Raw genomic sequence first — 220840 nt, 5'->3', positions numbered from 1 at the left:
GGCTTCGCCATCTGCGGCCTCTTCATCGTCGCCCAGAGCTGGCTGAACGACGTCGTCGGCAACGCCATCCGCGGCCGCGTCACCGCCACCTTCTACATGAGCTACATCGTCGGTCTCGGCCTCGGCTCCTACCTGCTCGCCTTCATCGACGCGATGGAGAACACCGCGCCGCTGCTGGCCATCACCTTCGCGGCGCTGTCGATCGTTCCCGTCGGCCTGACGCGCCTGCGCACGCCGCCGGCGCCGCCGATCGCGTCGATCGCGCTGCGCCGCGCCTGGGCGATCTCGCCCGTGGGCCTCGCCGGCATGCTGGCGGTGGGCGGCCTGTCGATGATGGTGGCGGGCTTCGCGCCGATCCATGCGACCGCCATCGGCTTCGACAAGAATGCCATCGCGCTCCTGCTGCTCGCCATGCCGCTCGGCACGCTGATCGTGCAGCTGCCCTTCGGCTGGCTGTCGGACCGGATGGACCGCCGCTACGTGCTCGTCGCGGCCTCGATCCTCGTGGCGCTGGCGGGGCTGCTCGCCATCGGCGCCGACAGCTGGGCCTTCGGCTGGATGGTGCTGGTCTACATGGTGTGGAGCGGCGCGACGGAATCGATCTATTCGATCTCGAGCGCCCACGCCAACGACCGCGCCGACAAGGGCGACCTCGTGGTCCTGTCGAGCACGATGCTGTTCGCCTGGTCGCTGTCGGGCTTCGTCATCCCCGGGCTGGCGACGATGCTGACCGCCTTCGTCGGCACGGGCGCCTTCATCGGCATCGCCATCCTGATCGCGGTGGCCTTCTGCGGCTTCGTCGCCTGGCGGCTGACCCAGACGGATGCCGTTCCTCCGGAGGTCAGCGGCGACTTCTCGCCCCTGTCGGCGCAGGCGCCGCCGGCCGCCGATCTCGCTTTCGCGCCCGCCGAATCCGGAACTTCTGCGGTCCAGCGCAGTTGAGACGACCGCCCGACGTCGGCTGTCTTGAAACTGCAGGGGGACTCCGCCTATCTTCGGGTATCGTCTGTCGCCGACCGACGATCACGTTGTTCTTGATGCGAAAGGGAAGACACTGAGAACAGCTTTGGTGAAGAAGGCTGAAATCACGCCTTCGCCAGCCGGGATGAGCCGCAACGCCGCCGTCCCTGCCCTGAAAACCGTCCTCGACTCTCTGGAAGATTCGAAGGCCGAAAACGTCGTGACGATCGACATCCAGCGCAAGTCCAGCCTCGCCGACTACATGATCGTGGCCTCCGGCCGCTCCAACCGTCATGTATCGGCCGTCGCGGACCACCTGATCAAGGCGCTGAAGGAGGCCGGGCTCGGCAATGCCCGGGTCGAAGGTCTCGCCAGCGCCGACTGGGTGCTGATCGATGCCGGCGACATCATCGTCCACGTCTTCCGGCCCGAGGTCCGCGACTTCTACAATCTCGAGAAGATGTGGCAGACGCCGGAGATGGAGGACGAAACGGTTCACTGAGCCGTTTCCGAAGGGTCGCGATGCGGATCGTCGTTCATGCCGTGGGCCGGATGAAGGCCGGCCCCGAGAGGGATCTGGCCGACCGTTATTTCGACCGTTTCGCCAAGGCCGGCCCGGCGGTCGGCCTGGAATGGGCGGGCGTCGTCGAGGTGCCTGAATCCCGCAGCCCGAACGCGCCGGAGCGCAAGCGCGAGGAAGCCGCGAAGCTCGACCGGCTGCTGGCCGACGGGGCTGCGCTGGTCCTGCTGGACGAGCGGGGAAAGAACATCGGCTCGGAAGACTTCACCGCCTGGCTGTGCAAATGGCGGGACAAGGGGCAGCGCGACCTCGTGGTCGCGATCGGCGGGCCGGACGGCCATGCGCCGGACCTCGCGCCGCGTGCGGCGCTGACGCTCTCCTTCGGCGCCCTGACCTGGCCGCATCAGCTGGCCCGGGTGATGCTGGCCGAGCAGCTCTACCGCGCCGCCTCGATCGCCTCGGGCCACCCCTACCACCGGGCCTGACCGGTCGCGGCCGACCTCGGTCGGTCCTCTCCCGCATCTTTTCGACAAAAAGCAGCGTCAAGGACGTCCGTCGGCCGCGGAGGGCTTGCATCCGCCGCCTTATGGTTGATGCTTCCTTAACCGGACGCTTCCTAGTGTGGGGGTCATGAGCGGACGTCACTCCAGGGATGGAACGGCACGACCGGCGCGCAGCCTCCTGCGCGCCGCCCTTTCGCTTGCGCTCGTCATCCCGCTGTCCGCCCTTTCGCCATCGGCCGTCCGGGCGGCGGAGGACGAGAGCGTGCTCGAAGCGCGTCGCGCCGAGACGGAAACGGAATATCGGCGCATCAGCGAGGCGATGACACTGTCGGAGAAGCGGCTGGCCGAACTCGCCGCCGAGATCGCGGCCGTCCGCAAGGACGATGCGGCCGTGACGGCGGCCCTCGTCCAGGCGGCCAAGACCGAACGCAAGCTCGCCGACGACGTCGCCGCGATCGAGCAGCGGATGGACGGGCTGAAGGAGCAGGAGGCCTCCATCCGACTGTCGCTGCAGGCACGGCGCGCCGTTCTGGCGGAAGTGCTCGGAGCCCTGCAGCGGATGGGCCTGAACCCGCCGCCCGCGATCCTGGTGCGCCCGGAGGATGCGCTGGCCTCGGTGCGCAGCGCCATCGTGCTCGGGGCGGTCGTGCCGGAACTGCGCACGGAGACCGAGATCCTCTTGTCGGACATCCGCGAACTCGCTTCGCTGCGCGCGGCGATCATGGAGGAGCGGGAGCGGTTGCTGGCGACGATCCGCGAGCAGGCCGACGAGAAGCAGCGGCTGTCCCTCCTTCTCGACGAGAAGCGCAAGCTTCTCGCCCGCAACGAATCATTCGCCGAGGCGGAGCGGCGGCGGACGGAGGAACTCGCCGCCAGGGCCGGTACTCTCAAGGAATTGATCACGGCCCTGGAGGGCGAGATCGACGCGGTGCGCAAGGCCGCCGATGCCGCGCGCCAGGCGGAGGAGGAGCGCGCCCGCCGCGAGGCCGAAGCCGCCGGCCGGCCGATCCCGGAGCAGAACCGGCTCGAGGCGGGCATCTCCTTCGAAACCATGAAGAAACAGGTCGCGCTGCCGGTCTCGGGACGGTTCATCCGCCACTTCGGCGAACCCGACGCGATCGGCAGCCGGATGCTTGGAGACACCGTTCAAACACAATCGGGATCTATCGTCACTTCACCGGCTGACGGGGTGGTTCTCTACGCGGGCCCCTTCCGATCATACGGTCAACTCTTGATCCTCGACGCGGGCGATGGCTATCATGTCGTCCTGGCGGGGATGGATCGGATCAACGTCGCGCTGGGTCAGTCGGTTCTCGCCGGGGAGCCGCTCGGCACGATGGGCGAGGCAAGGCTCGCCAGCGTGATGGCGTTCGGCAGTACCGAAGACAGTCCGGAGCTCTATATAGAGTTCCGCAAGGATGGAAAACCCGTCGATCCGTCGCCTTGGTGGGCGGAGCGCAGTTCTGGAAGGACAGGAAATGGTACGTAGATTGTCGCTTCTGTTCGCGGGCGCTCTGATGGGCGCGACCGCCATGAGCGTCGTGTACGGGTCTCCCAGCTCGACCGCGAACGCGGCTGGCTCCGACACCTATCGCCAGCTGGCGATCTTCGGCGACATCTTCGAGCGGGTCCGCGCGCAGTACGTGACGCCGCCGGACGACCAGAAGCTGGTCGAGAACGCCATCAACGGCATGCTCACCTCGCTCGACCCGCATTCGTCCTACATGAATGCCGAAGCGGCCCAGGACATGCGCGTCCAGACCAAGGGCGAATTCGGCGGCCTCGGCATCGAGGTCACGATGGAGAACGAACTCGTCAAGGTCATCACGCCCATCGACGACACGCCGGCGGCCCGCGCCGGGGTCATCGCCGGCGACCTGATCTCGCATATCGACGGCGAGGAGGTTCGCGGCCTGACGCTGTCGGACGCGGTCGACCGCATGCGCGGCGGCGTCAACACGCCGATCGAGCTCACGGTGCTGCGCGAAGGCGCAACCGAGCCGATCAAGATCAAGATCATCCGCGACATCATCAAGGTGAAGGCGGTCAAGTACCGCGTCGAGGGCGACATCGGCTACCTGAAGATCACCTCCTTCACCGAGAAGACCTTCGACGACCTGCGCAGCGCGATCTCGACCATCCGCAAGGAGATTCCCGAGGACAAGCTGAAGGGCTACGTGCTCGACCTGCGCCTCAACCCCGGCGGCCTGCTCGACCAGGCGGTCAGCGTCTCCGACGCCTTCCTCGACCGTGGCGAGATCGTCTCCACACGCGGCCGCGACCCCAAGGACGTCACCCGCTTCGACGCCCGTGCCGGCGACCTCACCGACGGCAAGCCGGTGATCGTGCTGGTGAACGGCGGCTCGGCGAGCGCCTCGGAAATCGTCGCCGGCGCGCTGCAGGACCATCGCCGCGCGGCGGTGCTCGGAACCCGCTCCTTCGGCAAGGGCTCGGTGCAGACCATCATCCCGCTGTCGGAGAACGGGGCGCTGCGGCTGACCACCGCGCTCTACTACACGCCCGCCGGCAAATCGATCCAGGGCAAGGGCATCACGCCCGACATCCGCGTCGATCAGCCGCTTCCCGACGAGCTGCTCGGTCGCGACGTGAGCCGCGGCGAGTCCGAGCTGCGCGGCCACATCAAGGGCGCCGAGGAGGACGAGGAAGGGTCGGGCTCCGCGGCCTACGTTCCGCCGGATCCGAAGGACGACCTGCAGCTGGCCTATGCCAAGGAACTTCTGGAGGGCACCAAGACCGATCCGGCGTTCCCGCCCAATCCGGACCAGGCCGTTCTCCAGCAGTAAGCCGATCACGCGCCGGCGGCTCCGCCGCCGGCGCTTTTCTTGTCTTCCCCACCGACAGGACCTCGCCAGCCGCCCGTGACAAAGGAACTCGATCGTCCGCTCGGGCAGGACAGGCGCGAACGTCCGGCGGGACGGTCCTTCCGGCCGAGGGCATCGGCCGCTGCCGGTGTCCTCGCGGCACTCGCCATCCTGAGCGCGGGCGCGGGGATCGCACTGCAGCCGGACCCCTTCCGCATCCCGGACGAGCCGTCCGTAGCCGAGGTAACGCCCGCGCCGGACGAAGTCGCTGCAGCACCCGCGGCCGGGCAGACGGGCATCCCCCTCCGCACGACACCCGCCGACGGCGCCCGGACGTCCGGACCGTCGGTCATCCGCGTCAATCCGCCGGCCGAGCCCGCGTCCAATGTCATCGTCATCCGCGATCCGTCGTCGCTCGGCCAGAACCTGCAGATCGCGCATCTTCCCGACCGGGCCCTGATCGAGCAGTCGGAACTGGGGCCGCTGCCAGTGCGCGGACACGACGGCCGCAGGGCCGCCGAGGTCTATGCGCGGCCGTGGTCCGGGACGCGCGGGGCGCGGGTCGCGCTGGTGGTCGGCGGGCTCGGCCTCTCCCAGTCCGGAACGCAGGACGCGATCGGGAAGCTGCCTTCGGAGGTGACCCTGGCCTTCGCGCCGCAGGGCAACAGCCTCGGGCGCTGGATGCAGACCGCGCGCCGGGAGGGGCACGAGATCATGATGCAACTGCCGCTCGAGCCCTTCGACTATCCGCGCGTCAACCCCGGCCGAAACACGCTGACGGTCGAGGCCGATGCCCGCCAGAACATCGACAGACTCTACTGGGTCCTGTCGCGCACGACCAACTACACCGGCGTCATGAACTACATGGGTGCCCGCTTCACGTCCGATGCCGAGGCCTTCGCACCGATCATGCGCGAACTGGGCGCGCGGGGGCTTTCCTATCTCGACGACGGATCCTCCGCCCGCAGCATCGCGGAAACGCTTGCGGCCGAAAGCGACGTGCCTTACGCGCAGGGCGACGTCGTCATCGACCAGACGCGGGACCGCGGCAGCATCCTGGCGAAGCTGGACGAGCTGGAGGCCACCGCCCGGGCGCGCGGCTTCGCCGTCGGCACCGGCACCGCCTTCGACGTGACGGTGGATGCCGTGGCCGCGTGGGCGAAAGAGGTCCGCAAGCGCGGCATCGAGATCGTTCCGGTGTCGGCGGTGGCGGCGAGCAGCACGAGGGAATAGGACATGAGCACCGCGTCGATCGATCCGATGAGCCTGCCCTACAGGCCCTGCGTCGGCATCATGGTGCTGAATCCTGCCGGTCTCGTCTGGGCCGGCCGCAGGATCGTCATTCCCAACGACGAGATGCATGGTGCCGTCCAGCTGTGGCAGATGCCGCAGGGCGGCATCGACCGCGGCGAGGATCCCTATCCCGCCGCGCTGCGCGAACTCTACGAGGAGACCGGCATGAGGTCGGTCTCGTTGCTGGCGGAGGCGCCGGACTGGATCGACTACGACCTGCCGCCGGAGCTCGTCGGCGTCGCCCTCAAGGGGAAGTATCGCGGCCAGACCCAGCGCTGGTTCGCCTTCCGCTTCGACGGCGACGAGAGCGAGATCCGGATCAACCCGCCGCCCGGCGGCCACACCCCCGAGTTCGACGCCTGGGCCTGGAAGCCGATCGACGAATTGCCGGGACTGATCGTCCCGTTCAAGCGCAAGGTCTACGAGGACGTGATCGCCGCGTTCCGGCATCTCGCGGCCTGAGCGGCGCATGCCGCGATGCTGCGCTCTCTCCTTCTCCTGGCGACGATGACGATGGCCTGCGCTGCCTTCGCAGCCGGCCGGTCCGTGGACGCAGGAGGCTTCCCCGCGACGCTCCACGACCCCGCGGGGGCCGGCCCGCTCGTCGTGATGATCGCCGGCTCCGGCCCCACCGACAGGGATGGCAACAGCGCGTTCGGCGTCACCGCCGCCTCTCTGCGCAAACTCGCTGATGCCCTCGCGGCCCGCGGTATCGGCAGCCTGCGCTATGACAAGCGCGGCGTTCCGGGAAGCGCGCCGGCCGGTAACGAGGCCGACGTGACATTTTCGACCTATGTCGACGACCTGCGAAGCGTCGCCGCCTGGGCGGCTGCGCGCAGCCCCGGCCGGCCGCTCGTGCTGCTCGGACACAGCGAGGGCGGCCTGGTGGCGCTCGAGGCGACACGAGCGGCGCCGGACGCCGTTTCCGGTCTCGTGCTTCTGGCGACCCCCGGGCGCCCGCTGGCAGAGATGCTGCGCGACCAGCTGGCGAACCTGCCGCCGCCGGGCCGCGGAGAAGCACTGGCGATCCTGCAGGAACTGGAGGCTGGCCGCCGGGTCGAGACGGTGCCCGCCGGGCTCGCGGGACTGTTCCGGCCATCGGTCCAGCCCTTCGTGGTCTCGCTGCTGGCGCTGCGGCCGGCAGCGGCGCTCACCGAGGTGGACATGCCGGTGCTGGTGGTCGGCGGCGGGACGGACATCCAGGTCGGCCGCGCGGATTTCGACGCCCTCGCAGGGGCGCGGGCGGACGTCGCGAGCCGCTGGTTCGAGAGCATGAACCACGTCCTTGCCGATGCTCCCGCCGATCGCGCCGCGAACATCGCCACGTATGGCGATCCGGACGTGCCGCTCGTCGGCGGGCTTGTCGACACGATCGCCGGTTTCGTCGACGGCATCGCGGCGCGATAGCCGGGCCGCGGGACGCGGCAGCAGCTCCGCTTCCGGCCCCGAGGGGTCGCCGCGGCTGATCGCCGGCGCCGATGGCGCGCACCCTGTCTTGCCGTGCCACATGCTTTTCTCCCTTCCGTCGCCGTCGCGGGCGTTCCGCCGTGCGTCCGTGGACAGGATAAGCGGCATTCGAGGCAGGTGGACAAAGGAGAGGCGAGCGTGTGCGCGGCGGCGGGGAGGGCGGTCGGCGGCGCCGCGCAGTCCGACGTGGCCCGAAACGAAAAGAGCCGGACCTCGCGGCCCGGCTCATTCGGTCTCGTCAGGGTACCGCCGGTCAGGCGGGCAGGATGGCGCCCTGCAGCGTCGTGAGCTGGCCGAGATACTCCTCGGCCTTCGTCCGGCCGTGATGATCGGCTGCGTCGTTGAGGTCTTCCTGGGCCTCCTTGATGCGCCGTGCGATGTCGGCGCGGTCGATCTGGTCGACGTGGATCGCCGATTCGGCGAGCAGCGTGCAGCCTTCCGGAAGGATGTCGGCGAAGCCGCCGAAGACGACGTAGCGGTCGACCTTGCCGCCGGCCGCGGTCACCGTCACCACCCCCGGCTTGATGGTGGTCATGACGGGGGCGTGGTTCGCCATCACCGTCATCTCGCCTTCCGTCGCCGGTATGACGACGGACTCGACCTGCGCGGAGACGAGCAGGCGCTCCGGCGAAACCAGCTCGAACTTGAAGGATCGTGCCATTCAAATCTAGCCGGCAGCAAATGGCGAACGGCGAAGGATCATCGACCGTCGACCGCCATACCTGCCCGCTACTCCCTATGCCAATCGTTGCTTACGCTGCTTCGGCCGCCAGACGCTGCGCCTTCTCGAGCGCCATCTCGATCGAGCCGACCATGTAGAACGCCGCTTCCGGCAGATGGTCGTACTCGCCCGCGACGAGGCCCTTGAACGAGCGGATCGTGTCCTCCAGCGGCACGAGCTGGCCCGGCGAACCGGTGAACACCTCGGCGACGAAGAAGGGCTGCGACAGGAAGCGCTCGATCTTGCGGGCGCGGGCGACGGTGAGCTTGTCCTCTTCCGAGAGCTCGTCCATGCCCAGGATCGCGATGATGTCCTGCAGCGACTTGTAACGCTGCAGCGTCTGCTGGACCGAGCGCGCCACCTGGTAGTGCTCCTCGCCGACGATCTGTGGGTCGAGCATGCGCGAGGTCGAGTCGAGCGGATCCACCGCCGGATAGATGCCCTTCTCGGCGATCGAGCGGTTGAGCGTCGTCGTCGCGTCGAGGTGGGCAAAGGACGTGGCCGGCGCCGGGTCGGTCAGGTCGTCGGCCGGCACGTAGATGGCCTGCACCGAGGTGATCGAACCCTTGGTGGTGGTGGTGATGCGCTCCTGCATCTGGCCCATGTCGGTGGCGAGCGTCGGCTGGTAGCCGACGGCCGAGGGAATGCGGCCGAGCAGCGCCGACACTTCCGAACCCGCCTGGGTGAAGCGGAAGATGTTGTCGACGAAGAACAGCACGTCCTGGCCCTGGTCGCGGAAGTGCTCGGCGATCGTCAGGCCGGTCAGCGCGACGCGGGCGCGGGCGCCGGGCGGCTCGTTCATCTGGCCGAACACCAGCGCGCACTTGGAGCCGGCGGTCGAGCCGTCGTTCTCGTGCGGGTCCTTGTTGACGCCCGACTCGATCATCTCGTGATAGAGGTCGTTGCCCTCGCGGGTGCGCTCGCCGACGCCGGCGAAGACGGAATAGCCGCCATGCGCCTTGGCGACGTTGTTGATGAGTTCCTGGATCAGCACGGTCTTGCCGACGCCGGCGCCGCCGAACAGGCCGATCTTGCCGCCGCGGGCGTAGGGCGCCAGCAGGTCGATGACCTTGATGCCGGTGACCAGGATCTGCGCCTCGGTAGACTGCTCGACATAGGCCGGCGCCTCCTGGTGGATCGCGCGGCGGGCGGTCGAGGGAACCGGACCTGCCTCGTCCACCGGCTCGCCGATGACGTTGAGGATGCGGCCGAGGGTCTCCTCGCCGACCGGCACGGTGATCGGCGACCCGGTGTCGGTCACCGGCTGGCCGCGCACCAGGCCTTCGGAGGAATCCATGGCGATGCAACGGACGGTGTTCTCGCCGAGGTGCTGCGCCACCTCGAGCACCAGGCGGTTGCCGCCGTTGTCGGTCTCGAGCGCGTTCAGGATCGGCGGCAGGGCGCCTTCGAACGACACGTCGACGACAGCGCCGATGACCTGGGCGATCCTGCCGGTGGCGGCCCTCGGGTTAGCTGCTATGGCCATTTCTCTTACCCTCTTCGATGTCTAGAGCGCTTCCGCGCCCGAGATGATTTCGATCAGTTCCTTGGTGATCTGCGCCTGCCGCTGACGGTTGTAGGTGATCGTCAGCTTGCTGATCATGTCGCCGGCATTGCGCGTCGCATTGTCCATGGCCGTCATCTTGGCGCCCATCTCGCCGGCCGCGTTCTCGAGCAACGCGCGGAAGATCTGGACGGAGATGTTGCGCGGGATCAGGTCCGACAGGATCTGGCCCGCATCCGGCTCGTATTCGTAGATCGCAGACGCCGAGGAATCGGCGGCCGGCGCGGCCGGAGCCTTCGCCGGGATGATCTGCTGGGCGGTCGGGATCTGCGAGATCACCGACTTGAACTCGGAATAGAACAGCGTGCAGACGTCGAACTCGCCCGCCGCGAAGCGCTGGGTGATGTTCTTCGCGATGGCGTCGGCGTTGACGAAGCCGACCTGCTTGACGTCGCGCAGTTCGATGCGCTCGATGATCAGCTTGGCATAGTCGCGGCGCAGGATGTCCGCGCCCTTCTTGCCGACGGTGATGATCTTCACGGTCTTGCCGTCGCGCAGCAGGCGGCGGATGTGCTCGCGCGCCAGGCGGGCGATCTGGCTGTTGAAGCCGCCGCAGAGACCGCGCTCCGCGGTCGCGACGACGAGCAGGTGCACGTCGTCCTTGCCGGTGCCGGTCATCAGAGCGGGCGCGTCGTCACCCGACACGGCCGCCGCGATGTTGGCCAGCACGGCGCCCATGCGCTGCGAATACGGCCGCGCCGCCTCCGCCGCTTCCTGGGCGCGACGCAGCTTCGCCGCGGCGACCATCTGCATCGCCTTGGTGATCTTCTGCGTCGCCTTCACCGAGGCGATGCGGTTTCGCAGGTCCTTAAGTGAAGGCATGCCTCGACCCTACTCCCGACCGATCAGGCGAAGTTCTTGGCGAAGGCGTCGATCTCGGCCTTCAGCCTGGCGCGCAGATCGTCCGACAGCGCCTTCTCGACCCGGATCCCCTCGAGCACCGCCTTGCCGTCGCCGCGCATGTGGGTGAGGAGACCGCGCTCGAAGGCGCCGACCTTGGCGACCGGGATCTTGTCGAGATAGCCGTTGACGCCGGCGAAGATCACGACGACCTGCTCTTCCGTCTTCAGCGGCGAGAACTGCGGCTGCTTCAGGAGTTCCGTCAGGCGCGCGCCGCGGTTGAGCAGGCGCTGCGTGGCGGCGTCGAGGTCGGAACCGAACTGGGCGAAGGCGGCCATCTCGCGATACTGCGCGAGCTCGCCCTTGATCGAACCGGCGACCTGCTTCATCGCCTTGACCTGGGCGGCCGAGCCGACGCGCGACACCGAGAGACCGACGTTCACCGCAGGACGGATGCCCTGGAAGAACAGGTTGGTCTCGAGGAAGATCTGGCCGTCGGTGATCGAGATCACGTTGGTCGGGATGTAGGCCGACACGTCGTTGGCCTGCGTCTCGATGACCGGAAGCGCCGTGAGCGAGCCCTTGCCGTTGTCGTCGTTGAGCTTGGCCGCACGCTCGAGCAGGCGCGAGTGCAGGAAGAAGACGTCGCCCGGATAGGCCTCGCGCCCGGGCGGACGGCGCAGCAGCAGCGACATCTGGCGGTAGGCGACGGCCTGCTTGGACAGGTCGTCATAGGCGATCACGGCATGCATGCCGTTGTCGCGGAAGAACTCGCCCATGGCGCAGCCCGCGAAGGGGGCCAGGAACTGCATCGGCGCCGGGTCGGACGCGGTGGCGGCGATGATGATCGAATATTCGAGCGCGCCGCGCTCTTCGAGCGCCTTCACGAACTGGGCGACGGTGGAGCGCTTCTGGCCGACGGCGACGTAGACGCAGTAGAGCTTCTGGCCCTCGTCGTCGCCCATGTTGAGCGGCTTCTGGTTCAGGAAGGTGTCGAGGATGATGGCGGTCTTGCCGGTCTGGCGGTCGCCGATGACGAGCTCGCGCTGGCCGCGGCCGATCGGGATCAGGGCGTCGATGGCCTTGAGGCCGGTCGACATCGGCTCGTGCACCGACTTGCGGGGAATGATGCCGGGCGCCTTGACGTCGACGCGGCGGCGCTCGGTCGCCTCGATCGGGCCCTTGCCGTCGATCGGGTTGCCGAGCGCGTCGACGACGCGGCCGAGCAGGCCCTTGCCGACCGGAACGTCGACGATGGTGCCGGTGCGCTTGACGGTGTCGCCTTCCTTGATGTCGCGGTCGGCGCCGAAGATGACGACGCCGACATTGTCGGTCTCGAGGTTCAGCGCCATGCCGCGGATGCCGCCGGGGAACTCGACCATTTCGCCCGCCTGGACGTTGTCGAGGCCGTAGACGCGGGCGATGCCGTCACCGACCGAGAGGACCTGGCCGACTTCGGACACTTCGGCTTCCTTGCCGAAGTTCTTGATCTGGTCTTTCAGAATTGCGGAAATTTCCGCGGCGCGGATGTCCATCAGCCGACCTCTTTAAGTGCGAGCTTGAGCGAATTGAGTTTGGTCTTGAGCGACGTGTCGATCTGGCGCGAACCCATCTTGACGACGAGCCCGCCGAGCAGGGAGGGATCGATCGTGACCTTGACGGTGACGGTCTTGCCGGCGACCTGCGCCAGGGCGGCCTTGAGTTCGGCCTCCTGATCACGCGTCAGCGCATGGGCGGCCATGACCTCGGCCACGACCTCGCCGCGGTGCTCCGCGGCAATGGCGCGGAAGGCCTTGATGATGCCCGGAACGGCGAACAGGCGGCGGTTCTTCGCCACCACCTTCAGGAAGTTTCCGACGAGGCCGTGCAGCCCCGCCTTGTCGGCGATGGCCGCGATGGCGCGGTACTGGTCGTCGGCCGAGAACACGGGGCTCTCGATGAGGCGCCTGAGGTCGGCGCTCTCCTCGATCAGGCCTTCGAAGGCGAGAAGATCATACTCGACCTGCGAGACGCTCTTCTCGGCGAGGGCGAGTTCGAACAGCGAGCCCGCGTAGCGCCCCGCGACGTCTGATACTGGCGAAGTAGACTGTGCCACGAACGGTCTTCTCTTCCTGAGATGGCCGCAGGATTTCGGCGCGAGTTCAAGACTCTGGCTAACCCTCTGACCTAATTGAATTATTTCGACCACAAATCCGAGCGTGCCGATCCCCGGGCCGAAAGTCGATTGCCGTCTAGCACAGGCATTCCGGACTCGCAACAACCCGCGGCACAGGGTTTCGCGTCAGTTTTGTCGCATGGAACCGGGCAGTGCCGTCCCGCACCGTCTCAGGGAAGGTAGCCGAAGGCATAGGCGAGCGGCAGGACGGCGAGCAGGAGGTCGAGCGCGAGGCGCAGGAAGCCGAGGCCCCAGGCGGTGCGGTCGGCGGCAAGGGCGACCGTGCGGCCGAGGGCGGCGAAGAGCCAGCCCGCACCGAGGGCGACATAGAGCAGCGGCTGCGCCAGCAGGATGGCGGCGATCCCGAGGCCGATCGGGAAGCCGGATGCGGCTCTGAGCGCGGCGGACGCCGCGGCGCGGTCGCGCGGCTCTCCCGTCAGCCCGGCCCAGAGCCCGGGCAGGACCAGTGCGGCAAGGCCGGCGAGGATGGCGCAGACCGCCGATGCGAAGGCCAGCGTTTCGCCGGTGGTGGTGGGCCAGGGAAGGGTGAGGTCCATCGAGGGGTTCCGAGGGGTGGGGTCGCGCGCGTTTCTAGCAGGCGGCGCGGGCGATTCGCCAGCGGCCGGGACGGGACCGTTCCGACGGCGGCGATCGTCCGGAAATCCCGGGACAGTTTCCTCGATTCGGCACCGGTCGCCGCCCATTCCCGAGGAGCGCGACCGCGAATGAACGAAACTGTCCCGGTATTTCGCCTGCATTTCCGCCAGCACGTGCGGGCCGGGAGGCGGTTGTGCCGCCCGGCCTGCTGGACAAGGGGATGGGATCGGCGGAGCGTCGGCGTCAGGAGGTGTCGTGGACCTGCGGCAGCGGCAGGACGGGCAGGACGGGGCAGGCGACGGCGAGGCAGGCGCGGTGTCCGGGGACCGCGTCGCGGCCGGGCGCCCAGGCGGTGCCGCCCATGCTGGCCAGCACCGCGGAGAGCATCGCCGCGCACCAGCGGTAGCGCCAGGCGACCAGCGCGGCGTCGAAGGGGCTGGCGTCGTCCGGCCCGGCGGCGGCCGCCAGTTCGTCCTCGATCACGGCGACGTCGATCCGCAGCGCGTCGGCGACGCTGATCCGCGCGGCCCGCTCGCCGCGGCGCAGGAAGAACAGCACCAGCCAGCGCACGGCAAAGCAACGGCCGGCGGCGGCGTCGGCATGCGCGGCGAGCGACAGCAGGAGCGTGATCGTCTCCCGCAGCTTCCGCCCGTTCAGTCCCGCCCCGCCCATATCCGCCCTCCTTCATCTGCGGCCAGTCTGTTGTGGACCGGCAGGGGTGTGGACAGAATTTTCGCAAGGCGTTGATTTCGCGAGGAGAGCCCGTCCTCCACCCCACGCAGTGGGGGCGGAGGTGGCGTCGCGCAGCGACGACGGAGGGGGGGCGCAGGATGTGGCGCTCGCGGCGGCGACCGGGCGGCACGTGCCTCGTCGTGGGCCGGATCGCGGGGACGGATGGCGAGGCATGGATCCCGGATACGTCGTCCTGCGCTGCGCTTGGACGCCGTTCCGGGATGACGAAGGTGGAGGGGATGGTGCTGCTTTCACCTTCGTCATCCCGGGCGAAGCCGGAGCGAAGCGGAGGCGCAGACCCGGGATCCATGCCTCGGCCGATGTCGGGGGCTGGACGGTGCGGACGGCCCACCGGTCGGACCTTCTCCATCGTCCCGCTCGATGACCTCCTCCGAGGCATGGACCCCGGATACGGCGTCCTTCGCTGCGCCCGGACGCCGTCCCGGGAATGACGAAGGTGGAGGGGATGGCGCGCGGGGGCTGTGGCGCGTGGCGCGTGGCGGCGGCGCGGGGGGCGGGTCAGAGGAAGCTCTGGGGATCGATGTCGACCTGCACCCGCACCGAGCCCCGCGGGCGGTCGGCTGCCGCGAGCATCGAGCGGACGAATTTCTGGATGTCGGACCGGCGGTCGCCGTGGACGAGGAGGCGGAAGCGGTGGCGGCCGGCGATCAGGGCGAGGGGCGCCTCGGCGGGTCCGAGCACGTCGATGTCGGCGGCGCGGGGGGCCGCGCGGCGCAGCGCGCGGGCGTGGGATTCGGCTTCGGCGCGGGTGGCGGCGCTGACGATCAGGCCGGCGAGGCGGCCGAAGGGCGGCATGGCGGCGCGCTGCCGCTCGTCGGTCTCGCGGTCGTAGAAGGCCTCCGCGTCGCCGGAGACGATCGCCTTCATGACCGGGTGGTCGGGCTGGTAGGTCTGCAGCAGGCCGAGGCTCTTGCGGCCCGTGCGGCCGGCGCGGCCGGTGACCTGGGAGAGCAGCTGGAAGGTGCGCTCGGCGGCGCGCGGATCGCCGTTGGCGAGGCCGAGATCGGCGTCGACGATTCCGACCAGCGTCATGTTCGGGAAATTGTGGCCCTTGGCGACGAGCTGGGTGCCGATGACGATGTCGGCCTCGCCCCTGGCGACGGCCTCGAGCTCCAGCCGCAGCCGGCGGACACCGCCGAGCAGGTCGGACGACAGGACGATGATGCGCGCGTCGGGGAAATGACCGACGGCCTCCTCGGCGATGCGCTCGACGCCGGGGCCGCAGGCGACGAGATGGTCGAGCGCGCCGCAGGACGGGCAGGCCTCGGGCTGCCTTTCGGTGTGGCCGCACTGGTGGCAGACGAGCTGGCCGCGGAAGCGGTGCTCGACCAGCCAGCTCGAACAGGACGGGCACTGGAAGCGGTGGCCGCAGACGCGGCAGAGCGTGAGCGGCGCATAGCCGCGGCGGTTGAGGAAGAACAGCGCCTGCTCGCCGCGCGCCAGGGTCTGCTTCGTGGCATCGAGAAGCACCGGCGACAGGAAGCCGCCGCGCGCGGGCGGGTTGCGGCGCATGTCGATCGCCTTCAGGTCGGGCAGGGCCGCCTCCGCGAAGCGCGACGGCAGGGCGACGCGGCCGTAGCGGCCCGACAGCGCGTTGACGCGGCTCTCGATCGACGGCGTCGCCGAGGCGAGGACGACCGGGAAGCCGGCGATGCGCGCGCGCACCACCGCCATGTCGCGGGCATTGTAGAAGACGCGATCCTCCTGCTTGTAGGCGGGGTCGTGTTCCTCGTCGACGACGACCAGGCCGAGTTCCCGGAAGGGCAGGAACAGCGCCGAACGGGCGCCGGCAACCACGCGCACCTGGCCTTCCGCCACCTGGCGCCAGACTTTCTCACGCATGCGCGGCGGCAGGTCGGAATGCCATTCGGCGGGCTTTGCGCCGAATCGATCCTGGAAGCGCTCGAGGAAGGCATGGGTGAGCGCGATCTCGGGCAGCAGGATCAGAACCTGCGCGCCGCGGTCCAGCGCCGCGGCGATGGCCTCGAAATAGACCTCGGTCTTGCCGGAACCGGTGACGCCGTCGATGAGGGTGACGGAGAAGGCAGCCTTCCCGGCCCTGTCGCGCAGCGTGTCGGCGGCCGCCTGCTGGTCGGGATTGAGCGAAGGCAGGGTGTATGCGGGATCGGGCGCGGCGACGACCGGGCGGGGCGGCAGTTTCACGTCCTCGAAGACGCCCTGCTGCCTCAGCCCGTCGACCACGGCGGAGGAGACACCGGCGGCGTGCGCGAGGCCCGACCGCGTCCAGGCCATGCCCTCGGCGGCGAGTTCGAGCACGCGGGAGCGCGCCGCGGTCATCCGGTCGGGCAGGGCGGCGGTGCGGGCGATGCCGTCGATCCAGGGCTCGGGATCGAAGGCTGCCGGCGCGCGCAGCAGCATGCGCGCCACCATGCCGGGCGGGGAGAGCGTGTAGTCGGCCACCCAGTCGACGAAGCGGCGCATGGCGGCATCGATGGGCGGGCAGTCGAAGACCTGGGAAATCGGCCGCAGCTTCTTCGGATCGACCGAGCCGCCTTCGCCGTCCCAGACGATGCCCGCCACCTCGCGCGGACCGAGCGGCACGCGCACGATCGCGCCCGGCCCGACCGCCATGCCGGCGGGAACGGCATAGGAGTAGGGCCGTTCGGCCGGCATGGGGACCATCACCGGAACGACGGAGGGGGCAGGCGAATCTTGCGTCATGGCGCGTGACCTTGCCCCGAGTTTCGTCTAGATCAAAGGCCAACCAGGCGGGCCGAGCCCGTCCGCCCCCCGAAATTGCCAGGAGACGACCATGAAGTTCTTCGTCGACACCGCCGACACGAAGGAAATCCGCGAACTCAACGAGCTCGGCCTGCTGGACGGCGTGACCACCAATCCGTCGCTGATCCTGAAGTCCGGCGGAAACATCGCCGAGGTCACCAGGGAGATCTGCTCGATCGTCGAAGGGCCGGTCTCGGCCGAGGTGGTGGCGATCGACTACAAGGAGATGATGCGGGAGGCGGACGTGCTGTCGAAGATCGCCGACAACATCTGCATCAAGGTGCCGCTGACGCTGGACGGCCTCAGGGCCTGCAAGGCGATCACCGGCGACGGCCGCAAGGTCAACGTGACGCTGTGCTTCTCTGCCAACCAGGCGCTGCTCGCCGCCAAGGCGGGCGCCACCTTCATCTCGCCCTTCATCGGCCGGCTGGACGACATGGGCTTCGACGGCGTCGAGCTGATCGCCGAGATCCGCCAGATCTATGACAATTTCGGCTTCGAGACGGAAATCCTGGCGGCGTCGATCCGCACCCCGGAGCACGTCAAGCGCGTGGCGCTGATCGGCGCCGACGTGGCGACCGTGCCGCCGGCGACGCTGCGCGCGCTGGTCAAGCATCCGCTGACCGACAAGGGCCTGGAGCAGTTCCTGGCCGACTGGGCCAAGACCGGCCAGAAGATCGGCTGAGCCGAAGCCGATCCGCACCGCCGCACGGGTTGCGGCGGTGCTGCAGAGCGGCTGAGACAGGTCGGACCGGGGCGCAGTCGCGCCCCGTTCTTTTCTGGAGCGGCGCAGTCGCGCCGCGTCGTTTCTACAGCGGCCGCCGGATCAGGCGAGCCAGGACGCCGACGATGCCTTCGCGGAACAGCATGACCGCGACCACGAAGATGATGCCCTGGCCGATCGTCACCCAGTCGCCGAAGGTGGCCAGATAATTCTGCATGGTGACGATGACGGCGGCGCCGAGGATCGGCCCGAAGACGGTTCCCATGCCGCCGAGCAGCGTCATCAGCACCACCTCGCCCGACATGGTCCAGTAGACGTCGGTGAGCGAGGCAAGCTGGAAGACGATCGCCTTGGTGGCCCCGGCGACGCCGGCCAGCGTCGCCGACAGCACGAACACGGCGAGCTTGTAGCGCCGCGTCCGGTAGCCGAGCGAGATCATGCGGGGCTCGTTGTCGCGGATGCCCTTCAGCACCTGGCCGAAGGGCGAATGGATGATGCGGTAGATGACGAGCAGGCCGATGAAGACCACCGCCAGGACGAAGAAATAGAGGTTGCGGTCGGGCGCCATCGGGATCAGCCCGAAAAGGTGTCCGCGCGGCACCGACTGGATGCCGTCCTCGCCGCCGGTGAAAGGGGCCTGGATGGAGAAGAAGAAGACCATCTGGGCGAAGGCGAGCGTGACCATGGCGAAGTAGATGCCCTGGCGGCGGATGGCGAGCGAGCCGATGGCGAGGCCGAGTCCGGCAGCCGCGAGCGTTCCGGTGAGGATGGCGAGTTCCGGCGTCAGGCCCCAGACCTTCGCGGCATGCGCCGACACGTAGCTGGCACCTCCGAAATAGGCGGCATGGCCGAAGGAGAGGAGCCCGCCGAAGCCGAGCAGGAGGTTGAAGGCGCAGGCAAACAGCGCGAAGCACAGCACCTTCATGACGAAGACGGGATAGAGCACGTAGGGCGCGGCCAGCCCGATCAGCAGCAGGCCCGCGAAGATCCACATGTGAAGTGCGGGCATGCCGGGCGCCTCGGTGCCGGCGCTCGCGGAGTGACCGAGGGGCGATGTCTGCGTGGCCATCAGGCTTCCCTTCCGAAGAGGCCGGCGGGCTTCACCAGAAGCACGATCGCCATGATCACGAAGATGACGACGGCTGAGCCTTCCGGATAGAAGACGCGCGTCAGGCCCTCGACGAGCCCCAGTCCGAAGCCGGTGAGGATGGAGCCGAGGATGGAGCCCATGCCGCCGATGACCACCACGGCGAAGACGACGATGATGACGTCGGCGCCCATGTTCGGGTTGACGGAATAGATGGGCGCGGCAAGCACGCCGGCGAAGGCGGCGAGACCGACGCCGAAACCGTAGGTGAGCGTGATGAGGCGGGGGACGTTGATGCCGAAGGCGCCCACCATGGTGGGGTTCTCGGTGGCGGCGCGCAGATAGGCGCCGAGCCGCGTCTTCTCGATGACGAACCAGGTGCCGAGACACACGACCAGCGAGGCGACGACGACCCAGCCACGATAGTTCGGCAGGAACATGAAGCCGAGATTCTGCCCGCCCGAAAGCTGTCCGGGGATCGCATAGGGCAGCCCGGAGATGCCGTACTGGTTGCGGAAGACGCCGGTGATGATGAGCGCCAGCCCGAAGGTCAGCAGAAGGCCGTAGAGGTGGTCGAGATGATAGAGCCGGGAGATCAGCAGCCGCTCCAGGACCACGCCGGTGATGCCGACGATGACGGGAACCAGCAGCAGCGCGCCCCAGTAGGGGATGCCGGCATAGTTCAGCAGCATCCAGGCGACGAAGGCGCCCATCATGTACTGCGCGCCATGCGTGAAGTTGATGATGTTGAGCAGGCCGAAGATGATCGCAAGTCCAAGGCTCAGCAGCGCGTAGAAGGAGCCGTTGATCAGGCCCAGCAGCAGCTGGCCGAACAGCGCCTGCGGCGGAATACCCAGCAGTTCGAACATGGTGGCGGACCCTGTCTTGCGCGGGGGACGGCGCGCCGGCGGAGCGGCGCGCCGTCCTCATGCCTTACTGCACCAGCGGGCAGCCGCCGTCGGCGAGCGGACGGAAGGCCTTGTCGGCCGGGATGGTGGCGACGGTCTCGTAGAGATCCCACGGACCCGTCGAGTCTTCCGGCTTCTTGACCCGGAAGAGATAGGCGTCGTGGGTCTTGCGGCCGTCGGCGCGCACCACGCCCTGGCCGAAGAGCGGATCGTCGGTCGGCATCTCCTTCATCTTGGCCATGACGGCTTCGGGATCCTTCGAGCCCACGGCCTCGACGGCCTTCAGGTAGTGCAGGACCGAGGCGTAGACGCCGGCCTGGATCATCGAGGGCTTCTTGCCGGTCTTCTCCTCGAAGCGGGCCGACCATTCGCGGGTCTTGTCGTTGAGGTCCCAGTAGAAGGTCTCGGTGAGGACGAGGCCCTGGGCGACGTCGAGGCCGAGCGCGTGGATGTCGTTGACGAAGACCAGCAGGCCGGCGATCGCCTGGCCGCCCTGGGTGATGCCGAACTCGGCCGCCTGCTTCATGGAGTTGACGGTGTCGCCGCCGGCATTGGCCAGGCCGATGACCTGCGCGCCGGAGGCCTGGGCCTGCAGCAGGAAGGACGAGAAGTCGGTGCCGGGGAACGGCGTCTTGACGCTGCCGATCACCTCGCCGCCGGCTTCCTTGACGACCGCCGAGGTGTCGCGCTCGAGCGCGTGGCCGAAGGCGTAGTCGGCTGTCAGGAAGAACCAGGTCTTGCCACCGGCCGCGACCATGGCGCCGCCGGTGCCGTGGGCGAGCTGCCAGGTGTCGTAGGTCCAGTGCACGGTGTTGGGCGAGCACTTCGCTCCGGTCAGGTCGGAGGTCGCGGCGCCGGAGTTGAGGAAGATCTTGTTCTTCTCGCGGGTGATGTCGTTGACGGCGAGCGCCACCGACGAGGTCGGGACGTCGGCGATCACGTCGACGCCCTCGGTGTCGTACCACTGGCGGGCGATGTTGGAGCCGACGTCCGGCTTGTTCTGGTGATCGGCCGAGACGACCTCGACGGTGATGCCCTTGTCGGTGCCGAAATCCTCGGCGGCCATCTGGGCCGCGACGGCCGAACCCTCGCCGGTGATGTCGGCATAGATGCCCGAGCGATCGTTGAGCACGCCGATCTTGACGGCGGTCTGGGCGAAGGCCGTGCCTGCCATCAGCAGGCCGGCCAGCGACGCCACGATGAACCCTGTCTTTCTCATTCTCATCTCCTCCGGTTGCGGCAGTTCCTGCCGGTATTCTTGCGCTCAGACGCCCAGATAGCGGTGCAGCTTGTCGATGTTGGCGTCCAGCTCGTCGTTGGGGATCGTGTCGACGACACGTCCCTGCTCCACCACGTAGTGCCGGTCTGCGACCGACGCGGCGAAATGGAAGTTCTGCTCCACCAGCACGATGGTGAAGCCCTGCTGCTTGAGGCGCGCGATGGTGCGGCCGATCTGCTGGACGATCACCGGCGCGAGGCCCTCGGTCGGTTCGTCGAGCAGGAGCAGCTTGGCGCCCGTGCGCAGGATGCGGCCGATCGCCAGCATCTGCTGCTCGCCGCCCGAGAGCTTGGTGCCCTGGCTCGACAGACGTTCGCGGATGTTGGGAAACAGCTCGAAGATCTGCTCGACGGTGAGGCCGCCCGGCCGCACCTGCGGCGGCAGCATGAGGTTTTCCTCGACGGAGAGCGACGAGAAGATCGCCCGCTCCTCCGGGCAGAGCGCGATGCCGAGACGCGCGATGGCGCGCGACGGCAGCCGGATCGTTTCCTGGCCGTCGAAGGTCACCGACCCGGACCGCTTGGCGAGAATGCCCATGACGGCCTTCAGCGTCGTGGTCTTTCCGGCCCCGTTGCGGCCGAGCAGGGTCACGACCTCGCCTTCGGCGACGTCGAAGCTCACCCCGTGCAGGACGTGGCTTTCGGAGTACCAGCCTTCGAGGCCATCGACCCTGAGGAGGGGCGCGGCTGCCGGGGATGGCGTCGTGCGGGTGTCGCGCTGTGTCTCAGCCATGGCCCGATCCGATATAGGCTTCGATGACGCGGGGATCCTTCGACACCGCCGCGTAGTCGCCCTCGGCCAGAACCTCGCCGCGGGCCAGGACGGTGATGCGGTCCGACAGCGACGCGACGACCGAGAGATTGTGCTCCACCATGAAGATGGTGCGGTTCTGCGCGATGCGGCGGATCAGGCCGGAGATGCGGTCGATATCCTCCTGCGTCATGCCCGCCATCGGCTCGTCGAGCAGCAGCATCTCGGGATCGAGCGCCAGCGTGGTCGCGATCTCGAGCGCGCGCTTGCGGCCATAGGGCAGCTCGCCGGCCGGCGTGGCAGCGAATTCGGTGAGGCCGACATCCTCCAGCAGCGAGGCGGCTTCGCCGTCGAAGGCAGCCAGGACCTTCTCGGACCGCCAGAAGTCGAAGCTGTCGCCGCGGCGCCGCTGCAGGGCGATGCGGACGTTCTCCAGCGCCGTCATCTTGGGAAACACGGCCGAGATCTGGAACGACCGCACGAGGCCAAGCCGGGCGATGTCGGCCGGCTGCATGGCCGTGATGTCGCGGCCGTTGTAGCGGATGGTGCCGCGGGTCGGCTGCAGGAACTTGGTCAGGAGATTGAAGCAGGTCGTCTTGCCGGCGCCGTTCGGTCCGATCAGGGCGTGGATCGAGCCGCGCCGGACCTTCAGGTCGACATTGGCGACGGCGACGAATCCCTTGAATTCCTTGGTCAGGCCCGAGGCCTCGAGGATGGTGTCCCCGCTCATGGATGCGAGGAGCCTACCATCGAGCCGCACCCGACGGCGCGACGCGGAGGCCGCGCGCCCTGAACATCGACATGTCTCCTCCCGTGGCAGTTTCTGCCTTTGGCCATTGACTGGCGGGAGGAGTGTACCTGCCTGAGCGGTGCATTCAATAGCGTAAATATACGTTCTTGAACGAGGGCGAAAACAGGACCGCACCCCTGTCCGCGGCGCGATGACCGCTTTGGGAAATCGCGGCGGCCGATCCGGGCAGGTCGCCGCCGTCCGGGGCCGGATCGAGCGAGGCCGCCGCCGCCGCGCGGTGCTCCGTGGCTGATGGCCTTCAGCGGTCGGTGCGGAAGACGCCGGCGATGAAGGTTCGCAGTTCGTCGCGGGCGTCGAGCGGCAGGACGTGGGCGACGTACTGGTCCGGGCGGACCACGACGAGCGTGCCCTTCGTGCGGTCGATGCCGCGCCGGTCGAAGATGTCGGGACCGTCCTTCAGCGGCGCGCAGACGATCTTCTCGTGATCGATGAGGCCGAGGCGGCCCTTTGCCGGCATCAGCAGGGCGGGCATCGAGCCCGGCTTCAGGTCGCGGTGGTCCTGCTGGAAGACGGCCCGCAGGTCGATCTCCGCATCCGGATCGGAGCCCGCCGAAAGGGCTCGGGCGATCGGCAGGTCGGCCGACGTCGACAGGAACGCGCAGAGCGCGGCGAGCGGGCCGCCCGGCGAACCGTCGTCGCCGGCTCCGGCGAAGGCGAAGAGGCGCCAGCGCGCATCGGCTTCGATCACGTGGCCGAGTTCGATGCGCCTGGCGTCGCAATGCCGCATGACCGGCGCCGAGTGAAACCGCGCACCGACCGGGAAGCCCGTCGCGAGCGACTGCCAGGTGGCGGGTCCGGTCAGCGCCGACGGCCGGTAGGTGACCGACATGCCGGCCGTATAGCGGCCGTGTTCGATGAAGTAGCGCTGGAACCGCGGAACGCCGCCATCCTCGGGTCCGGGCGGCTGGCTGATGATGCGGGACCATTCGCGGTCGAAGTCGATCAGGTCCTTCGCCACCGCCTGGCGCTCGGCGGAATAGCTGTGCAGCAGTTCGGGGCCGGCGCGGCCGAGCAGCACGGAGACGAGCTTCCAGCCGAGATTGAAGCCGTCGCCCATCGACACGTTCATGCCCTGGCCGGCCTTGGGGCTGTGGGTGTGGCAGGCGTCGCCGGCGATGAAGACGCGCGGCGTGCGCGTCGCGATCTCTTCGGCCGGCACGTCGTCGAACCTGTCGGTCAGGCGCTGGCCGATCTCGTAGACCGACCACCAGACGGTCTCCTTCACATCGAGCACGTAGGGGCGGAGGATCCGCTGCGCGGCGGCGATCAGCTGGTCGAGCGTGACGTTGCGGTGGGCGACGCGCTCGGTGGCGCCGAGCTTGTCGAGCTCGATGTAGAGGCGCACGAGATAGCCCCCCTCGCGCGGGATGAGGACGATGTTGCCCTCGCCCGCCGACTGGATCAGCGACTTGAAGCGGATGTCGGGGAAGTCGGTGACGGCCAGAACGTCCATGACGCCCCAGGCCTGGTTGGCCGAATCGCCGGCGAGTTCGCGGCCGATCGCCCTGCGCACGGCGCTGCGCGCGCCGTCGCAGCCGACGACGTAGCGGGCGCGCACGGTCTCGCGCCCGCCATCGCGGCCGGGCTCGACGCGCTCCAGGGTGACGGTGACGGGATGCGCGCCGCCGTCGGGATCGACGGTCAGGTCGATCAGCCGGCGGCCGTAGTCCGGAACCAGACGCGACGGCGAGCGACGCATGACGTCGAGATACATGTCGTGCACCCGCGCCTGGTTGAGGATGACGTGGGGCATCTCCGACAGTCCCTCCTCGACGTCGTCGACGCGGCCGGAGCGGACGATGTGGCGGGGATCGGCGGGATCGGGCTTCCAGAAGGTGGTCTCGTTGACCCAGTAGCCTTCCTTCATCACCTCGTCGGCGAAGCCGAAGGCGTTGAACATTTCCATGGAGCGGCAGGAGATGCCGTCGGCCTGGCCCTTCTCCATCGGCCCCGGCTTCTGCTCGACGAGGCGCGTCGTGATCTGCGGGAAGGCGGCGAGCTGTGCGGCGAGCGTGAGGCCGGCGGGGCCGGCGCCGACGATCAGGACGTCGACCGTTTCGGGCAGGCGGTCCGGGACGGGCCGGCCCGGAGCGGCGTCGCTGATCGCGGGATCGCCCGGGCGGAAACCGTTCAGGTGGAACTGCATCTGTCTTCCCTTGCCCCCGCGCGACATTGCGATATGATATGTGTCCATATAATAAGTACACTTATCAAATCGGTCAATCGGGTTCCGCGCTGCCGGCCTGCGGGGGAGAACATGACGCAACTCGCCGCGATGGCCGGTCATCTGATCCGGCGCCTTCACCAGGTGTCCACGCAAGTGTTCCTGCGCGAGGTCCAGGCGGCGGGTTTCGACCTGACGCCGGTGCAGTTCGCGGCGCTCGACGCGCTGAAGAGCAATCCGAAGATCGACCAGGGACAGCTGGCGGCGCTGATCGCCTACGACCGCGCCACCATCGGCGGGGTGGTGGACCGGCTGGAGCAGAAAGGCCTCGTCAACCGGGAGATCAGCCCGCGCGACCGGCGGGCCCGCGAAGTGAGCCTGACGGACGAGGGGCTCGCCGTCCATGCGGCGATGCTGCCGGTGGTGCGGCGCCTGCAGGCCGACATCCTGGCGCCGCTCGACGACGCGGAGCGCGAGCAGTTCATGGCGCTGGCGCGCAAGGCGCTCGGCGGTGCGGCGGCCTGAGCCCGGTGTGCCCTCAGAACGTACCGGTCAATCGAGGATGCGAAAGGATGCCCACTGAATCCTCGAGACGTCCGGACTGAGCTGCGCGCAAACGGGCACTCTTTCCCATCCTCTCAGGCGTCGAGAAGCTCGACCGTCGTCGGATCGTAGGAGAACAGCCAGGCGGAGCGTTCGGCGTTCATGTCGCGCCGGTCGAAGGCGGCGCGCAGGGATGGCACGTCGGGCAGGTGGAAGAGAGCGCGGTTGGCGCGCGATTCGTTGACGATGCGCGCCGTGCGGTCGATGCGGTTGCGCTGGTAGAGCGCGAGCGCGGCGGGGACGTCCGGCTCCAGGCTCAAGGTGCGCGCGAGCACGGCGGCGTCCTCGACGGCCATCGCCGCGCCCTGCGCCATATAGGGCAGGGTCGGATGGGCGGCGTCGCCGAGCAGCGTCACCCGGCCGGTGCTCCAGCCGCCGATCGGCTCGCGGTCGCGCAGGGCCCAGCGGAAGCACTGGTCGCGGTCGGCGGCGTCGATGATGGCGGTGATCATCGGATGCCAGCCTTCGAAATCGGCGCGCATCTCGGCCCAGGGGCGCGGCGTCGTCCAGGATTCGTCCTCCCAGGCCGCGTATTCGACGCAGCCGACGAGGTTCATCAGCGCGCCGCCGCGCAGCGGGTAGGTGACCGCGTGGCGGCCCGGTCCTGCCCAGACGTCCGTGGTGCGCGACCGGTACGCCGGCAGGAGCCGCTCCGACGGCACCGTGACGCGCCAGGCCGCATCGCCGGTGTAGGACGCCGCGGTGGGACCGGCGACGCCGAGCCGCACGACCGACTTGATGCCGTCGGCGCCGATCAGCGCCGCGCCGCGCTCGGTCGATCCGTCGGCCAGCGTGACGATGACGCCGTGCGCGTCCTCGGCGAAGGAGGTGACGGCGCAGCCGGTGCGGACGGCGGCGGGGTCGAGGCTGCGGACCTTCTCGACCAGCAGCCGGTGCAGGTCGGCCCTGTGGATCGTGACGTAGGGAACCCCGTGGCGTTCGCGGTAGCCTTCGCCGAGCGGGATGGTCTGAAGAACGTCGCCGCTGTCGAAGACACGGAAATGATAGGCGTCGGGCAGGACGCCGGCCGCCTCGATCGCCTCCATGAGGCCGAGGGCGCGGTAGACGCGGCCTGCATTGGCGCTGACCTGGATGCCGGCGCCGACTTCGGCGAGCACCGACGCCTGTTCGAACACGGCGACCTCGAACCCGGCGAGGAGCAGCGTCGCGGCCGCCGTGAGGCCGCCGATCCCGCCGCCCGCGATCAGGATGCGCTCCATTCCTGCCATGCCCGTCGCCCTGCCCGGTTCCGCCCTATCCCGCGACCGCGACCGACATCTCGCCGATCCGGTCGATCCAGGCATGCATCGTGTCGCCCGGCACGACCGGCGCGACGCCCTCGGGCGTGCCCGTCATGATCACGTCGCCCGGGTAGAGCGTGTAGGCCTTGCTGGCATAGGCGATCAACTTCTGCACGTTCCAGATCAGCAGGCTGGTGTTGGACTTCTGGCGGGACTCGCCATTGACCTTGATCTCGAAGTCGAGATGGCCGGGATCGCCGATCTCGTCGGCGGTGACGACATGCGGGCCGAACACGGTGAAGGTGTCGAGCGACTTGCGGAAGGAGCGGTCCTCGGTGCCGCGGATGGTCATGTCGAGGCCGATCATGTAGCCGGCGACGTGGGACAGCGCATCGGCCTCGGAAATGCGGAAGCCCTTGCGGCCGATCACCAGCGCCAGTTCGATCTCGTGGTCGATGCGCCGATCGGGCCAGTCGGCCACGACGGTCTCGCCCGCGCCGATCATCGAGCTCGTCGCCTTCAGGAAGACGCCGTAGTCGGCGATCGTCTTCACCTGGGTGCCGAAATTGATCTGCGTGTCGGCCCGCGATTCGTCGAGATGGAGCTGGTAGTTGACCGGCGCGGCGACGATCTTGCCGGGATTGGCGACCGGCGAGAGCAGGCGGACGGAGGCGACCGGAACACCGGGCACCGTGTCGGCCAGCGCCTCCATCCGGGGACGCAGGGTGTCGAGGTGATTGAAGACATGGTCGCCGCGCGGCACGGGCCAGCGCAGCGGCGGCAGGTGGTCGAGCACCGGGGTCACGTCGTGGACGAGAGACCCACGGACGACCCCGAGGCGATCATCGTCGAAACGGCAGAAACGCATGTCATTCAATCCTTGCAGTCGATCGGGTCTCGTCCGGGGCGGGTCGCGATCTTCGGCGTCGCTCGCCTCGCCCCGGGTCTCTGTATCGTGGCATGTCTCCCGGCGCCGGTGCCCCTGCCGGAAGACATGATCGTCGTGTCAGTGCCCGCGCTCCTCGCGCCAGAGCCCGAGCTTCTCCTGGGCGACGCGGTCGGAGAAGCAGAAGAGGAAGGAATCCTCGGTTGCGGTGTAGCTGCGCCAGGTCCAGCCCGGTGCGACCGCGACGTCGGAGACCGAAAGGTCGAAGTTCCGGTCGCCGATCGAGGCCGTCATCGCGCCTTCGGCCAGCGCCATGACGATGCCGTCGGTCGAGCGTATCGGCGTCGTGCGGAAGCCCTTCGGCAGATAGGTCATCCAGGCGGCCATGGTGGGCATCGCCCAGCCGCCGTCGAGCGGATTGGCGTAGCGCAGCGTGACGGCCTCGTGCGCGTCCGGCGCCTCGCCCTTCGACGCCGCGACGAGGGCTTCGCGCGTGCGCTCGTAGGGATAGTTGAAGATCGGTGTCGTGAGGCCGTAGCGGCTCTCGGGCTTCAGCGGCAGCAGGCCGGCGCCGAAACGGGCGAGCGCGTCGCCCTCGGGGCGCACGATCGACTGGCGATCGTCGTTGTAGTGCTCGTTGAAGCCGGCCTCGAAGAAGGAGACCAGCGGCAGGTCGAGCCCGTCCAGCCAGGCGCAGGGGTCGGAGCCCTCGTTGCCGTGGTCGTGATAGGCCCAGGACGGCGTGATGATGAAGTCGCCGCGGCGCATGGTGGTGCGCTCGCCGCCGACCGCCGTGAAGGCGCCCGTGCCTTCCAGCATGAAGCGCAGCGCCGACGGCGTGTGGCGGTGCGCGGGCGCCGTCTCGCCCGGCATGATCAGCTGCAGGCCGGCATACATGGTGGCGGTGGCGCGGGACTGGCCGGGCATCGCGGGATTCTCCAGAACCAGCACGCGGCGCTCGGCTTCCTTCGCCGTCAGCAGGTTGCCGGATTCCATCAGCAGCGGACGCACGTCGGCATAGCGCCAGCGGTGCGGCGCGGCCTTCGACTTCGGCTCGTTGGGCAGGAGACCGCGCAGGACTTCCCACAGGGGGGCGAGGTTCTGCGGCGCGAGCCGGCCGTAGAATTCCTTGCGCTCGGCTTCGGTGGAGCTTGCGGGGGCGGTGCTCATGGTCGTTCTCCCAGTGCGGGGCCTATTCGGCCGCGATTTCCCGGTTGAGGGCGCGCGCGTTGCGGCGTCCGGTGATTTCGGCCAGCAGCACGGCCGCGGCGATCGCGCCGCCGGCGACGTTGGCGCCCGCGGCCCACCAGGCCATCTCGACCGGGATCAGCAGCAGCGCCCCGCAGACGATGGAGGCTGCGCGGATCGTTCCGCTCATGCGGCGCAGGCCGTAGCCGATCATGCCGGCCGAGACGAACCAGACGCCGATCGCGGCAGTGACGATCGACAGGCCGGTGTCGAGCCAGGAACCGCTCTGCAGCAGAAGGCTCGGCGAGAAGACGAAGAGGAACGGCACGATGTAGGCCGTCCAGGAGAAGCGCATCGCCACCCAGCCGGTCTTCATGGGGTCCGCCTTGGCGAGGTTGGCCGCGAAGAAGGCGGCGATGGCCACCGGCGGCGTCACGAAGGACATCATGCCGAGGTAGAGGATGAACATGTGCGCGGCCATCGGCGAGACGCCGACCTCGACCAGCGCCGGCACGATGAGCACGGCCAGCAGCACGTAGACGCCGAGCGTCGGCATGCCCATGCCGAGCACGATGCAGAGCACGGCGGCGATCAGCAGCAGGAGGAAGACGTTGCCGGCGCCGATGTTCACCAGAAAGACGGTCAGCGCGAAGCCGAGGCCGGTGATCTGCAGGATACCCATGATGAAGCCCGCGGCGGCCGAGATCATGATGATGTCGGCCGAGGACACGCCGGTTCGCACCAGACAGTTCCAGACCTCGCGCGGGGTCAGCCGCTGGGTGCCGTAGCCGAAGAGGAAGCCGATGACGACGACGGCGATGCAGGCGAAGATCGCCGCGTTCTCCGGCTCGCGGTTCTGCCAGAACAGCGCGTAGACCAGGACGGCGAAAGGCAGCAGGAAGAGCCAGCCGGTGGCCAGCGACCTGAGGATGTTGGGAATCTCGCTCGCCGGGACGCGCAGGATGTTGCCCTTGGCGGCTTCCAGATCGGCCTGGATGAACAGGGCGAGGTAGTAGAGCAGCGACGGGACGGCGGCGGCGATGGCCACCTCGGCGTAGGAGATCTGCAGGAAGTCGGCCATCAGGAAGGCGACGGCACCCATCACCGGCGGCATCAGCTGGCCGCCGTTGGAGGCGCTCGCCTCGACGGCCGCGGCATGTTCCGGCTTGAAGCCCGATCGCTTCATCATCGGGATGGTGACGACGCCGGTGGCCAGGATGTTGGACACGACGATGCCGTTGATCGAGCCGAACAGCGACGAGGCCATGATCGAGATCTTGGCGGCGCCGCCGCGGAAGCGGCCCATCAGGGCGAGCGAGAGGTCGTTGAAGAAATTGGCGCCGCCGGAGGACGACAGCAGCTGTCCGAAGAAGACGAAGGGCACCACGACGGTGACGCCGATCAGCAGCACCAGTCCGAACAGGCCGCTGGTGTCGAGACCGAGATAGACGACCATGTCGTTGACGTCGACCTCGCGCGTCTGCAGGTCGCCGCTCACATGATGGCCCACGAGCGCATAGGCGAAGAAGACGAGGACGGTGATGACCAGGGGCCAGCCCGAGGCGCGGCGCAGCCCTTCCAGCACCAGGACGAAGAGCAGCCAGGTGACGACGCGCACGTCCCAGGGAGAATTGAAGAACTCGCCGAGCATGCGCGGATAGGACCAGCCCATGTAGAGGCCGATAGAGAGCGAGATCGCGGCCAGTGCCCAGTCGTACCAGGGCACCGACACGCGCGGCAGGTTCGCGCGGCGGAAGGGCCGCACGATGAAGACCAGGGCCATGGCGAGGCCGAGCACGACGGCCAGGAACTGCTCGGCCAGGAAATTCAGCCCGGCGAGCCGGTAGAGATCGGCTCCCCATGCGATGCCGGCGAGGCCGAGGGCGGCCCCGAGCACGGTGCTCGCGACCCCCACGATGCCGGCCTTCGGCGCTTCCAGTTCGAGTTCTGCGTCGCTGTTCATCTGTGCATCGTTCCCGGCCGGCCCTGAATCTGATGGCGAAGGTAGGCGGCTACGTCGCCGCCTGCCTCACTCGCCCTTCCAGATCCCGATCTCCTTGTAGTAGCGGATCGCGCCGGGGTGATAGGTGACGTCCTGCTGCTGGACCGCGAGGTTGTCCGGGTTCATCGCGTTGAAGGACGGGTGGGCCGCAACGAGCGCCGCCTTGTTCTCGTGAATCGCCTTGACGGTCTTGTAGACGGTCTCCTCGTCGACGTCGGCGCTGACGGCCACCGTCATGGCGTACTGCATGAGATTGGTCTCGCCGATGACGCCGTTGAGGTGCGGCAGCGGCGCCTGCGGGGCGACGGTGTATTCCGGACGGATCGCGGCCATGGCCTTCTTGGCCTCCTCGCTGTCGTCGAGGCTGAGGAACTTGATGCCGACGGCGGCGTCGACCTCGGCCATCTTCGGGGCGCCGACGGCAAAGACCGTGGCGTCGAGGCGGCCGGACTTGAAGTCGTCGGCGGCGCGCAGCAGGTTGGCGGTCGGCACGCCGTCGGTGTCGTCGAGCGACAGGCCGGCGGTGGCCAGGATGGCGTTGGACAGGGCGATGCCCTGCGGGAAGCCCTGCCAGCCGGTCGGGAAGCGCTTGCCCTTCAGGTCGGCGACCGTGTCGATGCCGGAGTCCTTGCGGACCAGCACGCCGACCTTGAACGGGAAGACGGTGACGGCGAGCTGCAGCTTGTCGAGCGGCTTGCCCTCGTGCTCGTCCTTGCCGCGCACAGCAATGCCGACCTCGTCGTTCGACATGAAGGTGAAGGCGGCCTGGCCGGCCTGCACGGCGCCCATCGAGGCGGCCGGCGAGTTGAAGGTGACGACGCGCATCTGGATGCCGGCGGCGTCCTGCACGACCTTGGCGATCGCCTGGGTCTGAACGTTGTTGATGGAGCCCGGCGGCAGCGTCGAGATCGACACGGTCTGGGCGGCGGCGGCTCCCGTCAGGATGAGCCCGGCAGCCAGCACGGCTGCGCGTTGAAGCAGATGTTTCACGATCGTTTCCTCCCTTTGTCCCGCACCTGCGGGGTTCACTGCGCTCCAGACGGCGATGCGCGCGGATCGTCCTCCCCGCCGTCCGCCGTCTGGCATTTCCTGTCCGGCGCGACGTCGCGCCGGACGTCGATCAGGTTCCGACCGCGGCCAGCACCCGGGTCGTGTCGCGCCCCTCGTTCATGATCTGCTGGGCGAGCGCGAAGCCGTGCACCTGGCGGGCCACGGTCTCGAGCTGCCCGGCGACCTCGGCATTGGCGGGCAGGCCGTTCTCGAAGGGCCGGTTCTGTCCGTTGAGGGCGGCTGCGAAGGGGGTCGGCCAGCCGCGCAGGGCGTGCACGATCGAACGTACCCCGACCAGCGTCGTGCCGAGCGCCTGCGCGCCATAGGCGCTGACGATGATGCCGACGGCGCGGCCGTCGAAATAGGGTCGACCGTCGGCGCGCATGTCCTCGACATAGTCGAGCGCGTTCTTGATCACGCCCGACATGCCGCCGTGATAGGCCGGCGTGGCGATGACGATGCCGTCGGCGCGGCGCAGCGACTGCACCAGCCGCCGCGCAGACGGGCTGCGATGCTCGTCGGACGGATCGTACATCGGCAGGTCGAGCAGCGGACCGACGATCAGCTCGGTCGTCGCTCCCATTCCGGCGATCAGGCCCATGGTGTAGCGCAGCGCCGTCTCGGAGGACGAGCCGATGCGGGTGGTGCCGCCGATGCCGACGATGTGCGGACGCCGCGCGCCGCCGTCGGACGGGCCGAAGCCCTGCATGGGCGGGGGAGCGATGGTGTCGAGCATGCGGTTCTCCTATTCGGCCGCGGCCGCCGCCGGGGCGGCGAGGGGCTCGGCCTTCGCGAAGGCGGCGTCGATGGCGGCATGGCGCCGGTCGAGCCACTCCTTCGTCTCGGGATGCGTGAAGATGTAGAAATCCTCCGCCTCGATGGCGGCGGCGACGCGCTCGCCGATCTCGGCCGGCTGCATCTGCCCCTTGATCAGGTCGCCCATGAAATGGTTCTGCGGCCGCACCGTCGCGCCGCCGAGCCGGTCGGGACGGCTGCGCTCGGAGAGGTGGATCTTGGTGTCGACGGCGGCCGGCGCGAGGATGGAGACTCCGACATTCTTGCCCTGCAGTTCGTTGCGCAGGCCCTCCGACAGCGCCACGACGGCATATTTCGTCATGGAATAGGCGCCGGTGAGGAAGGTCGGATTGACCTGGAAGCCGGCGATCGACGCGGTGTTGACCATGTGCGCCGGGCGCCCGGAGGCCAGCATGCGCGGGATGACGGCCTGGATGCCGTTGATGACGCCGCGGATGTTGACGCCGATGACCCAGTCCCAGTCGGCGGCGCTGATCTCGTGGAGCGGCACGCCGTGCATGGCGATGCCGGCATTGTTGCAGGCGATGGCGATCGATCCGAAGGCGGTCTCGACGGCAGCGACGGCATCGTCCACCGAAGCGCGGTCGGACACGTCGGTCCGAATTGCCTTGGCCGTTCCGCCTTCGGCTTCGATCAGCCGCACCGTCTCGGCCGCGTCCTCCTCGCGGATGTCGCAGACGCCGACACGGACGCCGCGGCGCGCGAAGCTCATGGACATGCCTCGCCCGATGCCCGATCCGCCGCCCGTGACGAGGGCGGTCATGCCCGGTTCGATCTTCATGGGGTTCTCCTCCCGGCCTGCGCCGTCATCATTCTTGCATACCAGTTGCGGATCGGCGACGGCGTATTTGCCGCCGTCATCCGATTTCGGTGGCGGATCGTATACCGCGACGAAAACTTGCAGGGTCGGTTCGTCGCATGCCAAACAACCTTCGAAACCTTCCGACGGAACGGAGCGGGCGCAGCATGACGAACCAAGACACCGCCGGCAGCCGCGACGGCGAGGCGAGCGGCGCGGTCGAGACCGCCTACCGCTTCATCCGCACCGCGATCATCACCGGCGAGATGACCTCCGGCGAAACGCTGCAGGAGTCGCGGCTGGCGGAACGCATCGGCGTCAGCCGCACGCCCGTGCGCGAAGCGCTGTCGCGGCTGGCGAGCGAGGGGCTCGTCGTGCTGGAGCGCTATCGCCGCGGCCAGGTCGCCAGCTTCTCGCAGGCGAGCGTCGCGGAGGTTTTCCGGCTGCGCGGCAAGCTCGAGGGCCACGGCGCCCGGCGCGCCAGCCGCCGCATCTCGGCCGAAGACATCGCCCGCCTCGAAGCCGTCGAGGACGAGATGGAGGCGGTGTTCGCGGACCTCGGCTGGCACCGCCACCTTACCCGCTTCGACGAGCTGAACAACGAGTTCCACGCCATCATCGCGCGCGCCGCCGACAGCCCGCGGCTGGAGAAGATCCTCGCCTCCTCGCTGGAACTGCCGGCCTCGATCTTCAACTACTACATCGAGCCACTGGAGGAGCGGACCAAGCGCACGCACCGGCAGCACCGCGAGATCATCGCGGCGCTGAAGGCGCGCAATCCCGACTGGGCGGAGGCTGCGATGGGCGCTCATCTGTTCTCGATCCTCAACGACCCGACTCCCGACCCGGACTGAGGCCGGGCCGGCCGCGGCGTCTTTCACTCGGCCGCCGCCCGCACGGCGCCCGCCCGGTTCTCGCGCAGCCAGGGCATGACCTCGGTGGCGTAGAGCTCCATGTTCTTGCGGGTAAGCTCGGCCGGCAGGGTTCCGAACTGCAGCAGCGTGAGCAGATGGCCGAAACCGATCTCGCTCTGGTACTGCGCCAGCCGCTGGCGCACCGTCTCCGGGCTGCCGCAGATGAACATGCCCTTGTCGATGACGTCGTCGATGGTCTGCTTCGTGCCGATCGAGGACTTGGCCTTCATGACGCCCAGCATCGACTTCAGCGACAGATAGCCCGGCGGCAGAAGCATCTCCTTGGGCATGCGCAGGAACTTGTTGAGGAAGTTCTCGATGTGCGGGGCCGCCTCGCGGCGGGCGATCTCGTCGGTCTCTGCGACGTAGAGCGGCACCGACCAGCCGAGCTGGTCCTCGGTCGCCTCGTAGCCGTGCTCGGCCGCCATGTCCTTGTACATCTGCATGTATTTCGCCAGCATCGCCACGGGCGTGAAGGTCTGGAGATAGGTGTAGCGGCGGTCCGGATGCGAGGCCCATTCGATGGTCTCGGACGAACCCTGCGAGGGGATCCAGATCGGCGGGCGCGGCGTCTGGTACGGGCGCGGCCACAGGTTGACGTATTCGAACTGGTAGTGCTTGCCCTCGAAGGCGAAGGGGCCGGTCTCGGTCCAGGCGCGGATGATCAGGTCGTGCGCCTCGTGGAAGCGGTCGTGGCTGTCGGCGGGGTTGGAGCTCCAGGCGTGGTACTCGGCGCCGATGCCGCGCACGAAGCCGGCGATGAAGCGGCCCTCGGTGATGTTGTCGACCATCGCGAACTCTTCCGCCACGGTGACCGGGTTGTTCAGCAGCGGCAGGGCCCGGCCGAGGATGGCGATCTTCACCTTCTTGGTGCGGCGGGCGAGCGCGCCGGCCATCACACCCGGCTGCGGCATCAGGCCGTAGGCGTTCTGGTGATGCTCGTTGACGCAGACGCCGTCGAAGCCGAGCTGGTCGGCATATTCGAGCTCGTCGAGATAGCGGTTGTAGAGCTTGGCGCCCTTCTTCGGATCGTAATAGCTGTTGGGCAGCGTGATCCAGGCGGAGTTGTGGGTCTTGTCGTAGTCGAGATCCAGATCCGCATAGGGCATCAGATGCATCAGATAGAATTTCATCACGCTGCTCCCTGAAGAAAGCCGACGACCTTCGAGGTGAATTCCTGCGCCTTCTCGACATGCGGAAGGTGCCCGCACTCGGGAATGATCTCGAGCGAGGAGGCCGGGATGAGGTCGCGATAGGCCGGGCCGTAGGCGGTGGGGATGAGCTTGTCGTCGTCGCCCCAGAGGATGAGGGTCGGCACCGCGATGCGGTGCAGCCACTTCTTCAGATGGGGATTGTGGAAGCGCGGGCTCCAGCCGAGCTTGGCCGTCATCAGCCGGTTCTTCAGAACCACGAGGAGTTCCTCCTCGCTGGCCGGCTGCGGCATCGCCTTCGCGATCTCCTGGTTGTGGAACAGGTTCTGCGCCAGTTCCTCGGGCGACCACATGAACATGTCGCCCTTGCGCACGCCGGGCACGGTGATGCCGGCCGGGGCGACGAGGGTCAGCGACCTGATCTTCTCGCAGGAGCGCGTGGCCAGTTCGGCCGCGATCCAGCCGCCGATCGAGGTGCCGACGAGGTGGACGCGGTCGAGGCCGAGGTGGTCGATCACGTCGAGATAGAAATAGGCGAGGTCGCCCACCGTATCCAGCCATTCGGGCGTGTCCGACGCGCCGAAGCCCGGATGCTCGGGCACGATGACGTCGTAGCGCTGCGCAAGCATGTCCATGAAGGGCAGCCAGCGTCCGGCGCCCGAGGCACCATGCAGGAAGAGCAGCGGCTCTCCCTTGCCTCCCCGCATGATCCGGATCTTGCATCCGGCCACCGTCTCGAATGTTTCCTCGTGCGCCATGGCGGTCGCGGGCCTCCCTTCGCGTCTTCTTCTATCGACTGGTCCGATGCGACAAATTGTACACCTTATCATGTGATCCAGGTCAAGGCGGAATCGGCAAGACCTGCGAGCGAAGTTTGCTGCACCGCATCATTTAATTGATATTGCTATCGATTTCCGGGAAGCCTACAAATGGACACGAACGGGGCCGGACCCGCGAATTGCATACCAAATGAGTTATTGGCCGGTTTAGGGAGTTACCAATGGCGCTGGACATGTTCGCACTCGACGGCCGGGTGGCCGCCGTGACGGGCGCGGCGAGCGGGCTGGGGCTGGCGATGGCCGAAGCGCTGGCCTCGGCCGGCGCGACGGTCGTCCTGCTCGATATCGACGCGTCCGGGCTCGCTGCGGCCTGCGCGGCGATCCAGGCGGCAGGCGGGAAGGCGGAGAGCGCGGTGCTCGACGTCTCGGACCGCCAGGCGATCCGCGCGACGATCGACGGCATCGCGGCGCGGCACGGGCGGCTGGACGCGGTGATCGCCAATGCGGGCGTGACGGCGGGGCCGGGCTATCGCACGGAACTCGGACAGATCAACGCCGTGCGCGACGAGCAGTGGGACCAGGTCCTGTCGATCAACCTGACCGGCGTCTTCGTCACCATCCAGGCCGCGGCCGCGCACATGAAGCGCCAGCGCTCCGGCCGCATCGTGGCGGTGGCCTCGGTGGCCGGGCTGAAGTCGGAGGTGATGTGCGGCTATGCCTACACCGCCACCAAGGCGGCGGTGGTGAACCTGGTGCGCCAGGCGGCGATGGAACTGGCGCCCTACGACGTGATGGTGAACGGCATCGCGCCCGGTCCCTTCCGCACCAACATCGCGGGCGGACGGATCCGGCAGCCGGAGATCGAGGCGGAGTTCGCCTCGATGGTGCCGCTCGGCCGCATCGCGACGCCCGACGAGATCAAGGGGCTGGCGATCCTCCTGTCGTCGCCGGCCTCGAGCTTCATGACCGGGACGACGATCCCGATCGACGGCGGGATCATGGCGAAGTAGGACTGCCGCGGGAGGACGAAACGATGACCGGGACCAAGACCGCGCCGTTCGCCGGACGGCTGATACAGACGGCCTTCACCACCGCCGACATCCGCGAGACGATGCGCGAGATGACGGCCAGGCTGGGCATCGGCCCGTGGTTCCTGCGCGAGCGCGGCGTGTTCCGCAACCAGGTCTACCGCGGCCAGCCGGCAACCACCGCGCTCGCCATCGCCATGGGCTATGCCGGCGACATGCAGTTCGAGATCATCCAGCAACTCGACGATTCACCGTCGGTCTATCGCGAGGCCGCCGAACGGTCCGGCCACGGGCTGCATCATTTCGGCGTTGCGTGGACGGACTACGACGCGGCGCTGGCGCACTACCGCAGCCTGGGTTTCACGCTGGCCTATTCGGCCGAGGTGGCGAACGGCGCGCGCGTGGCCTACTTCGACACGCACGGAACGCTGCCTGCGATGGTCGAGGCGATCGAACTGCTGCCCGCGACGGAGGCGATGTTCGGCCGGTTCCAGGCGGCTGCCCGCGGCTGGGACGGCAGCGATCCGGTGCGGCCGCTGGCCTGATCGTTCCGCGCTCGCGACCAGAAGCCGGCCGCGGCCGGCGTCGTCTATCGGCCGTTGTAGAGCGAGGCCTGCCGGCCGATCCAGAACTCGGTGCGCTCGAACATCAGCCGGGCGGCGTCGGCGAGGCCGTCGGGTGCGTTGAAGCGGCCGTCCGCGCCGAGACTGGCGTGCACGAAGGGAATGGCGACGCCTTCCAGCACCGGCACCATCTGCAGCGCCGCCAGCACGGGCTTCAGCGCCTGGACCGCGCGGGTGCCGGCGGCGACGCCGCCATAGCTGACGAAACCGACCGGCTTGAACTGCCACTCGTTGTGCAGGTAGTCGATGGCGTTCTTCAGCGAGGCCGGGAAGCTGTGATTGTATTCCGGCGTGACGAAGACGAAACCGTCGGCGCGGGCGACGCCGGCGCTCCAGCGCTTCGTGTGCTCGTGCGCGTACTGGCCGAGACGAGGATGCCTGGCCTCGTCGAACATCGGCAGGGCCACGTCCTTCAGGTCGACGAGTTCGATCTCGGCGCTGCCGCGTGCGCGGCCGACCTCGACGACCCAGTCGGCGACGCTCCGGCCGATGCGGCCCTCCCGCGTGCTGGCGACGACGACCTGAATGAGCGGCATGATGATTCCTTGCTGACGGTGAACGTCTGGTCGACGCGATCCCGGTGGTGGAGCACTCGTAGCCGCGGCGCAGCGCGCGCGACCTGATCGCCGTCGATTCAAACGCAGCCCGCAGCGAGAGGCAAGCCCGATGTTCGGGCGCGACGGTGCGTTCACGAAAAAGGCGCGGATGCGGCCTGCTCCGGTGAGGATGCCGCCTCCGGCGCCGGTGCAGACCCTGCCGCCCGACCGCATCGGGTTCAGCGGTGTGCCCGGCCGGCCAGTTCCCGCGGTTCGCGCAGGCCGAGCAGCCCCATCGCCGTGTCCATCTCCTGCAGCAGGAGACGCAGGATGGCGACCGCGCCTGCCTCGCCGCCGGCAGCCAGGCCCCACAGCGGCAGGCGCCCGACCTGGACCGCCGCCGCACCGAGCGCGAGATATTTCAGGACGTCGGTGCCGCGGCGCACGCCGCTGTCGGCGAGGACCGCGATCCTGCCGGCGCAGGCCTCCGCGATCGCCGGCAGGCAGTCGGCCGGCGAGGGGAGGCAGTCGAGATTGCGGCCGCCATGGGCGGAGACGACGATGCCGTCGGCGCCAACCGCGGCGGCCTTCAGGGCGTCCTCGACCGACAGGAGGCCCTTGACGATCAGCCGGCCTTGCCAGCGGTCGCGCAGGCGGGCGAGGTCGTCCCAGTCGATGGCGCCGTCGAGGCGGACCGCGTCCGCCATCGCCGGGCGCGTGACCGAGCTTCGATAGGCATCGGGATAGTGGCCATAGGTCGGCATCCCGCCGCTCCACCAGGTGCGCCCGAAGACGCCGGCGAGCTAGCGCGGATGCAGCAGGCCGTCGACCACCGAACGCAGCGACGGCTCGAACGGCACGGAGAAGCCGTTGCGGCGGTTGTATTCGCGGTTGGGCGCGACCGCCGTGTCGGCAGTCAGCACGAGACAGCCGCAGCCGGCCGCGGCGACACGGTCGAGCAGGCGGTCGGTCAGCGCCCGGTCATGCCAGACATAGAGCTGGAACCAGAGCTCCGCGTCCGGCGCGCCGGCACGGATGGTCTCGATCGTTGTCACCGACTGGGTGGAGACGCAGAAGGGAATGCCGACGGCGGCCGCCGCGCGGGCGAGCTTGGTCTCGCCGTCATGCGAGACGATGCCGGCGAGCGCCGTGGGGGCGATGACCAGCGGTGCGGCGAGGGACCGGCCGAACAGCGTCGTGGCCATCGACCGCGCGCGGTGGCCGGTCAGCACCGAGGGCGTGAGCGTCACCGCGTCGAGGCTGGTACGCAGGCGCGAGAGCGCCAGCTCGTCCTCGGTGCCGCGGTCGATGTATTCGAACAGGCCGCGCGGCAGGATGCGGCGGGCGCGTCGGCGATAGTCGTCGGCGTTGAGCAGGGCAGGCATCGCTTCAGGACGCCAGGACCCAGATGACTTCCGCGTCCTCGGGACCTTCCGAGAGCCAGATGTGCGGCGTGCTGGCATCGTAGTAGAGGCAGTCGCCTTCCTGCAGCGTCAGCGGCTCGTAGATCTGGCTGTGCACGACGACGGTGCCCCGGACGACGGTCAGGAAGATCTCGGCATCGCTGACGGGCCAGGAGCCGTAGTCGGAGGGCCTGCGCGCGGTGACGCGGCTGCGGATCGGCGTCATCTTCTTGTCGATGAGGTCGGCGCAGAGCAGCGTGTTGGCGCAGCTGTTGGACTGGTAGGCGCGGCCGCCGCTGGCGCGCGTGACGCTGCGCCGGCCGGCGAGGCTGCGCGGCGCCTCCTTGTCGGCGAGAAGATCGACGAGATCCATCTCGTAGCCGCGCGCCACGCGCTGCAGCGTGGCGATGGTGGGCGACAGCTCGTTGCGCTCGATCTTCGACAGCGCCGAGGCGGAGACGCCGGTCTGGCGGCTCGCCTGCTGCAGCGTCCACGCGCGCTCCTGGCGGAGCTGCGAGAGGCGGGCGCCGATGTCGATGCCCGCGCCGATCTCCGGCAGTTCCGCGTCCAGCGTGTCGACCGACCTCGAATTCATTCCTGGCTCCGGCTGGTTGGAATCGTGCGCCATGCGGGGATATCCTCGGGTCTATACAGGCTTGGCGTCTCCGGCGGAAGCGCGATCCGACCATTCATCCACTATAGGAAACGAAATCCACGATACGACTTGACACACAAATGACGTTTCGTATGGTGGACGAGTGCCGAGGCGCGCGCAACGCCTCCAAGGCTCGACAAGCAACAAGACCGAGGGTGAGCTTTCTCGCCGCGCCGATGTTCCGTCGGCGTGACAGGCCGTCTTGCGTCCGCTCGGGAACTCATGGGGAAATTGGCAGATGACGACGCTTCTACGTAAACTCCGGGCCCTGACCGCCGTGGCCCTGATCGGTGCGGCAGCCTTCGCGGCGGTGCCCGCCCAGGCGCAGACCGTGGTCCGCTTCGGCCATGTCGACGGCGAAGGCGACCTGCTGGCCAATCCCTACTGGACCTTCACGGAAGTGTTCGGTTCGATCGTCAAGACGCAGACCAACGGCCGCTACGAGATCCAGGTCTTTCCGAGCGGACAGCTCGGCGATCTGGAGTCGCTGCTCGAGCAGAACGTGAAGGGCTCGCTGCAGATCGTCGGCGGCCTCAATGCCGGCCATGTCGGCGCCTATGCGCCTGCCGCGCAGGTGCTCGAGATGCCCTACACTTTCCCGACCACGGAAGTGGCGCGCGAGGTTCTGGACGGAGCGTTCGGAAAGAAGCTCGCCGACACCATCGCCGAGCAGAGCGGCGTGCGCATCCTGAGCTATCTGCCGTCGGCCTTCCGCAACTTCTCCAACTCCGTGCGCCCGATCAAGACGCCGCAGGACATGGTCGGCCTCAAGATCCGCACGCAGCAGGTGCCGATCCACGTCAAGATGGTGGAACTCCTCGGCGCGTCGCCGACCCCGATCGCCTGGGCCGAACTCTACAGCGCGCTGCAGACCGGCGTGGTCGACGGCCAGGAGAACGCGCCCTACACCATGCTGCTCGCCAACCTGCAGCAGGTTCAGAAGTACTACACGCTCGACCATCACCTCATCAACATGCCGCTGATCACGATCAACGAGGACTTCTACAAGAGCCTCAGCGACGAGGACCGGGTCATCTTCGATTACGCTGCGCGCGAGGCGACCTTCGCCATGCTCGGCATCATCACCGCCAAGGAATCGCAGGACCTGAAGGTGATCGCGGAGGCCGGCGTGGAGATCTACCAGCCGACTCCCGCGGAGTTCCAGATGTTCGTCGACAAGGTCCAGCAGCCGATCGCGGACGTCCTGTCCGAGCAGGTCGGCAAGGACCTCGTCGCCGAACTGCAGGCGGCGGTGAAGGCCGCGCAGGAGTAGGCTACCGGCCATGACGGCGCGCGCCTCCCGCGGAGGCGCGCGGGTCACCTTCCGCAAGGATTCCGAATGCTGAAGACCCTCGATCGCATCGCCGACGTGCTCGGCTTCGCCGCTTCCCTCGTCGCACGGCTGCTGCTGGTCTTCGTGGCGGCGATCCTGTTCCTGCAGGTGATGCTGCGCTACGGTTTCGGCTTCTCGCTGCCCTGGCCGGAAGAGGCGGCGCGCTACAGCATGATCTGGGTCGTCATGCTGGCGGGCAGCCTGCTGGTGAAGGACGACCAGCTCGTCCGCGTGGACTTCTTCGACAACTACTGGCCGGCGCGGCTGATGTCGCTGCGCAACGCGGTCTTCCGCATCCTGCTCGCCGTGCTTCTCGGCGTCATGGTCTGGAAGGGATACGAGAACGCGCAGTTCGGCGCCCGGCGCTCGGCGGTGACGCTGGGGGTGAGCTTCTACTGGGTCTATCTCTCGATCCCGGTCGGGGCGGGGCTGATGATGTTCCACATGCTCGTGCTCGCCCTGCGCGACCTGCTCGGCCGGACCGAGAGGTCGGGTCCGTCCCTCCTCAAAGCCGAGATCTGAAAGCGCCCGATGGACCACTCCCTGCTCGTCGTCATCGGACTGCTGCTGGCGCTCATGATCCTCGGGAGCCCGGTGATCTTCGCCATCGGCTTCGCCGGGATGGCCTATTTCTTCGTCAAGCCCGGCATGACGGGCATGCTCGACATCTACGTGCACAAGTTCTTCACCGGCATGGACGTCTTCATCTGGCTGTCGATCCCGCTGTTCGTGATCGCCGGCGAGATCATGACGTCGATCGGGATGACGGACCGGCTGCTCAACCTTTCGCGCCTGCTGGTCGGGCGGCTGCGCGGCGGCCTCGCCTACGTCAACGTCGTCGGGTCGATGCTGTTCTCGGGCGTGTCAGGCTCGGCGCTGGCCGACATCTCGGCGCTCGGGCCGGTCGAGATCAAGATGATGGAGAAGGACGGCTACCGCACCGACTTCGCCGCCGCGCTGACGGTGAGTTCCGCGATCCAGGGGCCGATCATCCCGCCGTCGATCCCGCTCATCGTCTTTTCCGCGCTGACCAACACGTCGGTGGCCGCACTTTTCCTGGCCGGCGCCGTACCGGGCATCCTGCTGGGGCTCGCCCAGATGGCGGTACTCTTCGTCATGGCCCGTCGCAAGGGCTTCCCGCGCAACCCGGTCCTCGACCTGTCGGTGGCGGTGGCGATGGGCATCATCTTCAACGCCTTCTTCGCCATCATCATGCCGGTCATCATCATCGGCGGCATCATCTCCGGCGTCTTCACCGCCACGGAGGCCGCGGCGATCGCCGTCGCCTATGCGACGCTGGTCGGCGTCCTCGCCTACCGCAACCTGTCGCTGAAGACCTTCTGGGGGATCCTCGACCGCGCCGCGCGCACCTCGGCGTCGGTCTATCTGATCGTCGGCTTCGCCACGATCATCAGCTGGGTGCTCGCCAACGAGCGCGTGCCGACCGAGCTGAGCATGCTGATCAAGGACCTGCAGCTCGAACCGTGGATGCTGCTGCTGGTGCTCAACCTGTTCTTCCTGCTGAACGGCCTGTGGATCGGCGATTCGGTCCAGCTGCTGCTGTTTGCCCCGCTGTTCACCCCGATCCTGGCTGCCATGGGGGTCGATCCCGTGCATTTCGGCGTGATCATGGTGGTCAACGTCATGATCGGGCTGATGACGCCGCCCTATGGGCTGGCGCTCTATCTCGGTTCCTCGATCTCCGGGGTGCCGCTGGGCGCGATCGTCCGGCAGAGCGTGCCCTTCCTGCTCTCCAACCTCGCCGTCCTGATGGTCGTCACCTACGTGCCGGCCGTCTCCCTGACCCTTCCCCGCCTCCTAGGCTTCGTCGACTGATACCGGGATACTGACACGCATGACACTCACCAAGGACGACCTGACCGGACTCTTCACGGCGATCGTGACGCCGTTTTCGGACGATGGCGCGGTCGATTTCGACGCGTTGAAGGCGCTCGTCCGGTTCCAGCTCGAGAGCGGTGCCACCGGCATCGTGCCGATCGGCGGGACGGGGGAGTACCCGGCCCTGTCGCGGACCGAACGTGCCGACGTCGTGCGGGCCTGCGTGGAGGTTGCCGCCGGCGCGCCGGTGCTGCCGGGCGTGCTCGCCACCGGCTTCAAGGACGCGGTCGAGGCCGCGCTCGACTTCCGCGCAGCCGGGGCCAGCGGCGTCATGGCCGTGACGCCCTATTATGCCGCCGGGCCGCAGGACGGCATGATCGCCTATTTCCGCGCGCTGCGCGAAGAGGTCGGCCTGCCGATGCTGGCCTACGAGATTCCGCGCCGGACGGGCGTGGCGCTGAAGGCCGAGACCATCGCCCGGCTGGCCGAGGACGGCTCGATCATCGGCATGAAGTGTTCGTCATACGACGTGCCGGAATTCATCAAGGCGATGAAGCTCGCCGGCGGCACGATGGCGATGCTGAGCGGCGAGGAGCCGCTCTTCGCCACCCATGTCGCGCTCGGCGCCCAGGGCGGCGTTCTGGCGTCCGCGTCCGTCTATCCGCGGCTCTGGATCGAGGTCTTCCGCCTCGCGCGCGCGGGGCAGCTCGCCGCCGCGATCCGGATGCAGCAGAAGCTCGACCCGGTGATCGACACGATCTATCGTGAGACCAACCCCGGCCCGCTGAAATACTACATGAACCTCGCCGGCTTGAGGGCCGGCAGCGTGCGCCTGCCGCTGACGGGACCGTCGGGCGAGACGCGCAAGGCGCTGGAGGAGGTCCATCTGGCGATGCGGGACATGGAAGAGGCGGCATGAGCGCATTTCTCGAGGGTCTCGGCTCCGCCCTCGGTCGACAAGGCCTGCTGACGGACGATGCCGACATCGCCGCGCACGTGACGGACTTCCGCGGCCGGATGACCGGCCGTGCGCAGGCGGTCGTGCTGCCGGCCAGCACCGACGAGGCGTCTGAGGTCATGCGGCTCGCCAGCGCGCACGGCGTGCCGGTGTTCCCGCTCGGCGGCAATACGGGGTTGTGCTTCGGCGCGGTGCCGACCGCGAGCGCGAACGGTGCGGTGGGCATCGTCGTCGGCATGCGGCGCATGAACCGGATCCGGAACCTGGACCGCGCCGGCAACGTGCTGTCGGTCGATGCCGGCGTGACGCTTTCGGCCGTGCACGAGGCGGCCGCGGGTGCCGGCCGTCAGTTTCCGCTGCATCTCGGCTCGGAGGGGACGGCGCAGATCGGCGGGCTGATCTCGACCAATGCGGGCGGGACGGGCGTCGTGCGCTACGGCGCCATGCGCAGCCTCGTCGCCGGGCTGGAAGCGGTGCTGCCGGACGGCCGCATCCTCCGCGAAATGGAAGCGCTGAAGAAGAACAACACCGGCTACGAACTGCGCCAGCTGTTCATCGGAGCGGAAGGCACGCTCGGCCTGATCACCGGTGCGGCGCTGCGGCTGCACCCGCCGGTCGGCAGCCGCGCCCATGCCTGGGTCGCGGTGGCGGGTCCGCAGGCCGCGGTCGACCTGCTGTCGCGGCTGCAGCAGCGCTGCGGCGATGCGATCGAAGCTTTCGAGATGCTCAATGCGGCGGAAGTCGACTGCATCAGCCGCCATATCCCGCGCGTGCGCAGCGCCTTTGCCGTGACGCCGGCCTGGTCGGTGATGATCGAGCTCGGCGACGTCGATCCGGGCGCGACTCTGCAGGCCGCGCTCGAGGAGGTCCTGGCCGAGGCGATGGAGGAAGGTCTCGTCACCGATGCGGTGATCGCGCAGAACGAGAGCCAGGCGGTCGAGATCTGGCGGTTCCGCCACTCCATCACCGAAGCCCACAAGATCGACGGCATCGGCATCGTGCACGACACGGCCGTGCGCAACTCCGCCGTCCCCGCGTTCATCGCGGACGGGGCCGAGGTGACGGCGCGGCTGTTTCCGGAGGCGCGCGTGCTGGTGGTCTCGCATCTCGGCGACGGCAACGTGCATTTCACGGTGATGTTTCCGCATGCCTTCTGGAGGGCGTTGCCCGACCCGGAGGCGAAGGCGCTCGAGGTGGAGATGGCCATCCACGACGTGGCCATGCGCCATGGCGGAACGATTTCGGCCGAGCACGGCATCGGTCGCAAGCTGGTGACCGAACTCGAGCGTCTCGGCGACCCGGTGCGGCTGGCGGTGATGCGCGAGATCAAGCGGACGCTCGATCCGTCGAACCTCATGAATCCGGGCGCGCTCTTCGCCTGACCCGCCGGCAGCTGCGCAGAGCAGCGTGCGTCATTGCCGGCTCTTGCGACGTCGCGCGGCAAGGTTTGCGTTAAACCAAAAATTAGCAAATCTCCTGCTAAGGGATTCGTAAGGGACTCCGTTCCGAAGCCGCAGGACCTGCGGGCTTGGGTGCGGATACGGGTGACGCGGACTTCCCACGACAGACGTCGCAATTCCAGGCTCGGGACCGAAGCGCGGTGCGCTTCGCATGCATGATGCATCTCCCCACGCACGGGCTCCTGCGAGAGAGCCATGTCTCAGGCAGCATGAGGTCGCATCCGCAAGGATGACCGAAAGACCGTCGCCTCCGGGCACCGGTCGGACGGCCAATCGTCGAGAAAGGACGCTGTGCGCGTGGAGCCGGTCGGACGGCCCGCGCACCGCCTTCCGGGAGATGCGGCTGGTGTAACCGTGTAACGACAAAGGCGCCGTAGATGACATCGATCGTTTCGTCCTTCTCCGTGGCACAGATCCGGTCGATGTCGACCTCCACGATCGCCTCGCTGACACCCGACGACATTGCAGAGCTCAGCACGGCGCAGGTCGGCGCGCTGAGCGCCCAGCAGGTGGGCGCCCTCGAGGTCGAGGACTTCGAGGCGCTGACCGAAGACCAGCTGAAGTCGATCGCGGCGGGCTCGGTGAAGGGCCTCACGGTCGATCAGCTGGCGGTGCTCGACGAGACGAAGATCCAGGCGCTGGGCAAGACGCAGGTGGCGGCGCTCAGCAGCAGCCAGATCGGCGCGCTGACGACCGACCAGATCGAGGCGCTCGACGCCGAGCAGATCGGCGCGCTCAACGCCGCGCAGATCGGCGCGATCGGGGCCGACGACATCGCGGGCTTCTCGACGGACGAGATCGCGGCGATCAACGCCAAGGCGATCGCCGGCCTTTCGAACGATGCGGTGGCCGCACTGTCGGAAGACCAGCTCGGCGCACTGACGACCGGGCAGATCGCGGGCATGAAGCCGAGCCAGATCGCGGCCATGACGACCGACCAGATCGGCGCGCTGACGACCGACCAGGTGGGCGCCCTGACGGCCACGCAGGTGGCGGCGATGACCAACGACCAGATCGGGGCCCTGACCACCGACCAGGTCGGTGCCCTGAGCGCCAAGGCGGTCACCGGGCTGAAGGCCACGCAGATCCAGGCGCTGAGCACGGAGCAGGTGGGTGCGCTGACGACGGGGCAGATCAAGGCGCTGAACGACAAGCAGCTCGGCGCGCTGGGTGCCGACGACATCGCCGAACTCTCGACCGATGCCATTTCGGCGATCAGCGCGAAGGCCATCACCGGCCTCTCGACCGACGCGGTCGCGGCGCTCTCGGAGGATCAGATCGGCGCGCTCTCGAACGGCCAGGTGGCGGCGCTGAGCGCCAAGCAGGTCGCCGCGCTGACGACGGACCAGATCGGCTATCTTTCCACCGGCCAGGTGGGTGCGCTGACGGCGGCGCAGACCGGCGCCCTGACGACGGACCAGATCGGGGCACTGACGACCGACCAGCTCGGCGCGATGAGCGCGAAGGCGGTGACCGGGCTGAAGGCGACGCAGGTCGCGGCGCTGAGCACGGAGCAGGTCGGCGCGCTGACGACGAACCAGATCAAGGCGCTGAGCGCCGCGCAGCTCGGCGCGCTGGGTGCCGACGACATTGCCGAACTGTCCACCGACGCGATCGGCGCCATCAACGCCAAGGCGATATCGGGCCTGACGACGGACGCGGTCGCCGCGCTCTCGGAGGACCAGATCGGCGCGCTGACCAATGCCCAGGTCTCGTCGCTCGCCGGCAAGCAGGTGGCGGCGCTGACGACGGATCAGATCGGTTACCTTTCTACCGGGCAGGTGGGCGCGCTGACGGCCGCACAGGCGGGTGCGCTGACGACCGACCAGATCGGCGCGCTGACCACCGATCAGCTGGGCGCGCTGAGTGCCAAGGCGGTGACGGGCCTCACGGCCGCGCAGGTCGGCGCGCTGTCGACCGAACAGGTGGGCGCGCTGACGACCGGCCAGATCGGGGCGCTGAACGACAAGCAGCTCGGCGCGCTGGGCGCCGACGACATCGCGGAACTCTCGACCGACGCGATCGGGGCGATCAGCGCCAAGGCGATCGGCGGGCTCTCGACCGATGCCGTCGCGGCGCTGTCGGAAGACCAGGTCGGGGCGCTGACGACCGGCCAGATTTCCGGCCTCAAGTCGACCCAGGTGGCGGCGCTGACGACGGACCAGATCGGCTATCTGTCGACCGACCAGGTGGGCGCGCTGACCGCCGCGCAGGTGGGGGCGCTGACGACCGACCAGATCGGTGCGCTGACGACGGACCAGATCGGCGCGCTGAGCGCAAAGGCGGTGACGGGCCTGACGGCCGCGCAGGTGGGTGCGCTGTCGACCGACCAGGTGGGCGCGCTGACGACCGGACAGATCGGGGCGCTGAGCGACAAGCAGCTCGGCGCGCTGGGCGCCGACGACATCGCGGAACTCTCGACCGACGCCATCGGCGCGATCAGCGCCAAGGCGATCGGCGGGCTTTCGACCGATGCGGTCGCGGCGCTGTCCGAGGACCAGGTCGGCGCGCTGACCACCGGCAAGATCGCCGCCATGACCGGCAAGCAGGTCGCCGCGCTGACGACCGACCAGATCGGGTACCTGTCGACCGATCAGGTCGGTGCACTGACGGCCGCGCAGGTGGGCGCGCTGACGACGGACCAGATCGGCGCGCTGACGACCGACCAGGTCGGGGCGCTCAGCGCCAAGGCCGTGACCGGCCTGACGGCAGCCCAGGTGGGCGCGCTGTCCACTGAACAGGTGGGCGCGCTGACGACCGGCCAGATCGGAGCGCTGAACGACAAGCAGCTCGGCGCTCTCGGCGCCGACGACATCGCGGAACTCTCGACCGACGCCATCGGCGCGATCAGCGCCAAGTCGATCGGCGGTCTGTCGTCCGATGCCATGGCCGCCCTGTCGGAAGATCAGGTCGGCGCGCTGACGACCGGCCAGGTCGCTGCGCTCAAGGGAAGCCAGGTCGCTGCGCTGACGACCGACCAGATCGGCTACCTGTCGACCGATCAGGTCGGAGCGCTGACGGCTGCCCAGGTGGGGGCGCTCACGACGGACCAGATCGGTGCGCTGACGACCGACCAGATCGGCGCGCTCGGCGACAAGGCGGTGGCCGGGCTGACGGCGGCGCAGATCGGCGCCATGAGCACGGAGCAGCTGGAAGCGCTCGACACCGGCCAGACGGGTGCGCTGAGCGCGACCCAGCTCGCGGCGCTGGGCGCCGATGACATAGCCGAATTCTCCGCCGACGAGATCGCCGCGATCAGCACCAAGGCGATCTCCGGGCTGTCTACGGATGCGGTCGCGGCCCTTTCCGAAGACCAGATCGGAGCCCTGACGACCGGCCAGGTCTCGGCACTCGCCCCCAAGCAGGTCGCGTCGCTTACGACGGACCAGATCGGCTATCTTTCGACCGACCAGATCGGCGCCCTGACGGCGGCGCAGGTGGGCGCGCTGACGACGGACCAGATCGGCGCGCTGACGACGGACCAGATCGCGGCGATCAGCAGCAAGGCGGCAACCGGGCTGACGGCCGGCCAGGTGGGTGCCTTGTCGACCGAGCAGGTGGGCGCGCTGACCACCGGACAGATCGCGGTCCTGAACGACAAGCAGCTCGGCGCGCTGGGTGCCGACGACATCGCGGAACTGGCGACCGACGCGGTGTCGGCGATCAGCGCCAAGTCGATCGGCGGGCTCTCGACCGATGCGGTCGCGGCGCTGTCGGAGGACCAGATCGGCGCCCTGTCGAATGCGCAGGTGGCCGCCCTCTCCGGCAAGCAGGTGGCGGCGCTGACGACGGATCAGATCGGCTATCTCTCGACCGGACAGGTCGGTGCCCTGACGGCCGCGCAGGTGGGCGCGCTGACGACCGATCAGGTCGGCGCACTGACGACCGACCAGCTGGGTGCGCTGTCGACCAAGGCGGTAACCGGCCTCACCGCGGCTCAAGTGGGCGCCCTGAGCACCGAACAGGTCGGCACGCTGACGACCGGCCAGATCGCGGTTCTCAATGACAAGCAGCTTGGCGCGCTGGGCGCCGACGACATTGCCGAACTGTCGACGGATGCGATCGGCGCCATCGGCGCCAAGTCGATCGGCGGGCTGTCGAACGATGCGGTCGCCGCACTGTCCGAGGATCAGGTGGGTGCGCTGACGACCGGCCAGATCGCGGGGCTGAAGGCCTCCCAGGTGGCCGCGCTGACGACCGACCAGATCGGCTTTCTGAGCACGGGTCAGATCGGTGCCCTGACGGCGGCGCAGGTGTCCGGCATGACGACCGACCAGATCGGCGCGCTGACGACGGACCAGATCGGCGCGCTGAGCGCCAAGGCTGCCACGGGGCTGACGGCGGCGCAGGTAGGTGCCCTCTCGACCGAGCAGGTGGGTGCGCTGAGCACCGCGCAGATCGGCGCGCTCAATGAGAAGCAGCTCGGCGGGCTCGGCGCCGACGACATCGCGGAACTGTCGACCGACGCGATCGGTGCGATCAGCGCCAAGTCGATCGGCGGCCTCTCGACCGATGCGGTCGCCGCCCTGTCCGAAGATCAGGTCGGCGCTCTGACGACCGGCCAGATCTCGAGCCTGAAGACCACCCAGGTGGCGGCGCTGACAACGGACCAGATCGGCTATCTGTCGACCGATCAGGTCGGGGCGCTGACGGCGCCGCAGGTCGCCGCCCTGACGACGGACCAGATCGGCGCGCTGACGACCGACCAGATCGGCGCGCTTTCGACCAAGGCCGTCACCGGTCTGACCGCGGCGCAGGTTGGCGCTCTGACGACGGAGCAGGTGGGCGCGCTGACAACGGCGCAGGTCGGGGCGCTGAATGACAAGCAGCTCGGCGCGCTGGGCGCCGACGACATCGCGGAACTCTCGACCGACGCGGTTGCGGCGATCGGCGCGAAGTCGATCGGCGGGCTGTCGACCGACGCGGTCGCGGCGCTGTCGGAAGACCAGGTCGGGGCCCTGACCAACGCGCAGCTGTCCTCGATGACCTCCAAGCAGGTCGCGGCGCTGACCACGGACCAGATCGGCTATCTGAGCACAGACCAGGTCGGTGCCCTCACGGCTGCCCAGGTGGGCGCGCTGACGACGGACCAGATCGGGGCGCTGACGACCGACCAGATCGGCGCGCTGAGCGCCAAGGCGGCCGGTGGCCTGACCTCGGCGCAGGTGGGCGCGCTGTCGACGGAGCAGGTCGGCGCGCTGACGACGGGCCAGATCGCGGTGCTGAATGACAAGCAGCTCGGCGCGCTGGGCGCCGACGACATCGCCGAACTCTCGACCGACGCCATCGGCGCGATCAGCGCCAAGTCGATCGGCGGGCTGTCGACCGATGCGGTCGCGGCGCTTTCGGAAGACCAGGTCGGGGCGCTGTCGAAGGGCCAGGTGGGCGCCATGACCGGCAAGCAGATCGCGGCGCTGACGACGGACCAGATCGGCTATCTCAGCACGGACCAGATGAGTGCCCTGACGGCGCCCCAGGTGGGCGCGCTGACGACGGACCAGGTCGGTGCGCTGACGACCGACCAGATCGGTGCGCTGACGACGAAGGCCGTGACCGGCCTGACGGCCGCACAGGTGGGTGCGCTGTCGACCGAGCAGGTGGGCGCGCTGACGACCGGCCAGATCGCGGTCTTGAATGACAAGCAGCTCGGCGCTCTCGGCGCCGACGACATCGCCGAGCTGTCGACCGACGCGATCGGCGCGATCAGCGCCAAGTCGATCGGCGGCCTCTCGGCCGATGCGGTCGCGGCGCTGTCGGAAGACCAGGTGGGTGCGCTGACGACCGGCCAGATCGCCGGCATGAAGGCCAGCCAGGTGGCGGCGCTGACGACCGACCAGATCGGCTATCTGACGACGGATCAGGTCGGGGCGCTGACGGCGGCGCAGGTGGGTGCGCTGACGACCGATCAGGTGGGCGCGCTGACCACGGACCAGGTGTCCGCGCTGAGCGCCAAGGCGGTAACGGGGCTGACGGCCGCGCAGATCGGCGCCATGAGCACCGACCAGGTTGCGGCGCTGGACACCGCGCAGTCGGGGGCGCTCAGCGCAACGCAGCTCGGAGCGCTGGGGGCCGATGACATCGCCGAGTTCTCGACCGACGAAATCGCCGGCATGAGCACGAAGGCCGTCTCCGGGCTCTCCGCAGATGCGATCGCGGCCCTGTCGGAAGATCAGGTCGGTGCCCTGACCAACGGGCAGATCGCGGCGCTGAAGCCGAGCCAGGTCGCGGCGTTCACGACCGACCAGATCGGCTATCTCACGACCGGCCAGATTGGCGCGCTGACGGCTCCGCAGGTGGGGGCGCTGACGACCGACCAGATCGGCGCGCTGTCGACCGACCAGGTGACGGCGCTGAGCGCCAAGGCGGTGACCGGACTGACCGCGACGCAGATCGGGGCTCTGACCACCGAGCAGGTGGAGGCTCTCTCGACGACCCAGGTGGCGGCGCTGAGCGCGACCCAGATCGCAGCGATCGGGGCCGACGACATCGCCGAGTTCTCGACCGCCGATATCGCGGCGACCAGCACCAAGGCGATTTCCGGCCTGTCGACCGATGCCGTGGCCGCACTCTCGACCGATCAGATCGGCGCGCTGACGAACGGCCAGATCGCGGCGCTCAAGGGGACGCAGGTGGCGGCGTTCACGACCGACCAGATCGGCGACCTGTCGACCGGCCAGATCGGCGCGCTGACCGCCGAGCAGGCGGGCTCGCTCACGACCGACCAGATCGGTGCGCTCTCCACCGACCAGGTGGCGGCGCTGAGCGCCAAGGCGGTCGCCGGGCTGAAGCCGGCGCAGATCGAGGCGCTCTCCACCGACCAGGCCGGCGCGCTGACGACGACGCAGATCGGCGCCATGAGTGCCGCCCAGCTCGGCGGGCTCGGCGCCGACGACATCGCCGAATTCTCGACCGACGCGATCGGCGCGATCAGCGCCAAGTCGATCTCCGGCCTGTCGACCGACGTCGTCGCGGCGCTGTCCGAAGATCAGGTGGGCGCGCTCACGACCGGCCAGATCGCCGGCATGAAGGCGAGCCAGGTGGCGGCGCTGACGACCGACCAGATCGGCTACCTGTCGACCGACCAGATCGGGGCGCTGACGGCGACGCAGGTGGCCGGCATGACCACCGACCAGATCGGGGCGCTCTCGACGGATCAGGTGGGCGCGTTGAACGCCAAGGCCGTCGTCGGGCTGACGGCCGCGCAGGTGGGGGCGCTGAGCACCGACCAGGTGGGCGCACTGACGACCGCCCAGATCGGCGCGATGAGCGCCACGCAGCTCGGCGCGCTGGGCGCCGACGACATCGCGGAGTTCTCCACGGCTGCGATCGGCGCGATCAGCACGAAGTCGATCGCCGGGCTCTCGACCGATGCGGTGGCCGCGCTTTCGAGCGATCAGATCGGCGCGCTGACGACGGCGCAGGTCGCCGCGATGAGCACCGGCCAGGTGGCGGCGCTGACGACCGACCAGATCGGCGACCTCTCCACCGGGCAGGTGGGCGCGCTCGGAGCGGCGCAGGTCACGGCCATGACGACGGACCAGATCGGGGCGCTGACCACAGACCAGATCGGCGCGCTGACGACGAAGGCGGCCGCCGGGCTGACGGCCACGCAGGTGGGCGCACTGTCGACCGACCAGGTGGGGGCACTGACGACGGGCCAGGTGGCCGTGCTCGGTACCGCGCAGCTCGGCGCGCTCGGTGCGGACGACATCGCGGAACTGTCGACCGACGCCGTCTCGGCGATCAGCGCCAAGTCGATCGCAGGCCTGTCCACCGACGCGGTGGCGGCGCTGTCGACCGACCAGATCGGCGCGCTGTCGACCACCCAGGTGGCGGCGCTGACGGCGGGCCAGGTGGCGGCGCTGACGACTGACCAGATCGGCGACCTGTCGACGGACCAGGTCGGGGCGCTGACCTCGACGCAGGTGGCCGGGATGACCACCGACCAGGTGGCTGCGCTTTCCACCGACCAGGTGACCGCGCTGAGCGCCAATGCGGTGTCGGGCCTGACGGCGACGCAGATCGAGGCGATGTCGGCCGAGCAGATCGGTGCCTTCTCCGAGACCCAGACCGCGGCACTGAACGGCACCCAGATCGGCGCGATGGCGACCGAGGATCTGGCCGAGTTCTCGACCGGCGATATCGCAGCGATCAGCACGGCCGGCATCACCGGCCTGTCGGCGGACGACATCGGCGAACTGAGCACCGATCAGGTGCAGGCACTGACGACGGCGCAGATCCAGGCGATGAACTCGAGCCAGGTGGCGGCCGTCCTGGCGGCCTACCAGGCAATCTGACCGCCGGTCTCCGCCGGACGGCGGGGGCCTGAAGGCCGACCAGGACCGGCGGGTCGTCGACGGACGGTTCCGGACGTCGGGCGCCCTGTCCGGGCGATCGGACATCCCGGTCGGCTGTGCCCTTCGCCACGGCCGGTGCGCGGCACCGGGCGCTGCTGCGCCGGGATGCGCGCCGCGCCGTTTTTGCGATGTCGCGGGTCCGCGCGTTCTGATATCGCCACGCCACGCGGCTTTCGGCTAGAAGAAGAGCCCGGCGAGAGGAGAACCGCATGAGACAGACCTGGCGATGGTTCGGACCCAAGGACCTCGTTTCGATCGACGACATGCTCCAGGCCGGAGTCCAGGGTGTGGTGACGGCACTCCACCACGTGCCGACCGGCAACGTGTGGTCGCCGGACGAGATCGCCAGGCGGCAGCGCGAACTGGCCGTCATGAAGGATGGCGGGCCTTCGGGGCTGCGCTGGGAGGTGGTGGAGAGCCTGCCCGTCTCCGAGGACATCAAGAAGCAGAAGGGCGCCTGGCGCGAGCACGTCGCCAACTACAAGATCAGCCTGAAGCATCTCGCCGACGCCGGCATCGAGGTGATCTGCTACAATTTCATGCCCGTCCTGGACTGGACCCGCACGTCGCTGGCCTGGCGGGTGCCGACCGGCGCGACCTGCATGCGCTTCGACTATGCCGATTTCGCCGCTTTCGACATCCACATCCTCGCCCGCCGCAACGCCGCAGCGGACTATCCCGCCGAGATCGTCGAGGCCGCGCGGGCGCGTCATGCGGACATGTCGGAGGCCGACCGCGACGCGCTCGCCCGCAACGTCGTCTTCGGGCTGCCGGGCGCGGCCGAGCACTTCACGCTCGACGACGTGCGGCGGCATCTCGACGAGTACGGCGCGATCCCGGCCGAGCGGCTGCGGGCGCATTTCATCGACTTCCTGACGGAGGTGGCGCCGGTGGCCGAGGAGCTCGGGCTGAGGCTCTGCTGCCACCCGGACGATCCGCCCTTCGACCTGCTCGGACTGCCGCGCGTGATGTCGACGGAGGCCGACTACGAGGCGATCATGGCGGCGGTCGACACGCCGGCCAACGGCATCACGCTCTGCAGCGGCTCGCTCGGCGCGCGTCCCGACAACGACCTGCCCGGCATGATGGAGCGGCTGGGCGAGCGGGTGCACTTCCTGCATCTGCGCAACGTCAGGCGCGAGACCGGCGAGATCAGGGGATCGTTCTACGAGGCCGAGCATCTCGGCGGCGACACCGACATGGTGGCGCTGCTGGCGGCGGCGCTGCGCGAGGAGAAGCGGCGGAAGGCCGCCGGTCGGGCCGACTGGTCGATCCCGATGCGGCCCGACCACGGCCAGGACATCCTCGACGACCTGAACCGCAGGGCACAGCCGGGCTATCCGTCCATCGGGCGGCTGAAGGGCCTGGCGGAACTGCGCGGCATCATCACGGCCCTGTCGCATCCGATGGCGGCGCCGGTCGTGTGACGCCGGCTTCCGCAGCGGCATGCGGAGGGAAGCGCCGGCGGCGAGCTGCTTGCTTGCAAACCGCGGGAACATGAGAGACAAGCGAGGCGCAACAGCGAGCCCCGATCCATGGACACCCGGGCCCATCGAAGCGAGCAACCCTGGCTTGGCTCGTCGCTTCCCACGCGGGCGGCGCTGATCCCGCCCCTGTCGGCGGCGCGCTGGCTCCTGGTCCTGATCGCCGCGGCCGGAATCTACTTCTTCCAGGATTTCCTCGTCCCGGTGCTGGCGGCGCTCGTCATCGGCTTCGCCAGCTGGCCGCTCTACCGGCGGCTGCTCGTCAGGATCGGCGGCAGCACGACGATCGGCGCAACCCTCGCCATCACGCTCATCCTCGTCTTCCTGGTGGTCCCGATCGTGGTCGCCATCAGCTACACGATGGACGAGGTGGCGCTCTGGTTCGGCTGGGCGGTCCAGACCAACGAATCCGGCGCGCCGACGCCTCTGTGGATCGCCGAGCTGCCGCTGGCGGGGAAGTGGTTGGACGAACAGTGGACACGCCACATCGGCCATCCCGGTGCGCTGGGCGAACTGGCGCAGATGGTCAGCGGCGCCAACATCGGCAACATCTACCGGGCGGTCCTGGCGACGGGCAGCGGCGCCTTCCATGCGGTCCTGACGCTGCTGTTCATGATGATCGTGCTGTTCTTCGTCTATCGCGACGGCGAGAGCTTCGCCGGCGAGATCGATACGATCGGCGAGCGGATCCTGCCCGCCCGCTGGGAGCGGATCTCGCGCGTCGTGCCGATGACGATCCGCTCGACCGTCGTGGGGATGACCCTGATCGCCATCGGCGAAGGCATCGTGCTGGGAGTCGCCTACTGGATCGCGGGCGTTCCCTCGCCGGTGACGCTGGGCGTCCTGACCGGGCTCATGGCGCTCGTGCCGGGCGGGGCGCCGCTGTCGATGACCCTCGTCTCGATCTATCTCGTCGCCAGCGGCTCGCCCTTCGCCGGTCTCGCGCTGTTCGCCTGGGGCAGCATCGAACTGTTCATCGTCGACAAGACGATCCGTCCGAAGCTCGTCGGCGGGCCGATCAGCCTGCCCTTCCTGCCGACCTTCTTCGGCCTCATCGGCGGCGTGAAGACGATGGGCTTCCTCGGCCTGTTCGTCGGGCCGGTTCTCATGGCGCTGCTGGTGGCGATCTGGCGGGAATGGGTGCGGGAGGCGGAAGCCGTGCCGGTGCCCGCCATGGTCGCGGTTGCGCCGGCGGGCGCGGAAGCGGGCGTCTCCGGAGGCGCCGACGGTCTGCGCCCCTGACCGCGGCGGACGCCGCGTCCTCTTTGCGCCGGCACAACGAGCACCGGGTCCAGTCATGCGATGCTCCGCGCATCGTTCGACGAGGACAGAGCATGGCGCAGCGCCCCCCCATCGATCCCGACATGCCGGTCGACGAGATCATGCGACGCTGGCCTTCGACCATCGCGGTGATGATCCGGCACGGAATGCTCTGCATCGGCTGCCCGATCGGCGGTTTCCACACGGTCACCGATGCCTGCCGCGAGCACGGGGTGGCGGAGGGCGTCTTCCTGGCCGAGCTGGAGGCGGCGATCGCGGGCTGAGCCGCTAGCCCTTGCGGCGGTTCTCGGCGATCAGCATCAGGGCGTGCGGGTCGACCACCGTCACCTTCTGGCGGCCGCCGCGCACGAGGCCCTGCTGTTCCCAGCCACTGAGCAGGCGGCTCACCGTGTGCAGGGTCGTGCCGGTCATCTCGGCGATCTCCTGGCGGGTGATGGGAAAGTCGATCTCGATGCCGTCGGGCGTCCTGCGGCCCGACTGCTGCACGAGCCGAAGGACAGCGCGCGCGATGCGCTGCTCGACCTGCTCGGTCGCCATCTCCATGACCGTCGCCTGGGTTTCCTGCAGGCGCGTGCCGATCGTGCGGTAGGCGGCGGAGCCGAAGTCCGGAACGCGCGCCTGGAGGTCCGGCCAGGCCGCGTTGGGCCATGTCAGCACCACGCAGTCGGCTGCGGCGACGGCACTGGCTGGATAGGTGGTGCGCCCCATGGCCATGGCGATGCCGAAGAGCTCGCCCTCGGCGATGTAGCGCGCGATCACCTGGTGGCCCTCCGGGGAGGTGCGCACCACGCGGATGTGGCCCGACAGGAGCAGGTGGAAGGCGGTCGCCTCCTCGTCCTGGGCGAAGATCTCGGCATCGCGGGCGAAGCGGGACGAGCGGGCCTTGGACAGGATCGCATCGAGCTGGTCCGCCGGCAGGCCCGCGAAGGAGGGCAGGCCGGCGATGAGGCTTCTGTCGAGTGGCATGCGCTCGCTTCCTGTCCGTGTCCTCCCTTTCTACCGGCAGTTTGCGTTCGAGCAAAGTCGCTGCGCGGGGCCGGGTCTATAAACGCCGTCAACGGTTGCAGGTCAGCCGTCGCAAAAAAGGAAAAGAAAACATGAACAAGATCATTGCCGCCCTGACGATCGGCGTCGCCCTTGCCCTGACGGGTGCTTCCCAGGCCGCCGAATTCGAGGTGAAGATGCTGAACAAGGGCGAGAAGGGCGCGATGGTGTTCGAGCCGGACTTCCTGAAGGTCGCGCCCGGCGACGTCGTGCACTTCGTGCCGACCGACAAGGGGCACAATGTCGAGACGTTGAAGGGGATGATCCCCGAGGGCGCCGAGGCCTTCAAGACCAAGTTCAACGAGCCGATCTCGGTGACCTTCGACAAGCAAGGCGTCTACGGCCTCAAATGCGCGCCCCACTACGCCATGGGCATGGTGGCGCTGGTCGTCGTCGGCGAGCCGGGCAATCTCGAGGAGGCCCGGGCGGTGAAGCAGACCGGCAAGGCGAAGACGGTGTTCGAGGAGCTGTTCGCGATGGCGGGGGAGTAGGCAGGGGCGAATAGCGAATAGCGAATAGCGAATAGGGAGTAGGGAGTAGGGAGCAGGGAGCAGGGAGCAGGGAGCAGGGAGTAGGGAGTAGGGAGTAGGGGGCATCGTTCCCCTGCTCCCTTTTCTGCGTCCTGCGGGAAGCCGGCCTTGGCTTTCCTCAGGCCGCCCGCTTGCCCCAAAGGAGCGGCGCGTAGCGGATGGCGAAGAGGAGGAAGGAGGCGCTCCAGAGTGTGCCGCCGGTGGCGAGCAGGGGGATGTAGGCATCAGGCACGAGCGGGGCGGCGACGCGGAGCGCGGCGCCGAGCGTGACGAGGGCATACATCGCCTGGACGGTGCGGTCCGCGACGATGGCGCGGCCGGTGTGGCCGAGGCTCGCCCGCGTCATGACGGCGAGCGTCATGGTGCCGATGGCGCCGGCGGTGAGCGCATGCAGCGCCGCGGTTCCGGGCAGGAGGCCGGCGAGGCTCGCGCCGAAGAGCAGGAAGGCCGCCGCCAGCCAGAGATAACCCAGATGCAGGATCAGCACGATCGGCTCGGCGCCCGTGCGGTAGCCGCGCCAGCGGACGAGCCTGACGAGGAGCAGCGCGCCGGCCAGGGCCATGAGTGCTGCGGTGGCCGGCCCGTCGGGCGCGGCGACCCAGAGCACCAGCGCCAGCCCGGTCGCCGCCAGCGCGGCCTTGTCCAGCCGGCCGAAGCTCGCCGGGAGGGAGGCGGCGCCGGCGCGGACGAGCCAGTTGCGGGTGAAGCTGGGCACGATGCGCCCGCCGATGAGCGCGATCAGCATGGCTGCGGCGGCGAGCGCGAGGCGCGTTCCGAGCCCCTGCGGCACGAGATCCAGATTGCCGGCGTGGTGCAGCGCATTGGCGGCGCCAAACAGCGTGATCATGACGGCGACGGGTGCGTTGCGCCAGTTGCGGCCGGCCAGCACCTCGCGCCAGACCGACAGCGCCAGCACCGCCGGGAAGGCCAGATCCACCGCCATCGCGGCGACGGGATCGGAGGCGAGGGCGCAGGCGACGCGGCCGGCGAGCCAGAGACCGACGAGGCCGGCGAGCGGCCAGCCGCTGAGCGGCAGGCGCCCGGTCCAGTTGGGGATCGCGGTTAGCATGAAGCCGGCGATCACGGCGGCGAGATAGCCGAAGAGCATCTCGTGGACGTGCCAGTCGAGCCCGGTGAAGGGTCCGGGCAGATCGCCCCCATGCAGATGGATCCAGAGCCAGGCGGGAATGGCCAGACCGGCATGCATGGCGCCCAGGAAGAAGAAAGGCCTGAAGCCGTAGTGCAGGATCGGCGGCATGGCGCGCACTCGTCCGCGGGCGTCGCGGGAGCGATCCCCTGACTGGGCGAGCCGACGCGGCACGGAGCGATCGGCGGCAGGTACAGCGGCGCTCACAGGGGTTCTCCCCGACCGGCCGCTCTTCCGGCGGCGACGGCCGCGAAAGCGGCGAAGTCGGCGATGTCCTGGAACAGGTCGGCGGCGGACCGGAAGGCCGAGCGATCCGGCTCGTCCGGCGTCAGTTCGTCGAGATCGGACAGCAGGCCGAGAACCAGGACGATCGCGTCGCGCATGCGCCTGGCATCGGCAAGACCGGCGGCGCGGCAGCGCAGATCTTCTTCGGCGTCGCATCGGTCGAGCGCAGCGTCGGCGGCATCGCGGCAGACGCAGTCGAGACCGGCATCTCCGATGGCCCGGCGCAGGCGCGTGATTACCGAACCGACCGTCGGCGGCGCCGCGATGAGGGAGGGAGACAGGGGGGCGCGGGACGGGTGCATGAGACAGCCTTTCCGGTGATCGTGTGGTTCAGCCGCCGAAGAGACCGGCGACCCGGTGCTTCAGGCCGGCGACGAGCGGCAGGCCGGGCTCGCGGACGAGGCGGAAGCCGAGATTGTCGGGCGGGGCGCCGACGGCGCAGCCGCCGCTGCGGCCGTCGCGCACGAAGTCGGACATGATGGCGCGGTGGCGGCCTTCCAGCACGTGGACGCGGCAGTTTTCGGTGCGACTGCGTTCGGTGACGCGGTCGGTGTCGAGACTGACCCGGACGTAGCAGGTGGAGGTCCATTCCCAGACGTTGCCGCCGAAATCGGCGACGCCAAGCGCGTTGACGCCGTACTGGCCGATCGGCCTCGGCGCGGGGTCGGGAGGTCGCTTCGAGGCGGCCTCCTCGCGATAGCGCCGGATCCAGGCCACGGCGGGATTCTTCGGATCATCCGCCGCATCGGAGAAGGTCCCGGCGGCAAAGCGCTCGCCGGCGGCGGCGGCGGCTTCCAGCGCCGAAGGCAGGCGCCATGTCGCGCCGGTCGCCTCGCCGAGCCAGGCGGCGTAGGCGAGCGCGTCGACATGGCTGACGCCGGTCGCGGGGACGTCGTTCGCGGCGTCGGGCGCGGCCGCGTCGGCGGCCAGGCAGCGGCCGGCGGCGACGCAGCGGCCATAGTCGGCAAGGCGGACCTGGTGCGTCATGATACGGAAGGCCGGAACGGCCGCGTCGCGCAGCGGAGCCGGAACCGGGCGGCCCTCGACCAGGAACTCGCCCGGTTCGGGGAAGGAGAGGCGGGTCGCCGGTATGGTCACGGTCGCCGGCTCGGCGCCAGGACCGGCCGCGCGATCGAGGTCGTGGGTGGCGAAGGCGGCGAGGGAGAGCGCGACCGCGGCGACGCTGCCGGCGGCCGCTTCGGCGAGATGCCAGGGCATGGGTCTTCTCCTGATACGGGGCGGCCCGCGGCGCGGGCCGTCTCGCCGTCGGCCGCCCGGGATCGGGCGGCCGATCCGCGAGCGTCAGTTCAGCGGGATCGGGCCGGGTGCGGCGACCTGCTTCATCAGGTCTTCGTTCCACTCGCCCTCGACCACGAAGTGGGCCGTGGCGCCGAGTTCGACCGCCTCGATCAGGTTGTGGTTGACATAGGCGTAGATGCCGGGCTGCAGGAAGGTGTAGAGCGCCGCACCCGCCGAGCCGCCGCGGATGAACCAGGTCTCGAGGTCCTTCCGGGGCGGGTTGTCGAACTTGCCCTCTTCCCAGACGTAGTCGCCATGGCCGCCGATCAGGTGGGGCCGCGTGTCGCGGTTGGCCTGGGAATGGACGATCAGCACGGTCTCGCCGACCTTCGAGGTCATCGCGTTGTCGCCGGTGAGGGCGCCCTTGGCGCCGTTGAAGACGACATGGGTCGGGATCAGGCCGCGCATGACCGGCAGCGTGTCGGCGTAGGCCTCGCCCGGGCTCTCGTAGCTCTTGAAGTTGCCCTCCTCGTCGCGCGGGACGTAGAAATCGTTCTCGCCGACATAGAACACCTTGTCGTAGTGCAGCGGCCTGCCGGTCTCGTCCTTGAGGCCGTCGCGCGGCAGCACCATGATGGTGCCGCTCATGCCGGACACGACGTGCCAGGGAATCATCGCGCCCTCCGGGGCGCAGTGATAGACGAAGGTGCCGGTGCGCGTCGCCTTGAAGCGCAGGGTGGTCTGCTCGCCGGGGTTGATCAGCGTCAGCGCGCCGCCGCCGAGACCGCCGGTCGCGGCATGGAAGTCGATGTTGTGCGGCAGCGAGTTGGTCTCCGGATTGACCAGCGTCAGCTCGACGTAGTCGCCCTGGTGGACCACCATCATGGGGCCGGGGATCGAGCCGTTGAAGGTCATGCCCTGCAGCGTGGTGCCCTCGTCATCGATGACGACGGTCTTTTCCTCGATGGTCATGGTGTATTCGATGATCCGGGGGCCGGACGTGGCCACCTGCTCGTGCGCGTGCACGAAGGGCGGCGCGACGAGCGCGACCCTCTGGCGCGGCAGCGCGGACAGATCGATCTCTGCGGCCGTTGCGGCCGTCATCCGCGGCATCGCGGCCAGAAGACCGGCAGTCGCCACCCCCATCAGTGCCTGGCGACGCGTGAACATTGTCTTTCTCCTTCGGATCATCGGTTGTCGATGGGAGGAGCATAGACGAAGGCCGGCGCGGCTCTTTGTGCCGGAGCAAACTCGCAGGCGATCGGTTGATCGAAGGCGGGGCGGATCGGGAAAACCGTACGATGAACCTGCCGTGCCGGGCGATCTTACAGGCGGGCCGGCGCCGGGGCGTGGTGGTCGGGCCGCTGCTGTCGGAGCAGCCGGCCGCGGGGCACCAAGGCTTCCGGACTCCCGCGCGCCGACCCCGGCACCTGCCGAAGAGCGGCTGAAACATTCTCGTCCGGTTGACGTTTCGTCAGCATGGACCTCGTGGCGAGAGGGGTCTAGTGTCGCAAACCGATCATTGCCCGACGCCCGGAGACGCAGCCTGTTTCGAAATGCCGATCTCCACGCGCTGGATCTTGGAGCCCTTTTCAACGCCTCGCCCAACGCCTACGTCATTTTCGACGAGGCGCTGACGATCGTCGGCTGCAACCTGGCCTACCTGAAGGTCGTCGGGCGCGCCGGCCGGGAGGAGATCGTCGGCCGTCACCTGTTCGAAGCGTTTCCCAGTTCGCCCGACAGTGCCAGCTACCGCCTGCTGCGCCGGTCGCTCGACCGCGTGCTGGCCACGCACGAGCCCGACCACATCGCGGTCATCCCCTATGACACGTCCGAACCGGGCGCGCCGCCCAACATGCGCTACTGGAGCGCGACGCATACGCCGATTTTCGATCGGGACGGCACGTTCCGCTACATCCTGCAGCACACGGTCGACATCTCGGAGCTGCAGAGGCTGCGCGAGCGCGGGGCGCACGAATTGTTCGTGGAGGCGGGCGTGCTGCATCGCGCCCGCGAGGTGCAGGCGGCGAACCAGGCCATCGACGCCGAACGCAAGCTGCTGCGCGACATGTTCAAGCAGGCGCCCGGCTTCATCGGCATCCTGGCCGGGCCGGCGCACACGTTCCTGCTCGCCAACGACGCCTATCGCAGCCTGGTCGGCGGCCGGGAACTCGTCGGGCTGACGGTTGCACAGGCGCTGCCGGAGGTGGTGGGGCAGGGCTTCATCGATCTCCTGAACCAGGTCTATGCCTCGGGCGAAGCCTATATCGGCCGGCACGTTCCGGTGATGCTCCGGCAGCCCGGCAACCCCGAACCGCGCCGGCACCACATCGATTTCGTCTACCAGCCGATCCTGAGCGAGGACGGCGGCGTGAGCGGCATCTTCGTCCAGGGCCACGACGTGACGGACCAGGTGGAGGCCGAGCGGCTGCAGTCGCTGCGCCACCGCGAACTGGGCCACCGCCTGAAGAACCAGCTGGCGATGGTGCAGGCGATCGTCAACCAGACGATCCGGGCCTCGCAGGACATCGCCACGGCCGGCGCGACGATCGCCGGGCGGCTGCAGGCGCTGTCGCGCGCGCATGAGAGCCTGATCACCGGAACCACCGGGCTGACCTCGGTGCGGGAGATCGTGCGGATGACCGCCGAGATCCACGAGCACGGGCAGCTGCAGCGTTTCAGGATCGAGGGGCCGGATGTCGAGATCGCCTCGCGGCCGGCGCTGTCTCTGTCGCTGATCCTGCACGAACTGACCACCAACGCCGTCAAATACGGCGCGCTGTCGAGCGAGAGCGGCCGCGTCCATGTCGCCTGGGACGTGGCGGGCCATGGGGAGGCTCGCCGCTTCGCGCTCATCTGGCGGGAGACGGGCGGCCCGCCTGTCTCCGCGCCGTCGCGCAGCGGAGCGGGAACGCGGCTGATCCGGGCCGGCCTCGCGGGGACCGTGAGCAGCACCGTCGTCGTCGACTACGAGGCGGACGGCGTGGTCTGCCGGATCGAGGCCGACTTCGCCAGCATGGGCGAGGAGCCCGAATAGGCAGGGGCCCGTTTTCCCGCCTTCGCCGCATCCTCGCCAAGATCGTTTCCAATGAGGGGAATGCACGCGGCGCGTCGCCAGGGGGCGACGGGAATGCCCGGAGGTTGCATGGCCGGGATGCCGACCGACGGGGAGAGGGTGAGGCTGGCGACCGGTCCCGCGGAGCGGGTGCCGCCCTGGCGCGCTCTCCTGGTCTCGGTGGCGCTTCATCTCCTGGCCCTGACCCTTGCCCTGCTGCTGGCGCCCGAGCGGCGGCTGCCGCGTCCCGCGGAACAGACGGTGAGCGTCGAGATCCTGGTCGAGGCGATGCCGGCGACGCCCGCGGCAAGCGAGGCGCAACCCGCAGGCGAGCCCGTCGCGGCGCCTCAGGCGGCAGCCGAACCGCCGGAGGCTTCCCAGGGCCGGGCGGCGCCGGACGGCGGGGTGGTCCGGGCGAGGACGATGCTCGCCGCCCGCGCGCTCGCCGATCCCCGCAGCGCCGACGCGCTGCGCGAGTGGCGCAAGCTCTATCCGGACGAACGGATCATCCAGCTGTGCAATCTCGAGGCCATGGAGCAGGTCCATGCCTGGAAGCCGGCATTCGAGCCCGACTTCGTCGTCGCCTACGCGATGGGCGACATCGCGCTGACCGGCTTCACCCTGGTGGCCGACGGCGCGGCGCTGCGCGATCATCAGGCCTGGTACGCGATGCGCTACAGATGCGAGGTCGCCGCCGACATGGAAGCCGTGGTGGCCTTCGAATTCGTGCTGGGCGAGCTGATCCCGGAGAGCGAATGGGAAGAGCACTCTCTTGCGGCCGGCGACGGTCCGGCGGATTGATGGCGGCGACGGCGCAGGGATGGACGGAGCGATGCAGATCGAACTCGTGGATGGCGACAGCCGGGCGGTGATCGCCCGGCGCGGCGCTGAACTGGTGCACTGGTCGGTCGGCGGGCGAGCGCTGACCTGGGCGCCCGACCCTTCGGTCTGGCCGGCGGTGAGCCCGATCCTGTTTCCCGTCGTCGGCTGGGCGCGCGGCGGGATGGTGCGGATCGACGGGCAGACCCATCCGATGCCGGTGCATGGCTTTGCGGCAGGGCTCGATTTCGAACTCGTCGACCGTGACGGGCAGCAGGCGGTGCTGCGCCTCTGCGAGAGTGCGGCGACCGCGGTCCATTACCCCTTCCGGTTCGTGCTGACGGTTCGCTACCGGCTCGCGGGACCATCGCTCGCCGTGGACTTCGCGGTGGAGAACCGCGACGAACGGGTCATGCCCTATGCGGTGGGCATCCACCCGGGTTTCCGCTGGCCGCTTTCCGGCGGCGACCGCGAGGGTCACGCGATCACGTTCGAGGCGGCGGAAGAGCCGAGCGTGCCGGTGATCGCGCCGGGCGGGCTGTTCTCGGACGCGCGGCGACCGGTTCCGCTCGATGGCGGCCGGCTGGCGCTGAGCGACGCCGTGCTGGCGCAGGAGGCGCTGTGCTTCCTCGGCGTGCGCAGCCGCAGCCTGCGCTACGCCGCGCCGGATGGTTCGGCCCTGCGCGTCGACTGGGAGGACTTCGCGCATTGCGCGATCTGGTCGCGGCCACCGGCGCCCTTCGTGTCGATCGAGAGCTGGACGGGCCATGGCGATCCGGTCGGCTTTTCGGGCGAGCTCGCGGACAAGCCATCGATGCGGCGGCTCGAGCCGGGCGAGGTCGGGCGGCACGCGGTGCGCTACGGCTTCGAGACCGCCGGCGGGCCGGTCTAGTCGACCAGTGTCACGAATTCCGGCGACAGCGGCCGCACCGCGAGGTCCAGCAGCGCCAGCGTCACCGGCAGGCGGAAGCGGCGCGGGCCGCAGCTGCCGGGATTGAGATGGAGAACGCCTGCCGGCGTCTCGACGCCGGGGCGGTGCGAATGGCCCGACACGACGAGGTCGACGCCGTCGTCGGCGGGGTCGCGATCGAGGGCCTTGCGGTCGTGCAGCATCAGGATGCGGCGGCCGGCGAGGTGGAGCGAAACGGTTTCGGGAAAGGCCTGTGCCCAGGCCTGCGTGTCGACATTGCCGCGGACGGCGGTGACGGGGGCGATCGCCGCGAGCGCCGGCACGATGTCCGGGCGGCCGATGTCGCCCGCGTGCAGGATGTGCCCGACGCCCGACAGTGCGGGAAGGACTTCGGGCCGCAGCAGGCCGTGGGTGTCGGAGAGGATGCCGATCCGCATCAGGCCGTGATCCGCGCGATCCACCGCGTCGACGCATCGGCCATCGTCTTCAGATGATCTGCGGCGGTGAAGCCGGAGACGGATTTGCGCGGCTTCAGGTCGTGGTCGCCGTCCTCCAGCCAGAGGATGTCGATCGAGGGCGACAGGGCGTAGCCGACGACCTCCTCGCGGGTACCGAAGGGGTCGCGGGTGCCCTGGCAGATCAGGGCCGGCGTCGCCATCGCTTCCAGATGGGCGGTGCGCAGCCTGTCCGGCCGGCCCGGCGGATGGAAGGGATAGCCGAGGCAGAGCAGGCCGGCGATGCGCCGCGCGGCGAAGAGCTCGTCGGCGAGCATGGAGGCGACGCGGCCGCCCATGGACTTGCCGCCGATGACGAGGGGTCCGGGGGTCGCCAGCGCCTCGATCGCGGCGCTGTATTCGGGCAGCAGGGTTTCCGCGCGGGGCGGCGGCTTGCGTGTGCCCGAGCGGCGGGCGGCCATGTAGGCGAATTCGAAGCGGGCGACCCGCAGGCCGGCTCCGGCAAGGGCCGTCGCGATGGCGGTCATGGCGGGCGCGTCCATCGGTGCGCCCGCGCCATGCGCGAGCAGCACCGTTGCCGGGGCGCCGTCCGCGCCGTCGAGGATGAAGTCGGTCGCCATGCGCGCCTCCGTTCCGCGAATGCTAGAGACGCGGGTGCGGCGGCGCAACCGCGGGCGGTCAGACGCTCGCCAGTTCCTTCGCGTGCAGCCAGTCGGCGTGGCGCGGCGCCTTCTTCGTGCGGCTCCACTCCTCCAGCATGTCCCATTTGACGGCATCGAGACGCTTGATCAGGGCCTCCTCCTCCGGGTCGGGGCAGGCGAGTTCGATGCGGTGGCCGTTCGGGTCGAAGAAATAGATCGAGTGGAAGATCGAATGGTCGGTGACGCCGAGCACGTCGACGCCGTTCTTCTCCAGATGCGCCTTGCAGGCGAGGAGCGCCTCGCGGTCCTTCACCTTGAAGGCGATGTGCTGGACCCATTTCGGCGTATTCTCGTCGCGGCCCATCTCCGGCTTCGTCGGCAGTTCGAAGAAGGCGAGCACGTTGCCGTTCCCGGCATCGAGGAAGACGTGCATGTAGGGATCGGGCTCGTGCGTGGAGGGGACGTGGTCCTCGGCGATCGCCAGCACGAAGCCCATGCCGAGCATCGTCGTGTACCAGTGGACCGTCTGCCTGGCGTCGCGGCAGCGATAGGCGACGTGGTGAATTCCGGCGAGTTGCATGGCGTATCCTCCAATTAGTTGCGACTGTAACTAATTGGAGGGGGATGAGGCGGCCTTGATCCAGATCAAGCCGGCGCGGCAGGGTGAGCCGCGCCGTCGGGTCGGGGTTCAGCGCGCCAGGCCGAGCGGCACGGAGAAGGACCAGCTGTTGCGGCCCGCGCCGGCCGGGATCGGCGGGAAGGGTGCGGCACGACGTACGGAAGCGAGCGCGGCCTCGTCGAGGTCCGGCGAGCCGGAACTCTGGCTGATGCGGACCGATCGCAGCCCGCCATTGGCCGTGACGACGAAGGCGACGTGCACGTCGCGCTGGGCGCCGCGACGGGCACCGCGGGAGACAGAACGGACGGCGCGGCGCAGCTTCGAGTGGATCTGGCCCGGATAATTGGAGACGGCGGCATTGCCGGCCTCGCCGCCGCCGCGGCCCGTGCCGCCGGCATCCGCCTTGCCGCGCTCGCTGCCGTCGGCCTGGCCGCGGCGCGAATCGCGGTCCTGCTTGCCGCCGGAGCCGATGGTGCGCTGGGGGGCGGGACGGCGCTGCGCACGGGGCTCGACGATCGCCGGCCGGACGACGGCCTCGCGCACGACGGGCGGTTCGGGCACCGCCGGCGGCTCGGGACGGGCGGTCGGCAGCGGAACGTCCTCCGGCAACGGGATCTCGTCCACGGCATCGACCGTCTCGACGGGTTCCTCCGGCTCGAGCGCTTCCGCGACCGGCGGAACGACCGCCAGCGCGGTCACGATCTCGGGTGCCGGCTCCGGCTCGACCTGCGGCTCGGCGACGTCCGGTTCGACGGACTGAAGGGTCTCGGGCTCGGCCTGCGCCGGTTCAGCCACCGGCTCGACCGGCACCGCCCGGGCCGCGGGCTCGACCTCTTCGGCCTCGTCCTCCGGGACGACCGTCGCCGCAGCCGCGACGTCGACCGGTTCCGCCGTCTCGGCCGGTTCGACCGCCTGCGCCGGCAGGTTCACCTGGGCGGGCAGCGCCTCGTCCGGCTCGATCGCCTCGACGACCGGCGAGGGTGCGGCCTGCACGGGCTCGGCCTGGGCAGTCTCCGCAGGCGGCGGCGTCTCGACCGTCTCGGCCATCGCCGTGCGCGTCGGCGCGACCGGTCGTTCCGACGGCTGCGGCTCGATCGTCTCGGCGACGTCCTCGACCGGGGGAGCGACGTCCGCCTCGACGTCCTCGCCCGCGGAGACGGCGTCCTCCATGGAGCCGAGCAGCGCGATCTCCATCGACGCCGCGCCCTCGATCAGCACCTCGTCCGGCGTCTCGCGCAGCAGCCAGGCGGCGGCGCCGGCATGCAGCATGCCGGAGGCGAGGATGGCGACGGTCCATTTCAGGCTGCGTCTCATGGCATCGCCCGTTCGGTCACGACGGTGATCCGGGTGGCGCCGGCATCGCGCAGTTCGCCGACGATGGCGATCAGCCGCTCGGCGGGCAGTTCGCGATCGGCAGCGATCTTCACCGTCACCGGGTCTTCCGGCAGCAGCAGCTCCTTCTGGCGGACGGCGGCGACGTAGTCGGGCGCGGTCACCTCGGCGCCGCGCGCGCGCATGACGCCGTCGGCGGTGACGAAGAGCGCGTCCGGCGGCTCGGCCTGCTCGGATTGCAGCGTCGAGATCAGCGTCACGTCCTTGTCGAGCGGCGGCGTCAGCGTGCCGGCGATCAGGAAGAAGACCAGCATCAGGAAGACCACGTTGATCAGCGTGATCGTGCTTTCCTGCGGGCTGCGCTTCGGGGGGCGGGCAAGGCGCATTTGATCACCTCGCGACCTGGAGATTGAGACGCGTGGCGCCGCGGATCGCTTCGACCGCGCCGACCAGGGCCTGCGAGGTCAGCCCTTCGCGTACGAGGATGACGGCCGACGCCGCGCCGGCGTCCTGCAGCCGGACGAGTTCGGCCAGCGCCTGCTCGCGCGGCAGGCGCAGGCCGTTGACCGACCATTCCTCGTCGACGAGGCGGATGATGACGTCCGGAACGCCGCCGGCGGCACCCTGCCCGGCGCGGCCGCCGGTGATCTCGACTTCGGCGAACTTGGCGAAGGTGGAGGTGAGCATGAAGAACAGCAGGAGCAGGAAGATCACGTCGATGAGCGACGTGACCGAGATCGGCCTGCGCCTGCGGAGGGTCGCGGCCTCAATGCGCATGGGCCGGTGCCGCCATCATCGGCGCGGACGGCTGGGCGTTGCCGGAGGCGGCGCGAAGGTCGCCCATCGCCGTCTGCGAGAAGAAGCCGGTGGCGGTGGTCTCGATCGCCACGCGCTCGTTCTCGACGCGGGTCTCGAACCAGGTGAGCACCAGCGAGACCGGCATGGCGACGGCGAGGCCGGCCGCGGTGGTGAGCAGCGCGACCCAGATGCCGCCGGCGAGGATCGACGGATCGACGGCGCTGCCGGCGCCCTGGAGCTGGCGGAAGGCCTCGATCATGCCGAGCACGGTGCCGAAGAGGCCGAGCAAAGGCGAGATCTGGGCGATCGCATCGAGCGCGCGGAAGCCGCGCTGGAGTTCGTGCAGCCGCCGCAGCGCGACGCGCCCGACCTCCTCCTCGACGACCTGCCGGGGAAGGTTGCGGCCCATCGACAGACGCATGGCCGTGGCGAGCGCGGCCCCGACGGCCGACCGGTCCTCCTCGGCCACCCGCCGCGCCTCGACCGCATTGCCGTGCACCCAGAGATACATGGCACGCTCGGACCGGCCGTGAAAGCCGACACGCTCGCGCCAGAACTGCACGAGCTTGAGCAGGATGAGCGCGAGCGCGATCACCGAGAGCACGAGGAGGATGACGACGACGGGGCCGCCCAGCGCCAGGAGGTCGCGGATCTGCTGGATGATGTCTTCGGTCATGGCTTTACCCGTTGCTCGTCTAATCGTCTGAGACCGTGCCGAAGCGGCCCGGCCGGCGCGTCAGCTCCCGAAGGAGATGTCCGACTTCGTCTCCGCCTTCAGGCTGCGGATGCAGGCGGTGGGCTCGACGCCCGCGCCCTCGCAGGCGACAGCGTCGTTGACCAGCACGCGGCCGATGCCGGTGCAGTCGGCGCCCGGCAGATCGAACTGGCGCACCTTGGTCTTGCCCGCCGGCAGGTCCTTGAAGTCGAGCACGGTGAGGCGGTCGACCAGGCCCTTGCCGTTGAACAGCACGATCTCGAAGGCGGCGCGGTCGAGTGCGGCGCCGAGGCCGTTCTCGACCACGAAGGTCAGCCGGCAGCCGGCCGTGGACGGCTCGAGCCCGTTGAACTCGAGGCGGAGCGAGGGGGCGGGCGCCGGCTCCTCGGCCAGCGCCGCCCCGCCCGCAGGCAGCGACACCGCCATGAACGCGGTCAGAATGCGTCGGGATACCGCTGCCTTTTTCATCTCACCACCCGATCTGCTTGGCGAGGGAGAGCTTGAACGTGCGGCCGATGGCGCGGTCGTTGTTCAGGAACTCCTTGTAGTCCTGGTCGAAGAGGTTATCGACGCCGGCATTCAGCTCCCAACCCTTCATCTGGCCCTCGTCCGGCTTCCAGGTCAGGAAGACGTCGTGGACGTCGAAGGCGGTGGCGTAGCGGGTCGAGTTGCCGAGGGACACGTCGGAGCGGAGCTTCTCGTCCTGCGGATCGGCGACGATGCGCGTACGCCAGCCGAACTTGAGGTCGTGCTGCGGCAGCTTGCCGCCGAGCGTGAAGGACAGCTCGTGCGGGGCGATCGTGGTCAGGTAGGCGCCGGTGTCCTTGTTCTTGCCGACGACATAGGAATAGGCCGCGTTGACGAACACGAAGTCGCTGTCATAGGCCGACTCGACCTCGAAGCCGTAGATTTCGGCGTTCGAGATGTTGATGTAGCCCTCTTTGTTGTTCTGGCCGGACACCATGCCCGACCGCAGCGCGATCAGGTCCTTCACGTCGTTGTAGAAGCCGGTGACCTTGATCTGCGCGGCATCGCCCGCCTGGATCAGTTCGTAGCCGGAAAGAGCGACACCGGCTTCGAAGTTGTTCGACTTCTCCTTCTCGAGGCTGAGGCTCGGCAGGAACGTCGACGATGAACTCGTGGTCGAGAAGACCTCGTCGATGGTCGGGAAGCGCTCGGTATGGGCGATCGATCCGAAGACGGCGATGGTGTCGTTGAACTTGTAGTGCGCCGCGATCTTCGGCGAGATGGCAGTATCGTCGGAATTGCCCGGAACGTTGCCGTTGTAGTCCACCACACCGTCGCCCGGCGACAGCCGGTGCCAGTCGAGCCGGACGCCGGGGATGAGCGTCAGCTTCTCGTTCCAGATGAATTCGTTCTGGACGAAGACGCCGGTCTTGAGATCGGTGCCCTCGGGGTGGAACCGGACCGGCAGCGGCGTGCCGTCGTTGAGCCGGGCATCGGCGACGCGCGACTGGTAGGTGGTCTGCGAGCCGACCGTCAGGAAGTTCTCCCAGTTCGCGCCGCTCCACTGCATCGTGTTCTGGGCGTTGAATTGCCAGGTGTCGTAGGCGTAGTCGGAATCGCAGACGATGGCGAAGGACCCGGCCGAGCAGGACGGCCGCAGGTCGGCGTTGCGCTGCCGGTTGCTGGTGCTCGAGTAGGAGGCCGAGACCTTCACGTCCAGCATGTCGTTGCCCGAGAAGGGGTTCTCGTAGGAGAGGATCGCGGTCTGGTCGATGACGTGACGGTCGATCAGGCCGAAGAACGCGGCCGTGCTGGTCTGCGACAGCTGCTGGTCGTCGAGGTTGGAGTCCCAGCGCTGGTAGGAAGCGCTCACGCGGCCTTCGTCGCCCACGTCGAAGGTGCTCTTGACCAGGCCGGACCAGGCGCGGAAGTTCGAGCCCACCATCTCCTTGCCGGCGCCGTCCTGATAGGTGTCGGCCGCGCGGTAGTTGCCGGTGACGAGCAGGTCCGCACCGTTGGCGAAGCGCTGCGCAAAGGTGGAGGAGTTCAGCCAGGAATTTCCGTTGCTGCTCCAGCTGGACTTCAGCCGCACGGCGGTCGTCTCGCCTTCGGCGATGAAGTCGGAGGCATCCTTGGTCTCGAAGTTGATGACGCCGCCGAGCGCGCCCGACCCGTAGAGGGTGGACGAGGCGGGGCCGCGCAGAACCTCGACGCGCTTGTAGAGCTCCGGATCGGAGAAGAACGAGCCGAGCCGGTACTGCTCGTAGAATTTCTGCACGCCGTCGACGTTGATGATGATGCGTCCGCCGTCGCCGGCGTTCTCCGGGGCGCCGATGCCGCGGATGTTGAAGCTCTGGCCGAGCAGGCGGTCGGATCCCGTGACGTTGACGCCGGGAATCGAGCGCATGACGTCGCCGATGGTCTGCGGCTGCAACTGGTCGATGTCTTCCTGCTCGACGACCGTCACCGACTGCGGCGTGTCGATGGCCACCTTCTCGACGCCCGCGCCGAGGATCAGGCGCTGCAGCGCGGTGACGCGTTCCTGCTTCTGCGCGGCCGTTTCAACCGGCTTGTTCGTGTCGTCCTGCGCGTGCGCGATGCCGACGGTGGCGGCTGCGCACAGCGCGGCGCTCCCCAGCAGTCTCGTCGCATTCCGGCTCAGCAGCCTCATACCCCATACTCCTGTTCGTTCGGCTTCACGCTGGCTGGCCTGAGCGGCTTGCTCGCTTGTGTCTCTCTGTCGGATGCGTCAAACTTGAGTCACGCACTCCGGTATTGCGTTCCGTATTAAACCTGATAATAGCTGTCAAGAAATCAATCGCGCATTCCGACACGCCCAGCCAGCCTTCAGGCAAGCCAGGTGCGAACAGAGGTCCCGTCAGCCATGACCCGACACTTCAATCGTGCCGACTTCACCGACCGCCGCGAGCGGGCGCCCTATGCCGCGCCGCACGACCAGGACCGCCAGCAGCGCACCTACGAGGCCGCGCGGCCGCAGGTGCGCACGCTGACCAGCCAGTCGCTGTTCCTGGGCGAGCACGAGATCGGGATCGAGCACCACGGCGCCTTCTACCGGCTCAAGATCACCCGCCAGGGCAAGCTCATCCTCAACAAGTAGGTGCCTGAATGACCTCGATGACCACCAAGCCCTCTCCGGCCGAGATCCGCCGCGCCCGCGCGGACAATCCGAAAGCGCGGGAGCGCGACGTGGCCAAACAGCTCGGCATCTCGGAAGCGGATCTCGTGGCCGCGTCCTGCGGCGCCGGGGTGCGGCGCATCCGTGCCGACGTCGACGCTTTTCTGACCGGTGCGCCCGCGCTCGGCGAGGTGATGGCGCTGACGCGCAACGAAAGCGCGGTGCACGAGAAGATCGGAACCTACGAGAAACCGGTGCTGGGCAAGCACGCGTCCATGGTGCTCGGGTCACAGATCGACCTGCGCATCTTCCCGCGCGACTGGGTGCACGGTTTCGCAGTCGAAAAGGGCGAGGGCGCCGAAATGAGGCGCAGCCTGCAGTTCTTCGACGCCGCTGGCGAGGCGGTGCACAAGCTGCACCTGCGCGAGGCCTCGAACGTCGACGCCTACGAGGCGCTGGTGGCATCGATGCTGACGGACGACCAGTCCGACGCGGTAGCGGTGGCCGCGAAGCCTCTGAAGATCGCAGACAACGACGACGCGGCCCGCCCGCATGCCGACGATCTGCGCGAGCGCTGGGCCCGCATGACCGACGTGCACCAGTTCGTCGGCATCCTGCGCGACCTGAAGCTCTCGCGCCGGCAGGCGGTGGAACTGGTCGGGCCCGAATTCGCCTGGCGCATCGATGACGAGGCCGTGCCGGCGGTGATGCGGCTGGCGGCCGACGAGGCGCTGCCGATCATGTGCTTCGTCGGCAATGGCGGCTGCATCCAGATCCACTCCGGCCCGATCGCCGAGATCAAGCCGATGGGTCCCTGGATCAACGTGCTCGACCCGACCTTCCACCTGCACCTGCGGACCGACCACATCACCGACGTGTGGGCGGTGCGCAAGCCGAACGTCGACGGGCACGTCTCGTCGATCGAGGCCTATGGCGCCGACGGCTCGATGATCATCCAGTTCTTCGGCCAGCGGAAGGAAGGAACAGACGAGCGGCGCGAGTGGCGCGGCATCGTCGAGGGCCTGCCGCGGGTGCCGCAGTCGTCCGCAGCCTGAGGAGACCGTCATGACCGTATCCATTCCGCGGCGCGTGCTGCGCCGCGCCGGTGCCGTCTGCTTCACGCTTGGCCTGACCCTGGTGCCGCTGGTGGCGCCCGAGCGCGGCGACAGCGCGCGCGCCTCGCAGGTCGAAACCATTCCGGCCGAAGCGAAGCGCATCGTGTCGGTCGGCGGCTCGCTGACCGAGATCGTCTATGCGCTGGGTGCGCAGGACCGGCTGGTGGCGCGCGACTCGACCAGCACCTTCCCCGCCGAGGCGGTCGCGCTGCCGGATGTCGGCTACATGCGGGCGCTGTCGCCCGAGGGTGTGCTCTCCGTGCAGCCGGATGCGATCCTGCTGCTCGAGGGCAGCGGACCGCCGGAAGCGGTGAACGTGCTGCGCAAGGCGAGCGTGCCGCTGGTCTTTGTGCCGGAGCGTTTCGACAGCGACGGCATCCTGGCCAAGATCCGCGCGGTGGGCGAGGCGCTGGGGCTGCCCGCCGAAACGAAGCGCTTCGAGGCCGAGGTCGCCGCCGATCTCGGAAAGGCGACCGCCGCGGCAGCCGGCATCGCCGAGCGCAAGCGCGTGCTCTTCGTGCTCAGCCTGCAGGGCGGCAAGATCCTGGCTTCGGGCGAGGGCACGGCGGCGGCCGGAATCCTAGCGATGGCGGGCGCCGAAAACGCGGTCGGCGGCTTCACCGGCTATCGTCAGCTGACCGACGAAGCCGTGATCGAGGCGCAGCCGGACGTGGTTCTGGTGATGGCGCGCGAGGGCGACCTCGCCATCTCGCGCGACGAGCTGATCGCGCATCCGGCCATCGCGGCGACGCCGGCCGGCGAGAACGGCGACGTGATCGCCATGGACGGGCTCTACCTGCTCGGCTTCGGCCCGCGCACGGCGCAGGCCGCGCGCGATCTCGCCGCCGATCTCTACGGCGACGGCACAGGCGACTGACCGCGATGACGGACCACGCTATCGACGTGCCGGCTGCGCGGCGCCGACCCGAAGGCGACCGCAGCGGTCGCGCGCGGCTGGCGATCCTGCTGTGCGCTGCAATGCTGGTCGCGATCGCAATCGCCAGCCTCGGCTGGGGCGCGTCGGACGCATCGGCGCTCGGCGTCGTCCTCGACATGGTTTCCGGCGGCGCCGAGAACGTGCCGGCCCGCGACCGCATCATCGTCTGGGACATCCGCCTGCCGCGGGTGATCCTCGGCATGCTGATCGGCGCATCGCTTGCCGTCTCGGGTGCCGTCATGCAGGGCCTGTTTCGCAATCCGCTCGCGGATCCCGGGCTCGTCGGCGTCTCGGCCGGCGCCGGTCTCGGGGCGATCGGCATCATCGTGCTGGGTGCGGGTTTCCTGGCACCGGTCACGACGGCCTTCGGCATCTACGCTCTGCCCTTCGCGGCCTTCCTCGGCGGGCTGGCGACGACGCTGATCCTCTACCGGGTCGCCACGCGGCGCGGCCAGACCTCGGTCGCGACCATGCTGCTCGCCGGCATCGCGCTCGGTGCGCTGGCGGGCGCGGCATCGGGCCTGCTCGTCTATGTCGCCGACGACCGGCAGCTGCGCGACCTGACCTTCTGGAACCTCGGCTCGCTCGCCGGCGCGACCTGGACGAAGATCGCGGCGGCCGGTCCGATCATCGCGCTGGCGCTGGTGGCCTCGCCGTTCCTGGCGCGCGGACTGAACGGGCTCAGCCTCGGCGAGACGACGGCCTACCACCTCGGCGTTCCCGTCCAGCGGCTGAAGAACGTGGCGATCGTGATGGTCGCCGCGGCCGTCGGCGCCTCGGTCGCCGTGTCGGGCGGCATCGGCTTCGTCGGCATCGTCGTTCCGCATCTGCTGCGGCTCGTGATAGGCCCGGACCACCGCTACCTGCTGCCGGCATCGGCGCTGCTCGGCGCGTGCCTGCTGCTGGTCGCCGATGCCGTCAGCCGCACCATCGTGGCGCCGGCCGAACTGCCGATCGGCATCGTCACCGCCGCCGTCGGCGCGCCCTTCTTTCTGTGGATCCTGCTGCGTCGGCGCGGACTCCTCGACCTGTGATGCCCGGAGACCGGCCGTGATCGAAGCAAGGAACGTCTCCGTCCACATCGGACCGAAGCGGATCGTGACCGGAGCCGACTTCGAGGCGGTGCCGGGCGCGTTCGTGTCGATCGTCGGCCCGAACGGCTCGGGCAAGACGACCTTCCTGCGCGCGCTGTCGGGCGATCTCGACCATGAGGGCGAGATCCGCATCGGCGGGCACGACATCAAGCGCGCGAAGCCATGGCAGCTCGCCGGCATGCGGGCGGTGCTGCCGCAGGCTGCGACGCTGGCCTTTCCCTTCACCGTCCGCGAAGTGGTGAAGCTCGGCCTCACGGCCGGCCGGTCCGGCGTGCTGCCGGGCGAGGACGCGCGGTTGCCCGAGCGGGCGCTGGCCAGGGTGGATCTCGAAGGCTTCGCCGGACGGCTCTACCAGGAGCTGTCCGGCGGCGAGCAGCAGCGCGTCCAGCTGGCGCGGGTGCTCTGCCAGGTCTGGGCGCCGGTGCTGGACGGCGCGCCGCGCTATCTGATCCTCGACGAGCCGGTCTCCAGCCTCGACATCAAGCACCAGCTCGTGATCATGAGCATCGCGCGCGACTTCGCCCGCCGGGGCGGCGGGGTGATCGCCGTCCTGCACGACCTCAATCTCGCGGCGATGTATTCCGACCGCATCTACGTCATGCACCGGGGCCGGATCGCGGCGGCCGGCACGCCGACCGACGTGCTGCGCGACGACCTGATCGCGCGGGTCTTCGAGTGCGACCTCAGGGTGAACGCTCTGCCGCCGAGCGGCATGCCCTATCTCCTGCCGCAGTCGGTAGCACGCGCGGCGGGTTGACGCGACCGGACGGGCATGACGGAGACGGCTCCGGCGAGCAGCCCGCCTCGGCGCCGTCATCCATCTTTCGGAGGCGCAAGCATCGAAAAACTTGCTGCAAAGCCCGGTCCGAGGCGCTAGGGGAAGGTTCTAGCGCCGCACAAGGGACATGTCGGTCTTCATGGTGGCACCGGTCGACAATATGAAACGCGGGTCCGCAAACCCGCAGCCGGCGGGAGACGCGTCCGTGTCGCCGACCGACCGGCTTCCGTCGCTGCTGTCGCATCTCCCGGCATTCCGCGCCACCGTCGAGCGCGCGACCCCCCGGGACCGGGTGGTGGCCTATGCCGGCTCGCTGGCGATCGTCCTCGCGGCGATCGTCGCGCGATTCGCAGTCGATCCCTATCTGCCGCCCGGCTTCCCCTACCTGACCTTCTTTCCCGCCGTGGTGCTCACCGGCTTCTTCTTCGGCATCTATCCGGCGCTGATGAACACGGCGATCTCGGCGCTGGTCGCCTGGTACTGGTTCATCCTGCCGGCCGAGAGCTTCGCGCTGACGTCGCAGTCGATCACCGCGCTCTGCTTCTACTTCGTCGTCATCGGCATCGATCTCGGCCTGCTGCAGCTTCTGCTCGCCGCCTATGCCGCGCAGGTGCGCGCGCACGAGGAACTGACCCGTCATCTTCGCATGCAGCAGCTCGTCTCCACCGAGGTGGATCACCGGCTGAAGAACCTGTTGTCGACGATCAGCGGCCTCGTGGCGCTGTCGCAGCGTCATGCGGCGACGCCGCAGCAACTCGGGGCGCAGATCCGGCAGCGGATCCAGGCGATGGGGAGTTCGGTCTCGCTGCTGCGCGGATCGTCGCATGGCGGCAGCGCCGACATGCGCGCGGTGATGCAGGCGGCGACCGCTCCGCTGGGCGTCACCGAAGGCGAGAGGCTGGTCCTGTCCGGCCCCGACCTGGAGCTGAACGACGCGTCGATCGTGCCGCTCAGCCTGATCCTGCACGAACTGGCCACCAACGCACTGAAATACGGCGCGCTTTCGGGTGACGCCGGCCGCATCCACATCTCGTGGCGCCCGATGGAGGCGGCGGGCGGGGAGCGCGATGCGCCGCCGCCGAAGATGATCGAGCTCGTCTGGCGCGAACAGGACGGGCCACCGGTCGTGTCGCCGTCGAGCCAGGGCTTCGGCAGCGATCTGATCCGCCGCATGGCGGGAAGTTTCGGCGGCGATGCGAATCTGACCTTCGCACCCGACGGCCTCGTCGTCCGCATCGAGATGGATGCGCGCAACGTTCTCGCGACCGCGGCGTCGCCCGGCTTCTAGAGCCCCGCTTTCGCGGGCGCGCGCGGCGAGCCGGCGGCAGACCAAAGGCCGTGCGGGTGGACAGGGCCTGCCGCAGGCGGCAAAGTCGGCGATGCACGCAAGACCCCGGACCGACCACCGAATGCCCGAAACGTCCCGCACCGATCGTTCCGGCCGCGCCGCGGGAGAGCCATCGGGGCGTTCCCGCCGCGCCATGCGGGCCGTCGCTGCCGTCTGTGCCCTTCTTCCCGCGCTGGCAGGGCCGGTGCTGGCTGCCTGTCCACAGGAACTCGCGGTCTATACCGACCGGGAGCGGGCCGCCTCGATCGAATTCCGCCCCACGGAACCGGACGCGGCCGTCCACACCAACGCGTTCCGGGTGGTGTTCTCCCAGAACGACGTGGTTGCCGACGGCGTCGTGCTGTGGACGGAAGGCGTGCCGCGGCCGACGGGAATCGTCATGCGCGACTGCCCCGAGGGCGACGTGACGGGCGAGGAACTCGCGGCCTGCACCGTGTGGCAGGGCGTCATCTACACCGTCGACGCAGCGGGCCAGGTGGGTCTGCTGCCGCGGGAGGGGCCGGCGGCCGAGAGACTGCTGCTGCCCGATTTCGGCCCCTCGGTGCGCCACTCCGCGCTCTACGGGGCAAAGGGGATCAGCATCGTCCCGTGGGACGTCTTCGAGATCAGCGGGTGCCAGGAATGACGGTGGACAAGCAGAACCTCCTGATCACCGGCGGCGGGCGCGGCATCGGTGCGGCCGTGGCACGCCATGCGGCGCGGCGCGGCTGGCGGGTGGCGGTCAACTACGCGCGGGACGGGCAAGCGGCAGACGCGCTGGTGGGCGAGATCGAGGCCGGCGGCGGCGAGGCCTTCGCCGTGCGCGGCGACGTCGGATCGGAGGACGACGTGCTGGCCCTGTTCGAGACGGTGGACGGCCGCTTCGGCCGGTTGCATGGGCTGGTCAACAGCGCCGGCATCGTGGCGCCGCGGGCGCGGCTGGACGAGATGGATTTCGCCCGGCTGGAGCGCATGATGCGCGTCAACGTGATCGGCACGATGCTCTGCGCCCGCGAGGCGGTGAAGCGGATGTCGACGCGCCACGGCGGCTCCGGCGGGGCGATCGTCAACCTGTCGTCGGTGGCTGCGTCGCTCGGCAGTCCCTCCGAATATGTCGACTACGCCACCTCGAAGGGCGCGGTGGACACCTTCACCATCGGACTGGCGCGCGAACTCGCGGAGGAAGGGATCCGAGTCAACGCCGTGCGTCCCGGAATCATCGCCACCGACATCCATGCATCGGGCGGTCAGCCGGACCGCATCGAGCGCATGAAGGGCTTCGTCCCGATGAAGCGCGAAGGCAGTCCCGACGAGATTGCATGGCCCATACTCTGGCTTTTGTCACGCGAAGCGTCCTATACGACGGGCGCAATTCTGGATGTCGGCGGCGGACGCTGAACGCGCGAACGAAAGGGTTTTCTCATGGCATATGATGTGGTCGTCATCGGAGGCGGGCCGGGCGGCTACGTCTGCGCCATCAAGGCCGCGCAGCTCGGACTGAAGACGGCGGTGGTGGAGAAGCGGCCGACCTTCGGTGGCACCTGCGTGAACGTCGGCTGCATTCCCTCGAAGGCCCTGCTGCACGCGACCGAACTCTATGCCGAGGCCAGCCACGGCTTCGACGACCTCGGCTTCACGACCGGCAAGCCCGTGCTCGACCTGCCGAAGATGATGGCGCACCGGCAGAACACGGTCGACCAGAACACCAAGGGGCTCGACTTCCTGTTCAAGAAGAACAGGATCGACGGCATCCGCGGCACCGGCCGCATCCTCGGCGCGGGAAAGGTGGCCGTGACGGCCGAGGACGGCAGCGTTTCGGAAATCGAGACGAAGAACATCGTCATCGCCACCGGTTCCGACGTCGCCGGCATCCCGGGCGTCAGCCTGGAGATGGACGAGAAGGTGATCGTGTCGTCCACCGGTGCGCTGGAGCTCGACAGGGTGCCGGGTCATCTCGTCGTCGTCGGCGGCGGCGTGATCGGGCTGGAGCTCGGCTCGGTCTGGGCGCGGCTCGGGGCCAGGGTGACGGTGGTCGAGTATCTCGACACGATCCTCGGCGGCATGGACGGCGAGGTGGCCAAGCAGTTCCAGCGCATCCTCGGCAAGCAGGGCATCGATTTCAAGCTGGGTGCCAAGGTTACCGGCGTCGAGAAGGGTGAGGCGGGCGCGACGGTGACCTTCGAGCCCGTGAAGGGCGGCGAGGCGCAGGCGATCGAGGCCGACGTCGTGCTGGTGGCCACGGGCCGCAAGCCGTTCACCGCGGGCCTCGGCTGCGAAGAGGCCGGAATCGCGCTCGACGAGCGCGGCCGGGTGAAGACCGACGGTCACTTCAGGACCACGCTCGACGGCGTCTATGCCATCGGCGACGTGATCGTGGGGCCGATGCTGGCGCACAAGGCGGAGGACGAGGGTGTCGCGGTGGCCGAGATCATCGCCGGGCAGGCCGGCCACGTGAACCACGACGTCATCCCGGGCGTGGTCTACACCAGCCCCGAGATCGCCTCCGTCGGCAAGACCGAGGAAGAGCTGAAGAAGGCCGGCATCGAGTACAAGGCCGGCAAGTTCCCCTTCTCCGCCAACGGCCGCGCTCGGGCGATGCTGAAGACGGAAGGCTTCGTGAAGATCCTCGCCGACAAGACGACCGACCGGGTGCTCGGCGTCCACATCCTCGGCCACGGCGCTGGAGAACTGATCCACGAGGCGGCGGTGCTGATGGAGTTCGGCGGCTCGTCGGAAGACCTCGCGCGCACCTGCCATGCCCATCCGACGATGTCGGAAACGGTCAAGGAGGCGGCACTCGCCACCTTCTTCAAGCCGATCCACATCTGAGGGATCCGAGGCAAGATCGACATTCGAAAGGCCCCGGTGCGGTCGCACCGGGGCCTTTTTTCAGGTTGCGGATCGATTACTGCGCGGGCTGAACCGGCTGTGCCGGATCGGCCGGGCTGATCGGGGGCAGCGTCTCGCCGCCATCGGCAGGCGCGGCTGCGGCCGGCTCGTCGGGCGTGATCGAGGCCGTCGGAGCGTCGTCGGTGCCCAGCGGCTGCGTCACCTCGGGCGTGTTGACCGCCGTCTCGTTGGTGTCGGCACCGCCCATGAAACTGAAGGCGATGACGGCGAGAAGCACGATCGCGACCGCGAGAGTGGCGCCCGCCAGACCGCGGGGAGCCGCGGAGGGGCGGGGGTAGTCGCGTGGCTGCACATAGGCCGGATTGTCGCGGATCGCCGGATCCTCATAGGCCAGCGGATCGTCGTAGTCGCGGTCGATCGCACCGGGAACGACCGGATCGACCAGCCGGTCCGCGTGACGCGTCTCGGGATTGCGCGGGTCGCGGGGATCTCGATTGCCGGGATAAGCCATTGCACATCCTCCTGTGATTCCGTTTCGACAGGAGAACGGCCGCGGGAGGATGCAGTTGCATCACGAAGCGATACAACCGACGTCGAAAACGTTACAGACGCCGGAAGGTCCGCTCAGCCGGCCGGGGTGACGGAATAGCCGGCTGCGCGCAGCCTCTCGATGAGGCCGCCGTCGCCGGGAAGGTGCAGGGCGCCGACCGCGATGAAGGCGCCGCCCGCGTCGAGGAACGGGATAGCGTTGTCGCGCATGGTGGCGTTGCGCGCGTCGATCATCACGGTTTCGAACGCCTCGTAGGCCGCCGCATCGCCGTCAGGCAGGACGGTGCGGAAGAGCGGCCAGATCATGCCCACATCCTCGCGTTCGTAGAGAACGACCATGGTCTCGAAGACGTCCTGGATACGGTCGCCGAGTTCGAGCGTCGCGATGAGGCCGTCGACGTGCATGGAGAGCGGCAGGGAAGCCATCGCGTCGAGCTGGCCGATCATGGTCTCGAGACCTTCGACCGGCTTTCCGTCGGCCTTCGCGTCTTCGGCGAGCTTGACGTCGAGGATCGGCAATCCCGCCGCCTTGCGCGCGGTCTCGCAAGCCGGGATCGACAGCGTCGCGGCAAGCATCCAGGGCTTCATCCGGGCCACGCTCGCGGGCGGGATGCCGCGGGCCGACAGGGCGTCGTCGATGATCTTCGCCTTTTCCGGCGGCAGGCCGGAGGTGAGCGTCGTCCCGTCGGTGTACATCATCAGGTCGGGTCGCTCGATCATCGCAGCCATCATCTTCGACTGGTCGAGGATGTCGGTGGTCTCGATGACGACGGTCCGGGCGCTCTCGTAGGCGGCGCGGGCCGCTTGGGTGAGGTCGGTCACCCGCGGATCGGTCAGGTGCATTGTGCCGAACAGCCAGGACGGCTCGACGCCTGGTTTCTCCACCTTCCACAGGAGACCTCTGCCATTGGGAACCGCCGCCGCTTCCGACTGCAGTCTCGTGTAGGTGGCGGGCTCCCCGGTTTCGATCTGCGCGAGAAGATCGCGTCCGGCGCAGGTGGCGACTTCGGCGCGCGCCTGGGCGACGAGCAGCAGCGTGGCGAGGAAGCCGAGCGCAAACAGCACGTTGACCGCTGCGAGCAGGCGCAGGGCGAGATCCGAGAAACCGCGATGGACGAAGAGGCGTCGTGTCATGCTGCAGCCATAGCGCGAGAAGACGGCGAAACCGTTAAGCCGGGACGGCGATTTCACGGCATCGCGGATCAGGCGCGGGGATGGGCGCTGTCGTAGATGTCGAGCAGGCGGCTGGTGTCGACGCCGGTATAGACCTGCGTGGTCGACAGGCTGGCATGGCCGAGCAGTTCCTGGATGGTGCGCAGGTCGCCGCCGCGGGCGAGCAGGTGGGTGGCGAAGGAGTGGCGCAGCGCGTGCGGCGTCGCGCTGTCGGGCAGGTTGAGCGCCGAGCGCAGCCGGCGCATCTCGCGCTGGACGATCGACGGGTCGAGCGGGCCGCCGCGCGCGCCGCGAAACAGTGCGCCGTCGGCCGGAAGATGCCAGGGACAAAGCCGGCGGTATTCCGCCACGGCCCGCAGCCCGACGGGAAGCACCGGGACGAGCCGCGTCTTGCCGCCCTTGCCGGTGACGCGGATCGCGCCCTCGCCGCGATCGAACTGACCGGCGGTCAGGCCAAGCGCCTCGGAGATGCGCAGCCCGCTGCCGTAGAGCAGCGTCAGAACGGCGGCGTTGCGGGCGGCGATCCACGGCTCCTCGGCGAGCTGTTCGCCGGCGGAGACGACGCGCAGCGCATCGCCGGCAGCGAGCGGGCGCGGCAGCGATTTCGGCAGCTTCGGCGAGCGCAGCGCGGCCGCGCCGGCGGCATTGGCGAGGCCCCTGCGCTCCAGGTGGCGCAGGAAGGAGCGGATGGCGGCCAGTCCCCGGCTCACCGTGCGGGCTCCGACGCCGTCCTTGCGGCGCCAGGCGAGGAAGGCGCGCAGGTCGGCGGGGCGCAGATCGGCGACCTCCTTCAGCCCGGGCGCGCCGCCGCAATGGCCGGTGAGGAACTGGAAGAACTGGCGCGTGTCGCGCTCGTAGGCCTCGACGGTGAGGGCGGCGAGCCGCCGTTCGCGTGCGAGCGTGCCGAGCCAGGCGGTGCGGGCCTCCATCAGGTCGGGCTTCGCGGCGACGAGGAATTCCTGCATGTCGGCTCCGGTTCTTGCACGCCATCATGGCCCGCCGGCCCTTAGCGCATGGTGAATGCGGCAATTGCAAAGACGCCGCCGATGCCGCAAGAGCGTGCGACGGCGGATTTCCTGCCCCTCGATCTCCAAGCGGGACGCAACGACGTGACGACGAAACTGGAAAATCCGGTCCTGATGGCGGTGATCGGCGCCGCGCACGGCATCAAGGGCGAGGTGCGGGTCAAGTCCTTCACCGGCGATCCGGAAGCGCTCGGCGACTATGGCCCGCTCTTTTCCGCCGACGGTCGTGCCTTCAAGGTGCAGAGCCTGCGGCCGCAGAAGGAAGTGGTCGTCGTCCGCTTCGAAGGCGTGAAGGACCGCAACGCCGCCGAGGCGCTGGCCGGCACGGAGCTCTTCGTCGACCGCGCCGCGTTGCCGCCGGTGGCCGACGAGGAGGAGTTCTACCATGCCGATCTGGTCGGGCTCGCGGTGGTGGACACCGAGGGCGTGCGGCTCGGTACCGTCAGGACCATGCACGACTATGGCGGCGGCGATATCGTGGAGGTGGCGCTCGCCGGCGCGCGTTCGGTGCTGGTGCCGTTCACGAAGGCGGCGGTGCCGGCGATCGACGTCGCGGCGCGCATCATGACGGTCGACCGGGTGGCCGCCGGGCTGGTGGAGGACGAGGACGACGACGCGCCGCAGGACGGGCGGCCGCCGCGCGGGACCGACCGGCCGCGCGGGCCGAAGCCCTCCGGAGGCGGCCGATGACGTTCCGCGCCACCGTTCTGACGCTCTATCCGGAGATGTTTCCGGGCGCGCTCGGCCTGTCGCTCGCGGGCCGGGCGCTGGAGCGCGGTGACTGGGCGCTGGACACGGTGCAGATCCGCGACTTCGGGCTCGGCCGGCATCGCGCGGTGGACGACACGCCGGCCGGCGGCGGGGCGGGCATGGTGCTGCGCGCCGACGTGCTGGGGGCAGCCATCGACCATGCCGCGCCCGCCGACGATCCGCGGCCGCGCCTCCTGATGAGCCCGCGCGGAAAACCGCTGACGCAGGCGAAGGTGCGCGACCTCGCCGCCGGTCCGGGCGCGGTGATCGTCTGCGGGCGCTTCGAGGGCGTCGACCAGCGGGTGATCGAGGGTCGCGGACTGGAGGAGGTGTCGATCGGCGACTACGTCCTGTCGGGCGGCGAGCCGGCGGCGCTGGTGCTGCTCGACGCGGTGGTGCGGCTCCTGCCCGGCGTCATGGGCAACGAGGCGTCCGGCGGCGAGGAGAGCTTCGAGAACGGGCTGCTCGAGCACCCGCATTACACGCGTCCACCGGAATGGGAGGGGCGCGCGATTCCCGAGGTGCTGATGTCGGGCAACCACGCGAAGATCGCGGCCTGGCGGCGCGAGCATGCGGAACGGCTGACGGCGGAGCGGCGGCCGGATCTGATCCGGAAGTAGCCTGAATCGATTCGCACACGGACGGAAGCGCCTGCCATCCTCCGGTGGCCCCGAAGTCGCCGAGCTACGCCATCTGCCTTGCCCATGGGGTCTCGACAGGCCACCTACCGACGGGTTGCCGGACATGTCGCTCGGTGGTAATTATTACTACCGATGCATATCAGAGGTGCTTGATGGCGAATGTCGAGAAAGTCAGCGTTTCGATGACGCCGCAGCATGCCGAGATTCTGCGGGAAGCCGTTCGAAGCGGCGCCTATGCCAGCGGCAGCGAAGTTGTGCGCGAGGCGATGCGGGACTGGTCCGCCAAGTGGCTGCAACGGCGCGGCGACATCGCGAGGCTGCAGGCGATGTGGGCCGAAGGCACGGCGAGCGGAGAGCCGACCGACGTCGACTTCGATCAGCTTCTGGACGAGTCTCGTCAGGAACTGGCGTCGATCAGCCGCCATGGCCGTTAGGCTCGTCTGGACACCGAAGGCCCGCGCCGACGTCAAGAGCATCTATCTCCATATCGGAGCCGACCGGCCGCGCGCCGCCGAGCGCTGCTATGAAAGGATCCGCGCCAAGGTCGGTCTTCTGCGCGAGCATCCCCGTCTCGGCGATCGGCATCCGGAGATTTTCCGGTCGGCGCGGATGCTTGTGGAGGCTCCCTATGTCATCCTGTACCAGACGCTTCCCGATGCCGATGAGGGCCCGGTCGAGACCGTGGAGATCGTTCGCGTCGTCGATGGCCGTCGCGACCTCGCGGCGATGTTCTGAGGCCTGTCGCGGCTTTCCCCTCACGCTCGATGCGCGTCGGATGTACTGGCCACGACATCCCGCCCCACGTCCGTCGGCGCCGCCTCATCCCACCCAGAAATAATACCCCGCCAGGAAGAGCCCGACGGCGATGACGAAGGCGCGGACGATGCCCTGCGGCACGCGTCGGGCGGCCCAGACGCCGGCATAGCCGCCGAGGGCGACGCCCGGGATCATGAAGGCGACCTCCAGCCAGGCCACGACGCCGCCGGAGACGAAGACGACGATGGCGACGGCGGCGATGACGATGGCCAGCATGTTCTTCAGCGCGTTGAGGCGGTGGTAGTCGCCGCTTTCGGTCAGGCCGAGGGTCGCCAGCATCATCACGCCCATTCCGGCGCCGAAGAAGCCGCCATAGACGGCGGTGCAGAACTGGACGATGCGGCCGGGCAGCGAGCCGACCTTCGCCTCCTCGCCCGGCGCGCGCGGCTTCGGCTTCAGCCAGGGGCCGGCGGCGAAGAGCGCGGTGGCGGCGATGAGCAGCCAGGGCACCATCGCCTTGAAGGACGGATTGTCGAGGGCGAGCAGGATGACCGCGCCGGCCAGCGCGCCGACCGCCGAGACGGCGCTCAGCGCCAGCGCGCCGCGCCACATGTGGCGGATGTCGCTCCAGTAGGCGAGGGTGGAGGTGACGTAGCCGGGGAACTGCGCGATCGAGGAGGTCGCATTGGCCGCGATCGGCGGGATGCCGGCGAGCGTCAGCGCGCCGAAGGTGATGAAGGTGCCGCCGCCGGCGACCGCGTTGATGGCGCCGGAGGCGAAGCCGGACAGGAAGAGCAGGCAGGCGAGGAGTAAGGTCAATTCGGGTGTCCCGGTGCGGTCGGCATGCGATGCTCGTGCCGGTCTAGGAAGATTGCGGGCGGGGTGCAATGGTCCAGCGGCGGCATTGCGGGGGACGTGCCGCCTTGCCTGCCCCGCGGGTTGAGCTAGTCTGCCGCCGACGTTTTGCCGGACCGGCCCCGCCGCCGCCACAGGAGGAACCATGAGGAAGCTTGCCGTCGCCGCCCTCCCGCTGCTGCTCCTGACGCTGGCCGCCCCGGCGCAGGAGGGCATCAGGCGCACGCCGCTGCAGAAGACCGATTTCCCGGACGGGTACACGACTATCACCGGACTGGCGGAGATCCAGCCGGGCGTCTCTGCCGGCCGGCACGTGCATCCGGGCATCGAGACGGGCTACGTGCTGGAGGGGGAGACGGTGCTCTCCGTCGACGGGCAGCCGGACCGGACGATGAAGGCCGGCGATTCCTTCACCATCCCGGCAGGCGTGCCGCACGATGCGCGGGTGGTGGGCAACGGGCCGGCGAAGGTGCTCGCCGTCTACGTCGTCGAACGCGGCAAGCCGCTCGCCACGCCCGTGCCGTAACCGGCTGAGGGCGAAAATCGTCGGCCCGGGCGTGACAAACGGCGCGGAAACGTGTATGCGCCCTCCCGAACCGGACCATGATCGATCCGGACCCGTCAACGAAGAACGGTGCATTCGCCCCTGCCTTCTCCGGAAGGCATAGCCGAGCGGTCTCGAACTGCAAGGCGAGCGCAGGGCGCTCTGGCTGTCGCAAGCAAGAAGAGGATTGAGACGATGGACATCATCCGTCAGCTCGAGGCCGAACAGGCCGCGAAGATCGAAGCCAAGCGCAAGCTGCCCGCATTCCAGCCCGGCGATACCGTCCGCGTCCAGGTGCGCGTCACGGAAGGCACCCGCACCCGTCTGCAGGCCTACGAGGGCGTGTGCATCGCCCGCGCCGGCTCGGGCTTCCAGGAGAATTTCACGGTCCGCAAAATTTCCTACGGCGAAGGCGTGGAGCGCGTGTTCCCGGTCTACTCGCCGCTGGTCGAGGCCGTCGAGATCGTGCGCCGCGGCAAGGTCCGCCGCGCCAAGCTGTATTATCTGCGCGATCGCCGCGGCAAGTCTGCCCGCATCGTCGAGAACACCAGCGTTCGCGCCCGCAAGCTGAACGATGCCGAGCGCGAGGCCGCACAGGCCGACAAGGCCGCTGCCGAGGCCGAGAAGGCCGCTGCCGCCGAGGCCGCGAAGTAGGCTCGCCCGGTCAGGACGGGCTTCACGAAAGGCGGCTTCGGCCGCCTTTTTCGCAGGTGAGCCCGTTTCGCTCGCCCGCATGACCGACAGGCGTCCCGCCTGGACCGATATTGGTCCAGGCGGAGAAAAGGCGCGCTTTCCGCACCGCCATCGGCTAGACATGCGGCAGTGACAGGAGCCGCCGATGCTGCGCTCCGCGGCAACCGGCAGTCCCGACGCTTCCATGATCCCATCCGACACGTCTTCGACCATCGAGCGCTATGCGGCGTTCCGGCATGGTCCGTTCCTGCGTTACTGGCTGGCGCGGTTCCTGACGACCTTCACCACGCAGATCGTCTCGGTCGCGGTCGGCTGGCAGGTCTACGACCTGACGCGCGATCCCTTCGATCTCGGCCTGGTGGGGCTGATCCAGTTCGCCCCTGCACTGCTGCTTGTGCTGGTGACGGGCGCCATCGCCGACCGGTTCGGCAGGCGGCTGGTGATGGGCGTATCGGTGCTCTTCGAAGCCGCCTGCGCCGCGGCGCTGTTCGCCATGTCGGCGGGCGGCTTCGTGTCGACCGCCGGCATCTTCGCCACGCTCGCGGTGTTCGGCGTGGCGCGCGCCTTTTTCGGGCCGGCGGCGGCCTCGCTCGTGGCCAACCTCGTCCCGGCCAAGGACTTCGCCAATGCCGTCGCCTGGAACTCCTCCGCCTGGCAGATGGCGACGATCGTCGGGCCCGTGGCGGGCGGTCTGATCTACGGTGTCTCCCCCCAGGCCGCCTACGGGACTGCCGCCCTGCTGATGGGCGTGGCGGCAGCGCTGACCTTCTCGATTCCGAAGCCCGCCCAGAAGACCGAAAGCGAGAAGCCCTCGCTGGAAACGCTGTTCGCCGGCTTCCGCTACATCTGGAGCGAGAAGATCGTGCTCGGCGCCATCTCGCTCGACCTGTTCGCCGTGCTTCTGTCGGGCGCGGTGGCGCTGCTGCCGGTCTATGCGCGTGACATCCTGGAACTCGGCCCGTGGGGGCTCGGGCTCTTGCGCGCGGCGCCCGGCATCGGTGCAATCGTCGTCGCCGTCTGGCTCACGGGGCATCCCATCCGGGACCATGCGGGCATCGTGATGCTGTTCTTCGTGGCGCTGTTCGGGGCCTTCACCATCCTGTTCGGGGTGTCGACCATTCCGTGGCTGTCGATCTTCGCGCTCGGGATGCTCGGCGCGACCGACATGGTCAGCGTCTACGTGCGCGAGACGCTGATCCAGCTGTGGACGCCCGATCGCGTGCGCGGACGGGTCAACGCGGTCAACATGGTCTTCGTCGGCGCCTCGAACGAACTCGGCGAGTTCCGTGCGGGGACCATGGCGGCCTTCATCGGCGTCGTTCCGGCGGTCGTGGCGGGCGGCATAGGGGCGATCGGCATCGCCGGCCTGTGGGCCTGGCTGTTCCCGGCCCTGCGCAAGGCGCGGCACCTCGACGGACGGACCTGACCGTTCGGTCGGCCGTCAGACGCGGGCCGTCTCGCCGGGATGTCGCCTCGGCGCATGGAAGACGAGGTCGAGGAAATCGCCCAGCCAGCGCTTCAAATGCATATCCCAGATCAGCCGGCCGCCGAGATGGTCGCGCCCCTGCTGGGCGCCGGGAAGCACGAAGCGGTGCGCCCCGCGCACCACCCAGCGCTGCATCATGGCGCGCGTCAGCTCGGCGTGGAACTGGATGCCCCAGGCATTGGCGCCGTAGCGGAAGGCCTGGTTCGGGTAGGCGTCGGCCCTGGCGAGAAGGGTGGCGCCCGACGGCAGCGAGAAGCCCTCGCGGTGGAACTGGTAGACCATCTCCGGCCACTGGACGAGTTCGCGGCCGGCATCGGTGGGCTCGATCGGGTACCAGCCGATCTCGACCAGCCCGTCCTGGTGCCCTTCCACCGTGCCGCCGAGGTGGTTCACCAGCATCTGCGCGCCAAGGCAGATGCCGAGGAGCGGCCTGTCCTCCTTCAGCGGCACCGACAGCCAGTCCGTCTCGCGGCGGACGAACTCGTCCGTGTCATTGGCGCTCATCGGGCCACCGAAGACGACCGCACCGGCATGACGGGCAAGCGTTTCGGGGAGGGGGTCGCCGAGGGGCGGCCGGCGGATGTCGAGTTCGAAGCCGCCCTCGAGCAGCAGATGTCCGACCCGGCCGGGGCTCGAGAGCTCCTGGTGCAGGACGACGAGGATCTTCGGCTTGGCGGCCTTCGGCATGGAGTGACGTTCAGAGTCCCGGTTCGTCGGTTCGGTTGGGGTCGGCCTTCTGGCGCATGAGAACCCTGTCGCGGCGGTCGACGCCGATGAGTTCGGCGATTCGCCAGACGATATTGTCCTCGAGTTCGCTCATCTCGCCGTCGGCGAAGACGATTTCCCACATGATCCCGATGAACTCGATGCGCGCCTGGTCGTCGAGATGGCGCTTCAGCACGCTGGTGAAGGCGTAGAGGTCGACGGACTGGTGGACCTCCTCCTCGGCGCGGGCGACGAAGGCGTCCAGTTCCCGTCCGGTGAGCCCGTAGGCGCGCGTCAGCGCCTCGCGCAGCGTCGCCCGCTCGGCATCGTCCTCGACGCCGTCGGCTTCCATGACGTGGACCATGAGTGCCGCCGCCGCCAGGCGCGGGTCGTCGTGGCCGTCCGGCGCCCGGTCATGGCCGGCACCGGGCAGGTCCTTGAGAAAGGTGATGAATCGGTCGAACATCAGGGTCTCCGGCCGTCGAGGTTTCGCAGGCGCGCCATCGTCGTCAGAACAGCCTGAAGCGCCTGTGCTGCGTCTCGTCGCGGTCCGACGGGTCGACGCCCGGATCGTCGGGCCGCGGCGCGACCGGCGTCTCCTCGCCCGGAACCGAAGCGCCGGGATCGTTGGCGGCCGTGGGCAGGACGGGCGCGGGCGCAGCGGTCGAAGCCGCTGCTGCCGTCGCCTCCGGCTTCGTCGTGGACCTGTCGGCCACCGGCGCCGAGCGTGTCTCGGATTCCAATGGCGCAGAGGCGTCGTCGGACGGGGCCGAACGCGTGTCCGCTTCGACCAACCGATCCACCGCGGGAGCGGCCATCGGCTCGACGATCACCGCCTCGTCGCTGGTTTCCGTGTCGGTCGCGGTCGTCGGCGCAGCCGGGCCCTGCGGCAGCAGGACCGGACCCGCGCCTTGCAGGACGTCACGGTCGTGATCGACCAGATGGAGGGGCCGCTCGACCGGCGTCTTCCATTCGAAGGCATCCAGCCGTCCCGTGACGGGCGACACGGGCGCCCAACGGTCGGAAACAATGCCGTCGGCAACCCAGACGGGATCGCGCTGCGCCCGCACGGCCCGGGCCAGCCACTGCCGGATGCGCCCCTGGTCGCCGGTGTCGGCCTCCTCGATGTCGGCCAGCATCAGGTATCCCGCCTCTCGCGGCTCGATCCGCAGCGCCTCTTCCGCGGACGCGCGCGCCAGACCCAGTTCACCTGCCTCCAGCGCGACGCGCGCGACCGTGAGCGCCGACTCGGCATTGTTCTCGCGCTGCGCCTTCAGCTTCCTGGCCCGCGCCAGACGATCGAGAACCGAGTCGCCGTGGCGGGCGTGGACGTAGGCGTCCGCGATCTCGGGGTGAGCGGTCTTGCGCCACGCCGCCTCGAGAATTTTCGCGCCCTTGCGCAGGTCGCCCTGGCGGAACAGCGCCTGGGCCGCGATGACGGCCGCGGGAACGAGCTCGGGTGCGAGGCGATTGGCCTCCGTGGCCGCATTGCGTGCCGCGAGTGGGTCGCGCTCCAGCGTCTCCATGGCCTTGGCCGTCAGCAGCACGGCACGCAGCCGGTTCGCTTTCCCTGCCTCGACCAGCTTTGTCGAGCGCTGCGATTCGAGGAGGGCGAGGGCGCCGTCCCAGTCGCGTTCGGCGGTGCGGGCTTCCAGCGTGGCACCCGACGCCCAGCCGAGCTGCGGCGCGATTTCCGCGGCGCGCTCGGCATAGTGACGCGCGACGTCGCGATCGCCAAGCCGCTGGGCTTCGAGATAGAGCCCGCGAAGGCCGAGCACGCGCATCTCCGGGTCTTCCAGCATCGCCTCGAACTTGCGCCGTGCCGCCGCGTGGTCACCCTCCAGAAGCGAGGCCTGCGCGTCGAGAAGATGGATCAGCGGCTCCTGGTCGGAACTGATCAGCTTCGCCGCCTGGCGGTTCATCTGGCGCGCCAGCGCGCCGTCGCCTGCGCCTGCGGCGATCATGCCGGTCGACAGCGCCTGGTAACCGCGGTCGCGGCGGCGCACCCGGAAGTAGCGCGAGACGGTGTAGGGGCTGTTCCAGATCGCCTTCAGCAGCCACCAGACGATCATCACGGCCGCAACGATGGCCGTGACCAGAACGGCCGCGGCCATCAGGGTCAGCTCGTACTGGTAGCCGTCGAAGGTCAGGACGAGATCGCCGGGCCGTTCGGCGAGCCAGGCGAAACCGAGGCCGAGAACGAAGACGATCAGGATGAACAGGAGGATACGCAGCATGGTCTCAGCCCTCCTGCGGCCGCAGCGCACCCGCCAGCGCCCGTTCGACGAGCGTGTCGGCGCTCTGGCGCGCCCTGACGTCGGCGATGAAGCCGGCGCCTGCCTGCCTCGCGGCCTCGGGCAGGCTCTCGTATTCGGTGATCGCGCGGTCGTAGTCGCCGGCGCGGACGGCCGCTTCCAGGCGCGCGACGATGGCGCCGACGTCGTCGCCCTCGACGTCGCCGATCGGGCGGACCTTGACGACCGATTGCATGGAGTCGAGCAGGCGGCCGAAGAAGCCCGCATCGTCCGCCGCCGGGGCGGCGGCCGCGATCATGCGGTTGGCGGCGGCGTTCGCCGCCTGGCTGATCGCCGCGCGCGTCGGCACGCCGCTGGCGGCGAGGTCGCGCAGTTCGGCGATCCCGGGCGCGTCCGGCGCAATCGAGGCATAGGTTTCGAGTTCGGTCATGAAGGGGTCGCCGCGGTCGATCGCCGCCTTCAGTCCGGCTGCGGCGATGGCGAGCGCGATGCGCGGGTTGGACGCCTGTTCCTCCAGCCGAGCGGAGAGGTCCGTGACCCGACCGTCGATCGCCGCCATTCGCTCGTCGAGCGCGGCGATGCGGTCGGGAAGCCCGGAAACCGCGTCGGACGCGGCCTGGGCGGTGCGCGCCAGCTCGGTCACCCGACCCTCGACTGCGCCGATGCGATCGGTCAACGGGGCGAGGTCCACGGTTTCGCCGCCGCCAGCACCGCCGGCCTGACCGAGCGAGGCCACGCTCGCCTCCAGTTCCGTCATGCGCTGGTCGAGAGCCTGCAGGCCGGCCGCGTCGCCGCCTTCGCCCTGAGAGACCGCGGAGCGCAGTCCTGCGAGGTCGGTCCGCACCTGGTCCAGGGCTCCGGAAAGCTCCTCCAGCCGCGCCGTCTGCGCCGGGTCCGCCCCGGCGCCGGTGCCGGTGCCGCCGGCAGCGACCTGATCGCGCAGAGCCGCCAGTTCGCCGCGCAGCTCGGCGAGGCCTGCCGGTTCGCCCGGATCGGCGGACGAGCCGGGGGCGGGCAGGACGCCGGCATATTGCAGGACGCCCGCACCGACGAGAACCACGACGCCGCCGACGATGCCGGCTGCGACGAGCGAAAGTCCGCCGCGGCGGGTCGGCGCGGTGGCTTCGTCGACGCCGCCAGCGCCCTTTGCGTCACCGCCGGACGGGGTCGACGAGGCGGCGCGGAAGGGACCTGACGTTCCGGGAGCGGCGGCGGCATTGCTGCCGGACGCCTCACGCCCGAAGACCGGCCTCGCCTCGGCGTCGGCCTCGGCCGCACTCTTCGGCTTTGCCGCCGGGCCGGAGGCTGACGGCGAGGGCATTTCGGCGGATGCCGCGGCTTTACCCGCCTTTCTATCTGCCGAAGGTGAGGCCGTCGCGGTTTCCGCGGGTCCTTTCGCGGCTTCGGCCTGCGGCTTTTCCGCTGGCTTCGAGCCCGCGAGAGGTTCGCGGCCGGCACGTGCGTCGGGATCGCCGGGCGATGGCGCAGGCGTCTGATTCCCTGCCCTGGGCATGTCTGCTGCAGCCGCCGTCCCGGATGCCTGCGGAGGGGACTTCGGGTTCGGCGCCGTGCCGGCTCCGGAGGTCCGAGCACCGTCAGCCGGCGCATCGGCGGCGCCCGGCTCGCGCTTCACGTCCGCAGGGTCGAGGTCGATGGTCACCGGCTCGCGACGACCCTTCGAATGGCGGATGTTGGGCGTTCTGACCATTCGCTGCTCCGGTAAGGCTCCATCGACGGGGGCCGCTTCGTATCACGACATTCGCACGTGCAACACGCCGATGGGTAGCATTTTTGCGTCAGCCGGAGGGGAGGAGGGCGAGCAAGGCGTCTTCGGTGGGCTCCACAGCCACATAAGTCCGTGCACGGCCAACGGTTCCGAGCGCGGCTGCGACTCGCGCCGAAAGGCACAGAAACGCCGCTCCGCCGAAGCGGGAGTCTGCACCGTCCGTCGCCATGACGCCGGCCATCGCGCGGGCGGTCTCCGGCGAGTAGAGCAGCACCGCGTCGATCGGCCGCCGGTCCGGTCCGAGCGCCGCCGCCCCCCGTCCCGGCTCCACGAAGACGGTATCGTACAGCTCGGCGCAACGGACGGCGAAACCAGCCTGGCCGAGGGCGTGCTCGAACTCCGGGCGGCGGATGCGGCCGCACAGATAGAGGACGGTGGCGCCGGCGGGTTCGGCCCCTGCGATCATCGCCGCGAGCGCGGCGCCGTCGCCGGCGGCTGCGCGGACGTCGCCGAAACCGGCGCCACGGGCCGCCTGCGCCGTCCTGCCGCCGACCGCGTAGCAGGGTCTGGCCAGCAGTGCGGCGGGAACCGCCGGAAGGTGGCGCAGCGCATTGGCGCTCGTCACCGCGACGACGTCCACGGCGTCCGGTGGCGGCAGCGCGGCGGGAAGGGCGCGGGTCTCGCTCAGCGGCAGCAGGATCGGCTCGTGGCCTGCGGCGGCGAGCCGCCGCGCGGTCGCGGTGGCGCCGGGTTCCGGGCGGGTGACCAGGACCCGGACCACGGCCTCAGGTCCAGTCGGAGAAGAAGTCCGGACCTGCCTTTGCCCGGATGCGGGCACCCGCGTCGCGGCCGATCGCCTCGGCCTCGGACGCTTCGCCCTCGCCGGCGATCTCGTGGGTCTCGCTGCCGTCGGGCTTCAGGATCATGCCGGTGAGACGGAGGCGTCCGCCCTCCACCACGGCGTGGGCCGCGATCGGCGTGCGGCAGGAGCCGTCGAGCGCGGCGAGGAAGGCGCGTTCGCAGGCCAGCGCCAGCCCGGTGTCGCGGTGGTGGATGGGGGCGAGGATCGCCTCGATGCGGGCGTCGCCCCGGCGGCATTCGATGCAGATGGCGCCCTGTCCGGGTGCGGGCAGGAAGTCGTCCGGCGGCAGCAGCGAGGTGACCACGTGCTCGAGCCCGAGCCGGCGCAGGCCGGCATGGGCGAGAAGGGTGGCGTCGACCGCGCCTTCTGCGAGCTTCCTCAGCCGCGTCTGCACGTTGCCGCGATACATGACGACGTCGATGTCCGGCCGCAGCCGGCGGATCTGCGCCTGCCTGCGCAGCGACGAGGAACCGACGGTGGCGCCATGCGGCAGGTCGGCCAGCGTCTTCGCCTCGCGGCCGATGAAGGCGTCGCGCACGTCCTCGCGCTCGAGGAAGGTGGCGATGTGGAGCCCTGCCGGCAACAGCGTCGGCATATCCTTGGAGGAATGCACGGCGAGGTCGATGCGGCCGTCGAGCAGCGCCTCCTCGATCTCCTTGGTGAACAGGCCTTTTCCGCCGGCTTCGGCGAGCGGACGGTCCTGGATCCGGTCTCCGGTGACGGAAATCACCTCGATCGCGAAGGCATCTTCCGGCATGTCGTGCGCGGCCATCAGGCGCGCGCGGGTCTCGTGTGCCTGCGCCAGCGCCAGCGCGCTGCCGCGGGTTCCGATCCTGATCGGTCTTGTTTGCATCCTCACCGGTCCGTGTTAACCCGTCCCCATCCGGAGGGCCTCCCTCCGTCCTACGTACCGGCGAAAGGTCAAGCGGGCAATGATGCTCACCGCAAATGGCGAGATCAGGGTGCTCGGCATCGAGACGAGCTGCGACGAGACGGCCGCGTCCGTGGTGGCGTGGCAGGACGGCAGCGCGCCGCGCATCCTGTCCAACGTGGTGCTCTCGCAACTGGAGGAGCACGCGGCCTTCGGCGGCGTGGTGCCGGAGATCGCCGCGCGGGCCCATGTCGAGGCGCTGGACGGGATCGTGGAAGCGGCCCTGGCGGAGGCCGGGACGGCGCTGGACGAGGTCGACGCAGTGGCGGCGACCGCCGGCCCTGGCCTCATCGGCGGGCTGCTGGTCGGGCTGATGACCGCCAAGGCGATCGCGGCGGCGGCCGGCAAGCCGCTGATCGCCGTCAATCACCTGGAAGGCCATGCACTGTCGGCCCGGCTGATCGGCGCTGTCGCGTTCCCCTACCTGATCCTGCTCGTCTCGGGCGGGCACACGCAGATCCTTCTGGTCGAGGGGCCGGGGCGCTACGCGCGCTGGGCCTCGACGATCGACGACGCGATCGGCGAGGCTTTCGACAAGACCGCCAAGCTGCTCGGCCTGCCCTATCCGGGCGGGCCGAACGTCGAGCGGGTGGCCGCGACCGGCGATGCGCGGCGCTTCGACTTCCCGCACCCGCTGAAGGGCGAGGCGCGGCCGGACTTCTCCTTCTCGGGCCTGAAGACGGCCGTGCGCCAGGCCGCGACCGCGATCGCGCCGCTGTCGGACCAGGACGTGGCCGACATCGCCGCCTCGTTCCAGCGGGCGATCGTCGAGACGCTGGCCGACCGCGTCGCCCGCAGCCTGGAGCGCTTCCGCCTGGAGCATCCGGCATCGGACGCGCCGACGCTGGTGGTGGCGGGCGGGGTGGCCGCCAACGGACCGATCCGCGCGGCGCTGCTGTCGCTGTGCGAGCGGCACGGCTTCGCCTTCCTCGCGCCGCCGGCGGCGCTCTGCACCGACAATGCGGCGATGATCGCCTGGGCCGGCATCGAGCGGCTGCGCGCCGGGCTTTCCGACGACGGCGACCCGATGGAAATGGCGCCGCGTTCGCGCTGGCCGCTCGACGCCACCGCCGCGCCGCTGGTCGGTGCCGGCAAGCGGGGAGCCAAGGCATGAGGCCGGCGCCGCAGATCGCGGTGCTCGGCGGCGGGGCCTGGGGCACGGCGCTTGCCCAGACCCTGACGGTGGCCGGCAACCGCGTCCGGCTGTGGGCGCGCGACCTTGCCACGGTGGACGCCGTCAACGGCAACCATTCCAATCCGCGCTACCTGCCGGGCATGGCGCTTCATCCGGATCTGACCGCCTGCGACGAACTCGCCGCGGCGATCGGCGGCGCCGAATGCGTGCTGTCGGTCGTACCGGCGCAGCAGACCGCCGCGGTGCTGTCGCAGGTCCGCGGCGTCATCGAGCCGGGGATCCCGCTCGTGCTGTGCGCCAAGGGCATCGAGGCGGGCACCGGGCGGCTGATGTCGGAGATCGCGCAGGAGGTCCTGCCCGACAACCCGCCGGCTGCCCTGTCGGGACCGAGCTTCGCGTCTGACGTCGCGGCGGGGCTGCCGACGGCGGTGACGGTCGCCGCATTCGACATCGAGACCGCGGCGCGGCTCGCGGTGTTTCTCTCGACGCCGACGCTGCGCTGCTATTCGAGCGACGATCTCGTCGGCGTCGAGGCCGGCGGCGCGCTGAAGAACGTGCTGGCGATCGCGGCCGGGGCGGTCGTCGGCGCGGGGCTCGGCGCCAGCGCGCAGGCGGCGCTGGTGACGCGCGGCTTCGTCGAGCTGCGCCGCATCGGCGCCTCCTTCGGCGCCCGTCCGGAAACGCTGATGGGGCTTTCCGGACTCGGCGACCTGATGCTCACCTGCGGCTCCGGCCAGTCGCGCAACTTCGCCTACGGGCGGGCGATCGGCCGGGCCGAACCCCTCGACGGGCTGCCGCTCGCCGAGGGTGTCGCCACCGCGGGAATCGCCCGGCGCATCGCGCAGGAGCGCGGCATCGACGCGCCGATCACCGAAAGCGTCGCGATGATCCTTGACCGGACGATCACGGTGCGCGAAGCCGTGTCGAACCTGCTGGCGCGGCCGCTGAAGAGCGAGAGCTGACGCAGGCGGGCAGGCTGAAGGGGGATGACGTCATGCTGTTCGCGGTGATCTGCAACGACAAGCCCGGCTGCCTCCAGCTGCGCATGGACACGCGGCCGGAGCACCTGGTTTTCCTGGAAACGCTGAACGGAAAGGGTTCGCTGGCGCTGGCAGGGCCGTTCGCCGACAGCGAAGGCAAGCCGAACGGAAGCCTCGTGGTCATCGAGGCGCCGGACCAGAAGGCCGCCGAGATGATCGCGGCGGAGGATCCCTACGCCAAGGCGGGCCTGTTCGCCTCGGTCGAGATCCGCCCCTGGAACTGGACCTTCAACAAGCCGGAGACCGCGTGATGGCCTACTGGCTGTTCAAGTCGGAGCCCTTCAAGTGGTCCTGGGAGATGCAGAAGGCCAGGGGTGCGGCCGGGCAGGAATGGGACGGGGTGCGCAACTACCTCGCCCGCAACAACATGCGCGCCATGCAGATCGGCGACCGGGGGTTCTTCTACCACTCCAACGAGGGCAAGGAGATCGTCGGCATCGTCGAGGTCTGCGGTCTCGTCCATCTGGATTCGACGAGTGCCGATCCGCGCTGGGAATGCGTCGACGTCCGCGCCGTGCAGGACATGCCGAAGCCGGTGTCGCTGGAAGCGGTGAAGGCCAATCCGAAGCTCGCCGAGATGGCGCTGGTGAAGTCGATGCGGCTGTCGGTGCAGCCCGTGCGCGACGAGGAGTGGGACGAGGTCTGCCGCATGGGCGGGCTGTCCTGAGCCGGACGGGACCATGGACATCCTGACGCCCGGTCGGGCCGAAGGCTTCATCCGCGCCAACACGGTTCTGCGGGCACCGCCGCACGTGCCGGAAATTGCGTTGCACCTCGCCGACGAGGCGCACGAGCTGTGGCACCGGACGGAGGAGGAACTGCAGGAGATCGGACTGCCGCCGCCGTTCTGGGCCTTCGCCTGGGCGGGGGGCCAGGGGCTCGCCCGCTACCTGCTCGACCATCCGCAGACGGTCGCCGGCCGGCGCGTGCTCGACTTCGCCACGGGATCGGGGCTGGTGGCGATCGCCGCGGCGAAGGCCGGCGCGGCGCAAGTGCTCGCCGCCGACATCGACCGGTTCTGCCGCGGCGCCGTGATGCTCAACGCGGCCGCGAACGGCGTGACCGTTCCCTTCACAGATGCGGACCTGACCGGGGACGAGGGCGACTGGGACGTGGTGCTGGCCGGCGACGTGTTCTACGACCGCGACATGACCGCCGGCCTGCTCGGCTGGTTCGACACGCTCGCGGCAGCGGGCACGTCGGTGCTCGTGGGCGACCCCGGCCGCTCCTACCTGCCGCGGGACCGGCTGACGCTCCTGGCGGAATACCAGGTGCCGGTGACGCGAGCGCTCGAGGATGCCGAGGTCAAGCGCACGGTGGTGTGGCGCTACGGGTGACGCTGCCCTCCCGCTACCGCGTCACCCGTACCACCGAACCCGCGCGCAGCCGCGGCAGAAGCCGTCGCATGGTGGCGGGCGAGACGGCGATGCAGCCTTCGGTCGGGGCGTAGCCTGGCCGGGCGACGTGCAGGAAGATGGCGCTGCCGCGGCCGCGGATGGCCGGGCGCATGTTCCAGTCGAGCACAAGCACCACGTCGTAGAGCCGGTCGGCCCGCTGCATGGTCTCGCAGCTCGCCGGGTAGGGCAGGCGGACCGGTCGGTTGTAGTTGCGGTCGCCGGGGGCGTCGCACCAGCCGAGCGAGGGTCCGGCGGGCAGCATCGGGAGGCGGGTCGGCGGCGGAAACCCGCGGCCGGGCCGGCGGTAACCCCACAGCACCCGCATGAGGGCGAGGGGGGTGGCCCCATCGCCCTCGCGCTTGAGGGCGGTGATGCCGCTGCGTCCGAGCGCGCAGGGAAACACGGTGCCGGCGAGTGCGAGCAGGCCCTGGCTCGGCTGTCCCGGACGTGGGCGCACGGTGGCCGGCCCGCAGATTCCCGCAATTTCGCGCGCGCGCATCTTGCGTTCACGTTTTTGGAGGTAAGATATCATTTGAGAACAAATCACGGTGAACGGCTTCCACAGTTTCGGCGCGTTTCCTAGAAGAATGGTCCTCGGACGGGCTGTCGACATGAAAGACTGGAATTCACGATGACGTCACGCACAATCCTGATCGTCGACGACGACGACGACCTCCGGACCACGCTGGTGGAGCAGCTTTCGCTCTACGAGGAGTTCCGCGTGATCCAGGAGGCGAACGCGACGAAGGGCGTGGCCACCGCGCGCGCCGGGCTGATCGATCTGCTGATCATGGATGTCGGGCTGCCGGACATGGACGGCCGCGAGGCGGTGAAGCTGCTGCGCAAGGGCGGGTTCAAGTCGCCGATCATCATGCTGACGGGTCAGGACACGGATTCGGACACGATCCTGGGGCTGGAGGCCGGCGCCAACGACTACGTGACCAAGCCCTTCCGCTTCGCCGTCCTGCTCGCCCGCATCCGGGCCCAGCTTCGCCAGCACGAGCAGAGCGAGGACGCCACCTTCGTGGTCGGTCCCTACACCTTCAAGCCGAGCCAGAAGCTGCTCCTGGACCAGCGTGGGGGCAAGGTGCGGCTGACCGAGAAGGAGGCTTCGATCATCAAATACCTCTATCGGGCCGGCCAGAAGGTGATCACCCGCGACGTCCTGCTGGAGGAGGTCTGGGGCTACAACTCCGGGGTGACGACGCATACGCTCGAGACGCACGTGTACCGGTTGAGGCAGAAGATCGAGCGCGATCCTTCCAATGCCGAAATTCTTGTGACAGAAAGCGGCGGATACAAGCTCGTTCCCTGAGTCGGCGATCCATCCCGCCGGGCAGGGGGCCGGGTGGGGGGAAGCCCGGGACAGCTTCATGGCGCTAGAGGACGATATCGGCATTCTGGCCGGCGTGGAGATTTTCGAGGACTTCACGCCCGAACAGATGCGCCTGCTCGCCTTCGGCACCGAAAGGCTGCGCTACACCATCGGCCGCGAACTCTATGGCGAGGGCGATACGGCCGACAGCGCCTATGTGGTCGTCGCCGGCGTGGTGGCGCTGGTGCGCGACACGGAAGCGGGACGGATCGTCGTCGCGCAGTGCGGCCCGGGGTCGGTGCTGGGGGAAATAGCACTGATCGTCGAGACGAAGCGCCTCACCGGTGCGGTTGCCGCGGGCGACGTCGAGGTCGTCCGGCTCAACCGGGCGCTGTTCCGGCGCATGCTTGAGGAATATCCCCAGATCGCGGCCATGCTGCACCGGCGGTTGTCGCGCAGCCTGACGACGATGATCGCCAAGATCGAAAGCCTGGCCCCGAAGTTCCAGTAGGTTCCCCGCGCCGAAGGCCTCCAGCGTGTCTCCGTCAGGTTCGCTCTGCAGGCTCAGGACCCATCCGGTCGCGGAGTCCTTCACCCGATGCCGTTGCCCCCTTCTGGCGCCGCGCTTCAGTCCATTGCGAATCGCGCGATCACCGGCACGTGGTCCGAGGGGCGTTCCCAGCCGCGCGCCTCCTTCAGCACCTCGATGCCTCTCAGGATGTCGACCAGGTTCGGCGACGACCAGGCGTGGTCGAGGCGGCGGCCGCGGTCGGCCGCTTCCCAGTCGCGGGCGCGGTAGCTCCACCAGGTGTAGATCTTCTCCGGCGGCGGCGTGTGGATGCGCATCAGGTCGGACCAGCCGCCCTGCCGACGCATCGATTCCAGCCCTTCGGTCTCCACCGGTGTGTGGCTCACCACCTTCAGCAGCTGCTTGTGCGACCAGACGTCGTCCTCCAGAGGGGCGATGTTCAGGTCGCCGACCAGCACGGCGGCATTCCCGCCATCCTGCTCGGCCGCGATGCCACGCATCTCCTCAATGAAGTCGAGCTTGTGGCGGAACTTCGGGTTGATCGCGGGATCGGGCTCGTCACCGCCGGCAGGGACGTAGAAATTGTGCAGCAGGACCGACTTGCCGCCGGCATCGAACCGGGTCGAAAGGTGGCGGCAATCGTCATTGTCGCAGAAGCGGCGCTTCTCGACGATCGCCAGCGGGCGGCGGGAGATCGTCGCCACGCCGTGATAGCCCTTCTGCCCGCTGATCGCGACGTGCTCGTAGCCGAGCTGGCGGAAATCGTCGGCGGGGAAGAGGTCGTCAGGACACTTGATCTCCTGCAGGCACAGCACGTCGGGCCGGTGCTCGCGCAGGAATCGCTCCACCAGCGGGAAGCGCAGCCGGACCGAGTTGATGTTCCAGGTGGCGATCGTCAGCGGCATGGCGTCTTCCGTGCGGGGAGGCGTGAACGGGAAAGGGCCGCTGCGCGGCCGCGGCGACCCTCGTCGAACCGTTCCCATTCCCGCGCCCCGAAATCAAGCGTCCGGGCGCACGCCCGAGCCGAAGCGCGTGGCGAGGCCTACTTGCCGCGATTTGCGCCCTGGCCCTGCGAGGCCTCGGTGACGCGGGCATAGTCGATGGTGAAGACGCTCGGGTCGAAGGCGACGCCCTGCTGGACGTTGAAGATCATCACCGTGGTGTCCTTGCCCTGGGCGTCGGTGATGGTCCACTGGCGCAGCTCGTAGCTCTTGGGATCGAACATCATGGTGATGGTCGAATCGCCGAAGATCGACTTGTCCTGGAGCTGGATGGTGGTCAGGTCGTCGTCCTCGCGCACCGAGCGGACCTTGTCGCCCGACAGGTCGATGCGGTTGTCGAGGAGCAGCTTCAGCGGCGTCTTCGACAGCGGATAGAGGTCCCAGGTGTTGAGCTTGGCGTTGTTGATGACGACGGACTCGCCGTCGGCGATGACCTTGAAGCCCGAGGGCTCCTCGTAGTTGAAGCGGATCTTGCCCGGGCGCTGGATGAAGAACTTGCCGCCGGTCTGCTCGCCCTTCGGTCCGAACTGCACGAACTCGCCCGTCATCGTCTTCACGCCGGCGAAATGGTCGGCGATCTTCTGGGCGTCCGCCATGCCTGCGCCTTGCGCGACGGCCGGGTTCGACGGCAGCGCGGCGGCTGCGAGGGCGGCGATGGCGAGGGCGGCCACGGTGCGGCGCAGGCGGCCGGGCCGCGCGGCGGTTGATGCGGTCATGGATCCGAATCTCCTGTTCATGCCGCAGGGCTAGGAAGCGACTGCGGCTTTAGTTTGGCTCTGTGCGGGGCGGCCGGTTCAGAACGGGTCCTCTTCCTCGGTCGGCACGAGGATCTCGCGTTTGCCGGCATGGTTGGCCGGGCCGACGATGCCTTCCTTCTCCATCCGCTCGATGATCGAGGCGGCGCGGTTGTAGCCGATGCCGAGCCTGCGCTGGATATAGCTGGTGGACGCCTTGCCGTCGCGCAAGACCACCGAGACCGCCTGGTCGTAAGGGTCTTCCGAATCGTCGAAGGTCCCGCCGCCGGAACCGCCCGATCCGCCACCGCCCTTGCCGGACGGCTCGTCGCCCTCGTCCTCGTCGTCCTCGGTGATGGCGTCGAGATATTCGGGCACGCCCTGCAGCTTCAGATGGCCGACGACCTTCTCGACCTCGTCGTCGGAGACGAAGGGGCCGTGAACGCGCTGGATGCGGCCGCCGCCGGCCATGTAGAGCATGTCGCCCATGCCGAGCAGCTGCTCGGCGCCCATTTCGCCGAGAATGGTGCGGCTGTCGATCTTGGACGTCACCTGGAAGGAGATGCGGGTCGGGAAGTTCGCCTTGATCGTGCCGGTGATGACGTCGACGGACGGACGCTGCGTGGCCATGATGACGTGGATGCCGGCTGCGCGCGCCATCTGCGCGAGCCGCTGCACCGCGCCTTCGATCTCCTTGCCCGCGACCATCATCAGGTCGGCCATCTCGTCGATGATGACGACGATGTAGGGCAGCGGCTTGAGATCCAGGGCCTCGGTCTCGTAGACGGCCTCGCCGGTGTCGCGGTCGAAGCCCGTCTGGACGGTGCGCGAGATGGCCTCGCCCTTCTTCTGCGCCTGGCCGACGCGCTGGTTGAAGCCATCGATGTTGCGCACGCCGACCTTGGACATCTTGCGGTAGCGGTCCTCCATCTCGCGGACCGTCCATTTCAGCGCGACGACGGCCTTCTTGGGGTCGGTGACGACCGGCGTCAGCAGATGGGGGATGCCGTCGTAGACCGACAGCTCGAGCATCTTCGGATCGATCATGATCAGCCGGCAGTCGTCCGGCTTCATGCGGTAGAGGATCGACAGGATGAAGGTGTTGATGGCCACCGACTTGCCCGAACCGGTGGTGCCGGCCACGAGCAGATGCGGGAACTTGGCGATGTCGGCGATCACCGCCTCGCCGTTGATGGTCTTGCCCAGCGCCAGCGCGAGCTTGGCCTTCGACTGCTCGAAGTCGCGGCTGGCGAGCAGTTCGCGCAGGTACACCGTCTCGCGCTTGGCATTGGGCAGTTCGATGCCGATGGCGTTGCGCCCGGGCACGACGGCGACGCGGCAGGCGATGGCGCTCATCGAGCGGGCGATGTCGTCGGCCAGGCCGATCACGCGGCTCGACTTGATGCCGGGCGCCGGCTCAAGTTCGTAGAGCGTGACCACGGGGCCGGGGCGAACGTGGATGATCTCGCCCTTGACGCCGAAATCCTCCAGCACGCCTTCGAGAAGCCGGGCGTTCTGCTCCAGCGCGTCCTTCGACAGGCTGGGATCGCGGACCACGTTCTTGGCTTCGGACAGGAAGTGCAGCGACGGCATCTCGAAGCTGTCGGTGCCGATGAAGCTGGTCTGCGCCTCGCGCTCGAGGCGGGCGCCGGGCAGCGGTCGAGGCGCCGGTGCCTCCACGCGTGCCTGCCCCGGTGCGGAGCGGAAGTTGCGGACGGTGGCCTCGGCACCCTGCGCGGCGCGCGGCTGGGGCTGCGGTTGCGCCTGCGGCTCGACCTTGCGCTGGGCCGGAGCGACGACGGGCATCGGTTCGTCCTCGTCCTCCTCGTCGTCGAGGTCGCGGGGCGGCAGGTCGAAGCCCGGCTCGGCCGCGAAGGCCGGTTCGACGCGCGTGCGGCGCAGCGGTTCGCCTGCGGCTGGCGTGAGACGCTCGTCGCGCGAGACGACGAAATCGAGGAGCGGATCGTCGTCCTCCGCCACGCCCGCGTCGTCCGTCCGGCGGGCGGATCGGCGTGCCGCTCCGACCGCACGGCGCACGAAGGCGCTCAGGAACAGCCACCAGTGCACGACGGCGCCGAGGAAGGCGAAGCCGCGGTCGTCCTCGTCCAGGTCTCCGTCGAGGTCGTCGGCGTCGGCCGTGTCCTCGGCGTCCGGTGCGACCGTCTCGCGCCCGACGAGACCGGTCGCAAAGAGCATCAGCCAGACGGCCGGGACGGCGGACGCGGCGCCGCAGGCGACCGCCAGCCAGCCCGCCGGGTAGCCACCGGAAAACAGCGCCGGGATCCTGAGCACCATGTCGCCGGCGACGCCGCCGAGGCCGGTCGGCAGCGGCCATGTGGCCGGAGCTGCGATGCAGCCTGCCAGGGAGGCCGACAGGACGGCCGCCGCGAACCAGGCGAGGCCGCGCTTCGGCAGGCGGTCGACGCCGCGTGCGGAGACGAAGAACAGACCCCAGGCGAAGGCCGGCAGCAGGCCGGCGACCGAAGCGAGGCCGAAGAACTGCATGGCGAGATCGGAAAGCACTGCCCCGGGATAGCCCATCGCATTGGTGACCGGGTTCGAGGTCGCATGGCTGAAGCTCGGATCGGCGACGTTCCAGGTGGCCAGGCTCGCCACCGCGAAGCCGCAGAAGGCGAGCAGGGCGAGCCCGACGAAGCGCATCAGCTGACGGCGCAGGAAGGTCTGGATGCCATATCCCAGTCCGGACAGGGCAAAGGCGGCTGACGGGCCTTGACGCATGCGTTCGATCCTCTGGTCGCGTGCCGGCACGACTCTCGGAGCGGTGCCGGAACGGTCCCAGACTAGGGGCAGGCGGTTAAAGCGCCATTAACCATGGCCGGCCTGCCGGCGCCGGCGGACAAAAAAGGGGCCCGGCGGAACCGGGCCCCAGTCAGGGAGGATGCGGTCAAGTTCCGGATGTCCGCGCCGCGGGGCGACGCGAACCGCCGGATCAGGAGTGATAGGCGACTTCGCCGTGCGAGTTGAGGTCGAGGCCCTGACGCTCGGCTTCCACCGTCGGGCGCAGGCCGACGAGCAGGTCGACCAGCTTGTAGAGGATCGCCGAGGCGATGCCGCACCAGACGATGGTGATGAGGACGGCGACGACCTGCGAGTAGACCTGGCCACCCATGGTGACGCCTTCGGCATAGCCGATGCCGCCGAGCGAGCTCGAGGCGAAGACGCCCGTGCCGATGGCGCCGACGATGCCGCCGATGCCGTGGATGCCGAAGACGTCGAGCGAGTCGTCGTAGCCCGCCTTGATCTTCACGACCGCGACGAAATAGTAGCAGACGACGCTGGCGATTGCGCCGAGCACGATCGCGCCGACCGGGCCGATCAGGCCGGCCGCGGGGGTGACGGCGACCAGGCCGGCAACGACGCCGGAGGCGGCGCCCAGCATCGACGCCTTGCCGCGCGACATGCCTTCGATGGCGACCCAGGCGAGGATGGCGCCGGCGGTGGCGGTGAAGGTGTTGATCATCGCCAGTGCGGCACCGCCGTTCGCCTCGAGGTTGGAGCCGGCGTTGAAGCCGAACCAGCCGACGAAGAGGATCGACGCGCCGACCATGGTGAGGGTCATGGAGTGGGGCGCCATGTTGTCCTTACCGTAGCCGGTGCGCTTGCCGACGATCATGGCGCCGACGAGACCGGCGATGCCGGCATTGATGTGGACGACGGTTCCGCCCGCGAAGTCGAGGGCCGCGATGCCGCCGGCATGGGCGCCGGTGAAGATCAGGCCGTTGGCGTCCCAGACCATGTGGGCGACCGGGAAGTAGACCACGGTGACCCACAGCGCCACGAAGAGCATGACGGCGCGGAACTTGATGCGCTCGGCGAAGGCGCCGACGATCAGCGCCGGCGTGATGCAGGCGAAGGTCATCTGGAAGCAGATGAAGACGAATTCGGGGATGACGTACCCGTCGGAGAAGGTGGCCGCCATGCTGTCGGCGTTCACACCCGAGAGGAAGAGCTTGCCGAGACCGCCCCAGAACGGGCTGGTGGAGCCACCGAAGGCGAAGGAATAGCCCCAGAGAACCCAGATCACGATGACGAGGGCCGTGATGCCGGTGCACTGCATCAGCACCGAGAGCATGTTCTTGGCGCGTACGAGGCCGCCGTAGAAGAGGGCGAGACCCGGCAGGATCATGAAGAGGACCAGCACGGTCGACATCATCATCCAGGCGGTGTCGCCCTTGTCCATGACCGGAGCTGCCGCCTCGGCCGCTTCAGTTGCCGCAGGTGCTGCCTCCTGGGCGAAGGCGATGACCGGCCCGAGGGCGGCGGCGAGACCGCCGAGCGACGCCGTGCGCATCGCGATCTTCAAGTTGCTGGAAAGGCTCATTGGTGTCTCCTTGAAATCGAAATGGCTGTCAAAGCGCGTCGACGTCGGTCTCGCCGGTGCGGATACGCACGGCCTGATCGATCGCGTAGACGAAGATCTTGCCGTCGCCGATCTGGCCGGTCTTGGCGGCGCTGCTGATCGCGTCGACGGCCTTGTCGACCATGTCGGAACTGACGGCTAGTTCGATCTTGATCTTGGGCAGGAAACTGACGGCGTATTCCGCGCCGCGATAGATTTCCGTGTGCCCCTTCTGGCGTCCGTAGCCTTTCACCTCGGTGACGGTCAGCCCCTGGATGCCCACGGCGGTCAGCGCTTCGCGCACCTCGTCGAGCTTGAACGGCTTTATGATAGCCATCACGATCTTCATCAGGTTTCACCCTTCGATTGTGCGGGTCCCCGCGTTTACAGACACTCCGGACCACGTCTCCGCGCCCGGTGCGTGACCATGCAGATTCAAGCTCCGTGCCAATTCGCGCACGAAGCCCCCAAGCTTCTGAAATGACTGAAAAAACGCTTCGCCGGCGAAGCCGGGTCTATCGCGCTGCACAATCAGCGGGCTGTAATGTGGGCAAAATTACGATTTTGCCTATGATTTAGGCTTTTGAGCGCAGCCTGATCAGCCCTTCCTGCGCCACGGAGGCGATCAGCAGGCCTGTGCGGTTGTAGATCGCGCCGCGGGACAACCCGCGCGAACCGGATGAGGAGGGACTGTCCTGCGTGTAGAGCAGCCAGTCGTCCAGCGGATCGTCGCGGTGGAACCACATCGCATGGTCGAGGCTCGCGACCTGCAGGTCGGGATCGAAGACGGCGCGGCCATGCGGGAAGGTCGCAGTGTCGAGCAGGGTCATGTCCGACAGGTAGGCCAGGATCGCGCTCTGGATCGGCCAGGCGCCGGGCACCGGTCCGGTCGCGCGGATCCAGATGTTCTGCTGCGGCGGCAGCCTGTCGCGGCTGACGTAGTGCTCGATGCTGACAGGCTTGATCTCGAGCGGGCGCTCGCGTGCCCAGAACCGGCGGATGACCTCCGGCACGCCCTCCATCGTGTCGAGCAGTTCGCGCTGCGTCCTGAGGTCCTCGGGTGCCGGTACGCCGAGCGGCATGGGGACCTGATGGTCCAGGCCCTCCTCGACCAGCTGGAAGGACGCCTCGAGCGAAAAGATCGCGTGGCCGTGCTGGATCGCAACGACGCGCCGCGTGTTGAAGGAAAGGCCGTCGCGGATGCGGTCGACCTCGTAGACGATCGGCACCTTGGTGTCGCCCGGGCGCATGAAGTAGCCGTGCAGGGAATGGACACGGCGAGCCGGATCGACGGTGCGCTGCGCGGCGACGAGGGCCTGGCCGATCGTCTGGCCGCCGAAGACGCGCTGCCAGGCGGTCTGCGGGCTGCGACCACGAAACAGGTTGTGCTCCAGCCGCTCCAGGTCGAGAATGGACAGAAGTTCCTGCATGGCTGAAGACATCGGTGCTGGCTCCTTCCGTCGTCTCGCCGCCTCCGGCCGACGAGCCGGTTTCGACCAGCCAGGCAGGTGAAGTCAAGCTGCGGCACGGCGCCGCGAGGAGTTCGATGATGACGCATGAAGGATCAGAGCGCGCCGACATCGTGGTGGCGGGGGCGGGATACGTCGGCCTCGCGGCTGCTGTCGCGATCGCCCAGTCGCGCCCCGGGCTCGCGATCACCCTGGTGGATGCCGCACCGGCCGGCGTGTGGGAGCGCGACGTCCGCGCCTCCGCCGTGGCGGCCGCAGCCCGGCGGATGCTCGAGCAACTCGGCTGCTGGGACGAGATCCTGCCGCAGGCGCAGCCGATCACCGAGATGATCGTGACGGATTCGCGCACGAGCGATCCGGTGCGGCCGGTGTTCCTGACTTTCGACGGCGAGGTGGCAGAGGGAGAGAGCTTCGCCCACATGATCCCGAACAGGGCGATGAACGCGGCGCTGCGTCGGCGCGCGGGCGAGCTCGGCATCGCGATCCTCGAGGGGACGGCGGTCGAGGGCTTCGACGTCGATGGCGCCTGCGTCACCGTCAGGCTGGCGGCCGGGGCGACGATCACGGCGCGGCTGCTCGTGGCGGCCGACGGCGTGAAGTCGCGGCTGCGCGACATGGCGGGGATCAGGACCGTGCACTGGGACTACGGCCAGTCGGGCATCGTCTGCACGGTCGCGCACGAACGCCCGCACGGCGGCCGGGCCGAAGAGCACTTCCTGCCGGCAGGCCCCTTCGCGATCCTGCCGCTGATGCCCGCCGCGGACGGGACGAACCGATCCTCGATCGTCTGGACCGAGCGGACCGCCGAGGCCGACCGGCTGGTGGCCGAAGACGACATCGTCTTCGAGACGGAACTCGAACTGCGCTTCGGCCTCAAGCTCGGCGACATCCGGGTTGAGGGACCGCGCAAGGCGTGGCCGCTCGGGCTGACGCTGGCGCGCGAATTCGTCGCACCGCGCTTCGCGCTCGCCGGCGATGCCGCGCACGGCATCCACCCGATCGCCGGCCAGGGCCTCAACCTCGGCTTCAAGGACGCCGCCGCGCTGGCGCAGGTCGTGGTGGAGGCGGACAGGATGGGCGAGGACATCGGTGCCGTCGACGTGCTTCAGCGCTATGCCCGATGGAGACGCTTCGACACGGTTCAGATGGGCGTCACGACCGACGTGCTGAACCGGATGTTCTCGAACGATTTCGGTCCGTTGCGGACGATCCGCGACATCGGGCTCGGCATGGTCGACCGGGTGCCGGCACTGAAGGACTTCTTCATCCGCCAGGCGGCCGGGCTGGCGGGCCCGGCACCGAACCTGCTGCGCGGCGAACCGATCTGAGCGCGGCTGCGGCGCCGGGCTGCGGTGGCGCGACGCATGCGACATGCGGGTGTCGCCAAATTCGCGCATGAGGCCGCGTGTTCGCGGGAATACGTTGAACGGGCGCCGCGTCCGCGCGTTGTCGTCCGCCCGGAGGAGCCGGGACGCAAGATGAAGGAGACGACGATGGATCGCCATGCAACCGCCGTGTGGAGAGGCGCCCTGAAGGATGGGAGCGGAACGCTGGAGGCGCAGAGCGGCGCGCTGAAGTCGCTGCCCTATTCGTTCAAATCCCGCTTCGAGGACGAGTCCGGCCGTTCCGGCACCAACCCCGAGGAGCTGATCGCGGCGGCCCATGCCGGCTGCTTCGCCATGCAGCTGTCGCATTTCCTGGCGGAGAACGGCACCCCGGCCGAAAAGCTCGAGGCACGGGCGGTGGTGACGCTGGTGCCGGGAACCGGCATCACCGCCAGCGCGCTGCAGGTGACGGGCACCGTGCCGGGCATCGACGAAGGCACCTTCGTTTCGCTGGCGGAGAAGGCGAAGGCCGGCTGCCCGGTCTCGAAGGCACTCGGCGCGATCCAGGTCTCGCTCGACGCCCGGCTGGCCTGAAGCGCGTCGCGATCGTCCTCGTTCGCTCCGCATGCTCAAGGTCCCGGCTTTCGCGGCTGTCTTTCGCCTGATACCGGTGTCGACGGACGGCTGCTCCAGCGGCCGGCCATGCCGGCATCAGGCCATGATCGCTGCGGGCCTCTGACGCACGACGACCTCCAGTTCGGGCTCCCGGCTGAGCAAGTAGGCCGCGAAGTCGGCGGCGGTCATCGGCCGCGCGACGTGATAGCCCTGGATCTGGGTGCAGCCGAGATTGCGCACCCAGGCCAGTTCGCCGGGGTTCTCGACGCCTTCGGCGGTCGTGATCATGTTCAGCGATCGCGCGATGCCGACGATCGCCGAGATGATGGCGTTCCGCTCCTTGATGGCGGCGCCGCCGGAGACGAAGGACCGGTCGATCTTCAGCTTACCGACGGGGAAGCGCGTGATGTAGCCGAGCGAGGAGTAGCCGGTGCCGAAATCGTCGAGCGCGATCCGGACGCCGACGCCGTTCATGTCGCGCATGAACTCCTCAGCCTGGGTTCCATGCCGGACGAAGACTGCTTCGGTGATCTCTAGTTCGAGACGGCCAGCGGGGAGGCCGCTGGTCGCGAGCGCGGCACGGACGGCGGCGCCGGTTCCGTTCGTCACCAGCTGGGCGGGCGACACGTTGACGGCGACGCCGACGTGGTCGGGCCATGCGGCGGCGTCGCGGCAGGCCTGTTGAAGCACCCAGTTGCCGATGCGGCCGATCTGACCGGTCGCTTCCGCGATGCCGATGAAGGCTTCCGGCGACAGCAGCCCGCGTCGCGGGTGGCGCCATCGCAGCAGCGCTTCGGCGGCGACGACCCGCAGGGTACTCGCATCGACGATGGGCTGGTAGTGAAGTTCCAGCTGGCGCTCGGCGACGGCCAGCTTGAGGTCGTCGGCCAGGCCGCGTTTCTCGTCGGCCGATTTCTGCATCGCCTCGGAGAACCGGACGACAGAGCCGCGCTGCTGTTCCTTGGCCGCGTAGAGCGCCGTATCGGCGTTGCTCATCAGGCGATCGATGTCCTCGTCGGCGGATCGGGTAACGGCAAGCCCGGCGGTTCCTCCGACGGAGACGGTGCTGTCGCCGATGGCGATGGGTGCCGATATCGCGACCACGATCTTCTCGAGCAGTCCGACCATGGAGCCGCTTCCTGCCTCGCACTCGATCAGAACGCCGAACTCGTCGCCGCCGAGCCGCCCGATGGTGACGCCGTCGCGGGCGAAATCGTGCAGGCGCAACGCGATCCGGGCGAGGAGTTCGTCGCCCGCCGCATGGCCCAGCGTGTCGTTGACCTGCTTGAAGCCGTCGAGGTCGAGGCTCGCGAGCCCCACCTGCGCGCCGGAGGCGCGGCAGCGGTCGATGGCGCGCTCGGCGCGTTCGCGGAAGTGAAGGCGGTTCGGCAGGCCCGTCAGCTGATCGGTCGTGGCCATCCAGACGATCCGGTCCTTGGCGAGTTTCGCCTCGGTGACGTCGGAGCCGACCCCGCGCCAGCCGCAGATCCTGCCCTCGGAGTCGAAGAGCGGGCCGGCCGTGACCGACCACCAGCGGGTGCCGTCCGGCCCGCCGGCCTCCACAACGACGTCGCGGAAGGCGCGGCCGCCCTGGAGGGCGGCGAACAGCGATTTCTGCCCGGCCGCTGCGAGAAGGTCGCCGAAGCGCCGGCCGCGCAGATCGTGCTCCTCGTCGGCGACGACATCGAGGAATCGAGGGGAACAGGAGACGATGCGCAGGTGCTCGTCGAGTTCGAACAGCCAGTCGGACCCGTTCTCCTCGAACTCGTTGAGGAGCAGCTGGATGACCTCACCATTGTGCTTCAGGGCGGTTTCGGCTTCGAAGTGCTCCACGAACAGCTTACCGGTGCCGAACACGGCGTAGGTGACGGCGACCGCATAGGCGAGCAGCAGGACCGCGATCACCTCGGCATGGGGAATGTCGGCCCGGATGAGGCCGACGAGACTGCCGGCCATCAGGGCCAACACATAGGCCGTCCCGGCCGAAGGGACCGTCGCGAGAGCGAAGGCGCCGCAGCAGATCATACCGGTCACCAGCGTGCCGACGAGGATCTGGCCCCACTGATCCAGTTCGGGATACCAGACAGCCGGCAGGATGCCCCAGAGCAGCCCGAGCAGTGCAGCCTGGCGGGTGGTCCGCCAAAGTCCCCGGGACGACACCTTCTCACGCGGCGGACGATGGCGGCCCGCTATCCAAACCGCCATCGCCTGAAGCGCGAATGCGATGACCAGAGCGGTCCAGAGGGCGAGCAGGACGGCATTCGCGACCTGTTGCACGATGCCGATCAGGACGCACAGGGCGTTGACGACGTTGGCCCCCATCATCACGGGCGTGTAGCGGAGCATGGACCGCATCTGCGCCGCGCGAATGCTGGCGACTTCCGGCGACGCGTCGGGCGCAAGGCCGCTGAGGCGGTACCAGCGGCCCAGCGGGGACTGCGCGACGAGCCCGCGGAGGACGGCGGCGACGGCTGCTGGAAGGCGGTTCAAGGCGGACACGGGCTACCAGGTTGGTTGTCTCGATCTCGCCGGCTCCTTAGCACCCGGCAGCCCGCCAAGCGGTTAACGCAACGGCCACCCGCCGCAATCGGCGCGGTTTCACGCCAAGAAACGGCAAACAGGATTGAAAAACGTTAAACGGTACATCCGGATCGGGAGCATCGGCGCCCTCTGTCCCGGCGAAGGAAACTGCGAAGCGGGGGCGGTAGTCCGTCCCGTACGCCCGCGGCCGTTCCGTCAGTGCGCAGGGATGCCCTGGTAAGCCGCGTTGCCCCACAGGGCCTCGACGCGATCGTTGCGGCCGCAGGCGCCGCGGTAGTAGCGATAGCGGATCGGATTCTTCCTGTAGTAGTCCTGGTGATAGTCTTCTGCCGCCCAGAAGGTGCCCGCCATCTCGATCGGCGTGACGATCGGCTTGCCGAGTTCCGCCTGTGCGGCCGCCCTGGCCTTCTCGGCCGCCTGCTTCTGCTTGTCGTCCGCCACGTAGATCGCCGTCGTATAGGCGTGCCCGCGATCGCAGAACTGTCCGCCGGCATCGGTCGGGTCCACGGAGCGGAAAAAGATGTCGGCCAGCTGCGCGAAGGACACTTTCGAGGGATCGAAATCGACCTTCAGCACCTCGCGGTGGCCCTCGTGGTTCGGATAGGTCGGGTTCTGCAGCGTGCCGCCGGAATAGCCCGAGGTGGTGGCGGTGACGCCCGGCACCTTGTCCATGTCGGACTCGATGCACCAGAAACAGCCGCCGGCGAAGATGGCGCTTTCGGTCTGCTGCGCGGCGGCAGGCGAAGCCGAGGCGGCGAAAGTGGCGAGCGTGGCGGCGATCAGCATGCGCAGCATGGCGGACATCTCCCTGTTGGCAAGAGAGATAGCGCCGTTCCGCCGCCCCGCAAAATCAAGCGCCAACACGCTTGCGTGAAATCAAGCGGCGGCGAGCGCGTCGTAGGCGTCGAGCGCTTCGGCACCGTAGATCATCGATGGGCCGCCGCCCATGTAGACGGCCACGCCGATGGTCTCCAGCACCTCCTCGCGGGTGGCGCCATAGCGGATGGCGGCCTTGACGTGGAAGGCGAGGCAACCGTCGCAGCGCGCTGCGATGCCGATGGCGAGCGCGATCAGTTCCTTGGTCTTCGAATCGAGCGCACCCGGTGCGATGGCGGCCTTGGCAAGCTGGGCGAAGCCGGCGGCCACGTCCGGCATGCCCGCGCGGACGGCGGCCATGCGCCCGCTCGTCTGGCTGATGAGGTCGTTCCAGTTCGTGGTCGCCATTCGAAGGCAAGCTCCCTTTCCGTCGTCGGGAAGGGTGATAGCCGGACGGCGAGGCAGGCGGCTTGACGGGGATCAAGCGGTGGAGGACGGGGGAGAAAAAGGCCGTCAGCCGTTCCCGGTCAGGCTCTCGAGCATCGCACGGAGGTCGGCAACCTCCGTTTCGAGCGCGGCCACGCGCGCCTCGAGGTTGGACGTATCGGCCGCGGCGAAGGCGCGTGCCGGGGCAGCAGAGCGTGGGGCAGCGGCCACCGGGCCGCAGAGCAGATGCGCGTAGCGGTCCTCGCGCTGGCCGGGGCCGCGCTCGACGAGCTGGACGAGCGGCGTCTTGCGGCCGATCAAGAGGTCGATGTCGGCCAGAAGCTCCTCGACATTGGCGTAGCGCGCCATCCGTTCCGCGCGCGCCATGAGTTCATGCGCCGTCTGCGGTCCGCGCAGCAGCATCAGGCCGATCAGCGAGGTCTGGCCGCGGGTGAGCGAGAATCGCTGCGACAGGAGGTGCTCGTAGCGCTCGACGCGGGAGCCGAGCACCTGCCGCACCAGCCCCTTCTCGATCAGCGACTTGAAGGCACGGTGGATGTCTGCCGGATCGAGGCTCATCACCGGCTCGCGCGCGGTCTTCTGGTTGGTCGCCGACTGGGTGGCGTTGAGCGACAGCGGGTAGACGTCGGGGGTCAGCTCCTTCTTCTCGATGAGCGAACCCAGCACGCGGGCTTCCACGGCGTTGAGGAGCAGGAGGTCGGAGGCGGGGGTGTCCATGGGTATCTCAGGTGCGTCCTTCGGGGCTCGCTGCGCTCGCACCTCGGGGTGAGGAGCGCCGGAGCGAGCGCCTTTTTAACCCGATGCGGGGCTGCGGATGCAACAGATTCCGGCTTTGGGATGGCGGCACAGGCTCAAGCCCGTCATCGGAGCAATCCCGAGCCCGCGACGGCGGGTTGCCTGCGACGCGATCTGCATCTCCGGATCCCTTCGCATCCTCTCCCCGTCATCAACTCTGCTGCACCTGAGCATCTTCAGGCGGGCATCGTCCCCCCGCGGCCTCCCTCGGCGGCGTCATTCCGGGGCCGCGCAGCGGAACCCGGAATCCAGCGTGGTGACCGAGGCGGAAATGCGCGGCGCTCGTGCCCCCGTCCGAGGCGCCGGCGCTCTGGATTCCGGGTTCCGCTGCGCGGCCCCGGAATGACGTGCCACGCGGGCTGGCCGCATCGGGACGGACGCCGAGGACGAGGGGCTGGAGGCCTGCGCGCCCCCGCCTTCGTCATCCCGGAACGACGTCCGAGCGCAGCGAAGGACGACGTATCCGGGATCCATGCCTCGCCATCCGTCCCCGCGATCCGGTGCACGACGAGGCGTGCCACCGACGGTCGGCGGCCGCTCCCGCCGCCGTCGCCGTCGTCACATCGTCCGGCCCCCTTTCGGTCGCCGCCCCACCTTCGTCATCAACTCTGAGCCGATTGTGCGTCTCTGAGCCTTGCATTGAGGGTGACGATGATCTTTCGCATGACTGCGGCGATTGCGACGATGGGGCGTTTTCCGTTGTCGACGAGGCGTTTGTAGAAGGATGCGAACTCGCCTCTGCCGGCGGCTGCGCGCAGTGCCGGCATGAACAGGGCTGTTCTGATCTGCGGCCTGCCGCCGCGTTGCCGCCGCCGGCCGGTTGCGGTTCCGCTCTCGTTGGGGTGGGGAGCTGTCCCGGCCAGGGCGGCGGCCTGCCTGCGCTGGAGGGAGCCGAGTTCGGGCATCTGGGCGATGAGGGTTGCGGCGCATGTGAGGCCGATGCCGTTCATGGCGGTGCACACGGCGATGCGTTGGCGCAGGCTCTGGCTGCGTGCGACGAGGGCGGCGATCGCCGCGTCGAGCTTGTCGATCTGTTGCTCGATGGCGGCCAGCATGGCCTTGAAGGAGGCTGCGAGTGCCTTGGCGCCGGGCGCCCTGGAGCGGTTGCGCTCGGCGACCCTGAAGGCGACGAGGTCGGCCCTACGCCGCACCAGGACCTGCAACTGCCTCTCGTCGGCGTCTTGCGCCTGCCACAAAGACAGCTTGGCCCAGCGCTCGCGCGCATAGGCGGCCATTTGGGCGGCGTCGATGGCATCGCTCTTGCCGAGCGTGCCAAAGGAGCGGATGAAGCTCTTGAGCTTCAGGGTGTCGGCACGGTGGCAGGCGATTCCGGCCTTGAGGCATTCCTCCAGAAGCAGCAGTTCGTAGCCGCCGGTAGGCTCGCAGACGACGAGGTCGGGCCGGGCTTTCTTGAGCATGGCGCGAATGGCGGATCGGCTGTTGTCGATGGTCGCGGCGGCCTGGCGGCCGTTGCTGACGGTGAGACTGTCCTTGGCGACATCGACGCCGAGGCAGCAGGCGGGCGGGTGGTGCAGAAAGGCCATGAGGGTGCTATCCTTTGCGGGCTTCGGATTGTTTGCGGGCGTGACGGCGCGTCAGGGGCCCGATCAACTCTCCAAGCGGTGGTGCAAAGGCGGCAGGGAGCCTTGATGACGTCGGGTGTCGGCCCGATCCCGGAAACGGTCGCCTGCCGCCGAGGCTGCGGGTGTTCGAGCCCGCAGCCTCATCCAACACTACCCCGTTCGGCTCAAACAATCCCGGAACGGCGTCCAAGCGCAGCGCAGGACGCCGTATCCGGGATCCATGCCTCGCCGCTCCCGCCGTGCGATGTGGTGCAGGACTGCCGGCGGCCTTCTCCCGCGTCCCGCCACGCACGATACGCCGAGGCATGGATCCTCGGGCCTACGCGACGGCCTTCGGCCTGCTTCGCCCGAGGATGACGAGACGGATGAGACGGTGCCGTCGCTACATCCTGTCCGCGGATACAGCCCACGTTCCTCAGTCCGATGGGCAGCTGACCCGCACGATGGGTGCCAGGCTCCGTTCGCGGCGAGCGAGTTTCGAAAGCCGCAATGACCCGATCGCCTAAACCCCCCGTTCCACCATCATCTTCTTGATCTCGGCGATCGCCTTGGCCGGGTTCAGTCCCTTGGGGCAGGTCTGGGCGCAGTTCATGATGGTGTGGCAGCGGTAGAGGCGGAAGGGGTCCTCCAGGTCGTTCAGGCGCTCGCCGGTGGCCTCGTCGCGCGAGTCGATCAGCCAGCGGTAGGCCTGCAGCAGCACGGCGGGGCCGAGATAGCGGTCGCCGTTCCACCAGTAGGACGGGCAGGAGGTCTGGCAGCAGAAGCACAGGATGCACTCGTAAAGGCCGTCGAGCTTCTGCCGGTCCTCGTGGCTCTGCAGCCATTCCTTGGCCGGCTCGGGGGAGACGGTCTTCAGGTAGGGCTGGATCGAGGTGAGCTGCGCGTAGGGCACGGTCAGGTCGGGCACGAGATCCTTGACCACCGGCATGTGCGGCAGCGGGTAGATCTTCACCGCGCCGCCGATCTCGTCGATGCCCTTGGTGCAGGCCAGCGTGTTGGCGCCGTCGATGTTCATGGCGCAGGAGCCGCAAATGCCCTCGCGGCAGGAGCGGCGGAAGGTCAGCGTCGGGTCGATCTTGTTCTTGATCCAGAGCAGCGCGTCGAGGACCATCGGCCCGCAATCGTCCATGTCGACGAAATAGGTGTCGATGCGCGGGTTCTGGTCGTCGTCAGGCGACCAGCGATACACCTTGTACTCGCGCAGGTTGGTCGCGCCCTGCGGCTTCGGCCAGGTCTTGCCCGGGTTGATCTTCGAGTTCTTGGGAAGCGTGAGTTCGACCATGGAATCAAACCTGTCTCAGGTGAGCGCCCGAGCCCTGCTCCCTTCGGGATACAGAGCGAGCTTTTCTAGGAACTTGGTATCGGCAGTCAGCATCGTCGCCTCATTGCGGACGGCACAGGCGAGGTACAGGCAATCGTAGACCGAGTGCTGAAGGCGTTCGGCCAGAGAGAACGCCTCGGCCGCGAGCAACCTGTCCGGCACGAACATGCCGATCGCGGACTGGACACCCTCCAGCGCACGAACGCCGTTCGTTGCCTCGAACTGCCGTCGGGCGATCTTCTTCCGCAATACGTTGGCCACTTCGACCACGAGGAACTCCGGTGCTATAATGTCGTCGTTCGTCAGCAGAAATCGTCTCGCTTCCTCACGGCCATCCTCCATGATGACCCATTTCACTGCGACGGAGGCGTCAACCACCCAGCGCACGGTCGCGCTCCTCACGCATTTCTCTTATGATCTCGACGGAATCCGTCTGAACCACTCCTTTCGGCGTCGTGTCGGCGATGGCATCGATGCGGCTGACGATAGCGCGGCGCCGACGGAAGTCTTCAACGGCGCGCGCCAGAACGCCCTCGATCTCTCGCTCGACCGGCCGGCCGTGGATCGACGCCATTTCCTCCAGCGCCTCCATCACCGTCGCGTCGCTCACCCGGATCGTGATCTCACCCATCTGCGGACCTCCTTCAGGCCCTATCCTAATACACCCGCTTCTTCGGCGCGATCTTGGCGAGGTCGATGCCGCCCTGCGATGCCGGGAGCATGGTCTCGGTGTGGACCGGGCGGTACTTCAGCGTCACGTTGCCCGCCTCGTCGACCCAGGCCAGCGAGTGCTTGCGCCAGTTGGCGTCGTCGCGTTCGGAGAAGTCCTCGCGGGCATGCGCCCCGCGGCTCTCCTTGCGGGCCTCGGCGCCGTAGACCGTGGTGATGGCGCAGGCCATCAGATTGTCGAGTTCCAGGGTCTCGACGAGATCCGAGTTCCAGATCATCGAGCGGTCTGTGACCCTGACGTCAGGCAGTTCCTTCCAGATCGCCGAGATGCGGCGGCAGCCGTTCTCCAGCGAGTCCTGGGTGCGGAACACGGCGGCGTCCTCCTGCATGGCGCGCTGCATCTTCTCGCGCAGCATGGCGGTCGGCGTGCCGCCATTGGCGTTCCGCAGCCGGTCGAAGCGGTCCATGATCTTGTCGACGGCGGCCTCGTTGATCGCCGGGATGGCGGCGTTGCGGTCGACGACCTCGCCGGCGCGGATGGCGGCGGCGCGGCCGAAGACCACGAGGTCGATCAGCGAGTTGGAGCCGAGGCGGTTGGCGCCGTGCACGGAGGCGCAGCCCGCCTCGCCGACGGCCATCAGGCCGGGCTGGACGCGGTCCGGCTCGCCTTCGGTCGGGTTCAGCACCTCGCCCCAGTAGTTGGTCGGGATGCCGCCCATGTTGTAGTGCACCGTCGGCAGCACCGGGATGGGCTCCTTCGTCACGTCGACGCCGGCGAAGATCTTGGCCGATTCCGAGATGCCGGGCAGACGCTCGTGCAGCACGGCCGGATCGAGATGGTCGAGATGCAGGAAGATGTGGTCCTTGGCCTTGCCGACGCCGCGGCCCTCGCGGATCTCCATGGTCATGCAGCGCGAGACGACGTCGCGCGAGGCGAGGTCCTTGGCCGAGGGCGCATAGCGTTCCATGAAGCGCTCGCCCTCGGAATTGACCAGATAGCCGCCTTCGCCGCGGGCGCCCTCGGTGATCAGGCAGCCGGCGCCGTAGATGCCGGTCGGGTGGAACTGCACGAACTCCATGTCCTGCAGCGGCAGGCCTGCGCGCGCCACCATGCCGTTGCCGTCGCCCGTACAGGTGTGCGCCGACGTCGCCGAGAAATAGGCGCGGCCGTAGCCGCCGGTGGCCAGCACCACCATCTTCGCGGCGAAACGGTGGATGGTGCCGTCGTCGAGGTTCCAGGCCACGACGCCGGTGCAGACGCCGTCGGTCATGATCAGGTCGAGCGCGAAATACTCGATGAAGAACTGGGCGTTGTTCTTGATCGACTGGCCGTAGAGCGTGTGCAGGATGGCGTGGCCGGTGCGGTCGGCGGCCGCGCAGGTGCGCTGCACGGGCGGGCCGTCGCCGAAGTTCTGCATGTGGCCGCCGAAGGGCCGCTGGTAGATCTTGCCTTCCTCGGTGCGCGAGAAGGGCACGCCGTAGTGCTCGAGTTCGTAGACGGCCGCCGGGGCCTCGCGTGCGAGGTACTCCATGGCGTCGACGTCGCCCAGCCAGTCGGAGCCCTTCACGGTGTCGTAGAGGTGCCACTGCCAGTGGTCGGGGCCCATGTTCTGCAGCGAGGCGGCGATGCCGCCCTGGGCGGCGACCGTGTGCGAGCGGGTCGGGAAGACCTTGGTGATGCAGGCGGTCTTCAGGCCCTGCTCGGCCATGCCGAGGGTGGCGCGAAGCCCCGCGCCGCCGGCGCCCACCACGACGACGTCGAACTTGTGGTCGACGAAGGTATAGGCCTTGCCGTTGACCGATGTTGCCTTGGCCATGTGCGGGTCAGCCTCCGAACGCGATCTTGAGCAGGGAGAACACGCAGGCCCCGCCGACGAGGATGGTGAAGAAGATGTTGAGCATCAGGCACGCCAGCTTGGCGCCTTCCTGGTGAATGTAGTCGTCGATGATCTCGACCATGCCCAGGCGCATGTGGTCGAGGCTGATGACGATGAAGAGGACGAGCAGGATCGCCACGACCGGATGAGCGAGCGTGGCGCGGGTTTCCGCAAGGCTCGCTCCGAGCAGCGACACCACGAGCCAGACCGCATAGAGGCTGAGCGGGATCAGGGCGACCGACGTAACCCGGTTGCGCCAGAACTCGGCCGTACCGTGTCCGGCGGCGCCGAGGCCGCGAACCTTGCGGAGGGGGGTCTGCATGTCGACCATCGCTCAGGCTCCCACGAACAGGATGACGATCCACAGAAGCACGGTCAGCGCCACGGAAGCGACCAGCGTGGCGATCGCCATCTGCGACGAGCTGTGCTTCTCCATGCCGCGGCCGGTGTCCCAGATCAGGTGCCGGATGCCGCCGAGCAGGTGGTGGAACAGGGCCCATGTGAAGCCGATCAGCACCAGGATGCCGAACCACGAGCCCATCACCGCCGCGGCGGTGGCGAAGGCGCTCTCCGACGTCGAGGCGGCGACCAGCCACCAGGCCACCAGCAGCGTGCCGCCGTAGAGCGCGACGCCGGTGATGCGATGCACGATCGACATCGCCATGGTCGGGGTGAACCGGTAGATCTGCAGATGCGGCGAGAGCGGGCGTGGCTTCATGCCGGGACGGGTGGCTGTCGAGTTGCTCATGGCTTCCCCAGGACGAGGGCCGGAGGCTTGCGTTCCTGCTGCCCCACGGCCCTTTGATGGCGCTTTCTAGTGCGGTTTTTGCAGCGCGTCAAAGCCGCAAACACCTCTGTAACCTGCCATTTAGTGCGGTTGAGACGACGGCAAGTGCTTCAATCGATTGAAGTCGTGCCCGCTTCCGGTAACGCATGGTGCGACCGGTCCCTGACGACTGCCACCACGCGTGCAGCCGGCTACTTGCCGTCGAAGCGGATGACGAAGCTCGTCCAGTCGGCCGGCGCGGCGATCTGCTCATAGAGCTTGCGACCGTCCTCCGGCTGACGCGGGGCGTTGAGGATCAGCTTGGTCCAGCCACGTTCCTCCGCCTGGTCGGCCAGCACGTCGACCATGGCCTTGGCGATGCCCTTGTTGCGGTGCTCGTGGTGCACGTAGATGTGATCGCAGGCGCCGCAGCGCATGCCCGACACGGGTTCCGGCTGGTCGGTGAAGATGGCGAAGCCGACGAGCCGGCCGTCGATGCGCGCGCCGATCACCTCCGCGGTGCGGTCCTGCAGCAGGGTCTCGGCGTAGTACTGGTCCGGGCGCCGCGGCGCGCCGCGCTTCAGCGCCTGGGCATAGGCCGCGAGCAGCGGCGCGAAGTCGAGCGCGTCCTTCAGGCGCAGCTGGGCGATGTCGATGGCGGGCTGGGCGGGGGGCGTGTCTGTCATGCGGTTCCTTTGAGGATATTAACCATGTCTGTCAATTGGCCCGCGCGAGGTGGCACGTCTCGGCGTGACTTGGGTTAAGAAAGCGTTAAGTTTGCAGCCGAGGGGGCTCGACGCGAACCGAAGGGACGAGCCATGACGACGCAGAGCAGTCTTTCAGTCAGCGCAGCGCGCGCGGCCCGGGCCGCGCTGGTGCTGTCGGCCATGACCATCGCCGGGTCGGCCGCGGCGGGCGGCTACCACGACCGGGTGCACGCCGACAGTTTCGGCAACCTCATCATCTACAGTCCGTCCGGCTACAAGCGGATCGTCGTGGGGCAGGGGCATCTGGCGCAGGAACTCGCCGACTACACGCGTGGCGGCCAGCCGGAGGTGGTTTACCTCGATCCGTCCGAGGGGCACCGGGCGGTGCGGCGCTGCCGTTCGCAGGGCGTGCTGCTGCATGGTCGCTCCTACATGTACGGACTGCCGGACGACGTGGTGCCGGTGCTCGAGCATCCCTGCGCCAGGCCCTGATTTGAACACCTTCGTCGCGCCTTCTCCGGCAGGAGAAGGTTAACGAAACATCAACGGAAGCACCGCAGCGCGCATGAGCGAAGCCGTCACTGCCCGCCGCCTCAAGGACCACGCCGCCTCGCTGGAGACGATGACGCGTTTCGTGCTGGCCACGCTCGCGCTGGCGTCGGGTGTCTATACCTATCTCGGCGTTCGCAGCCTGCTCGACGGGTCGGCCGCGATCGTCTTCTTCGCGGCGATCGTCTATTCGGCGGCCGTTTCGGTCGGGATGTACGGATTCTGGAGCTACCTGATGCGGTTCCTGCCGGAGATGCGCGACGGCGCGTCACGGCTGGCGATGTTCGCGGTGATGGCCGTCGGGTCGGTGATGATCGTGGCGATGTCGTCCTGGCTGAACGCTGCCGCGCTGGCCGGTTCGGCCGCGGTCGAGCAGCATCTCGCCGAGACGCTCGAAGGCTATACCGCCGATCTCGAACAGGCGCACGGCAACGCCCTCGGCGCGCTGTCGCTCCTGCCGGACATCCAGCGCGCGGGCGAACGCTTCGCGCGGCTGGCCGACGAGGAGCGCAGCTCCGGCGCGCTGACCGGCACGTCTGGCGCAGGCAGCGTCGTCCAGCTGCTCACCCAGATGAGCGCCCAGATGCGCGAGCTCGAGGCCAACATCCGCGGCTCGCAGGAGCTGGTCGGGACGCTCTTCCGCGAGGGTCAGGAGCATCTCGCCGCGATGCGCGGCCTGGTATCCGAGCCCGGTGCGATCGCGCCGCGGTCGGACCGCTTCGCCGAACAGGCGGTGGCGCTCGCCGGCGTCGTCTCTTCGCTCCAGCAGACGTCCATCGCCCCCTCCGTCGCCCGTGCGGCAGCCGATCTCTCCGGCGGCTTCATCGCGCCGGTGGCGGACGGCATGTCGCCCGACCTGGCGGGCCGGCAGGACCAGGTGATGGCGACCATCCGGACGTCGGTCGATTCGCAGTCCAAGGCGCTGTCCGACGCTGCCGCCGAGATCCTCGTGCAGCCGAAGGTGGCCGAGCGGCGCTACGTGCCGCTGTCGTCGGCGGAGGCCGTTCTGCGCTATGCCGGGGACTTCATCCCGAGCTGGGCCGGCGCGATCTCGATCGACCTCCTGCCGGGCGTCCTGATCGGGATCATGAGCATCGTCCAGGGCGTCATCCGGCGCGGCGAGGAGCGGATGGTCGACGCCGATCGCATCACCGCGTCGGACATGTTCCGATCGATCGAACTGCACGATGCGCTGATGGCGCGCAGGCAGCTCCGGCCCGGACAGGGCGGCGACGTGCCGGCGGCCGACGCCAATCCTCCCGTCCCGCCGCGACCCGCGACCGCCGAGAACGTCACGCCCATCGCCTTGTCCGAACGAAAGAGGCACGACCCATGAGCGTCCTGGAACAGATGCAGCAGGAACGGCCGGCGGAGGCAGGTCCGGAGCGCAAGCCCGGACTGCTGGCGCGCTATTTTAGCCGTTTCGACGAGGGAGAGGTCATCCGCTGGGCGTTCGGCGGGCTGCTCGTCGGCACGTTCGGCGTGCTTGGCTTCGACATGCACGACCTGATCCACGCGCGCTCCGCGCCCTCGACCATGCCTGGCCAGCACCTTGCCGCGCCGGCGGTCCTGCCGCCGGCGGTGCACGACCGCGGCAGCGGTGCGGCGTCGGGCACCACGGATCCGCGCGATCACGTTACGGCCGACGAGGAGGTGCTGCGCGCGCCCATGCAGTTCACGCTCGAGCCGGGCGGGGTGCTGACGGCGCGCGGCTACATCGACATGGGCGCAAGGACGCGCTTCGAGGAGGAGATCGAGGCGCGCGGGGAGTATGTGCGGGTCGTGGCGCTGGATTCGCCGGGCGGCTCGCTCGACGACGCCATCGGAATGGCACGCCTGATCCGCGAGAAGGGCATCGCCACCGCGGTGGAGGACGGCGCGCTCTGCGCCTCGTCCTGTCCGCTGGTCCTGGCGGGCGGAACCGCCCGATCGATCAGCGTCAAGGCGGCGGTGGGCGTTCACCAGTTCTACTCGGTCAGCGACGAACCGGCCGAGGCGGCGCAGGCGATGTCGGATGCCCAGGCCACGACCGCGCGGATCTCGAGGCACCTGTCGGACATGGGCGTCGATCCGGCGCTGTGGCTGCATGCGCTGGATACGCCGCCGCGCTCGCTGTACTATCTGTCCGTCCAGGAGATGCAGGACTACCGGCTCGCTGGCGGCGATACGAAGATGGCGGCGAAGCGGTAGACGCTGCTCAGCCGCCGCGTGCCATGCGGCGACTTGCGACGTCCCCGGTCTCGTCCGGCGAAGCCACGCGGACGCAGTCGCGGCCCTCGGCCTTCGCCCGATACAAGGCGTGGTCTGCCCGTTTCAGCATGGTCGACATGGTATCGCCCTGGCGAAGCTCGGCGACGCCGAAGCTTGCGGTGGGGTGGACGCCGGAAGGGAGGCCCTCTACGCCCGCTTCGGAGAACGTCGTGCGGATCGACTCGGCGAAGAGCCTTGCGGCCGCAGCATTCGCGCCGGGCAGGATGACGGCGAATTCCTCGCCGCCGATGCGTCCGGCGACGTGATCGTCGGCCATCGCTGCCGACAGATGCACCGCGAAGGCGGCAATGACCCTGTCGCCGGCCGCGTGGCCGAAACTGTCGTTGATCGACTTGAAGTGGTCGAGGTCGCAGATGACGATCGAGGCTGGAATGCCGGTCCGGCCGACGAGCGGACCGACCAGCCGCGCGCGTGCCTCGAAGCCTCGCCGGTTCAGGAGACCCGTCAGCGGATCGGTCTCGGACTTGGTCGTCGCATCGGACAGGATGTCGCTGACCAGCACCGCGAACAGCATCAGGCCCAGCCCGACCATGAACATCGCGCCCATCGACTGCGAGATGACGCCGTAGATGGTGTGGATGTAGTCCTGTGGCGTCGCGCCGCTTCCGAAGATCGAGGCGAGCGCGGGCTTCGAGAGAAAATGCGCCGAAGACGCCGCGATCAGCCAGGCCAGCAGGGCGTCCATCCGCCTGCGTTCGGCGGCCGGGAAGACCTGCCATGCGGCCAGCGCCAGGATCGCTGCATAGGGCGCCTGGTAGAGCCCCATGCGCAGGATCGACTGGCGCGGCATGTCGAAGATGACGAGATTGAGCGCATAGCCGGACAGGAGGATCGCGGCCACGGCCCGGACCGGCAGCGGGCGGCCGTATCGCCGCGCGATCCCGAAGGCGAGCAGCGCGAGCCCGGCGAGCGACGTGGCGAAGGCGGCGAAGACGACGACGCGGGGCCTGTCGAACACCGGCACCAGCCACTCGATCATGAAGTTGACGGATCCGAGCAGGTAGGCGGCGGCAATCCAGCGGGCGGCCGCGCGCGCCCGCGGGTAGGATGCCAGCCAGGCGAATGCGCCGGCGAAGAGGCCGGCGACCACCAGGTTGATTGCCAGGATGTATCCAGTCACGCCCGCTCGTCCGACCCTTTCGAGATCGCCGCTGCATAGGGCATCGAAGCGAAGAAGAGGTTAAGCCGATCCCGGGAATGCCCCGCTTTCCCCAAGCCCACGTGACGACGGAACGCCGTGTTTCAGGCGTCCGTGCGGTACTCCAGGATGTCTCCCGGCTGGCAATCCAGCGCTTCGCAGATCCGTTCGAGGGTCTCGAAGCGGACACCCCGCACCTTGCCCGACTTGAGGAGCGATACGTTCTGCTCGGTGATGCCGATGCGTTCGGCCAGTTCCCTCGACCGCATCTTCCGCTTCGCCAGCATGACGTCGAGATTGACGACGATCGGCATCGTCACACGAAGGTCCGGTTGTCGTCCTGGATTTCCGCCGCGGTCGTCAGGATGTGCCCGACCATCAGCAGGACGCCGGCCATCAGCACCGCGAGCAGATCCGGCGAGCCGACGGAGATCGCGATCATGCGCTGGCCTGACGGGTTCGCCATGGTCAAGGCGGCGATCACCCCGGTGCGGATCAGGAGCCCGGATGCCACGCTGAACAGGAAGATTCCTCCGGCCCGGCGCATCCAGAGCGCCGCGCGCGGCGACAGGGGCTCGTCGGCGGCGAAGACGTCGAACATCCGCCACAGGCAATAGAGCGCGGCGAGCAGGATGGCGAGCTGCACGCCGGTCAGCGCGAGAACCACCGCCGAGGCTGACGGCGTGACGGGCAGGTCCTGCGCGATCTGGCGGGACACGATCCGGCCGAACCATTCGGGGTCGAAAGCGGCGATGGCGGCAAAAGCGAGACCCGTCCCCGCAACGGCGATGCCGCCGAATGCGGTGACGACGCTCATGATCCTGCTCAGCCGGCGCGCCTTCTCGAAATCGTAGGACATAGCGAACTCCTGTTTGACAACACGGAATTAACGTAAAACAATAAAACAATCTTGTCCAGCATGAAGGATTCGACAATGATGCGCCTCGTCCCGCTTCCAACCCTCATCCTCGGCGCCATGGCCGCGTGGCTCTCCGGCTGCAGCTCCCTGTCGCCGGGGGCGGCCGTCAATCTCGCAGGGTTCGATCCATTCTCCGCCGACCCGGCAGCGCTTGCGGTCGCTGTCCGTTCCACGCGGGCGCTGCGCCTCCGGACGGGCGACGTCAGCCTGCGGATCGCGCTGGCCGCCGACGATCCGGCGGAGGCTTTCGACGAGACCTTGCGTCTGGCGATCGTCGAAGGTGCGGATGTGGCCGGCATTCCCGTCGAGCCGGAACGGCGGGAGCGCGTGCATGTGGCCAGCGTGGCGAAGGAGGACCGAGCACGGCTCGCCGCCATCCAGGCGCGCGTTCGGGCCTACAAGGCCAGGGCCGAGCCGAGGGGGCGCGGAACACTGGCGATCGGCGTCTCAGGCGGATGTCGCGACGGGGAGCTGGATGCGGAGAGCGCTCGGCTGGCGACGTTCATGCGGACGGACGAGGGGCGGCCGTTCTTCCCGCTGACGCGCGAACAGCCATTGATGAAGGCGCTGGAGGGCGTCCCGCTCGACCACCTGCCGCCTTGCCCGGACGCCGGCTGAACCGGCGTCCGGGCATCTGCTGCTACTTCCACTCGCGAATGTCGACGAAGCGGCCTTCGATCGCCGCTGCCGCGGCCATGGCCGGCGACACGAGATGGGTGCGGCCCTTGAAGCCCTGGCGACCCTCGAAATTGCGGTTCGAGGTGGAGGCGCAGCGTTCGCCGGGCTTCAGGCGGTCGTCGTTCATGGCCAGGCACATCGAGCAGCCCGGCTCGCGCCAGTCGAAGCCGGCCTCCCTGAAGATGCGGTCGAGGCCTTCCGCCTCGGCCTGCGCCTTCACGAGGCCGGAGCCCGGAACGATCATGGCGTCGACGCGGGGATGCACCTTGCGGCCCTCGGCGACCTTGGCGGCGGCACGCAGGTCCTCGATGCGGCCGTTGGTGCAGGAGCCGATGAAGACGCGGTCGATCTCGACGTCGGTCATCTTCGTGCCGGGCGTCAGGCCCATGTATTCGAGCGCGCGGCGCTTGGAGTTGCGCTTGTTCTCGTCGGCGATCTCGTCCGGGTTCGGCACGACGCCGGTGACGGAGACCACGTCCTCGGGCGAGGAACCCCAGGTGACGATGGGCGGCAGCTTGGCGGCGTCGAGCACGATCACCTTGTCGAAATGCGCGCCCTCGTCGGACTTCAGCGTCTGCCAGTAGGCCATCGCCCTGTCCCAGGCCTCGCCGGTCGGGGCCTTCGGGCGGCCCTTGATGTAGGCATAGGTGGTCTCGTCCGGCGCGATCAGGCCGGCGCGGGCGCCGCCCTCGATCGACATGTTGCAGATGGTCATGCGGCCTTCCATCGACAGCGCGCGGATCGCCTCGCCGGCATATTCGATGACGTAGCCGGTGCCGCCGGCGGTGCCGATCTCGCCGATGATGGCCAGGATGATGTCCTTGGCGGTGACGCCTTCGGGCAGCTGCCCGTCGACGCGCACCAGCATGTTCTTGGCCTTCTTCTGGATCAGCGTCTGAGTGGCCAGCACGTGCTCCACCTCCGACGTGCCGATGCCGTGCGCCAGCGCGCCGAAGGCGCCGTGCGTGGAGGTGTGGCTGTCGCCGCAGACGATCGTCATGCCGGGCAGGGTGAAGCCCTGCTCGGGGCCGATGATGTGGACGATGCCCTGGCGCAGGTCGGCGGCATCATAATATTCGATGCCGAAATCGGCGGCGTTCTGCGCCAGCGCCTCGACCTGGATGCGGCTTTCCTCGTTCTTGATGCCCTGCTTGCGGTCGGGCGAGGTCGGCACGTTGTGATCGACGACGGCGAGCGTCTTCTCGGGATGGCGGACCTTGCGGGCGGCCATGCGCAGGCCCTCGAAGGCCTGCGGGCTGGTCACTTCGTGGACGAGGTGACGGTCGATGTAGAGCAGGCAGGTACCGTCTTCCTGGCGGTCGACGACGTGATCGTCGAAGATCTTGTCGTAAAGTGTGCGGGGTGCGGTCATGATGGTCGCTTTCGTGGAATGCGTCTGGAAGAAGCGAAGGGCAGGGGCCCGGAGACGTCAGGCGCAGGCGAGGCGCGCGTTGGGCGTGCCGGTCATGCGCGCGAAGAAGCGCGCCGGCAGGCGCTTGCGGTCCTGCAGGACGAACCGCTTGTAGGCCGGGTCGCCGAAGAGTGCTTCCATGACCGGGTCATTACCAAGCTTTCGCCGGCCCGGCAATCGGCCAGATCGCCGGCTCAGGGGCCGGCCGGACCATCCGCCGCGCCGGACTGCGCCGCGTGCGCCCGCGCGTCGCGCTCCCGCTCCGCCTTCAGCGACAGCCGGCGTTCGACGGTGCGCAGCAGCGACAGCACGAGGACGGCCAGAACCGTGGTGAAGACGGCGATGCCCCAGAAGCCGAGCCCGCAGCACAGCCCGATCGCGCCCGCCAGCCACATGCCGGCGCCGGTCGTCAGGCCCTGCACCTCGCCGCGTGCGAAGACGATCAGCCCCGCCGCGAGAAAGGCGATGCCCGATGTGACCGCCTCGATGGCACGGAGCGGATCGAGGCGCATCCGGTCCGCATCGAAATAGGAGACATGGGCGATCTCGATCGTGAGGATCGCGACCAGGGCTGCCGCGAGGCAGACGAGGATGTGGGTGCGCAGGCCGGCCGGACGCTGGCGCCATTCCCGTTCAAGACCGACGATGGCGCCGAGCAGGGTCGCCAGCGCCAGCCGCCCGGCGATCACCGGAAACGGGATATGGGTGTGATGGCCGATGTCCTCCAGCAGCTGTTCCACGTGAGTCCCCGCAGTGATGGCCATGAACGCCGCACAACGTGGCGGGTTCCCGTCCGCTCACCCCGCCGGGACGATCTCGCGGCCGATCACCACCTCCACGCCGTCGATCAGGCCTTCGGTGGCGGCGAAGAAGCCCTTCGAGCCGGCACCGGCATTGTGGGTCTCCATCGCGGCGCGATCGAGAAAGCGCTCGTGGGTGACGAAGACGCCGCCCGCCTCGCCCTCGGTGACGAAGAAGGAGATCGTGCCGGGCTCGTTCTCCCGTGCGAAATCGCCGACGGCGGCGAGCGCCGCGCGTACGCTGTCCTGCGATCCCGGCTTGCAGCGGATGATGGCGGTCAAGGTGATCATGGTTGTTCCCGCGTGTCGTTTCAGGTTCATCAAGCACGTCGGCGGCGCCGGGGAAATCCCCCGCCCCGCTGCCGCCGCGTCCTCCCCCGCTCTCGCGGGTCGCCGGCTACAGCACCTCGAAGACGAAGCTCTGCACCAGCACCTCGGGCTCGGCGATGGCGAAGGCGCGGAAGGGCGGGCTCTCCTCCACCGGGCGCCAGCGTCCGGCCGCGGCCAGTTCGTCGAAGACGGCCCGGAAGCCGGCCTTGCCGAGCAGCACGTCGCGCACCGTGAACACGGCGAAGCCGCCCGGCCGGGTGATGCGTACGAGTTCGCGCAGGCCGGCCGCGGGCGCATGCCCCGCGGTGAAGACACCGGCCGACACGAAGGCGGCGAAGTGGTCGTCGGGCCAGGGCAGCGTCTCGCCGAGCATGCCCTTTTTCAGCACGCCATAGGCGCCGCGGCCCCGCGCGACGGCCAGCATGTCCGGCGACATGTCGAGGCCTTCGACCGTGTCGTAGCCGAGCGCCCGCAGGCAGGGGCCGGTCAGCCCGGTGCCGCAGCCGGCGTCGAGCACCGGGCCCGCGCCCGCCGGCAGGTGCCGCGCCAGCCAGGCCGGGATCAGGAAGGGAAGGCAGTAGCCGCTCGCGGCGGTGTCGCGGTCGTAGTCCGCCGCCCAGGCTGCATAGGCGTCGGCGAGTTCGTCCGGCGTGGTCGCGGCATAGACGCGGTCGAGGGCGGTCGGGTGGGGCATCTCGTCTCCGTCAGGCCTGCGTGTTCCGCCGCAGCCGCCGCTCCAGAGCCCGCAGCGCCAGCGACAGGCCGACGGTGAGGATCAGATAGACGTAGGCGACGATGGAATAGGTCTCGAAGAAGCGGAAGGAACCGGAGGCGTAGATCTTGCCCATCTGGGTGATGTCGGCGACGCCGAGCACGGAGACGAGCGAGGAGTCCTTCACCATGGCGACGAAGTCGTTGCCGTAGGGCGGCAGGATGGTGCGGAAGGCCTGCGGGCCGACCACGTGGCGGAAGCGCCGGTAGCGGCCGAGGCCCAGCGCCTTGGCCGCCTCGATCTGGCCGATGTCGACCGACTGCAGGCCGGCGCGGAAGATCTCCGCGAGGAAGGCGGAATAGGCGATCGTCAGCGCGATGATCGCCCGCCAGAGCAGCGACAGGTCGCGCACCATCAGCGGCTCGCCGAGGCCGGCGGCGTGCAGCGGCGCGGCGACGACGTTCCAGGCCGCCACCAGGGCCGGCGCGCCGGCGAAGGCGATCCAGAACAGCAGCACCAGGATCGGTACGCCGCGGATGATCTCGACGTAGAACCGCGCCACCTGCCGCAGCACCCTCGAGGCCGACAGCGCCATCAGCGCAAGGCCTAGCCCGAGCAGCGAGGCGAGCGCGAAGGCGACGACGGTGACGAAGACGGTGATGCCGATGCCCCTGGCGACCACCGAGAAGACCTGAGCGTGGAGATCGTTCGCGGCGATGGCCGCGGCGGCGGCCGCTGCGATGATCCCTGCGGCGACCAGCCACCACGGGAAATCGGCGCCGGTGTCGCGGGTCGGCGCGGCGCTCATGCCGGGCGCCCCCAGGCCGCTGCCTTCGACGGCGCGGGTCCGGCGTGCCGCTTCACTGACCCATCTTGTAGTCGAGGAACCACTTCTTGTTCAGCGTGTCGAGCGTGCCGTCCGCCTTCAGCGCCGCAATGCCGGCGTTGATCGGTGCGACGAGGTCGGAGCCCTTCGGGAAGATGAAGCCGAAATCCTCGGTTCCGAGCGCCTGGCCGACCAGCTTCAGCGCGCCGCCGGACGCCTCGACATAGCCCATGCCGGCGGTGCCGTCGGTCAGCACCACGTCGACGTCGCCCGCGCGCAGGGCCTGGACGGTGGCGCCGAAGGTCTCGAACAGCTTGATGCGCGGGTTGGCCTCGTTGCCGTCGAGCACGTCGTAGACGGCGACGTAGAAGGGCGTGGTGCCCGGCTGCGCGCCGACCAGACCGCTCTCCAGGGCGGCGAACTCCTTGGCATCGGCGAAGCGGGTCTCGTCGCCGCGCACCAGCATGAACATCTCCGAGCGCATGTAGGCGTCGGAGAAATCGACCTTCTCCTTGCGGTCATCGCGGATGGTGATGCCGGTCATGCCGAGGTCGTACTGGCCGTCGGAAACGGCCTGGATCATCGCGTCCCAGGAGGTGTTGCGGTAGACCGGCGTGAAGTTCAGCCGCGAACCCAGTTCGTTCATGGCGTCGTATTCCCAGCCGATCTGCTCGCCGGTCTTGGGATCGACGAACTGCAGCGGCGGATAGGCGTTCTCGGTGACGATGACGACCTCGCGTCCGCCGAGGTCGGGCAGGGTCTCAGCCTGTGCGGCGACGGCAGCCGCGACGGTGGCGAACGCGGCGCAGAGGAAGGTCTTGAAGCCAGGCATCTTGCGTCTCCTGTCGGGATCGGGCGCGACCGGACCGGCCGCTTCGAAGCCGACTGTAGCGGGCGCGGCGGGGCTTGCAAGACGGGGGCGCATTCAGCTCCGCCACCCAAGGAAAAGGGCCGCCCGTTGAAGGCGGCCCCCGTGTTTCCGTCCGTGGCGCGGCTCGTGGCGATGACGTGTCGTCACCGGCCGCGCATCATACGCTCGTCAGGAAGGCTGCTTCCCGAAAAGGCAATCCGCCGGAGCCACGCTCTGGAAAACGAAACCACTCGACATCGGATCACCTCCTTTCAGTTGGTTGGACACGGAGGAGAGTGTGGGGTGCGAATGCGGCGATGGCAAGGGGCGGTCCGGTCTTTCGTCGCCGGGTTTCCGAGAGGAGTCCGCGATGGTAGAATTAGAAGATGTTCATGCAATCTTCACTTGTTCGCAGCCTGCACGTCCTTGCTGCCGCCACGCTGTCCGTCGCGCTCTCCACGCCTTTCGCTCTCGCGCTTCCCGCCGCAAACGGAGACCTTGGTGACCTGCCGCCGCTCTCCACACCCGCCGCCGCGCGCAGCTGCAAGCAGGTGTCCACCTGCGAGGAGGCGGTGCGGCTCCGGTGCGGCGGCTATCGTCGCGCGGACGGGGACGGTGACGGCATTCCCTGCGAGAACGTCTGCCGGACGAAGGAACAGGTCGACGCGATCCGCGCAGAGATCGACTGCTGAGCAGTCGCTGGCAAGCGATCGCCCGTCGCCTCGGTCGCAATGCCCTCGCGCTCGGTCGCGCCCCCCTCCGGCCTGCCGGCCATCTCCCCCACGAGGGGGGAGATCGGCAGCTTCGGCGTGCGCGCTCGTCTCTCGCTGCTTGCGATTGGCAAAGGCGGCTGAGCGATTGATCTCCCCCCTCGTGGGGGAGATGGCCGGAAGGCCAGAGGGGGCGCCGTAGAGTGAAGGCGCTACAATCCGCAGGATCGTTGACCTGGTTCCGCCTGGCCTAAGTCGCTTGTCCCACGCGCGATTCCGCGGACGCCCTCACCCCTTCTTCTTGTTCTGCCGCTTCTCGATCAGGTCGTCGACCACGCCCGGATCGGCGAGCGTCGAGGTGTCGCCGAGTGCGCCGAAATCGTCCTCGGCGATCTTGCGCAGGATGCGGCGCATGATCTTCCCGGAGCGGGTCTTGGGCAGGCCGGGCGAGAACTGGATCTTGTCGGGGGAGGCGATCGGGCCGATCTCGCGGCGGACGTGGGCGACGAGTTCCTTGCGCAGGTCGTCGGTCGGCTCGACGCCTGCCATCAGCGTCACGTAGCAGTAGATGCCCTGGCCCTTGAGGTCGTGCGGATAGCCGACGACGGCGGCCTCCGACACCTTGTCGTGGCTGACGAGGGCCGATTCCACCTCGGCGGTGCCCATGCGGTGGCCCGACACGTTGATGACGTCGTCGACGCGGCCGGTGATCCAGTAGTAGCCGTCCGCGTCGCGCCGGCAGCCGTCGCCGGTGAAGTACTTGCCCTTGTAGGTCGAGAAATAGGTCTGGATGAAGCGCTCGTGGTCGCCGTAGACCGTGCGCATCTGGCCCGGCCAGGAATCGGTGATGCAGAGATTGCCGTCGGCGGCGCCCTCCAGCACCTTGCCCTCGTTGTCGACCAGCTGCGGCTTGACGCCGAAGAAGGGGCGGGTGGCCGAGCCGGGCTTCAGGTTCGTCGCGCCCGGCAGCGGCGTGATCAGGATCCCGCCGGTCTCGGTCTGCCACCAGGTGTCGACGATCGGGCAGCGCTTTTCGCCGACCACGTTGTAGTACCATTCCCAGGCTTCCGGGTTGATCGGCTCGCCGACCGAGCCCAGCACCCGCAGCGACTTGCGCGAGGTCTTCGTCACCGCGGCGTCACCGGCGCCCATCAGCGAGCGGATGGCGGTGGGGGCGGTGTAGAAGATGTTGACCTGGTGCTTGTCGACGACCTCCCAGAAGCGCGACACGCTCGGGTAGTTCGGCACGCCCTCGAACATCAGCGTCGTGGCGCCGTTGGCCAGCGGCCCGTAGACGATGTAGGAATGGCCGGTCACCCAGCCGACGTCGGCCGTGCACCAGTAGATGTCCCCCTCGCGGTAGTCGAAGACGTATTGATGCGTCATCGATGCATAGACGAGATAGCCGCCGGTGGTGTGCAGCACGCCCTTCGGCTTGCCGGTGGACCCCGACGTGTAGAGGATGAACAGCGGATCCTCCGCCTTCATCTTCTCGGGTTTGCAGTCCGCCTTCGCTGCGGCCGTCGCCTCATGGTACCAGATGTCGCGGCCGTCGAACCAGCTGATCTTGCCGGCCGTGCGGCGCACGACGACCACCTTCTTCACCACCACGCCATCGCGGCCGGCGATCTGGATCGCCTTGTCGGTGTTTTCCTTCAGCGGGATCGTCTTGCCGCCGCGCAGGCCCTCGTCGGCGGTGATGACGAAGGTCGACTGGCAATCGACGATGCGGCCGGCCAGGGCGTCGGGCGAGAAGCCGCCGAAGACGATCGAGTGGATGGCGCCGATGCGCGCGCAGGCCAGCATCGCATAGGCCGCTTCCGGGATCATCGGCATGTAGATGGTGACGCGGTCGCCCTTCCTGACGCCGTTCGCCTTCATCACGTTGGCCAGCCGGCAGACGTGCTCGTGGAGCTGGCGGTAGGTGATCTTCCTGTCGTCGTAGGGATTGTCGCCTTCCCAGATGATCGCCACCTGGTCGCCGCGGGTCTCCAGGTGCCGGTCGATGCAGTTGGTGGAGACGTTGGTCTGCCCGTCCTCGTACCACCGGATGGACACCTTGCCGTCGAACCGCGTGTTCTTGACCCTGGTGTAGGGCTTGAACCAGTCGATGCGCTTGCCGTGCTCGTCCCAGAACGCCTCCGGGTTCTCGATGCTCTCCCTGTACCACTTCCGGTATGTTGCATCGTCGATGAGCGCGTTCTTCTTCCAGGCCGGCTGGACCTTGTGGACGGTTTCGGACATGCGTTCTCCCTCCCGGCTGCACCCGTCCGGCCGAACCCGCGGGGTGGCCGGTGCCGCCTCGAAGCGCGGCGTTTCGCGGGCATTATTAACAATTCGCCCCGCACCACAACATTAGACCTTGGATTGGGTGCCGTTAAGGATGCACGCGCCAGCCGGGCGGGGGCCGCGCCGTGTCAGCAGCCGGAATCATGTGCTGCTAACAGATTGAATCTACAGGGCTATCTATTCCCTGATCACGGAAATTTCAATAGACGATTAAGCATTGCGGCGCACAATTTCACGCATCGAGCAGAGGTCAACGACGGAAGGATCGCCATGCGCAACGCTTCTGAAATGGAACTGATGCTGTCGGGCTACGGCCTGACGACGGCCCAGATCCTCTACCACATGCCCGATCACCCGCACCTGCTGCAGACCTACATCTGGCAGGACTACGACCTCGCGCCGAAGTTCCCGGCGCTGATCGGCTTCATCGAGTTCTGGCGCCAGAAACTGGAAGGCCCGCTGCACTCGATCAGCTACACCCACAGGCGCCTGGTCGCACCGAACGAGTGGCGCAACGTCAAGGGGGAGTTCGTGGTGCATTGAGGGCGTTTGCGAGCACGACGATGGGCTCGCGTGCCGACGGTGATGGCGGGTGGCGTGCGCGGAGCGCGGTCGCGATCGGCGAGCCCGGCTAGCCGATCGACATCCAGGGATCGATCACATCGAGCTCGAGGTCCGCGAAATCGGCGACGTTGCGGGTCACGACGGCGCAGCCGTGGACGATGGCAGTCGCCGCGATGAGGCCGTCGGCGGTGTTTCTCGTCCGTATCGCGTCGAGAACGCCCCATTCGGCTGCAACCCGGCGGTCGTTGTCGAAGATGCGGTTGGTGTAGTCCAGCTGAATTCGCGCCAGCCAGTTCGACAGATGTCGTGCCGCTGCAGGGTCGTGTCGGCGCTTCATTTCAACGCCCCTGGTAATTTCGCCCAGGGAGACGACGCTCAACCAGAGCGAATCCGGCTCCTGTCCCGCGATCCATCGCGACACGAACGGGTCCCGCTTGCGGGCTGCCGACACGACATTTGTGTCCAGGAGAAACATCGATCAGACGTCGATGTCGCGCGCCGTGGACGTGTTGCGGCGATTGACCTCCTCGACGAGTTCGTCGTCCCAGACAGGTCCCGAAAGGAGAAACTCGCCCAGCGGAGGGATCTTGGCGATCAGCCGCTCGTATTCGTCGATTGAAAGGACCACCGCTGCGCGTTCGCCACGCAACGTCACCGTCTGTGGCCCCTCGCTGCGCGCCAGGCGGACCACCTTCGAGAAATTGTTCTTGGCGTCCTGCAGGTGCCAATCCACGAGAGTACTCTTGGCTTGCGGACTGGCCAGTATATAGGCCCTGCAGGTCCCTGCCGCAATTCGACTGCCGTCCGCCGAAGATCGCGCCACCGACCCTCACCCGGGTCGCGCAGAACGGATGGCGTCATGTCAACGGGGTGTTCGTCCGGCACGGAGTTCCAGATCCGGGCCCGCGCCGCACGCGGGATCAGTCGAGAACGCGCTCGTAACGCCAGACGTCCAGCGGCAAAGCGCCCTCGGACGTTTCACAGGCGATGGTCTCCTCGCCGGTCCTGACCCATCCCATTTTCGTATAGAAACGGGCGGCGCGCTCGTTGCCGATCGAACAGGAAAGCCACGCGCGGCGAATGCCCGCGGCCCGAAAACCGCTCTCGGCATCCGCCATCATCGCCGAGGCGAGCCCGGTGCCCCGCGCCGTTGCCGAAACGTAGAACTGGTTGAGTTCGTCCGCCACGACGAGGTGGAATCCCAGCGGCGCTCCGGCCGGCCCGGCAAGACGAAGGCAGTCCCACCGCGCGAGCAGCCGGTCCCGGAAGTTCCGGCGCGTGCGCAACCTCGCCAGCGCCGCAGGAACGATGGCTTCGTGACCGTCGAGCCAGCCGGAATGCCAAAGATCCGTCAGCGGCTCGATATCGATGTCCAGCGGCGGTCGCATGATCATCATGAACGGTCTCTGGGTTGGTCCATTCGCTTCACCGCCCCCCGAAGATCGCGCTGCCGACCCTGACGCTGGTCGCGCCGAAGGCCACCGCCGTCTCGAAGTCGCCGGACATGCCCATCGAGAGCTTCTCCAGCCCTGCCTGCCGTGCGAGCTTCTCCAAGAGCGCGAAATGCGGGCCCGGGTTCTCGTCGGCGGGCGGGATCGCCATCAGGCCTTCGACGGCCAGTCCATGGACGGAGCGGCAGCGTTCCACGAAGGCCACTGCCTCGCGGGGGTCGATGCCAGCCTTCTGCTCTTCCAGCCCGGTGTTGACCTGGACGTAGAGCTTGGGCTTTCGCCCCTGCGCCCGCATTTCGGCGGCGATGGCGCCGGCGATCTTCTCGCGGTCGACCGTCTCGATCACGTCGAACAGCGCCACCGCCTCCATGGCCTTGTTGGATTGCAGCGGCCCGATCAGGTGCAGCTCGATGTCGGGCCAGTCCGCCTTGAGACCAGGCCACTTGGCCCGCGCCTCCTGCACGCGGTTCTCGCCGAAGACGCGCTGGCCGGCGCCGATCACGGGGCGGATCGCGTCGGCGTCGAAGGTCTTGGAGACGGCAACGAGCGTCACGGCACCCGCCGGCCGGCCGGCCTGCGCCTCCGCGGCCGCGATGCGTCGGCGGATTGCGTCGAGATTTGTCACGCTGTCGGTCATTCGTCCGTCCTCCCAGGCGCCGTCATTCCCGGGCCTGTCCCGGGAATCCGCTGCGAGCAGAAGGTCTGGAGCCGTTCCGACGTGTCGCGCCAGCGATCGTTCCGAAATGCCGGCAGATCCTCGGGACGAGCCCGAGGATGACGGCTCCGGTTCGTTCGTGGCCTGGCGTCCAAAGCCGAATGCTCCGCTGACCGGCTGTCTCTTGTTGATTCCGTGGGCGATCCGTGGTGAAGGTCCGCCCAAAGATTTGCGCACCTTATCGAGCGAATTCACGGCCATGGCAACCGAACGATACAATGCCCGCGTGGCGGAGCCGCGCTGGCGCAAGGCCTGGGACGAGGCGGGGCTGTTCCGCACACGGAACGAGGACCCGCGGCCGAAATACTACGTGCTCGAGATGTTCCCCTATCCGTCGGGGCGCATCCACATGGGCCACGTCCGCAACTACACGATGGGCGACGTGGTGGCCCGCTACAAGCGCGCCACGGGCAGCAACGTGCTGCATCCGATGGGCTGGGACGCGTTCGGCCTGCCGGCGGAGAACGCCGCGCGCGACAACAAGGTCAATCCGCGCGACTGGACCTATGCCAACATCGAGACGATGAAGGGCCAGCTGAAGACGATGGGCCTGTCGCTGGACTGGGACCGCGAGTTCGCGACCTGCGACCCATCCTACTATCGCCACCAGCAGAAGATGTTCCTCGACTTCTGGCAGGCGGGCCTCGTCGAGCGCAAGGCGGCCAAGGTCAACTGGGACCCGGTCGACATGACCGTTCTCGCCAACGAGCAGGTGATCGACGGCCGCGGATGGCGCTCGGGTGCGCCGGTCGAGCAGCGCGACCTGACGCAGTGGTTCTTCAAGATCACCTCGATGAGCCAGGACCTGCTCGACGGTCTCGATACGCTCGACCGCTGGCCGGACAAGGTCAAGCTGATGCAGGCCAACTGGATCGGGCGGTCCGAAGGCCTGCTGATCCGCTGGCCGCTGGACACGGCGCCTGAGGGCGTGAGCGAGCTCGAGGTCTACACGACCCGTCCCGACACGATCTTCGGCGCCTCCTTCATGGCGATCGCCGCCGACCATCCGCTGGCGAAGAAGGCGGCGGAGAACAACCCGGCGCTCGCCGCCTTCATCGAGGAGGTGCGCCACCGCGGCACCTCGGCCGCCGAGCTGGAGACGGCCGAGAAGAAGGGCATGGACACCGGCCTGCGCGTCGTGCACCCGTTCGACGCAAGCTGGACGCTGCCGGTCTACGTCGCCAATTTCGTGCTGATGGACTATGGCACCGGCGCCATCTTCGGCTGCCCGTCGGGCGACCAGCGCGATCTCGACTTCGCCAACAAGTACGGACTGCCCGTCGTGCCGGTGGTGATGCCGGAAGGCGCCGACGCGGCGACGTTCCGGATCGTCGACGAGGCCTTCGTCGACGACGGCGTGATGATCAATTCGCGCTTCCTCGACGGGATGAAGCCGAAGGCCGCCTTCGACGACGTCGCTGCGCGGCTGGAGGCGATCACCATCGGCGGCCGGCCGATGGGCGAGCGCAAGGTGCAGTTCCGCCTGCGCGACTGGCTGATCTCGCGCCAGCGCTACTGGGGCTGCCCGATCCCGGTGATCCATTGCGACGCCTGCGGCGCGGTGCCGGTGCCGGCCGACCAACTGCCGGTGGTGCTGCCGTCCGACGTCACCTTCGACAAGCCGGGCAATCCGCTCGACCATCACCCGACGTGGAAGCACGTGAAGTGCCCGTCCTGCGGCGGCGATGCGCGGCGCGACACCGACACGATGGACACCTTCGTCGATTCGTCCTGGTACTATGCCCGCTTCACCGATCCGTGGAACGAAGAGGCGCCGACGACGCTCGCCCATGTCGACGGGCCGCAGGGCTGGCTGCCGGTCAACCAGTATATCGGCGGCATCGAGCATGCGATCCTGCACCTGCTCTATTCACGCTTCTTTGCCCGCGCCATGAAGGCGACCGGGCATCTGAATGCGGTCGAGGAGCCCTTCGAGGGCCTGTTCACCCAGGGCATGGTGGTCCACGAGACCTACAAGGGTCCGAAGGGCTACGTCACGCCTGCCGAGGTACGGCTGGACGAGGCCGACGGAAAGCGCCGCGCCGTCCTGATGTCGACGGGCGACGAGGTCGAGATCGGCCCGATCGAGAAGATGTCGAAGTCGAAGAAGAACGTGGTCGACCCCGACGACATCATCGCCAGCTACGGCGCCGACACCGCGCGCTGGTTCATGCTGTCGGATTCGCCGCCCGACCGCGACGTGATCTGGACCGAGGCCGGCGTCGAGGGCGCGCATCGCTTCGTGCAGCGCATCTGGCGTCTCGTGGCCGAAGCGGCGCCGGAACTCGCGGGTGTGACGCCGGCAACCGCGACCGAGGGGGAGGCGGGCGCCGTGTCGCGCGCGGCCCACCGCACGGTCATGCAGGTCGGCGAGAACATCGGTCGGCTCGGCTTCAACAATGCCGTCGCGCGCGTCCACAAGCTGGTCAACGACCTGCAGGCGCCGCTGACGGCGGTGGCCGAAGGCAGGGCCGACGCCGCCCTGAAGGGCGCCGTGCGCGAGGCGCTGGAGATGTTCGTCACCATCATCTCGCCGATGATGCCCCACCTGGCCGAGGAGTGCTGGTCCGCGCTCGGCGGGACCGGGATGGTGGCCGAGAAGGCCTGGCCGGAATATGATGCGGCGCTGACGGTCGACAACGAGATCGTGCTGCCGGTCCAGATCAACGGAAAGAAGCGTGCGGATTTGACAATTGCACGCGACGCGGACCAATCTGCCGTCGAAGCCGCCGCGCTTGCCCTGGACGTCGTCCGGAAGGCGCTGGAGGGGAAGGACCCACGAAAGGTGATCGTCGTGCCGCAGAGGATCGTCAATGTCGTCATCTGATACGGTCGTGTCGAGTTCATGCGCGTTCAGAAGGGCGGCGGCGGCCCTGGCAGGGGCGCTGATGCTGGCCGTCTCGGGCTGCACCGTGCAGCCTCTGTACGGCAGCGCCACCGCTTCCATCGCGCCGGGGGAACCCTCGGCCCGCGTCGCGTCCATCGCCGTCAAGGAGGCGGCGTCCCGCACGGCCGCAGGGCGGGAGATCGCGCAGCGCCCTGCCCAGGAGGTGCGCAATCACCTGATCTTCGGCTTCAACGGCGGGGCAGGGCAGCCTGAATCGCCGCGCTACGTGATGGAACTGGAGGTCCTGCAGCGGACGACCGAGACCGCGACGGTGCAGCGCAAGCGCAACGAGACCGAGCCCTCCGCCGGAGCAGTCCGGCTCACGGCAACCTACAGACTCGTCGATCCGGTCACGACCGCGGTCGTGGCCAGCGGCACGCGCAGCGCGACCGCCACGTTCGACCGGCCGGTGCAGCTCTTCGCCGAATCGCGGGCGGAACGCGATGCCGAGAATCGCGCCGCGCGCGAGCTTGCAGCCTTCCTTCAACTCGCCGTGATGCAGGACCTCGCCCGGCTGTGAGCGGACTGAGCGGCGGAACGGCTTCGCTTTCGAGGCGTTGAATCGGCCGTCGTCATTCTTGCGTCACAGATATGGTCAAGACAGGACGCGACCGGAGGGGATGTCACATGACTCTGCAAACGTCGCCGTCATCGATCGCCAGGTTGCTCGGCAGCCGTGCCCTTCATGACGATGCACGCGCCGCCGACCGGCACATCGTGGACCAGCTCATCCACGAGCGCTCGCTGAAGCTTTCCCGGCACCCGCTCTGGCCGCTGATGCGGCCGTTCCTGTTCCGCATCTTCAATTACCATGAGGCGGTTCGGATGGCGGATGCCATCGCGGGACTTCCCGGCGTCGAGGCGATGCAATATCTGAGCGACCTTCTCTCGCTGGACATGGCGCTCTCGGGCATCGAAAATCTCCCCGCGCAGGGAAGCTTCATCCTGGCTCCGAACCACCCCACCGGCATTGCCGACGGCATCGCCGTGTTCGATGCGCTGAAGCACCACCGGGCCGACATGGCGATCTTCGCCAATCGCGACGCGCTGCGCGTGGCACCCGGGTTCCGCGACCTGATCATCCCCGTGGAATGGCGTGCGGGCGAGAAATCGCATGCCAAGAGCCGCGATACGCTCGCGATGACCGCCCGGGCCTTCTCCGACGGCAAGGCCGTGGTGCTCTTCCCGTCCGGCCGCATCGCCTACTGGAACGAGGGAACCCTGACGGAGCGTCCCTGGCAGACCTCGGCGGTTGCCCTGGCGCGGCGATACGAGGTGCCGATCGTGCCCGCCCGCATCACAGCCCGCAACTCCGGCCTGTTCTACTTTCTCGCCAAGCACTCGACCGAGCTTCGCGACATGACGGTCTTCCACGAACTCCTCAACAAGAAGAAGTTCGGCTTCACGATCACCTTCGGCAGGCCCATCCCGCATGGGCGTCTGGTCGGCGAGCCGGCCGACGTCACCGCCGCGCTGCAGCACCATACGGTGCACGGCCTGCGGCGTGATCCGCAGGCCGTGTTCGACGCGCTGTCGACAATCCAGAGCTAGGCCGGCGGCAGCGGTCCGGCGAGACGCTGCCGAGGCCGCGGCATCGCGGCGCCGCTTTTCGAACGCCAGTCCGGGAACCCCTCGCCGACGCGGGCATTGCTTAATGCATGTCGAGGAGGGACAGGACATGAAGATCGTGCTGGTGATCCTGAGCGGTGTCGTCGCGACGCTCGGCCTCTATGGCAGCGGCTTCGTCACGGCCATGGCGTTCTTGAGTGCGGATCCGACACCCGTGTGGAAGCCGAACCGGGACGAGCGCGGTCTGTGGACGCTCGAGCCGGTCAAGGTCGCCGAAGACCAGAACCTCGAGCGGCTGCCTGCGCGGTCGGGTTCCGGGACGTTGGTGGCCAGCGCCGCGGCGGCCGACGAGGCGGACGAGGAGGGTGCCGGGGGCATGTCCGCCGAAGCGGTGTCCCTCGGGAAGACATGGTCCGCCGGAGAGGCCGGGGATCCGCGATCCGTCGACGAGACGCGAACCGCCTCCATCGGCAGCGATGACGATCCGGCAGACGGCTTCGACGACGACGCGCCGCAGCTGCGTGCTCCGGCGATGAGCATGGCTCATGTCCGGTGGTGTCTGGACCGTTACCGGTCCTACCGCGTCGAGGACAACAGCTACACGCCCTACAGCGGTGGCAGCCGCGCCTGCGTGTCGCCCTATTCCGGCGCGACCGCAGAGGTTCCCGTCGCAAGGCGCAGCTATGCGCAGGCGCAGCCTTCCGTGCAGCGCCGGGGCTACCTTTCGTCGCGGCACATCCAGTCCTGCTTCGACCGCTATCGTTCGTATCGGCCGTCCGACAACTCCTACCAGCCTTATGGCGGCGGACCCCGCCGCCAATGCCGGTAGCCGCAGCTACGAGGGCGAGCGCCTCGATCAGTCGAAGGCCTTCATCTCCGTCAGCACCTCGTTCGCCGCCTTGAAGGCGTCGAGACCGGCGGGGATGCCGCAGTAGACCGTGGCGTGGAGGAGAACTTCCTTGATCTCCTCGACGCTGACGCCGTTGTTGACGGCACCGCGGACATGGAGCTTGATTTCGGCGGCACGGTTCAGAGCCGTCAGCATGGCCAGATTGAGCATGCTGCGGGTCTTGAGATCCAGCGTGTCGCGGCCCCAGGCGTAGCCCCAGCACCATTCGGTCGTGATGTGCTGGAAGGCCATCATGAAATCATTGGCGGAACTGATCGACCGGTCGACATATTCGTGGCCGAGCACCTGGCGGCGCAGGGCAAGCCCGTCCTCGAACAGGTCGCCGATGGTCTTCGTCGGGTTGGTCATGGTGTTCCTCTTGTTCTTTGACATACAAAAATACAATATGGCGACAGCCGGATTCGCATCGCCTCACCGCAAGGGAAGCGACGGAACCGGGGGACACGGGACGGGACCGCGGAGAGGAGCGCGCGAATGGCACTGACGAAGACCACGGGCGAGGACCTGTCGATGAAGGTGCAGACCCTGCCGGGCCTGCGCGAGCAGGTCGCGGAGCGGCTTCGGATGGCCATCGCGACGGGAAAGTTCCCGGCCGGCGCGCGCCTGATCGAGCGCGAGCTCTGCGAGATGATGGGCGTGTCGCGGACGTCGCTGCGCGAGGCCCTGCGCGAGCTCCAGGCCGACGGGCTCATTACCCTGCAGCCGAACAAGGGCCTGAGCGTCAGCGTCGTCTCCGAGGAGACGGCGCGGTCGATCTACGAGGTGCGCGCGATGCTGGAAGGGCTGGCGGCGCGCCTGTTCGCCCGCCATGCCACCGAAGCGCAGATGCGCGAATTGCGGGCGAGCGTCGACCGGCTCGCGGAGGTCTACGACAACTTCTCGTCCGAGGCCTTCATCGCGGCCAAGACGCATTTCTACGACGTCCTGCTGGAAGGCGCCGGCAACCCGGTCGCCGCCGACATGCTCCGGCGCATCCACACCCGCGTCTCGCAGCTGCGCGTCGTGTCGCTGTCGAGCGCCACGCGGGCGCAGCAGTCGATCCGCGAGCTTCGCGAGTTCCTCGACGCGCTCGAGAAGCGGGACGAGGAGCGTGCCTGGCAGGTCTGCGTGGCGCATGTCGAGGCGGCGGCCACCGCGGCGCTCCGGACGATCGGCGCCAAGACGTCCTAGCGCGCGCTGCGGGCGCATCATGGCCATCACTCCGCCTACATCGACTTGACGGTGATGCCGCCATCCGCGTGAAGCACCTCGCCGGTGACGAAGCTGGCGTCGGGGCCGATCAGGAAGGCGATGGCGGCCGCGATCTCGTCCTCTTCGCCGAGCCGGCCGAGCGGCGTCTGGGCGCGGCGCTTCGCATAGCCGGCTTCGTCGACGATGGCGCGGGCGCCCGGGGTCGGCACGGCGCCCGGGGCGACGGCGTTGACACGCACGCCCTTCGGCCCGAGTTCGACGGCGAGCTGCCGCGTCAGCGCCACGATCGCGCCCTTCACGGCGGTGTAGGAGGCGGTGTTGGCGGTGCCGAGATCGGCGACCGGCGAGGCGAGATTGACCACCGAGGCCGGGTTGTCGCCCCGGTGGGCGAGCAGCGCCTGGACGCCCCAGAAGGCGCCCTTGATGCCGACCGCGAACATGCGGTCGAGGACGGTTTCCTCGATCTCCTCGACCGGGCCGTAGCGGATGAAGATGGCGTCGTTGACGATGCCGGTCAGCGGGCCGTGGGCGCCGGCGAGGGCGGCTGCCGCATCGAACACCGCCTGGCGGTCGGACGCATCGGCGACGATCGCCAGCGCCTTGCCGCCCGCGGCGGCGATGCCGTCGGCCGTGGCGCGGGCGAGGTCGCCGTCGATGTCGAGAACGCCGACGGCGGCGCCGCGCGCCGCCAGGAGGCGCGCCGTGGCTGCGCCGATGCCGCGGCCGGCCCCGGTGACGAGCACGACCTGGCGGTTGAGATCTTCCGACATGGCATTTCTCCTATGGGTCAGGGTCCGACCGGATCCGGCACGCCGCCGTAGAGGCTCCAGAGCTGCGTCGCCAGCGTCCCGGCATCGACGGGAAGCTCGATGCCGGTGATGGCGCCGGCCTCGTCGGACAGCAGGAAGGCGATCGCGTTCGCCACCTGCTCGGGCCTGACGAGGCGGCCGAGCGCCGTCTGGCGGATCATCGTGTCGGGGTTGCGCTCGCCGCGGGCATAGCTCGCCTCCACGGCGGGCGTGCGGGTGGGGCCGGGGCAGACGCAGTTGACGCGGACGCCGCGGCGGCCCCAGGCGACGGCGAAGTTGCGCGACATGTTGATGATCGCCGCCTTGGTCGGGCCATAGGCCTGCAGCGGGCTCGAATTGAAGGCGGTGATGGAGCCGACCGTGACGACGGAGCCCGCGCGGCGCTCCAGCATGCCGGCGCCGAAGGCGGTGAGCGTGCGGAAGGTGCCCGTCAGGTTGACGCGCAGGATGGCATCCCATTCCGCGTCGTCCTGCTTCTCGGGCATATGCGGGTTCTCGAGATGGGCGGCGACGGCGGCCAGCGCCGAGCAGGGGCCGACCTCGCGCTCGACCCAGCGCGCCGCCTCGTCGATGCTCGCCGTGTCGGCAAGGTCGATCTCGCGGGCGACGGCGCCATGGCGGGCGGCGACCTCGCGGGCGAGGTCCATGTTGCGGTCGAGGACGACGACCTGCCATCCGGTGGCGCGCAGCCGGGCGACGCAGGCTTCGCCGATGCCGCCTGCGCCGCCCGTGACGGCCGCGACGCGTTCCTGGGAGGATGCGGCCATGGTCAGAGTGCCTCGTAGAGTGCTTCGATGATGCGGCGGGCGCGCGGGCCGTTGTCGCCGCGGGCGTGCATCTTGTTGCAGCCGTAGGAGAATCCGATCTTCGCGTCCGGATCGCCCATGCCGATCGAGCCGCCGAAGCCGTGGTGCCCGAAGGCGCGGGGATTGGGACCCATCCAGACGGAGACGGGCGTGTTGAGCAGGATGCCGCGGCCCTGGTGGTAGGGGCGCTGCTGCATGCGCTCGAATTGGTTGTGCTGCTCGACGAGCATGTCCTCGAGGGTCTGCTTCGACATCAGCCGCACGCCGTCGAGTTCGCCGCCGCGCGCCACGGCGCCGTAGATGCGGGCGACCGCGCGGGGATTGCCGTGGCCGGAGGCGCTGGTGATCTCGGCGCGGCGCCAGGCGGTGGAGTTCAGCGTCACCGGCAGCGGCTCGTCGGGAAACTGGGTGAAGCCTTTCGCCACCAGCGTGTCCGGCTCCGAATCGCGCTTGGCGAGCAGCGTCCCCTCGACGGTCGGCACCAGCGCGGCGCAGCGGGCGAGATCGGCATCCGAGAGGTTGCCGTACTGGTAGTCCGCGCCGAGCGGGCCGGTCATTTCGTCGGCGATGAAGCGCGGGAAACGCTTGCCGGTGACGCGGCGTGCGATCTCGCCCAGAAGGTTGCCCTGGGTGTGGATGTGATAGGCGGCGACGGTGCCCGGCTCCCACAGCGGCGCCTGCTTCTCCAGCGCCGCGACGATGGCGTCGCAATCGAACACGGCGCCCTTCCACAGGGGTTCGAGCACGACGGGCAGGCCGGCGGTGTGGTCGAGGACGTGCCGGACGAGCACGCCTTCCTTGCCGTTCTGCGCGAATTCCGGCCAGTAGCGCGCCACCGGCGCGTCGGGATCGACGAGGCCGTGGTCGATCAGGATGTTGAAGGCCATGCCGGCGATGCCCTTGGCCACCGACATCATGCAGAGGATCGTGTCGTCCTGCCAGGGCTCGGACGCAGCCGCATCGCGATAGCCGCCCCACAGATCGACCACCTTGCGGCCCTCCACATAGAGGCAGGTCGCCGCGCCGATTTCTTCCTCGACGGCAAAATTCTCCGCGAAGGCTTCGGCGACCCTGGCGAAAGCGGGATCGCAGGTCCCCTGAAGGCGGAACTCCTGCCCGCGCGCGCTTACCGACCGATCGAACTGCATGGGACCTCCCCGAAAAATCGCCCTAGCCGATATCAGTTTGTATGACAGTATGTCAACACTACAGGCGCTTCAGCGAGGGTCGAGGTCGAGGCGGACGATGTCGGGGAAGCCGGGGATCAGTTCCGGCCAGCGCTCGCGCACCTCCGGGTCGTGGCCGGCGACGAGCAGATCCTCCCGGCCCTCCGCCAGTTCCTCGCAGCGGATGAAGCCGTCCAGCATCTCGCCGACATGATGGACCAGTGGGAAAGGCGCGCGGCGCCGGCGATTCTCGGAGAAGTGGAACGCGTCGGACGCCAGCACCAGCGGCCCGCGCGCGGTCGCCACCCGGACGACCTGAAGGCCGCCGGTGTGGCCGCCGACCCGGTGCAGCGAGATGCCGGGGAAGAGTTGCGCGTCGCCGTCGTGGAACTTCATCCGCCCGCCATGAACAAGGGCCACGGCATCGATCACGTCGCGCAGGTTGAAGGGCGCCCGCAGGCAGGCATGGCACATCGGCCGGCCGGTCGCGTAGCGCATCTCCTCGTCCTGCAGGTGAAAGGTGGCGGCGGGAAAGTCGTTCAGCGATCCGGCGTGGTCGTAGTGGAGGTGGGTCAGCACCACGTCCTTCACGGTCGCAGCGTCGATCCCGGCTTTTGCCAGCAGGGCTGCGGGCGCGTGGATGAGTTCGCGGCCGCGTTCCTCGGCGGCCTCCTGCCCGAAGCCGGTGTCGACCACGACGACGCGTCCATGGCCGCGGATCACCCAGATGTAATAGTCCAGCGGCATGGGCCCCTCGTGCAGGTCCATGCCCGGCATGAAGTTCTCGCGCCGCGGACGGTCGGGCGCGGTGCGCGCGAACCTGAGCGCCAGCACCTCGTAAGTCGGTTCCACCGTTTCCTCCCTCTCGCCTGCTACCCTGCTTGCTTTATCATACCGTCATGTTGTATGACAGCCTGCCATTGCGGCAGGACGCCGCAATCTTGATATCAGCCCTGCGCCACGGCGCAGTATGATCCGGGGAGGATTCCGATGAAAATGTCCCGCCTTTTGGCGCCCGTCGTCGCTTTCTGCTCATTCGGCGCCAGTGCCGGATTCGCACAGGACTATCCGGAGATGACGCTCCGCTACTCCTCCAACATCCCGGAGGTGGTCAACACGTCGAAGATCGACACCTATTTCTCCTCCGAGATCGAGAAGCGCAGCGGCGGCAAGATCAAGATCCGGCACTTCTGGGCCAACACGCTCGGCGGCGAGGCCGAGATGGTGGATCTGGTCGGCTCGGGCGCCGTCGACTTCGGTCTGATCGTCACCGGCAACCAGTTCTCGCGCATGCCGTTCACGGCCGTGACCAACGCCCTGCCGTTCACCTACACCGACGGCCCGAAGCTGAACCGGCTGACCGCCGACATCTTCACCACCAACGAGACCATCAAGGCCGAACTCGCGGCGGCGAACCTGCATCCGCTGCTCTATCGCTACCTGCCCGACTACCGCGTCTACTGCACCAAGCCGCTGAAGACGACGGCCGACCTGGAGAACACCAAGATCCGGTCCTACGGCTCCTTCGTGCCGGTGATGTTCGATGCGATCGGCGCCGTCCCGGTCAACATCCCGCCGGTCGACATGATCCAGGCGATGCAGTCGGGTGCGCTGGACTGCACCTACATGTTCAACTCCGCGGTCAAGGCCTTCAAGATCGACCAGGTGGCGAAGTACGGCACCGACCTCTCCTTCGGCGTGATCAGCGCCCACACGCTGTTCATCTCCAAGACCAAGTGGGAAGGCTGGCCGGAGGACGTGCGCAAGCTGTTCGAGGAGGTTGCGGCGGACGCCGAGGCTTTCGGCAACGACCTGATCGCCGGTGACGAGGCCAAGGCCGTGGACGGGCTCAAGGAGGCGGGCATGGAGATCGTCCCCTTCGAGGAAGCGGACGCCCTGAAGGCCAAGGTTCCGGACATGCTCGACGTCTGGGCCAAGAAGATGGACGAGATGGGCAAGGGCGCCGAGGCGAAGGAACTCGCCGACTACATCCGCGCCAACCGCTGATCCAAGCGTTCCGCGCCGGCCCTGCTGCGGCCGGCGCGGCCAACCTCCCGGTGATTTCATGGCCCTGTTCGCCTGGCTCGACCGTCTGCTGCGGCGGGTTTCCTATGTCGGCTTCCTCGCGGCGTCCGCGCTTCTGCTGATCGTCGGCCTGATGGGTGCGACCGACGTCGTGTCGACCAACATCTTCCTGAAGCCCATTCCCGGCATGGTGGAGCTCTCGGGCGCGCTGCTGGCGGTGATCGTCTTTCTCGGCCTCGCCGAGGCGCAGGCCCGTGGCTCCAACATCGTCATCGACGTCGCGACCCAGAACATGGGTCCGCGCATGAAACGCCTCTCGGGCATCGTCTCGCTGGCGATCGCCGGCGCGCTGATGGGGCTCGTGGCGTGGCAGACGACCAGGCTCGCGATCCATTCCTGGGCGATCAGCGAGGCCGCACTCGGCGCGCTGGCCTTCCCGATGGCCCCCTTCAAGAGCGTGGCGGCCTTCGGCGCCTGGCTCGCCGCCGCCGAATTCGTGCGGCAGCTGCTGCGGCTGATCGCCGGACGCGAAGCCACCACCGAGACGAAGGGCGGCCACGATGCCTGATCCGTTGACCATCGGCCTCATCGCCATCGTCGCCATGCTGGCGCTGTCGCTGATCGGCGTGCCGGTGGGCATCGCCATGGCCGGCGTCGCCGTCGTCGGCCTCTGGGTCACCGGCGGACCGGCCTTCGCGCTCAACACGCTGATGAACCTGCCCTTCGCCCAGGCGTCGGACTACAGTTTCGTGGTCATCCCGATGTTCATCCTGATGGGGGCGATCGCGTCGGCCTCGGGGATCACGCAGGAACTGTTCTCCTTCTCCAACCTGATCCTGCGCTCGACGCGCGGCGGGCTCTACCAGGCGACGATCCTCGCCTCGGCCGGCTTCGCGGCGATCTCCGGGTCGACGCTCGTCAATGCCGCGCTGTTCACGCGCATCGCGCTGACCGAGATGCTGCGGCTCGGCTACGACCGCGCCTTCTCGGCCGGATGCATCGCGGCGGCCGGCACGATCGCGGCGCTCATTCCGCCGTCGATCAGCTTCGTCATCTATGGGCTGCTGACCGGCGAATCGGTCGCCGAACTTTTGATCGCCGGCGTCGTGCCGGGCGTGCTGACCGCCGCCGCCTACATGATCGGCACCGGTTTCCTGGTGCGGGCCAGGCCCGGTCTGGCGCCGCAGCCGCAGCCGCGGGCGAGTGCGGCCGAGATCGGGCGCAGCGCCATCGCGCTGTGGGCCACGTTCCTGCTGGCCGGTCTGGTCATCGGCGGCATCTATCTCGGCTTCACGACGCCGTCGGGCGCCGGTGCGCTCGGTGCGATCGGCGCGCTGGTGATCGCGGTCGCGCGGCGGCGCCTGTCGACCGCCGACCTCGCGGATTGTCTGCGCTCGGCCGCCGGCGTGACGGCGGCGCTGTTCATCGTCATCATCGGCGGACTGATGTTCACCCGCTTCTTCCTCGTCGCCGGCACCGTGACGTCGGCGACCGACCTGCTGCAGGCGCTCGAACTCTCGCCGATCGTCTTCATGCTGATCCTGGTGGCCGTCTTCATCGTGCTCGGCATGTTCATGGACCCGCTGGCCATGCAGGTGATGACGCTGCCCTTCGTCTATCCGATGGTCACCGCGCTCGGCTATGACGGCGTGTGGTTCGGGGTCATCATGGTCAAGCTGGTGGAACTGGCGGTGCTCAGTCCGCCCGTGGGCATGAACCTCTTTGCGGTGATCGGCGCGTCGGAGGGCAAGGTGAAGCTGCCCGAGATCTACCGCGGCATCCTGCCCTTCATCGTGATCGAGGCCGTGGTGCTCGCGCTGCTGCTCGCCTTCCCCGACCTGTCCCTCTGGCTGCCGCGCCAGATGTTCAACTGACCGACGAGGACCAGACATGAACGGCAACACCCGCATCGGCTTCATCGGCCTCGGCGCCATGGGCGAACCGATGGCCTCGCGTCTCGTGACGGCCGGCTTCTCCGTCGTCGTCCACGATGCCGATGCCGGCCGCACCGACCGGATCGCCCAGGCGATCGGCGCCCGTGCGGCGGCAAGCCCGGCCGAAGCCGCGGAAGGGTGCGACATCCTCGTCACGATGCTGCCGTCGAGCGCGATCGTGGAGAAGGTGCTCGACGGCGACACCGGCGCGCGGCGGGGGCTTTCGCACGGGGCTCTCGTCGTCGACATGACGAGCGGGGTGCCGGACGCGACCCGTGCGATCGCCGCACGGCTCGAGGCCGACGGCATCGCCATGATCGACGCGCCCGTGTCGGGCGGGGTGTCGCGCGCGAAGACGGGCGAACTCGCCATCATGGCGGGCGGCGATGCCGCGGCGATCGACCGCGCGCAGCCGGTGCTCGAGGCGATGGGCAGCTCCGTCATCCGGACCGGCTCGATCGGCAGCGCGCATGCGATGAAGGCGCTGAACAACCTCGTCAGTGCCGGCGGCTTCCTGATCGGCATCGAGGCGCTGCTGATCGGCCAACGATTCGGCCTCGACCCGGCGCTGATGGTCGACGTGCTCAACGTCTCGACCGGCATGAACAACTCGACGCAGAAGAAGTTCAAGCAGTTCGTGCTGTCGCGCCGGTTCGACGCCGGTTTCGGGCTCGACCTGATGGTCAAGGATCTCGGCATCGCGCTCGGCGTCGCCAACGCCACCGCGACGCCGGCACCGTTCTCGGGCCTGTGCAAGGACATCTGGGCCGGCGCGCAGAAGCATCTCGGACCCGGCCAGGACCACACCGCGGTGGCGAAGTTCAGCGAACTCTTCGCCGGCTCGACTCTCGGCGGCGACGAGGACTGACCGTGACCGCCCATCCGCTCGCGGGCCAGACGGTGGCGGTGTTCGGCGGGTCGTCGGGCATCGGCTTCGCCACCGCGCAGGCCGCGCATGCGCTCGGCGCCCGGATCGTGCTGGTGTCGCGCTCGGAAGACCGCCTGGACCGCGCGCGGGCGGCTCTCGGCGACGCGGAGACCCGGGCGCTCGACCTGCGCGACGCGCCGGCCGTGCGCGCCTTCTTCGACGCGCGCGAGCCCTTCCACCACGTCGTCGTCTCGGCGGCGGACCTCTCGGTCGGCCCGCTGCGCCAGCGCAGCCTCGCCGACGAGTGCGCCGCGATGGACAGCAAGTTCTGGGGCGCCGTCAACGTCGCCCATGCCGCGCGGATCGTGGCCGGCGGCAGCCTGACGCTGGTCTCGGGCATGATCGGCACCCGCCCCACGGGCGCAGCCACCATGCTCAGCGCCATCAACGCGGCCATCGACACGCTGGCGAAGGCGCTGGCGACCGAGATGGCGCCCGTCCGCGTCAACTGCGTCTCTCCCGGCCGCATCGAGACCCCCTGGTGGGACTACCTGCCGCCGGACCAGCGCCTCGCCCTGTTCGACAAGACGGCCGCGGCGACGCCGCTGAGGCGGATCGGCCGGCCGGAGGAAGTGGCCGCCCAGATCGTCCACCTGATGCAGAACGGCTTCATGACCGGCAGCGTGGTGCTGGTCGATGGGGGCGGGAGCGTGGGGTAGCGGGGACGCGCATACCGCCGGGATCGCGAGACCGGCCGGCGGCGTCTTCGGACCCGCGTGCAAGAGTGTCTGGTGAGGCTGCCGGACCGTTGCATTGCCAAAGGATACTGCCGCAGATCGCACCTGGCGGTACGGATGGCCGGCATGGACACGTGTTCGGTCCGTAAGAGGCAGAGCGGGCCACCGGGAGTTGGCTCCGCCATCGTCAGCGCTGGACACACCGGGCGGCAGCTATCGTCCTTCTGTCGTCAGTCCGAGCCTTGCCGCATGCCAGGATGCTTCGGCGCGGGATGATATGCCGAGCTTGCGGTAGATCGCCTTGATGTGGGTGGCGACCGTGTTCTCGGACAGGACCATCTGTCTGGCGACCTCGGCCGTGCGCATCCCTCTGCCGATGAACGCCAGCACTTCGCGTTCCCGTTCGGTCAGACTTTCTTCGGGTTCTGCCGCCGGGCCCGTCAGCTGGAAATGCTCCATGATCCGACGCGCTATGGCGGGAGACAATGCCGGAATGCCGTCCACGAGCTGGGAAAGCTGCCTGACGACGACCTCGGCGGGCTGCTCCTTCAGGAGATAACCGCTGGCGCCCGCCGAAAGGGCTGCAACGATGTGCATGTCGTCGCCCATGACCGTCGTCACGACACACAAGGTCTCGCTCTGTCGCGATCTGACCGCACGAATGACGTCGACCCCCGATCCGTCGGGCAGGCCGAGATCGACGAGAGCGATGTCGTAGTCCTTGCGGCTCACTGCCGCGATCGCCGCTCGCAACGTCACGGCCATGTCGATGTCGTGCGGTTCCGGGAATGCCGATCTGCACAGGTCGGACAGCCATTTGCGGCTCTCCGCGAGGTCTTCGACGATGAGGATCGCCGTCATGTCACTGCGCCGGCGGCAGAAGGAATTTCGATCGTCACGGCAAGCCCCGGCGAGGCATCGGCCAGGGACAGGCTGCCGCCGAGAGCCTGCACGCGTGCCTCGATGTTCGAAAGTCCATGACCACGTCGCAGAGAGCCCCCGGACAGGCCGGCACCGTCGTCCCGGATTCCCATGCACACCCGTCTGTCCGATGCCTGGATCTCCACCGTGACTGTGCGGGCCGCGGAATGCTTGATCGCGTTGCTCACGGTTTCGCGCAGGATCGAACGAAGAGCGTGGGCGACATTCGGCTCGAGAGGCCGGTCCGGTTCGGCAAGCGACTGCCGCCACGACAGGTCGATGCGCGCCACGGCAAGCCGTTCGCCGACTTCGGCGTGGAGGTCGGCCAGCACCTCTTCGAGCGTCCGCATGCCTCTCGACGCGTTGTTGACGATGTCGCGGAGGTCCGAGATCGTCTCGCGGATCAAGGCATCTTTCTTCTCGCGCCTGTCGCTGTGCAGCGCGGACAGAAGCTGGGCTCCGATGTTGTCGTGCATGTCGCGCGCGATCCGCGTCCGCTCTAGGGCAGCGCCTTTTTCATGAGCGGCGCGGCTCGAAACGGCATGCTCGAGGATGGCGCCGAGTTCAGCGACGAGCCGCTCGTCGGACCGCGTGAACAGTTTGCGTCCGGCGTGGGCATAGCGGAGTTCGAAGGCCGGGAGGCCAGGTACGGGAGGAACGAGAAGTGCCAGTCCGTTTTCGACCAATGCCGGCCGTCTCGGCGCCGGTTGCGTTGCCGTTGCGACCTGCAGCGGGTCGAACACATCCCTCAGCACGCCTTCCCATCCGTTCCTGCGTCGGGCATTGTCGGAGTTCATCGCCGTGTCGACCAGCCTTCGAAAGATCTCGCCGCGGTCGAGGACGCGCCTGCGCATCAGCGATTTCGACAACCAGTCGCGTGCCGGAAGGTAGAAGAGACCGACGAAGAGAAGCGACACGCCGAAGGCGGCCGGCCGCTCCATGGCGATCGCATAGATCAGGAAAGCGTCGATCGTCAGCAGCAAGGCGATCGCGCCGAAGTAGTAGAGAAGTGCGAACGCCCAGCGTTCGACTTCGAACAGTCTGTAGCGTGCGACGCCGGCTGCGACACCGAGGAAGAGCAGCGCGAACAGCACGAAGGCATATCCCTGAGAGACGGCCGTCCTGATGCCGAACAGATTCGGCGCGAGCACGACGACGACGAAGGTTCCGGCGCAAAGGCCGACGGACAGCGCGAACCACCGGACGACGGCCCTGGCGGCGGGATCAGGGCGACTTGCACGATACTGCCAGGCACCTCCCGCCAAAATCAGCAGCATCAGGATGACGATGGGCAGATGCCGACCCTCGACCGGGCCGGCAAAGCCCAGCTGCAGCGCATCCACCGACCAAATGGGCAGGAACAGGGCCGGCAGCGCGATGAGCGCGCGCGCGGGAATCAGCCGGTTCGGATAGACGAAGAACAGCGCAGCCATCGCGACGCCGAACGTGAGCGAACCGAGATAGTTCAGCGACGACAGGGCGCGGAAAAGGTCGCCCGGCAAAGCGAGTTCCCGCGACGAATAGATCGCAGCCGGAAAGGCCGATACCGGGATTCCGAGGCCAGCCATGGCGAGCAGTCTCGTCGACGCCTCGCGGCTGCGAATGCACCAGACCCAGCACCCGATGACGAGGCTGATCAGGCCCGCGCCGATCTGGACCCAGAATACGAGAGGAAGACTCGAAAGAGGCCGGCTTGGCCGGGGCTGCACCTCCCAGGCCGAGGCGGGCTTGCCCGCCGATGCAATCGCGACCCGGGCAGCCCGAACCGCCTCCGAAAATTCCGTCTGACGGTCGAAGAACCGATGCATGGCAGCGTAGTCCTCCACGACGTCGGGCTCTTCGATGAGATCGTCGGGCTCTACCGGCAGTCCGCCGATCCGGGCGAGGGCCGTGGCAGTAGGGATGCCGTCGGCAGGGCCGCCCGACGAGGTTCGATCGACCACGACCTGCCGCGTCAGCGCGTCGACGGACAAGGTCAGTCCGAGCCAGGGCTGCGAAAGCGCAAGGTGCAGCGCGACGGCGGCGGCTGCAAGGCCGGCCGCTGCGACCATGGCGAGGATGGCGGATGGTGTTGCTCTGGCCCGCAAGCCCAAGTCTCCTTCAACCTGATTCGCGTGCCCGTATAGCAGGCAGAGCGTCGTCGGCATCACCTGAACAGGTGAGTTCAGCCTCACCTGTTCAGGTGATGCCGCAAGCGGATCACTGTCTTTACCAGCCTTTACCCAGGGACATCCGAAGTGTTGGGACTGTGTAAAATGATCAAACGACGCATGGGTTTGCTGCAGACGACAGCGCTCGCAACGGCTGCCGTTCTGGTGGCGGCGCCGGGATTTGGCCAGGAAGCTGCCAGCTACGATGAACATGCGGCAACGCAGATCATCCGCGACCGGTACGGCGATCCTGCCGAACCCTCCTTCAGCAGCGACCTGACCGACTTAGCCCTGATCGGCGGTGTGACGGCCGATGGCGGCGCCTTCGTCGGCACCGTGTACCGCAGCTATTCCCAGAGCATCTACACCGGGTTCATCTGGACGGCAGAAGGCGGGATCGTGCCGGCGGGTGATGCCACCACCGACCGACCGCTCGCGGCCAATCAGTATTACACCGCGTCCGATATCTCGGCGGACGGCGGCGTGATCGTGGGCAAGGCGGCAAGCGGGGTGTCCGGCGCGCCGTTCGGTCAACGCGCCTATCGCTGGACGGCGGGTGGCGGGTTCGAGAATCTCGACGACGACAACGTCTTCTCCGAAGCCACATCGGTTTCCGGAGACGGGTCGGTCATCGTCGGATACATCGGCGCCAACGGCGGGCAGGCCTTTCGCTGGACCGAGGATACGGGCATGGTCGGCCTCGGCTGGCTGGAGGGCGGTGAAGGCAAGGGCAACGATCGGGCGACTGCCGTCTCCTGGGACGGTTCCGTGATCGTCGGATCGGCCGTGTCGGCTCAGAACAAGTTTCAGGCCTTCCGCTGGACCGACGCCTCCGGGATGACCACGCTGCCGACGCTCAGCGCCTATTCGGTCGCCAACGACACCGCGACCGCGACCGACGTATCCTGGGACGGCCAGGTCATCGTCGGGCATTCTTTGAAGGGCTACACGACCAGGGCCGTCCGCTGGGACGACGGGCAGATCTCGGAACTCGGAGACCTGGAAGGCTCGACCGACCGGCAGTCCCAGTCTCTGGGTGTTTCCGGCAACGGCATGACCATCGTCGGCAAGGCCATGAAGGAGGACAGTACGTTCTACGGTTTCCGCTGGACGGAAGACAGCGGAATGCAGCAGGTCGAAGAGTGGCTGGAGGACAGCGGCGCCGACATACCGAGGGACGATTTCGGTCGGTTCAGGATCACGCAGACGGCGGAAGCCACGAATGCGGACGGCTCCGTCGTCGTCGGTCTGACCCATGACAACAAGGTGTACGTCGCTCGCGGCACCGGTACCGGACCCGCCGGACAACCGGATTCCGGCGGCGGCAATCAAGGCGGCGGCGGCGGGCAAGGCGGCACCGGGGGCGGAGAAGGCGAAGGCGATCCCGGCGGCAATTCCGGCGGCGGTACCGGCGGCTCGGGCAACGGCGGAGGCGGCGGATCCGGTGGAAACGCCGGTCTCGGCGTCCTGGAAGAGTTGAGCGCGAGCCTGGCGACGTCCGGGACGGCCAATACGTCCGTGGTCAACGGCCTCGGCGTCATCGTCAATGGCGCGGGATCACGGCCTCTCGATCGGCGTGTGTCCGAAGGCCGGTTCACCGCCTGGGTCGGCGGCGATCTCGGCCGTGACGATCACGGCGGGCGCGACGGGGCGCTCGGGATCGGCGAGATCGGGCTCGGATACAACCTCGGCGTCCTCCAGCTGAATGCCGTCGCGGGGCTCACCCGGCTTACCCAGCACACGCTGCTCGGCGGATCGACCGAGGTGGACGCGGGATACCTCAAGCTCGAGGCGATGGGTCGGATCACGGGAGATGCAAGCGGCGGTCTCTGGGGGATCGTCACCGCCACCGGGCTCCGGGGCGGCGCCGACATCGCGCGCAACTATCTGGTCAATGGCGGCGCAATCGGCACCTCGACGGGCCGCACGGATGTCGGAGCCTCGGGGATCCGCGGACGTCTCCAGTACGAGAACCTCTTCCCGTACCTCTCCCCCTACGGCGAACTGTCATACGCCCGCGCATGCCTCGACGGGTACACGGAAAGCGGCGGTGCCTTCCCGGCAAGTTTCGGAAAGCTTTGCAGCGACAGCACCGAACTTCGCTACGGCGTCGATGCGAAGATGCCGCTGAACGAAAGACTCCGCCTGATCGGCACGCTGGAGGGGGTGCACCGTTTCGAAGGCCGCGGATCGAATGTGACCGGCGAACTCGTGGGACTGCAGACGTTCGATTTCGGGGCGGAAAAGCACAAGCAAGACTGGCTTCGCGCGGGCGCCGGCTTCGAACTCGATGTCGCCGGATCGACGCTCTCCGTCATGGGCAACGTCACCACCGCTGGGGAGAGTTCCAACGCCTGGATCGCGGCGAACTGGCGCGTGAACTTCTGAGGAGGATGCCGGAGCCGTCTCCATGCGCGACGGCTCCGGCCTGCCCGCCCTCTGCGGACCAGAAGGAGGTCTGACGTCGAAGCCGGTCCTGTCCGCCCTGTGGGCGGTGGAACGGCCGCCTGCCGGACGGTCGCTTGATCACCCAGAGAGACTTCTCAGGAACTGAAGGATGGACACGGATCTGCAGCACTTCGCCGATCCGGGCGAAGGAGGTCTTCCGGATGCCGTGGGCCAGCCACCCTGCGCTGACGCTCGGCCGGGTTTCGGCAAAGGGAGGGGAAGTGGGGGGCTTTCGACGCTCACAAGCCGCCGAAGGCAAAGAATTTCCACTGGTGGAGCTGAGGGGGATCGAACCCCTGACCTCGTCATTGCGAACGACGCGCTCTCCCAGCTGAGCTACAGCCCCGTCCAGCGGATGGCGGCTTTTACGAGCGCGGGGCGGGCGCTGTCAAGCGGGACGCGCGGCGGCGTTGGCGCGCGCCGCACTCTCCCTTGCCCCCGGGCAGGGCAATGGCTACATGTCGCGAAACGATCGGAGACCGGCATGGTTGCGCTTATCCAGACCCTTCTTCTGGCCTTGGACATCTTCTGGTGGCTCATCATCGCCTCGGCGATCTTCTCGTGGCTGTTCGCCTTCAATGTGATCAATTCGCGCAACCAGGTCGTGGCGACGATCGGCGACTTTCTCTACCGCGTGACCGAGCCGGCGCTGCGGCCGATCCGGCGCATCATGCCCGATCTCGGCGGCATCGACATCTCGCCGATCATCCTGCTGCTGATCCTGTTCTTCGTGCGCCAGCTGATCATCACCACCATCGCGCCGGCGCTGATCTGACCCAAATGTTCTTCCGTCCGGCGAAGGACGGGCTCGACCTCTTCGTGCGGCTGACGCCGCGCGGCGGCGAGGATGCGGTCGACGGGGTGGAGGAGACGGCCGACGGGCGCTCCCATCTCAAGGCGCGAGTGCGCGCGGCGCCGGAGAAGGGCGCGGCCAATGCCGCGCTGGAAAAGCTTCTCGCCGCGTCGCTCGGCCTGCCGCGGCGGTCGGTCAGCGTCGTGGCCGGCGGGACGGCGCGGCTGAAGACGGTGCGGCTGTCGGGCGACGCGCGGGACCTGGCGGAACGGCTGGGCGCCCTGGCGGCCAAGGGCTGAAGCCGTCGTCCCCTGCGTGGGACCCGCGCGGCTTCCTTCGATCCGGTGCCGGACGCGGACGGGGTGCGGATCGCACCGCTGCAACGGGAGGTTCACAGGCGCGGGCCGGATGCGCTAGCATCCGGACGGAAACGCTGGCCGGAGGATGCGGGGATGGTGAACGACGTCGGGACGAAGGGGGCTTTCGCGGCATGGGTGCTGGCGGTCGCGCTGCTTGCGGCGCCCGCCGCGGCGCAGGAGGTGTCCAGCGCCTATACCGACCTCGTCGTCGAGGAGAACTGCACGACGTTTGCCGGGGCCGATCCCGACGAGGGCGGCGACTGGGCGAACCTCGTCTGCGACGGCTATCGCGGTTACCCCGTCTTCATCGCCTATGCCGATGCGCGGGAATCGCTGTTCTACGGCTTTCCACCGGCCGGCGATCTCGCCCCGGTCTGGGAGAGCTTCGACGCCTTCAACGCGACGGGCCCGAAGATCGAATGGCGGCTGGAGGCACGCGGCGACGGCGCCGTGCCCTTCGCCACCATCCATCGCTGGTTCGTCAGCGACCCGGAGGATCCGGATGAACGGGTGCAGGTGCTGGTGGTCGAGAAGGTGGGCCAGCCTTACGAGCGGGACGGGTGCGCGGTGGGCTACGTGGCGGCTGAGGGCAATGGCGACGCCAATGCCAAGGCGCGGCGCATCGCCGATGCGGTGGCGCGCGATTTCGTCTGCGGGGCCGACCAGCCGACGATCGACCAGGGCGACGTGGCGCTGCCGTCGTTCACGCGCGCCGAGAACTGAGAGCAGCGGCTCCGGGGCTGGACGTCGAGGGTGTCGAGGCCGCTCCTGCGGAGGTCACGGAACGGGTTCCGGATCCGGATGCCTTCGCTGCGCTCGGCATCCGGTCCGGAATGACGCGGGCAGGGGCGGGTGCGCCCGGAGACACGTTCCGCCCGCCTGCCTGGCCTTTGCAGTGGCCCCGCATTACACTTGCGGCGGGTTTTTCACCGTCGTCGTCCCGGGCGAAGCCGGAGGCAGCGCAGGACGGGATCCATTCAATCTTGCGGGACGCCTTTCACCGTCGTCATCCCGGAACGCGACGTCGAGCGAAGCGAGACGGCACGTATCCGGGATCCATGCCTCGCCGCCCCTCCCCGCGATCCGGGGCAGGATCACCTCTCTCGGCCGCCCCCGCGACACCGCCGCCGTCATCGCTGCAGCGGTTGCCACGCCCATGACCCTGCGGTGGTCGAGAGGCCGGACGGCGCAGAGGGGGCGGGATCGCGGAGACGGCGGGCCGTGTGTCGCCCCGCACCGGAGTGCGGGCAAGGACGGCGAGGCATGGATCCCGGATACGTCGTCCTTCGCTGCGCTCGGACGCCGTTCCGGGATGACGAAGGCGGGGATGGGGACGCCGTGCGAAAGCGATGGCGGTTGCGGCGCCGGCCGCCATCCTGCGCCGTTCCGGAAGACGAACCGCGCGAAGCGCGGGGCGGCTGTCCGGAATGATGCGGGCAGGGGTGGCGCGGGGCGGAGGGGAGTGGCCGCCGCCCCAGCAGGGACACAGCCCGGCCGGTCAGCCCGCCTGCCTGGCGCGGGCGATCGCCTCGACGATCATCTGCTTGGCGTGGTCGGCATCGTGCCATGAGCCGATCTTGACCCATTTGCCCGCTTCCAGATCCTTGTAGTGCTCGAAGAAGTGCTCGATCTGCTTCAGCGAGATCTCCGGCAGGTCGGTGTAGTTGTGCACCTTCTCGTAGCGCCGCGTCAGGTGCGGGGAGGGTACCGCGATCACCTTCTCGTCCTGGCCGGCATTGTCCTCCATGATCAGCACGCCGATCGGGCGCACGTTGATGACGCAGCCGGGGATGAGCTGGCGGGTGTTGCACACGAGCACGTCGATCGGATCGCCGTCGCCCGACAGCGTGTGCGGCACGAAGCCGTAATTGCCCGGATAGGTCATCGAGGTGTAGAGGAAGCGGTCGACGACGAGGGTGCCCGCCTTCTTGTCCATCTCGTACTTGATCGGCTGGCCGCCGACCGGCACTTCGATGATGACGTTGACGTCGTTCGGCGGATTGTCGCCGATGTCGATCGCTTCGATGCGCATGGAATTCAACTCCTTCAGGGTCGCGCAGGCGATTAGCTTTTTGTGCAATGCAGCGCAAGCCTGCCGGCAGGCGGCGAACGGAAGGCGGCGGCCTGCCCGTCACTCCCATACGAAGGCGACTTTCCTGAGCGCGCGCTGCTCGAACACTTCCACGCCCTCGGCAACGTCGCGGCCGCCGGCCCCGTGATAGAAGGACAGGGCGGTGGCGTTGTCCTCGAGCGCCCAGACGACGAGGCCCTTCAGTCCATGTCTCGCAAGACGCTCGCGCGCGGCGGCGAACAGCCTGCTGCCGAGGCCGACGCCCTGGTATTCCGGGCGGATGTAGAGTTCGTAGATCTCGCCCTGGTGCGGCAGTTCGCGGGCGCGGTTGCGCCCGAGCGTGGCATAGCCGACGACGGCATCGCCGACCTCGACGACCAGGATGGCCGACGCGCGGCGAATCGCGTTCTCCCACCACGACCGGCCGCGGCGGCCGATCATCCGGTTCAGCGCCTTGTGGGGAATGAGGCCCGAATAGGCGCCGAGCCAGGATTCCATATGCACGTCCGCGATGGCCGAGGCGTCCTTCTCCTCGGCACGGCGGATGTCTATGGTCAAAGCGGTCTTCATGATTTGTTAACCTTACCGCCCCGGCGCGCTGGCATGCAAGAGTCCGCAGATCAAATCCTGCGCCGACGGCGCCTGACGCGGTGGGCGGAGGAGCCCGGCTTTCGCGGTCGGTTGCGATGGGCTAATGCGATCCGTGATCTTCCGGTTTCGCTCCGCAAGCTCCAGCGTCCGGTCCGGGAGCAAGTCTCGGGTCCGGAGCAGCCGGTCGGCGACGAACACCGGACCGCCGACGACAGGGAGAGGCCGGATGAAAGGCAAGACGCCCAACGAGAACGAGGAATCGCGGCGCATCCTCGACCGGATCGCCCGGGAATCCGATCCCTCCGGCTCGCTGGCGGTGCGGACGGCGCGGCGCGTGGAGAAGCACATGCGCGCCGACGACGCCGACCCTTCGGATCCGATCGAGGTCTGGGGCACGCGGATCGGGCGCGCCATCGGGATCGTGCTGCTCGTCGTGCTGGCCGGCTGGCTCCTGTCCTACTTCGCGGGCGGCTGAAGCGATGAGCCTCCAGGACGCTCCGCCACCACGGGCCGTGATCGTGATCTCCAGCCACGTCGCGCGCGGTTCCGTCGGCAACCGGGCCGCGGTCTTCGCGCTGGAGACGCTCGGACATCCGGTGTGGGCCGTGCCGACGGTCATCCTGCCATGGCACCCGGGACATGGGCGGGCGACCCGTATCGTGCCGGACGACGCGGCGTTCGCGGCGCTGATCGGCGATCTCGAGGGTGCGCCCTGGGTGGGCGAGGTGGGCGCGGTCCTGTCGGGCTATCTCGGCTCGGCCGCGCAGGCCGAGAGCGTCGCGCGCCTCGTCGCTTCGCTGAAGGCCCGCAATCCCGGGTTGCGCTACGTCTGCGATCCCGTGATCGGCGACAGTGGCGGGCTCTATGTCCCGGAGGCGCTGGCGGCGGCGATCCGCGACCGGTTGCTGCCGCTGGCCGACATCGCCACGCCCAACCGGTTCGAACTGCAGTGGATCGTCCAGGCCGCGCTCGACACGCCACGCGCGGTGATGGAGGCGGCGCTGATGGCGGGTCCGCCGACGATGCTGGTCACGTCGGCCCCGGCGATGATGGCGGGCGGGATCGGCAACCTCCTTGTCACGCCCTCGCATGCCTGGCTCGCCGAGCACCGCATGATCGAACGGCCGCCGAACGGTCTCGGGGACCTGACCGCGGCGGTGTTCCTGGCGCGGCTCATGGCGGGCGAGAAGCCGGACAGGGCGCTGCAGTCCACCACCGCTTCGGTGTTCGAGATTCTGGCGCGCACGGCCAAGCGCGGCGGCGACGAGCTTCAGATCGAGACCGATGCCGGCAGCCTCTCGCATCCGATGGCCATGGTGCACATGCGCCAGCTGATGCACCCCAGCCGGGACCGGCGCGCGTGACGCCTCCGGTTGCGGCAACCGCCACTGTCGCCGGGGTCGACGGGTGCAGGGCGGGCTGGATCGCGGTCATCCGCCGGCCCGGCGCCGCGCTCGATGCGGCCGTCTTCGCGCATCTGGCCGATCTCGTCGATTCGCTCGATGCGCAGGCGGTGATCGCCGTCGACATGCCGATCGGCCTGCCGGAGCGGGTCGGGCACGGCGGGCGCGGACCCGAGCGGCTGGTGCGGGAGAAGCTCGGCGCCCGGCAGTCCAGCGTCTTCTCCATCCCCTCGCGGGCAGCGGTGTTCGCCGAAGCGGACGCCTTCACCACGGTCGACGCGTGGCATGCGGCGCATCGCCGGGCGAGTGTGGTGGCGCGCGCAACGTCCGAGCCGCCGCGTGCCATCTCCATCCAGGCCTTCGGCATCTTCCCGAAGATCCGCGAGCTCGACGCCTTGCTGCGCGCGCGGCCGGGGCTGTGCGAGCGGGTGATCGAATCGCATCCCGAAGCCGCCTTCTGGCGGCTGAACGGCGAGCGCGCCATGCAGACGCCGAAGAAGGTCAAGGGAAGCGTGAACCCGGAGGGCATGGAGGAGCGGAAGGCGCTGCTGGAAGCCTGCGGCATCGACCGCGCCTTTCTCGACGCCGCGCCGCCGCGCGGAGCGGGCGCGGACGACTACCTGGATGCGGCCGCGATGATGCTGATCGCCGCACGACATTCGGCCGGAGAGGCGCTGCCGTTTCCCGATCCGCCCGGAAGGGATGGGTGGGGACTGCCGATCGCCATCTGGACCTGACGGTCCGCAGACCATTGACGCGTGTGTCCATCTGCCGCAATGGGTTGCCCATGGATCATCTGCCGGACCACCTGCTTTCGGGCTATCGCAACTTCATGGGCGGGCGCTATTCGACCGAGACGCAGCGCTACCGGGACCTGGCGGCGTCCGGCCAGAAGCCGATGACCATGGTCATCGCCTGCTGCGATTCCCGCGCCGCGCCGGAGACGATCTTCGATGCCGGGCCGGGCGAACTGTTCGTCGTGCGCAACGTCGCCAATCTCGTGCCGCCCTACCAGCCGGACGGGGGGCACCATTCCACGTCGGCGGCGCTGGAATTCGCGGTGCAGAGCCTGAAGGTGAAGCACATCGTCGTGCTCGGCCACGGCCGCTGCGGCGGCATCCGCGCCGCGCTCGATCCGGCCGCCGAGCCGCTGTCGCCGGGCGATTTCATCGGAAAGTGGATGAGCATGGTGGCACCGGCGGCCGACGTCGTCAGCCACAACAGCATGATGACCGCCGGCGAACGGCAGACCGCGCTGGAGCGGATCTCGATCCGCTTCTCGATCGCCAATCTGCGGACCTTTCCCTGCGTCAAGATCCTGGAGGACAAGGGCCGGCTGTCGCTGCACGGCGCCTGGTTCGACATTTCGACGGGAGAATTGTGGGCGATGAACCGCCAGTCGGGCGATTTCGAGCGGCCCGAACTCGCCTGAGGCGCGTGCGCGACCGCAGGCGCCGATCAGCCTGCCCTGGCCAGTGCCGCCAGACGCCCCGCCGCGCTCTGCCGGTGATGGGCATGGCAGATGGCGATCGCCAGCGCATCGGCAGCGTCGTCGCTGTCGAAGGCGGCCCGCGGCATCAGCACCTTCACCATCATGTGGATCTGCCGCTTGTCGCCATGGCCGACGCCGATGACGGTCTTCTTGACCGCGTTCGGCGCGTATTCGGAAACCGGCAGGCCGGCCAGCGCCGGCACCAGCATGGCCACGCCGCGCGCCTGGCCGAGCTTCAGCGTCGCGGTGGCGTCCTTGTTGACGAAGGTCTGCTCGACCGCCGCCTCGTCCGGCCGCTCGGCGTGGACGATGGCGGCGAGACCGTCGTGCAGCTGGCACAGGCGCGAGGCGAGATCGGCCTTGTCGTCGGACCGGATCGTGCCGGCGCCGAGGAAGCGCAGGGAATTGCCGCAGGCCTCGATGATGCCCCATCCGGTGCGCCGGAGGCCCGGGTCGATGCCGATGATGCGAATCGTCTCTGCCATGGACCTATCCTATGCGAGTCGAGGACCATTGCCATGCTGAAGTGAACAAATGAGAAACATTTCCACCGCCGTCCAGGGGACGGCGGCCGGAACCCGCCTGAAGCGTGCCGCGATCTTGCAGATCCGCGCCGCACGCTTCAGGTCCTTTTCTCCCATGTCTTTCCCCCGAACCGGTGCCCGCTTCCGGGAGACATGCGTCAGGGCGCGAGACGTGCACAGTGCCGACAGACCTGCCTGTCCCCGACGCCGCGCTTGGCGTGCTTCTGGTCACCGTGCTGCTGGCGGGCATCGCGCGCGGCCTTTCGGGCTTCGGTACGGGCATGATCGTCGCGCCCGTGGCCGGCGCGCTCTACGGCCCGCAGGCGGCGATCGTCGTCATCGTCATCATGGATTCGCTGCCGGTCCTGCCGGTGACGCTGCCGGCGCTCAGGCAGGCGCGCTGGCGCGATGTGCTCCCGGTGGCGGCCGGGCTGTTCGTGATGCTGCCGGTCGGCGTACTGCTCCTCAAGGCGGGCGATCCGGTGACGCTGCGGTGGGCGATCTCGATCGCCATCCTCGCCTGCGCGGCGGCGCTGTGGAGCGGCTGGACGTGGCGCGGACCGCGCAATGCGGCGGTCGCGGCGGGGGTGGGCGGCTTGGCCGGACTGCTCGGCGGCATGGCCTCCATTCCGGGTCCGCCGGTGATCCTCTACTGGCTCGCGTCCGGCCTGCCCGCCGCGCTGCTGCGGGCCAACCTGCTCACGCTGTTCTTCCTGGGAGAGGTGCTGTCGATCGGCAATCTCTGGACCGCGGGACTGTTCGACCGCGGGCCGGTGATGCTCGGCATCGCCGCTGCGCCGGTCTATTTCGCGGGGCTGGCCATCGGCGCAAGGCTCTATGGTCTGGCGACCGAGGCGACCTACCGGAGGGTGACCTTCGGCCTCATCGTGACTGCCGCGGTGCTGGCCTCGCCCGCGACCGAGTCGGGCGTCCGATGGGCGCTCGCGCTGTGGGGACCCTGATCGCGTTCAGCCGCGGCCGAAGGCGGTGTTGAGCAGCGAGATCTGGTCGGAAACCGGATTGGCGCGCGGCGGCTGCGCCGGCATCGCGCCGCTGCCGTAGATCTCGTCGTCCATGCGGCGGACCAGACCCTGCAGGCTCAGCGAGCGATCGACCAGATCCTTGAAGGCCTGCGGCAGTTCGTTCCAGCCGGGAACGTCGTTCTGGGCCGACGCCGTGTCGAGCCGCACCTTGGCCTTCTCGGCCGCGACCTGGTCGCGCGTCATCTCGCCGGAATTGGCGGCGCGCTGCAGGAGCAGCCAGGAGGCGATCTGCATCAGCCGCGTGGTCAGGCGCATGGATTCGGCAGCATAGAGCGTGGCTGCGAGGCGCGACAGCGTCTTGGCCGCGGCGCGGCCTTCGCCGTCGAGATACTCCGCAGTCTGCTCCACCAGCCCCATGCCCTCGTTGTAGAGCGGCTTGAACGACGCGGAGAAGATGCGCCGTTCGGCCAGCTTGATGGTCGTGGCATCGTGGCGGACAGGTTCACTCATGACATCACCCCTCGAACGCTCCCCGTCGCGGACCGATCCGAACGCCTCTACGCGCCTGCCGTTCCGGCCTGAAGCCTGCTGCGGCCGAAAATGCGCGTTCTCCCACGGCAAGGCAAGCTGATGTTTAACAGAAGGTTAACGGCGCGCCGGGGGATGGCGGCCCGGGAAGAGCCGCGACAAAAAAAAGAGCCGCGCGAGGCGGCTCTCAGGAGTTTTCAGGGAGGCGTCAAACCGGGCGACCCCAGCCGCTCGGTTGAAATCCAGAAGACTGGACGGGCATAGTAAACGCCCGTAAAGCTTAATGGAGGGTTAACGCCTGGCAAGCGGGGGCATTTTTGCTGTCTCCGTACAGTCGAGAGGAAGGATATACTTCCCGAAATCACGGTTGCTGGAGCGCCGAGGCGGGGATGCGGCGCTCGGGTTGGGCCGCTCCGCGCCAGACCGCGGGAAGGGCGATCGCGGCGAAGAGCAGGACGCCGGCGAAGAAGCCGATCGAGGCGATCGCGACCAGCGGCTCGACGCCGCCATTGCCGGCGAGCAGGAAGAAGAGCCCGACGATCAGCGCAACGCCCGAGAGGCCCTGGAGCCAGAAATGCGCGGCGGCCAGCCGCGACTGCCCGGCAACGGGGAAGAGGTGGTAGAAGAAGGCGAAGACCGCCGACATGAGCCAGCCCGCCACCATGGCGTGGGCATGGACCGGCATCTGGCCGTGATCATGGGTGATGGACATGTGGAGACCGAGCATCAGCCCGCCGACCGCATAGAGGATGGCGAGGGTGAAGAAATTGCGTGCAGCGCCCTGCATTTCGGATGCCTTTCGTCGTTTCAGCGATTCGCCGCTGCGACCTTTCGATTTCCGACGAAAGGCACGTGGCGGCGTCGAGATGCTGTCTGGACGAATGCCGGGATCGATACTGTTAGGTATTTCGCACAAAGCTAAAAAAGCAGCGACGTCGGCAGGCGCGACCGGGTGCCTGGGCGGCACCCGGCGCAGCAAGCCGGTTCAGCCTGCTTTAGCCATGTCCCGCAGCCGGAACTTCTGGATCTTGCCGGTGCTGGTCTTCGGGATCTCGGCGAAGACGATCTGCTTCGGAACCTTGAAGCGCGCGAGCAGCGTGCGGCAATGGGCGAGGATCTCTTCCTCGGTGGCCGTCCTGCCGGGCTTCAGCTCGACATAGGCGATCGGCGTCTCGCCCCACTTCTCGTCCGGCTTCGCGACCACGCCGCAGGAGGCGACGGCCGGATGCTTGTAGAGCGCGTCCTCGACCTCGATCGAGGAGATGTTTTCGCCGCCGGAGATGATGATGTCCTTCGACCTGTCCTTCAGCTGGATGTAGCCGTCGGGGTGCATGACGCCGAGATCGCCGGAGTGGAACCAGCCGCCGGCCAGCGCCTCCTCCGTCGCCGCCCGGTTCTTCAGGTAGCCCTTCATGACGATGTTGCCGCGGAACATGACCTCGCCGATCGTCTCGCCGTCGGCGGGGGTGCGCGTCATCGTTTCGGGATTCATCACCGTGAGTGCGTCGAGGGCCGCATAGCGGACGCCCTGGCGCGCCTTCTTCGCCGAGCGCGCGCCGCGGTCGAGCGCATCCCACTCGCCCTTCCACTCGTTCACCACGGCAGGACCGTAGGTCTCGGTGAGGCCGTAGAGATGGGTGACCATGAAGCCCGCATCGGCCATGCCGGCCAGCACGGCTTCCGGCGGCGGGGCGGCCGCGGTGTTGAAGCAGACCGTCTGCGAAAAGGCGCGCTTGTCGGACTCGGGCGCGTTGATCAGCGTCGACATGACGATGGGTGCGCCGCAGAGATGCGTTACGCCGTGGTCGGCGATGGCGTCGTACATGGCTTTCGCCCGCACCCAGCGCAGGCACACATGGGTGCCGGCCTGGACGGCGAGCGTCCAGGGGAAGCACCAGCCGTTGCAGTGGAACATCGGCAGCGTCCAGAGATAGACGGGGTGCCGCCCCATGCCGGCATGGATGGTGTTCGAATACGCCATCAGCGCCGCACCGCGATGGTGGTAGACGACGCCCTTCGGATTGCCGGTCGTGCCGGACGTGTAGTTGAGCGAGATCGCGTCCCACTCGTCGTCGGGCATGGACCATTCGAAGGCGGGATCGCCCGATGCCACGAAGGCCTCGTAGTCGACCGTGCCGATGCGCTCTCCCTTGGGATAGGGGGCGTCGGCAGGATATTCGGGGTCGTCGTAGTCGATGACGAGGGGCCGGACGGTCGCAAGGTCCAGCGCCTGGCGCACGACGGCGGAAAACTCGCGATCGACGATGAGCACCCTGGTTTCGGCGTGGTCGAGCTGGAAGGCGATGATCGCCGCATCCAGGCGGGTGTTGAGCGAATGCAGCACCGCCTTGACCATCGGCACCCCGAAATGCGCTTCCAGCATGGCCGGCGTGTTGGAGAGCATCACCGTCACCGTGTCGCCCTTGCCGATGCCTTTGCCGGCGAGCGCGGAGGCCAGCATGCGGCTGCGCGCGTAGAAGCGCGCATAGGTCAGCTTCGCCTCGCCATGGATGACCGCCGTCTGGTCCGGAAAGGTCCGCGCCGCGCGCTCCAGATAGGTCAGCGGCGTGAGCGGCTGGTGATTGGCCGGGTTACGGCCGAGCCCCTCGTCGTACATCCCTGCTGCGGCTCCCGCCGCGCCTGCGTGCCTGGCTTCCATGCGACCTCCCCTTCATTTGGTGGCGTCGATGGCCTATGGTGTGTCTCGCGCCGACGCAAGAGTGACCTGCTCCGAGCCCGGCCGCAAGCGCGGGGGTGTCGACGTCAAGCCGCAACGGCGTCGAGCTCATGCAAAAACTCTCCGCATAAAAGAAGAAGGCGCTCGAACAGCGCATCAAGCGCGTGCCGGAACTGAAGCTCGACGAGAAGATGCGGCCGCTGACCGTCGCGCCGATCCTGCAGGATCATGTCGGCCTGGACGCGTCGGCGCGGGCCGGCGAGACGATCGCGACCGACTACAAGGACGTCCTCGGCGAAATCGCGGCGGCGCGGTCGAATGCGGCGGCGCCCGCCGGAGAGGCCGCCTTCGGCTGGGAGGCGGGCCAGGCAGGCAGCGGGGCCTGCTCCCGGCCGCCGCCGACCGGGCGGGCCGCCACCTGCTTCTCCAGCCGTCCGAGCCACTCCAACCAGAAGGCGAGCGCGAACTGAAGCGCGATGCCGCCGGCAATCAGCGCGGTGTCGAGCGCGAGACTTCCGGCGAGAACCTGCTTCAGCACCTGTCCGGCCATGGCGAGCAGCGTCCCCGCGATGAACACGGGCAGCGCGTGCCGGCCGAGCACGGCCAGCGGGTTGCGCGGATCGGTGCGGGCGAGCGCGTTGAGCGGCGCGATCGTGACGATCAGGTAGGCGGCGGCCAGCACGTGCAGCAGGCGCGGCGCCGACAGGAAGGTCTTGTCGAAGCCGGTCAGCACCGCCGGCAGGCCCATCGAGACGTCGATGCCCCAGAGCGGGATGCGCACCCAGGCGAAGCCGACGAGGAGGTAGGTGAGCGCCGCGGCGGCGAGCCAGGGCACGAAGGGAATCGTCCCGCCGCGCCGGACATGGACGGCTCCCGACAGGCCGATGACGAAGAGGAACTGCCAGGACAGCGGGTTCAGGAACCACAGCCCGTCCTGCGGGTAGTTGACCGGTCCGACCCGCCACAATCCCGCCCCGAGCCAGAGGGCGAAGGAGACGGCCAGCAGCGGACCCAGCCCGAAGCGCATGAGCAGGAGGAAGCCGGGCAGCATCAGCAGCACGACCGCGTACATCGACAGGATGTTGTTGTAGCCCAGCTGGTGGCCAAGCGAGACGAGCCCGAACAGGGCTTCCACGGGCGATTGGACGACCGCCTGGATGTTGATGCTCCCCATCAGTGCGGGCTCGGCGAACCACAGCGCACCGGCCGCGAAGATGCCGAGCGTGACGATGGTGGTCATGATGTGCGCCACGTAGAGCACGCCCGCGCGCCGCCAGGCCCGCAGCGTGGTCAGCAGTCGGCGGCCCGGCTGGAACTTCGTCCCGTAGGCGAAGCCTGCGGCAATTCCGGAGATCAGCACGAAGGCCTCGGCCGCGTCGGAGAAGCCGGCGTTCTTGTGGGTCAGGTTTTCGTAGATCGTGCCCGGCACGTGGTTCACGTAGATCGTGACCAGCGCCAGCGCGCGAAAGACGTCGAGGCGCGTGTCGCGCGAGGGAGCGGGCATCTGAGACATGGCGTGGGAAAAGTCGGTGATTCGGGCGAAGTTCCGTCGCGGCGAATCACAGTTGATTACGCAGGTGCAGCATTCCAGGCCCGGTCACGTCAAGAGCGCCGACAGGCCGTCCCAGAGCAGCTTCAGCGCGACGACCATGACGGTCGCGTAAGTGAGGCCGTAGAAGGCCTCCGGCTTCAGCCGGCGAACGATGAAGGCGCCGAGCAGGGTGGCGACCGGCGCGAGCGGCAGCAGGATCGCCGAAGCCGCCAGATTGGCGGCGTCGAACTGGCCGAGCGCGAAGTAGGGCACCAGCTTCACCGCGTTCACCACGGCGAAATAGATGACGCTGGTTCCCACGTAGAGCGCGGGCGCCAGGCGCTGCGGCAGCACGTAGACCTGGAAAGGCGGCCCGCCGGCATGGGCCACGAAGCTGGTGAAGCCGCTGACGAGGCCCCAGAACACGCCGAACAGGGGACGCTGCGGGGCCGCGACGTCGGAGCGCGCATATTTCTGCCAAAGCCAGCGGAGCACGAAAACCGTGGTGACGATGCCCAGGATGAGGCGGACGATGTCGGGCGTGACGACGGCGGCCGTCAGCCAGCCGAGCCCGATGCCGGCCATGGCGCCGGGCAGGAGCACGGCGAGCGTGGGGAGGTGATGATTGCCGCGCCACGACCAGAGCGAGACCATGTCCATGACGACGAGGATCGGCAGCAGGATGGCGGCCGCCTGAATGGGGGAGATCGCCAGCGCCATCACCGGCACCCCGAGAAACCCCATGGCGCCGCCAAGCCCGCCCTTCGCGAGGCCGACGAGAATCACCGCGGGGATGGCGGCGGCGTAGAAGAAGGGATCGGTGGGAAGGGCGTCCATGGCGGGGTCACGTCGGAGGAGGCGCAGCGATAGACGCTCCGGCCGGCGATTGCGAGCCGAAACGGCGGCTGGACTGCCGAAAGCGCGGCGCTGGCAATGCGTCCTGCACTTGTCTATGCCAAATTGAGACCACGATCCGGCTCCATAGGCCTGCCCGAGATGGATACCATGACCGACGACGCCCCAATCCGCTGCCGCCTCGTGCTGATCGCTCCTGAGGACGTCGGCGCTGCCGCTCTCGAGGCCGCGCTCTCGGGTGGCGACGTCGCGTCGGTGATCCTGCCGCAGTATGGCCTCGACGACGCGGCCTTCCAGAAGCTCGCGGAGGTCCTCGTGCCGGTGATCCAGGCCCGGGGCGCCGCCGCGATGATCGCGGGCGACACGCGCGTGGCGGCGCGGGTCAAGGCCGACGGCGTCCATGTCGAGGGCAAGCCGGACGTGCTGGCCGACGCGATCGACCGGTTGCAGGACAAGATGATGGTGGGTACTGGCGGCGCCAAGACCCGCGACGACGCCCTGGACCTCGGCGAACTCAGACCCGACTACCTCTTCTTCGGCCGCTTCGGCTACGACAATACGCCGGCTCCACATCATCGGAACCTCACTCTGGGGGCCTGGTGGGCGGAGATGATCGAGGTGCCCTGCATCGTGATGGCCGGCAGCGATATCGCCTCCGTCGCCGACGTCGCCCGCACGGGCGTCGAGTTCGTCGCCGTCTCGGCGGCGGTGTTCGGGGCAACGGACCCTGCGGCGGCGGTGGCCGAGGCGAACCGCCTGCTGGACGAAGCGATGCCGACGCTCGAGGCCGAGACGTGACGCCTGGGCGGCTGGCCCTCGCCTTGCTGTTCCTGACGGCGGCGTCCGGCCCCGCGCCGGCGCTGGTCGACGAGCTTGCGCCGCCGCCGGCCGAGCTTCCCGCCGATGCGCCCGCGCTCGCCCGCGGAGTGGTGCCGGTGGCCCCTGACGCGATCGGCAAGGCCCCCACCGCATCCGGGGAGACACCGACCACCCTGCTCTCGGCGCCCGCCATTCCCTCCCGCTTCGGCGCAAAGGCGCCGGACGAGGCCTTCGGCGCGTTCCAGCGCGGGCTCTACATCACCGCCTACAATCTCGCGCTGCCGCGGGCCGAGAAGGGCGACGGGGCCGCGCAGACGCTGGTGGCCGAAATCCTGTCGAGAGGGCTCGGGGTCCCCCGCAAGCCGGCCGAGGCCGCCGAATGGTACCGCAAGGCGGCCGAGGCCGGCATTCCCGAAGCGAAGTTCCAGTATGCGCTGCTGATGATCGACGGGAAGTTCGCCGAAAAGAACGGTGACCGCGCCTTCGAGCTGATGAAGGAAGCCGCCGATTCCGGCAACCGGCTGGCCGCCTTCAATTACGCCCAGATGCTCGTGGATCGCGAGCGCGGGCCCAAGGGCATGGGCAAGGCCGTTCCCTACTACGAGCAGGCCGCCCGCGCAGGCCTGGCCGATGCCCAGTATGCCATGGCGCAGATCTACACCACCGGCGTGCTCGGTCCGCCGGACGATATCAAGGCTCGCAACTACCTCGCGATGGCGGCGATGCAGAACTTCGATTCCGCGCAGCTGGATCTCGCGACCTGGCTGGTCGAGGGGCGGGGCGGCAGGATCGACTACGACGCGGGCTTCGGCTGGATGCGGCGGGCCGCCGAGGCGGGAAACGTGGCGGCGCAGAACCGCCTCGCCAAGCTCTACGTCTACGCACTCGGCACCGAGCCGGACCCGATCCTGGCGGCTGCCTGGTACATCAAGGCGCGGCGGGCAGGCCTTCGCGACCTGGAGATGGAGGACTTCCTCCGGGGGCTGACGGCGGAGGAACAGAAGCAGGCGATCGAGCGCGCCAACCGGCTGTAGCTGAACGCGTCCCGGCGCCCGCGGACGGCAACTCTTGCCTCCCGATGCGATTTATGGTCTTGGAGGCGCCGAAACGGCCTCTCGGGGTCCAGCTCTTCCGAAAGATGCAAGAATGGCCAAGATCAACGGCAACGAAATCCGTCCAGGCAACGTGATCGAACACAATGGCGGTCTCTGGGTCGCGGTCCGGACGAATGCGGTCAAGCCCGGCAAGGGCGGCGCCTACAATCAGGTCGAGCTGAAGAACCTGATCGACGGCACCAAGCTCAACGAGCGTTTCCGCTCGGCCGAGACGGTCGAGAAGGTTCGCCTCGAGCAGAAGGACTTCTCCTTCCTCTACGAGCAGGGCGATGCGCTGGTGTTCATGGACACCGAGAGCTACGAGCAGCTCGAACTGCAGAAGGATTTCGTCGGCGACCGCGCCGCCTTCCTGCAGGACGGCATGACCGTGACGGTGGAACTCTACGAGGAGAAGCCGATCGGCATTTCTCTGCCCGACCAGGTGGTGCTCACCATCACCGAGGCTGATCCGGTGGTGAAGGGGCAGACCGCCGCGTCGTCCTACAAGCCGGCCGTGCTCGAGAACGGCATCCGCGTGCTGGTGCCGCCCTTCATCTCGGCCGGCGAGAAGATTCTCGTCGACACCAACGAGATCACCTACATCCGCCGCGCCGACTGACGCGCCGAACACCCGGACGGGACTGGATCGAATGGCGTATTCCGCGCTCATGAGGGTGATGGTCGAGGCGGCGCGCAAGGCGGGCCGCTCGCTGTCGCGCGACTTCGGCGAGGTGCAGAACCTCCAGGTCTCGATGAAGGGGCCCGGCGACTACGTCAGCCAGGCCGACCGCAAGGCCGAGGAGATCATCTTCACGGAACTGTCGCGCGCGCGGCCCGGCTACTCGTTCCTGATGGAGGAGCGGGGCGCCGTGGAGGGCGAGGATTCCCAGCACCGCTGGATCGTCGATCCGCTGGACGGCACGACCAACTTCCTGCACGGCATCCCGATCTTCGCCATTTCGATCGCGCTCGAGCGTCAGGGCCAGCTCCAGGCAGCTCTGGTGTACAACCCCGCGATGGACGAGCTCTACACGGCCGAGCGCGGCGGCGGCGCCTTCATGAACGACCGCCGTCTCCGCGTCGCAGGGCGGACCAAGCTCTCCGACAGCGTCATCGGCACCGGCATTCCGCACCTCGGCCGAGGCCACCACGGCAACGCGCTGATCGAACTGCGCAACGTCATGGGCGAAGTGTCCGGCATCCGCCGCATGGGGGCCGCCGCGCTCGATCTGGCCTATGTCGCGGCGGGGCGGCTCGACGGCTTCTGGGAGAGCGGTCTCTCGCCGTGGGACATGGCCGCCGGCCTGCTGCTCATCCGGGAGGCGGGCGGCTTCGCCAGCGACCGCGAAGGGGGCCAGGACATGTTGGAGAGCGGCAACGTCGTCGCAGGCAACGAGACCATCCACCGGGTGCTGCTGCGGCAGCTGCGCAAGCCGCTGACGCCGCGTCCGGCCTGAGACCGGGCGCCGGGGATCGTCCGAAGCGAGTTCGGTTGCAGGTGCGGGCAGGGGCGGCGATAATTCCGTCACATCGGCCTGCCAAGGTGCCTGCATGACGCTCAACCGCCGCCACCCTTACGTCAATCTCCACGCCGACTGGCGCCGAATAACCCGGGCCGAACTGCTGGCTGACGGGATCGTGCATGCGGTCGGCATCGTTCTCGCCATCACGGCCGGCGCGATCCTGCTGTGGCTCGCCGCGGGGCGAACGGCAGTGGCCGAGTACGTCGCGACGATCTTCTACGTCGTGTCGCTGCTGACCGTCCTTTCGGTATCGTGCGCCTACAATCTGTGGCCGGCGTCGCGCGCCAAATGGATCCTGCGGCGGTTCGACCATTCCGCGATCTACCTCCTGATCGCGGGAACCTATACGCCGCTGATGGCGCAGCTGGACGGCCCGACCGCCGGGATCATGCTGACCGTCGTCTGGGGCGCCGCGCTGACCGGGATCGCCCTGAAGCTGGCCTTTCCCGGCCGTCTCGACCGCGTCGCGATCGGGTTCTATCTCGCCATCGGGTGGAGCGGGATCGTGATCGCGGGCGATCTCGCCGAGATCGTCCCCGCGAGCACGATCTGGTACATCGCGGCCGGCGGGATCTGCTATTCGGCAGGCGTGATCTTCTTCGTCTGGCGCGACCTTCGCTTCCAGTCGGCGGTCTGGCACGGCTTCGTGGTGTCCGGCGCCGGACTTCACCTGGCGGCGATGATGGACCTGCTGGTCATCCATCGGCTCTGACGGCGGAAAAGGCCAATTCGTCGGCAGTGGCGCGGGGCGCGTCCTTTCATTTTCGTCACAATTGCGGATACAGTCGCCATCGGTGCGGGACAGAGACTGAGGCTTGGCATGGCATGGTTCGGATCAACGGCGGATGAGGCGCTTTCGGGCGGCCAGTACGACCCGCAGAAGCTCTCCAGTCCGCAGGTCTTCCTGCTGTCGATGCTGATCTTCCTGGCGATCGCCGGTTTCGTCGCCGCCATCCTGTACCGGCAGATCTCCGCCGCCTTCACCACCAATCCCGGCCTCAACGGCCTGATCATCGGCGTGCTGGCGGTCGGCGTGCTGCTCGCCTTCAACCAGGTGGTGCGGCTGTTCCGGGAGGTTCGCTGGGTCAACTCCTTCCGCGCGGGCGGCCTGGAGACGCGCGATCCGGTGCTGCTGGCGCCGATGAAGGTGCTGCTCGGCCGGTCCTCGGCGACGGCGCTCACCACGGTGTCGCTTCGAACCATCCTCGATTCCATCGCCACGCGCCTCGACGAGAGCCGCGACATCTCGCGCTACCTGATCGGCCTCCTCGTGTTCCTCGGCCTGCTCGGCACCTTCTGGGGCCTCCTGCAGACCATCGGCTCCATCGGTGACACGATCCAGTCGCTCGATCCGGGATCGGGCGATGCCAACGATGTGCTGAATGCGCTGAAGACGGGCCTCGCCGCGCCTCTCGCCGGCATGGGAACGGCCTTCTCGTCCTCGCTGTTCGGTCTTGCGGGATCGCTCGTGCTCGGCTTCCTCGACCTGCAGGCGGGCCGGGCGCAGACGCGCTTCTACACCGAACTCGAAAACTGGCTGTCGTCGGTGACCGATCTCGGATCCGATGCGCCGGCCATCGACCCGGGTCGCAACACGTCGTCGGAAGAAATGCGCCGGATGGCCGAGCAGCTGCGCTCGATCAGCGAGACCGGCGGCTCCAGCCAGCGCGTCGCAACCTCGATGGCAAACCTAGCGGAAGGCATCTCGGGGCTGGTGAAGAACATGCGCAGCGAGCAGCAGATGATGCGCGACTGGGTGGAATCGCAGGCCGAGGAACAGCGGGCGACCCGCGCGGTGCTTGAAAGCATCGCACAGTCGCTGAAGAAGCGGGGAGGCAGCTGACATGGCGCTGGCGCGCGGACGCCGGCGGGAACGCGGCATCGACTACTGGCCGGGCTTCGTCGACGCCCTGTCGACGCTGCTCCTCGCCATCATGTTCCTTCTGTCCGTGTTCGTGCTGGCGCAGTTCCTGCTGTCGCGCGAGATCAGCGGCAAGGACGAGGTGCTGAACCGGCTGAATTCGCAGATCAACGAGCTGACCCAGCTGCTTGCGCTCGAACGGTCGAACGCGCAGGACACGGAAGACCAGCTCGCCAACCTGCAGGCCTCGCTCACGGCGGCCGAGACCGAGCGCTCGCGGCTGGAGAGCCTGCTCGCCGCCGGCTCGGGCGCCGACGCCGCTGCCCGCGACCAGATCGGCGCGCTCAGCGGCGAGCTGGAGAGCGAGCGGCAGATCTCGCAGCGCGCGCTGTCGCAGGTCGAGCTCCTCAACCAGCAGATCTCGGCGCTGCGGCGCCAGATCGCGGCGCTGGAGGACGCGCTGGACGTTTCGGAGACGCGCGACCGCGAGTCCAATGCCAAGATCGCCGATCTCGGCCGCCGGCTCAATGTCGCCCTGGCGCAGCGCGTCCAGGAGCTGAACCGCTACCGCTCCGACTTCTTCGGCCGGCTGCGCGAGATCCTGTCGGACCGCGAGAACATCCGCATCGTCGGCGACCGCTTCGTGTTCCAGTCCGAGGTGCTCTTCCCCTCCGGCTCGGAGGTGATCAACGAGGCCGGGCGCGTCGAGATGGCCAAGCTCGCCGCCGCCATCATCGACCTGCAGCGCGAGATTCCGCCCGAGATCAACTGGGTCCTGCGCGTCGACGGCCATACCGACAACGTCCCGCTGTCGGGCACCGGCCGCTACCGCGACAACTGGGAACTCTCCTCGGCGCGTGCCGTGTCGGTGGTGAAGTATCTGGTCGCGCAGGGCGTTCCCGCCGCCCGGCTCGTGGCCGCCGGCTTCGGCGAGTTCCAGCCGCTGGTCGAAGGCGACACCCCCGACGCCCGCAACAGAAACCGCCGCATCGAGCTCAAGCTGACCGAGCGGTGAGGCCTCACCATCCGATCAGCAGTGCCGCCAGTGCCAGCGCGGCGGGAAGCGCTTGGACATAGAGGATCTTGCGGGAGACCGTGGCGGCGCCGAACAGGCCGGCCACGACCACGCAGCCGAGGAAGAAGAGCTTGATGGCGAAGCCTTCCGCCCCGAGCCAGAGGCCCCAGACGAGCCCGGCGACGAGGAAGCCGTTGTAGAGTCCCTGGTTCATCGCCAGCGCCTTCGAGCGTGCCGCGAAGGCCGGATCGAGCCGGAAGGCCTTGTGGCCGGCCGGCGTGTCCCAGGCGATCATCTCCAGATACATGAAATAGACGTGCAGCGCCGCCACCAGCGCGATCAGGATCGTCGAGACCATTCGGCACCCCCGTTTTTCGGTCGGGAGACATGACGTCCGACCCGCGGCGCCGTCAAGGCCGGGGAGGCGCTCCGCCCGCATGGCCCGCTCAAGACGTGCGGCCCGTTCGGTGGTGAACCGGCCGGCGACGTGCTTCGGCTTGATCGGTCTCGCGCCGCGTGCCTAACTCGGCCCGGCACACCGGGAGGGACCATCATGGATTGCGATGCCATCATCGTCGGCGGGGGGCTCGCCGGCCTCGTCGCGGCGGCGGAACTGGCCGATCGCGGCAGGCGCGTGACCATCCTCGAACAGGAGGGCGAAAATTCTCTCGGCGGACAGGCCTTCTGGTCGCTCGGCGGCCTGTTCTTCGTCGACAGCCCGGAGCAGCGCCGCCTGCGCATCCGCGACAGCCGGGAACTCGCGCTGCAGGACTGGATGGGATCGGCGCAGTTCAGCCGGCCGGAGGATTTCTGGCCGCGCAAGGTGGCCGAGGCGTATGTCGACTTCGCGGCCGGCGAGATGCGGCCCTGGCTGCATGCCATGGGGATGCGCTGGTTTCCCGTCGTCGGCTGGGCCGAGCGCGGCGGCGGCCATGCACATGGCCACGGCAATTCGGTGCCACGGTTCCATATTACCTGGGGCACCGGGCCGGGCGTGGTCGAGCCCTTCGAGCGGCGCGTGCGGGCGCATGCGGCCGCTGGCCTGATCACGCTGAAGTTCCGCCACCGCGTCTCGCGCCTCGTCCGCACCAATGGCGCGGTGACGGGTGTGGCGGGCGAGATCCTGGAGCCGTCGACCGTGCAGCGCGGGCAGAGGTCCGGCCGCGCGGTGACCGGCGGCTTCGAGCTGTCGGCCGGCGCCGTGCTGGTGACCTCCGGCGGCATCGGCGGCGACCTCGATCTGGTGCGCAAGGCCTGGCCGGTCGACCGGCTCGGGCCAGCGCCGAAGACCATGGTGGCCGGCGTGCCGCACCATGTCGACGGCCGCATGATCGCCATCAGCCGCGACGCCGGTGCAGCGGTGATCAATGCGGACCGCATGTGGCATTATACCGAGGGTGTGCGGAACTGGGATCCGATCTGGCCGAACCACGGCATCCGCATCCTGCCCGGACCGTCGTCGATGTGGTTCGACGCGCGCGGCGAGCGGCTGCCCGCGCCCTGCATGCCGGGCTTCGACACGCTGTCGACGCTGAAGCACATCCTCGCGACGGGCCATGACTGGTCCTGGTTCGTGCTGACGCAGACGATCATCAGGAAGGAATTCGCGCTGTCGGGCTCCGAACAGAACCCGGATTTCACGGCGAAGGACTGGCGGGCGGTGCTGCGGAACCGCCGCGGCGCGTCTGCGCCGCCGCCGGTCGAAGCCTTCAAGGAAAAGGGCGCGGACTTCATCGTGCGCGACGATCTCGGTGCGCTGGTGGAGGCGATGAACGCGATGACCGGCGAAGCCATGATCGATGCCGGCCGGCTGCGGATGCAGATCGAGGCGCGCGACCGCGAGATCGACAACCCCTTCTCCAAGGATGCGCAAGTGACGGCGATCCGGGGTGCGCGCGCCTATCTCGGCGACAAGCTGATCCGGACCGCCAGGCCGCATCGAATTCTCGATCCCGCGAACGGTCCGCTGATCGCCGTGAAGCTCAACATCCTGACGCGCAAGACGCTGGGCGGGCTGCACACCAACCTCGACGGGCAGGTGCTGGACGCGGCCGGCGAGCCCATCCCCGGTCTCTACGCGGCCGGCGAGGTTGCGGGCTTCGGCGGCGGCGGCTACCACGGCACCAACGCGCTGGAGGGAACATTCCTCGGCGGCTGCATCTTCTCGGGCAGGAATGCGGGCCGCCACGCGGCGCGATGAGGAGAGCGGTATGGACCTGATGCAGCACGATTTCACCAATGCCGACATCGCCGAGCTGACGGCGTGGCGACGCAGGCTCCACGAGAATCCGGAAATTTCCGGCGAGGAAGAACGGACGGCGCGCGAGGTCGTCGCCTTCCTCGCCGAAACCGGCCCCGACCGGGTGCTGACGGAGATGGGCGGGCATGGCGTGGCGGTGGTCTTCGACAGCGGCCGGCCGGGGCAGACGCTGCTCTTCCGCTCCGAACTCGACGCGCTGCCGATCGAGGAGCTTTCGGATGCGCCGCACCGGTCGCGGGTGCCGGGCAAGTCGCACATGTGCGGCCATGACGGGCACACGGCCATCCTCGCCGCCATGGCGCGCCAGCTCGCGCGACGGCGACCGGCGACGGGCCGCGTCGTCCTGCTGTTCCAGCCTGCCGAGGAGACGGGCGAAGGCGCGGCCGGGGTGATCGCCGACCCGCGTTTCCCCGAAATCGCGCCGGATTACGCGTTCTCGCTGCACAATCTGCCGGGCACGCCGCTCGGCCACGTGCGGCTGAAGCCGGGCGTGGTGAACTGCGCCTCGCGCGGCATGCGCATCGTTCTCACGGGCAGGACCGCGCATTCCTCGATGCCCGAGACCGGAATTTCGCCGATGATGGCGGTAAGCCGGCTGATGCCGGCCCTCACCGCGCTGTCGGCCGGCCATTTCAGCCGCGACGACTTCGCGCTGGTCACCGTCTGCCACGTCGCCATGGGCGAACCTGTCTACGGCATCCAGCCCGGCCAGGCCGAGATACGCTGCACGCTGCGTACCCGGCTCGACGAGCGGATGGCGGATCTGATGGCTGCGGCGGAGGCGCTGGTGCGGCAGGAGGCCGGCGCTGGCGGCCTTGGCCATGCCGTCGACTATCACGAGGTCTTTCTCGCGAGCCTGAACGATCCGGACGCAACCGCGCATCTGGAAGCCGCGCTGGATGCGGAAGGCGTCAGCCACGACGAGGCCGAACTTCCGATGCGCGCCTCGGAGGATTTCGGCCGCTTCGGCCACGGCGCGAAGTCGGCCATGCTGTTCCTCGGCGCGGGCGAGACGCACCCGCAGCTGCACAATCCCGACTACGACTTTCCCGACGACCTGATCCCGATCGGCGCGCGCATCTTCCTGCGCGCGGCGCGGACGATGCTGGGGTGAGGCGGGGCGGGCGCCGGCATGGATGAGGCGGCGCGCATCGTGGTGGCGGGTGCCGGCAGCATCGGCTGCTTCGTCGGCGGGTCGCTCGCGGCAGCCGGCCGGAACGTCACGCTGCTCGCCCGGCTGCCGCTCGTGCAGGCGATCGCCGCGCAGGGGCTGTGGATCACCGATCTCGAGGCGCGCGGGCGCCATGTCGGGCCGGACCTGATCGGCCTCGCGGCCGAGCCGTCGGCGGCACTGCGCGACGCAGATCTCGTCCTCGTCACGGTCAAGAGCGGCGACACCGCAGCGATGGCAGGGCTGATCGCCGCTCATGCGCCGCCCCGCGCCGTCGTCGTCAGCCTGCAGAACGGCGTCGACAACGCCCCGATCCTGCGCAGCCGGCTTCCGGGACGTCGGGTGGTCGCCGGCATGGTGCCGTTTAACGTCGTGCAGACGTCGGGACAGGGCACGACGCCGCGCTTCCACCGCGCCACCGCCGGTTCGCTCACCATCGAAGCGGGCCATCCCGATCTCGCGGCGCTGCTCGCGGTCGAGGGCCTGCCCGTCGCCATGCATCCGGACATGGCCGGCCTTGCCTGGTCGAAGCTGATCCTCAACCTCAACAACGCGCTCAACGCCTTGTCCGGTCTGCCGCTGAAGGCGCAGCTGTCGCACCGGGCCTGGCGCCTGCTCGTCGCCGACCAGATGGCCGAGGCGCTCGGCATCGCCCGTTCCGCGGGGCTCGCTCTGCCGCGCATCGAAGGCATCCGCCCGGCGCTGATCCCGCATCTGCTCCGGCTGCCCGACCCGCTGTTTCGCCTCGTCGCCCGCCGCATGCTCGCCATCGACCCGCAGGCCACGTCGTCGATGGCCGAGGACATTGCCCGCGGACGCACCACCGAGGTGCGGTTCCTGCAAGGCGCCGTGGTGCGGCTCGCCGCCGGGCACGGCCTGCGCGCGCCGCTCGCCGAGGCCATGGTCGCGATGGTGGAGGCATGCGAGGCGGGCCGCCGCGACTGGTCGCCCGCCGACGTCGCAGAGCGGTTCGCGCGGGCGCGGGTTGAGGCTTTCAGCTCCCCAAGTAGCCCAAGGCAGCAGTGATTTTAGAATTCGAGACGCATATCGTCGTTTCGGGCGAAGATCCCTATCTGCGTTCGGCAGACAGGCTTCGTCAGACGGCGCAGCGCCCTTGCTCCGGGCTGGTGCGCCGGGAGCCACGAAAGGTGTCCGGTCATGATCATCGAGCAATGGCGCAGGAATCAGGCCAAGCTTCGTCAGGCTGGCCGGATCGCCGTCGAGGAGGCGCGCTGCGCCGGTGCGCCGGCCTACTATCACGACCCGCGCGAGGGGGGCGTGGTGCGCGAGTTGCCCGACGGTTCACGCCATCTCGTCGAGTTCATCAATGGCGAGGACGTCGTCGTCCGGGAAATCGGCCCCAGACTCTAGTGCCCGACGCAAGGAGGCCATATTGCACGATCCTCGGCGGCGCCAATGGCTCGGGGAAGTCGACGCTCTATCGATACCTCCAGCCGCCGGGCGAGTTCGTCAACGCTGACATCGTCGCCAGAGGGCTGAATCCCGAATCACCGGAGACCGTGTACCTCGCAGCCGGGCGGCAGGTGCTGATGCATCTGGATCATGTCATCGAGGCTCGCCGGGATTTCGTGTAGGAGACGACGCTCAGCAGCCACCAGTCCGTGAGTCTGATGGCGCGCTGCAGATCCGTCGGATACGAGGTATCTCTCGTTTTCATCACACTCAGTTCGGTCGACTTGAACGTCAGACGAGTGGCAGAGCGTGTCGCGGCCGGTGGGCACGATATCCCCGAGAACGTTGTACGCAGGCGCTACGAAACGGCCTTCTCGCGACTGCCTTCCGCCATTCGCCTTGCCGATCGCTCGCTGTTGTTCGACAACAGCGAGCGATCGAACCTGCTATGTTGATGTCCATCGAAGATCGAAGCGTCGTCGAGAACAATCTCGACGACGGCAACGTTCTGCACATTCGGTTCGCGGAAGCCGTTGGCATGGCGCTCCAAACGAGCGCGGCGCTTGTCCTCCGCGCCGCGCGCCACCCGTGATATGGGCTCAATGAGCCGGCTTGAAGCGTTGGCAAGACACACCCGCCCCTCCCGCTACTCCGCCGCCTTCCTGAACGCGTCCGCTCCGGTCTCGAACTGCAGCTTGGCGAGCCTGGCATAGACGCCGTCGCGCGCGACGAGGCTCTGGTGGGTGCCTTCCTCGACGACGCGGCCCTGGTCGAGCACGAGGATGCGGTCGGCCTTCAGCACGGTCGCCAGGCGGTGGGCGATGACGAGGGTGGTGCGGCCTTCCATGAGCCGTTCGAGCGCCGCCTGGACCAGCGTCTCGCTCTGGGCGTCGAGCGCCGATGTCGCCTCGTCGAGCAGAAGGATCGGCGCGTCGCGCAGGATGGCGCGGGCGATCGCGACGCGCTGGCGCTGGCCGCCGGAGAGCGTGACGCCGCGTTCGCCCACGGGCGTGTCGTAGCCGCGGTCGAGCGCGCGGATGAACTCGTCGGCCAGCGCGTCCGTCGCCGCCGCCTCGATCTCGGCGTCGGTCGCGCCGGGACGGCCGAAGGCGATGTTCTCGCGCACCGTGGCGGCGAAGATGGTCAGGTCCTGCGGGACGAGCGCGATGCGCGAGCGCACCTCCTGCGGGTCGGCCCGGGCGAGATCGACGCCGTCGACGAGGATCGCGCCGCGCTGCGGATCGTAGAAGCGCAGCAGCAGCGAGAAGATCGTCGTCTTGCCGGCGCCGGACGGGCCGACGATGGCGATGGTCTCGCCCGGCTTCGCCTCGAAGGAAAAGCCGCGCAGCGCCGAGCGGTCCGGTGCGGTCGGATAGGCGAAGTGCACGTCGCGGAACGCCACCGAGCCGATCGGCGTCGCGGGCAGGGGTACCGGATCGGCGGGCGCGGCGATCGTCGGCTCCTCGGCGAGAAGCTCGGTCAGCCGCTCGGCGGCGCCCGCCGCCTGGCTGAGTTCCCCCCAGACCTCCGACAGGGCGCCGAGCGCGCCGGCGGCGAAGACCGAATAGAGCAGGAACTGGCCGAGCGTGCCCGCACTCATGGCGCCCGAGAGAACGTCGCGCGAGCCGAACCAGAGCACGGCCACCACCGACGAGAAGATCATGAAGATGGCGAAGAAGGTCAGGAAGGAACGGGCGAAGACCGAGGATTGCGCCGCCCTGTAGGCGGTCTCCACGGCGGTCGCGAAACGGCCGGCGACCACGCCCTCGTTGGTGAAGGCCTGCAACGTGCGGATCGAACCGATCTGCTCGCTGGCATAGGCGGAGGCTGCCGCGAGCGTGTCCTGAGCGAGCCGCGACCTGCGGCGAACGGAGCGGCCGAAGGCCACGAGCGGGAGAACGACGACCGGGATCGCACCGATGACCAGCATGGAGAGTTTCGGGCTCGTCACCACCATCATGCCGAGCGCGCCGACGCCGAGGATGGTGTTGCGCAGCGCCATCGACGCGGTGGCGCCGACGGCGGACTTTATCTGCGTGGTATCGGCCGTCAGCCGCGAGGCGATCTCGCCCGACTGCACCGTGTCGAAATAGCCCGGCGACAGCGTCGTGACGTGGCGGAAGACGTCGCGGCGCACGTCGGCGACGATCCGCTCGCCGAGGGTGATGACGAAGTAGTAGCGGCAGGCCGAGGCGATCGCGAGCACGAGGGCGATCACGATCAGCATCGAGAAATAGTTGGCGATGAAGGTCGAGTCCGATGCCGAGAAGCCGTGGTCGACCATGCGCCGGACCGCCAGCGGCAGCGTCAGCGTCGTCGCCGCGGCGAGCGCCAGGAAGACGAGGGCGCCGGCGACGAGGCCCTTGTAGTTCAGGAGATAGGGAAACAGCTTGCGAAGCGGTTTCAGGGAGCGGCGGCGTCTTTCGGCCTCGCCCGATAAATCCGCCATGCCGTCCTCGCTTCCTGTCCCGCCGGCTGCGGGCTTGCGCAGGCCGGCCTTGTGCTTCCGTTTCGGCTGATGTATAGGCTCGCCGACGTTTTTTGAAGCCGTAGCCCCCGCTGGCCGCGGCTTCAACCATTTAACACGGGCAAGATTGCCGCAGGCGCGCCGGCCGCGCGGATGCCCCAGGGATCAGGACGAAAGCGATGAAAGAGAACATCCACCCCGACTACCACACCATCAAGGTGGTGATGACCAACGGCACCGAGTATTTCACGAAGTCGACCTGGGGCAAGGAAGGCGACACGATGAACCTCGACATCGATCCGTCCACGCACCCGGCCTGGACCGGCGGCCAGCAGACGCTGCTCGACCGCGGCGGCCGCCTGACCAAGTTCAAGAGCAAGTTCGCCGGTCTCGGCCTCTGAGCCGCAGACGGACTTCGCCTTCCAGGAACCCCGCTTCGGCGGGGTTTTTTGATGCCCGCGGCAGCTTCTTCGAGGGTTATCCCACACTCGCCCGGCAGCGCTGCGGCAAACGGCGAAGGCTCTGCCGCAGGCCCGGGCTACCCGGCGCTCGGCCGGTCCGAATGCCCGAGCCCGCGCTCCGGCCAGACCACGTCGCGGACCTTCTGCTTCAGCACCTTCGCCTCCGGAAAACCGCCGTCGCGCTTGCGTTCCCAGATCGTGACGCCGTCGCAGGTGATCTCGAAGACGCCGCCCGTGCCCGGCACCAGCGCCACCTCGCCGAGGTCGGCGCCGAAGGTCGACAGAAGCTCCTGCGCCATCCAGGCGGCGCGCAGGAGCCACTGGCACTGGGTGCAGTAGGTGATGCGGATGACGGGCTTCATGGCGATGCGTGAAGCACGGCCGTGCCGGCGATCCGGTCGTAGATCGGGTCGCGCTTGCGCATCATCGACACGGCGATCCAGACGAACCAGGCGACGCTTAGGGCGGTGCCGGCTATGCTCGCCGCCCAGTAGGTCGGGTCGACCACCAGCCGGGACGCCGCTGCCGTATCGTCGCCGATCCATGCGGCCATAGCCCAGGAGGGCAGGGCCGCGAGGACGAAGAGCATCATGGCCAGCCGTCGCGCAAGGGCGCGATAGATGCCTGTTCCGATCGTGCGGCCCCCGGAGAGGGCGACCGTCCGGATTCCGAGGAGCCGCTTGCCGAGCGTCTGGCCCCGCAGGCCCTCCATCCCGACGACATAGACGAGCAGGACAAGGACTGCGATCCAGGACGCGTTATAGACCGGCAACTGGGCGAGTTGCCCGCTGGGGTCGAGCCAGAACGTCTCGAAAACACCGGTCGTCGTGGCGCCCTGCGTTTCGGATCTGGAGACGATCAGGTAGCGCGACGTTCCCGCCCCCAGGAGCGACGAGCGGCAATCGACGAAGCTGGTCGGATCGGGAATCTTCGTTTGCAGCCCCGGGGGAAGCGCGGCCAGAGGGGTGCAGGTCCTGAGCACGAAGCCGAAGCTTCCCTGGATCCTCCCGTTCGTCCAGGCAAACAACACGACGATTACGATCTGAAGAGGGATGAGGACCACCGAACAATCGACCAGCCATGCCGCGGCGCGCCGCCAGAAACCGGCGCGACGCCAGTAGCAGGGTCGCCGCTCTGCGTCGGTGCTCGCGCCGTCACTCATCGATCCATCCCCTTGCGTGCGGAAGGATTGGCTCAAGCCGCGCTGGAATTCAACTGAAAGATGTGACGGATCAGGCGGCGGAGAGCTTCGCCATGGTCTCCTCGTCGACCTCGAAGTTGGCGTAGACGTTCTGCACGTCGTCGTCGTCCTCGAGCACGGCGATCAGCTTCATCAGCGACTGGGCCCGTTCCTCGTCGACCGGGATGGTGTTCTGCGGCTTCCAGATGGTCTTGACCGTCTCGGCCTCGCCGAGCGCGGCCTCCAGCGCCTTCGACACCTCGCCGATGTCGGAGAAGGCGCAGTAGATGGTGTGACCTTCCTCGTCGGACTGAACGTCCTCGGCGCCGGCCTCGATGGCGGCCTCCATGACCTTGTCGGCATCGCCGGCCGAGGCGGGGTAGGTGATCTCGCCCGTCCTGTCCCACATGAAGGAGACCGATCCGGTTTCGCCGAGCGCGCCGCCGGCCTTGGTGAAGGCGGCGCGCACGTTGGAGGCGGAGCGGTTGCGGTTGTCGGTCAGCGCCTCGACGATGACGGCGACGCCGCCCGGCCCATAGCCCTCGTAGCGGACTTCCTCGTAGTTCTCGGTGTCGTTGCCGGCGGCCTTGTTGATGGCGCGCTGGATGTTGTCCTTCGGCATGGACTGCGCCTTGGCCGCCTGGATGGCGAGGCGCAGGCGCGGGTTCATGTCGGCATCGGGTATTCCCATCTTGGCGGCGACGGTGATCTCGCGCGCGAGCTTGGAAAACATCTTGGAGCGCACGGCGTCCTGACGCCCCTTGCGATGCATGATGTTCTTGAACTGTGAATGGCCAGCCATGGCACCCCTGTCGTCGGTCTCTTCAGGATTTCGCGGGCTTATAGTTAGTTTGCAGGCGAAGGTCCAGAAGAACAGGCTTCAGAAGGAGCTGCGCGGCTCGATCAGGTCCCAGCGGTTGCCGCAGAGATCCTCGAAGACGGCGACCGTCCCATAGGCCTCGCGCCGCGGCTCCTCCAGGAAGGCCACGCCTGCGGCCCGCATCGCGGCGTGGTCGCGGTCGAAATCGTCGGTCTCGAGAAAGAGGAAGACGCGGCCGCCGGTCTGGTCGCCGATACGGGCCAGTTGGGCTGGACCCTCTGCCTTCGCCAGCAGGATGCGGGCACCGCCATCGGGCGTCCCCATGACCACCCAGCGCTTGCCGCCGCCGAGCGGGACGTCCTCCAGCAGATCGAGGCGCAGGCAGTCGCGATACCAGCGGATGGCCGTGCCGTAGTCGGCGACGAGCACCGCCACGGTGGCGATGCGGCGCGGCGGGCGGGCGGTCACTCGGCGATCACGTAGCGTCCGAGCATGCGGCGCTCCGCGAGATCGTAGTGGTAGATCGCGGTGGTGCCGCCCGGCAGTTGCGCATGGAGCGTCAGCCGGTCGCCGGAAAGTGCGTGCGAAACGACGCGCGCCCCGGCGGGCAGGGCGATGACGCCTTCCACGAAGGGCACGTCGGCGGAGGAGGGAACCGCGGCATTGGTCGCTGCGCGCTCGCTGGGCGACGAGACGACGCCGGACTTGTAGACAACGGCGACGAGCACGGCCATAACGGCGGTCAGCAGGATACCGATGTTGATGACGACGAAGCGCATGAGCTTGCGCCGGACCCGCTCAGCAGCCGGATCGAGCGGCTGTTCGTCGAGTTCGTGATCGAAGGTCGGTTTCTGCATTTTTTCCGGAGCCAGGTCCCTGTCGCGCGCCCCTGATATCGAAGCCGAACCCGATTTGGAAGGCGAAAGCGCCTTCGTTGCCGATTCCGCTGCCGCGGGCGAGCGGCTCGACCAGTGGCTTACGGCCAGACTCGGCGGCGACTATTCGCGCAGTCGCGTCCAGGTACTGATCCGCGAGGGGGCCGTGCGCATCGGCGGCGTCGCCGTCACGGAGCCGAAGCGCAAGATCGCGGGCGGCGACCGGGTGGTTCTGGCGGTCCCCGAGCCCGAACCCGCCGAGCCCGAGGGCGAGGACATCCCGCTGACCGTGCTGTTCGAGGACGAGCACCTGATCGTCATCGACAAGCCGGCGGGGCTGGTCGTCCATCCCGGCTCCGGCAACTGGACGGGGACGCTGGTCAATGCGCTGATCCATCATTGCGGTGCGTCGCTCTCTGGCATCGGCGGCGTGCGCAGGCCGGGCATCGTGCACCGGCTCGACAAGGACACCAGCGGCGTGATGGTGGCGGCCAAGACCGATGCGGCGCACCGGGCGTTGTCGGACGCCTTCGCCGATCACGGTCGCAGCGGCGATCTCGAGCGCGCCTATGCCGCGCTGGTCTGGGGCGTGCCGCCGCGCAGCGCCGGAACGATCGATGCGGCGCTGGGCCGGTCCGGCCGGGATCGCACCAAGCGCGCGGTGGTCAGCGAGGATCGCGACGACGCCCGGCATGCCGTGACGCATTTTTCCGTGGAAAGCCGCTACGCGCTGCAAGGCAGGGAAGAGGTCGCCGCGCTCGTCGAGTGCCGGCTGGAGACGGGCCGAACGCACCAGATCCGGGTGCACATGGCCCATATCGGCCACCCGGTCATCGGCGATCCGGAATACGGGGCCGCCTTCCGCACCAAGGCGAACCGTCTGCCTGACCCGGTGAAGAGCCTCGCGCGCGACTTCCCCCGGCAAGCCCTGCATGCGCGGCTCCTGGCGTTCCGGCATCCCGCGACCGGGGAGGAGATGACGTTCGTGACCCCCTTGCCGCCGGATATGGCGGAACTCGTCGCCGGGTTCGAGGGTTTGTCTGGCAAGAGCCGGATCTGACGACCGGCCGATACCGCAAGGCGAGCGGATCGTTCACGTCCGGGTGACGCAGCGTGTCAGCCCGACATTCACCGTGAAATCGCCAGAATTCGTTCCTATATCTCGCGCAGGTCGTGGTGCGTCGTGAGCACGGCCGCGTCCGCTGGCCTGCCGGTTTCCGGGGGTCGAACACGAAAAGAGGGAGGGCGCTTCATGGCCCAGTCATTGCCCAGCATCGTTTCCGGAGAAGGCGGCCTCGCCCGCTATCTCGAAGAAATCCGCCGCTTTCCGATGCTCCAGCCGCAGGAAGAGTACATGCTCGCCAAGCGGTTCAACGAGCACGGCGACACCGCCGCTGCTCACAAGCTGGTCACCAGCCATCTCCGCCTCGTCGCCAAGATCGCGATGGGCTATCGCGGCTATGGCCTGCCGATCGGCGAGGTGGTCTCGGAAGGCAATGTCGGCCTGATGCAGGCCGTCAAGAAGTTCGAGCCCGACAGAGGCTTCCGTCTCGCCACCTACGCGATGTGGTGGATCAAGGCTTCGATCCAGGAATATATCCTGCGGTCGTGGAGCCTGGTGAAGATGGGCACCACGGCCAACCAGAAGCGCCTGTTCTTCAACCTGCGCAAGGTGAAGGGCAAGATCCAGGCGCTGGAAGAGGGCGACCTCAAGCCCGAGCAGATCACCGAGATCGCGACGCGGCTCAACGTGTCGGAGGAAGAGGTGGTGTCGATGAACCGCCGCCTTTCCGGCGACGCGTCGCTGAACGCGCCCATCCGCGCCACCGAAGGCGAGTCCGGCGAGTGGCAGGACTGGCTCGTCGACGACAGCCAGTCGCAGGAAGAAATGCTGGTCGAGCAGGACGAGCTGGAAAACCGGCGCGGCATGCTGTCGGGAGCGCTCGACGTGCTCAACGAACGCGAGAGGCGTATCTTCGAGGCGCGGCGGCTGTCCGAAGACCCGCTGACGCTGGAGGAGCTCTCGTCCGAGTTCGACATCAGCCGCGAGCGCGTGCGCCAGATCGAGGTCCGGGCCTTCGAGAAGGTCCAGGAAGCGGTCAAGGCGGCCGCGCGCCGCCAGGCGCAGGCCCTGCGCACGATCGAGGCCGGCGCGGACGCGTGACCGGTCGACGATCCATCGCACCCGGCCATCCGGTCTCTCAGCCGCATGCGCGAGCCGCCCCGTCACGGGGCGGCTTTTTCTTTTGTGCGGGTGAGTCCCTTACGTAAAGGAGAGTCCGTGAGCCCGAAGGTTTGGCACGGAGCCGTCGGGCAGCCGGTGACATTCCAGGGTCTCCCCGTCTTCGTCTCTTATCTTTTGATGCTTTGTTGCTGACGTTGGATGGCTGACTGGTTTAGCCGTTTCTCGGTCCTTTTCTGGATCGGCGCGCGATTGGCCAGCGGCATCGCGATCGTCAACTGAATATTCATGCCTCCGACCCAAAGCTCGACTTCAGTGAGGCGAGGGACCGTGGCGTGCGGTCCCGACAGGAGCTTACCGGTGACGAAGCAGGAACGAATCGGCCGCTGCGAAGGCTGCCGCAATGGCGAGAGCCTCCCCTTCGGGATCGCCATGGCGTTCCAGCCGATCGTGCGGGCGACCGACGGCAGCATCTTCGCCTATGAAGCGCTCGTGCGCGGCGAGCAGGGGCAGGGCGCCGGAGCCGTGCTGGCACAGGTCAACGACGCGAACCGCTACGCCTTCGATCAGGCCTGCCGCCGAACCGCGATCAGCAGTGCGGCTTCGCTCGGGCTCGCAGACCTCGGCGCCCGGCTGTCGATCAACTTCATGCCGAACGCCGTCTACAAGGCCGAAGCCTGCATCCGGCTGACGCTCGATACGGCCCGGGAGACCGGTTTTCCGCTGTCCAGCATCATCTTCGAATTCACCGAGAACGAGATGATCCGCGACACCGGCCACGTGAAGGATATCGTGCGGGCCTATCAGTCCTACGGGTTCCTCACGGCGATCGACGATTTCGGCGCCGGCTACGCCGGTCTCGGCCTGCTCGCGAATTTCCAGACCGACATCGTCAAGCTGGACATGGACCTCATTCGCAACATCGATGCGGATCGCGCGCGGCGCGCCATCGTGCGCGGGATCGTGGTGATGGCGAAGGATCTCGGCATCACGCTCGTGGCGGAGGGGATCGAGACGGCGGGCGAGCATGCCGCGCTGTGCGACCTCGGCATCGAACACCTGCAGGGCTACGTCATCGCCCGGCCCGGCTTCATGAGCCTGCCGGTGCCGAGCCCGGTCCGCCTGGCGGCCTGACGCCCCGCCGGCTGCGGACGCCGGGAGCCGTTACCAGCCGTTCAGCCGCTGTCGGCGTCCTGCCACGCGCGCAGCGCCTGCTCGAACACCTGTTCGCCCGGTATTCCCTTTTCCATGGTCATGAGGGCACGACGGCCCGACTTGTAGACGATCGGGACGTCGATCCAGTTCTGGCGGCGCAGCAGCGCGTTGTTGGCGTCACGCGCCTGCTTCTCGTCGTTGAGAGCGAGCAGGAAGAAACCATCGGCGATCTTCGCCGTCATTCCGGCCAGCGCGCTGCCGGCGGACTCCTCCGTCTCCTTCATCGTCATGCGCAGCACGTTGTCGATCGCCCCGCCGGCGAAGTTTTCGGGCGTGATGAAGATCAGTTCGACGATGTGGCTGGCCGGGAGCGACTTGTCCGCATTGCGGCGGATCGTCATGCGCAGCTGGATGTCCCGGCCGGGCACGGTGGCTTCGGCGCGGATCGCAGGCTCCGGCGGCAGGTCGTTGCCCGGGGATTCCTGGATCAGCGACCAGACGGTCGCACCCGGCTCTGCGGAGCCCTGTGCGACGCTGGTCCGCTCCTCGTAGAAGATCGCCCGCTGGCCGACGGGCACGGCCGTGTCAGGGGCCGGCGCCGCTGCCGACGGAGGCGGCGCGGCCTGCGTGGCGGCTGCCACCGACGTTCCTTCGCCGATCAGCGGTACGCCGCCGGCGGGACCGTCGTCGACCTCGCTGCCGTCGGGCGTCAGCCGCTGGGTGAACTTCGGCGTCGTCTCGTCGGCGGGCGCATCGTCCGCGGCTTCGTCCGTCGCCGGTGGCGCGGGGGACACGGCAGCGATTTCCTCCTCCTGCTCCTCGGCCGGTTCAGGCTCGGCCGGAGCCGGCGTCGCCGCAGGCTGGGGCGCCGGAGTCACCGCCGCCACGTCATCGCCTCCGAACAGCGATCCGATCGCATCCTGGTTGGCCCACAGCCCGTAGCCGAGCCCGCCGAAAACGATCAGGGCCGCGGCCGCGCCGGCCGCCATCTTGACGAGGCCGGAGCGACCGCGCGAGTGCTCGTTCGGTGCCCGTGCCTGGCCGTAGTGACGGTCGTCGTCGGCCAGGTCGTCGGTCAGCGGATCATCGTCCCGGGCAGCCGGTGGCGCATCCTCTTCGTAAGGGGCGTAGGCGTCGGCCTGTCCGAAAGCGGGTTCCTCGTCCGCCGGATCGAAGGGAAGGTCCTCGTCGTCCCGCGGCCTCGGCTCGGGTTCCGCATAAGCGCGCGCAGCCGGACCCGGCTGCGGCTGCGCCTGCCTGAAACCGTCCCTCGCGGCGGCTGCCGCCGGAGGGGCCACCGCGGCCGACGCCGCCCCGGCCTGTGCCGCGACCTTGCCCGCGGGCGCGGCAGCCGGCGCCGCGGGCGTGACGGGACGCGGTGCAGGATCTTCGCGCGGTGCGGCGGGTGCGGCCTTCACCGGCGGCTTCGAAAGGCTGGAAAACAGCGCGTCGAGTTCGTCCAGAGGGTCCTCGACCTCGGGTTCCGGCTCGTCCTCGGCCTCGAGCGCCGCATACTCGGCCTCGACCGTTCGGATCGCTTCCTCGAGCGCCTTGCGCTGCCGGTCCACGACCGCCGGCGACGCCGGCGGGTTGAGGGCCGCCAGCTTCGCGCCGACGGTCATGCGCGCCTTCTGGTAAACCTTCTCGCGCACGTCGGGCGTGGTCTCGCCGAGGCCTTCGATGGTCTTTTTCAGGACCGCTACGAAATCCGCCATATGTCTCTTCGACCTATACTTTTTCCTCCCGGACAGATGCGGTGATCTCCGCCCCCCGCGGGAGTTTCAGCCTAATCTTGAAACGGGTCCGTCACAAGTATGGTGTCTTCACGTTCCGGGCTGGTCGAAAGCAGCGCCACCGGCGCGCCGATCAACTCCTCCACGTAGCGAACGTATTTCACGGCCTGTGCCGGCAGGTCGTTCCAGCTGCGCGCGCCGCGGGTCGTGCCCTTCCAGCCCTCGAGGCTCTGGTAGATCGGTTCGACACGGGCCTGGGCACCCTGGCTCGCCGGAAGATAGTCGATTTCCTCTCCGTCGAGGCGATAGCCGATGCAGACCTTGATCTCGTCGAGCCCGTCGAGGACGTCGAGCTTGGTCAGCGCAATGCCGTCGATGCCGTTGACCGCAACCGCCTGCCGCACCAGCACCGCGTCGAACCAGCCGCAGCGACGCTTGCGCCCCGTCACCGTGCCGAATTCATGACCACGCTCGCCGAGGAAGTTGCCGACCTCGTTGTCCTGTTCTGTCGGGAAGGGGCCTTCGCCGACGCGGGTGGTGTAGGCCTTGGTGATGCCGAGCACGTAGCCGATCGCGCCCGGGCCGACGCCGGAGCCGGTCGCCGCCTGGCCCGAGACCGTATTGGACGAGGTGACGAAGGGATAGGTGCCGTGGTCGATGTCGAGCAGCGTGCCCTGAGCGCCCTCGAAGAGGATGCGGTCGCCTGCGCGGCGCGCGTCGTCGAGGATCTTCCAGACGCGGTCCATGTAGGGCAGGATCTTGTCGGCGACCGAGCGCAGTTCCTCCATCGCGGTCGCGTGGTCGACCTCGGCATGACCCAGGCCGCGCCGCAGCGCGTTGTGATGGGTGAGCAGGCGATCGACCTTGCCCGGAAGGGTGTCCATGTCCGCCAGATCCATGACCCTGATTGCCCTGCGCCCGACCTTGTCCTCATAGGCCGGGCCGATACCCCTGCGGGTGGTTCCGATCCTGGTGCCGGAGCTGGACGCCGCGTCTTCGCGGAAACCGTCGAGCTCCCTGTGCAGGGACAGTATCAACGCCGTGTTTTCGGCTATTTTCAGGCGATCGGGCCCGACCTCGACGCCCTGGCTCTTCAGCCGGTCCATTTCGGCCACGAAGGCATGCGGATCGAACACCACGCCGTTGCCGATGACCGACATCTTGCCGGGTCGGACGACGCCGGACGGCAGGAGGGACAGCTTGTAGACCTTGCCGTCGACGACGAGGGTGTGGCCGGCATTGTGGCCGCCCTGGAAGCGGACGACGAGATCGGCCCGCTCGGACAGCCAGTCGACGATCTTGCCCTTGCCCTCGTCTCCCCACTGAGACCCGACGACCACGACGTTGGCCATTGATGCTTCCTTCCTGTGCCGGCGCTGGATCGGCGCCGATATGAACGACAGGCCTCTATAGCGGGGCGCACAGGCCCGCGCGACCCCCCAGCCCGCTGCTTTCTGGCACAGGGCCAACCAAAATGCGCCGCTGATCGTTTACAGGGAAGGCGCGGGCTTCTAACCCGGCGCCGTCTCCAACGAAGGCGGACCGGATGCAACGAGCGGCCTATCTCCTGCTCCTGATGACGACGATATTCTGGGGTGGCAACGCCGTGGCCGGGAAGATGGCGGTCGGGCACGTGTCGCCGATGCTGTTCGTGGTTCTGCGGTGGGCGGTGGCATTCGGGCTGCTCTACACGATCGGCCACCGGCAGCTGCGCTCCGACTGGGGGGTGGTCAGGCCGCGGCTGGCCTATCTCTCGGCGATGGGCTTCTTCGGCTTCGCAGCGTTCAACATGTCTCTCTACGGAGCCTTTCTCTACACCTCCGCGGTCAACGGCAGCATCGAGCACGCCGGCATCCCGATGGTGATCTTCGCGCTGAACTTCCTGCTCTTCCGGCAGCGCGTCTTCGCCGGCCAGATCCTCGGCTTTCTGCTCACCTTCGTCGGCGTCGTGCTGACGGCCGCGCATGGCGATCTCGGGGGGCTCCTGCGGCTCGACCTCAACCGTGGCGACGCGCTGGTCCTGGTCGCCGTGCTCGTCTATGCCGGCTATACCGTCTTCCTGCGCTACCGGCCGGCGATCCACTGGCAGAGCTACATGATCGCTCTGGCGGCGGCGGCCTGTCTCACCTCGGTGCCCTTCGCCATCGCCGAATACGCTTCAGGCGCCATGATCTGGCCCGATGCGACCGGCTGGGCCTGCATCGCCTACACCGCCCTCTTTCCCTCGCTTCTGTCGCAGGTCTTCTACATGCGCGGCGTGGAGATGATCGGCGCGAACCGCGCGGGGCTGTTCATCAACCTCGTGCCGATCTTCGGAACGCTTTTGTCGCTCATGGTGCTGGGCGAGAGGCTGCACGGCTACCACGTGGCAGCGATGGTGCTGGCCTTCGCCGGCATCGGGCTGGCGGAATGGAGCGGTCGCCGCAGGGCGGCCGGCGACGCGGGCTAGAGCGGGCAGTTGGGCCGAGACCGACCTGCCCGTTCAAGCGGGCGGCGGGTCGGCAAGGCTTGCGGCGCGTCCCGCAACCATACCAACACCGCCACCGGGGGCATGCGGATCAGAGATCCAGCACCAGCCGCTCGGGATCCTCCAGGCTCTCCTTCACGCGCACCAGGAAGGTCACGGCTTCCTTGCCGTCGACGATGCGGTGGTCGTAGGAGAGCGCCAGATACATCATCGGGCGGATGACGATCTGGCCGCCGACTACCATCGGCCGCTCCTGGATCTTGTGCATGCCGAGGATGCCCGACTGCGGCGCGTTGAGGATCGGCGTCGACATTAGCGAGCCATAGACGCCGCCGTTGGAGATGGTGAAGGTGCCGCCCTGCATGTCGGCCATGGAGAGCTTGCCGTCGCGGGCGGCGATGCCCAGGCGGCCGATCTCCTTCTCGATCTCGGCGATCGACATCTGGTCGGCGTCGCGCACCACCGGGACGACGAGGCCCTTGTCGGTGCCGACGGCCACGCCGATATGGGCGTAGTTCTTGTAGATGATGTCGGTGCCGTCGATCTCGGCATTCACCGCCGGGATCTCCTTCAGGGCATGCGTCACCGCCTTGGTGAAGAAGCCCATGAAGCCGAGCTTCACACCGTGCTTCTTCTCGAAGACGTCCTTGTACTTGGTGCGCAGGTCCATCACCCCCTTCATGTCGACCTCGTTGAAGGTCGTCAGCATGGCGGCGGTTGCCTGGGCGTCCTTCAGGCGGCGTGCGATCGTCTGGCGCAGGCGGGTCATCTTGACCCGCTCCTCGCGGCCCTCGTCGCCGGGGGCGGCAGCTGCGCGCGGGACCTTCGGCGTCTCGGCCGGCTGGGCCGGGGCACCGCGCGAGATGGCGTCGAGCACGTCGCCCTTCAGGATCTGGCCGCGCTTGCCCGAGCCCTCGATCTGGTCGGCGGACAGGTTCTTCTCGGCCATCAGCTTGGCGGCCGAGGGGGCTGCCGGCATGCTCCCGCGCGGCGTGACCTCGCTGCCGGTCAGGTCTGCGGTCTTCTCCGCCGCCTCCTTCATGGTGGCGGAGGCGCCCGGGCCCGAGCCCTGTGCGACCGATGCGCCACCGTCGGCCTTGGCGGCGGCCGGTTCGGCGGTCTTCGGTGCTGCCGCGGCGCCCGACCCTTCGCCGATCATGCCGAGCAGCGCGCCGACGCCGACGGTCTCGCCCTCCTTGGCGGTGATCTCGGCAAGCGTGCCGGCCGCGGGGGCGGGCACTTCGAGGGTCACCTTGTCGGTCTCGAGTTCGAGCAGCGGCTCGTCCTGCGCGACGGCGTCGCCGGCCTGCTTGAACCACTTGCCGATCGTGGCTTCGCTGACGGATTCACCCAGCGTGGGGACGCGGATTTCTGTGGCCATGGTTGTTTTTCCGTGCCTTCGAAGGGGTTTCGGATCTGGTTCTTGCTATTCGCCGAGCGCATCTTCGAGGAACGCCTCGAGCTGCGCCAGGTGCTTCGACATGAGACCGGTCGCGGGCGAGGCGGCCGCCGGGCGACCGGTGTAGCGGACACGCTGGTGCTTGGCGTCGATGTGGGCCAGCACCCATTCCAGGTAGGGGTCGATGAAGGACCAGGACCCCATGTTCTTGGGCTCCTCCTGGCACCAAACCATCTCGGCGTTGCGGAAACGCGAGAGTTCGGTGATCAGCGCCTTGGCCGGGAAGGGGTAGAGCTGCTCGACGCGCAGCAGATAGACGTCGTCGATGCCGCGCTTCTCGCGCTCCTCGTAGAGGTCGTAATAGACCTTGCCGGAGCACATCACGACGCGGCGGATCTTGGAGTCCTTGACCAGCTTGATCGGCTGGTCGGCCAGGTACTGGGCGTCGTCCCACAGCAGGCGGTGGAACGAACTCTCCCCCGACATCTCGGCCAGCGTCGAGACCGCGCGCTTGTGGCGCAGCAGCGACTTCGGCGTCATCAGGATCAGCGGCTTGCGGAAGTCGCGCTTCAGCTGCCGGCGCAGGGCATGGAAGTAGTTCGCCGGCGTCGTGAGGTTGGCGACCTGCATGTTGTCTTCCGCGCACATCTGCAGCCAGCGCTCGAGGCGGGCCGACGAGTGCTCGGGACCCTGGCCCTCGTAACCGTGCGGCAGCAGGCAGACGAGGCCCGACATGCGCAGCCACTTGCGTTCGCCCGACGAGATGAACTGGTCGAAGACGACCTGCGCTCCGTTGGCGAAGTCGCCGAACTGCGCTTCCCACAGCGTCAGCGCGCGCGGTTCGGCGAGCGAGTAGCCGTATTCGAAGCCGAGCACGGCCTCCTCGGAGAGCATCGAGTTGATGACCTCGTAGTTGGCCTGCTGCGGACCGAGGTTGTTGAGCGGGATGTAGCGGTTCTCGTCGCGCTGGTCGTAGAGCACCGAATGGCGCTGCGAGAAGGTGCCGCGCTCGGAATCCTGGCCCGACAGGCGCACCGGGTTGCCTTCGAGCAGGATCGAGCCGAAGGCGAGCGACTCGGCGGTGGCCCAGTCGATGCCCTCGCCGGTTTCGATCGCCTGGCGGCGGTTCTCGATGAAGCGGCCGATGGTCCGATGGACCTCGAAGTCCTTCGGGATGTCGGTCAGCTTGCGGCCGATCTCCTTCAGCGTCTTCGTCGGCACGGCGGTCTTGCCGCGGCGCTGTTCGTCCTGGTTGTCGGCGCTGCGCAGGCCCGACCAGGCTCCGTCCAGCCAGTCGGCCTTGTTGGGCTTGTAGGCCTGGCCGGACTCGAACTCGGTCTCCAGATGGGCGCGCCACTCGGCCTTCATCTGGTCGACCTCCTCCTGGGTCACCAGCTTCTCGGCGATCAGCTTCTGCGAGTAGATCTGGACGGTCGAGGGATGCGACCGGATCTTCTTGTACATCAGCGGCTGCGTGAAGGCCGGCTCGTCGCCCTCGTTGTGGCCGAAGCGGCGATAGCAGAACATGTCGATGACGACCGGCTTCTGGAACTTCATCCGGAACTCGGTCGCGACCTTTGCGGCATAGACCACCGCTTCGGGATCGTCGCCGTTGACGTGGAAGATCGGCGCCTCGATCATCTTGGCGACGTCCGACGGATAGGGCGAGGAGCGCGAGAAGCGCGGGTTGGTCGTGAAGCCGATCTGGTTGTTGATGATGAAGTGCAGCGTGCCACCCACCCGGTGGCCGCGCAGGCCCGAGAGGCCGAGGCACTCCGCCACCACGCCCTGGCCGGCGAAAGCCGCGTCGCCGTGCAGGAGCAGCGGCAGCACCTTGGCACGCTCCTCCAGCGGGATCACCTCCTCGCGCTTGCGTCCGAAGACCTGGTCCTGCTTGGCGCGCGCCTTGCCCATGACGACCGGGTTGACGATCTCGAGATGCGAGGGGTTGGCGGTCAGCGACAGGTGGACCTTGTTGCCGTCGAACTCACGGTCGGACGAGGCGCCGAGATGGTACTTCACGTCGCCCGAGCCCTCGACGTCGTCGGGGGCGAAGGAGCCGCCCTTGAACTCGTGGAAGACGGCGCGGTGCGGCTTGCCCATCACCTGGGTGAGCACGTTCAGCCGGCCGCGATGGGCCATGCCGAGCACGATCTCCTTCAGGCCCATGTTGCCGCCGCGCTTGATGATCTGCTCGAGCGCCGGGATCAGCGCCTCGCCGCCGTCGAGGCCGAAACGCTTGGTGCCCTTGTACTTGACGTCGATGAACTGCTCGAAGCCTTCGGCCTCGATCAGCTTGTGCAGGATGGCCTTCTTGCCGTTGGCGGTGAACTCGATGCCCTTGTCCGGCCCCTCGATGCGTTCCTGGATCCAGGCCTTCTCCTCGGGGTTGGAGATGTGCATGAACTCGACGCCCAGTGTCGAGCAGTAGGTCCGCTGCAGGATGTCGAGCATCTGCCGGATGGTCGCGAATTCGAGCCCCAGCACGTTGTCGATGAAGATCGGCCGGTCGAGATCGGCCTCGGTGAAGCCGTAATTCTCCGGCGACAGTTCGTTGTAGTCCTCCTGCGGCTTGGCGACGCCGAGCGGATCGAGATTGGCGTGCAGGTGGCCGCGCATGCGGAAGGCGCGGATCATCATGATCGCGCGGACGGAATCGCGGGTGGCGCGATGCACGTCGGCTTCCGAAACCGTCTTGCCGGCCGTGGCCGCCTTCTCGCGGGTGCGCTTGTCGAAATGCTTCTCGACCGTGCCCCAGTCGCCGTCGAGCGCCGAGACGAGTTCGCCATTGGCCTTCAGCGGCCAGTTGGCGCGCTGCCAGGAGGCGCCGCGGGCGTTCCTGCGGATGTCGCCCGCATCGTCCTTCAGCGCACCGAAGAAGTCGCGCCATTCGGCATCGACCGAATCCGGGTCGTCCTGCCAGGAGGCGTAGAGTTCTTCGATGTAGTCGGCGTTGCCGCCATAGAGGAACGAGGTGAGGGAAAACTGGTCGTTGGCCTGATCCTGCCGTGCCATTGTCGTGCCTTGCCGGAGCGCTTCGCCCCGTCTCCTTCTTGGTGCGGCGGTCGTGCCGCTGTTTCCTCGGCGGTCGCCCGCCCTTTCCTGCCCCCAGGCGTCACCGGCCGCTCGCGCGGCCGGCCATTGCGTGCGGCTCAGCCCTTGAGCGCCTCGAGCAGCGTCTGACCCAGCCGGGCCGGCGACGGCGAGACGCGGATGCCGGCCGATTCCATGGCCGCGATCTTGTCTTCCGCGCCGCCCTTGCCGCCCGAGATCACCGCGCCGGCATGGCCCATGGTGCGGCCGGCCGGTGCCGTGCGGCCGGCGATGAAGCCCGCCATCGGCTTCCTGCGGCCCTTCTTCGCCTCGTCCTTGAGGAACTGGGCGGCGTCCTCCTCGGCCGAACCGCCGATCTCGCCGATCATGATGATCGACTGGGTCTCGTCGTCGGCGAGGAACATTTCGAGCATGTCGATGAACTCCGTGCCCTTCACCGGGTCGCCGCCGATGCCGACGGCCGTCGACTGGCCGAGGCCGGCATTCGACGTCTGGAAGACCGCCTCATAGGTAAGCGTTCCCGAGCGCGAGACAACGCCGACGGAGCCCTTGCGGAAGATATTGCCGGGCATGATGCCGATCTTGCATTCGTTCGGAGTCACGATGCCGGGGCAGTTCGGGCCGATGAGGCGCGAGGTCGAGCGGTCGAGCCGGGCCTTGACCTTCACCATGTCCATGACCGGAATGCCCTCGGTGATGCAGACGATCAGCGGGATCTCGGCGTCGATCGCCTCGATGATGGCTTCGGCCGCGCCTGCCGGCGGCACGTAGACCACCGAGGCGGTCGCGCCCGTGCGGTCCCTGGCCTCGGCGACCGAAGCGAAGATCGGCAGCGTCTCGCCCTTGGATCCCGTCCAGGTCTCGCCGCCCTTCTTGGGGTGGATGCCGCCGACCATCTGCGTGCCGTGATAGGCCAGCGCCTGCTCCGTATGGAAGGTGCCGGTCTTGCCGGTCAGGCCCTGGACGAGAACCTTGGTGTCTTTGTTGACGAGGATGGACATGGGGCAGTCTTCCCTTCGAACCTAAGCTAAGAAGTCTTGAATGAACGGATTGCAGACCCGCACGGAGCCATAGGATTGGCCGTGGTTGAGGTCCTCGGTGTAGAGAACGGAGAGACCGGCCCGCTCCGTGGCCGTCAGGACGAGCCCATCCCAATGCGAGATGTCGTAGCGTCGCGCCAGCTTGATCGCATGGACGACGCCGGCTGCGTCCAGGCTGACCACATGTTCGTCCTGCAGCGTCTCGATCCACTGCGTGGCCACGTCCGGGCCGTAGGCCAGCTTCCGGCGCAGCACACCGTAGAACTCCATCATCACCTGCGTCGAGATGGTGATTTCGCGCGACTGCATCAGCTGGCGGGCGTGGTCTCTCTTCCGCGTGTCCGGACAGGCCGTGTCGGCGGCATAGACGAGGATGTTGGTATCAAAGAAGGCCGCGTTCACGCATGACCTCCTCGTAGAAGAGTTCGCGATCGAACAGCCGCTCACCGTCCCTCAGGCGGTGTTCCCGCCGGAAAGCATCGGCGTCTGCGACCTGGTACATCCGGCTCCAGGCCTCCGCGCGCGTCGCATGCAGCGTCTCCCGCTCGATCTCGCGTTCGAGGAAGCCGCGCACCATCGCGTTCACCGTCGTGCGGCGCATGGCCGCCAGAACCCGCGCCTTGTCGAGCAGGTCGTCGTCGATGGCGAGGGTGAGGTTCTTGGTCACGAGGTCCTACACGGATTATGTGGAGCACATAATCCGTGTAGGACCGATGTGCAAGCAAAAGCTTCGGGCGAGGCGGGCAGCGGCTTCGGGTGCCGCTCCCGGACGGCGCGTCAGCAATAGGTTTCCGGCACGATCTCGCCCGGGTCGGGCTCGGAGGTCTCGAACTTCAGCATGAGGCCGGAGAAGCCGGTCGTGACCGCGTGGGGGCTGCCTTCGGGAATGAAGGTCAGGTAGGTGTCGCCGGTGCGCGGCATCGGGCAGGGCGGACCCCAGACGTAGCTCGTCAGGGTCTCGTCGGAATGGCGGTTCGACACCGGCTTCTGGAGCAGGGCGCTCAACGGGCCGGGACCGATCGGGGCCGTGGCATCGAAATTGTAGAGATAGCAGCCGATATAGACCCAGGGGTTCGGCGGGTCCTCGTCCTCGTCGATGACGAAGGACGCCCGGCTGACGACGAGAAAATGGTCCTGATCCTGCACGGGCTTCGTCAGGATCGCGTACTCGAACGTCCCCTTCAGTTCGGGATCCGCGGCGGCTTCTTCCGATTTCCCCATCATCACGTCGAGTTCGGGGTTCGCGGTCCGCCCGACGTCGCGCCAGCCCGCCGCCCGCGCGGTGTCGAGCGTGCCCGGATAGCTCATGCGCTGGGGCACGCAGGCATCGGCGAAGGCGTCCACGAAGGCGGTGTCGTAGTCGGCGGCGGCGGCAGGGCAGAGGCTGGAGAAAGCCAGAAGCCCCGCGACCGCCGCCCGACGCATACCTGTCAGCCCTGCACGGCCGCGACGATCTTCTTCGCCGCGTCGTCGAGATCGTCGGCCGAGATGACGTTGAGGCCGCTCTCGTTGATGATCTTCTTGCCGAGGTCGACGTTGGTGCCTTCGAGTCGCACCACCAGCGGAACCTTCAGCCCGACCTCCTTCACCGCGGCGATGACGCCCTCGGCGATGACGTCGCACTTCATGATGCCGCCGAAGATGTTGACCAGGATGCCCTTCACGGCCGGATCGGCGGTGATGATCTTGAAGGCGGCCGCGACCTTCTCCTTGCCGGCGCCGCCGCCGACGTCGCAGAAATTGGCCGGTTCGGCGCCGTAGAGCTTGATGATGTCCATGGTCGCCATGGCGAGACCGGCGCCGTTGACCATGCAGCCGATGTTGCCGTCGAGCGCGACATAGGCGAGGTCCCACTTCGAGGCCTCGATCTCCTTCGAGTCTTCCTCGGATTCGTCGCGCAGCGCCTTGATGTCGTCGTGGCGGAACAGCGCGTTGCCGTCGAACGACACCTTGGCGTCGAGCACGCGCAGGCGGCCGTCCTTCATGACGATCAGCGGGTTGACCTCGAGCAGCGCCATGTCCTTCTCGACGAAGGCCTTGTAGAGGATCGGGAACAGGCTCTCGCCGTCCTTCGCCGCCTCGCCCGACAGCGCCAGCGCGCCGTTGAGCTTCGCTACGTCGGAAGCCGTCACGCCGGTCTCGGGATTGATCGCGACGGTGATGATCTTCTCGGGCGTGTCGTGCGCGACCTGCTCGATGTCCATGCCGCCCTCGGTGGAGACGACGAAGGCCACCTGGCCGACGGTGCGGTCGACGAGGATCGAGAGATAGAGCTCGCGGTCGATGTCGGCGCCGTCCTCGATGTAGAGGCGGTTGACCTGCTTGCCCTCGGGGCCGGTCTGCTTGGTGACCAGCGTGTTGCCGAGCATCTCGCGCGAATGGGCGACGACCTCCTCGATCGACTTCGCCAGCCGGACGCCGCCCTTGGCATCGGGGGCGAGTTCCTTGAACTTGCCCTTGCCGCGGCCGCCCGCGTGGATCTGGCTCTTCACGACGTAGAGCGGGCCGGGCAGCGACTTCGCTGCTGCCTCCGCCTCGTCCACCGACATGATCGCGACGCCTGCGGCGACCGGGGCACCGTAGCCCTTCAGGACCTGCTTGGCCTGGTATTCGTGGATGTTCATCGGGGCTATGGTTCCCTTACTTCAGGTTCGGGGCGATGCCGATACAGGCTTCGCAGAGCGACTGCACGGCGGCGACGGACTTCTCGAACATCTTCTGCTCGGCCTTGTTGAAGTCGATCTCGATGATGCGCTCGACGCCCGCGGCGCCGATGACGACCGGCACGCCGACATACATGTCCGTCAGGCCGTACTGGCCGTCGAGATGCGCCGCGCAGGGCAGCACGCGCTTCTTGTCCTTCAGGTAGGATTCGGCCATCGCGATGGCCGACGCGGCGGGCGCATAATAGGCCGAACCGGTCTTGAGCAGCGCGACGATCTCGCCGCCGCCCTTGCGGGTGCGCTCGACGATGGCGTCCAGCTTCTCCTTGGTGGTCCAGCCCATCTTGACGAGGTCGGGCAGCGGGATGCCGGCCACCGTGGAATAGCGCACCATCGGCACCATGTCGTCGCCATGGCCGCCGAGCGTCATGGCCGAGACGTCCTCCACGGAGACGTTGAACTCCTCGGCCAGGAAGTAGCGGAAACGGGCCGAGTCGAGCACGCCGGCCATGCCGACGACATGGCTCTTCGGCAGGCCCGAGAACTTCTGCAGCGCCCAGACCATGGCGTCGAGCGGGTTGGTGATGCAGATGACGAAGGCGTTGGGGGCATATTTCCGGATGCCGGCGCCCACCTGCTCCATGACCTTGAGGTTGATGCCGAGCAGGTCGTCGCGGCTCATGCCCGGCTTGCGCGGCACGCCGGCGGTGACGATGCAGACGTCGGCCCCCTTGATCGCCGAGTAGTCGTTGGCGCCGAGATAATGCACGTCGAAGCCGTCGACCGGCGAAGACTCGGCGATGTCGAGGCCTTTGCCCTGCGGGATGCCTTCGGCGATGTCGAACATGACGACGTCGCCGAGTTCCTTGAGACCGATCAGGTGGGCCAGCGTTCCGCCGATCATGCCGGACCCGATGAGCGCGATCTTGCTGCGTGCCATGTGGTGGATTTCCCTTGCGACTGCTGGACCTATCCGGCCCGGATGACAGGAATGCGTCTGTTTCTGCCGGTCTTCGGTCGCCTGCGTCCGGCGGAAATTCGACCGTCGCATAGCGTCAAGGGGCGAAAAACTCAATCGAAAATTTCCGAGCGAGAGATTTCAATCGGTTAAGGCTTCAGGGATTTACGTAAACGTCAAAACACGACGTCTGGCTCGATCAGCCGGACGCGGTCGGGGCGCCAGTCGCGACCGGTCTGCCGGACGACGGCTCGGGGGCTGCGGCTTCCCAGGCTGCGCGCCACTCCTCGCTCTGCATCTCCATCAGGCGCGAGGCGGCGCGATCGAACTCGAAGGCTTCGGCTCCGAGGCGACCGCGATAGAGCTCGGTCGGCGCGGCCTCTGCGGTCGCGACGAGGCGGACCTTGCGGTCGTAGAGCGTGTCGATGAGCAGGATGAAGCGCTTGGCGGCATTGCGGGAGGAGTCGTCCATCACCGGAATGCGGTCGAGGAAGATCGTGCGGTACCGTTCGGCGATCGCCAGATAGTCGCGGGCAGCCAGCGGCTTTTCGCAGAGGTCGGCAAAGGTGAAGCGGGCGGCGTCGCGCACCGCGCGCGGGACCGGCACGCGGCGGCCCTTCACCAGGACTTCGTCGGGTTGCTCGCCCGCTCCGTCCGTCAGCGCGCGCCAGGCCTCGTCGAGGCGCTGCTCGTTGGCGGCATCGACCGGATGCATGTACACCGGAACGCCGTTCAGCTTCTCGAGCCGGTAATCCGTTTCCGCATCGAGGTGAAGCACATGGGCATGGCGCTGGAGAATGCCGATGAAAGGCGTGAACAGGGGCCGGTTCAGGCCGTCGCGGTAGAGGTCCTGCGGAGCGACGTTGGAGGTCGCCACCAGCACCACGCCTTCCTCGAACAAGGCCGAGAACAGCCGCGACAGGATCATCGCGTCGGCGATGTCGGTGACCGCGAACTCGTCGAAGCAGAGCACCCAGGCCAGCGCGGCGAGGTCCCTGGCCACCGGCGGGATCGGATCGTCTCCCCTGGCCGTTCCGGCCTTCACCGCCGCGCGGTGGCGACCGATGCGATCGTGCACGTCGGCCATGAAATCGTTGAAGTGGACGCGTCGCTTGCGCCGGACCGGCACGAGGTCGAAGAACATGTCCATCAGCATGGTCTTGCCGCGTCCGACGCCGCCATGGATGTAGAGACCCATGACCGGCGCCTTCGCCTGCCGCTTGCGGCCGAACAGCCAGCCGAGCGAACTCGACTTCGCCGCGAGACGCTTGGCGGCGACGTCCTCGATCAGCCGGTCGAACGCGGCGACCAGCACTTCCTGAGCCGGATCGCGCATGATCTCGCCGCGCGCCACCTTGTCGGCATAGGCCTGACGAAGCGTGCGGAAGGGCGGCGGGCCGTCGCGCGAGGTCATCGATGACTGTCCGGACCGTCCGGTTCTGGAGCGTCAGCGGTTGAGGGAGATCGGCTGCCCGGACGTCATCTGACCGTCGAAGCGCTCGGGGCTCGACGAATAGAGCCGCGCCAGGATGTTGCCGTTGCCGTCGTAGAGCGACAGCTGCTTGCCCGCGACGTTCCACGACTTCACGCCGTCGAGCGGGACCGGGCAACGCAGCGGACCCGCGCGGAAGCCCTGGCCGAACTTCGTCTGCGGCGTGGCGACCCGGCAGCCCTGGCCTGCGACCGTCGCGTTCCAGACGCCGGCGACGCTGCCGGCCGTCAGGTCCGGCGCACTGGCCGGAGCCGCCGCGTTCGGGTCCAGGGCGGCGACCTGCGTGCCGTCGCCGGTCGCGCCGGGAGCGGGCGGGAAGGCGCTCGCATCGGCAGGACCCGACGGCGGGGGCAGATCGCTGGTCACGACGGCTCCGGACGGCGCGGGCGGCAGCGGTGCGGGAGCGGTGCTGACGGGGGTGAATCGGCTGCTCTGGCAACCGGACACGATGGCGAGCGCGACCAGGGCTGCGGCGGCGAGGCCGGTCTTCGTCGATCCGGCAGTCGAAAGCATCATGCGAGATCCTCCATGAGGACGAGGTGAGAACCGTACCGTCCCGCTGCGCGAGTCGGCCAGAAACATGGCATTGTTGGGTCGATAACACGAAGAGGGTCGGGATTTCACGTCCCCGGGGGAAAATTATCCGGCGACGCAACGGGAACGTCCGGTGGCACGGTCCGGCACGTGCCGCAGCCGGTCAACGGCCCCGCTGCGCGCCGAGTGTGTTTGACCGGCGGGTTCTCCCGCACCATTTCCACGAGGAACACTGGCCGTAGCGGGAAGAAAGCGCCATGAACAGGCGGACCTTGATCAAGTGGACGGGCATCGGCGGCCTGACGGCCCTCGCGGGAGGTGGCGCATTGGCGGCGAAGGGCAACGGCAGAAATCCCTATTACGGCGGACCGGTCAGCGATCACTTCGACGGCCGCATCTTCTTCAATCCGGACGGCATTCCTCCGCGTGCCTTTTCCGACCTTCTGCGCTGGCAACTGGGCGGCGGTCGCAAGAGCTGGCCGAAATCCTGGCCGAGCCCGTTTCCGCAGGCCCGTCCTGCACCGGTGCCGTCGCAAAGCGGGCTGCGTCTCACCATGGTGGGACACGCCACGATGCTGATCCAGGCCGGGGGTCTGACATTCCTCACCGATCCGGTGTGGTCGGACCGGGTGTCGCCCGTCTCGTTCGCCGGCCCGCGCCGCGTCAACGCGCCCGGCATCGCCTTCGACGACCTGCCGCGGATCGACGTGGTGCTGCTCTCGCACAACCATTACGACCATTTCGACGTCGCGACCCTGAAGCGGCTGAAGGAGGCGCATGATCCGCTGGTGGTGACCCCGCTCGGCAACGACACGATCCTGCGCCGGTCCGTTCCGACGATGCGGATCGCGAGCGGCGACTGGGGCCACCATCACCACCTCGTCCTGCCGCACGGCGAGGCCTTCATCCACATCGAGCCGGCGCACCACTGGTCGGCGCGGGGCACCGGCGACCGCCGGATGGCGCTGTGGGGCGCCTTCGCGGTCGAGACCGCGGCCGGGAAGATCTACTTCGCGGGGGACACCGGCTTCCATCGCGGCATCAACTATCGCGAAGCGGCGCGCAAGCACGGCGGATTCCGCCTCGCGCTGCTGCCGATCGGCGCCTACGAGCCGCGCTGGTTCATGGAAGGCCAGCACCAGAACCCGCAGGAGGCCGTGGAAGCCATGATGCTGGTGGAAGCGGCTTTCGCGGCGGGCTGCCACTGGGGCACATTCCAGCTCACCAACGAGGCCATCGAGGAGCCGCGCGACCATCTCCATGACGCGCTGGACGCGCAAGGCGTGCCGCGCGAGCGGTTCCGCCCCATGCTGTCGGGCGAGGTCTGGGACGTACCTGCCGCCGTCGTCTGACGGAACAAAACGGCTTTCGCCACATTTCCCCCCAACGAACGGAGGGAAAAACGATGCTCGACTGGATCCTTATCCTGCTGGTCGTGGCGGCGGTCGCAGCGCTGCTCGGCTTCAACACCATCTCGGGTGCCGCGCTGACGGGCGCCAAGCTTCTGATCGGGCTCGTCCTGATCCTGTTCCTGCTGGTGCTGTTCGGGATCATCGCGCTGGCCTGATCCCCTGCCGTACTGGTAATCCGGAACCGATTCCGCCATATAGCGGGCTGAACAGAGCAATCCGGTTTCCGGCCATGTCCAACCGCGCCCCCTTTGCCAAGATGAACGGGCTCGGCAACGAGATCATCGTTGCCGACATGCGCGGGCGTGCGGATCGCGTCGCACCGGCCGCCGCGCTGGCGCTCGCGGCCGATCCCGCGACACGCTTCGACCAGATCATGGCGATCCATAACGCGCGGACGCCGGGTACCGGCTGGTTCGTCGACATCCTGAATTCCGACGGCTCGTCGGCCCAGGCCTGCGGCAACGGCATGCGCTGCGTGGTGCAGGCGCTCGCCGCCGAAACGGGCGACAGGCTGTTCACCTTCGAGACTGTCGCGGGAATCCTCAATGCCGAGGAACATGCCGACGGGCTGATCTCCGTCGACATGGGCAAGCCGAAGTTCGGCTGGAAGGACATTCCCCTTGCGGAGGAATTTCGCGACACGCGTGCCATCGAGCTGCAGGCCGGCCCGATCGACGCGCCGATCCTGCATTCCCCGTCGGTCGTCTCGATGGGCAATCCGCATGCGATCTTCTGGGTCGAGGCGGACGTCTGGAGCTACGCGCTCGACAGGATCGGGCCGCTTCTCGAAAACCACCCGATCTTCCCCGAACGCGCCAACATCACCATCGCGCAGGTCACGTCGCGCCAGGCGATGACGATCCGCACCTGGGAGCGCGGGGCGGGGCTGACGCGGGCCTGCGGCTCTGCGGCCTGCGCGGCGGCTGTGGCGGGGGCGCGGACCGGCCGGACGGAGCGCAGCGTGGCGCTGACGGCGCCGGGCGGAGTGCTGCGCGTCACCTGGCGCGCGGACGATCACGTCGTCCTGACGGGTCCCGCCGAATGGGAGTTTTCCGGCCGGTTCGACCCGCAGACCGGCGTCTGGACCCGCGAGACGGAGGGCGTGCACTGATGTCCGGCGAACGCGCCGGCATCGACGTCGTCACCTTCGGCTGCCGGCTCAACACCTACGAATCCGAAGTGATGAAGCGCGAGGCGGAAGCAGCCGGCCTCGGCGAGCTCGCCGGCGGCGCGGTGATCTTCAACACCTGCGCGGTGACCGGCGAAGCGGTGCGCCAGGCGCGCCAGGCGATCCGCAAGGCGCGCCGCGAGAATCCGGCCGCGCGCATCATCGTCACCGGCTGCGCCGCGCAGACCGATCCTGCCGGCTTCGCCGGCATGGAGGAGGTCGACCTCGTGCTCGGCAACGAGGAGAAGCTCAGGGCGCACAACTACCGGGCGCTGCCGGATTTCGGCGTCAACGACACCGAGAAGGCGCGCGTCAACGACATCATGTCGGTGACCGAGACCGCCTCGCACATGGTCGACGCGATCGAGGGGCGGGCGCGCGCCTTCGTCCAGGTCCAGAACGGCTGCGACCACCGCTGCACCTTCTGCATCATCCCCTATGGCCGCGGCAATTCGCGCTCGGTGCCGATGGGCGCCGTCGTCGAGCAGGTGAAGCGGCTTGCCGGCAATGGCTACCGCGAGGTGGTGCTGTCGGGCGTCGACATGACGAGCTACGGCGCGGACCTGCCGGGCGCGCCGCGGCTCGGCCGGCTCGTGCGCACCATCCTGCGCCAGGTGCCCGACCTCGACCGGCTGCGGCTGTCGTCGATCGATTCCATCGAGGCGGACGGCGACCTGATGGAGGCCATCGCCACCGAGCCGCGGCTGATGCCGCATCTGCATCTGTCGCTACAGGCGGGCGACGACATGGTGCTGAAGCGCATGAAGCGGCGCCATCTCCGCGACGATTCGATCCGCTTCTGCGAGGACGTGCGGCGGTTGCGGCCCGACATCGTCTTCGGCGCCGACATCATCGCCGGCTTCCCGACCGAGACGGAGGCGATGTTTCAGAACTCGCTGTCGATCGTCGAGGCCTGCGGGCTGACGCATCTGCACGTCTTCCCCTATTCCCCGCGCGAGGGAACACCCGCCGCGCGGATGCCGCAGGTCGCCCGGCGCACCGTGAAGGACCGCGCGGCACGGCTGCGCGAGGCGGGTGAACGCGCCCATCGCCGTCACCTCGAGGCGCTGGCCGGAACCGTGCAGCGCGTGCTGGTCGAGCGCGAAGGCCTCGGCCGCACGGAAGGCTTCACGCTGGTCGCCCTCGGCGAGGGCGAGCCCGGCCAGATCGTGACCGTGCGGATCGCCGGCCACGACGGATCGAGACTGGTCGCCGAGCCGCTCCACGCGGCAGCGGCCTGAGGAACGGCGCATGGCATTCGGATTCATCAGGAAGGTCTTCTCCTTCGGCAAGGACAAGGTCGAGGAGACGACGCCGGCGGCCGAGGCCCGCGTCGGGCAGCCGGTCCCCGAGGCGGACGCCGCCGAAGCGCCCGCTGCAGCGCAGCCCGCCGCGCCGGTGCCAGCCGCCCAGCCCGCACCCGCCCAGCCCGCACCCACAGGCGAGATCGCGCCGCCGCTGCGCGAGCCGTCGCCGATCCATGCCGACCCGCTGCGCGACGAGGTCGCTCCGGAGATCGACCCGGTCCCGGCGCCCGCGCCCGCCGGTCCCGTTGCGCCGGCAGAGCCTGCCGCGCTCCCCAGGCCCGCATCCGTCAGTGACGGAACCCCGGACGTCCCCGCCGCCGCCGCTGCGGACACGGCCCCGGCGCCCTCGGCCATCACGCCGGCGCAAGCACCCGCGGCCGTTGCCCCCGTCGCCGCCCCCGCCGCCGAGATCGCACCGCCGCTGCGCACGCCGCCGCCGGTCGCCGTCGATCCCGTCGCTGACGAAATCGCGCCGGAGCCCGCCCCGCAGCCGACCCCGCCGCCCGCCGGACGCATCACCGTCGGCAAGGCGGTGGAGCGTCGCGAGGACGCGCCGGCCGTCCCCGTGGCTCAGGCGGTCAAGCAGGGCTGGTTCCAGAAGCTGCGCGACGGTCTGTCGCGTTCCTCGCGCGAGCTTTCGGGCTCGATCGCCGGCGTCTTCACCAAGCGCAAGCTCGACGAGGACACGCTGCAGGACCTCGAGGACGTGCTGATCCGCGCCGATCTCGGCATGGAGACGGCGATGCGGGTCACCGATGCGCTGGCCTCGGGCCGGTACGGGCGGGACGTCTCGGACCTCGACGTGCGGACGATCATGGCGCAGGAGGTCGAGAAGGTCCTGAAGCCGGTTGCCCGGCCGCTGGAGCTCGATCTCTCCGTCAAGCCGCACGTGATCCTGGTGGTCGGCGTCAACGGCACCGGCAAGACCACCACCATCGGCAAGCTTGCCGCCAAGCTGACGGCGGGCGGGTTGAAGGTGATGCTCGCCGCCGGCGACACGTTCCGCGCCGCCGCCATCGAGCAGCTGAAGATCTGGGGCGAGCGGACCGGCTCTCCCGTGGTCGCCACCAAGCTCGGCGCCGACGCAGCCGGCCTCGCCTGGGATGCCTTCGAGAAGGCGAAGGCGGCGGGCTCCGACGTGCTGATCATCGACACTGCCGGCCGGCTGCAGAACAAGACCGAGCTGATGGCGGAGCTGGAAAAGATCGTGCGGGTGCTGAACAAGCTCGATCCGGACGCGCCGCACACCGTGCTCCAGACAGTGGACGCGACCACCGGCCAGAACGCGCTCAATCAGGTCGAGATCTTCCGCAACGTGGCGGGCGTGAGCGGGCTGGTCATGACCAAGCTCGACGGCACCGCCCGCGGCGGCATCCTCGTGGCCATCGCGGCGAAGCACAAGCTGCCGGTCTATTTCATCGGCGTCGGCGAACAGGTCGACGACCTCGAACCCTTCTCGGCGAACGATTTCGCCAAGGCGATCGCCGGCGTGAACTGAGCCTGCCGCGCCCGCGCCACGGCCAGAAGCGAAAGGACAGCACGATGCAGGAACCGATCCTCGAGCGCGATCCCGCCGACCCGAAGCGCAAGCCGATGAACCCGCTGCTCAAGCTGGCGCTGGAGCTCGGGCCGCTGATGGTCTTCTTCTTCGCCAATTCGCGCGGCGAGTGGCTTGCCGAGCGGTTTCCGGCCCTCGGCGCGTTCGGCGGCCCGCTGTTCATGGCCACCGGCCTCTTCATGGTCGCGACCGCGATCTCGCTCACCGTCTCCTGGCTGCTCGTCCGCACCCTGCCGATCATGCCGCTGGTGTCCGGCGTCGTCGTCTTCGTCTTCGGCGCGCTGACGCTCTGGCTGCAGGACGAGATCTTCATCAAGATGAAGCCCACCATCGTCAACACGCTGTTCGGCGTCGTGCTGCTCGGCGGGCTCTTCTTCGGAAAGTCATTGCTGGGCTACGTCTTCGACGAGGCCTTCAAGCTCGATGCCGAAGGCTGGCGCAAGCTGACGCTGCGCTGGGGCGTGTTCTTCCTCTTCCTGGCCCTCGTCAACGAGGTGGTCTGGCGGCTGTTCTCGACCGATACATGGGTGGCGTTCAAGGTCTGGGGCATCATGCCCATCACCCTGATCTTCACTTTCAGCCAGATGCCGCTCATCATGCGCCACTCGACGGACGACACGTTCAGGAAGAGGTAGTCCCATGGAGTTTCTCACCAGCCGCGAAGACCTGCGCCGCCTCTACAAGGCACCCGGCGATGGGCCGATCCGGAAGGAACTTCCGCTTCTCGACCGGCATTGCCGCGCTTTCATCGCCAGGAGCCCGTTCCTGCTGATCGGATCATCGGACGGTCGCGGGAACGCCGACGTCACGCCGCGCGGCGACAGGCCGGGCTTCGTCGCCGTGCTCGACGACCACACCATCGCGATCCCCGACCGGCCGGGCAACAACCGGCTGGACACGCTGGAGAACATCGTCGCCGAACCGGCGGTCGGCCTCTTGTTCCTGATCCCGAACATGAACGAGACGCTGCGCCTCAACGGCCGGGCCCGCATCACGGCGGACGAAGGCCTGCGCGAGCGCCTCGCCGTCGACGGCAAGCGCCCCACGACGGTCATCGTCGTCACCGTCCAGTCCGTTTACATGCACTGCGCCAAGGCGTTCATGCGCTCCAATCTCTGGGCGCCCGAGACCTGGCCGGCGCGCTCGGAGATGCCGACGCTGGGCGAGATCCTCAAGGACCAGATCGCCTATGCGGCGACGGCGGCGGAAGCCGACGAAGCGCTTGCGGAGGCCTACGCCAAGTCGATGTGGTGAGGACGCGCGCGGCGCGTCGGTTCCTTCACCGGGGACGTGCGTCGCCGTTCTCGCCCGGCGGATTGGCGAAGGGCGCCACGCCCCTGCCATCCTGCACCATGCGCTCGTGGCGCAGCATCCAGTGCACGGTCGGGAAGGCGAGGTCGCCCCAGGGGATCTCGTCCCAGGAGAACAGCGCCACCTCCAGGCTCTCCTCGCCGGCCGCGTAGACCGGCTCGGCCAGCGTGGCGCGGTAGATCAGCTGCACCTGGGAGAGCCGCGGCACCGAGTAGATGGCAAGCAGCCCGTCGATCGCCAGCGCCGCGTTGGCTTCCTCGCGGGCCTCGCGGCGGGCGCCGTCCTCCGGCGTCTCGTGCAGTTCCATGAAGCCGGCCGGCACCGTCCAGAAGCCGTGCCGCGGCTCGATCGCGCGCCGGCAGAGCAGGATCCTGCCGTCGTGCCGCACCACGGAGCCGACCACGATCTTCGGGTTCTCGTAGTTCACGAAGCCGCAGGTCTCGCAGACGGCACGCTCATGCGTGTCGCCATCGGGGACGGTACGGGCGAAGATCGGGGACAGGGGATAGACCATGGAGGCGCAAGATAGGGCGGCGGCGCGACGTTGCCAATCGGGGGAAAGCGGCGGAGAGGAGCTTTGGCTGGGCCAACGCGCGTGGCGTCTCCACCCCCACCCCTGGCCCCTCCCCGCAAGGGGGAGGGGAAGCCGGTCAACCCGCCGCCAGCGCCTTCTCGATCTGCGGCATCAGCTCCTCGGTCACGCTCTGCGGCGTGAAGGGGCCGACGTGCTTCCACAGGATGGTGCCGTCGCGGCCGACGAGGAAGGTCTCGGGCACGCCATAGACGCCCCAGTTGATGGCGGTGCGGCCGGCATCGTCGGTGCCGATGGCGTCGTAGGGATTGCCGAGTTCGCCCAGGAAGCGGCGGGCGTTCTCGGGCTTGTCCTTGTAGTTCAGCCCGGCGATCCGGATGCGGTCGTCCTGACCCAGTTGCATGAGCAGCGGGTGCTCCTGCCGGCACGGCGCGCACCAGGAGGCCCAGACGTTGACCAGCGTCACCTGGCCCTCGAAGGCGGCGCTGGCGAGGCCGGGCAGGCCGGTGCCGTCGAGCGGCGGCAGGTCGGTCTGCGGCGCCGGCCGGCCGATCAGCGCGGAGGGGATGGTCGAGACGTCGCGGCCGGAGAGAAGCTGCGCCAGGAACAGCCCGGACAGGGCGAGGAACAGCGCGAGCGGCACGAAGACCAGCCAGCGCCGCGGCCGTGTGGGCCGGGTGTCTTCCACGTTCATCGCTTGTCGGTTCCGGCGCGGTCGGAGCGGCGGCGCACCCCGCGGGCCTCGAGGTCGGCGAGTTCGGTCCTGCGGGCGCGCTGGTCGATCAGGTTCCAGGCGACGAGGGCCAGAATGCCGAGCGCGGAGATGCCGTAGGCGGCGGCGACGAAGAGTTCGTGCGACATCGGGCTCAGGCCGCCGCAGCGTCGGCGCGGCGTGCGGACACGCGGCGCATGGCGATGACGCGGCGGCGCCAGATCTCGGTGCGCATCGCCATCAGGTGCAGGGTGAAGAAGAGCAGCGAGAAGCCGAGCGCGCAGACGAGCAGCGGCCACAGCATCGAGGGGTGGATGGTCGGACCGTCGAGGCGGATCACCGAGGCCGGCTGGTGCAGCGTGTTCCACCAGTCGACCGAGAACTTGATGATCGGGATGTTGACGAAGCCGACGAGCGTGACGATCGCGGCCGCGCGGGCCGAGCGGCCGGGGTCGTCCAGCGCGCGCGTCAGCGCGATCAGGCCGAGATACATCAGGAACAGCACGAAGACCGAGGTCAGCCGCGCGTCCCACACCCACCAGGTGCCCCACATCGGCTTGCCCCAGATCGAGCCGGTGATCAGGCAGAGCGCGGTGAACATGGCGCCGATGGGGGCGGCGGCCTTGAGCGAGACGTCGGCCAGCGGATGGCGCCAGACCAGCGTGCCGATCGCCGAGGCGGACATGATCGAATAGCACATCATGGCGAGCCAGGCGAAGGGCACGTGGATGTACATGATGCGGACGGTGATGCCCTGCTGGTAGTCTTCCGGGGCGGCGAATGCCATCCAGATGCCGGTCGCCAGGACGAGGACGGTCAGCCCGGCCAGCCAGGGCACGACCGCATTCGCGAAGCCGACGAAGCGCGTCGGGTTCGCGAGATCCGTCCAGCGGGCGGTGGCTAGCGTGGTCTGGCTCATGACTGTCTTCAATAGAGGGATCGAGCGCTTCCCGCAATTGACGCCCATCAAAGCGGCGTGATCGCGGCGGCTTCCGGCCTGCGACGGAATCGCTCAGGTCTACCGCGCCACTTCCTCCAGGATCGCCATCGCGTCCGCCGCCCGCGCTTCCGGCACGAAGAGATGGTCGTGGTGAAAGGCCGAGACCGGATTGACGCCGATGCCCGCCGCGGCCAGCCGCGGCAGGATGGCGGCGAGGAAGCCGACAGCCTCCAGCGACGAATGGACCTCGAGCACGATCCGCCGGCAGGGGAAGGTGAAGCCGAGGCCCGCCCGCCCGGCCTCCGCGCGCGGCAGCACCAGCGTCGTGCCTTCGTCCTCGGCAAAGCGCATCAGCGCAGCGAGCCCTGCCGGCTCCGGGCTGCCCGCGGGCAGCGTGGCGAAGACGTAGACGGTCTCGTCCAGCCGCGGCGACATGGCCGCGAGCAGCCGCGCGAGGTCGGTTTCGGCTTGCATCAGTCGGCCGACCATCGCAGCGCCGCTGCCGCCGCCACCGGGCCGAGCACGGCGAAGAACAGCGTCATCGCCGTCATCAGCAGGAAGGGCGGCAGGAAGGGGTCGGGCTCGGTGACGGCACCGTAGCTCGCCGAGACGCCGAAGATCAGTACCGGGATCACCAGCGGCAGAACGAGCACCGAGACCAGCAGCCCGCCGCGCGGCAGCGAGACCGCGACCGCCGCACCCGCCGCGCCGATGAAGGCGATGGCCGGCGTGCCGAAGAACAGCGTCAGCGTCGCTGCGCCGATGCCCAGAGGCTCCATGTTCATGAACAGGCCGAGCAGCGGCGCCGCGATCACCAGCGGCAGCACGCTCGACGTCCAGTGCGCCAGGCACTTCACGAACACCGCCAGCGCCAGCATGCGGCGCTCGCCGGCGATGATCAGCAGGTCGAGCGAGCCGTCGTCGCGGTCGGCCTGGAACAGCCGGTCGAGCCCGAGCAGGCTCGCCAGAAGCGCCCCGATCCACAGGATCGCCGGCCCGATGCGGGCGAGCAGGTTGAGGTCCGGCCCGACGCCGAAGGGGATGACGGCCACCACGGCGAGGAAGAACAGGATGCCGACCAGCGCCCCGCCGCCGGCGCGGATGCCGAGGCGCACGTCGCGGAGGTAGAGGGCTAGCATCGGTCGTCGCTCATGAGCCTGAAGCGAAGACGCTCTGCGGCGCCCCCCTCTGGCCTGCCGGCCATCTCCCCCACGAGGGGGGAGATCACCTGGCCTCTCCCGCCACGCCTCCCCTGCAACGCTGGTGATTGGCGAAAGCGCTCATGACGGCCGATCTCCCCCCTCGTGGGGGAGATGTCCGGCATGACAGAGGGGGGCGCAACAGAACGCATCGCTGATCGTTGTTCCATCACTGACCCATCCGCAGTTCCTGCGCCCATTCCAGCCCGAGCGGCAGGTGCGTCGCGGCGAGGATCATGCCGCCGTCCTCCAGATGCGCGGCCATCAGCTTCGCGAACTGCGCCTCCGAGGCGCGGTCGAGCCCCGCGGTCGGCTCGTCGAGCATCCAGACCGGGCGGTAGGAGACCAGCAGTTTCGCGATGGCGATGCGGCGCTTCTGGCCGGTCGAGAGATAGCCGAGCGGCAGGTGGCCGATCTCCTCCAGCCCCACCATCTCCAGCGCCTCGGCCACCGGCAGATGCGGCTCGCCATGATAGTCGCGCCAGAAGGAGAGGTTCTCGGTGACGGTCAGCGCCGGCTTCAGCGCGTTCTGGTGGCCGAGATAGTGGCAGGCCGACATCACGTCCGGCCAGTCCGGTTCGCCGCCCTCGATCCGCACCGTCCCACCGGCCATCGGCAGCAGGCCCGCCACGATGCGCAGCAGCGTCGACTTGCCCGATCCGTTGGGGCCCGTGACGAGCAGCCCCTCGCCGTCCGACAGCGAAAAGGAGATGCCCGAGAAGATCGTCTCGCCGCCCCGCTCGCCGTCCAGTTGGTCCGCCACGAGGCGCATTGCGGATCGTCCCTTTCTGGGCTGAAAGTCGCATGTGCGTCGCAGCATAATTCCCGCGCGCGACACTGGCACTCTCTTTAGAAATTCTCTAAGAGGTCAGCAACCGTGCCAGCGGTCGGCATGGAGACCAATCGAGCCGGACCGGCGCATCTTCCGCGAGGAGGGGAGCGCCCGGAAGCGGACAGCGGAAATGACCGTACCCGCACCTTTGCGCGTGATGCACTGGCGTCCGTTTCCACATCGGCAACGAACAGTTAGGGATCGTACGTGTCAAATTCTCTCGACAGCTTCAACTGCCGCCGGACCCTCCAGGTCGGCGACAAGGCCTATACCTATTTCAGCCTCGTGGAGGCCGAGAAGAACGGGCTCGACGGCATCGCGCGGCTGCCCTTCTCGATGAAGGTGCTGCTGGAGAACCTGCTGCGCAACGAGGATGGCCGTTCGGTCACCAAGGCCGACATCGAGGCCATCAAGGCCTGGCTGGTCGACAAGGGCACCGCGGGCCACGAGATCGCCTACCGCCCGGCGCGCGTGCTGATGCAGGACTTCACCGGCGTTCCGGCCGTGGTCGATCTCGCGGCGATGCGCGACGGCATCAAGGCGCTCGGCGGCGATCCGCA

General features: G+C 68.5%; 225 protein-coding genes, 1 tRNA gene and 2 pseudogenes (2 of these 228 cut by a window edge). 100 read left to right on the top strand and 128 right to left on the bottom strand.

All coding sequences use genetic code 11. The annotated features are described in order from the left end of the window. From IAI54_RS19985 to IAI54_RS19950, 8 genes are all read left to right on the top strand, one after another. Positions 1 to 942 carry the 3' portion of an MFS transporter gene (locus IAI54_RS19985; RefSeq protein WP_187973256.1) on the top strand. Its footprint begins 366 nt before the window's first position, so 942 of the gene's 1308 nt are visible here — the last part of the coding sequence; its start codon lies off the left edge, out of view; the stop codon is at positions 940 to 942. A gap of 163 nt (positions 943 to 1105) precedes the next feature. Next, positions 1106 to 1462 carry a ribosome silencing factor gene (rsfS, locus tag IAI54_RS19980; protein WP_187973255.1) on the top strand — a complete coding sequence of 119 codons (357 nt, stop codon included), beginning with the start codon at positions 1106 to 1108 and terminating at the stop codon, positions 1460 to 1462. A 20-nt stretch (positions 1463 to 1482) separates the two neighbouring features. Further along, positions 1483 to 1965 (top strand): 23S rRNA (pseudouridine(1915)-N(3))-methyltransferase RlmH, encoded by a 483-nt coding sequence (gene rlmH / locus IAI54_RS19975; RefSeq protein WP_187968856.1) that lies wholly within the window; start codon positions 1483 to 1485, stop codon positions 1963 to 1965. 145 nt (positions 1966 to 2110) lie between these two features. After that, positions 2111 to 3472: a murein hydrolase activator EnvC family protein gene (locus IAI54_RS19970; protein ID WP_187968855.1), complete on the top strand. Its 1362-nt coding sequence runs from the start codon at positions 2111 to 2113 to the stop codon at positions 3470 to 3472. After that, complete coding sequence (locus IAI54_RS19965; RefSeq protein WP_187968854.1) at positions 3462 to 4787, top strand: S41 family peptidase; 1326 nt, start codon at positions 3462 to 3464, stop codon at positions 4785 to 4787. The genes IAI54_RS19970 and IAI54_RS19965 overlap by 11 nt, the downstream gene beginning before the upstream one ends. Positions 4788 to 4862: 75 nt before the next feature. After that, complete coding sequence (locus IAI54_RS19960; protein ID WP_187968853.1) at positions 4863 to 6038, top strand: divergent polysaccharide deacetylase family protein; 1176 nt, start codon at positions 4863 to 4865, stop codon at positions 6036 to 6038. A 3-nt stretch (positions 6039 to 6041) separates the two neighbouring features. After that, complete coding sequence (locus IAI54_RS19955; protein ID WP_187968852.1) at positions 6042 to 6560, top strand: RNA pyrophosphohydrolase; 519 nt, start codon at positions 6042 to 6044, stop codon at positions 6558 to 6560. 15 nt (positions 6561 to 6575) lie between these two features. Continuing rightward, positions 6576 to 7505, top strand: coding sequence for an alpha/beta hydrolase (locus tag IAI54_RS19950; protein WP_187968851.1), 930 nt, complete (start codon positions 6576 to 6578; stop codon positions 7503 to 7505). 313 nt (positions 7506 to 7818) lie between these two features. Here the strand turns inward: IAI54_RS19950 and IAI54_RS19945 are convergent, their stop codons facing one another. From IAI54_RS19945 to IAI54_RS19910, 8 genes are all read right to left on the bottom strand, one after another. Continuing rightward, positions 7819 to 8226, bottom strand: coding sequence for a F0F1 ATP synthase subunit epsilon (locus IAI54_RS19945; RefSeq protein ID WP_187968850.1), 408 nt, complete (start codon positions 8224 to 8226; stop codon positions 7819 to 7821). Between the two features lie 91 nt (positions 8227 to 8317). Then, a complete protein-coding gene (gene atpD / locus IAI54_RS19940; protein ID WP_187968849.1) occupies positions 8318 to 9772 on the bottom strand; it encodes a F0F1 ATP synthase subunit beta in 1455 nt (484 codons plus the stop codon). A gap of 21 nt (positions 9773 to 9793) precedes the next feature. Then, complete coding sequence (locus IAI54_RS19935; protein WP_187968848.1) at positions 9794 to 10672, bottom strand: F0F1 ATP synthase subunit gamma; 879 nt, start codon at positions 10670 to 10672, stop codon at positions 9794 to 9796. 23 nt (positions 10673 to 10695) lie between these two features. Then, on the bottom strand, positions 10696 to 12225 hold the full coding sequence (gene atpA / locus IAI54_RS19930) for a F0F1 ATP synthase subunit alpha (protein WP_187968847.1): 1530 nt from the start codon (positions 12223 to 12225) through the stop codon (positions 10696 to 10698). Continuing rightward, complete coding sequence (locus IAI54_RS19925) at positions 12225 to 12785, bottom strand: F0F1 ATP synthase subunit delta (protein ID WP_187968846.1); 561 nt, start codon at positions 12783 to 12785, stop codon at positions 12225 to 12227. The genes atpA and IAI54_RS19925 overlap by 1 nt, the downstream gene beginning before the upstream one ends. A 230-nt stretch (positions 12786 to 13015) precedes the next feature. Beyond that, the gene (locus tag IAI54_RS19920; RefSeq protein ID WP_187968845.1) at positions 13016 to 13402 is read right to left on the bottom strand and encodes a DUF4345 domain-containing protein; all 387 of its coding nucleotides are present in this window, start codon (positions 13400 to 13402) and stop codon (positions 13016 to 13018) included. A gap of 283 nt (positions 13403 to 13685) precedes the next feature. Next, positions 13686 to 14114, bottom strand: a complete 429-nt coding sequence (locus tag IAI54_RS19915) for a hypothetical protein (protein WP_187968844.1) — start codon at positions 14112 to 14114, stop codon at positions 13686 to 13688. A 579-nt stretch (positions 14115 to 14693) separates the two neighbouring features. After that, the gene (locus IAI54_RS19910; protein ID WP_187968843.1) at positions 14694 to 16877 is read right to left on the bottom strand and encodes a primosomal protein N'; all 2184 of its coding nucleotides are present in this window, start codon (positions 16875 to 16877) and stop codon (positions 14694 to 14696) included. Between the two features lie 91 nt (positions 16878 to 16968). On the opposite strand from IAI54_RS19910, the gene fsa reads away from it, so the two are divergent. After that, positions 16969 to 17622, top strand: coding sequence for a fructose-6-phosphate aldolase (gene fsa / locus IAI54_RS19905; RefSeq protein WP_187968842.1), 654 nt, complete (start codon positions 16969 to 16971; stop codon positions 17620 to 17622). A gap of 124 nt (positions 17623 to 17746) precedes the next feature. Here the strand turns inward: fsa and IAI54_RS19900 are convergent, their stop codons facing one another. The 6 genes from IAI54_RS19900 to IAI54_RS19875 form a co-directional block, all read right to left on the bottom strand. Then, positions 17747 to 18670, bottom strand: coding sequence for a branched-chain amino acid ABC transporter permease (locus tag IAI54_RS19900; protein ID WP_420838313.1), 924 nt, complete (start codon positions 18668 to 18670; stop codon positions 17747 to 17749). Between the two features lie 59 nt (positions 18671 to 18729). Beyond that, complete coding sequence (locus IAI54_RS19895) at positions 18730 to 19617, bottom strand: branched-chain amino acid ABC transporter permease (RefSeq protein ID WP_187968840.1); 888 nt, start codon at positions 19615 to 19617, stop codon at positions 18730 to 18732. Between the two features lie 64 nt (positions 19618 to 19681). Next, a complete protein-coding gene (locus IAI54_RS19890) occupies positions 19682 to 20875 on the bottom strand; it encodes an ABC transporter substrate-binding protein (protein ID WP_187968839.1) in 1194 nt (397 codons plus the stop codon). A gap of 45 nt (positions 20876 to 20920) precedes the next feature. Then, positions 20921 to 21667, bottom strand: coding sequence for an ABC transporter ATP-binding protein (locus tag IAI54_RS19885; protein WP_187968838.1), 747 nt, complete (start codon positions 21665 to 21667; stop codon positions 20921 to 20923). After that, the gene (locus IAI54_RS19880) at positions 21660 to 22415 is read right to left on the bottom strand and encodes an ABC transporter ATP-binding protein (RefSeq protein ID WP_187968837.1); all 756 of its coding nucleotides are present in this window, start codon (positions 22413 to 22415) and stop codon (positions 21660 to 21662) included. The genes IAI54_RS19885 and IAI54_RS19880 overlap by 8 nt, the downstream gene beginning before the upstream one ends. 319 nt (positions 22416 to 22734) lie before the next feature. After that, a complete protein-coding gene (locus IAI54_RS19875; RefSeq protein WP_187968836.1) occupies positions 22735 to 24642 on the bottom strand; it encodes an FAD-binding monooxygenase in 1908 nt (635 codons plus the stop codon). 111 nt (positions 24643 to 24753) lie between these two features. On the opposite strand from IAI54_RS19875, the gene IAI54_RS19870 reads away from it, so the two are divergent. Next, a complete protein-coding gene (locus IAI54_RS19870; protein WP_210321152.1) occupies positions 24754 to 25185 on the top strand; it encodes a MarR family winged helix-turn-helix transcriptional regulator in 432 nt (143 codons plus the stop codon). 113 nt (positions 25186 to 25298) lie between these two features. Here IAI54_RS19870 and IAI54_RS19865 read toward each other — a convergent pair whose 3' ends face one another. The 7 genes from IAI54_RS19865 to IAI54_RS19835 all read right to left on the bottom strand — a co-directional run bounded on the left by IAI54_RS19865 (position 25299) and on the right by IAI54_RS19835 (position 33227). Beyond that, on the bottom strand, positions 25299 to 26492 hold the full coding sequence (locus IAI54_RS19865; protein WP_187968835.1) for an FAD-dependent monooxygenase: 1194 nt from the start codon (positions 26490 to 26492) through the stop codon (positions 25299 to 25301). A 25-nt stretch (positions 26493 to 26517) separates the two neighbouring features. Continuing rightward, positions 26518 to 27372 carry a fumarylacetoacetate hydrolase family protein gene (locus IAI54_RS19860; RefSeq protein ID WP_187968834.1) on the bottom strand — a complete coding sequence of 285 codons (855 nt, stop codon included), beginning with the start codon at positions 27370 to 27372 and terminating at the stop codon, positions 26518 to 26520. A gap of 138 nt (positions 27373 to 27510) precedes the next feature. Continuing rightward, complete coding sequence (gtdA, locus tag IAI54_RS19855) at positions 27511 to 28560, bottom strand: gentisate 1,2-dioxygenase (RefSeq protein WP_187968833.1); 1050 nt, start codon at positions 28558 to 28560, stop codon at positions 27511 to 27513. A 22-nt stretch (positions 28561 to 28582) separates the two neighbouring features. Beyond that, positions 28583 to 30541 carry a TRAP transporter permease gene (locus tag IAI54_RS19850; RefSeq protein WP_187968832.1) on the bottom strand — a complete coding sequence of 653 codons (1959 nt, stop codon included), beginning with the start codon at positions 30539 to 30541 and terminating at the stop codon, positions 28583 to 28585. Positions 30542 to 30607: 66 nt separating this feature from the next. Further along, positions 30608 to 31570, bottom strand: a complete 963-nt coding sequence (locus tag IAI54_RS19845; RefSeq protein ID WP_187968831.1) for a TAXI family TRAP transporter solute-binding subunit — start codon at positions 31568 to 31570, stop codon at positions 30608 to 30610. Between the two features lie 130 nt (positions 31571 to 31700). Next, complete coding sequence (locus tag IAI54_RS19840; protein ID WP_235679113.1) at positions 31701 to 32366, bottom strand: NADPH-dependent FMN reductase; 666 nt, start codon at positions 32364 to 32366, stop codon at positions 31701 to 31703. Between the two features lie 9 nt (positions 32367 to 32375). Further along, entirely contained in the window at positions 32376 to 33227 is an 852-nt protein-coding gene (locus IAI54_RS19835) for an SDR family NAD(P)-dependent oxidoreductase (protein WP_187968830.1), read from the bottom strand. A 185-nt stretch (positions 33228 to 33412) separates the two neighbouring features. Between IAI54_RS19835 and IAI54_RS19830 the strand changes: the two genes are divergently transcribed. Next, positions 33413 to 34099 carry a GntR family transcriptional regulator gene (locus tag IAI54_RS19830; protein ID WP_187968829.1) on the top strand — a complete coding sequence of 229 codons (687 nt, stop codon included), beginning with the start codon at positions 33413 to 33415 and terminating at the stop codon, positions 34097 to 34099. A 23-nt stretch (positions 34100 to 34122) separates the two neighbouring features. On the opposite strand, the gene IAI54_RS19825 is transcribed toward IAI54_RS19830, so the two are convergent. Together IAI54_RS19825 and IAI54_RS19820 are read right to left on the bottom strand one after the other, a co-directional pair. After that, positions 34123 to 35292, bottom strand: a complete 1170-nt coding sequence (locus tag IAI54_RS19825) for an LLM class flavin-dependent oxidoreductase (RefSeq protein ID WP_187968828.1) — start codon at positions 35290 to 35292, stop codon at positions 34123 to 34125. Continuing rightward, positions 35292 to 36068 (bottom strand): alpha/beta fold hydrolase, encoded by a 777-nt coding sequence (locus tag IAI54_RS19820; RefSeq protein ID WP_187968827.1) that lies wholly within the window; start codon positions 36066 to 36068, stop codon positions 35292 to 35294. Before IAI54_RS19820 ends, IAI54_RS19825 begins: the two co-directional genes overlap by 1 nt. A gap of 242 nt (positions 36069 to 36310) precedes the next feature. Here IAI54_RS19820 and IAI54_RS19815 point away from each other — a divergent pair, with 242 nt between their 5' ends. Together IAI54_RS19815 and IAI54_RS19810 are read left to right on the top strand one after the other, a co-directional pair. Further along, positions 36311 to 37099 carry an SDR family NAD(P)-dependent oxidoreductase gene (locus IAI54_RS19815; protein ID WP_187968826.1) on the top strand — a complete coding sequence of 263 codons (789 nt, stop codon included), beginning with the start codon at positions 36311 to 36313 and terminating at the stop codon, positions 37097 to 37099. A 23-nt stretch (positions 37100 to 37122) separates the two neighbouring features. Then, positions 37123 to 37662 (top strand): VOC family protein, encoded by a 540-nt coding sequence (locus tag IAI54_RS19810; RefSeq protein ID WP_187968825.1) that lies wholly within the window; start codon positions 37123 to 37125, stop codon positions 37660 to 37662. A 44-nt stretch (positions 37663 to 37706) separates the two neighbouring features. On the opposite strand, the gene IAI54_RS19805 is transcribed toward IAI54_RS19810, so the two are convergent. From IAI54_RS19805 to IAI54_RS19795, 3 genes and pseudogenes are all read right to left on the bottom strand, one after another. Continuing rightward, positions 37707 to 38276 carry an NADPH-dependent FMN reductase gene (locus tag IAI54_RS19805; RefSeq protein ID WP_187968824.1) on the bottom strand — a complete coding sequence of 190 codons (570 nt, stop codon included), beginning with the start codon at positions 38274 to 38276 and terminating at the stop codon, positions 37707 to 37709. Between the two features lie 239 nt (positions 38277 to 38515). Continuing rightward, a pseudogene (locus IAI54_RS19800) lies at positions 38516 to 39661 on the bottom strand (alpha-hydroxy acid oxidase). A gap of 4 nt (positions 39662 to 39665) precedes the next feature. Further along, a complete protein-coding gene (locus IAI54_RS19795) occupies positions 39666 to 40274 on the bottom strand; it encodes a helix-turn-helix domain-containing protein (RefSeq protein WP_187968823.1) in 609 nt (202 codons plus the stop codon). A 298-nt stretch (positions 40275 to 40572) separates the two neighbouring features. Between IAI54_RS19795 and IAI54_RS19790 the strand changes: the two genes are divergently transcribed. The 9 genes from IAI54_RS19790 to IAI54_RS19750 all read left to right on the top strand — a co-directional run bounded on the left by IAI54_RS19790 (position 40573) and on the right by IAI54_RS19750 (position 57309). Further along, positions 40573 to 41607 (top strand): TRAP transporter substrate-binding protein, encoded by a 1035-nt coding sequence (locus IAI54_RS19790; RefSeq protein ID WP_187968822.1) that lies wholly within the window; start codon positions 40573 to 40575, stop codon positions 41605 to 41607. 66 nt (positions 41608 to 41673) lie between these two features. After that, complete coding sequence (locus IAI54_RS19785; protein WP_187968821.1) at positions 41674 to 42189, top strand: TRAP transporter small permease; 516 nt, start codon at positions 41674 to 41676, stop codon at positions 42187 to 42189. A gap of 9 nt (positions 42190 to 42198) precedes the next feature. Next, complete coding sequence (locus IAI54_RS19780) at positions 42199 to 43503, top strand: TRAP transporter large permease (protein ID WP_187968820.1); 1305 nt, start codon at positions 42199 to 42201, stop codon at positions 43501 to 43503. A 19-nt stretch (positions 43504 to 43522) separates the two neighbouring features. Further along, the gene (gene dapA / locus IAI54_RS19775; protein WP_187968819.1) at positions 43523 to 44425 is read left to right on the top strand and encodes a 4-hydroxy-tetrahydrodipicolinate synthase; all 903 of its coding nucleotides are present in this window, start codon (positions 43523 to 43525) and stop codon (positions 44423 to 44425) included. After that, positions 44422 to 45846: an FAD-binding oxidoreductase gene (locus IAI54_RS19770; protein ID WP_187968818.1), complete on the top strand. Its 1425-nt coding sequence runs from the start codon at positions 44422 to 44424 to the stop codon at positions 45844 to 45846. The genes dapA and IAI54_RS19770 overlap by 4 nt, the downstream gene beginning before the upstream one ends. 455 nt (positions 45847 to 46301) lie before the next feature. Next, on the top strand, positions 46302 to 54221 hold the full coding sequence (locus IAI54_RS29005) for a beta strand repeat-containing protein (RefSeq protein ID WP_187968817.1): 7920 nt from the start codon (positions 46302 to 46304) through the stop codon (positions 54219 to 54221). 269 nt (positions 54222 to 54490) lie between these two features. Then, positions 54491 to 55708 carry a mannonate dehydratase gene (uxuA, locus tag IAI54_RS19760; RefSeq protein ID WP_187968816.1) on the top strand — a complete coding sequence of 406 codons (1218 nt, stop codon included), beginning with the start codon at positions 54491 to 54493 and terminating at the stop codon, positions 55706 to 55708. Between the two features lie 108 nt (positions 55709 to 55816). After that, on the top strand, positions 55817 to 57007 hold the full coding sequence (locus tag IAI54_RS19755; protein ID WP_187968815.1) for an AI-2E family transporter: 1191 nt from the start codon (positions 55817 to 55819) through the stop codon (positions 57005 to 57007). A 92-nt stretch (positions 57008 to 57099) separates the two neighbouring features. Then, positions 57100 to 57309 carry a DUF1858 domain-containing protein gene (locus tag IAI54_RS19750; RefSeq protein ID WP_187968814.1) on the top strand — a complete coding sequence of 70 codons (210 nt, stop codon included), beginning with the start codon at positions 57100 to 57102 and terminating at the stop codon, positions 57307 to 57309. Positions 57310 to 57313: 4 nt separating this feature from the next. On the opposite strand, the gene IAI54_RS19745 is transcribed toward IAI54_RS19750, so the two are convergent. Beyond that, positions 57314 to 58012 (bottom strand): Crp/Fnr family transcriptional regulator, encoded by a 699-nt coding sequence (locus IAI54_RS19745; RefSeq protein ID WP_187968813.1) that lies wholly within the window; start codon positions 58010 to 58012, stop codon positions 57314 to 57316. A gap of 131 nt (positions 58013 to 58143) precedes the next feature. Between IAI54_RS19745 and IAI54_RS19740 the strand changes: the two genes are divergently transcribed. After that, complete coding sequence (locus tag IAI54_RS19740) at positions 58144 to 58581, top strand: pseudoazurin (protein ID WP_187968812.1); 438 nt, start codon at positions 58144 to 58146, stop codon at positions 58579 to 58581. A gap of 157 nt (positions 58582 to 58738) precedes the next feature. Here IAI54_RS19740 and IAI54_RS19735 read toward each other — a convergent pair whose 3' ends face one another. The 4 genes from IAI54_RS19735 to nirK all read right to left on the bottom strand — a co-directional run bounded on the left by IAI54_RS19735 (position 58739) and on the right by nirK (position 62461). Further along, positions 58739 to 59878: an NnrS family protein gene (locus IAI54_RS19735; protein ID WP_235679112.1), complete on the bottom strand. Its 1140-nt coding sequence runs from the start codon at positions 59876 to 59878 to the stop codon at positions 58739 to 58741. 92 nt (positions 59879 to 59970) lie between these two features. Beyond that, entirely contained in the window at positions 59971 to 60354 is a 384-nt protein-coding gene (locus tag IAI54_RS29000) for a hypothetical protein (protein WP_235679111.1), read from the bottom strand. A gap of 28 nt (positions 60355 to 60382) precedes the next feature. Beyond that, on the bottom strand, positions 60383 to 61270 hold the full coding sequence (locus IAI54_RS19730) for an SUMF1/EgtB/PvdO family nonheme iron enzyme (protein ID WP_187968810.1): 888 nt from the start codon (positions 61268 to 61270) through the stop codon (positions 60383 to 60385). An 84-nt stretch (positions 61271 to 61354) separates the two neighbouring features. Next, on the bottom strand, positions 61355 to 62461 hold the full coding sequence (gene nirK / locus IAI54_RS19725) for a copper-containing nitrite reductase (protein ID WP_187968809.1): 1107 nt from the start codon (positions 62459 to 62461) through the stop codon (positions 61355 to 61357). 352 nt (positions 62462 to 62813) lie between these two features. Here nirK and IAI54_RS19720 point away from each other — a divergent pair, with 352 nt between their 5' ends. From IAI54_RS19720 to IAI54_RS19710, 3 genes are all read left to right on the top strand, one after another. After that, the gene (locus IAI54_RS19720) at positions 62814 to 64328 is read left to right on the top strand and encodes a PAS domain-containing protein (protein WP_187968808.1); all 1515 of its coding nucleotides are present in this window, start codon (positions 62814 to 62816) and stop codon (positions 64326 to 64328) included. Positions 64329 to 64436: 108 nt separating this feature from the next. After that, a complete protein-coding gene (locus IAI54_RS28995; protein WP_235679110.1) occupies positions 64437 to 65147 on the top strand; it encodes a DUF930 domain-containing protein in 711 nt (236 codons plus the stop codon). Positions 65148 to 65178: 31 nt separating this feature from the next. Then, the gene (locus IAI54_RS19710; protein ID WP_235679109.1) at positions 65179 to 66057 is read left to right on the top strand and encodes an aldose 1-epimerase family protein; all 879 of its coding nucleotides are present in this window, start codon (positions 65179 to 65181) and stop codon (positions 66055 to 66057) included. On the opposite strand, the gene IAI54_RS19705 is transcribed toward IAI54_RS19710, so the two are convergent. The 9 genes from IAI54_RS19705 to IAI54_RS19665 all read right to left on the bottom strand — a co-directional run bounded on the left by IAI54_RS19705 (position 66054) and on the right by IAI54_RS19665 (position 73273). Continuing rightward, positions 66054 to 66512 carry a metallophosphoesterase family protein gene (locus IAI54_RS19705; protein WP_187968806.1) on the bottom strand — a complete coding sequence of 153 codons (459 nt, stop codon included), beginning with the start codon at positions 66510 to 66512 and terminating at the stop codon, positions 66054 to 66056. The two genes, IAI54_RS19710 and IAI54_RS19705, sit on opposite strands and share 4 nt — an antisense overlap. Continuing rightward, positions 66512 to 67150, bottom strand: coding sequence for an alpha/beta hydrolase family protein (locus IAI54_RS19700; protein WP_187968805.1), 639 nt, complete (start codon positions 67148 to 67150; stop codon positions 66512 to 66514). Before IAI54_RS19700 ends, IAI54_RS19705 begins: the two co-directional genes overlap by 1 nt. Positions 67151 to 67208: 58 nt before the next feature. After that, positions 67209 to 67751, bottom strand: coding sequence for a VOC family protein (locus tag IAI54_RS19695; RefSeq protein ID WP_187968804.1), 543 nt, complete (start codon positions 67749 to 67751; stop codon positions 67209 to 67211). A 108-nt stretch (positions 67752 to 67859) separates the two neighbouring features. Beyond that, entirely contained in the window at positions 67860 to 69104 is a 1245-nt protein-coding gene (locus IAI54_RS19690) for an energy transducer TonB family protein (RefSeq protein ID WP_187968803.1), read from the bottom strand. Next, entirely contained in the window at positions 69101 to 69508 is a 408-nt protein-coding gene (locus IAI54_RS19685) for an ExbD/TolR family protein (protein WP_187968802.1), read from the bottom strand. The genes IAI54_RS19690 and IAI54_RS19685 overlap by 4 nt, the downstream gene beginning before the upstream one ends. A gap of 4 nt (positions 69509 to 69512) precedes the next feature. After that, positions 69513 to 69899 (bottom strand): biopolymer transporter ExbD, encoded by a 387-nt coding sequence (locus tag IAI54_RS19680; protein ID WP_187968801.1) that lies wholly within the window; start codon positions 69897 to 69899, stop codon positions 69513 to 69515. After that, positions 69889 to 70596 carry a MotA/TolQ/ExbB proton channel family protein gene (locus IAI54_RS19675; RefSeq protein ID WP_187968800.1) on the bottom strand — a complete coding sequence of 236 codons (708 nt, stop codon included), beginning with the start codon at positions 70594 to 70596 and terminating at the stop codon, positions 69889 to 69891. Before IAI54_RS19675 ends, IAI54_RS19680 begins: the two co-directional genes overlap by 11 nt. Positions 70597 to 70656: 60 nt before the next feature. After that, positions 70657 to 71103, bottom strand: a complete 447-nt coding sequence (locus IAI54_RS19670; protein ID WP_187968799.1) for a hypothetical protein — start codon at positions 71101 to 71103, stop codon at positions 70657 to 70659. A 1-nt stretch (position 71104) separates the two neighbouring features. Continuing rightward, positions 71105 to 73273, bottom strand: a complete 2169-nt coding sequence (locus IAI54_RS19665; RefSeq protein WP_187968798.1) for a TonB-dependent hemoglobin/transferrin/lactoferrin family receptor — start codon at positions 73271 to 73273, stop codon at positions 71105 to 71107. A gap of 213 nt (positions 73274 to 73486) precedes the next feature. On the opposite strand from IAI54_RS19665, the gene hemP reads away from it, so the two are divergent. From hemP to lpdA, 9 genes are all read left to right on the top strand, one after another. Further along, complete coding sequence (hemP, locus tag IAI54_RS19660) at positions 73487 to 73720, top strand: hemin uptake protein HemP (RefSeq protein WP_187968797.1); 234 nt, start codon at positions 73487 to 73489, stop codon at positions 73718 to 73720. A gap of 17 nt (positions 73721 to 73737) precedes the next feature. Beyond that, positions 73738 to 74793, top strand: coding sequence for a hemin-degrading factor (locus IAI54_RS19655; RefSeq protein ID WP_420838233.1), 1056 nt, complete (start codon positions 73738 to 73740; stop codon positions 74791 to 74793). A gap of 10 nt (positions 74794 to 74803) precedes the next feature. Then, entirely contained in the window at positions 74804 to 75730 is a 927-nt protein-coding gene (locus IAI54_RS19650; RefSeq protein ID WP_187968795.1) for a heme/hemin ABC transporter substrate-binding protein, read from the top strand. A 5-nt stretch (positions 75731 to 75735) separates the two neighbouring features. After that, positions 75736 to 76824: a FecCD family ABC transporter permease gene (locus IAI54_RS19645; protein ID WP_187968794.1), complete on the top strand. Its 1089-nt coding sequence runs from the start codon at positions 75736 to 75738 to the stop codon at positions 76822 to 76824. A 16-nt stretch (positions 76825 to 76840) separates the two neighbouring features. After that, the gene (locus IAI54_RS19640; RefSeq protein WP_187968793.1) at positions 76841 to 77641 is read left to right on the top strand and encodes a heme ABC transporter ATP-binding protein; all 801 of its coding nucleotides are present in this window, start codon (positions 76841 to 76843) and stop codon (positions 77639 to 77641) included. A 226-nt stretch (positions 77642 to 77867) separates the two neighbouring features. Beyond that, positions 77868 to 78950, top strand: coding sequence for an HWE histidine kinase domain-containing protein (locus tag IAI54_RS19635; RefSeq protein WP_187968792.1), 1083 nt, complete (start codon positions 77868 to 77870; stop codon positions 78948 to 78950). 121 nt (positions 78951 to 79071) lie between these two features. Beyond that, entirely contained in the window at positions 79072 to 79635 is a 564-nt protein-coding gene (locus IAI54_RS19630) for a hypothetical protein (RefSeq protein WP_235679108.1), read from the top strand. Further along, positions 79632 to 80387, top strand: coding sequence for an SDR family oxidoreductase (locus tag IAI54_RS19625; RefSeq protein WP_187968791.1), 756 nt, complete (start codon positions 79632 to 79634; stop codon positions 80385 to 80387). The genes IAI54_RS19630 and IAI54_RS19625 overlap by 4 nt, the downstream gene beginning before the upstream one ends. A 24-nt stretch (positions 80388 to 80411) precedes the next feature. Then, positions 80412 to 81818: a dihydrolipoyl dehydrogenase gene (lpdA, locus tag IAI54_RS19620; protein ID WP_187968790.1), complete on the top strand. Its 1407-nt coding sequence runs from the start codon at positions 80412 to 80414 to the stop codon at positions 81816 to 81818. Between the two features lie 76 nt (positions 81819 to 81894). Here the strand turns inward: lpdA and IAI54_RS19615 are convergent, their stop codons facing one another. The 3 genes from IAI54_RS19615 to IAI54_RS19605 all read right to left on the bottom strand — a co-directional run bounded on the left by IAI54_RS19615 (position 81895) and on the right by IAI54_RS19605 (position 84526). Continuing rightward, a complete protein-coding gene (locus IAI54_RS19615) occupies positions 81895 to 82350 on the bottom strand; it encodes a hypothetical protein (protein ID WP_187968789.1) in 456 nt (151 codons plus the stop codon). Positions 82351 to 82463: 113 nt separating this feature from the next. After that, positions 82464 to 83522, bottom strand: coding sequence for a TraB/GumN family protein (locus IAI54_RS19610; RefSeq protein WP_187968788.1), 1059 nt, complete (start codon positions 83520 to 83522; stop codon positions 82464 to 82466). Positions 83523 to 83590: 68 nt separating this feature from the next. After that, entirely contained in the window at positions 83591 to 84526 is a 936-nt protein-coding gene (locus IAI54_RS19605) for a tyrosine recombinase XerC (RefSeq protein ID WP_187968787.1), read from the bottom strand. Positions 84527 to 84700: 174 nt separating this feature from the next. Here IAI54_RS19605 and rimM point away from each other — a divergent pair, with 174 nt between their 5' ends. The 4 genes from rimM (at position 84701) to IAI54_RS19585 (ending at position 86712) form a co-directional block, all read left to right on the top strand. After that, positions 84701 to 85276, top strand: coding sequence for a ribosome maturation factor RimM (rimM, locus tag IAI54_RS19600; RefSeq protein ID WP_235679423.1), 576 nt, complete (start codon positions 84701 to 84703; stop codon positions 85274 to 85276). Continuing rightward, complete coding sequence (gene trmD, locus IAI54_RS19595) at positions 85273 to 85956, top strand: tRNA (guanosine(37)-N1)-methyltransferase TrmD (protein WP_187968785.1); 684 nt, start codon at positions 85273 to 85275, stop codon at positions 85954 to 85956. The genes rimM and trmD overlap by 4 nt, the downstream gene beginning before the upstream one ends. A 173-nt stretch (positions 85957 to 86129) precedes the next feature. Then, a complete protein-coding gene (locus IAI54_RS19590) occupies positions 86130 to 86411 on the top strand; it encodes a ribbon-helix-helix domain-containing protein (protein ID WP_187968784.1) in 282 nt (93 codons plus the stop codon). Further along, entirely contained in the window at positions 86401 to 86712 is a 312-nt protein-coding gene (locus IAI54_RS19585) for a type II toxin-antitoxin system RelE/ParE family toxin (protein ID WP_187968783.1), read from the top strand. The genes IAI54_RS19590 and IAI54_RS19585 overlap by 11 nt, the downstream gene beginning before the upstream one ends. A gap of 84 nt (positions 86713 to 86796) precedes the next feature. On the opposite strand, the gene IAI54_RS19580 is transcribed toward IAI54_RS19585, so the two are convergent. Beyond that, the gene (locus IAI54_RS19580; protein WP_187968782.1) at positions 86797 to 87552 is read right to left on the bottom strand and encodes a sulfite exporter TauE/SafE family protein; all 756 of its coding nucleotides are present in this window, start codon (positions 87550 to 87552) and stop codon (positions 86797 to 86799) included. 181 nt (positions 87553 to 87733) lie between these two features. Between IAI54_RS19580 and IAI54_RS19575 the strand changes: the two genes are divergently transcribed. The 3 genes and pseudogenes from IAI54_RS19575 (at position 87734) to IAI54_RS19565 (ending at position 90251) form a co-directional block, all read left to right on the top strand. Next, entirely contained in the window at positions 87734 to 88114 is a 381-nt protein-coding gene (locus IAI54_RS19575) for a cupin domain-containing protein (protein WP_187968781.1), read from the top strand. Between the two features lie 213 nt (positions 88115 to 88327). After that, positions 88328 to 88777 (top strand): annotated as a pseudogene (rplS, locus tag IAI54_RS19570) (50S ribosomal protein L19); the annotation flags it as partial. A gap of 232 nt (positions 88778 to 89009) precedes the next feature. After that, positions 89010 to 90251 (top strand): MFS transporter, encoded by a 1242-nt coding sequence (locus IAI54_RS19565; RefSeq protein ID WP_187973249.1) that lies wholly within the window; start codon positions 89010 to 89012, stop codon positions 90249 to 90251. Positions 90252 to 90266: 15 nt separating this feature from the next. On the opposite strand, the gene IAI54_RS19560 is transcribed toward IAI54_RS19565, so the two are convergent. The 6 genes from IAI54_RS19560 to hemC form a co-directional block, all read right to left on the bottom strand. Beyond that, positions 90267 to 90998 (bottom strand): glutamine amidotransferase, encoded by a 732-nt coding sequence (locus IAI54_RS19560; protein ID WP_187968780.1) that lies wholly within the window; start codon positions 90996 to 90998, stop codon positions 90267 to 90269. Positions 90999 to 91008: 10 nt separating this feature from the next. Continuing rightward, on the bottom strand, positions 91009 to 91482 hold the full coding sequence (locus tag IAI54_RS19555; RefSeq protein ID WP_187968779.1) for a tellurite resistance TerB family protein: 474 nt from the start codon (positions 91480 to 91482) through the stop codon (positions 91009 to 91011). Positions 91483 to 91525: 43 nt separating this feature from the next. Beyond that, the gene (locus IAI54_RS19550) at positions 91526 to 93253 is read right to left on the bottom strand and encodes a heme biosynthesis protein HemY (RefSeq protein WP_187968778.1); all 1728 of its coding nucleotides are present in this window, start codon (positions 93251 to 93253) and stop codon (positions 91526 to 91528) included. Between the two features lie 4 nt (positions 93254 to 93257). Beyond that, positions 93258 to 94592, bottom strand: a complete 1335-nt coding sequence (locus IAI54_RS19545; protein WP_187968777.1) for a COG4223 family protein — start codon at positions 94590 to 94592, stop codon at positions 93258 to 93260. A 475-nt stretch (positions 94593 to 95067) separates the two neighbouring features. Continuing rightward, positions 95068 to 95778, bottom strand: coding sequence for a uroporphyrinogen-III synthase (locus IAI54_RS19540; RefSeq protein ID WP_187968776.1), 711 nt, complete (start codon positions 95776 to 95778; stop codon positions 95068 to 95070). A gap of 4 nt (positions 95779 to 95782) precedes the next feature. Further along, a complete protein-coding gene (gene hemC, locus IAI54_RS19535; protein WP_187968775.1) occupies positions 95783 to 96712 on the bottom strand; it encodes a hydroxymethylbilane synthase in 930 nt (309 codons plus the stop codon). An 82-nt stretch (positions 96713 to 96794) separates the two neighbouring features. Between hemC and tsaD the strand changes: the two genes are divergently transcribed. The 5 genes from tsaD to IAI54_RS19510 are packed head-to-tail and all read left to right on the top strand — an operon-like array spanning position 96795 to position 100302. Next, a complete protein-coding gene (gene tsaD / locus IAI54_RS19530) occupies positions 96795 to 97904 on the top strand; it encodes a tRNA (adenosine(37)-N6)-threonylcarbamoyltransferase complex transferase subunit TsaD (protein WP_187973248.1) in 1110 nt (369 codons plus the stop codon). Continuing rightward, positions 97901 to 98887 carry an NAD(P)H-dependent glycerol-3-phosphate dehydrogenase gene (locus IAI54_RS19525; RefSeq protein ID WP_187968774.1) on the top strand — a complete coding sequence of 329 codons (987 nt, stop codon included), beginning with the start codon at positions 97901 to 97903 and terminating at the stop codon, positions 98885 to 98887. Before tsaD ends, IAI54_RS19525 begins: the two co-directional genes overlap by 4 nt. A gap of 32 nt (positions 98888 to 98919) precedes the next feature. Then, a complete protein-coding gene (locus tag IAI54_RS19520) occupies positions 98920 to 99216 on the top strand; it encodes a YciI-like protein (RefSeq protein WP_187968773.1) in 297 nt (98 codons plus the stop codon). After that, on the top strand, positions 99216 to 99632 hold the full coding sequence (locus IAI54_RS19515; protein ID WP_187968772.1) for an EVE domain-containing protein: 417 nt from the start codon (positions 99216 to 99218) through the stop codon (positions 99630 to 99632). Before IAI54_RS19520 ends, IAI54_RS19515 begins: the two co-directional genes overlap by 1 nt. Before the next feature lie 13 nt (positions 99633 to 99645). Next, entirely contained in the window at positions 99646 to 100302 is a 657-nt protein-coding gene (locus IAI54_RS19510; protein ID WP_187968771.1) for a class I SAM-dependent methyltransferase, read from the top strand. 13 nt (positions 100303 to 100315) lie between these two features. Here the strand turns inward: IAI54_RS19510 and IAI54_RS19505 are convergent, their stop codons facing one another. After that, entirely contained in the window at positions 100316 to 100861 is a 546-nt protein-coding gene (locus tag IAI54_RS19505; RefSeq protein ID WP_187968770.1) for a L,D-transpeptidase family protein, read from the bottom strand. Positions 100862 to 100993: 132 nt separating this feature from the next. On the opposite strand from IAI54_RS19505, the gene IAI54_RS19500 reads away from it, so the two are divergent. Together IAI54_RS19500 and IAI54_RS19495 are read left to right on the top strand one after the other, a co-directional pair. Continuing rightward, on the top strand, positions 100994 to 101677 hold the full coding sequence (locus IAI54_RS19500) for a response regulator transcription factor (protein ID WP_187968769.1): 684 nt from the start codon (positions 100994 to 100996) through the stop codon (positions 101675 to 101677). A 58-nt stretch (positions 101678 to 101735) separates the two neighbouring features. Then, complete coding sequence (locus IAI54_RS19495) at positions 101736 to 102188, top strand: cyclic nucleotide-binding domain-containing protein (RefSeq protein ID WP_187968768.1); 453 nt, start codon at positions 101736 to 101738, stop codon at positions 102186 to 102188. A gap of 116 nt (positions 102189 to 102304) precedes the next feature. Here the strand turns inward: IAI54_RS19495 and IAI54_RS19490 are convergent, their stop codons facing one another. From IAI54_RS19490 to IAI54_RS19465, 6 genes are all read right to left on the bottom strand, one after another. Next, positions 102305 to 103111, bottom strand: coding sequence for an exodeoxyribonuclease III (locus IAI54_RS19490; RefSeq protein WP_187968767.1), 807 nt, complete (start codon positions 103109 to 103111; stop codon positions 102305 to 102307). 137 nt (positions 103112 to 103248) lie between these two features. Beyond that, a complete protein-coding gene (locus tag IAI54_RS19485) occupies positions 103249 to 103923 on the bottom strand; it encodes an outer membrane lipoprotein carrier protein LolA (RefSeq protein ID WP_187968766.1) in 675 nt (224 codons plus the stop codon). 78 nt (positions 103924 to 104001) lie between these two features. Beyond that, positions 104002 to 106680 carry an FtsK/SpoIIIE family DNA translocase gene (locus IAI54_RS19480; RefSeq protein WP_187968765.1) on the bottom strand — a complete coding sequence of 893 codons (2679 nt, stop codon included), beginning with the start codon at positions 106678 to 106680 and terminating at the stop codon, positions 104002 to 104004. Between the two features lie 211 nt (positions 106681 to 106891). Then, positions 106892 to 108283, bottom strand: a complete 1392-nt coding sequence (locus tag IAI54_RS19475; protein WP_187968764.1) for an ammonium transporter — start codon at positions 108281 to 108283, stop codon at positions 106892 to 106894. Positions 108284 to 108311: 28 nt separating this feature from the next. Next, complete coding sequence (locus IAI54_RS19470) at positions 108312 to 108650, bottom strand: P-II family nitrogen regulator (RefSeq protein ID WP_187968763.1); 339 nt, start codon at positions 108648 to 108650, stop codon at positions 108312 to 108314. A 226-nt stretch (positions 108651 to 108876) separates the two neighbouring features. Then, entirely contained in the window at positions 108877 to 109743 is an 867-nt protein-coding gene (locus IAI54_RS19465; RefSeq protein WP_187968762.1) for an acyl-CoA thioesterase, read from the bottom strand. A gap of 104 nt (positions 109744 to 109847) precedes the next feature. Between IAI54_RS19465 and IAI54_RS19460 the strand changes: the two genes are divergently transcribed. After that, entirely contained in the window at positions 109848 to 111098 is a 1251-nt protein-coding gene (locus IAI54_RS19460) for a ubiquinone biosynthesis hydroxylase (RefSeq protein ID WP_420838312.1), read from the top strand. A gap of 165 nt (positions 111099 to 111263) precedes the next feature. Continuing rightward, complete coding sequence (locus tag IAI54_RS19455; RefSeq protein ID WP_187968761.1) at positions 111264 to 111689, top strand: OsmC family protein; 426 nt, start codon at positions 111264 to 111266, stop codon at positions 111687 to 111689. Positions 111690 to 111806: 117 nt separating this feature from the next. On the opposite strand, the gene IAI54_RS19450 is transcribed toward IAI54_RS19455, so the two are convergent. The 12 genes from IAI54_RS19450 to IAI54_RS19395 all read right to left on the bottom strand — a co-directional run bounded on the left by IAI54_RS19450 (position 111807) and on the right by IAI54_RS19395 (position 123211). Beyond that, entirely contained in the window at positions 111807 to 114200 is a 2394-nt protein-coding gene (locus tag IAI54_RS19450; protein ID WP_187968760.1) for a putative bifunctional diguanylate cyclase/phosphodiesterase, read from the bottom strand. Positions 114201 to 114446: 246 nt separating this feature from the next. Continuing rightward, complete coding sequence (msrA, locus tag IAI54_RS19445; protein ID WP_187968759.1) at positions 114447 to 115046, bottom strand: peptide-methionine (S)-S-oxide reductase MsrA; 600 nt, start codon at positions 115044 to 115046, stop codon at positions 114447 to 114449. Between the two features lie 81 nt (positions 115047 to 115127). Then, entirely contained in the window at positions 115128 to 115475 is a 348-nt protein-coding gene (locus tag IAI54_RS19440) for a carboxymuconolactone decarboxylase family protein (RefSeq protein WP_187968758.1), read from the bottom strand. A gap of 105 nt (positions 115476 to 115580) precedes the next feature. Then, positions 115581 to 116231, bottom strand: coding sequence for a YceH family protein (locus IAI54_RS19435; RefSeq protein ID WP_187968757.1), 651 nt, complete (start codon positions 116229 to 116231; stop codon positions 115581 to 115583). Positions 116232 to 116911: 680 nt separating this feature from the next. Further along, positions 116912 to 117853 carry an IS110 family RNA-guided transposase gene (locus IAI54_RS19430; protein WP_187968756.1) on the bottom strand — a complete coding sequence of 314 codons (942 nt, stop codon included), beginning with the start codon at positions 117851 to 117853 and terminating at the stop codon, positions 116912 to 116914. Positions 117854 to 118394: 541 nt separating this feature from the next. Further along, positions 118395 to 119174, bottom strand: coding sequence for a succinate dehydrogenase iron-sulfur subunit (locus IAI54_RS19425; RefSeq protein WP_187968755.1), 780 nt, complete (start codon positions 119172 to 119174; stop codon positions 118395 to 118397). A 15-nt stretch (positions 119175 to 119189) separates the two neighbouring features. After that, positions 119190 to 119600, bottom strand: a complete 411-nt coding sequence (locus IAI54_RS19420; RefSeq protein ID WP_187968754.1) for a type II toxin-antitoxin system VapC family toxin — start codon at positions 119598 to 119600, stop codon at positions 119190 to 119192. Continuing rightward, positions 119584 to 119844, bottom strand: coding sequence for a hypothetical protein (locus tag IAI54_RS19415; RefSeq protein WP_187968753.1), 261 nt, complete (start codon positions 119842 to 119844; stop codon positions 119584 to 119586). Before IAI54_RS19415 ends, IAI54_RS19420 begins: the two co-directional genes overlap by 17 nt. 25 nt (positions 119845 to 119869) lie before the next feature. Then, positions 119870 to 121699: a succinate dehydrogenase flavoprotein subunit gene (sdhA, locus tag IAI54_RS19410; RefSeq protein ID WP_187968752.1), complete on the bottom strand. Its 1830-nt coding sequence runs from the start codon at positions 121697 to 121699 to the stop codon at positions 119870 to 119872. Positions 121700 to 121706: 7 nt separating this feature from the next. Beyond that, positions 121707 to 122081 carry a succinate dehydrogenase, hydrophobic membrane anchor protein gene (gene sdhD, locus IAI54_RS19405; protein ID WP_420838232.1) on the bottom strand — a complete coding sequence of 125 codons (375 nt, stop codon included), beginning with the start codon at positions 122079 to 122081 and terminating at the stop codon, positions 121707 to 121709. Positions 122082 to 122093: 12 nt separating this feature from the next. After that, positions 122094 to 122507, bottom strand: a complete 414-nt coding sequence (sdhC, locus tag IAI54_RS19400) for a succinate dehydrogenase, cytochrome b556 subunit (protein WP_187968750.1) — start codon at positions 122505 to 122507, stop codon at positions 122094 to 122096. 230 nt (positions 122508 to 122737) lie between these two features. After that, on the bottom strand, positions 122738 to 123211 hold the full coding sequence (locus tag IAI54_RS19395) for a GNAT family N-acetyltransferase (protein ID WP_187968749.1): 474 nt from the start codon (positions 123209 to 123211) through the stop codon (positions 122738 to 122740). Positions 123212 to 123343: 132 nt separating this feature from the next. On the opposite strand from IAI54_RS19395, the gene IAI54_RS19390 reads away from it, so the two are divergent. The 3 genes from IAI54_RS19390 to IAI54_RS19380 all read left to right on the top strand — a co-directional run bounded on the left by IAI54_RS19390 (position 123344) and on the right by IAI54_RS19380 (position 125971). Next, on the top strand, positions 123344 to 123724 hold the full coding sequence (locus tag IAI54_RS19390) for a hypothetical protein (protein ID WP_187968748.1): 381 nt from the start codon (positions 123344 to 123346) through the stop codon (positions 123722 to 123724). A 73-nt stretch (positions 123725 to 123797) separates the two neighbouring features. Then, positions 123798 to 125117 (top strand): hypothetical protein, encoded by a 1320-nt coding sequence (locus IAI54_RS19385; protein WP_187968747.1) that lies wholly within the window; start codon positions 123798 to 123800, stop codon positions 125115 to 125117. Then, entirely contained in the window at positions 125114 to 125971 is an 858-nt protein-coding gene (locus IAI54_RS19380; protein WP_235679107.1) for a COG3904 family protein, read from the top strand. Before IAI54_RS19385 ends, IAI54_RS19380 begins: the two co-directional genes overlap by 4 nt. Before the next feature lie 7 nt (positions 125972 to 125978). Here the strand turns inward: IAI54_RS19380 and IAI54_RS19375 are convergent, their stop codons facing one another. The 3 genes from IAI54_RS19375 to IAI54_RS19365 all read right to left on the bottom strand — a co-directional run bounded on the left by IAI54_RS19375 (position 125979) and on the right by IAI54_RS19365 (position 128049). Beyond that, positions 125979 to 127172, bottom strand: coding sequence for a GGDEF domain-containing protein (locus tag IAI54_RS19375; protein ID WP_187968746.1), 1194 nt, complete (start codon positions 127170 to 127172; stop codon positions 125979 to 125981). A gap of 122 nt (positions 127173 to 127294) precedes the next feature. Beyond that, positions 127295 to 127504, bottom strand: a complete 210-nt coding sequence (locus IAI54_RS19370; RefSeq protein WP_187973245.1) for a helix-turn-helix domain-containing protein — start codon at positions 127502 to 127504, stop codon at positions 127295 to 127297. Positions 127505 to 127506: 2 nt separating this feature from the next. Then, positions 127507 to 128049 (bottom strand): DUF2975 domain-containing protein, encoded by a 543-nt coding sequence (locus IAI54_RS19365; protein ID WP_187968745.1) that lies wholly within the window; start codon positions 128047 to 128049, stop codon positions 127507 to 127509. A 75-nt stretch (positions 128050 to 128124) separates the two neighbouring features. Here IAI54_RS19365 and IAI54_RS19360 point away from each other — a divergent pair, with 75 nt between their 5' ends. Then, a complete protein-coding gene (locus tag IAI54_RS19360; RefSeq protein WP_187968744.1) occupies positions 128125 to 128727 on the top strand; it encodes a hypothetical protein in 603 nt (200 codons plus the stop codon). A 22-nt stretch (positions 128728 to 128749) separates the two neighbouring features. On the opposite strand, the gene leuC is transcribed toward IAI54_RS19360, so the two are convergent. The 7 genes from leuC to IAI54_RS19330 all read right to left on the bottom strand — a co-directional run bounded on the left by leuC (position 128750) and on the right by IAI54_RS19330 (position 133698). Beyond that, complete coding sequence (gene leuC / locus IAI54_RS19355) at positions 128750 to 130159, bottom strand: 3-isopropylmalate dehydratase large subunit (protein ID WP_187968743.1); 1410 nt, start codon at positions 130157 to 130159, stop codon at positions 128750 to 128752. Positions 130160 to 130216: 57 nt separating this feature from the next. Continuing rightward, positions 130217 to 130339, bottom strand: coding sequence for a hypothetical protein (locus IAI54_RS29170; RefSeq protein WP_275403582.1), 123 nt, complete (start codon positions 130337 to 130339; stop codon positions 130217 to 130219). Positions 130340 to 130392: 53 nt separating this feature from the next. Continuing rightward, positions 130393 to 130938, bottom strand: coding sequence for an MgtC/SapB family protein (locus IAI54_RS19350; protein ID WP_235679106.1), 546 nt, complete (start codon positions 130936 to 130938; stop codon positions 130393 to 130395). Between the two features lie 57 nt (positions 130939 to 130995). After that, positions 130996 to 131289: a putative quinol monooxygenase gene (locus IAI54_RS19345; RefSeq protein ID WP_187968741.1), complete on the bottom strand. Its 294-nt coding sequence runs from the start codon at positions 131287 to 131289 to the stop codon at positions 130996 to 130998. Between the two features lie 106 nt (positions 131290 to 131395). Beyond that, entirely contained in the window at positions 131396 to 132022 is a 627-nt protein-coding gene (locus IAI54_RS19340; protein WP_187968740.1) for a class I SAM-dependent DNA methyltransferase, read from the bottom strand. 10 nt (positions 132023 to 132032) lie between these two features. Further along, a complete protein-coding gene (locus IAI54_RS19335) occupies positions 132033 to 132848 on the bottom strand; it encodes an amino acid ABC transporter permease (protein WP_187968739.1) in 816 nt (271 codons plus the stop codon). A gap of 52 nt (positions 132849 to 132900) precedes the next feature. Then, the gene (locus IAI54_RS19330) at positions 132901 to 133698 is read right to left on the bottom strand and encodes a transporter substrate-binding domain-containing protein (protein WP_187968738.1); all 798 of its coding nucleotides are present in this window, start codon (positions 133696 to 133698) and stop codon (positions 132901 to 132903) included. Positions 133699 to 134108: 410 nt separating this feature from the next. On the opposite strand from IAI54_RS19330, the gene IAI54_RS19325 reads away from it, so the two are divergent. After that, positions 134109 to 134408 carry an excalibur calcium-binding domain-containing protein gene (locus IAI54_RS19325; RefSeq protein ID WP_187968737.1) on the top strand — a complete coding sequence of 100 codons (300 nt, stop codon included), beginning with the start codon at positions 134109 to 134111 and terminating at the stop codon, positions 134406 to 134408. Between the two features lie 306 nt (positions 134409 to 134714). Here IAI54_RS19325 and acs read toward each other — a convergent pair whose 3' ends face one another. Then, a complete protein-coding gene (gene acs / locus IAI54_RS19320) occupies positions 134715 to 136670 on the bottom strand; it encodes an acetate--CoA ligase (protein WP_187968736.1) in 1956 nt (651 codons plus the stop codon). Positions 136671 to 136985: 315 nt separating this feature from the next. On the opposite strand from acs, the gene IAI54_RS19315 reads away from it, so the two are divergent. Then, on the top strand, positions 136986 to 137258 hold the full coding sequence (locus IAI54_RS19315; RefSeq protein WP_187968735.1) for an usg protein: 273 nt from the start codon (positions 136986 to 136988) through the stop codon (positions 137256 to 137258). A gap of 88 nt (positions 137259 to 137346) precedes the next feature. On the opposite strand, the gene IAI54_RS19310 is transcribed toward IAI54_RS19315, so the two are convergent. The 4 genes from IAI54_RS19310 to IAI54_RS19295 form a co-directional block, all read right to left on the bottom strand. After that, complete coding sequence (locus IAI54_RS19310) at positions 137347 to 137754, bottom strand: type II toxin-antitoxin system VapC family toxin (RefSeq protein ID WP_187968734.1); 408 nt, start codon at positions 137752 to 137754, stop codon at positions 137347 to 137349. A 3-nt stretch (positions 137755 to 137757) separates the two neighbouring features. After that, the gene (locus IAI54_RS19305; RefSeq protein ID WP_187968733.1) at positions 137758 to 138012 is read right to left on the bottom strand and encodes a type II toxin-antitoxin system Phd/YefM family antitoxin; all 255 of its coding nucleotides are present in this window, start codon (positions 138010 to 138012) and stop codon (positions 137758 to 137760) included. A gap of 187 nt (positions 138013 to 138199) precedes the next feature. Then, the gene (locus tag IAI54_RS19300) at positions 138200 to 138667 is read right to left on the bottom strand and encodes a GNAT family N-acetyltransferase (RefSeq protein ID WP_210321151.1); all 468 of its coding nucleotides are present in this window, start codon (positions 138665 to 138667) and stop codon (positions 138200 to 138202) included. A 37-nt stretch (positions 138668 to 138704) separates the two neighbouring features. Beyond that, positions 138705 to 139367 carry a YggS family pyridoxal phosphate-dependent enzyme gene (locus IAI54_RS19295; protein WP_187968731.1) on the bottom strand — a complete coding sequence of 221 codons (663 nt, stop codon included), beginning with the start codon at positions 139365 to 139367 and terminating at the stop codon, positions 138705 to 138707. 277 nt (positions 139368 to 139644) lie between these two features. Between IAI54_RS19295 and leuS the strand changes: the two genes are divergently transcribed. From leuS to IAI54_RS28990, 4 genes are all read left to right on the top strand, one after another. Beyond that, a complete protein-coding gene (gene leuS, locus IAI54_RS19290; protein WP_187968730.1) occupies positions 139645 to 142272 on the top strand; it encodes a leucine--tRNA ligase in 2628 nt (875 codons plus the stop codon). Further along, a complete protein-coding gene (gene lptE, locus IAI54_RS19285) occupies positions 142259 to 142852 on the top strand; it encodes an LPS assembly lipoprotein LptE (protein ID WP_187968729.1) in 594 nt (197 codons plus the stop codon). Before leuS ends, lptE begins: the two co-directional genes overlap by 14 nt. A gap of 107 nt (positions 142853 to 142959) precedes the next feature. Next, positions 142960 to 143883, top strand: a complete 924-nt coding sequence (locus IAI54_RS19280) for a 1-acyl-sn-glycerol-3-phosphate acyltransferase (RefSeq protein WP_187968728.1) — start codon at positions 142960 to 142962, stop codon at positions 143881 to 143883. A 127-nt stretch (positions 143884 to 144010) separates the two neighbouring features. Continuing rightward, positions 144011 to 144730, top strand: coding sequence for a BA14K family protein (locus IAI54_RS28990; RefSeq protein ID WP_235679105.1), 720 nt, complete (start codon positions 144011 to 144013; stop codon positions 144728 to 144730). 27 nt (positions 144731 to 144757) lie between these two features. Here the strand turns inward: IAI54_RS28990 and IAI54_RS19270 are convergent, their stop codons facing one another. After that, entirely contained in the window at positions 144758 to 145159 is a 402-nt protein-coding gene (locus tag IAI54_RS19270; protein ID WP_187968727.1) for a carboxymuconolactone decarboxylase family protein, read from the bottom strand. 126 nt (positions 145160 to 145285) lie between these two features. Here IAI54_RS19270 and IAI54_RS19265 point away from each other — a divergent pair, with 126 nt between their 5' ends. Then, positions 145286 to 145981, top strand: coding sequence for a GntR family transcriptional regulator (locus IAI54_RS19265; protein ID WP_187968726.1), 696 nt, complete (start codon positions 145286 to 145288; stop codon positions 145979 to 145981). Positions 145982 to 146016: 35 nt separating this feature from the next. On the opposite strand, the gene IAI54_RS19260 is transcribed toward IAI54_RS19265, so the two are convergent. The 4 genes from IAI54_RS19260 to IAI54_RS19245 form a co-directional block, all read right to left on the bottom strand. Next, positions 146017 to 146772 carry an SDR family NAD(P)-dependent oxidoreductase gene (locus IAI54_RS19260; RefSeq protein WP_187968725.1) on the bottom strand — a complete coding sequence of 252 codons (756 nt, stop codon included), beginning with the start codon at positions 146770 to 146772 and terminating at the stop codon, positions 146017 to 146019. A 17-nt stretch (positions 146773 to 146789) separates the two neighbouring features. After that, positions 146790 to 147578 carry an SDR family NAD(P)-dependent oxidoreductase gene (locus IAI54_RS19255; RefSeq protein ID WP_187968724.1) on the bottom strand — a complete coding sequence of 263 codons (789 nt, stop codon included), beginning with the start codon at positions 147576 to 147578 and terminating at the stop codon, positions 146790 to 146792. 2 nt (positions 147579 to 147580) lie between these two features. Then, a complete protein-coding gene (locus tag IAI54_RS19250) occupies positions 147581 to 148765 on the bottom strand; it encodes a serine hydrolase domain-containing protein (protein WP_187968723.1) in 1185 nt (394 codons plus the stop codon). 69 nt (positions 148766 to 148834) lie between these two features. Continuing rightward, positions 148835 to 149635, bottom strand: a complete 801-nt coding sequence (locus IAI54_RS19245) for an N-acyl homoserine lactonase family protein (RefSeq protein WP_210321150.1) — start codon at positions 149633 to 149635, stop codon at positions 148835 to 148837. Between the two features lie 138 nt (positions 149636 to 149773). Here IAI54_RS19245 and dctP point away from each other — a divergent pair, with 138 nt between their 5' ends. From dctP to IAI54_RS19220, 5 genes are read left to right on the top strand one after another with little or no spacing between them, the layout of a single operon-like run. Further along, entirely contained in the window at positions 149774 to 150790 is a 1017-nt protein-coding gene (gene dctP, locus IAI54_RS19240) for a TRAP transporter substrate-binding protein DctP (RefSeq protein WP_187968722.1), read from the top strand. 58 nt (positions 150791 to 150848) lie between these two features. After that, positions 150849 to 151376, top strand: a complete 528-nt coding sequence (locus tag IAI54_RS19235) for a TRAP transporter small permease subunit (RefSeq protein WP_187968721.1) — start codon at positions 150849 to 150851, stop codon at positions 151374 to 151376. Beyond that, positions 151369 to 152682, top strand: a complete 1314-nt coding sequence (locus IAI54_RS19230) for a TRAP transporter large permease (RefSeq protein ID WP_187968720.1) — start codon at positions 151369 to 151371, stop codon at positions 152680 to 152682. The genes IAI54_RS19235 and IAI54_RS19230 overlap by 8 nt, the downstream gene beginning before the upstream one ends. Positions 152683 to 152698: 16 nt before the next feature. Continuing rightward, complete coding sequence (locus IAI54_RS19225) at positions 152699 to 153610, top strand: NAD(P)-dependent oxidoreductase (RefSeq protein ID WP_187968719.1); 912 nt, start codon at positions 152699 to 152701, stop codon at positions 153608 to 153610. A gap of 2 nt (positions 153611 to 153612) precedes the next feature. Next, positions 153613 to 154329: an SDR family oxidoreductase gene (locus IAI54_RS19220; RefSeq protein ID WP_187968718.1), complete on the top strand. Its 717-nt coding sequence runs from the start codon at positions 153613 to 153615 to the stop codon at positions 154327 to 154329. A gap of 231 nt (positions 154330 to 154560) precedes the next feature. Here the strand turns inward: IAI54_RS19220 and IAI54_RS19215 are convergent, their stop codons facing one another. Together IAI54_RS19215 and IAI54_RS19210 are read right to left on the bottom strand one after the other, a co-directional pair. Then, positions 154561 to 155208, bottom strand: coding sequence for a LuxR C-terminal-related transcriptional regulator (locus tag IAI54_RS19215; protein ID WP_187968717.1), 648 nt, complete (start codon positions 155206 to 155208; stop codon positions 154561 to 154563). Then, positions 155205 to 157631 carry a sensor histidine kinase gene (locus IAI54_RS19210; RefSeq protein WP_235679104.1) on the bottom strand — a complete coding sequence of 809 codons (2427 nt, stop codon included), beginning with the start codon at positions 157629 to 157631 and terminating at the stop codon, positions 155205 to 155207. The genes IAI54_RS19215 and IAI54_RS19210 overlap by 4 nt, the downstream gene beginning before the upstream one ends. Here IAI54_RS19210 and IAI54_RS19205 point away from each other — a divergent pair. Beyond that, positions 157584 to 159806: an autotransporter domain-containing protein gene (locus tag IAI54_RS19205; RefSeq protein WP_187968716.1), complete on the top strand. Its 2223-nt coding sequence runs from the start codon at positions 157584 to 157586 to the stop codon at positions 159804 to 159806. The two genes, IAI54_RS19210 and IAI54_RS19205, sit on opposite strands and share 48 nt — an antisense overlap. A gap of 330 nt (positions 159807 to 160136) precedes the next feature. Here the strand turns inward: IAI54_RS19205 and IAI54_RS19200 are convergent. Further along, positions 160137 to 160212: transfer RNA gene (locus tag IAI54_RS19200), tRNA-Ala, on the bottom strand. 138 nt (positions 160213 to 160350) lie between these two features. On the opposite strand from IAI54_RS19200, the gene IAI54_RS19195 reads away from it, so the two are divergent. The 3 genes from IAI54_RS19195 (at position 160351) to IAI54_RS19185 (ending at position 161741) form a co-directional block, all read left to right on the top strand. Further along, entirely contained in the window at positions 160351 to 160641 is a 291-nt protein-coding gene (locus IAI54_RS19195) for a YggT family protein (protein ID WP_187968715.1), read from the top strand. Positions 160642 to 160646: 5 nt separating this feature from the next. Then, the gene (locus tag IAI54_RS19190) at positions 160647 to 160958 is read left to right on the top strand and encodes a DUF167 family protein (protein WP_187968714.1); all 312 of its coding nucleotides are present in this window, start codon (positions 160647 to 160649) and stop codon (positions 160956 to 160958) included. Positions 160959 to 161111: 153 nt separating this feature from the next. Then, entirely contained in the window at positions 161112 to 161741 is a 630-nt protein-coding gene (locus IAI54_RS19185; protein WP_235679103.1) for a hypothetical protein, read from the top strand. 775 nt (positions 161742 to 162516) lie between these two features. Here the strand turns inward: IAI54_RS19185 and ppa are convergent. Together ppa and IAI54_RS19175 are read right to left on the bottom strand one after the other, a co-directional pair. Then, positions 162517 to 163050 (bottom strand): inorganic diphosphatase, encoded by a 534-nt coding sequence (gene ppa, locus IAI54_RS19180; RefSeq protein WP_187968713.1) that lies wholly within the window; start codon positions 163048 to 163050, stop codon positions 162517 to 162519. Between the two features lie 99 nt (positions 163051 to 163149). After that, positions 163150 to 163659, bottom strand: a complete 510-nt coding sequence (locus tag IAI54_RS19175; protein WP_187968712.1) for a GNAT family N-acetyltransferase — start codon at positions 163657 to 163659, stop codon at positions 163150 to 163152. 247 nt (positions 163660 to 163906) lie between these two features. On the opposite strand from IAI54_RS19175, the gene IAI54_RS19170 reads away from it, so the two are divergent. From IAI54_RS19170 to IAI54_RS19155, 4 genes are read left to right on the top strand one after another with little or no spacing between them, the layout of a single operon-like run. Then, a complete protein-coding gene (locus tag IAI54_RS19170) occupies positions 163907 to 164155 on the top strand; it encodes a hypothetical protein (RefSeq protein WP_187968711.1) in 249 nt (82 codons plus the stop codon). Between the two features lie 4 nt (positions 164156 to 164159). Beyond that, positions 164160 to 165044, top strand: coding sequence for a pyridoxal kinase PdxY (gene pdxY / locus IAI54_RS19165; protein ID WP_187968710.1), 885 nt, complete (start codon positions 164160 to 164162; stop codon positions 165042 to 165044). After that, positions 165041 to 165820 (top strand): DUF429 domain-containing protein, encoded by a 780-nt coding sequence (locus IAI54_RS19160; RefSeq protein WP_187968709.1) that lies wholly within the window; start codon positions 165041 to 165043, stop codon positions 165818 to 165820. Before pdxY ends, IAI54_RS19160 begins: the two co-directional genes overlap by 4 nt. Positions 165821 to 165870: 50 nt before the next feature. Continuing rightward, positions 165871 to 166515, top strand: coding sequence for a carbonic anhydrase (locus IAI54_RS19155; RefSeq protein WP_187968708.1), 645 nt, complete (start codon positions 165871 to 165873; stop codon positions 166513 to 166515). Between the two features lie 26 nt (positions 166516 to 166541). Here IAI54_RS19155 and ruvC read toward each other — a convergent pair whose 3' ends face one another. Next, the gene (gene ruvC, locus IAI54_RS19150; RefSeq protein WP_187968707.1) at positions 166542 to 167060 is read right to left on the bottom strand and encodes a crossover junction endodeoxyribonuclease RuvC; all 519 of its coding nucleotides are present in this window, start codon (positions 167058 to 167060) and stop codon (positions 166542 to 166544) included. 218 nt (positions 167061 to 167278) lie between these two features. On the opposite strand from ruvC, the gene IAI54_RS19145 reads away from it, so the two are divergent. Continuing rightward, positions 167279 to 168061 carry a TSUP family transporter gene (locus IAI54_RS19145; protein ID WP_235679102.1) on the top strand — a complete coding sequence of 261 codons (783 nt, stop codon included), beginning with the start codon at positions 167279 to 167281 and terminating at the stop codon, positions 168059 to 168061. 6 nt (positions 168062 to 168067) lie between these two features. On the opposite strand, the gene rcdA is transcribed toward IAI54_RS19145, so the two are convergent. The 6 genes from rcdA to IAI54_RS19115 all read right to left on the bottom strand — a co-directional run bounded on the left by rcdA (position 168068) and on the right by IAI54_RS19115 (position 173655). Then, complete coding sequence (gene rcdA, locus IAI54_RS19140; RefSeq protein ID WP_187968706.1) at positions 168068 to 168592, bottom strand: protease adaptor protein RcdA; 525 nt, start codon at positions 168590 to 168592, stop codon at positions 168068 to 168070. Between the two features lie 379 nt (positions 168593 to 168971). Next, positions 168972 to 169397: a hypothetical protein gene (locus tag IAI54_RS19135; protein ID WP_187968705.1), complete on the bottom strand. Its 426-nt coding sequence runs from the start codon at positions 169395 to 169397 to the stop codon at positions 168972 to 168974. 198 nt (positions 169398 to 169595) lie between these two features. Beyond that, positions 169596 to 171227, bottom strand: a complete 1632-nt coding sequence (locus IAI54_RS19130; RefSeq protein ID WP_187973239.1) for an acyl-CoA synthetase — start codon at positions 171225 to 171227, stop codon at positions 169596 to 169598. A 146-nt stretch (positions 171228 to 171373) separates the two neighbouring features. Next, a complete protein-coding gene (locus tag IAI54_RS19125; protein WP_187968704.1) occupies positions 171374 to 171517 on the bottom strand; it encodes a hypothetical protein in 144 nt (47 codons plus the stop codon). A 47-nt stretch (positions 171518 to 171564) separates the two neighbouring features. Further along, a complete protein-coding gene (locus IAI54_RS19120; RefSeq protein ID WP_187968703.1) occupies positions 171565 to 172800 on the bottom strand; it encodes an OpgC family protein in 1236 nt (411 codons plus the stop codon). Between the two features lie 84 nt (positions 172801 to 172884). Beyond that, complete coding sequence (locus tag IAI54_RS19115) at positions 172885 to 173655, bottom strand: sulfite exporter TauE/SafE family protein (RefSeq protein WP_187968702.1); 771 nt, start codon at positions 173653 to 173655, stop codon at positions 172885 to 172887. A gap of 168 nt (positions 173656 to 173823) precedes the next feature. Here IAI54_RS19115 and IAI54_RS19110 point away from each other — a divergent pair, with 168 nt between their 5' ends. From IAI54_RS19110 to IAI54_RS19080, 7 genes are all read left to right on the top strand, one after another. Then, on the top strand, positions 173824 to 174471 hold the full coding sequence (locus tag IAI54_RS19110; protein WP_187968701.1) for a thiamine phosphate synthase: 648 nt from the start codon (positions 173824 to 173826) through the stop codon (positions 174469 to 174471). Further along, positions 174468 to 175526, top strand: coding sequence for an SEL1-like repeat protein (locus tag IAI54_RS19105; protein ID WP_235679100.1), 1059 nt, complete (start codon positions 174468 to 174470; stop codon positions 175524 to 175526). The genes IAI54_RS19110 and IAI54_RS19105 overlap by 4 nt, the downstream gene beginning before the upstream one ends. Before the next feature lie 112 nt (positions 175527 to 175638). After that, on the top strand, positions 175639 to 176205 hold the full coding sequence (gene efp, locus IAI54_RS19100) for an elongation factor P (RefSeq protein WP_187968700.1): 567 nt from the start codon (positions 175639 to 175641) through the stop codon (positions 176203 to 176205). A 31-nt stretch (positions 176206 to 176236) separates the two neighbouring features. Then, positions 176237 to 177043 carry an inositol monophosphatase family protein gene (locus tag IAI54_RS19095; protein ID WP_187968699.1) on the top strand — a complete coding sequence of 269 codons (807 nt, stop codon included), beginning with the start codon at positions 176237 to 176239 and terminating at the stop codon, positions 177041 to 177043. A 94-nt stretch (positions 177044 to 177137) separates the two neighbouring features. Further along, entirely contained in the window at positions 177138 to 177821 is a 684-nt protein-coding gene (gene trhA / locus IAI54_RS19090; protein WP_187968698.1) for a PAQR family membrane homeostasis protein TrhA, read from the top strand. Between the two features lie 108 nt (positions 177822 to 177929). Next, positions 177930 to 178952 carry a MotA/TolQ/ExbB proton channel family protein gene (locus IAI54_RS19085; RefSeq protein WP_187968697.1) on the top strand — a complete coding sequence of 341 codons (1023 nt, stop codon included), beginning with the start codon at positions 177930 to 177932 and terminating at the stop codon, positions 178950 to 178952. Between the two features lies 1 nt (position 178953). Next, the gene (locus IAI54_RS19080) at positions 178954 to 179985 is read left to right on the top strand and encodes a peptidoglycan -binding protein (RefSeq protein WP_187968696.1); all 1032 of its coding nucleotides are present in this window, start codon (positions 178954 to 178956) and stop codon (positions 179983 to 179985) included. Between the two features lie 4 nt (positions 179986 to 179989). On the opposite strand, the gene IAI54_RS19075 is transcribed toward IAI54_RS19080, so the two are convergent. Beyond that, a complete protein-coding gene (locus IAI54_RS19075; RefSeq protein WP_187968695.1) occupies positions 179990 to 180343 on the bottom strand; it encodes a DUF1304 domain-containing protein in 354 nt (117 codons plus the stop codon). Between the two features lie 192 nt (positions 180344 to 180535). On the opposite strand from IAI54_RS19075, the gene IAI54_RS19070 reads away from it, so the two are divergent. The 4 genes from IAI54_RS19070 (at position 180536) to IAI54_RS19055 (ending at position 184787) form a co-directional block, all read left to right on the top strand. Then, the gene (locus IAI54_RS19070) at positions 180536 to 182185 is read left to right on the top strand and encodes an FAD-binding dehydrogenase (protein WP_187973237.1); all 1650 of its coding nucleotides are present in this window, start codon (positions 180536 to 180538) and stop codon (positions 182183 to 182185) included. Between the two features lie 10 nt (positions 182186 to 182195). After that, positions 182196 to 183359, top strand: a complete 1164-nt coding sequence (locus IAI54_RS19065; protein ID WP_235679099.1) for an amidohydrolase — start codon at positions 182196 to 182198, stop codon at positions 183357 to 183359. Positions 183360 to 183377: 18 nt separating this feature from the next. Further along, positions 183378 to 184442: a 2-dehydropantoate 2-reductase gene (locus IAI54_RS19060; protein ID WP_187968694.1), complete on the top strand. Its 1065-nt coding sequence runs from the start codon at positions 183378 to 183380 to the stop codon at positions 184440 to 184442. 132 nt (positions 184443 to 184574) lie between these two features. Then, positions 184575 to 184787, top strand: coding sequence for a hypothetical protein (locus tag IAI54_RS19055; protein ID WP_187968693.1), 213 nt, complete (start codon positions 184575 to 184577; stop codon positions 184785 to 184787). Between the two features lie 400 nt (positions 184788 to 185187). On the opposite strand, the gene IAI54_RS19050 is transcribed toward IAI54_RS19055, so the two are convergent. Together IAI54_RS19050 and IAI54_RS19045 are read right to left on the bottom strand one after the other, a co-directional pair. Next, positions 185188 to 185463 (bottom strand): hypothetical protein, encoded by a 276-nt coding sequence (locus tag IAI54_RS19050; RefSeq protein WP_187968692.1) that lies wholly within the window; start codon positions 185461 to 185463, stop codon positions 185188 to 185190. Between the two features lie 12 nt (positions 185464 to 185475). Then, positions 185476 to 187278, bottom strand: coding sequence for an ABC transporter transmembrane domain-containing protein (locus tag IAI54_RS19045; RefSeq protein WP_187968691.1), 1803 nt, complete (start codon positions 187276 to 187278; stop codon positions 185476 to 185478). A gap of 197 nt (positions 187279 to 187475) precedes the next feature. Here IAI54_RS19045 and rpmE point away from each other — a divergent pair, with 197 nt between their 5' ends. Further along, on the top strand, positions 187476 to 187697 hold the full coding sequence (gene rpmE, locus IAI54_RS19040; RefSeq protein ID WP_187968690.1) for a 50S ribosomal protein L31: 222 nt from the start codon (positions 187476 to 187478) through the stop codon (positions 187695 to 187697). Between the two features lie 137 nt (positions 187698 to 187834). Here rpmE and IAI54_RS19035 read toward each other — a convergent pair whose 3' ends face one another. The 5 genes from IAI54_RS19035 to IAI54_RS19015 all read right to left on the bottom strand — a co-directional run bounded on the left by IAI54_RS19035 (position 187835) and on the right by IAI54_RS19015 (position 190614). Then, entirely contained in the window at positions 187835 to 188119 is a 285-nt protein-coding gene (locus IAI54_RS19035) for an Rdx family protein (RefSeq protein ID WP_187968689.1), read from the bottom strand. Beyond that, positions 188116 to 188919, bottom strand: coding sequence for an RDD family protein (locus IAI54_RS19030; RefSeq protein WP_187968688.1), 804 nt, complete (start codon positions 188917 to 188919; stop codon positions 188116 to 188118). Before IAI54_RS19030 ends, IAI54_RS19035 begins: the two co-directional genes overlap by 4 nt. Before the next feature lie 70 nt (positions 188920 to 188989). Further along, a complete protein-coding gene (locus IAI54_RS19025) occupies positions 188990 to 189739 on the bottom strand; it encodes a YebC/PmpR family DNA-binding transcriptional regulator (RefSeq protein ID WP_187968687.1) in 750 nt (249 codons plus the stop codon). Between the two features lie 78 nt (positions 189740 to 189817). Further along, positions 189818 to 190225, bottom strand: coding sequence for a VOC family protein (locus tag IAI54_RS19020; RefSeq protein WP_187968686.1), 408 nt, complete (start codon positions 190223 to 190225; stop codon positions 189818 to 189820). Then, positions 190222 to 190614, bottom strand: a complete 393-nt coding sequence (locus IAI54_RS19015; protein ID WP_187968685.1) for a fimbrial protein — start codon at positions 190612 to 190614, stop codon at positions 190222 to 190224. Before IAI54_RS19015 ends, IAI54_RS19020 begins: the two co-directional genes overlap by 4 nt. Before the next feature lie 55 nt (positions 190615 to 190669). Here IAI54_RS19015 and IAI54_RS19010 point away from each other — a divergent pair, with 55 nt between their 5' ends. From IAI54_RS19010 to IAI54_RS19000, 3 genes are all read left to right on the top strand, one after another. Further along, entirely contained in the window at positions 190670 to 191692 is a 1023-nt protein-coding gene (locus tag IAI54_RS19010) for an RluA family pseudouridine synthase (RefSeq protein ID WP_235679098.1), read from the top strand. A 192-nt stretch (positions 191693 to 191884) separates the two neighbouring features. Then, positions 191885 to 192796: an RNA polymerase sigma factor RpoH gene (rpoH, locus tag IAI54_RS19005; RefSeq protein WP_187968684.1), complete on the top strand. Its 912-nt coding sequence runs from the start codon at positions 191885 to 191887 to the stop codon at positions 192794 to 192796. Positions 192797 to 193174: 378 nt separating this feature from the next. Then, positions 193175 to 193948: an EAL domain-containing protein gene (locus IAI54_RS19000; protein WP_235679097.1), complete on the top strand. Its 774-nt coding sequence runs from the start codon at positions 193175 to 193177 to the stop codon at positions 193946 to 193948. A gap of 41 nt (positions 193949 to 193989) precedes the next feature. On the opposite strand, the gene IAI54_RS18995 is transcribed toward IAI54_RS19000, so the two are convergent. Then, positions 193990 to 195684, bottom strand: coding sequence for a hypothetical protein (locus IAI54_RS18995; protein WP_187968683.1), 1695 nt, complete (start codon positions 195682 to 195684; stop codon positions 193990 to 193992). 71 nt (positions 195685 to 195755) lie between these two features. Then, a complete protein-coding gene (locus IAI54_RS18990) occupies positions 195756 to 197054 on the bottom strand; it encodes an adenylosuccinate synthase (RefSeq protein ID WP_187968682.1) in 1299 nt (432 codons plus the stop codon). Between the two features lie 194 nt (positions 197055 to 197248). On the opposite strand from IAI54_RS18990, the gene IAI54_RS18985 reads away from it, so the two are divergent. Then, on the top strand, positions 197249 to 198151 hold the full coding sequence (locus IAI54_RS18985) for a DMT family transporter (protein ID WP_187968681.1): 903 nt from the start codon (positions 197249 to 197251) through the stop codon (positions 198149 to 198151). A gap of 109 nt (positions 198152 to 198260) precedes the next feature. On the opposite strand, the gene odhB is transcribed toward IAI54_RS18985, so the two are convergent. The 10 genes from odhB to IAI54_RS18935 form a co-directional block, all read right to left on the bottom strand. Continuing rightward, on the bottom strand, positions 198261 to 199550 hold the full coding sequence (odhB, locus tag IAI54_RS18980; protein WP_187968680.1) for a 2-oxoglutarate dehydrogenase complex dihydrolipoyllysine-residue succinyltransferase: 1290 nt from the start codon (positions 199548 to 199550) through the stop codon (positions 198261 to 198263). A 45-nt stretch (positions 199551 to 199595) separates the two neighbouring features. Next, on the bottom strand, positions 199596 to 202583 hold the full coding sequence (locus IAI54_RS18975; protein WP_187968679.1) for a 2-oxoglutarate dehydrogenase E1 component: 2988 nt from the start codon (positions 202581 to 202583) through the stop codon (positions 199596 to 199598). A gap of 137 nt (positions 202584 to 202720) precedes the next feature. Continuing rightward, on the bottom strand, positions 202721 to 203623 hold the full coding sequence (sucD, locus tag IAI54_RS18970; protein WP_187968678.1) for a succinate--CoA ligase subunit alpha: 903 nt from the start codon (positions 203621 to 203623) through the stop codon (positions 202721 to 202723). A 21-nt stretch (positions 203624 to 203644) separates the two neighbouring features. Continuing rightward, positions 203645 to 204064: a PIN domain-containing protein gene (locus IAI54_RS18965; RefSeq protein WP_187968677.1), complete on the bottom strand. Its 420-nt coding sequence runs from the start codon at positions 204062 to 204064 to the stop codon at positions 203645 to 203647. After that, the gene (locus tag IAI54_RS18960) at positions 204045 to 204329 is read right to left on the bottom strand and encodes a hypothetical protein (RefSeq protein ID WP_187973403.1); all 285 of its coding nucleotides are present in this window, start codon (positions 204327 to 204329) and stop codon (positions 204045 to 204047) included. The genes IAI54_RS18965 and IAI54_RS18960 overlap by 20 nt, the downstream gene beginning before the upstream one ends. 110 nt (positions 204330 to 204439) lie before the next feature. Continuing rightward, positions 204440 to 205087, bottom strand: a complete 648-nt coding sequence (locus IAI54_RS18955) for a hypothetical protein (protein WP_187968676.1) — start codon at positions 205085 to 205087, stop codon at positions 204440 to 204442. 5 nt (positions 205088 to 205092) lie between these two features. After that, complete coding sequence (gene sucC / locus IAI54_RS18950) at positions 205093 to 206286, bottom strand: ADP-forming succinate--CoA ligase subunit beta (protein WP_187968675.1); 1194 nt, start codon at positions 206284 to 206286, stop codon at positions 205093 to 205095. A 16-nt stretch (positions 206287 to 206302) separates the two neighbouring features. Further along, positions 206303 to 207265, bottom strand: coding sequence for a malate dehydrogenase (gene mdh, locus IAI54_RS18945; protein WP_187968674.1), 963 nt, complete (start codon positions 207263 to 207265; stop codon positions 206303 to 206305). A gap of 217 nt (positions 207266 to 207482) precedes the next feature. Further along, entirely contained in the window at positions 207483 to 208697 is a 1215-nt protein-coding gene (gene zapE, locus IAI54_RS18940; RefSeq protein ID WP_187968673.1) for a cell division protein ZapE, read from the bottom strand. A 33-nt stretch (positions 208698 to 208730) separates the two neighbouring features. After that, entirely contained in the window at positions 208731 to 209288 is a 558-nt protein-coding gene (locus tag IAI54_RS18935; RefSeq protein ID WP_420838311.1) for an AprI/Inh family metalloprotease inhibitor, read from the bottom strand. A 278-nt stretch (positions 209289 to 209566) separates the two neighbouring features. On the opposite strand from IAI54_RS18935, the gene IAI54_RS18930 reads away from it, so the two are divergent. From IAI54_RS18930 to IAI54_RS18900, 7 genes are all read left to right on the top strand, one after another. After that, the gene (locus IAI54_RS18930) at positions 209567 to 210661 is read left to right on the top strand and encodes an MBL fold metallo-hydrolase (RefSeq protein ID WP_187968671.1); all 1095 of its coding nucleotides are present in this window, start codon (positions 209567 to 209569) and stop codon (positions 210659 to 210661) included. 53 nt (positions 210662 to 210714) lie between these two features. Beyond that, on the top strand, positions 210715 to 210876 hold the full coding sequence (locus IAI54_RS18925; protein ID WP_187968670.1) for a DUF1328 family protein: 162 nt from the start codon (positions 210715 to 210717) through the stop codon (positions 210874 to 210876). 74 nt (positions 210877 to 210950) lie between these two features. Then, the gene (gene dapF / locus IAI54_RS18920) at positions 210951 to 211832 is read left to right on the top strand and encodes a diaminopimelate epimerase (protein WP_187968669.1); all 882 of its coding nucleotides are present in this window, start codon (positions 210951 to 210953) and stop codon (positions 211830 to 211832) included. Continuing rightward, on the top strand, positions 211832 to 213130 hold the full coding sequence (gene mtaB / locus IAI54_RS18915) for a tRNA (N(6)-L-threonylcarbamoyladenosine(37)-C(2))-methylthiotransferase MtaB (RefSeq protein WP_187968668.1): 1299 nt from the start codon (positions 211832 to 211834) through the stop codon (positions 213128 to 213130). The genes dapF and mtaB overlap by 1 nt, the downstream gene beginning before the upstream one ends. Before the next feature lie 10 nt (positions 213131 to 213140). Continuing rightward, positions 213141 to 214694 carry a signal recognition particle-docking protein FtsY gene (gene ftsY / locus IAI54_RS18910; protein ID WP_187968667.1) on the top strand — a complete coding sequence of 518 codons (1554 nt, stop codon included), beginning with the start codon at positions 213141 to 213143 and terminating at the stop codon, positions 214692 to 214694. Between the two features lie 44 nt (positions 214695 to 214738). Next, positions 214739 to 215389 (top strand): septation protein A, encoded by a 651-nt coding sequence (locus tag IAI54_RS18905; RefSeq protein ID WP_187968666.1) that lies wholly within the window; start codon positions 214739 to 214741, stop codon positions 215387 to 215389. Between the two features lie 4 nt (positions 215390 to 215393). Then, on the top strand, positions 215394 to 216008 hold the full coding sequence (locus tag IAI54_RS18900; protein ID WP_187968665.1) for a pyridoxamine 5'-phosphate oxidase family protein: 615 nt from the start codon (positions 215394 to 215396) through the stop codon (positions 216006 to 216008). A gap of 25 nt (positions 216009 to 216033) precedes the next feature. Here IAI54_RS18900 and IAI54_RS18895 read toward each other — a convergent pair whose 3' ends face one another. The 7 genes from IAI54_RS18895 to ccmA all read right to left on the bottom strand — a co-directional run bounded on the left by IAI54_RS18895 (position 216034) and on the right by ccmA (position 220220). Next, a complete protein-coding gene (locus IAI54_RS18895) occupies positions 216034 to 216579 on the bottom strand; it encodes an NUDIX hydrolase (protein WP_187968664.1) in 546 nt (181 codons plus the stop codon). Positions 216580 to 216715: 136 nt separating this feature from the next. Next, a complete protein-coding gene (locus IAI54_RS18890; protein WP_187968663.1) occupies positions 216716 to 217291 on the bottom strand; it encodes a DsbE family thiol:disulfide interchange protein in 576 nt (191 codons plus the stop codon). After that, positions 217288 to 217458 (bottom strand): heme exporter protein CcmD, encoded by a 171-nt coding sequence (gene ccmD, locus IAI54_RS18885; protein WP_187968662.1) that lies wholly within the window; start codon positions 217456 to 217458, stop codon positions 217288 to 217290. Before ccmD ends, IAI54_RS18890 begins: the two co-directional genes overlap by 4 nt. Positions 217459 to 217463: 5 nt before the next feature. Beyond that, complete coding sequence (locus IAI54_RS18880) at positions 217464 to 218228, bottom strand: heme ABC transporter permease (RefSeq protein WP_187968661.1); 765 nt, start codon at positions 218226 to 218228, stop codon at positions 217464 to 217466. A gap of 99 nt (positions 218229 to 218327) precedes the next feature. Then, positions 218328 to 218723: an ACT domain-containing protein gene (locus IAI54_RS18875; protein ID WP_187968660.1), complete on the bottom strand. Its 396-nt coding sequence runs from the start codon at positions 218721 to 218723 to the stop codon at positions 218328 to 218330. After that, positions 218723 to 219388: a heme exporter protein CcmB gene (gene ccmB / locus IAI54_RS18870; protein ID WP_187968659.1), complete on the bottom strand. Its 666-nt coding sequence runs from the start codon at positions 219386 to 219388 to the stop codon at positions 218723 to 218725. Before ccmB ends, IAI54_RS18875 begins: the two co-directional genes overlap by 1 nt. Before the next feature lie 229 nt (positions 219389 to 219617). Continuing rightward, positions 219618 to 220220, bottom strand: a complete 603-nt coding sequence (ccmA, locus tag IAI54_RS18865) for a heme ABC exporter ATP-binding protein CcmA (RefSeq protein ID WP_187968658.1) — start codon at positions 220218 to 220220, stop codon at positions 219618 to 219620. A gap of 267 nt (positions 220221 to 220487) precedes the next feature. On the opposite strand from ccmA, the gene acnA reads away from it, so the two are divergent. Next, positions 220488 to 220840: the 5' end (the start) of an aconitate hydratase AcnA gene (gene acnA / locus IAI54_RS18860; RefSeq protein ID WP_187968657.1), read on the top strand. The gene runs 2341 nt beyond the window's last position; 353 of the gene's 2694 nt are visible here — the first part of the coding sequence; the start codon lies at positions 220488 to 220490; the stop codon falls past the right edge of the window.

The sequence above is a fragment of the Aquibium microcysteis genome, assembly GCF_014495845.1.
In the GTDB taxonomy this organism is placed as follows: Bacteria; Pseudomonadota; Alphaproteobacteria; order Rhizobiales; family Rhizobiaceae; genus Aquibium; species Aquibium microcysteis.
This window is presented reverse-complemented; position numbering and strand designations above follow the sequence as displayed.

Excerpts from the sequence above, each read along its gene's own strand:
- rsfS (WP_187973255.1), top strand. The coding sequence starts at position 1,106 with ATGAGCCGCAACGCCGCCGTCCCTGCCCTGAAAACCGTCCTCGACTCT.
- rlmH (WP_187968856.1), top strand. The coding sequence starts at position 1,483 with ATGCGGATCGTCGTTCATGCCGTGGGCCGGATGAAGGCCGGCCCCGAG.
- IAI54_RS19970 (WP_187968855.1), top strand. The coding sequence starts at position 2,111 with ATGAGCGGACGTCACTCCAGGGATGGAACGGCACGACCGGCGCGCAGC.
- IAI54_RS19965 (WP_187968854.1), top strand. The coding sequence starts at position 3,462 with ATGGTACGTAGATTGTCGCTTCTGTTCGCGGGCGCTCTGATGGGCGCG.
- IAI54_RS19955 (WP_187968852.1), top strand. The coding sequence starts at position 6,042 with ATGAGCACCGCGTCGATCGATCCGATGAGCCTGCCCTACAGGCCCTGC.
- IAI54_RS19950 (WP_187968851.1), top strand. The coding sequence starts at position 6,576 with ATGCTGCGCTCTCTCCTTCTCCTGGCGACGATGACGATGGCCTGCGCT.
- IAI54_RS19945 (WP_187968850.1), bottom strand. The coding sequence starts at position 8,226 with ATGGCACGATCCTTCAAGTTCGAGCTGGTTTCGCCGGAGCGCCTGCTC.
- atpD (WP_187968849.1), bottom strand. The coding sequence starts at position 9,772 with ATGGCCATAGCAGCTAACCCGAGGGCCGCCACCGGCAGGATCGCCCAG.
- IAI54_RS19935 (WP_187968848.1), bottom strand. The coding sequence starts at position 10,672 with ATGCCTTCACTTAAGGACCTGCGAAACCGCATCGCCTCGGTGAAGGCG.
- atpA (WP_187968847.1), bottom strand. The coding sequence starts at position 12,225 with ATGGACATCCGCGCCGCGGAAATTTCCGCAATTCTGAAAGACCAGATC.
- IAI54_RS19920 (WP_187968845.1), bottom strand. The coding sequence starts at position 13,402 with ATGGACCTCACCCTTCCCTGGCCCACCACCACCGGCGAAACGCTGGCC.
- IAI54_RS19915 (WP_187968844.1), bottom strand. The coding sequence starts at position 14,114 with ATGGGCGGGGCGGGACTGAACGGGCGGAAGCTGCGGGAGACGATCACG.
- IAI54_RS19910 (WP_187968843.1), bottom strand. The coding sequence starts at position 16,877 with ATGACGCAAGATTCGCCTGCCCCCTCCGTCGTTCCGGTGATGGTCCCC.
- fsa (WP_187968842.1), top strand. The coding sequence starts at position 16,969 with ATGAAGTTCTTCGTCGACACCGCCGACACGAAGGAAATCCGCGAACTC.
- IAI54_RS19900 (WP_420838313.1), bottom strand. The coding sequence starts at position 18,670 with ATGCCCGCACTTCACATGTGGATCTTCGCGGGCCTGCTGCTGATCGGG.
- IAI54_RS19895 (WP_187968840.1), bottom strand. The coding sequence starts at position 19,617 with ATGTTCGAACTGCTGGGTATTCCGCCGCAGGCGCTGTTCGGCCAGCTG.
- IAI54_RS19890 (WP_187968839.1), bottom strand. The coding sequence starts at position 20,875 with ATGAGAAAGACAGGGTTCATCGTGGCGTCGCTGGCCGGCCTGCTGATG.
- IAI54_RS19885 (WP_187968838.1), bottom strand. The coding sequence starts at position 21,667 with ATGGCTGAGACACAGCGCGACACCCGCACGACGCCATCCCCGGCAGCC.
- IAI54_RS19880 (WP_187968837.1), bottom strand. The coding sequence starts at position 22,415 with ATGAGCGGGGACACCATCCTCGAGGCCTCGGGCCTGACCAAGGAATTC.
- IAI54_RS19875 (WP_187968836.1), bottom strand. The coding sequence starts at position 24,642 with ATGCAGTTCCACCTGAACGGTTTCCGCCCGGGCGATCCCGCGATCAGC.
- IAI54_RS19870 (WP_210321152.1), top strand. The coding sequence starts at position 24,754 with ATGACGCAACTCGCCGCGATGGCCGGTCATCTGATCCGGCGCCTTCAC.
- IAI54_RS19865 (WP_187968835.1), bottom strand. The coding sequence starts at position 26,492 with ATGGCAGGAATGGAGCGCATCCTGATCGCGGGCGGCGGGATCGGCGGC.
- IAI54_RS19860 (WP_187968834.1), bottom strand. The coding sequence starts at position 27,372 with ATGCGTTTCTGCCGTTTCGACGATGATCGCCTCGGGGTCGTCCGTGGG.
- gtdA (WP_187968833.1), bottom strand. The coding sequence starts at position 28,560 with ATGAGCACCGCCCCCGCAAGCTCCACCGAAGCCGAGCGCAAGGAATTC.
- IAI54_RS19850 (WP_187968832.1), bottom strand. The coding sequence starts at position 30,541 with ATGAACAGCGACGCAGAACTCGAACTGGAAGCGCCGAAGGCCGGCATC.
- IAI54_RS19840 (WP_235679113.1), bottom strand. The coding sequence starts at position 32,366 with ATGCTCGACACCATCGCTCCCCCGCCCATGCAGGGCTTCGGCCCGTCC.
- IAI54_RS19835 (WP_187968830.1), bottom strand. The coding sequence starts at position 33,227 with ATGAAGATCGAACCGGGCATGACCGCCCTCGTCACGGGCGGCGGATCG.
- IAI54_RS19830 (WP_187968829.1), top strand. The coding sequence starts at position 33,413 with ATGACGAACCAAGACACCGCCGGCAGCCGCGACGGCGAGGCGAGCGGC.
- IAI54_RS19825 (WP_187968828.1), bottom strand. The coding sequence starts at position 35,292 with ATGAAATTCTATCTGATGCATCTGATGCCCTATGCGGATCTGGATCTC.
- IAI54_RS19820 (WP_187968827.1), bottom strand. The coding sequence starts at position 36,068 with ATGGCGCACGAGGAAACATTCGAGACGGTGGCCGGATGCAAGATCCGG.
- IAI54_RS19815 (WP_187968826.1), top strand. The coding sequence starts at position 36,311 with ATGGCGCTGGACATGTTCGCACTCGACGGCCGGGTGGCCGCCGTGACG.
- IAI54_RS19810 (WP_187968825.1), top strand. The coding sequence starts at position 37,123 with ATGACCGGGACCAAGACCGCGCCGTTCGCCGGACGGCTGATACAGACG.
- IAI54_RS19805 (WP_187968824.1), bottom strand. The coding sequence starts at position 38,276 with ATGCCGCTCATTCAGGTCGTCGTCGCCAGCACGCGGGAGGGCCGCATC.
- IAI54_RS19795 (WP_187968823.1), bottom strand. The coding sequence starts at position 40,274 with ATGAATTCGAGGTCGGTCGACACGCTGGACGCGGAACTGCCGGAGATC.
- IAI54_RS19790 (WP_187968822.1), top strand. The coding sequence starts at position 40,573 with ATGACGACGCTTCTACGTAAACTCCGGGCCCTGACCGCCGTGGCCCTG.
- IAI54_RS19785 (WP_187968821.1), top strand. The coding sequence starts at position 41,674 with ATGCTGAAGACCCTCGATCGCATCGCCGACGTGCTCGGCTTCGCCGCT.
- IAI54_RS19780 (WP_187968820.1), top strand. The coding sequence starts at position 42,199 with ATGGACCACTCCCTGCTCGTCGTCATCGGACTGCTGCTGGCGCTCATG.
- dapA (WP_187968819.1), top strand. The coding sequence starts at position 43,523 with ATGACACTCACCAAGGACGACCTGACCGGACTCTTCACGGCGATCGTG.
- IAI54_RS19770 (WP_187968818.1), top strand. The coding sequence starts at position 44,422 with ATGAGCGCATTTCTCGAGGGTCTCGGCTCCGCCCTCGGTCGACAAGGC.
- IAI54_RS29005 (WP_187968817.1), top strand. The coding sequence starts at position 46,302 with ATGACATCGATCGTTTCGTCCTTCTCCGTGGCACAGATCCGGTCGATG.
- uxuA (WP_187968816.1), top strand. The coding sequence starts at position 54,491 with ATGAGACAGACCTGGCGATGGTTCGGACCCAAGGACCTCGTTTCGATC.
- IAI54_RS19755 (WP_187968815.1), top strand. The coding sequence starts at position 55,817 with ATGGACACCCGGGCCCATCGAAGCGAGCAACCCTGGCTTGGCTCGTCG.
- IAI54_RS19750 (WP_187968814.1), top strand. The coding sequence starts at position 57,100 with ATGGCGCAGCGCCCCCCCATCGATCCCGACATGCCGGTCGACGAGATC.
- IAI54_RS19745 (WP_187968813.1), bottom strand. The coding sequence starts at position 58,012 with ATGCCACTCGACAGAAGCCTCATCGCCGGCCTGCCCTCCTTCGCGGGC.
- IAI54_RS19740 (WP_187968812.1), top strand. The coding sequence starts at position 58,144 with ATGAACAAGATCATTGCCGCCCTGACGATCGGCGTCGCCCTTGCCCTG.
- IAI54_RS19735 (WP_235679112.1), bottom strand. The coding sequence starts at position 59,878 with ATGCCGCCGATCCTGCACTACGGCTTCAGGCCTTTCTTCTTCCTGGGC.
- IAI54_RS29000 (WP_235679111.1), bottom strand. The coding sequence starts at position 60,354 with ATGCACCCGTCCCGCGCCCCCCTGTCTCCCTCCCTCATCGCGGCGCCG.
- IAI54_RS19730 (WP_187968810.1), bottom strand. The coding sequence starts at position 61,270 with ATGCCCTGGCATCTCGCCGAAGCGGCCGCCGGCAGCGTCGCCGCGGTC.
- nirK (WP_187968809.1), bottom strand. The coding sequence starts at position 62,461 with ATGTTCACGCGTCGCCAGGCACTGATGGGGGTGGCGACTGCCGGTCTT.
- IAI54_RS28995 (WP_235679110.1), top strand. The coding sequence starts at position 64,437 with ATGGCCGGGATGCCGACCGACGGGGAGAGGGTGAGGCTGGCGACCGGT.
- IAI54_RS19710 (WP_235679109.1), top strand. The coding sequence starts at position 65,179 with ATGCAGATCGAACTCGTGGATGGCGACAGCCGGGCGGTGATCGCCCGG.
- IAI54_RS19705 (WP_187968806.1), bottom strand. The coding sequence starts at position 66,512 with ATGCGGATCGGCATCCTCTCCGACACCCACGGCCTGCTGCGGCCCGAA.
- IAI54_RS19700 (WP_187968805.1), bottom strand. The coding sequence starts at position 67,150 with ATGGCGACCGACTTCATCCTCGACGGCGCGGACGGCGCCCCGGCAACG.
- IAI54_RS19695 (WP_187968804.1), bottom strand. The coding sequence starts at position 67,751 with ATGCAACTCGCCGGAATTCACCACGTCGCCTATCGCTGCCGCGACGCC.
- IAI54_RS19690 (WP_187968803.1), bottom strand. The coding sequence starts at position 69,104 with ATGAGACGCAGCCTGAAATGGACCGTCGCCATCCTCGCCTCCGGCATG.
- IAI54_RS19685 (WP_187968802.1), bottom strand. The coding sequence starts at position 69,508 with ATGCGCCTTGCCCGCCCCCCGAAGCGCAGCCCGCAGGAAAGCACGATC.
- IAI54_RS19680 (WP_187968801.1), bottom strand. The coding sequence starts at position 69,899 with ATGCGCATTGAGGCCGCGACCCTCCGCAGGCGCAGGCCGATCTCGGTC.
- IAI54_RS19675 (WP_187968800.1), bottom strand. The coding sequence starts at position 70,596 with ATGACCGAAGACATCATCCAGCAGATCCGCGACCTCCTGGCGCTGGGC.
- IAI54_RS19670 (WP_187968799.1), bottom strand. The coding sequence starts at position 71,103 with ATGAAAAAGGCAGCGGTATCCCGACGCATTCTGACCGCGTTCATGGCG.
- IAI54_RS19665 (WP_187968798.1), bottom strand. The coding sequence starts at position 73,273 with ATGAGGCTGCTGAGCCGGAATGCGACGAGACTGCTGGGGAGCGCCGCG.
- hemP (WP_187968797.1), top strand. The coding sequence starts at position 73,487 with ATGACCCGACACTTCAATCGTGCCGACTTCACCGACCGCCGCGAGCGG.
- IAI54_RS19655 (WP_420838233.1), top strand. The coding sequence starts at position 73,738 with ATGACCACCAAGCCCTCTCCGGCCGAGATCCGCCGCGCCCGCGCGGAC.
- IAI54_RS19650 (WP_187968795.1), top strand. The coding sequence starts at position 74,804 with ATGACCGTATCCATTCCGCGGCGCGTGCTGCGCCGCGCCGGTGCCGTC.
- IAI54_RS19645 (WP_187968794.1), top strand. The coding sequence starts at position 75,736 with ATGACGGACCACGCTATCGACGTGCCGGCTGCGCGGCGCCGACCCGAA.
- IAI54_RS19630 (WP_235679108.1), top strand. The coding sequence starts at position 79,072 with ATGCCCGAAACGTCCCGCACCGATCGTTCCGGCCGCGCCGCGGGAGAG.
- IAI54_RS19625 (WP_187968791.1), top strand. The coding sequence starts at position 79,632 with ATGACGGTGGACAAGCAGAACCTCCTGATCACCGGCGGCGGGCGCGGC.
- lpdA (WP_187968790.1), top strand. The coding sequence starts at position 80,412 with ATGGCATATGATGTGGTCGTCATCGGAGGCGGGCCGGGCGGCTACGTC.
- IAI54_RS19615 (WP_187968789.1), bottom strand. The coding sequence starts at position 82,350 with ATGGCTTATCCCGGCAATCGAGATCCCCGCGACCCGCGCAATCCCGAG.
- IAI54_RS19610 (WP_187968788.1), bottom strand. The coding sequence starts at position 83,522 with ATGACACGACGCCTCTTCGTCCATCGCGGTTTCTCGGATCTCGCCCTG.
- IAI54_RS19605 (WP_187968787.1), bottom strand. The coding sequence starts at position 84,526 with ATGCAGGAATTCCTCGTCGCCGCGAAGCCCGACCTGATGGAGGCCCGC.
- rimM (WP_235679423.1), top strand. The coding sequence starts at position 84,701 with ATGGCGGTGATCGGCGCCGCGCACGGCATCAAGGGCGAGGTGCGGGTC.
- trmD (WP_187968785.1), top strand. The coding sequence starts at position 85,273 with ATGACGTTCCGCGCCACCGTTCTGACGCTCTATCCGGAGATGTTTCCG.
- IAI54_RS19590 (WP_187968784.1), top strand. The coding sequence starts at position 86,130 with ATGGCGAATGTCGAGAAAGTCAGCGTTTCGATGACGCCGCAGCATGCC.
- IAI54_RS19585 (WP_187968783.1), top strand. The coding sequence starts at position 86,401 with ATGGCCGTTAGGCTCGTCTGGACACCGAAGGCCCGCGCCGACGTCAAG.
- IAI54_RS19575 (WP_187968781.1), top strand. The coding sequence starts at position 87,734 with ATGAGGAAGCTTGCCGTCGCCGCCCTCCCGCTGCTGCTCCTGACGCTG.
- IAI54_RS19565 (WP_187973249.1), top strand. The coding sequence starts at position 89,010 with ATGATCCCATCCGACACGTCTTCGACCATCGAGCGCTATGCGGCGTTC.
- IAI54_RS19560 (WP_187968780.1), bottom strand. The coding sequence starts at position 90,998 with ATGCCGAAGGCCGCCAAGCCGAAGATCCTCGTCGTCCTGCACCAGGAG.
- IAI54_RS19555 (WP_187968779.1), bottom strand. The coding sequence starts at position 91,482 with ATGTTCGACCGATTCATCACCTTTCTCAAGGACCTGCCCGGTGCCGGC.
- IAI54_RS19550 (WP_187968778.1), bottom strand. The coding sequence starts at position 93,253 with ATGCTGCGTATCCTCCTGTTCATCCTGATCGTCTTCGTTCTCGGCCTC.
- IAI54_RS19545 (WP_187968777.1), bottom strand. The coding sequence starts at position 94,592 with ATGCCCTCGCCGTCAGCCTCCGGCCCGGCGGCAAAGCCGAAGAGTGCG.
- hemC (WP_187968775.1), bottom strand. The coding sequence starts at position 96,712 with ATGCAAACAAGACCGATCAGGATCGGAACCCGCGGCAGCGCGCTGGCG.
- tsaD (WP_187973248.1), top strand. The coding sequence starts at position 96,795 with ATGCTCACCGCAAATGGCGAGATCAGGGTGCTCGGCATCGAGACGAGC.
- IAI54_RS19525 (WP_187968774.1), top strand. The coding sequence starts at position 97,901 with ATGAGGCCGGCGCCGCAGATCGCGGTGCTCGGCGGCGGGGCCTGGGGC.
- IAI54_RS19520 (WP_187968773.1), top strand. The coding sequence starts at position 98,920 with ATGCTGTTCGCGGTGATCTGCAACGACAAGCCCGGCTGCCTCCAGCTG.
- IAI54_RS19515 (WP_187968772.1), top strand. The coding sequence starts at position 99,216 with ATGGCCTACTGGCTGTTCAAGTCGGAGCCCTTCAAGTGGTCCTGGGAG.
- IAI54_RS19510 (WP_187968771.1), top strand. The coding sequence starts at position 99,646 with ATGGACATCCTGACGCCCGGTCGGGCCGAAGGCTTCATCCGCGCCAAC.
- IAI54_RS19505 (WP_187968770.1), bottom strand. The coding sequence starts at position 100,861 with ATGCGCGCGCGCGAAATTGCGGGAATCTGCGGGCCGGCCACCGTGCGC.
- IAI54_RS19500 (WP_187968769.1), top strand. The coding sequence starts at position 100,994 with ATGACGTCACGCACAATCCTGATCGTCGACGACGACGACGACCTCCGG.
- IAI54_RS19495 (WP_187968768.1), top strand. The coding sequence starts at position 101,736 with ATGGCGCTAGAGGACGATATCGGCATTCTGGCCGGCGTGGAGATTTTC.
- IAI54_RS19490 (WP_187968767.1), bottom strand. The coding sequence starts at position 103,111 with ATGCCGCTGACGATCGCCACCTGGAACATCAACTCGGTCCGGCTGCGC.
- IAI54_RS19485 (WP_187968766.1), bottom strand. The coding sequence starts at position 103,923 with ATGACCGCATCAACCGCCGCGCGGCCCGGCCGCCTGCGCCGCACCGTG.
- IAI54_RS19480 (WP_187968765.1), bottom strand. The coding sequence starts at position 106,680 with ATGCGTCAAGGCCCGTCAGCCGCCTTTGCCCTGTCCGGACTGGGATAT.
- IAI54_RS19475 (WP_187968764.1), bottom strand. The coding sequence starts at position 108,283 with ATGAGCCTTTCCAGCAACTTGAAGATCGCGATGCGCACGGCGTCGCTC.
- IAI54_RS19470 (WP_187968763.1), bottom strand. The coding sequence starts at position 108,650 with ATGAAGATCGTGATGGCTATCATAAAGCCGTTCAAGCTCGACGAGGTG.
- IAI54_RS19465 (WP_187968762.1), bottom strand. The coding sequence starts at position 109,743 with ATGTCTTCAGCCATGCAGGAACTTCTGTCCATTCTCGACCTGGAGCGG.
- IAI54_RS19460 (WP_420838312.1), top strand. The coding sequence starts at position 109,848 with ATGATGACGCATGAAGGATCAGAGCGCGCCGACATCGTGGTGGCGGGG.
- IAI54_RS19455 (WP_187968761.1), top strand. The coding sequence starts at position 111,264 with ATGGATCGCCATGCAACCGCCGTGTGGAGAGGCGCCCTGAAGGATGGG.
- msrA (WP_187968759.1), bottom strand. The coding sequence starts at position 115,046 with ATGCTGCGCATGCTGATCGCCGCCACGCTCGCCACTTTCGCCGCCTCG.
- IAI54_RS19440 (WP_187968758.1), bottom strand. The coding sequence starts at position 115,475 with ATGGCGACCACGAACTGGAACGACCTCATCAGCCAGACGAGCGGGCGC.
- IAI54_RS19435 (WP_187968757.1), bottom strand. The coding sequence starts at position 116,231 with ATGGACACCCCCGCCTCCGACCTCCTGCTCCTCAACGCCGTGGAAGCC.
- IAI54_RS19430 (WP_187968756.1), bottom strand. The coding sequence starts at position 117,853 with ATGGCCTTTCTGCACCACCCGCCCGCCTGCTGCCTCGGCGTCGATGTC.
- IAI54_RS19425 (WP_187968755.1), bottom strand. The coding sequence starts at position 119,174 with ATGGTCGAACTCACGCTTCCCAAGAACTCGAAGATCAACCCGGGCAAG.
- IAI54_RS19415 (WP_187968753.1), bottom strand. The coding sequence starts at position 119,844 with ATGGGTGAGATCACGATCCGGGTGAGCGACGCGACGGTGATGGAGGCG.
- sdhA (WP_187968752.1), bottom strand. The coding sequence starts at position 121,699 with ATGGCCAAGGCAACATCGGTCAACGGCAAGGCCTATACCTTCGTCGAC.
- sdhD (WP_420838232.1), bottom strand. The coding sequence starts at position 122,081 with ATGCAGACCCCCCTCCGCAAGGTTCGCGGCCTCGGCGCCGCCGGACAC.
- sdhC (WP_187968750.1), bottom strand. The coding sequence starts at position 122,507 with ATGAGCAACTCGACAGCCACCCGTCCCGGCATGAAGCCACGCCCGCTC.
- IAI54_RS19395 (WP_187968749.1), bottom strand. The coding sequence starts at position 123,211 with ATGACAGACACGCCCCCCGCCCAGCCCGCCATCGACATCGCCCAGCTG.
- IAI54_RS19390 (WP_187968748.1), top strand. The coding sequence starts at position 123,344 with ATGACGACGCAGAGCAGTCTTTCAGTCAGCGCAGCGCGCGCGGCCCGG.
- IAI54_RS19385 (WP_187968747.1), top strand. The coding sequence starts at position 123,798 with ATGAGCGAAGCCGTCACTGCCCGCCGCCTCAAGGACCACGCCGCCTCG.
- IAI54_RS19380 (WP_235679107.1), top strand. The coding sequence starts at position 125,114 with ATGAGCGTCCTGGAACAGATGCAGCAGGAACGGCCGGCGGAGGCAGGT.
- IAI54_RS19370 (WP_187973245.1), bottom strand. The coding sequence starts at position 127,504 with ATGCCGATCGTCGTCAATCTCGACGTCATGCTGGCGAAGCGGAAGATG.
- IAI54_RS19365 (WP_187968745.1), bottom strand. The coding sequence starts at position 128,049 with ATGTCCTACGATTTCGAGAAGGCGCGCCGGCTGAGCAGGATCATGAGC.
- IAI54_RS19360 (WP_187968744.1), top strand. The coding sequence starts at position 128,125 with ATGATGCGCCTCGTCCCGCTTCCAACCCTCATCCTCGGCGCCATGGCC.
- leuC (WP_187968743.1), bottom strand. The coding sequence starts at position 130,159 with ATGACCGCACCCCGCACACTTTACGACAAGATCTTCGACGATCACGTC.
- IAI54_RS29170 (WP_275403582.1), bottom strand. The coding sequence starts at position 130,339 with ATGGAAGCACTCTTCGGCGACCCGGCCTACAAGCGGTTCGTCCTGCAG.
- IAI54_RS19345 (WP_187968741.1), bottom strand. The coding sequence starts at position 131,289 with ATGATCACCTTGACCGCCATCATCCGCTGCAAGCCGGGATCGCAGGAC.
- IAI54_RS19340 (WP_187968740.1), bottom strand. The coding sequence starts at position 132,022 with ATGCCCCACCCGACCGCCCTCGACCGCGTCTATGCCGCGACCACGCCG.
- IAI54_RS19335 (WP_187968739.1), bottom strand. The coding sequence starts at position 132,848 with ATGAGCGCCGCGCCGACCCGCGACACCGGCGCCGATTTCCCGTGGTGG.
- IAI54_RS19330 (WP_187968738.1), bottom strand. The coding sequence starts at position 133,698 with ATGCCTGGCTTCAAGACCTTCCTCTGCGCCGCGTTCGCCACCGTCGCG.
- IAI54_RS19325 (WP_187968737.1), top strand. The coding sequence starts at position 134,109 with ATGCAATCTTCACTTGTTCGCAGCCTGCACGTCCTTGCTGCCGCCACG.
- acs (WP_187968736.1), bottom strand. The coding sequence starts at position 136,670 with ATGTCCGAAACCGTCCACAAGGTCCAGCCGGCCTGGAAGAAGAACGCG.
- IAI54_RS19315 (WP_187968735.1), top strand. The coding sequence starts at position 136,986 with ATGCGCAACGCTTCTGAAATGGAACTGATGCTGTCGGGCTACGGCCTG.
- IAI54_RS19310 (WP_187968734.1), bottom strand. The coding sequence starts at position 137,754 with ATGTTTCTCCTGGACACAAATGTCGTGTCGGCAGCCCGCAAGCGGGAC.
- IAI54_RS19300 (WP_210321151.1), bottom strand. The coding sequence starts at position 138,667 with ATGCGACCGCCGCTGGACATCGATATCGAGCCGCTGACGGATCTTTGG.
- IAI54_RS19295 (WP_187968731.1), bottom strand. The coding sequence starts at position 139,367 with ATGACCGACAGCGTGACAAATCTCGACGCAATCCGCCGACGCATCGCG.
- leuS (WP_187968730.1), top strand. The coding sequence starts at position 139,645 with ATGGCAACCGAACGATACAATGCCCGCGTGGCGGAGCCGCGCTGGCGC.
- lptE (WP_187968729.1), top strand. The coding sequence starts at position 142,259 with ATGTCGTCATCTGATACGGTCGTGTCGAGTTCATGCGCGTTCAGAAGG.
- IAI54_RS19280 (WP_187968728.1), top strand. The coding sequence starts at position 142,960 with ATGACTCTGCAAACGTCGCCGTCATCGATCGCCAGGTTGCTCGGCAGC.
- IAI54_RS28990 (WP_235679105.1), top strand. The coding sequence starts at position 144,011 with ATGAAGATCGTGCTGGTGATCCTGAGCGGTGTCGTCGCGACGCTCGGC.
- IAI54_RS19270 (WP_187968727.1), bottom strand. The coding sequence starts at position 145,159 with ATGACCAACCCGACGAAGACCATCGGCGACCTGTTCGAGGACGGGCTT.
- IAI54_RS19265 (WP_187968726.1), top strand. The coding sequence starts at position 145,286 with ATGGCACTGACGAAGACCACGGGCGAGGACCTGTCGATGAAGGTGCAG.
- IAI54_RS19260 (WP_187968725.1), bottom strand. The coding sequence starts at position 146,772 with ATGTCGGAAGATCTCAACCGCCAGGTCGTGCTCGTCACCGGGGCCGGC.
- IAI54_RS19255 (WP_187968724.1), bottom strand. The coding sequence starts at position 147,578 with ATGGCCGCATCCTCCCAGGAACGCGTCGCGGCCGTCACGGGCGGCGCA.
- IAI54_RS19250 (WP_187968723.1), bottom strand. The coding sequence starts at position 148,765 with ATGCAGTTCGATCGGTCGGTAAGCGCGCGCGGGCAGGAGTTCCGCCTT.
- dctP (WP_187968722.1), top strand. The coding sequence starts at position 149,774 with ATGAAAATGTCCCGCCTTTTGGCGCCCGTCGTCGCTTTCTGCTCATTC.
- IAI54_RS19235 (WP_187968721.1), top strand. The coding sequence starts at position 150,849 with ATGGCCCTGTTCGCCTGGCTCGACCGTCTGCTGCGGCGGGTTTCCTAT.
- IAI54_RS19230 (WP_187968720.1), top strand. The coding sequence starts at position 151,369 with ATGCCTGATCCGTTGACCATCGGCCTCATCGCCATCGTCGCCATGCTG.
- IAI54_RS19225 (WP_187968719.1), top strand. The coding sequence starts at position 152,699 with ATGAACGGCAACACCCGCATCGGCTTCATCGGCCTCGGCGCCATGGGC.
- IAI54_RS19215 (WP_187968717.1), bottom strand. The coding sequence starts at position 155,208 with ATGACGGCGATCCTCATCGTCGAAGACCTCGCGGAGAGCCGCAAATGG.
- IAI54_RS19210 (WP_235679104.1), bottom strand. The coding sequence starts at position 157,631 with ATGTTCATCGTAGCTGGCAGCTTCCTGGCCAAATCCCGGCGCCGCCAC.
- IAI54_RS19195 (WP_187968715.1), top strand. The coding sequence starts at position 160,351 with ATGGTTGCGCTTATCCAGACCCTTCTTCTGGCCTTGGACATCTTCTGG.
- IAI54_RS19190 (WP_187968714.1), top strand. The coding sequence starts at position 160,647 with ATGTTCTTCCGTCCGGCGAAGGACGGGCTCGACCTCTTCGTGCGGCTG.
- IAI54_RS19185 (WP_235679103.1), top strand. The coding sequence starts at position 161,112 with ATGGTGAACGACGTCGGGACGAAGGGGGCTTTCGCGGCATGGGTGCTG.
- ppa (WP_187968713.1), bottom strand. The coding sequence starts at position 163,050 with ATGCGCATCGAAGCGATCGACATCGGCGACAATCCGCCGAACGACGTC.
- IAI54_RS19175 (WP_187968712.1), bottom strand. The coding sequence starts at position 163,659 with ATGAAGACCGCTTTGACCATAGACATCCGCCGTGCCGAGGAGAAGGAC.
- IAI54_RS19170 (WP_187968711.1), top strand. The coding sequence starts at position 163,907 with ATGAAAGGCAAGACGCCCAACGAGAACGAGGAATCGCGGCGCATCCTC.
- pdxY (WP_187968710.1), top strand. The coding sequence starts at position 164,160 with ATGAGCCTCCAGGACGCTCCGCCACCACGGGCCGTGATCGTGATCTCC.
- IAI54_RS19155 (WP_187968708.1), top strand. The coding sequence starts at position 165,871 with ATGGATCATCTGCCGGACCACCTGCTTTCGGGCTATCGCAACTTCATG.
- ruvC (WP_187968707.1), bottom strand. The coding sequence starts at position 167,060 with ATGGCAGAGACGATTCGCATCATCGGCATCGACCCGGGCCTCCGGCGC.
- rcdA (WP_187968706.1), bottom strand. The coding sequence starts at position 168,592 with ATGAGTGAACCTGTCCGCCACGATGCCACGACCATCAAGCTGGCCGAA.
- IAI54_RS19135 (WP_187968705.1), bottom strand. The coding sequence starts at position 169,397 with ATGCAGGGCGCTGCACGCAATTTCTTCACCCTCGCCATCCTCTATGCG.
- IAI54_RS19130 (WP_187973239.1), bottom strand. The coding sequence starts at position 171,227 with ATGTACGACGAGGGGCTCGGCCGTAACCCGGCCAATCACCAGCCGCTC.
- IAI54_RS19125 (WP_187968704.1), bottom strand. The coding sequence starts at position 171,517 with ATGATCCTGCAGGATCGGCGCGACGGTCAGCGGCCGCATCTTCTCGTC.
- IAI54_RS19120 (WP_187968703.1), bottom strand. The coding sequence starts at position 172,800 with ATGTCTCAGATGCCCGCTCCCTCGCGCGACACGCGCCTCGACGTCTTT.
- IAI54_RS19115 (WP_187968702.1), bottom strand. The coding sequence starts at position 173,655 with ATGGACGCCCTTCCCACCGATCCCTTCTTCTACGCCGCCGCCATCCCC.
- IAI54_RS19110 (WP_187968701.1), top strand. The coding sequence starts at position 173,824 with ATGACCGACGACGCCCCAATCCGCTGCCGCCTCGTGCTGATCGCTCCT.
- efp (WP_187968700.1), top strand. The coding sequence starts at position 175,639 with ATGGCCAAGATCAACGGCAACGAAATCCGTCCAGGCAACGTGATCGAA.
- IAI54_RS19095 (WP_187968699.1), top strand. The coding sequence starts at position 176,237 with ATGGCGTATTCCGCGCTCATGAGGGTGATGGTCGAGGCGGCGCGCAAG.
- trhA (WP_187968698.1), top strand. The coding sequence starts at position 177,138 with ATGACGCTCAACCGCCGCCACCCTTACGTCAATCTCCACGCCGACTGG.
- IAI54_RS19085 (WP_187968697.1), top strand. The coding sequence starts at position 177,930 with ATGGCATGGTTCGGATCAACGGCGGATGAGGCGCTTTCGGGCGGCCAG.
- IAI54_RS19080 (WP_187968696.1), top strand. The coding sequence starts at position 178,954 with ATGGCGCTGGCGCGCGGACGCCGGCGGGAACGCGGCATCGACTACTGG.
- IAI54_RS19075 (WP_187968695.1), bottom strand. The coding sequence starts at position 180,343 with ATGGTCTCGACGATCCTGATCGCGCTGGTGGCGGCGCTGCACGTCTAT.
- IAI54_RS19065 (WP_235679099.1), top strand. The coding sequence starts at position 182,196 with ATGGACCTGATGCAGCACGATTTCACCAATGCCGACATCGCCGAGCTG.
- IAI54_RS19060 (WP_187968694.1), top strand. The coding sequence starts at position 183,378 with ATGGATGAGGCGGCGCGCATCGTGGTGGCGGGTGCCGGCAGCATCGGC.
- IAI54_RS19055 (WP_187968693.1), top strand. The coding sequence starts at position 184,575 with ATGATCATCGAGCAATGGCGCAGGAATCAGGCCAAGCTTCGTCAGGCT.
- IAI54_RS19045 (WP_187968691.1), bottom strand. The coding sequence starts at position 187,278 with ATGGCGGATTTATCGGGCGAGGCCGAAAGACGCCGCCGCTCCCTGAAA.
- rpmE (WP_187968690.1), top strand. The coding sequence starts at position 187,476 with ATGAAAGAGAACATCCACCCCGACTACCACACCATCAAGGTGGTGATG.
- IAI54_RS19035 (WP_187968689.1), bottom strand. The coding sequence starts at position 188,119 with ATGAAGCCCGTCATCCGCATCACCTACTGCACCCAGTGCCAGTGGCTC.
- IAI54_RS19030 (WP_187968688.1), bottom strand. The coding sequence starts at position 188,919 with ATGAGTGACGGCGCGAGCACCGACGCAGAGCGGCGACCCTGCTACTGG.
- IAI54_RS19025 (WP_187968687.1), bottom strand. The coding sequence starts at position 189,739 with ATGGCTGGCCATTCACAGTTCAAGAACATCATGCATCGCAAGGGGCGT.
- IAI54_RS19015 (WP_187968685.1), bottom strand. The coding sequence starts at position 190,614 with ATGCAGAAACCGACCTTCGATCACGAACTCGACGAACAGCCGCTCGAT.
- rpoH (WP_187968684.1), top strand. The coding sequence starts at position 191,885 with ATGGCCCAGTCATTGCCCAGCATCGTTTCCGGAGAAGGCGGCCTCGCC.
- IAI54_RS18995 (WP_187968683.1), bottom strand. The coding sequence starts at position 195,684 with ATGGCGGATTTCGTAGCGGTCCTGAAAAAGACCATCGAAGGCCTCGGC.
- IAI54_RS18990 (WP_187968682.1), bottom strand. The coding sequence starts at position 197,054 with ATGGCCAACGTCGTGGTCGTCGGGTCTCAGTGGGGAGACGAGGGCAAG.
- IAI54_RS18985 (WP_187968681.1), top strand. The coding sequence starts at position 197,249 with ATGCAACGAGCGGCCTATCTCCTGCTCCTGATGACGACGATATTCTGG.
- odhB (WP_187968680.1), bottom strand. The coding sequence starts at position 199,550 with ATGGCCACAGAAATCCGCGTCCCCACGCTGGGTGAATCCGTCAGCGAA.
- IAI54_RS18975 (WP_187968679.1), bottom strand. The coding sequence starts at position 202,583 with ATGGCACGGCAGGATCAGGCCAACGACCAGTTTTCCCTCACCTCGTTC.
- sucD (WP_187968678.1), bottom strand. The coding sequence starts at position 203,623 with ATGTCCATCCTCGTCAACAAAGACACCAAGGTTCTCGTCCAGGGCCTG.
- IAI54_RS18955 (WP_187968676.1), bottom strand. The coding sequence starts at position 205,087 with ATGCGTCGGGCGGCGGTCGCGGGGCTTCTGGCTTTCTCCAGCCTCTGC.
- sucC (WP_187968675.1), bottom strand. The coding sequence starts at position 206,286 with ATGAACATCCACGAATACCAGGCCAAGCAGGTCCTGAAGGGCTACGGT.
- mdh (WP_187968674.1), bottom strand. The coding sequence starts at position 207,265 with ATGGCACGCAGCAAGATCGCGCTCATCGGGTCCGGCATGATCGGCGGA.
- zapE (WP_187968673.1), bottom strand. The coding sequence starts at position 208,697 with ATGACCTCGCGCGACGGCCCGCCGCCCTTCCGCACGCTTCGTCAGGCC.
- IAI54_RS18935 (WP_420838311.1), bottom strand. The coding sequence starts at position 209,288 with ATGCTTTCGACTGCCGGATCGACGAAGACCGGCCTCGCCGCCGCAGCC.
- IAI54_RS18930 (WP_187968671.1), top strand. The coding sequence starts at position 209,567 with ATGAACAGGCGGACCTTGATCAAGTGGACGGGCATCGGCGGCCTGACG.
- IAI54_RS18925 (WP_187968670.1), top strand. The coding sequence starts at position 210,715 with ATGCTCGACTGGATCCTTATCCTGCTGGTCGTGGCGGCGGTCGCAGCG.
- dapF (WP_187968669.1), top strand. The coding sequence starts at position 210,951 with ATGTCCAACCGCGCCCCCTTTGCCAAGATGAACGGGCTCGGCAACGAG.
- mtaB (WP_187968668.1), top strand. The coding sequence starts at position 211,832 with ATGTCCGGCGAACGCGCCGGCATCGACGTCGTCACCTTCGGCTGCCGG.
- ftsY (WP_187968667.1), top strand. The coding sequence starts at position 213,141 with ATGGCATTCGGATTCATCAGGAAGGTCTTCTCCTTCGGCAAGGACAAG.
- IAI54_RS18905 (WP_187968666.1), top strand. The coding sequence starts at position 214,739 with ATGCAGGAACCGATCCTCGAGCGCGATCCCGCCGACCCGAAGCGCAAG.
- IAI54_RS18900 (WP_187968665.1), top strand. The coding sequence starts at position 215,394 with ATGGAGTTTCTCACCAGCCGCGAAGACCTGCGCCGCCTCTACAAGGCA.
- IAI54_RS18895 (WP_187968664.1), bottom strand. The coding sequence starts at position 216,579 with ATGGTCTATCCCCTGTCCCCGATCTTCGCCCGTACCGTCCCCGATGGC.
- IAI54_RS18890 (WP_187968663.1), bottom strand. The coding sequence starts at position 217,291 with ATGAACGTGGAAGACACCCGGCCCACACGGCCGCGGCGCTGGCTGGTC.
- ccmD (WP_187968662.1), bottom strand. The coding sequence starts at position 217,458 with ATGTCGCACGAACTCTTCGTCGCCGCCGCCTACGGCATCTCCGCGCTC.
- IAI54_RS18880 (WP_187968661.1), bottom strand. The coding sequence starts at position 218,228 with ATGAGCCAGACCACGCTAGCCACCGCCCGCTGGACGGATCTCGCGAAC.
- IAI54_RS18875 (WP_187968660.1), bottom strand. The coding sequence starts at position 218,723 with ATGCAAGCCGAAACCGACCTCGCGCGGCTGCTCGCGGCCATGTCGCCG.
- ccmB (WP_187968659.1), bottom strand. The coding sequence starts at position 219,388 with ATGCTAGCCCTCTACCTCCGCGACGTGCGCCTCGGCATCCGCGCCGGC.
- ccmA (WP_187968658.1), bottom strand. The coding sequence starts at position 220,220 with ATGCGCCTCGTGGCGGACCAACTGGACGGCGAGCGGGGCGGCGAGACG.